201 protein-coding genes, 3 tRNA genes, 1 rRNA gene, 3 pseudogenes and 1 riboswitch (2 of these 209 cut by a window edge) are annotated in these 229,841 nt (G+C 60.4%); of the genes and pseudogenes, 106 read left to right on the top strand and 102 right to left on the bottom strand.

What is annotated here, in order from left to right:
- The 18 genes from pilH to madM all read left to right on the top strand — a co-directional run.
- Positions 1–96, top strand: the end of a protein-coding gene (gene pilH / locus AB4O35_RS04035) for a twitching motility response regulator PilH (RefSeq protein WP_014720320.1). The gene continues 270 nt to the left of window position 1, outside the view; 96 of the gene's 366 nt are visible here — the last part of the coding sequence; its start codon lies off the left edge, out of view; it ends in the stop codon at positions 94–96.
- A 12-nt stretch (positions 97–108) separates the two neighbouring features.
- The gene (locus AB4O35_RS04030; RefSeq protein ID WP_065871938.1) at positions 109–633 is read left to right on the top strand and encodes a chemotaxis protein CheW; all 525 of its coding nucleotides are present in this window, start codon (positions 109–111) and stop codon (positions 631–633) included.
- Positions 630–2,681, top strand: a complete 2,052-nt coding sequence (locus AB4O35_RS04025) for a methyl-accepting chemotaxis protein (protein ID WP_065871937.1) — start codon at positions 630–632, stop codon at positions 2,679–2,681. The genes AB4O35_RS04030 and AB4O35_RS04025 overlap by 4 nt, the downstream gene beginning before the upstream one ends.
- A gap of 81 nt (positions 2,682–2,762) precedes the next feature.
- Complete coding sequence (locus AB4O35_RS04020) at positions 2,763–8,582, top strand: Hpt domain-containing protein (protein WP_065891352.1); 5,820 nt, start codon at positions 2,763–2,765, stop codon at positions 8,580–8,582.
- Positions 8,575–9,030: a chemotaxis protein CheW gene (locus tag AB4O35_RS04015; RefSeq protein WP_065891353.1), complete on the top strand. Its 456-nt coding sequence runs from the start codon at positions 8,575–8,577 to the stop codon at positions 9,028–9,030. Before AB4O35_RS04020 ends, AB4O35_RS04015 begins: the two co-directional genes overlap by 8 nt.
- 390 nt (positions 9,031–9,420) lie before the next feature.
- Entirely contained in the window at positions 9,421–9,804 is a 384-nt protein-coding gene (locus AB4O35_RS04010) for a polymorphic toxin type 44 domain-containing protein (RefSeq protein ID WP_065891354.1), read from the top strand.
- Between the two features lie 4 nt (positions 9,805–9,808).
- On the top strand, positions 9,809–10,201 hold the full coding sequence (locus AB4O35_RS04005; RefSeq protein WP_460149550.1) for a hypothetical protein: 393 nt from the start codon (positions 9,809–9,811) through the stop codon (positions 10,199–10,201).
- A 329-nt stretch (positions 10,202–10,530) separates the two neighbouring features.
- Positions 10,531–10,785, top strand: a complete 255-nt coding sequence (locus AB4O35_RS04000; RefSeq protein WP_065871933.1) for a DUF6124 family protein — start codon at positions 10,531–10,533, stop codon at positions 10,783–10,785.
- 332 nt (positions 10,786–11,117) lie between these two features.
- Positions 11,118–11,840, top strand: a complete 723-nt coding sequence (locus AB4O35_RS03995; protein WP_065871932.1) for a hypothetical protein — start codon at positions 11,118–11,120, stop codon at positions 11,838–11,840.
- Positions 11,841–11,959: 119 nt separating this feature from the next.
- Positions 11,960–13,630: a malonate decarboxylase subunit alpha gene (mdcA, locus tag AB4O35_RS03990; protein ID WP_065871931.1), complete on the top strand. Its 1,671-nt coding sequence runs from the start codon at positions 11,960–11,962 to the stop codon at positions 13,628–13,630.
- On the top strand, positions 13,631–14,464 hold the full coding sequence (locus tag AB4O35_RS03985) for a triphosphoribosyl-dephospho-CoA synthase (protein ID WP_065946138.1): 834 nt from the start codon (positions 13,631–13,633) through the stop codon (positions 14,462–14,464). It abuts the gene before it with no gap.
- Positions 14,464–14,763: a malonate decarboxylase subunit delta gene (locus tag AB4O35_RS03980; protein ID WP_065871929.1), complete on the top strand. Its 300-nt coding sequence runs from the start codon at positions 14,464–14,466 to the stop codon at positions 14,761–14,763. The genes AB4O35_RS03985 and AB4O35_RS03980 overlap by 1 nt, the downstream gene beginning before the upstream one ends.
- Positions 14,756–15,598, top strand: a complete 843-nt coding sequence (locus AB4O35_RS03975; RefSeq protein WP_065946137.1) for a biotin-independent malonate decarboxylase subunit beta — start codon at positions 14,756–14,758, stop codon at positions 15,596–15,598. The genes AB4O35_RS03980 and AB4O35_RS03975 overlap by 8 nt, the downstream gene beginning before the upstream one ends.
- Positions 15,595–16,365 (top strand): biotin-independent malonate decarboxylase subunit gamma, encoded by a 771-nt coding sequence (gene mdcE / locus AB4O35_RS03970; protein ID WP_065871927.1) that lies wholly within the window; start codon positions 15,595–15,597, stop codon positions 16,363–16,365. The genes AB4O35_RS03975 and mdcE overlap by 4 nt, the downstream gene beginning before the upstream one ends.
- A complete protein-coding gene (locus AB4O35_RS03965; protein WP_065871926.1) occupies positions 16,359–16,955 on the top strand; it encodes a malonate decarboxylase holo-ACP synthase in 597 nt (198 codons plus the stop codon). Before mdcE ends, AB4O35_RS03965 begins: the two co-directional genes overlap by 7 nt.
- Complete coding sequence (gene mdcH, locus AB4O35_RS03960) at positions 16,952–17,851, top strand: malonate decarboxylase subunit epsilon (protein WP_065946136.1); 900 nt, start codon at positions 16,952–16,954, stop codon at positions 17,849–17,851. The genes AB4O35_RS03965 and mdcH overlap by 4 nt, the downstream gene beginning before the upstream one ends.
- Before the next feature lie 67 nt (positions 17,852–17,918).
- On the top strand, positions 17,919–18,311 hold the full coding sequence (madL, locus tag AB4O35_RS03955) for a malonate transporter subunit MadL (RefSeq protein ID WP_049711132.1): 393 nt from the start codon (positions 17,919–17,921) through the stop codon (positions 18,309–18,311).
- A 5-nt stretch (positions 18,312–18,316) separates the two neighbouring features.
- Positions 18,317–19,081: a malonate transporter subunit MadM gene (gene madM / locus AB4O35_RS03950; RefSeq protein ID WP_049713463.1), complete on the top strand. Its 765-nt coding sequence runs from the start codon at positions 18,317–18,319 to the stop codon at positions 19,079–19,081.
- Here madM and AB4O35_RS03945 read toward each other — a convergent pair.
- Positions 19,059–19,991, bottom strand: a complete 933-nt coding sequence (locus AB4O35_RS03945; protein ID WP_065880177.1) for a LysR family transcriptional regulator — start codon at positions 19,989–19,991, stop codon at positions 19,059–19,061. The genes madM and AB4O35_RS03945 overlap by 23 nt on opposite strands.
- Positions 19,992–20,136: 145 nt before the next feature.
- Between AB4O35_RS03945 and trhA the strand changes: the two genes are divergently transcribed.
- Entirely contained in the window at positions 20,137–20,754 is a 618-nt protein-coding gene (gene trhA / locus AB4O35_RS03940; protein ID WP_065891358.1) for a PAQR family membrane homeostasis protein TrhA, read from the top strand.
- 111 nt (positions 20,755–20,865) lie between these two features.
- Here trhA and AB4O35_RS03935 read toward each other — a convergent pair whose 3' ends face one another.
- Positions 20,866–21,768, bottom strand: a complete 903-nt coding sequence (locus AB4O35_RS03935; RefSeq protein ID WP_065871922.1) for a LysR family transcriptional regulator — start codon at positions 21,766–21,768, stop codon at positions 20,866–20,868.
- A 108-nt stretch (positions 21,769–21,876) separates the two neighbouring features.
- Between AB4O35_RS03935 and AB4O35_RS03930 the strand changes: the two genes are divergently transcribed.
- From AB4O35_RS03930 to AB4O35_RS03920, 3 genes are read left to right on the top strand one after another with little or no spacing between them, the layout of a single operon-like run.
- The gene (locus AB4O35_RS03930; protein ID WP_065871921.1) at positions 21,877–23,100 is read left to right on the top strand and encodes a D-amino acid dehydrogenase; all 1,224 of its coding nucleotides are present in this window, start codon (positions 21,877–21,879) and stop codon (positions 23,098–23,100) included.
- Positions 23,101–23,110: 10 nt separating this feature from the next.
- Complete coding sequence (locus tag AB4O35_RS03925; protein ID WP_065871920.1) at positions 23,111–23,461, top strand: RidA family protein; 351 nt, start codon at positions 23,111–23,113, stop codon at positions 23,459–23,461.
- A 24-nt stretch (positions 23,462–23,485) separates the two neighbouring features.
- Entirely contained in the window at positions 23,486–24,388 is a 903-nt protein-coding gene (locus AB4O35_RS03920) for a transporter substrate-binding domain-containing protein (RefSeq protein WP_065871919.1), read from the top strand.
- 84 nt (positions 24,389–24,472) lie between these two features.
- On the opposite strand, the gene AB4O35_RS03915 is transcribed toward AB4O35_RS03920, so the two are convergent.
- A complete protein-coding gene (locus AB4O35_RS03915) occupies positions 24,473–25,192 on the bottom strand; it encodes a 16S rRNA (uracil(1498)-N(3))-methyltransferase (protein ID WP_065871918.1) in 720 nt (239 codons plus the stop codon).
- Between the two features lie 30 nt (positions 25,193–25,222).
- Entirely contained in the window at positions 25,223–26,629 is a 1,407-nt protein-coding gene (locus tag AB4O35_RS03910) for an adenosylmethionine--8-amino-7-oxononanoate transaminase (protein WP_065871917.1), read from the bottom strand.
- A 273-nt stretch (positions 26,630–26,902) separates the two neighbouring features.
- On the opposite strand from AB4O35_RS03910, the gene AB4O35_RS03905 reads away from it, so the two are divergent.
- Both AB4O35_RS03905 and AB4O35_RS03900 read left to right on the top strand, forming a co-directional pair.
- A complete protein-coding gene (locus AB4O35_RS03905) occupies positions 26,903–27,454 on the top strand; it encodes a cytochrome b (RefSeq protein ID WP_065871916.1) in 552 nt (183 codons plus the stop codon).
- 32 nt (positions 27,455–27,486) lie between these two features.
- Positions 27,487–28,065: a YceI family protein gene (locus AB4O35_RS03900; RefSeq protein ID WP_049711142.1), complete on the top strand. Its 579-nt coding sequence runs from the start codon at positions 27,487–27,489 to the stop codon at positions 28,063–28,065.
- Between the two features lie 369 nt (positions 28,066–28,434).
- On the opposite strand, the gene AB4O35_RS03895 is transcribed toward AB4O35_RS03900, so the two are convergent.
- The 5 genes from AB4O35_RS03895 to ahcY all read right to left on the bottom strand — a co-directional run bounded on the left by AB4O35_RS03895 (position 28,435) and on the right by ahcY (position 34,943).
- Positions 28,435–30,321: a DEAD/DEAH box helicase gene (locus AB4O35_RS03895; RefSeq protein WP_065871915.1), complete on the bottom strand. Its 1,887-nt coding sequence runs from the start codon at positions 30,319–30,321 to the stop codon at positions 28,435–28,437.
- Positions 30,322–30,542: 221 nt separating this feature from the next.
- The gene (locus AB4O35_RS03890; protein ID WP_065871914.1) at positions 30,543–31,334 is read right to left on the bottom strand and encodes a substrate-binding periplasmic protein; all 792 of its coding nucleotides are present in this window, start codon (positions 31,332–31,334) and stop codon (positions 30,543–30,545) included.
- Positions 31,335–31,397: 63 nt separating this feature from the next.
- On the bottom strand, positions 31,398–32,480 hold the full coding sequence (locus tag AB4O35_RS03885) for a hypothetical protein (RefSeq protein WP_065880172.1): 1,083 nt from the start codon (positions 32,478–32,480) through the stop codon (positions 31,398–31,400).
- A gap of 82 nt (positions 32,481–32,562) precedes the next feature.
- Complete coding sequence (metF, locus tag AB4O35_RS03880) at positions 32,563–33,408, bottom strand: methylenetetrahydrofolate reductase [NAD(P)H] (RefSeq protein WP_065871912.1); 846 nt, start codon at positions 33,406–33,408, stop codon at positions 32,563–32,565.
- 125 nt (positions 33,409–33,533) lie between these two features.
- Complete coding sequence (ahcY, locus tag AB4O35_RS03875; RefSeq protein ID WP_049711147.1) at positions 33,534–34,943, bottom strand: adenosylhomocysteinase; 1,410 nt, start codon at positions 34,941–34,943, stop codon at positions 33,534–33,536.
- Positions 34,944–34,964: 21 nt separating this feature from the next.
- A riboswitch (S-adenosyl-L-homocysteine riboswitch) is annotated at positions 34,965–35,071 on the bottom strand.
- Between the two features lie 198 nt (positions 35,072–35,269).
- Here ahcY and AB4O35_RS03870 point away from each other — a divergent pair.
- The 3 genes from AB4O35_RS03870 (at position 35,270) to AB4O35_RS03860 (ending at position 38,664) form a co-directional block, all read left to right on the top strand.
- Entirely contained in the window at positions 35,270–35,674 is a 405-nt protein-coding gene (locus AB4O35_RS03870; protein WP_065871910.1) for an acyl-CoA thioesterase, read from the top strand.
- Positions 35,675–35,773: 99 nt separating this feature from the next.
- Entirely contained in the window at positions 35,774–37,705 is a 1,932-nt protein-coding gene (locus AB4O35_RS03865; RefSeq protein WP_065871909.1) for a patatin-like phospholipase family protein, read from the top strand.
- A gap of 71 nt (positions 37,706–37,776) precedes the next feature.
- Positions 37,777–38,664 carry a formate/nitrite transporter family protein gene (locus AB4O35_RS03860; RefSeq protein ID WP_065871908.1) on the top strand — a complete coding sequence of 296 codons (888 nt, stop codon included), beginning with the start codon at positions 37,777–37,779 and terminating at the stop codon, positions 38,662–38,664.
- Here AB4O35_RS03860 and AB4O35_RS03855 read toward each other — a convergent pair.
- Entirely contained in the window at positions 38,658–39,917 is a 1,260-nt protein-coding gene (locus AB4O35_RS03855) for a cation:proton antiporter (protein WP_065871907.1), read from the bottom strand. The two genes, AB4O35_RS03860 and AB4O35_RS03855, sit on opposite strands and share 7 nt — an antisense overlap.
- Before the next feature lie 192 nt (positions 39,918–40,109).
- Between AB4O35_RS03855 and AB4O35_RS03850 the strand changes: the two genes are divergently transcribed.
- Positions 40,110–40,496, top strand: coding sequence for an MAPEG family protein (locus tag AB4O35_RS03850; protein ID WP_065871906.1), 387 nt, complete (start codon positions 40,110–40,112; stop codon positions 40,494–40,496).
- A 72-nt stretch (positions 40,497–40,568) separates the two neighbouring features.
- Here AB4O35_RS03850 and mltA read toward each other — a convergent pair whose 3' ends face one another.
- Entirely contained in the window at positions 40,569–41,753 is a 1,185-nt protein-coding gene (gene mltA / locus AB4O35_RS03845; RefSeq protein ID WP_065871905.1) for a murein transglycosylase A, read from the bottom strand.
- A gap of 129 nt (positions 41,754–41,882) precedes the next feature.
- Between mltA and AB4O35_RS03840 the strand changes: the two genes are divergently transcribed.
- Positions 41,883–42,332: a c-type cytochrome gene (locus AB4O35_RS03840; RefSeq protein WP_065945511.1), complete on the top strand. Its 450-nt coding sequence runs from the start codon at positions 41,883–41,885 to the stop codon at positions 42,330–42,332.
- Positions 42,333–42,338: 6 nt separating this feature from the next.
- Here AB4O35_RS03840 and AB4O35_RS03835 read toward each other — a convergent pair whose 3' ends face one another.
- From AB4O35_RS03835 to AB4O35_RS03815, 5 genes are all read right to left on the bottom strand, one after another.
- Positions 42,339–42,734, bottom strand: coding sequence for a DUF1090 domain-containing protein (locus AB4O35_RS03835; protein ID WP_065871903.1), 396 nt, complete (start codon positions 42,732–42,734; stop codon positions 42,339–42,341).
- Between the two features lie 39 nt (positions 42,735–42,773).
- On the bottom strand, positions 42,774–44,438 hold the full coding sequence (ligB, locus tag AB4O35_RS03830) for an NAD-dependent DNA ligase LigB (protein ID WP_065945510.1): 1,665 nt from the start codon (positions 44,436–44,438) through the stop codon (positions 42,774–42,776).
- 95 nt (positions 44,439–44,533) lie between these two features.
- Positions 44,534–44,884, bottom strand: coding sequence for a hypothetical protein (locus tag AB4O35_RS03825; RefSeq protein ID WP_065871901.1), 351 nt, complete (start codon positions 44,882–44,884; stop codon positions 44,534–44,536).
- Between the two features lie 222 nt (positions 44,885–45,106).
- Positions 45,107–46,297 carry a methionine adenosyltransferase gene (gene metK / locus AB4O35_RS03820; RefSeq protein WP_049711157.1) on the bottom strand — a complete coding sequence of 397 codons (1,191 nt, stop codon included), beginning with the start codon at positions 46,295–46,297 and terminating at the stop codon, positions 45,107–45,109.
- Positions 46,298–46,315: 18 nt separating this feature from the next.
- A complete protein-coding gene (locus AB4O35_RS03815; protein ID WP_065945509.1) occupies positions 46,316–47,311 on the bottom strand; it encodes an ArsR/SmtB family transcription factor in 996 nt (331 codons plus the stop codon).
- A 259-nt stretch (positions 47,312–47,570) separates the two neighbouring features.
- Here AB4O35_RS03815 and tkt point away from each other — a divergent pair, with 259 nt between their 5' ends.
- The 6 genes and pseudogenes from tkt (at position 47,571) to fba (ending at position 53,931) form a co-directional block, all read left to right on the top strand.
- Positions 47,571–49,568 (top strand): transketolase, encoded by a 1,998-nt coding sequence (tkt, locus tag AB4O35_RS03810; RefSeq protein WP_065871899.1) that lies wholly within the window; start codon positions 47,571–47,573, stop codon positions 49,566–49,568.
- A 138-nt stretch (positions 49,569–49,706) separates the two neighbouring features.
- Positions 49,707–50,762, top strand: coding sequence for an erythrose-4-phosphate dehydrogenase (gene epd / locus AB4O35_RS03805; protein WP_065871898.1), 1,056 nt, complete (start codon positions 49,707–49,709; stop codon positions 50,760–50,762).
- Positions 50,763–50,779: 17 nt separating this feature from the next.
- On the top strand, positions 50,780–51,943 hold the full coding sequence (locus AB4O35_RS03800; RefSeq protein WP_065871897.1) for a phosphoglycerate kinase: 1,164 nt from the start codon (positions 50,780–50,782) through the stop codon (positions 51,941–51,943).
- Between the two features lie 29 nt (positions 51,944–51,972).
- The gene (locus tag AB4O35_RS03795) at positions 51,973–52,200 is read left to right on the top strand and encodes a hypothetical protein (RefSeq protein WP_065871896.1); all 228 of its coding nucleotides are present in this window, start codon (positions 51,973–51,975) and stop codon (positions 52,198–52,200) included.
- Between the two features lie 60 nt (positions 52,201–52,260).
- A pseudogene (locus tag AB4O35_RS03790) lies at positions 52,261–52,594 on the top strand (MliC family protein).
- A gap of 272 nt (positions 52,595–52,866) precedes the next feature.
- Positions 52,867–53,931, top strand: a complete 1,065-nt coding sequence (gene fba / locus AB4O35_RS03785) for a class II fructose-bisphosphate aldolase (protein WP_053128086.1) — start codon at positions 52,867–52,869, stop codon at positions 53,929–53,931.
- Between the two features lie 59 nt (positions 53,932–53,990).
- Here the strand turns inward: fba and AB4O35_RS03780 are convergent.
- Positions 53,991–54,113 (bottom strand): annotated as a pseudogene (locus AB4O35_RS03780) (fructose-bisphosphate aldolase); the annotation flags it as partial.
- An 85-nt stretch (positions 54,114–54,198) separates the two neighbouring features.
- A complete protein-coding gene (locus AB4O35_RS03775) occupies positions 54,199–54,864 on the bottom strand; it encodes a polysaccharide lyase family 7 protein (RefSeq protein ID WP_065871894.1) in 666 nt (221 codons plus the stop codon).
- Between the two features lie 312 nt (positions 54,865–55,176).
- Between AB4O35_RS03775 and AB4O35_RS03770 the strand changes: the two genes are divergently transcribed.
- Genes AB4O35_RS03770 through AB4O35_RS03760 form a run of 3 tightly spaced genes read left to right on the top strand, consistent with a single transcriptional unit; the run spans position 55,177 to position 58,141 of the window.
- Positions 55,177–57,282 (top strand): putative bifunctional diguanylate cyclase/phosphodiesterase, encoded by a 2,106-nt coding sequence (locus AB4O35_RS03770; protein WP_065871893.1) that lies wholly within the window; start codon positions 55,177–55,179, stop codon positions 57,280–57,282.
- 42 nt (positions 57,283–57,324) lie between these two features.
- Entirely contained in the window at positions 57,325–57,825 is a 501-nt protein-coding gene (locus AB4O35_RS03765; RefSeq protein WP_065871892.1) for a M48 metallopeptidase family protein, read from the top strand.
- 19 nt (positions 57,826–57,844) lie between these two features.
- Positions 57,845–58,141 carry a winged helix-turn-helix domain-containing protein gene (locus tag AB4O35_RS03760; protein WP_065909968.1) on the top strand — a complete coding sequence of 99 codons (297 nt, stop codon included), beginning with the start codon at positions 57,845–57,847 and terminating at the stop codon, positions 58,139–58,141.
- A gap of 106 nt (positions 58,142–58,247) precedes the next feature.
- On the opposite strand, the gene AB4O35_RS03755 is transcribed toward AB4O35_RS03760, so the two are convergent.
- On the bottom strand, positions 58,248–58,700 hold the full coding sequence (locus tag AB4O35_RS03755; protein WP_065871890.1) for a GNAT family N-acetyltransferase: 453 nt from the start codon (positions 58,698–58,700) through the stop codon (positions 58,248–58,250).
- A gap of 200 nt (positions 58,701–58,900) precedes the next feature.
- Between AB4O35_RS03755 and AB4O35_RS03750 the strand changes: the two genes are divergently transcribed.
- Entirely contained in the window at positions 58,901–59,638 is a 738-nt protein-coding gene (locus AB4O35_RS03750) for a substrate-binding periplasmic protein (RefSeq protein WP_065871889.1), read from the top strand.
- A gap of 32 nt (positions 59,639–59,670) precedes the next feature.
- Here AB4O35_RS03750 and yccS read toward each other — a convergent pair whose 3' ends face one another.
- The 12 genes from yccS to betI all read right to left on the bottom strand — a co-directional run bounded on the left by yccS (position 59,671) and on the right by betI (position 76,753).
- Positions 59,671–61,854: a YccS family putative transporter gene (gene yccS / locus AB4O35_RS03745; protein WP_065871888.1), complete on the bottom strand. Its 2,184-nt coding sequence runs from the start codon at positions 61,852–61,854 to the stop codon at positions 59,671–59,673.
- Between the two features lie 130 nt (positions 61,855–61,984).
- Positions 61,985–63,163 carry a BaiN/RdsA family NAD(P)/FAD-dependent oxidoreductase gene (locus AB4O35_RS03740; protein WP_065909964.1) on the bottom strand — a complete coding sequence of 393 codons (1,179 nt, stop codon included), beginning with the start codon at positions 63,161–63,163 and terminating at the stop codon, positions 61,985–61,987.
- A 158-nt stretch (positions 63,164–63,321) separates the two neighbouring features.
- On the bottom strand, positions 63,322–64,659 hold the full coding sequence (gene dbpA, locus AB4O35_RS03735) for an ATP-dependent RNA helicase DbpA (RefSeq protein WP_231982804.1): 1,338 nt from the start codon (positions 64,657–64,659) through the stop codon (positions 63,322–63,324).
- Positions 64,660–64,789: 130 nt separating this feature from the next.
- A complete protein-coding gene (gene mdtD / locus AB4O35_RS03730; protein WP_065871886.1) occupies positions 64,790–66,217 on the bottom strand; it encodes a multidrug transporter subunit MdtD in 1,428 nt (475 codons plus the stop codon).
- Between the two features lie 35 nt (positions 66,218–66,252).
- Positions 66,253–67,101 carry an alpha/beta fold hydrolase gene (locus AB4O35_RS03725; protein ID WP_065871885.1) on the bottom strand — a complete coding sequence of 283 codons (849 nt, stop codon included), beginning with the start codon at positions 67,099–67,101 and terminating at the stop codon, positions 66,253–66,255.
- A gap of 210 nt (positions 67,102–67,311) precedes the next feature.
- The gene (locus AB4O35_RS03720; RefSeq protein ID WP_065871884.1) at positions 67,312–68,043 is read right to left on the bottom strand and encodes a hypothetical protein; all 732 of its coding nucleotides are present in this window, start codon (positions 68,041–68,043) and stop codon (positions 67,312–67,314) included.
- Positions 68,044–68,097: 54 nt separating this feature from the next.
- Positions 68,098–69,510: a hypothetical protein gene (locus AB4O35_RS03715; RefSeq protein WP_139115305.1), complete on the bottom strand. Its 1,413-nt coding sequence runs from the start codon at positions 69,508–69,510 to the stop codon at positions 68,098–68,100.
- A 278-nt stretch (positions 69,511–69,788) separates the two neighbouring features.
- The gene (locus tag AB4O35_RS03710; protein ID WP_065871882.1) at positions 69,789–71,105 is read right to left on the bottom strand and encodes a TldD/PmbA family protein; all 1,317 of its coding nucleotides are present in this window, start codon (positions 71,103–71,105) and stop codon (positions 69,789–69,791) included.
- Positions 71,105–72,547: a TldD/PmbA family protein gene (locus AB4O35_RS03705; RefSeq protein WP_065871881.1), complete on the bottom strand. Its 1,443-nt coding sequence runs from the start codon at positions 72,545–72,547 to the stop codon at positions 71,105–71,107. The genes AB4O35_RS03710 and AB4O35_RS03705 overlap by 1 nt, the downstream gene beginning before the upstream one ends.
- A 180-nt stretch (positions 72,548–72,727) precedes the next feature.
- Positions 72,728–74,431 (bottom strand): choline dehydrogenase, encoded by a 1,704-nt coding sequence (betA, locus tag AB4O35_RS03700; protein WP_065871880.1) that lies wholly within the window; start codon positions 74,429–74,431, stop codon positions 72,728–72,730.
- 145 nt (positions 74,432–74,576) lie between these two features.
- Complete coding sequence (gene betB, locus AB4O35_RS03695; protein WP_065871879.1) at positions 74,577–76,049, bottom strand: betaine-aldehyde dehydrogenase; 1,473 nt, start codon at positions 76,047–76,049, stop codon at positions 74,577–74,579.
- A 110-nt stretch (positions 76,050–76,159) separates the two neighbouring features.
- The gene (betI, locus tag AB4O35_RS03690) at positions 76,160–76,753 is read right to left on the bottom strand and encodes a transcriptional regulator BetI (RefSeq protein ID WP_065871878.1); all 594 of its coding nucleotides are present in this window, start codon (positions 76,751–76,753) and stop codon (positions 76,160–76,162) included.
- A gap of 390 nt (positions 76,754–77,143) precedes the next feature.
- Between betI and AB4O35_RS03685 the strand changes: the two genes are divergently transcribed.
- On the top strand, positions 77,144–79,078 hold the full coding sequence (locus AB4O35_RS03685; RefSeq protein WP_225930712.1) for a BCCT family transporter: 1,935 nt from the start codon (positions 77,144–77,146) through the stop codon (positions 79,076–79,078).
- 167 nt (positions 79,079–79,245) lie between these two features.
- On the opposite strand, the gene choV is transcribed toward AB4O35_RS03685, so the two are convergent.
- The 3 genes from choV to AB4O35_RS03670 all read right to left on the bottom strand — a co-directional run bounded on the left by choV (position 79,246) and on the right by AB4O35_RS03670 (position 82,284).
- Positions 79,246–80,424, bottom strand: a complete 1,179-nt coding sequence (gene choV / locus AB4O35_RS03680) for a choline ABC transporter ATP-binding protein (RefSeq protein ID WP_065871876.1) — start codon at positions 80,422–80,424, stop codon at positions 79,246–79,248.
- Positions 80,421–81,266 (bottom strand): choline ABC transporter permease subunit, encoded by an 846-nt coding sequence (gene choW / locus AB4O35_RS03675; RefSeq protein WP_010207125.1) that lies wholly within the window; start codon positions 81,264–81,266, stop codon positions 80,421–80,423. Before choW ends, choV begins: the two co-directional genes overlap by 4 nt.
- A 70-nt stretch (positions 81,267–81,336) precedes the next feature.
- Positions 81,337–82,284 (bottom strand): choline ABC transporter substrate-binding protein, encoded by a 948-nt coding sequence (locus tag AB4O35_RS03670; RefSeq protein ID WP_065871875.1) that lies wholly within the window; start codon positions 82,282–82,284, stop codon positions 81,337–81,339.
- Positions 82,285–82,699: 415 nt separating this feature from the next.
- On the opposite strand from AB4O35_RS03670, the gene AB4O35_RS03665 reads away from it, so the two are divergent.
- Both AB4O35_RS03665 and gbdR read left to right on the top strand, forming a co-directional pair.
- Positions 82,700–84,076: an L-serine ammonia-lyase gene (locus tag AB4O35_RS03665; protein WP_065871873.1), complete on the top strand. Its 1,377-nt coding sequence runs from the start codon at positions 82,700–82,702 to the stop codon at positions 84,074–84,076.
- A gap of 560 nt (positions 84,077–84,636) precedes the next feature.
- Positions 84,637–85,740, top strand: a complete 1,104-nt coding sequence (gbdR, locus tag AB4O35_RS03660; RefSeq protein WP_005792167.1) for a choline metabolism transcriptional regulator GbdR — start codon at positions 84,637–84,639, stop codon at positions 85,738–85,740.
- 96 nt (positions 85,741–85,836) lie between these two features.
- On the opposite strand, the gene AB4O35_RS03655 is transcribed toward gbdR, so the two are convergent.
- The 5 genes from AB4O35_RS03655 to AB4O35_RS03635 all read right to left on the bottom strand — a co-directional run bounded on the left by AB4O35_RS03655 (position 85,837) and on the right by AB4O35_RS03635 (position 89,944).
- Positions 85,837–86,100, bottom strand: coding sequence for a hypothetical protein (locus AB4O35_RS03655; protein WP_065871872.1), 264 nt, complete (start codon positions 86,098–86,100; stop codon positions 85,837–85,839).
- A gap of 247 nt (positions 86,101–86,347) precedes the next feature.
- Complete coding sequence (locus tag AB4O35_RS03650) at positions 86,348–86,821, bottom strand: thioesterase family protein (protein WP_065871871.1); 474 nt, start codon at positions 86,819–86,821, stop codon at positions 86,348–86,350.
- A 109-nt stretch (positions 86,822–86,930) separates the two neighbouring features.
- A complete protein-coding gene (locus AB4O35_RS03645) occupies positions 86,931–87,896 on the bottom strand; it encodes an L-carnitine dehydrogenase (RefSeq protein ID WP_065871870.1) in 966 nt (321 codons plus the stop codon).
- Between the two features lie 142 nt (positions 87,897–88,038).
- Positions 88,039–88,926, bottom strand: a complete 888-nt coding sequence (locus tag AB4O35_RS03640) for a beta-keto acid cleavage family enzyme (protein WP_065871869.1) — start codon at positions 88,924–88,926, stop codon at positions 88,039–88,041.
- 73 nt (positions 88,927–88,999) lie between these two features.
- Entirely contained in the window at positions 89,000–89,944 is a 945-nt protein-coding gene (locus AB4O35_RS03635; protein ID WP_065871868.1) for a choline ABC transporter substrate-binding protein, read from the bottom strand.
- A 194-nt stretch (positions 89,945–90,138) separates the two neighbouring features.
- Between AB4O35_RS03635 and AB4O35_RS03630 the strand changes: the two genes are divergently transcribed.
- Together AB4O35_RS03630 and AB4O35_RS03625 are read left to right on the top strand one after the other, a co-directional pair.
- Positions 90,139–91,083, top strand: a complete 945-nt coding sequence (locus AB4O35_RS03630) for a GlxA family transcriptional regulator (protein ID WP_065909958.1) — start codon at positions 90,139–90,141, stop codon at positions 91,081–91,083.
- 68 nt (positions 91,084–91,151) lie between these two features.
- Positions 91,152–92,330 carry an ATP-binding protein gene (locus tag AB4O35_RS03625; RefSeq protein WP_065871866.1) on the top strand — a complete coding sequence of 393 codons (1,179 nt, stop codon included), beginning with the start codon at positions 91,152–91,154 and terminating at the stop codon, positions 92,328–92,330.
- Between the two features lie 36 nt (positions 92,331–92,366).
- On the opposite strand, the gene AB4O35_RS03620 is transcribed toward AB4O35_RS03625, so the two are convergent.
- From AB4O35_RS03620 to AB4O35_RS03610, 3 genes are read right to left on the bottom strand one after another with little or no spacing between them, the layout of a single operon-like run.
- Positions 92,367–92,783 carry a DUF3010 family protein gene (locus AB4O35_RS03620; protein ID WP_065945507.1) on the bottom strand — a complete coding sequence of 139 codons (417 nt, stop codon included), beginning with the start codon at positions 92,781–92,783 and terminating at the stop codon, positions 92,367–92,369.
- Between the two features lie 27 nt (positions 92,784–92,810).
- Positions 92,811–93,293 carry a hypothetical protein gene (locus AB4O35_RS03615; protein ID WP_065871864.1) on the bottom strand — a complete coding sequence of 161 codons (483 nt, stop codon included), beginning with the start codon at positions 93,291–93,293 and terminating at the stop codon, positions 92,811–92,813.
- Between the two features lie 39 nt (positions 93,294–93,332).
- Positions 93,333–93,734: a lysozyme inhibitor LprI family protein gene (locus AB4O35_RS03610; RefSeq protein WP_065871863.1), complete on the bottom strand. Its 402-nt coding sequence runs from the start codon at positions 93,732–93,734 to the stop codon at positions 93,333–93,335.
- Between the two features lie 219 nt (positions 93,735–93,953).
- On the opposite strand from AB4O35_RS03610, the gene AB4O35_RS03605 reads away from it, so the two are divergent.
- From AB4O35_RS03605 to etfB, 6 genes are all read left to right on the top strand, one after another.
- Positions 93,954–94,931: a dipeptidase gene (locus AB4O35_RS03605; protein WP_010207105.1), complete on the top strand. Its 978-nt coding sequence runs from the start codon at positions 93,954–93,956 to the stop codon at positions 94,929–94,931.
- Positions 94,932–94,986: 55 nt separating this feature from the next.
- Positions 94,987–95,517 carry a DUF5943 domain-containing protein gene (locus AB4O35_RS03600; protein WP_065871862.1) on the top strand — a complete coding sequence of 177 codons (531 nt, stop codon included), beginning with the start codon at positions 94,987–94,989 and terminating at the stop codon, positions 95,515–95,517.
- A 15-nt stretch (positions 95,518–95,532) separates the two neighbouring features.
- Entirely contained in the window at positions 95,533–97,593 is a 2,061-nt protein-coding gene (gene dgcA, locus AB4O35_RS03595; RefSeq protein ID WP_065871861.1) for a dimethylglycine demethylation protein DgcA, read from the top strand.
- 158 nt (positions 97,594–97,751) lie between these two features.
- The gene (gene dgcB, locus AB4O35_RS03590) at positions 97,752–99,707 is read left to right on the top strand and encodes a dimethylglycine demethylation protein DgcB (protein ID WP_065871860.1); all 1,956 of its coding nucleotides are present in this window, start codon (positions 97,752–97,754) and stop codon (positions 99,705–99,707) included.
- Positions 99,707–100,927 (top strand): electron transfer flavoprotein subunit alpha, encoded by a 1,221-nt coding sequence (gene etfA, locus AB4O35_RS03585; RefSeq protein WP_065871859.1) that lies wholly within the window; start codon positions 99,707–99,709, stop codon positions 100,925–100,927. The genes dgcB and etfA overlap by 1 nt, the downstream gene beginning before the upstream one ends.
- A gap of 10 nt (positions 100,928–100,937) precedes the next feature.
- Positions 100,938–101,708, top strand: coding sequence for an electron transfer flavoprotein subunit beta (etfB, locus tag AB4O35_RS03580; protein ID WP_015886252.1), 771 nt, complete (start codon positions 100,938–100,940; stop codon positions 101,706–101,708).
- Positions 101,709–102,616: 908 nt separating this feature from the next.
- Here etfB and gbcA read toward each other — a convergent pair.
- Positions 102,617–103,912, bottom strand: coding sequence for a glycine-betaine demethylase subunit GbcA (gbcA, locus tag AB4O35_RS03575; protein ID WP_065871858.1), 1,296 nt, complete (start codon positions 103,910–103,912; stop codon positions 102,617–102,619).
- Between the two features lie 280 nt (positions 103,913–104,192).
- On the opposite strand from gbcA, the gene gbcB reads away from it, so the two are divergent.
- Positions 104,193–105,293, top strand: coding sequence for a glycine-betaine demethylase subunit GbcB (gene gbcB, locus AB4O35_RS03570; protein ID WP_065871857.1), 1,101 nt, complete (start codon positions 104,193–104,195; stop codon positions 105,291–105,293).
- A gap of 3 nt (positions 105,294–105,296) precedes the next feature.
- Here the strand turns inward: gbcB and AB4O35_RS03565 are convergent, their stop codons facing one another.
- Positions 105,297–106,112: a nitrilase family protein gene (locus AB4O35_RS03565; RefSeq protein ID WP_065871856.1), complete on the bottom strand. Its 816-nt coding sequence runs from the start codon at positions 106,110–106,112 to the stop codon at positions 105,297–105,299.
- A gap of 2 nt (positions 106,113–106,114) precedes the next feature.
- Complete coding sequence (locus tag AB4O35_RS03560; protein WP_175402995.1) at positions 106,115–107,548, bottom strand: purine-cytosine permease family protein; 1,434 nt, start codon at positions 107,546–107,548, stop codon at positions 106,115–106,117.
- 283 nt (positions 107,549–107,831) lie between these two features.
- Here AB4O35_RS03560 and AB4O35_RS03555 point away from each other — a divergent pair, with 283 nt between their 5' ends.
- Positions 107,832–109,649, top strand: a complete 1,818-nt coding sequence (locus AB4O35_RS03555) for a flavin monoamine oxidase family protein (RefSeq protein ID WP_065880155.1) — start codon at positions 107,832–107,834, stop codon at positions 109,647–109,649.
- 58 nt (positions 109,650–109,707) lie between these two features.
- Here the strand turns inward: AB4O35_RS03555 and AB4O35_RS03550 are convergent, their stop codons facing one another.
- Together AB4O35_RS03550 and AB4O35_RS03545 are read right to left on the bottom strand one after the other, a co-directional pair.
- Complete coding sequence (locus AB4O35_RS03550; protein ID WP_065871853.1) at positions 109,708–109,905, bottom strand: hypothetical protein; 198 nt, start codon at positions 109,903–109,905, stop codon at positions 109,708–109,710.
- Between the two features lie 175 nt (positions 109,906–110,080).
- Positions 110,081–111,121: a threonine aldolase family protein gene (locus tag AB4O35_RS03545; protein WP_058426659.1), complete on the bottom strand. Its 1,041-nt coding sequence runs from the start codon at positions 111,119–111,121 to the stop codon at positions 110,081–110,083.
- Between the two features lie 90 nt (positions 111,122–111,211).
- Between AB4O35_RS03545 and AB4O35_RS03540 the strand changes: the two genes are divergently transcribed.
- The 8 genes from AB4O35_RS03540 (at position 111,212) to fdhA (ending at position 121,076) form a co-directional block, all read left to right on the top strand.
- Complete coding sequence (locus tag AB4O35_RS03540) at positions 111,212–111,940, top strand: TraX family protein (protein WP_065880154.1); 729 nt, start codon at positions 111,212–111,214, stop codon at positions 111,938–111,940.
- A gap of 265 nt (positions 111,941–112,205) precedes the next feature.
- Complete coding sequence (gene glyA / locus AB4O35_RS03535; protein WP_065871850.1) at positions 112,206–113,459, top strand: serine hydroxymethyltransferase; 1,254 nt, start codon at positions 112,206–112,208, stop codon at positions 113,457–113,459.
- 22 nt (positions 113,460–113,481) lie between these two features.
- Entirely contained in the window at positions 113,482–114,732 is a 1,251-nt protein-coding gene (locus tag AB4O35_RS03530; RefSeq protein WP_010207084.1) for a sarcosine oxidase subunit beta, read from the top strand.
- 15 nt (positions 114,733–114,747) lie between these two features.
- Positions 114,748–115,050: a sarcosine oxidase subunit delta gene (locus AB4O35_RS03525; protein WP_065880153.1), complete on the top strand. Its 303-nt coding sequence runs from the start codon at positions 114,748–114,750 to the stop codon at positions 115,048–115,050.
- Positions 115,047–118,064: a sarcosine oxidase subunit alpha gene (locus AB4O35_RS03520; RefSeq protein WP_065880152.1), complete on the top strand. Its 3,018-nt coding sequence runs from the start codon at positions 115,047–115,049 to the stop codon at positions 118,062–118,064. The genes AB4O35_RS03525 and AB4O35_RS03520 overlap by 4 nt, the downstream gene beginning before the upstream one ends.
- 122 nt (positions 118,065–118,186) lie before the next feature.
- Positions 118,187–118,819 (top strand): sarcosine oxidase subunit gamma, encoded by a 633-nt coding sequence (locus tag AB4O35_RS03515; RefSeq protein ID WP_065891364.1) that lies wholly within the window; start codon positions 118,187–118,189, stop codon positions 118,817–118,819.
- 10 nt (positions 118,820–118,829) lie between these two features.
- Positions 118,830–119,687, top strand: a complete 858-nt coding sequence (gene purU / locus AB4O35_RS03510) for a formyltetrahydrofolate deformylase (RefSeq protein WP_065871846.1) — start codon at positions 118,830–118,832, stop codon at positions 119,685–119,687.
- Positions 119,688–119,876: 189 nt separating this feature from the next.
- Positions 119,877–121,076 (top strand): formaldehyde dehydrogenase, glutathione-independent, encoded by a 1,200-nt coding sequence (fdhA, locus tag AB4O35_RS03505; RefSeq protein ID WP_049711206.1) that lies wholly within the window; start codon positions 119,877–119,879, stop codon positions 121,074–121,076.
- Between the two features lie 43 nt (positions 121,077–121,119).
- On the opposite strand, the gene AB4O35_RS03500 is transcribed toward fdhA, so the two are convergent.
- From AB4O35_RS03500 to AB4O35_RS03490, 3 genes are all read right to left on the bottom strand, one after another.
- Positions 121,120–121,512: a hypothetical protein gene (locus AB4O35_RS03500; protein WP_065909944.1), complete on the bottom strand. Its 393-nt coding sequence runs from the start codon at positions 121,510–121,512 to the stop codon at positions 121,120–121,122.
- 160 nt (positions 121,513–121,672) lie between these two features.
- Positions 121,673–122,074 (bottom strand): DUF3757 domain-containing protein, encoded by a 402-nt coding sequence (locus AB4O35_RS03495; protein WP_065871844.1) that lies wholly within the window; start codon positions 122,072–122,074, stop codon positions 121,673–121,675.
- 184 nt (positions 122,075–122,258) lie between these two features.
- Complete coding sequence (locus AB4O35_RS03490) at positions 122,259–122,717, bottom strand: anti-sigma factor domain-containing protein (protein ID WP_065871843.1); 459 nt, start codon at positions 122,715–122,717, stop codon at positions 122,259–122,261.
- Positions 122,718–122,853: 136 nt separating this feature from the next.
- Between AB4O35_RS03490 and AB4O35_RS03485 the strand changes: the two genes are divergently transcribed.
- Entirely contained in the window at positions 122,854–123,426 is a 573-nt protein-coding gene (locus AB4O35_RS03485; RefSeq protein ID WP_065871842.1) for a DUF2780 domain-containing protein, read from the top strand.
- Here AB4O35_RS03485 and AB4O35_RS03480 read toward each other — a convergent pair.
- Positions 123,423–124,310, bottom strand: a complete 888-nt coding sequence (locus AB4O35_RS03480) for an acyltransferase (RefSeq protein ID WP_065871841.1) — start codon at positions 124,308–124,310, stop codon at positions 123,423–123,425. The two genes, AB4O35_RS03485 and AB4O35_RS03480, sit on opposite strands and share 4 nt — an antisense overlap.
- Positions 124,311–124,483: 173 nt before the next feature.
- Here AB4O35_RS03480 and rloA2 point away from each other — a divergent pair, with 173 nt between their 5' ends.
- From rloA2 to creD, 4 genes are read left to right on the top strand one after another with little or no spacing between them, the layout of a single operon-like run.
- The gene (rloA2, locus tag AB4O35_RS03475; RefSeq protein WP_065880150.1) at positions 124,484–124,984 is read left to right on the top strand and encodes a retropepsin-like aspartic peptidase RloA2; all 501 of its coding nucleotides are present in this window, start codon (positions 124,484–124,486) and stop codon (positions 124,982–124,984) included.
- Positions 124,985–124,993: 9 nt separating this feature from the next.
- Entirely contained in the window at positions 124,994–125,662 is a 669-nt protein-coding gene (creB, locus tag AB4O35_RS03470; RefSeq protein WP_065871839.1) for a two-component system response regulator CreB, read from the top strand.
- Positions 125,662–127,101, top strand: coding sequence for a two-component system sensor histidine kinase CreC (creC, locus tag AB4O35_RS03465; protein ID WP_065891366.1), 1,440 nt, complete (start codon positions 125,662–125,664; stop codon positions 127,099–127,101). Before creB ends, creC begins: the two co-directional genes overlap by 1 nt.
- A gap of 51 nt (positions 127,102–127,152) precedes the next feature.
- Complete coding sequence (gene creD, locus AB4O35_RS03460) at positions 127,153–128,526, top strand: cell envelope integrity protein CreD (protein ID WP_065880148.1); 1,374 nt, start codon at positions 127,153–127,155, stop codon at positions 128,524–128,526.
- 175 nt (positions 128,527–128,701) lie between these two features.
- Here creD and AB4O35_RS03455 read toward each other — a convergent pair whose 3' ends face one another.
- The 8 genes from AB4O35_RS03455 to AB4O35_RS03420 form a co-directional block, all read right to left on the bottom strand.
- Positions 128,702–129,331 (bottom strand): glutathione S-transferase family protein, encoded by a 630-nt coding sequence (locus AB4O35_RS03455; RefSeq protein WP_065880147.1) that lies wholly within the window; start codon positions 129,329–129,331, stop codon positions 128,702–128,704.
- Between the two features lie 61 nt (positions 129,332–129,392).
- Complete coding sequence (locus AB4O35_RS03450; RefSeq protein ID WP_065871834.1) at positions 129,393–129,575, bottom strand: hypothetical protein; 183 nt, start codon at positions 129,573–129,575, stop codon at positions 129,393–129,395.
- On the bottom strand, positions 129,572–130,675 hold the full coding sequence (locus tag AB4O35_RS03445) for a PepSY-associated TM helix domain-containing protein (protein ID WP_065871833.1): 1,104 nt from the start codon (positions 130,673–130,675) through the stop codon (positions 129,572–129,574). Before AB4O35_RS03445 ends, AB4O35_RS03450 begins: the two co-directional genes overlap by 4 nt.
- A gap of 62 nt (positions 130,676–130,737) precedes the next feature.
- Positions 130,738–133,170: a TonB-dependent siderophore receptor gene (locus tag AB4O35_RS03440; RefSeq protein WP_065880146.1), complete on the bottom strand. Its 2,433-nt coding sequence runs from the start codon at positions 133,168–133,170 to the stop codon at positions 130,738–130,740.
- Positions 133,171–133,368: 198 nt separating this feature from the next.
- Positions 133,369–134,337, bottom strand: coding sequence for a FecR domain-containing protein (locus AB4O35_RS03435; protein WP_065891370.1), 969 nt, complete (start codon positions 134,335–134,337; stop codon positions 133,369–133,371).
- The gene (locus AB4O35_RS03430; RefSeq protein ID WP_049711220.1) at positions 134,334–134,852 is read right to left on the bottom strand and encodes an RNA polymerase sigma factor; all 519 of its coding nucleotides are present in this window, start codon (positions 134,850–134,852) and stop codon (positions 134,334–134,336) included. Before AB4O35_RS03430 ends, AB4O35_RS03435 begins: the two co-directional genes overlap by 4 nt.
- Positions 134,853–134,952: 100 nt before the next feature.
- A complete protein-coding gene (locus tag AB4O35_RS03425) occupies positions 134,953–135,660 on the bottom strand; it encodes a 3'-5' exonuclease (RefSeq protein WP_065871829.1) in 708 nt (235 codons plus the stop codon).
- Positions 135,657–137,579 carry a putative nucleotidyltransferase substrate binding domain-containing protein gene (locus AB4O35_RS03420; protein ID WP_065871828.1) on the bottom strand — a complete coding sequence of 641 codons (1,923 nt, stop codon included), beginning with the start codon at positions 137,577–137,579 and terminating at the stop codon, positions 135,657–135,659. Before AB4O35_RS03420 ends, AB4O35_RS03425 begins: the two co-directional genes overlap by 4 nt.
- Before the next feature lie 245 nt (positions 137,580–137,824).
- Here AB4O35_RS03420 and AB4O35_RS03415 point away from each other — a divergent pair, with 245 nt between their 5' ends.
- Positions 137,825–138,271 (top strand): response regulator, encoded by a 447-nt coding sequence (locus AB4O35_RS03415; protein WP_065871827.1) that lies wholly within the window; start codon positions 137,825–137,827, stop codon positions 138,269–138,271.
- Positions 138,272–138,472: 201 nt separating this feature from the next.
- On the opposite strand, the gene AB4O35_RS03410 is transcribed toward AB4O35_RS03415, so the two are convergent.
- Positions 138,473–140,650 carry a malate synthase G gene (locus AB4O35_RS03410; RefSeq protein WP_065945505.1) on the bottom strand — a complete coding sequence of 726 codons (2,178 nt, stop codon included), beginning with the start codon at positions 140,648–140,650 and terminating at the stop codon, positions 138,473–138,475.
- A 267-nt stretch (positions 140,651–140,917) separates the two neighbouring features.
- On the opposite strand from AB4O35_RS03410, the gene AB4O35_RS03405 reads away from it, so the two are divergent.
- Positions 140,918–141,430, top strand: a complete 513-nt coding sequence (locus tag AB4O35_RS03405) for a glycine cleavage system transcriptional repressor (protein WP_065880144.1) — start codon at positions 140,918–140,920, stop codon at positions 141,428–141,430.
- Between the two features lie 223 nt (positions 141,431–141,653).
- Here AB4O35_RS03405 and rarD read toward each other — a convergent pair whose 3' ends face one another.
- The 5 genes from rarD to AB4O35_RS03380 all read right to left on the bottom strand — a co-directional run bounded on the left by rarD (position 141,654) and on the right by AB4O35_RS03380 (position 147,332).
- Positions 141,654–142,538 carry an EamA family transporter RarD gene (gene rarD / locus AB4O35_RS03400; protein ID WP_065871824.1) on the bottom strand — a complete coding sequence of 295 codons (885 nt, stop codon included), beginning with the start codon at positions 142,536–142,538 and terminating at the stop codon, positions 141,654–141,656.
- Between the two features lie 102 nt (positions 142,539–142,640).
- On the bottom strand, positions 142,641–143,615 hold the full coding sequence (locus AB4O35_RS03395) for a serine/threonine protein kinase (RefSeq protein ID WP_065871823.1): 975 nt from the start codon (positions 143,613–143,615) through the stop codon (positions 142,641–142,643).
- A gap of 178 nt (positions 143,616–143,793) precedes the next feature.
- Positions 143,794–145,692, bottom strand: coding sequence for a PhoX family protein (locus AB4O35_RS03390; protein WP_460149537.1), 1,899 nt, complete (start codon positions 145,690–145,692; stop codon positions 143,794–143,796).
- 79 nt (positions 145,693–145,771) lie between these two features.
- A complete protein-coding gene (locus tag AB4O35_RS03385) occupies positions 145,772–146,536 on the bottom strand; it encodes a TOBE domain-containing protein (RefSeq protein ID WP_065871821.1) in 765 nt (254 codons plus the stop codon).
- Positions 146,537–146,594: 58 nt separating this feature from the next.
- Positions 146,595–147,332 (bottom strand): ComF family protein, encoded by a 738-nt coding sequence (locus AB4O35_RS03380; protein WP_065871820.1) that lies wholly within the window; start codon positions 147,330–147,332, stop codon positions 146,595–146,597.
- Between the two features lie 92 nt (positions 147,333–147,424).
- On the opposite strand from AB4O35_RS03380, the gene bioB reads away from it, so the two are divergent.
- The 10 genes from bioB to AB4O35_RS03330 all read left to right on the top strand — a co-directional run bounded on the left by bioB (position 147,425) and on the right by AB4O35_RS03330 (position 159,744).
- On the top strand, positions 147,425–148,480 hold the full coding sequence (gene bioB, locus AB4O35_RS03375; protein WP_065871819.1) for a biotin synthase BioB: 1,056 nt from the start codon (positions 147,425–147,427) through the stop codon (positions 148,478–148,480).
- A 75-nt stretch (positions 148,481–148,555) separates the two neighbouring features.
- Entirely contained in the window at positions 148,556–149,737 is a 1,182-nt protein-coding gene (gene bioF, locus AB4O35_RS03370) for an 8-amino-7-oxononanoate synthase (protein WP_065871818.1), read from the top strand.
- The gene (locus tag AB4O35_RS03365) at positions 149,730–150,461 is read left to right on the top strand and encodes an alpha/beta fold hydrolase (RefSeq protein ID WP_065871817.1); all 732 of its coding nucleotides are present in this window, start codon (positions 149,730–149,732) and stop codon (positions 150,459–150,461) included. Before bioF ends, AB4O35_RS03365 begins: the two co-directional genes overlap by 8 nt.
- Entirely contained in the window at positions 150,454–151,266 is an 813-nt protein-coding gene (gene bioC, locus AB4O35_RS03360) for a malonyl-ACP O-methyltransferase BioC (RefSeq protein WP_065871816.1), read from the top strand. Before AB4O35_RS03365 ends, bioC begins: the two co-directional genes overlap by 8 nt.
- Positions 151,263–151,943 carry a dethiobiotin synthase gene (gene bioD, locus AB4O35_RS03355; RefSeq protein WP_065891373.1) on the top strand — a complete coding sequence of 227 codons (681 nt, stop codon included), beginning with the start codon at positions 151,263–151,265 and terminating at the stop codon, positions 151,941–151,943. The genes bioC and bioD overlap by 4 nt, the downstream gene beginning before the upstream one ends.
- A gap of 105 nt (positions 151,944–152,048) precedes the next feature.
- On the top strand, positions 152,049–152,330 hold the full coding sequence (locus AB4O35_RS03350; RefSeq protein ID WP_065871814.1) for a pyrroloquinoline quinone biosynthesis protein PqqE: 282 nt from the start codon (positions 152,049–152,051) through the stop codon (positions 152,328–152,330).
- A 352-nt stretch (positions 152,331–152,682) separates the two neighbouring features.
- Positions 152,683–154,488, top strand: a complete 1,806-nt coding sequence (locus AB4O35_RS03345; RefSeq protein WP_065871813.1) for a phenylacyl-CoA dehydrogenase — start codon at positions 152,683–152,685, stop codon at positions 154,486–154,488.
- Between the two features lie 208 nt (positions 154,489–154,696).
- Positions 154,697–155,983 carry a GGDEF domain-containing protein gene (locus AB4O35_RS03340; protein WP_065871812.1) on the top strand — a complete coding sequence of 429 codons (1,287 nt, stop codon included), beginning with the start codon at positions 154,697–154,699 and terminating at the stop codon, positions 155,981–155,983.
- A 90-nt stretch (positions 155,984–156,073) separates the two neighbouring features.
- Positions 156,074–157,843 carry an acyl-CoA dehydrogenase C-terminal domain-containing protein gene (locus AB4O35_RS03335; RefSeq protein WP_065880141.1) on the top strand — a complete coding sequence of 590 codons (1,770 nt, stop codon included), beginning with the start codon at positions 156,074–156,076 and terminating at the stop codon, positions 157,841–157,843.
- Between the two features lie 122 nt (positions 157,844–157,965).
- A complete protein-coding gene (locus tag AB4O35_RS03330; protein ID WP_065871810.1) occupies positions 157,966–159,744 on the top strand; it encodes an acyl-CoA dehydrogenase C-terminal domain-containing protein in 1,779 nt (592 codons plus the stop codon).
- Positions 159,745–159,970: 226 nt separating this feature from the next.
- Here AB4O35_RS03330 and AB4O35_RS03325 read toward each other — a convergent pair whose 3' ends face one another.
- Positions 159,971–160,870, bottom strand: a complete 900-nt coding sequence (locus AB4O35_RS03325) for a LysR family transcriptional regulator (RefSeq protein ID WP_065945502.1) — start codon at positions 160,868–160,870, stop codon at positions 159,971–159,973.
- Positions 160,871–161,080: 210 nt separating this feature from the next.
- Between AB4O35_RS03325 and AB4O35_RS03320 the strand changes: the two genes are divergently transcribed.
- Both AB4O35_RS03320 and AB4O35_RS03315 read left to right on the top strand, forming a co-directional pair.
- Positions 161,081–162,349 (top strand): aspartate aminotransferase family protein, encoded by a 1,269-nt coding sequence (locus AB4O35_RS03320; RefSeq protein ID WP_065945501.1) that lies wholly within the window; start codon positions 161,081–161,083, stop codon positions 162,347–162,349.
- Between the two features lie 185 nt (positions 162,350–162,534).
- Entirely contained in the window at positions 162,535–162,693 is a 159-nt protein-coding gene (locus tag AB4O35_RS03315; protein ID WP_049711246.1) for a YqaE/Pmp3 family membrane protein, read from the top strand.
- Between the two features lie 5 nt (positions 162,694–162,698).
- Here the strand turns inward: AB4O35_RS03315 and pqqE are convergent, their stop codons facing one another.
- From pqqE to rpsU, 14 genes are all read right to left on the bottom strand, one after another.
- Entirely contained in the window at positions 162,699–163,829 is a 1,131-nt protein-coding gene (pqqE, locus tag AB4O35_RS03310) for a pyrroloquinoline quinone biosynthesis protein PqqE (protein ID WP_065945500.1), read from the bottom strand.
- Positions 163,822–164,097: a pyrroloquinoline quinone biosynthesis peptide chaperone PqqD gene (gene pqqD / locus AB4O35_RS03305; protein WP_046069808.1), complete on the bottom strand. Its 276-nt coding sequence runs from the start codon at positions 164,095–164,097 to the stop codon at positions 163,822–163,824. Before pqqD ends, pqqE begins: the two co-directional genes overlap by 8 nt.
- On the bottom strand, positions 164,094–164,846 hold the full coding sequence (gene pqqC, locus AB4O35_RS03300; RefSeq protein WP_065871806.1) for a pyrroloquinoline-quinone synthase PqqC: 753 nt from the start codon (positions 164,844–164,846) through the stop codon (positions 164,094–164,096). Before pqqC ends, pqqD begins: the two co-directional genes overlap by 4 nt.
- 11 nt (positions 164,847–164,857) lie before the next feature.
- Positions 164,858–165,769: a pyrroloquinoline quinone biosynthesis protein PqqB gene (gene pqqB / locus AB4O35_RS03295; RefSeq protein WP_065871805.1), complete on the bottom strand. Its 912-nt coding sequence runs from the start codon at positions 165,767–165,769 to the stop codon at positions 164,858–164,860.
- A 66-nt stretch (positions 165,770–165,835) separates the two neighbouring features.
- Positions 165,836–165,910, bottom strand: coding sequence for a pyrroloquinoline quinone precursor peptide PqqA (gene pqqA, locus AB4O35_RS03290; RefSeq protein ID WP_003194766.1), 75 nt, complete (start codon positions 165,908–165,910; stop codon positions 165,836–165,838).
- 159 nt (positions 165,911–166,069) lie between these two features.
- Positions 166,070–168,418, bottom strand: a complete 2,349-nt coding sequence (pqqF, locus tag AB4O35_RS03285; RefSeq protein ID WP_065945499.1) for a pyrroloquinoline quinone biosynthesis protein PqqF — start codon at positions 168,416–168,418, stop codon at positions 166,070–166,072.
- A gap of 59 nt (positions 168,419–168,477) precedes the next feature.
- Positions 168,478–169,272 carry a carbon-nitrogen hydrolase family protein gene (locus tag AB4O35_RS03280; RefSeq protein WP_065880137.1) on the bottom strand — a complete coding sequence of 265 codons (795 nt, stop codon included), beginning with the start codon at positions 169,270–169,272 and terminating at the stop codon, positions 168,478–168,480.
- Positions 169,273–169,282: 10 nt separating this feature from the next.
- Entirely contained in the window at positions 169,283–170,965 is a 1,683-nt protein-coding gene (locus AB4O35_RS03275; protein ID WP_065871979.1) for a flavin monoamine oxidase family protein, read from the bottom strand.
- Between the two features lie 166 nt (positions 170,966–171,131).
- Positions 171,132–171,578, bottom strand: coding sequence for an Lrp/AsnC family transcriptional regulator (locus tag AB4O35_RS03270; RefSeq protein WP_065871802.1), 447 nt, complete (start codon positions 171,576–171,578; stop codon positions 171,132–171,134).
- A gap of 84 nt (positions 171,579–171,662) precedes the next feature.
- A tRNA-Ile gene (locus AB4O35_RS03265) sits at positions 171,663–171,739 on the bottom strand.
- A 15-nt stretch (positions 171,740–171,754) separates the two neighbouring features.
- The gene (locus tag AB4O35_RS03260; protein ID WP_065880136.1) at positions 171,755–175,498 is read right to left on the bottom strand and encodes a bifunctional diguanylate cyclase/phosphodiesterase; all 3,744 of its coding nucleotides are present in this window, start codon (positions 175,496–175,498) and stop codon (positions 171,755–171,757) included.
- A 122-nt stretch (positions 175,499–175,620) separates the two neighbouring features.
- On the bottom strand, positions 175,621–177,471 hold the full coding sequence (gene rpoD / locus AB4O35_RS03255) for an RNA polymerase sigma factor RpoD (protein WP_065871800.1): 1,851 nt from the start codon (positions 177,469–177,471) through the stop codon (positions 175,621–175,623).
- Between the two features lie 67 nt (positions 177,472–177,538).
- Positions 177,539–179,509, bottom strand: a complete 1,971-nt coding sequence (gene dnaG / locus AB4O35_RS03250) for a DNA primase (protein WP_065871799.1) — start codon at positions 179,507–179,509, stop codon at positions 177,539–177,541.
- A gap of 446 nt (positions 179,510–179,955) precedes the next feature.
- Positions 179,956–180,171: a 30S ribosomal protein S21 gene (gene rpsU / locus AB4O35_RS03245; protein WP_002551877.1), complete on the bottom strand. Its 216-nt coding sequence runs from the start codon at positions 180,169–180,171 to the stop codon at positions 179,956–179,958.
- Between the two features lie 202 nt (positions 180,172–180,373).
- Here rpsU and tsaD point away from each other — a divergent pair, with 202 nt between their 5' ends.
- The gene (gene tsaD / locus AB4O35_RS03240) at positions 180,374–181,399 is read left to right on the top strand and encodes a tRNA (adenosine(37)-N6)-threonylcarbamoyltransferase complex transferase subunit TsaD (RefSeq protein WP_065871797.1); all 1,026 of its coding nucleotides are present in this window, start codon (positions 180,374–180,376) and stop codon (positions 181,397–181,399) included.
- A 33-nt stretch (positions 181,400–181,432) separates the two neighbouring features.
- Here the strand turns inward: tsaD and plsY are convergent, their stop codons facing one another.
- Positions 181,433–182,002 carry a glycerol-3-phosphate 1-O-acyltransferase PlsY gene (gene plsY, locus AB4O35_RS03235; RefSeq protein WP_065871796.1) on the bottom strand — a complete coding sequence of 190 codons (570 nt, stop codon included), beginning with the start codon at positions 182,000–182,002 and terminating at the stop codon, positions 181,433–181,435.
- A 74-nt stretch (positions 182,003–182,076) separates the two neighbouring features.
- Here plsY and folB point away from each other — a divergent pair, with 74 nt between their 5' ends.
- A complete protein-coding gene (gene folB / locus AB4O35_RS03230; RefSeq protein ID WP_032883867.1) occupies positions 182,077–182,430 on the top strand; it encodes a dihydroneopterin aldolase in 354 nt (117 codons plus the stop codon).
- Positions 182,421–182,939, top strand: a complete 519-nt coding sequence (folK, locus tag AB4O35_RS03225; protein ID WP_065871794.1) for a 2-amino-4-hydroxy-6-hydroxymethyldihydropteridine diphosphokinase — start codon at positions 182,421–182,423, stop codon at positions 182,937–182,939. Before folB ends, folK begins: the two co-directional genes overlap by 10 nt.
- Before the next feature lie 55 nt (positions 182,940–182,994).
- Here folK and AB4O35_RS03220 read toward each other — a convergent pair whose 3' ends face one another.
- The 11 genes from AB4O35_RS03220 to AB4O35_RS03170 form a co-directional block, all read right to left on the bottom strand.
- Complete coding sequence (locus AB4O35_RS03220) at positions 182,995–184,224, bottom strand: multifunctional CCA addition/repair protein (RefSeq protein ID WP_065871793.1); 1,230 nt, start codon at positions 184,222–184,224, stop codon at positions 182,995–182,997.
- Positions 184,225–184,287: 63 nt separating this feature from the next.
- Positions 184,288–185,853, bottom strand: coding sequence for a SpoVR family protein (locus AB4O35_RS03215; protein ID WP_065871792.1), 1,566 nt, complete (start codon positions 185,851–185,853; stop codon positions 184,288–184,290).
- Entirely contained in the window at positions 185,850–187,121 is a 1,272-nt protein-coding gene (locus tag AB4O35_RS03210; protein WP_015886179.1) for a YeaH/YhbH family protein, read from the bottom strand. Before AB4O35_RS03210 ends, AB4O35_RS03215 begins: the two co-directional genes overlap by 4 nt.
- A gap of 113 nt (positions 187,122–187,234) precedes the next feature.
- Complete coding sequence (locus AB4O35_RS03205) at positions 187,235–189,157, bottom strand: PrkA family serine protein kinase (RefSeq protein WP_003194732.1); 1,923 nt, start codon at positions 189,155–189,157, stop codon at positions 187,235–187,237.
- 284 nt (positions 189,158–189,441) lie between these two features.
- A complete protein-coding gene (gene glpE, locus AB4O35_RS03200; RefSeq protein ID WP_065871790.1) occupies positions 189,442–189,771 on the bottom strand; it encodes a thiosulfate sulfurtransferase GlpE in 330 nt (109 codons plus the stop codon).
- Between the two features lie 9 nt (positions 189,772–189,780).
- On the bottom strand, positions 189,781–190,620 hold the full coding sequence (locus tag AB4O35_RS03195; protein WP_065871789.1) for a symmetrical bis(5'-nucleosyl)-tetraphosphatase: 840 nt from the start codon (positions 190,618–190,620) through the stop codon (positions 189,781–189,783).
- Entirely contained in the window at positions 190,620–191,000 is a 381-nt protein-coding gene (apaG, locus tag AB4O35_RS03190; protein WP_049711262.1) for a Co2+/Mg2+ efflux protein ApaG, read from the bottom strand. Before apaG ends, AB4O35_RS03195 begins: the two co-directional genes overlap by 1 nt.
- Before the next feature lie 106 nt (positions 191,001–191,106).
- Entirely contained in the window at positions 191,107–191,919 is an 813-nt protein-coding gene (rsmA, locus tag AB4O35_RS03185; RefSeq protein WP_065871788.1) for a 16S rRNA (adenine(1518)-N(6)/adenine(1519)-N(6))-dimethyltransferase RsmA, read from the bottom strand.
- Positions 191,916–192,905: a 4-hydroxythreonine-4-phosphate dehydrogenase PdxA gene (pdxA, locus tag AB4O35_RS03180; protein WP_049711264.1), complete on the bottom strand. Its 990-nt coding sequence runs from the start codon at positions 192,903–192,905 to the stop codon at positions 191,916–191,918. The genes rsmA and pdxA overlap by 4 nt, the downstream gene beginning before the upstream one ends.
- Positions 192,902–194,242, bottom strand: a complete 1,341-nt coding sequence (locus AB4O35_RS03175; protein WP_065945498.1) for a peptidylprolyl isomerase — start codon at positions 194,240–194,242, stop codon at positions 192,902–192,904. The genes pdxA and AB4O35_RS03175 overlap by 4 nt, the downstream gene beginning before the upstream one ends.
- Positions 194,217–197,027, bottom strand: coding sequence for an LPS-assembly protein LptD (locus tag AB4O35_RS03170; RefSeq protein WP_065880134.1), 2,811 nt, complete (start codon positions 197,025–197,027; stop codon positions 194,217–194,219). Before AB4O35_RS03170 ends, AB4O35_RS03175 begins: the two co-directional genes overlap by 26 nt.
- A gap of 130 nt (positions 197,028–197,157) precedes the next feature.
- Between AB4O35_RS03170 and AB4O35_RS03165 the strand changes: the two are divergent.
- The 3 genes and pseudogenes from AB4O35_RS03165 (at position 197,158) to AB4O35_RS03155 (ending at position 199,622) form a co-directional block, all read left to right on the top strand.
- A pseudogene (locus AB4O35_RS03165) lies at positions 197,158–198,182 on the top strand (aminoglycoside phosphotransferase family protein).
- Positions 198,179–198,853 carry an N-acetylmuramate alpha-1-phosphate uridylyltransferase MurU gene (gene murU, locus AB4O35_RS03160; protein WP_065871783.1) on the top strand — a complete coding sequence of 225 codons (675 nt, stop codon included), beginning with the start codon at positions 198,179–198,181 and terminating at the stop codon, positions 198,851–198,853. Before AB4O35_RS03165 ends, murU begins: the two are co-directional and overlap by 4 nt.
- Position 198,854: 1 nt before the next feature.
- Entirely contained in the window at positions 198,855–199,622 is a 768-nt protein-coding gene (locus tag AB4O35_RS03155) for a TerB family tellurite resistance protein (RefSeq protein WP_065871782.1), read from the top strand.
- A 140-nt stretch (positions 199,623–199,762) separates the two neighbouring features.
- Here the strand turns inward: AB4O35_RS03155 and AB4O35_RS03150 are convergent, their stop codons facing one another.
- Positions 199,763–200,737, bottom strand: coding sequence for an alpha/beta hydrolase family protein (locus tag AB4O35_RS03150; RefSeq protein ID WP_065880132.1), 975 nt, complete (start codon positions 200,735–200,737; stop codon positions 199,763–199,765).
- 77 nt (positions 200,738–200,814) lie between these two features.
- Between AB4O35_RS03150 and AB4O35_RS03145 the strand changes: the two genes are divergently transcribed.
- The 14 genes from AB4O35_RS03145 (at position 200,815) to AB4O35_RS03080 (ending at position 215,994) form a co-directional block, all read left to right on the top strand.
- On the top strand, positions 200,815–202,809 hold the full coding sequence (locus AB4O35_RS03145; RefSeq protein ID WP_065880131.1) for a PAS domain-containing sensor histidine kinase: 1,995 nt from the start codon (positions 200,815–200,817) through the stop codon (positions 202,807–202,809).
- Positions 202,810–202,827: 18 nt separating this feature from the next.
- Positions 202,828–203,457 carry a response regulator gene (locus AB4O35_RS03140; protein WP_049711271.1) on the top strand — a complete coding sequence of 210 codons (630 nt, stop codon included), beginning with the start codon at positions 202,828–202,830 and terminating at the stop codon, positions 203,455–203,457.
- 214 nt (positions 203,458–203,671) lie between these two features.
- The gene (locus AB4O35_RS03135) at positions 203,672–204,784 is read left to right on the top strand and encodes an ABC transporter ATP-binding protein (RefSeq protein WP_065871779.1); all 1,113 of its coding nucleotides are present in this window, start codon (positions 203,672–203,674) and stop codon (positions 204,782–204,784) included.
- 44 nt (positions 204,785–204,828) lie between these two features.
- A complete protein-coding gene (locus AB4O35_RS03130; RefSeq protein WP_065871778.1) occupies positions 204,829–205,869 on the top strand; it encodes an ABC transporter substrate-binding protein in 1,041 nt (346 codons plus the stop codon).
- 213 nt (positions 205,870–206,082) lie between these two features.
- Entirely contained in the window at positions 206,083–207,330 is a 1,248-nt protein-coding gene (locus AB4O35_RS03125) for an ABC transporter permease (protein ID WP_065871777.1), read from the top strand.
- Positions 207,331–207,342: 12 nt separating this feature from the next.
- Positions 207,343–208,167, top strand: a complete 825-nt coding sequence (locus tag AB4O35_RS03120) for an ABC transporter permease (protein WP_065871776.1) — start codon at positions 207,343–207,345, stop codon at positions 208,165–208,167.
- A gap of 202 nt (positions 208,168–208,369) precedes the next feature.
- Entirely contained in the window at positions 208,370–209,518 is a 1,149-nt protein-coding gene (locus AB4O35_RS03115) for an iron-containing alcohol dehydrogenase (protein WP_065871775.1), read from the top strand.
- 84 nt (positions 209,519–209,602) lie between these two features.
- Positions 209,603–210,277, top strand: coding sequence for a ribulose-phosphate 3-epimerase (gene rpe, locus AB4O35_RS03110; protein WP_034101050.1), 675 nt, complete (start codon positions 209,603–209,605; stop codon positions 210,275–210,277).
- Positions 210,274–211,092, top strand: coding sequence for a phosphoglycolate phosphatase (locus AB4O35_RS03105; protein ID WP_065881617.1), 819 nt, complete (start codon positions 210,274–210,276; stop codon positions 211,090–211,092). The genes rpe and AB4O35_RS03105 overlap by 4 nt, the downstream gene beginning before the upstream one ends.
- A gap of 70 nt (positions 211,093–211,162) precedes the next feature.
- On the top strand, positions 211,163–212,644 hold the full coding sequence (trpE, locus tag AB4O35_RS03100; protein WP_065871773.1) for an anthranilate synthase component I: 1,482 nt from the start codon (positions 211,163–211,165) through the stop codon (positions 212,642–212,644).
- A 9-nt stretch (positions 212,645–212,653) separates the two neighbouring features.
- Positions 212,654–213,247 carry an aminodeoxychorismate/anthranilate synthase component II gene (locus AB4O35_RS03095; RefSeq protein WP_049711280.1) on the top strand — a complete coding sequence of 198 codons (594 nt, stop codon included), beginning with the start codon at positions 212,654–212,656 and terminating at the stop codon, positions 213,245–213,247.
- A gap of 9 nt (positions 213,248–213,256) precedes the next feature.
- Entirely contained in the window at positions 213,257–214,306 is a 1,050-nt protein-coding gene (trpD, locus tag AB4O35_RS03090; protein WP_049711281.1) for an anthranilate phosphoribosyltransferase, read from the top strand.
- On the top strand, positions 214,303–215,139 hold the full coding sequence (gene trpC, locus AB4O35_RS03085; RefSeq protein ID WP_065871771.1) for an indole-3-glycerol phosphate synthase TrpC: 837 nt from the start codon (positions 214,303–214,305) through the stop codon (positions 215,137–215,139). Before trpD ends, trpC begins: the two co-directional genes overlap by 4 nt.
- Positions 215,140–215,298: 159 nt before the next feature.
- Positions 215,299–215,994 carry a lipoate--protein ligase family protein gene (locus AB4O35_RS03080; RefSeq protein ID WP_065881616.1) on the top strand — a complete coding sequence of 232 codons (696 nt, stop codon included), beginning with the start codon at positions 215,299–215,301 and terminating at the stop codon, positions 215,992–215,994.
- Here the strand turns inward: AB4O35_RS03080 and crp are convergent.
- Complete coding sequence (gene crp, locus AB4O35_RS03075; RefSeq protein WP_065871978.1) at positions 215,991–216,635, bottom strand: cAMP-activated global transcriptional regulator CRP; 645 nt, start codon at positions 216,633–216,635, stop codon at positions 215,991–215,993. The two genes, AB4O35_RS03080 and crp, sit on opposite strands and share 4 nt — an antisense overlap.
- A 246-nt stretch (positions 216,636–216,881) precedes the next feature.
- Here crp and AB4O35_RS03070 point away from each other — a divergent pair, with 246 nt between their 5' ends.
- Complete coding sequence (locus AB4O35_RS03070; RefSeq protein WP_005792019.1) at positions 216,882–217,304, top strand: OsmC family protein; 423 nt, start codon at positions 216,882–216,884, stop codon at positions 217,302–217,304.
- Between the two features lie 70 nt (positions 217,305–217,374).
- Here the strand turns inward: AB4O35_RS03070 and coq7 are convergent, their stop codons facing one another.
- From coq7 to hemJ, 6 genes are all read right to left on the bottom strand, one after another.
- Positions 217,375–218,022, bottom strand: a complete 648-nt coding sequence (gene coq7 / locus AB4O35_RS03065; RefSeq protein WP_065871769.1) for a 2-polyprenyl-3-methyl-6-methoxy-1,4-benzoquinone monooxygenase — start codon at positions 218,020–218,022, stop codon at positions 217,375–217,377.
- Between the two features lie 116 nt (positions 218,023–218,138).
- Positions 218,139–218,477 (bottom strand): histidine triad nucleotide-binding protein, encoded by a 339-nt coding sequence (locus tag AB4O35_RS03060; RefSeq protein ID WP_003194682.1) that lies wholly within the window; start codon positions 218,475–218,477, stop codon positions 218,139–218,141.
- A gap of 46 nt (positions 218,478–218,523) precedes the next feature.
- Positions 218,524–219,312: an SDR family NAD(P)-dependent oxidoreductase gene (locus AB4O35_RS03055; protein ID WP_065871768.1), complete on the bottom strand. Its 789-nt coding sequence runs from the start codon at positions 219,310–219,312 to the stop codon at positions 218,524–218,526.
- A gap of 62 nt (positions 219,313–219,374) precedes the next feature.
- A complete protein-coding gene (locus tag AB4O35_RS03050; RefSeq protein WP_065871767.1) occupies positions 219,375–220,337 on the bottom strand; it encodes a DUF805 domain-containing protein in 963 nt (320 codons plus the stop codon).
- Positions 220,338–220,406: 69 nt separating this feature from the next.
- A complete protein-coding gene (locus AB4O35_RS03045) occupies positions 220,407–221,369 on the bottom strand; it encodes an NAD(P)H-dependent flavin oxidoreductase (protein WP_065871766.1) in 963 nt (320 codons plus the stop codon).
- A gap of 24 nt (positions 221,370–221,393) precedes the next feature.
- Positions 221,394–221,822: a protoporphyrinogen oxidase HemJ gene (gene hemJ / locus AB4O35_RS03040; RefSeq protein ID WP_065871765.1), complete on the bottom strand. Its 429-nt coding sequence runs from the start codon at positions 221,820–221,822 to the stop codon at positions 221,394–221,396.
- Positions 221,823–221,957: 135 nt separating this feature from the next.
- On the opposite strand from hemJ, the gene argC reads away from it, so the two are divergent.
- Together argC and erpA are read left to right on the top strand one after the other, a co-directional pair.
- A complete protein-coding gene (gene argC / locus AB4O35_RS03035) occupies positions 221,958–222,992 on the top strand; it encodes an N-acetyl-gamma-glutamyl-phosphate reductase (RefSeq protein ID WP_065871764.1) in 1,035 nt (344 codons plus the stop codon).
- Between the two features lie 164 nt (positions 222,993–223,156).
- Positions 223,157–223,507, top strand: coding sequence for an iron-sulfur cluster insertion protein ErpA (gene erpA / locus AB4O35_RS03030; RefSeq protein ID WP_003176443.1), 351 nt, complete (start codon positions 223,157–223,159; stop codon positions 223,505–223,507).
- A 77-nt stretch (positions 223,508–223,584) separates the two neighbouring features.
- On the opposite strand, the gene AB4O35_RS03025 is transcribed toward erpA, so the two are convergent.
- Together AB4O35_RS03025 and AB4O35_RS03020 are read right to left on the bottom strand one after the other, a co-directional pair.
- A complete protein-coding gene (locus AB4O35_RS03025) occupies positions 223,585–224,676 on the bottom strand; it encodes an anhydro-N-acetylmuramic acid kinase (RefSeq protein ID WP_065891387.1) in 1,092 nt (363 codons plus the stop codon).
- Between the two features lie 3 nt (positions 224,677–224,679).
- A complete protein-coding gene (locus AB4O35_RS03020; RefSeq protein WP_065871762.1) occupies positions 224,680–226,098 on the bottom strand; it encodes a peptidoglycan DD-metalloendopeptidase family protein in 1,419 nt (472 codons plus the stop codon).
- 209 nt (positions 226,099–226,307) lie between these two features.
- Here AB4O35_RS03020 and tyrS point away from each other — a divergent pair, with 209 nt between their 5' ends.
- The 4 genes from tyrS to AB4O35_RS03000 form a co-directional block, all read left to right on the top strand.
- Positions 226,308–227,507 (top strand): tyrosine--tRNA ligase, encoded by a 1,200-nt coding sequence (gene tyrS, locus AB4O35_RS03015; protein ID WP_065881612.1) that lies wholly within the window; start codon positions 226,308–226,310, stop codon positions 227,505–227,507.
- Positions 227,508–228,060: 553 nt separating this feature from the next.
- A 16S ribosomal RNA gene (locus AB4O35_RS03010) occupies positions 228,061–229,597 on the top strand.
- Positions 229,598–229,679: 82 nt separating this feature from the next.
- A tRNA-Ile gene (locus AB4O35_RS03005) sits at positions 229,680–229,756 on the top strand.
- A gap of 30 nt (positions 229,757–229,786) precedes the next feature.
- Positions 229,787–229,841 (top strand) — tRNA-Ala (locus tag AB4O35_RS03000) (it continues 21 nt past the right edge of the window).

The raw sequence follows: 229,841 nt of genomic DNA, 5'->3' as shown, positions 1-229,841 counted from the left end.
ATCTGGGGGGCACGCCAGGGCGCCAAGGATTACCTGACCAAGCCGGTGGATGAAGAAACCCTGATCGCCACCCTGAACAAGGTGCTGGCCGGCTGACGGCACGTCATCATGACCGAGTCGCAAACCGCCTTTGAGCTGTTGCTGGACATCGACCGCCGCTGCCGCCTGCTGGCCGCCGACCTGCCGTCCCAGGAAACCCGCTTGCAACGTTGGAGCGGTATCGGCTTTCGCCTGGGGCAGCACTGGTATGTGGCGCCCATGGGTGAAGTCGCCGAAGTCCTGCATGAGCCGCGTTGCACTTTAATGCCCGGGGTCAAGGCCTGGGTCAAAGGCGTGGCTAATCTGCGTGGGCGCTTGTTGCCGGTGATGGACCTGGGTGGGTTCCTCGGCCTTGAACTGTCCAAGGCGCGCAAACAGCGGCGGGTGTTGGTGGTGGAATGTAACGACCTGTTTGTCGGGCTGCTGGTGGACGAGGTGGTGGGGATGCAGCATTTTGCACAAGACGCGTGGCTGGCGAACGCCGCACCCGACGCACCGTATATCCAAGGCTGGTTCGACGGCGACCAGCAGTGGCAGGTTTTCAGCCCCTTCGCCCTGGCCCAGGCCCCAGGCTTCATGGACGTTGCCGCATGACCACCGCCACCACGCCCAAACCCCAGGCCGGCTCGCGCAGCCGCTCGCAGATCATCGTGCTGTTTATTGCACTGATCGTGTTCATCATGTTGCTGTTCGCCAACTTTGCGTACCTCAACACCCAGTCGACCTATGACAAACAGTACATCGGCCACGCCGGTGAATTGCGCGTGCTGTCCCAGCGCATTGCCAAGAACGCCACCGAAGCCGCCGCCGGCAAGGCGGCTGCGTTCAAGCTGTTGGGCGAGGCGCGCAACGATTTCGCCCAGCGCTGGGGCTACCTGAAAAAAGGCGACCCGCAAACCGGGCTGCCCGCCGCGCCCAGTGCGGTACGCGCCGAAATGCGCGCCGTACAGACCGACTGGGAGGCGCTGCTGAAAAATACCGATGCGATTCTCGCCAGCGAACAGACCGTGCTGTCGTTGCATCAAGTTGCCGCGACGCTGGCCGAGACCGTGCCGCAATTGCAGATCGAGTCGGAAAAGGTCGTCGACATCCTGCTGCAACGTGGCGCCCCGGCCAGCCAAGTGGCGTTGGCCCAGCGCCAGTCATTGCTGGCTGAACGTATCCTGGGGGCGGTGAACACCGTGCTCGCCGGCGACGAAACCGCCGCGCAGGCCGCCGACGCCTTTGGCCGCGATGCCAACCGATTTGGGCAGGTGCTCAACGGCATGCTCCAGGGCAACCCCGGCCTGCGCATCACCCAGGTCGAAGACCGCGACGCCCGCGCGCGGCTGGCGGAAATTGCCGAGCTGTTTGAGTTTGTCTCCGGCTCCGTGGATGAAATTCTTGAGACCTCGCCGCAACTGTTCCAAGTGCGCGCATCGGCGAGCAACATCTTCAACTTGTCGCAAACCCTGCTCGATGAAGCCTCACACCTGGCCACCGGGTTTGAAAATCTCGCCGATGGGCGCAGCTTGGACACCATCGGTGGCTATGTGCTGGGCTTGCTGGCGCTGACCTCGATCATCCTGATCGGCCTGGTGATGGTGCGAGAGACCAACCGTCAACTGCATGAAACCGCCGAGAAGAACGAGCGCAACCAGAACGCAATCATGCGTCTGCTGGATGAAATCGAAGACTTGGCCGACGGCGATCTCACGGTGACCGCATCGGTGACCGAAGACTTCACCGGTACCATCGCCGACTCCATCAACTATTCCGTGGATCAGTTGCGCGATCTCGTCGCCACCATCAACCTCACCGCCGGGCAAGTCGCCGGAGCGGTGCAGGATACCCAGGCCACCGCCATGCACCTGGCCCAGGCGTCGGAGCATCAGGCCCAGCAGATCGCCGAAGCCTCCACCGCGATCAACCAGATGGCCCAGTCCATCGATCAGGTCTCGGCCAACGCCGCCGAATCGTCGGCAGTGGCGGAGCGTTCGGTGGAGATTGCCAACAAAGGCAACGAGGTGGTGCACAACACCATCCACGGCATGGACAACATTCGCGAGCAGATCCAGGATACCGCCAAGCGCATCAAGCGCCTGGGCGAATCGTCCCAGGAGATTGGCGACATCGTTAGCCTGATCGACGACATTGCCGACCAGACCAACATCCTCGCGCTCAATGCCGCGATCCAGGCGAGCATGGCTGGGGATGCAGGGCGCGGCTTTGCCGTGGTGGCGGATGAAGTTCAGCGCCTGGCCGAACGTTCGTCGGCCGCGACCCGGCAGATCGAAACCCTGGTGCGCGCGATCCAGGCCGATACCAATGAGGCGGTAATCTCCATGGAGCAGACCACCACCGAAGTGGTGCGCGGCGCGCGGCTGGCGCAAGACGCCGGGGTGGCGCTGGAAGAAATCGAAGGCGTGTCGAAGACCCTGGCGGCGCTGATCCAGAGCATATCCAACGCGGCGCAGCAACAGACCTCGTCGGCGGGGCAGATTTCGCTGACGATGAATGTGATTCAGCAGATCACTACGCAGACCTCGTCGGGCTCCACGGCTACGGCCGAAAGTATCGGTAACCTGGCAAAAATGGCCAGCCAGTTGCGCCGGTCGGTGTCGGGTTTCACCCTCCCGCCCCCCAAGCAAGTCGACGATTGAAATGCTTTCTAAAGAACACCACAGTTGATCTCCATTGTTCTTGGCAGCACCAGCAACCCACGAATTCTAAGCGGAGCAGTTATGGTTGATCGGCACGACTACGTGGCCCTCGAATGGGTCAAGGGCGACATTGCCGAAACCCTGAAACAGGCCCGTTCGGCGCTGGACGCGTATGTCGAAACCACTGACGGCGACGCAATAAGCGAGTGCCTGGCCGGCATCCACCAGGTGCATGGCGCGCTGCTAATGGTCGAGTTCTACGGCGCAGCGCTGCTGGCTGAGGAAATCGAAGAACTCGCCCTGGCCCTGCAAGCCGGGCGCGTCAGCCAGCACGATGAAAGCATCCGTCTGCTGCAACAGGCCCTCAACCAATTGCCGCTGTATCTGGAGCGTGTGCACAGCGCCCGACGCGACCTGCCGCTGGTGGTGTTGCCGCTGCTCAACGACCTGCGCAGCGCACGCGGCGAAAGCCTGCTGTCGGAGACCAGCCTGTTCAGCCCGCAACTGCTGTCGATTGCGCCGCTGCCCGACGAAACGCTGGCGCAACGCGCGGCGCCTGACCTGAAAGAGCAACTGCGCCGGTGGCACCAACTGCTGCAACAAGCCTTGGCGGGTTTGTTGCGCGAAGACCACGGCCCAAGCAACCTGGAAGACATGGCGCGAGTGTTCGCGCGTCTTGAAGCGTTGTGCCAGGGCGCGCCGCTGTTGCCACTGTGGCAAGTCACCTCGGCCTTGGTCGAAGGGATGCTCACCGGTGTGATCGCCAACAGCCCGGCCCTGCGCAGCTTGCTCAAGGCCAGCGACAAACAGCTCAAGCGCCTGCTCGCCCAGGGGATCGGCGGGGTCAACCAGCCGGCGCCGGATGAGTTGCTCAAAAGCTTGCTGTTCTATGTCGCCAAGGTCACCCGACCGACGCCGCGCATGCAAAGCCTCAAGGAACGCTACGGTTTGGATGAGGCCTTGCCTGACAGCGCGGTGGTCGACGCCGAGCGCGCCCGCCTGGCCGGGCCGGATCGCAATGCGATGGGCTCGGTACTCGGCGCGTTGTGTGAGGAGTTGGTACGGGTAAAAGAACGCCTCGACTTGTTCGTACGCAGCGACCGCCAGCACACCAATGACTTGGATGCGCTGCTCGCGCCGCTGCGGCAGATCGCCGACACCTTGGCCGTGCTGGGCTTCGGCCAACCGCGCAAAGTCATCATCGACCAGCTTGCTGTGGTGCTGAGCCTGGCTCAAGGTCAGCGCGAGCCCAACGATGCCGTGTTGATGGACGTCGCTGGAGCCTTGCTCTATGTCGAAGCCACACTGGCCGGCATGGTCGGTACCGTCGAGCCGGAAAGCCGCGAAGAAAGCCGCCTGCCGACTACCGACCTGACCCAGATCCACCAACTGGTGATCCGCGAATCCTGCCAGTGCCTCAAGCAAGCCAAGGAACTGGTGATCGACTGCATCGAAGCCGACTGGGACCGCCAGCGCCTTGAGTCCCTGCCGGAACTGCTGAGTCAGGTGCGCGGCGCCCTTGCGATGATCCCTCTGCCCCGCGCGGCGAGCCTGATGCGCGGATGCACCGATTACGTCGACGAGCAATTGATGGGCAACGATGCGCCGCCGTCCGAGGTGCAGCTTGCGCATTTTGCTGACGTGATCAGCAGCCTGGAGTACTACCTCGAACGCATGCTCCAGGATCCGGACGCCGCCGGCGAACGGGTGCTGGAACTGGCCACCCAAGGCCTGGCCGCACTGGGTTACCTGCCCGCCGAGAAACCCTGGCGCCAAGCCTTGGCTGCACCGGATGGCGCACTCTCGGGCGAGATCACGCCGAGCCAATCCCAGTTCGATGCGCTGGCCAGTCCAACGTCGCGCCTGAACCCGCCGGCCTTGCAACGCCCCGGCAGCCTGTTGCCGCCACCCGCCGACGAAGAACCCATCGACGACGAGCTGCTCGAAGTCTTCCTTGAAGAAACCGACGAAGTCCTCGAAGCGCTGCACCGCTACCTGCCCAACAGCGCCGACAAAACCGCCCAGGGCGAAATGCGCCGTGCTTTCCATACCCTCAAAGGCAGTGGCCGCATGGTGCGCGCCCTGGTCCTGGCGGAGCTGGCCTGGGCCGTGGAAAACTTGCTCAACCGCGTGCTGGAACGCAGCGTTGTCCTGGGCCCCGAGGTGCAACAGGTGCTGGATGAAGCGGTGGCCTTGCTGCCGGAGCTGATCGCCGACTTCGCCACCGACGACCAACACCAGCGCGATGAAGTCGACGCCCTGGCTGCACGTGCCCACGCCTTCGCCAGCGGTACGCAAGCGCCGGTCGCAGAGTCCCACGACCCGATGTTGCTGGAGATCTTCCGCAACGAAGCCCAAAGCCATCTGGACAGCCTCAACCACTTCCTGCAACAGGCTGCCGAGCATGTGCCGCTGCAAGTCAGCGATGAGCTGCAACGCGCCTTGCACACTCTTAAGGGCAGCGCCTACATGGCCGGCGTGTTGCCCATCGCCGAACTGGTGCGCCCCCTCGACCACCTGACCCGCGAATATAAAGCTCACCGCCTGCCGCTGGACCTGGACGAAGTGGAGTTGTTGCTGGAAGCCGAAGACCTGTTCCAACGCGGGCTGCGTGATTTGGACAGCGATCCCTTGGCGCCGATCAAAGGCGCAGAGGACTTGATCAGCCGCACCCAACGCCTGCTGGATCACCAGCTCGAAGCACTGCTCGACGCGCCGAGTACCGGCTTGCACATCAAGCGTGACCCGCAACTGATCGCCAACTTTCTGGCCCAGGGCATGGACATCCTGCTCGACGCCGAAAGCCTGCTGCGCCGCTGGCAAGAGCACCCCGGCGAGCGCCAGGAACTCACCGCGCTGCTGGACGAATTGACCACGTTGGGGGAGGGCGCGCACGTTGCCGACCTGCACGCCATCGACGAACTCTGCGAAGCCCTGCTCGACCTCTATGGCGCCGTGGAAGAGAGCAGCCTGGCCGTCAGCGAGCGGTTTTTCCAAGAAGCTGAGCAAGCCCATGAAGCGCTGATCAGCATGCTCGACCAGTTGGCCGCCGGCCAGGAAGTCAGCCCGGCCCCGGCACGGGTCCACGCCCTGCGCGGTCTGCTGAACGAAGCCCTCGATCCGTCCGCCACCGGCCTGATCAAAAGCGACGGCAGCCGCACGCTGAGCATTTCCGAGCTGGGCGCCGCCACGCAGCAGTTGGAGCATGAAACGGCGATAGACGACGAGATTGTCGACATATTCCTCGAAGAAGCCGTGGACATCCTCGACAGCGCCGGGCAGTCGCTCAAACGCTGGTTGCTGGAGCCCGACAGCGCCGCACCGTTGTCGTCGTTGCAGCGCGATTTGCACACCCTCAAGGGCGGTGCGCGCATGGCCGAAATCGGGCCGGTGGGTGACTTGGCCCATGAGCTGGAGTGCCTGTACGAAGGGTTGGTGGACCGCCGCTACAGCTACTCCCCCGAGCTGTCCCTGTTGCTGATGGCCAGTCATGAGCGGCTGGCCTTGCAGCTTGAAGAACTGCAACAGCACCAGCCCCTGAGCGATGCCAATGAGCTGATCGCCCCGTTGCGTGAGTTCCGCCAGAACAGCACACCTTCCGCACCGGCCGAGGCGCCTCAAGCGTCGGGCGCTGATCCTGAATTACTGGATATTTTCCTCGAAGAAGCCGCCGACATTCTCGACAGCTCAGGCAGCGCATTGCTGCGCTGGCAGGCCGAGCCCGGTAATCGACAGGAAGTGGAAACTTTGCTGCGCGACTTGCACACCCTCAAGGGCGGCGCGCGCATGGTCGAAATTGCGCCCATTGGCGACTTGGCCCATGAGCTGGAATTTCTCTACGAGGGCCTGTCCGCCGGCTTGCTCGCGCCCTCTGCGGAGCTGTTCGCGTTGCTGCAAGGTTGCCATGACCGCCTGGCGCAGATGATCGACGCTGTGGCGGATGGCCTGCCTGTAGGCTCGGTGGACAAACTCATCGAACGCATCAAAGGCCTGGTGCACCCAAACGTAGAGCCGGTAACGCCCGTGGCGTTGCCAGCCGGCAAGACGGAAGCAGTCGTCGACCCGGCGGCCGACATGGTGAAAATCTCCGCCGAGCTGCTCGACGACTTGGTCAATCTGGCCGGTGAAACCTCGATCTTCCGTGGCCGAATCGAGCAGCAAGTCAACGACGCACGCATTGCCCTGACGGAAGTGGAAACCACGATCGAACGCATGCGCGATCAACTGCGCCGTCTCGACACCGAAACCCAAGGCCGCATCCTCAGCCGCCAGCAGGCCGAGGCCGAACGCCTGGGCTACGAAGAGTTCGACCCGCTGGAAATGGACCGCCATTCGCAGTTGCAGCAGCTGTCCCGCGCGCTGTCCGAATCCGTCTCCGACCTGCTTGACCTCAAGGACACCCTTGAGCGCCGTAACGAGGATGCGCACGACCTGTTGCAGCAACAGGCACGCATCAACACCGAGTTGCAAGAAGGCCTGATGCGCACGCGCATGGTGCCGTTCGAACGCATGCTGCCGCGCCTCAAGCGCATCGTGCGCCAGGTAGCGGGCGAGTTGGGCAAAGACGTGGAGTTCATCGTCGGCAACGCCGAGGGCGAGATGGACCGCAACGTGCTGGAGCGCATGGCGGCGCCGCTGGAACACATGCTGCGCAACGCCGTCGACCATGGCCTGGAACCCCGCGATGTGCGGCTGCTGGCCGGCAAGCCGGAAAAGGGTCGCATCACCCTGGACCTGACCCATGAAGGCGGCGACATTGTCTTCGATATGCGTGACGACGGCGCCGGTGTGCCGCTGGAAGCGGTGCGGCGCAAGGCGATCAAGCGTGGCTTGCTCGACCCCAATCAAGAGATCAGCGACCGCGACGTGTTGCAGTTCATCCTGCAGCCTGGGTTCTCCACGGCGGAGAAGATCACCCAGATTTCCGGGCGCGGCGTGGGCATGGACGTGGTGCATGAGGAAGTGCGTCAGTTGGGGGGCTCGATGGTCATTGACTCGACGCCGGGCGAGGGTGTGCATTTCCGCATTCGCCTGCCATTTACCGTGTCGGTCAACCGCGCGCTGATGGTGCAGTGTGCGGACGATCAATACGCGATCCCGCTCAACACCATCGAAGGCCTGGTGCGCGTGCTGCCGCATGAGTTGGCCGGGCACTATCAGCAGGATCCGCCGTGTTATGAGTACGCCGGCCAGCGCCACGAGTTGTTCTATCTCGGCGACTTGTTGCAGACCGTCAGCCGCCCGAAACTGTTAGGCCAGTACCAGCCGGTGCCGGTGCTGTTGGTGCAGTGCAATGAGCGGCGCGTTGCCATCCATGTGGACGCCATGGCCGGCACGCGGGAAATCGTGGTCAAGGGGCTCGGCCCGCAGTTTGCAGGTGTACAGGGCTTGTCCGGCGCGACGATTCTGGGCGATGGGCGTGTGGTATTGATCATCGACTTGCTGGCACCTATCCGCGCCCGTCAACCCGCGTTGCCGGCTCAAGCGGCTGACGTGCCGCTGATCCTCAACGACCCCCTGAAAAAGCGCCCGCTGCTGGTGTTGGTGGTGGACGATTCGGTTACCGTGCGCAAAGTCACCAGTCGCCTGCTGGAGCGCAACGGCATGAACGTGCTCACTGCCAAAGACGGCATCGACGCGCTCGCTGTGCTTGAAGAACACACCCCGGACCTGATGCTGCTCGACATCGAAATGCCGCGCATGGACGGCTTCGAAGTGGCGACCCAGGTGCGCAATGACCCGCGGCTGATGCGCCTGCCGATCATCATGATCACCTCGCGCACCGGCCAGAAACACCGCGACCGCGCCATGGCCATCGGCGTGAATGACTACCTCGGCAAGCCGTATCAAGAGTCGGTGCTGCTGGAAAGCATCGCCTACTGGAGCAAGTCCCATGCTTGACCACCGCACCAGCCAACTCACCGGCCTGCTCCTGCCCCTGGCCGACCGCCACCTGGTGCTGCCCAACGTCGCCATCGCCGAGTTGATCGACTTCCAGCGCGGCGAACCGGCCAGCGATGCGCCGCCGTGGTATTTGCGGCAAGTGGCGTGGCGGGACCGGCAAATCCCATTGATCAGCTTTGAAGCGGTGTGCGGCGAGGCCAGCGTGACCGGCGAGCGCTCGCGGATTGTGGTGTTGAATGCCTTGGGCGGCCGGCCGACATTGAAGTTTATTGCGCTGGTGATCCAGGGGATTCCGCGCTCCTACAAGCTCGACAGCGAGTTGAGCTACGTGGATGTGCCGCTGTGCCCGCTGGAGTTGGCGGCGGTGCAAGTGGGGGAACATGTGGCGAAGGTGCCGGACCTGATGGGGTTGGAAGCTCTATTGGTAGAGTCCGGCCTGGCCTGAGCCTCCACCCTCAAACCCTGTGGAGATCAAAATGTGGGAGCGGGCTTGCTCGCGAATACGGTGGGTCAGCTACACAAGTATCAACTGTCAGTCCGCATTCGCGAGCAAGCCCGCTCCCACACTGGATTGCGCTCGTCTCAGATATTCACTCAATCCGCGCAAACCGCTTCCTGCATACCTCTTTTGTGGCGAGGGAGCTTGCTCCCGCTGGGGCGCGAAGCGGCCCCAAAACCTACCGCCGCTTTTGTTTGATCGTTCCTTATCGTGCGCCATCAATGTAGGGCTCGGACTGATAGCGTGTCTGAAATTTCTGTAAGTCTCACCTCCGTATTTTTACTGATTTTTGAGTGCTAGTTTTTATCGCTCAACCCCATCAGCAAGGATTCGCAAATGGCCGTCCCTCCCATGCCTTCGGGCGTTTCGCTGCAAGACAACATCGCCTTGGCCAACAACCGTAGGATGCATCTTAAGCCGGGCTCGGCGTTCACCTATTCGTGGTTTTACTCACAGGTCAGGGGGCGCGGTCCTTGGGACTATAAACAGAAAAGCCGTGAGTACGAGGCATTCGGTAACTTCAACTATGGCGTTACCGGAACGGTGTTGGGTATTCCCGAGGGTGTGTTGTTACGAGCGGCAGGAGCAGCGCAAAAAGCGGCGGGTACGTCTCGGGTAGAGTTTGGAGACTGGTGGGGTGATGCGCCTTATGGCGACGATCATAGTGACCAGCACTGGATAAAGGAGGGTATCGAATATGCCAGGGCCCAAGGGTACTAAGTGGATGGTGCAAGGTCTGCTCAATGGGCTGTTGGTGGTGTGTCTGGGCTATTTGGGCTTTGGTTGGCTGATGAGCCCTGGAGCGCCGGAGTTGGATGAGGTGGTGCTCAAGTACTCTCTGAGTAACGGCAAGTCGATCTACGGGGTTCGGGATGGTCAGGGTGGTGCGACGGTCGGATTTTCCTACAGGTATTACATTCATGAGGACATGGATACTGATCAGGAGATACTTACCGGGCTGGTCTCGAAATATCCTTTTCTGAAAACCAACGCGCCGGATTTTCAAGTGATCCGGCAGGATGGCGTCATCCACCTCATTGTTCGTGGTGAGGTTTATGAGTACCGCAGCTATCCGCTTGAAGGTTTGGGGGCTGTGAGCATAGACATGAAGTTGTAGAGCGGCTGGCTTCGGATTTTTCCTGCAAGATTTTGGGCAGTGCATGAACTTGTCGCGTGCAGCCAGCGCACCTAGTCTTCGTCCCGTCATCGCAAAAAACGGTGACACGGACGTGCAAGTCCGACGAAACTGTTTAGGCGTGCAAACGCCCAGCCAACCAACGGGCGTTTTTTGTGCTCGTTGCTTTATGGCGGCTGCGCGCAGGAGGTCTTTGGACCTGCTGGGTGTCCTAAACAGGCCCGGTCTTGCACACCTGCGCACGGTCGCCACCCTCATTCGCGTGCAAGCGAAACGGTGGCGCTCCTTACTTACTGTTTAGGAGCTTCATCATGGTCAAACCTACCCCCAATCCGCCCCTCTTTACCGTAAACCCTACCCAAACCACCGAAACCCTGCTGGTCAATGCCAGCGAAACCCTGTCTTCCCTCAACGCACTCACCTGCAACCTGGCCTTCGACCTGGACGCTTCCCAGCGCGCAATCATGCTGGGGATTCAGCAAATGGCTGAGTTCGGACAATTGTTGGTCGAAAGGGCGTTGGAGCAAGTCAGCCCGTCGCCGGAGGTGGTCCCAAAAAGGGACTGATCGGTCCCTTAATGGGACTGCTATCTAACAAACAACATCGGGCAAATGTGGGAGCGGGCTTGCTCGCGAAGGCAGGGTGTCAGTCCATGCAACTATTACTGACCCACCGCATTCGCGAGCAAGCCCGCTCCCACTTTTGATTGACGGCGGCACCACCTTGCCGGGAAATGCGGAGGACCTGTTGGCTAGCTATCAGTGGGGTTGACTGGGTCAAAGTGTGGGGAGGGCGTCTTGGGAATTGCGACGAGCCACGGAACACTTGCTCCCCCATCGTAAAGATCCCCGCTCCACTGCCGATAGCGAGGGGAATTTTTCGACAGAAGATCGACGCAATGTGGCTTTTGGATGGGTTTGCCTGGATGTACGACCTCAACCGTTTCACTGGCGCGTTGCTGATGTGGTTTGGGGTGCTGGTGCTCACGGCGGCTGTAACCATGAACGTGCAGTCCAATCGTGGGAAGCTGTGGGGGTTCGTAATCACTTCCGCAGGTGCGGTGTTTATTTTGATGTATCTAGAAAGCCTCAAGCTGATCGATGACGATAAGGCGATCAAGGGCGTAGTCAGCAACTTAGTGGTCATGACCCTGGGTGGTCTCGGGTCAGGTCTGTTGGCGGTTGCGATATCCCGGGGGCCGACTCCGGATGAAGACAAACAGGCCCGTGGGTTTATCCGTGATCGTCTGCTGGATGCGCTTGAGTACGCCTTTGTGTATGTCGCGATCTGCTCGTTCACGTTGTTCGCGGTCTGCCTGCCTCTCAATCTGCTGGGGTGGCCTCCCGTCGGCGAGCATGACCTGCTGAGCCTGCTGCTTGTGTGCCTGGGCGCATTGCTGGGTTACGCGATAGGGTCCCATCCTAGTCGCTTGAAAAACTGGGAGCAACTGGGGGCCTGTGCGATGGTGGCGCTGCTCTTGCTGCTATTGCCGGTTTACGCGCAGTCGCTCTCGGGCCTGTGGAGTTGGAGTTGGGCAGCCGTGTTGGGGCTGCACGTTTTTGCGGCGTTGGCATTGTTCAGGACCCTATGGTTCCACCGGGTCGAGTGGCGCAGAACCTGAACCCGCGTTCATTGGCTTATCATTAACCCAGACGTAACAGTCCAACATCCAGCTTGATTGATGGTCCTCCGGATCACTCCTAAGGTAAGCCCCACGACAGCAACCTCCGTGGAGCGACCATGACAACAACAATCACCCCCGACTCGCGCTGGACGCGGCGGCGCGACGAGAAGCAACGGCGGCTCGGGCTGGTCAAAAAATACGCAGACGGGGCGGTGTTGCCCAGCGACAGGATCGTCGAGGCGCTTGAGGCGCTGATCCTCCCCGGCGATCGCGTGGTGCTGGAAGGCAACAATCAGAAACAGGCGGATTTTCTCTCGCGCTCCCTGGCCAAGGCCGACCCGGCCAAGCTCCACGATTTGCACATGATCATGCCCAGTGTCGGCCGTTCCGAGCACTTGGACCTGTTTGAAAAAGGTATCGCACGCAAGCTCGACTTCTCCTTTGCTGGCACCCAATCCCTGCGCATCAGCCAGCTGCTGGAAGACGGTCTGCTGGAAATCGGTGCGATCCATACCTATATCGAACTCTACGCACGGCTGGTGGTGGACCTGATCCCCAACGTGGTGCTCTCCGCCGGTTTCATGGCCGACCGCGCCGGCAATATCTACACCGGTGCCAGCACCGAAGACACTCCGGCGTTGATCGAGCCCGCCGCGTTCAGCGATGGCATCGTCATCGTGCAGGTCAACCAGTTGGTCGACGACGTCACCGACTTGCCCCGCGTCGACATCCCGGCGAGCTGGGTGGATTTTGTGGTGGTGGCCGACAAGCCGTTCTACATCGAACCGCTGTTCACCCGCGACCCGCGTCACATCAAGCCAGTCCACGTGCTGATGGCGATGATGGCGATCCGCGGCATCTACGAAAAACATAATGTGCAGTCGCTCAACCATGGCATCGGCTTCAACACCGCCGCCATCGAGTTGATCCTGCCGACCTACGGCGAATCCCTCGGCCTCAAGGGCAAGATCTGCCGCAACTGGACCCTCAACCCGCACCCAACCCTGATCCCCGCCATCGAAAGCGGTTGGGTGGAAAGCGTGCATTGCTTCGGCACTGAACTGGGCATGGAGAACTACATCGCCGCACGGCCAGACATTTTCTTCACCGGCCGCGACGGCTCGATGCGCTCCAACCGGATGTTCTGCCAACTCGCCGGCCAATACGCGGTGGACCTGTTTATCGGCGCCACCCTGCAAGTCGACGGCGACGGCCATTCTTCCACCGTGACCCGTGGCCGCCTCGCCGGTTTTGGTGGCGCGCCGAACATGGGGCACGACCCGCGCGGCCGTCGCCATGGCACGCCAGCCTGGCTCGATATGCGCCACGGCGACGCCCCGGAAGCTTTGCTCGAACGCGGCAAAAAGCTTGTCGTGCAAATGGTCGAGACCTTCCAGGAAGGCGGTAAACCGACCTTCGTCGACACCCTCGACGCGGTGGAAGTGGCGCGCAAAAGCGGCATGCCGCTGGCGCCGATCATGATCTACGGCGACGACGTGACTCACCTGCTCACCGAAGAAGGCATTGCCTACCTGTACAAGGCGCGTTCCCTTGAGGAGCGCCAGGCGATGATCGCCGCCGTTGCCGGGGTGACTGCCATTGGCATGCGCCACAACCCCAAGGACACCGCACGCATGCGCCGCGAAGGCTTGATCGCCTTGCCCGAAGACTTAGGCATCCGTCGCACCGACGCCACCCGCGAACTGTTGGCCGCCAAAAGCGTGGCTGACTTGGTGGAGTGGTCCGGTGGCCTGTACAACCCGCCCGCCAAATTCAGGAGCTGGTAAATGCGCGCCCTCAAACTGCATGAACTGAGCCTGGCTGAACGCCTGGCGGATATGGCCGTCGATGCGCTGATCGACGAGGCGGACCTGTCACCCAAACCTGCGTTGGTGGACCGGCGTGGCAACGGCGCCCACAGCGATCTGCACCTGGGCCTGATGCACGCCTCGGCGCTGTCGCTGTGGCCGATGTTCAAGGAGATGGCTGAGGCGGCTATCGAATTCGGTGAGGTCGGTTTACCCCTGCGCGAAGCCCTTGGGCGCATTGGCCGGGAAGGGGAGCTGGCGATGCTCGCTACCACCAACGGCGTGAATACCCATCGTGGTGCCATCTGGTCGCTCGGCTTGCTGACCGCCGCCGCCGCTCTGGAACCACGCGCCATAACGCTGACCGCCGCCAGATTAGCCTTGCTCAACGACCGCTTCGCGCCCCAACCCATGAGCCATGGCGCCCAGGTTGCCCAACGCTACGGCGCCCGCGGCGCCCGCGAGGAAGCGCAACTCGGCTTCCCCTCCGTGATGCAACGTGGCCTGCCGCAACTGCGCAAAAGCCGTCAGCAAAATACCGGCGAACAGAACGCTCGCCTGGATGCCTTGCTCGCGATCATGACTGACCTGGCCGACACCTGCGTGCTCTACCGCGCGGGTATCGAGGGGTTGAACGCCATGCAAAAAGGCGCTCAAAAGGTGTTGGACGCCGGTGGCAGCGCAAGCCTCGCTGGGCGTCGCAGCTTGCACGAACTGGACAACCAGTTGCTGGCCCTGAATGCCTCCCCCGGTGGCGCCGCTGACCTGTTGGCCGCCTGCCTGTTTATCGATCGTCTCGACGGAGCGTTTTGATGGAAACCTTATCCTTTGAATTCCCCGCCGGGCAGCCGCCAAAAGGCCGCGCGCTGGTGGGTTGTGTCGGCTCGGGCGACCTGGAAGTGCTGCTGGAACCAGGCACGCCGGGCACGCTGACCATCCAGGTGCAGACTTCGGTGAAGGGCGCCGAGCAACGCTGGCAGCATCTGTTCGAACGCATCTTCCAGGAGCAGACGCCACCGGCGTTGAAGATTGATATCCACGATTTCGGCGCGACCCCCGGCGTGGTGCGTTTGCGTCTGGAACAAGGCTTCGAGGAGGTTGGTCATGACTGACTTGCTCGCTAAACACAGCTTTGTTGAATTGGGTGCGCGGCAGCGGGCCAAGGCGCTGCTGGATGCAGGTTCCTATCGCGAATTGATCGACCCGTTCCAGCGCGTTATGTCGCCGTGGCTCAGCCGTCAAGGCGTGGTGCCGCAAGCCGATGACGGCGTGGTGATCGCCAAGGGCTGCATCGCTGGCTCGCCGGTGGTGATCGCGGCGATCGAAGGCAACTTCCAGGGCGGCAGCCTGGGTGAAGTCGGCGGTGCAAAAATCGCAGGCGCTCTGGAGTTGGCGGCTGAAGACAATCGCAAGGGCATTCCGACCCGCGCAGTCCTGCTGCTGGAAACCGGTGGCGTGCGCTTGCAGGAGGCCAATCTGGGCCTGGCGGCGATTGCGGATATCCATGCGGCGATTGTCGACCTGCGCCAATACCAGCCGGTAATTGGCGTGGTGGCGGGCAGTGTCGGTTGCTTTGGCGGTATGTCGATTGCGGCCGGGCTGTGCAGTTATCTCGTGGTCACCCGTGAAGCGCGTCTGGGCCTGAATGGCCCGCAAGTGATCGAACAGGAAGCGGGGCTTGAAGAATACGACTCCCGCGACCGGCCTTTCATCTGGAGCCTTACCGGCGGTGAGCAGCGCTTCAACAGCGGCCTGGCCGACCGTTATGTGGCAGACGATGTGGCGCAGATTCAGCAGACCGTCAGCGCACTGCTGGAACAAGGCCTGCCCGCCCAGCAACGCAGCCGTCAGGCCGAATATTACCTGGCGCGCCTGGCCGAATTGGACACCACACCGCAAATCGACCCGGCGGCGGTGCGCGAGCTGTATCAAGGAGAACGCTCATGAGAGGTTTGCAGTGGTTCAACGCATTGAGCGTCGGCGCGACGCCTGTTTCGGGTTTGCCGGATTCTCTGAAAGTGGCCGACGGCGTAGTGGGCGAACACGCCGTGCGCTTTCTGGCCGTGGTCACCGACGAACACAATCGCTTCCCCCGCGCACGCAGTGGTGAAGTCGGGTTGCTGGAAGGTTGGGGGCTCGCTAAGGCGGTGGATGAAGCCATCGAGAAAGGCGACAAGCGCCCGCTGATCGCCATCGTCGATGTGCCGAGCCAAGCCTACGGCCGTCGCGAAGAAGCCCTCGGCATCCACCAGGCGCTGGCCGCCGCCGCTGACAGCTACGCCCGCGCGCGACTGGCCGGGCATCCGGTGATTGCGCTGCTGGTAGGTAAAGCCATGTCCGGTGCATTCCTCGCCCACGGGTACCAGGCCAACCGCCTGATCGCCCTGCGCGACCCCGGTGTGATGGTGCACGCCATGGGCAAGGCGTCGGCGGCGCGGGTGACCCTGCGCAGTGTCGAAGAACTGGAAGCCTTGGCCGCCAGCGTGCCGCCGATGGCCTATGACATCGACAGTTATGCCAGCCTCGGTTTGCTTTGGGAGACCTTGTCGGTCAGCCAGATCGAACAGCCAACGGCGGAAGACGTGGCGCGCGTCAGCGATTGCCTGGTGAGTGCGATCAAGGATATCGGGGGCAGTGATTTGAGCGGGCGCCTTGGTGCAACCAATCGCGCTGCGTCCAGCCATGTTCGCCAACTGCTGCGGGAACAATGGTGAACGCGCACGACCTGCTCTGGGGCATGACCCCGGCGCACCTGCCTGCTGATGCGCCGGCCTGGGCAGTGGAGGTGATTGGTGCCGGTCACCCGGTGGTGGTGCGTCGCGCCATCGTCGAGCCGGGCCTGGTTGCAGTGGGTGTGCGCGGGCGTTTGCGTGAGCAGCGGCTTGCTGCTGAAATGCCCTTCGCGGCGGTGCAGCGGTGCGTAGTACCGGAAGCTTTGCGCGCCGTGGCGTCGCCACGGAACTTGCCCGCACTGCGAGCACTTGCGGCGCTGCAGACGGTGCTGGCGAACGAAACTTGGGGCGTCACTGGCAGCGCCGGTTTCGAACTGGCCACGGGTATCGAAGCGCTGCATGCCCAGAGCGACCTGGATTTGATTGTGCGCACGCCCGAGCCATTGGCGCGAGGTGATGCCGAGGATTTGCTGGCGATTCTTGAAACGGCGGAGTGCGCCGTGGACCTGCAACTGCAAACCCCTTTCGGTGCAGTCGCCTTGCGCGAATGGGCGAGCGGGTCACGCCGTGTGCTGCTCAAAACCGTCAGCGGTGCGCACCTCGTGCTTGATCCATGGCAGGCCGTGGCATGAGCAGCCTTCTCGTCTTCCCCGGCCAGGGCGCCCAACGCCCAGGCATGCTCCAGGCGTTGCCGGCCGCTGTGTTGGAGCAAGCCAGCGATGCCTTGGGTGAGGACGTTCGCGCATTGGATTCGGCGCAAGCCCTGGTGAATACCCGCGCTGTTCAGCTTTGCCTGCTGATCGCTGGCGTGGCCCACGCGCGCCTGCTGCAACACACCCCGGATTATGTCGCGGGCCTGTCCATCGGTGCCTATCCGGCGGCGGTGATCGCAGGCGCGCTGGACTTCAACGACGCAATCAAACTGGTCAGCCTGCGCGGTGAGCTGATGCAAAACGCTTATCCACAGGGCTACGGAATGACCGCCCTGATTGGCCCGGAGTTATCCACAGTCGAACATCTGTTGGCCGATATCCACAGCCCCGAAACCCCGGTGTACCTGGCCAATATCAACGCCGACAACCAAACCGTGATCGCCGGGAGCGACGCCGCCATGAGGCAGGTCGCCAGCCGCATCAAAGGCAACGGCATCGCCAAACGCCTGGCCGTCAGCGTGCCGTCCCATTGCGCGCTGCTGGAGCAACCGGCGCAGGAGCTGGCCGAGGCATTCGTTACGCTCAAGGCGCCGCGCATTACCTACCTGAGCAGCACGCGCGCGCGGCCTATTCACAACCCGGAACAGCTACGCGACGACCTGGCCTTCAATATGTGCCGCGTCGTCGACTGGCGCGGCACCGTGCAAAGCGCCTATGAGCGCGGCGTGCGCCTGCAAATCGAACTACCCCCCGGCGCCGTACTCACCGGCCTGTCGCGCCGCGTGTTTGAACAAGGCACGGTGATCGCCTATGAAGGCGCCCGCCTGGATACCTTGCAGGCCCTGCTGCAAGAGGAGGAACGCCGCCACCGATAAAGCACCACCCAAGGCTGTCGAAGCACAAAAACAACAATTTCGATCGAGCACTTTGAGGACAACAACAATGATTATTTACGGTGTGGCGTTTTTGGCGCTCTGTACGTTGGCCGGCCTGTTCGTCGGTGAACTGCTGGGCAAATGGATGGGCATTCCGGCCAACGTCGGCGGGGTGGGTATCGCTATGTTGCTGTTGATCGGGCTGGGCAGTTACCTCGCCAAGCGCGGCTTGTTTACCGGTAAATCGGAGCAGGGCGTGAGCTTCTGGGCGGCCATTTATATCCCGATCGTGGTGGCCATGGCTGCCCAGCAAAACGTCTACGGTGCAATCAGTGGCGGCCCGATGGCGATTCTGGCTGGGACACTCGCGGTGGTGCTGGGTTTTGCCCTGGTGCCAGTGCTGGTGCGCATCGGCAACCGTGAGCCAAGCGCGGTTGTCCCCACCAAAGAAGCCGGGTGATTGCCATGTACGAATCAATGATGAAAGTGATCACTGGCTACGGCCTGATCAGTGGCTTTGCGGTAATCGGGCTGACCATGTGGGTCTCTTACTGGATCTCTGACACCTTCACCAAAGGCCGCCTGCACGGCTCGGCCATCGCTATTCTGTTGGGTCTGGTGCTGTCTTACGTCGGCGGTGCGTTTACCGGTGGCTCCAAGGGGGTGGTGGATATTCCGTTGTTGTCGGGTATTGGCCTGCTGGGCGGGGCGATGCTGCGCGACTTTGCCATTGTTGCCACGGCGTTTGGCGTGAGTGTCGATGAGCTGAAACGGGCAGGATACGTCGGGGTATTGGCGTTGTTCGTGGGCGTGGGCTCATCGTTCATCGCGGGCGTCGGGGTGGCCATGGCGTTTGGCTACACCGATGCCGTGAGCCTGACCACCATCGGCGCCGGCGCCGTGACGTACATTGTCGGCCCGGTGACCGGTGCGGCGATTGGCGCCAGTTCCGAAGTGATGGCGCTGTCGATCGCCGCCGGGTTGATCAAGGCCATTCTGGTGATGGTGATGACGCCGTTCGTTGCCCCGCTTATCGGTTTGAATAACCCTCGTAGCGCGGTGATTTTCGGCGGGCTCATGGGCACCTCCAGCGGTGTGGCTGGCGGCTTGGCCGCAACCGACCCGAAACTGGTGCCCTACGGCTGCCTGACCGCGGCGTTTTATACCGCGCTGGGCTGTTTGCTGGGGCCTTCGCTGTTGTTTCTGATCATGCGCGGGCTGGTGGGTTAGCGCCCCGGTTGGCATACATCCGACACTCCGCCAACAGCGCGAGCAAGTTAGGGTCGCGCTCCTTGGCCTTCAAGAACACCACGCCAATCTGCTGCTGCAACCGATACCTGGGTTGCAGCGGTATCAGCTTCACGCGGTTCTCATACACCGCCGCAATCCTGCCCGGCAGCAACGCATAGCCCACCCCTGAACTGACCATGCTCAGCAGGGTGAAGATGTCATTCACTTGCATCGCCACCTTCGGCTCGAACCCCGCCTGCTTGAACACCCGATTGCCGTCCTGGTGGGTAGCGAAGCCTTGGGTGAGGGTGATGAACGTGGCGTCGCGCACATCGGCCAGGTCAATTTCCTGCTCGCGGTCGAACGGTGATTCGGCCGGAGTGGCGAGGAAAATGTCGTCGGTAAACAGCGCGATCTGTTCGCAGTCGGGGTCGTTGGCGTGCTCATCCAGCGAGATGAGGATCGCGTCCACCTCCATGTTTTTGAGCTTGTAGAGCAGGTCGAAGTTGGAGCCCAGGATCAGGTCGATGTTGAGTTCGCTGCGACGGATTTTCAGGCCCATGATCAGCTGCGGCACGGTCTTCACCGTGAGCGAATACAGCGAGCCGAGCTTGAAGCGTTCGGCGGAGAAACCTGCGGCCTCGCGGGTCAGGCGCACGCTGTCGACCACATCGGCCACCAGTTTCTGTGCGCGCTCTTCCAACACGTAGGCGCTTTCCAGCGGGGTGAGGTTGCGCCCTTCGTGTTTGAACAGTGGGCAGCGCAGCGCATTTTCCAGGGAGTGGATGGCGCGGTGCACGCTGACGTTACTGGTTTGCAGCTCGGCGGCGGCGCGGGCCAGGTTGCCGGTGCGCATGAACGCCAGGAAGATTTCGAGCTTTTTGAGGGTGAATTCTTCATCGATCAGCATGGCCGTGGGCTCTTGTTCGAGTGCCGACAATTGTGCCCGCAAAACCGCCCGGCGTCCCCGGAACGTCATAAGCCGCTTGCACTCTTATGCGCAAGGCTGGACGCTTGGCGGCCAACCCATAACGGTTACGGGAGGTCGATGAACGATGTACCACGGGGAACGATTCAACGCCTGGAGCCATTTGCTCGGTGCAATCGCGGCGTTTGTAGGCGCAGTGTGGATGTTGGTGGTGGCGAGCCTGGATGGCAGTCCCTGGAAGATCGTGAGCGTGGCAATTTATGGTTTTACGCTGCTGGTGTTGTACAGCGCGTCCACCGTGTATCACAGCGTGCAGGGCCGCCGTAAAGAAATCATGCAGAAGGTTGATCACTTTTCGATCTATCTGTTGATCGCCGGCAGTTACACGCCGTTTTGTCTGGTGACCTTGAGAGGGCCGTGGGGCTGGGCGCTGTTCGGCATCGTGTGGGGGCTGGCGGTGATCGGCATCCTGCAAGAGATCAAGCCGCGCTCCGAGGCGCGCATCCTGTCGATCGTGATTTATGCGGTGATGGGCTGGATTGTGCTGGTGGCGGTCAAGCCGCTGATCGCCGCGCTGGGCACGGCAGGGTTTACCTGGCTGGCGGCGGGCGGGGTGTTGTACACCGTCGGCATCATCTTTTTTGCGTTGGAGGACCGCCTGCGGCACTCCCATGGGATCTGGCATTTGTTTGTGATTGGCGGCAGCCTGCTGCACTTTGTGGCGATCATGCATTACGTGCTGTAACCCTGTGGGAGCTGGCTTGCCTGCGATTGCGGTGTTTCAGTCAATAACCTTGTGACTGACACTCCCTCATCGCAGGCAAGCCAGCTCCCACATTTGATCATCGGTACGCTGTTAGAGCCGTTCCAGCAGCTCTCGGGCGCGGTGGCCGAAAATCTCCAGCAGATTAGCCAACATATGCGGCGGCGGTTCATCGGCGCGGGTCAGGGCGTACAGCGTGATCGGCAGCGGCGGAGTGAGCGTGCGGATGCAGGTGGTGGCGGTCGAAGCACCGAGCGCGGTGAAGGGGTCGATCACCGTAAGGCCGGCGCCGGATTCCACCATCGCACGGGCCAGCGAGTAGGTTTGTACGGAGATCGTCACCCTTGGCGGCGGATCGACGTTTTCCAGGTAGCTGTCGAGTTTAGCCGCCAGCGGGTCGGCGCTGGAAAGACCTATCAGCGGCGTACCCGCCAGATCAGCCAGGGGCAGTGGGCTGCTCAGCTCCGCATCAGACCAATAGCCTTTGGACGCCAATGCCACCAACACCCCGTTGGCCAGCACTTGCGTGGTCAGCCCTGGATGGCCGGAAAAGTTGAGGGTTAGCGCCAAGTCAATCTCACGCATCAGCAGCTTCTGCACCAGCTCGCGGCTGTGGTCGCTGGACAACTCACAGGCCATGTCCGGGTAATCGCGCTTCCACTCAAGAATGGCTGGCGGCAGCAGCGACAATGCCAGCGCCGGGATCGCGCCGATGCGCACACTCTGGCCCGGTGCACGGCGCAAACTCTTGGCCAGGCGCCGCACGCCTTGCAGGCTTTCTGTGACTTTTTCCACTTCGCTTTCCAGCGCCAGGGCTTCCGGCGTGGGCTGCAACTTGCCGCGCACGCGCAGAAACAGCGGGAAGCCCAGCTGCAATTCGGCGTGCTGCAACACCTTGGTCACCGCCGGTTGCGACACATGCAGCAGTTGCGCGGCGGCGCTGACGGAGCCGGTCTGGCGGATGGCCTGGAAGATTTCGATATGACGCAAGCGCATGGCAAGTCCATAACCTTTGTTTATAGGTGACCCATCTTTATTCATTGTCGGTGGCCTGTCACCTGCCCCTAGGCTTGAGGCTTCTTGATTCAGCGGCGGGCGGCGGGAATGGTGCACATCATTGGGGGTGGGGTGATTGGTCTGGCGAGCGCGTATGCGCTGGTGCGTGCGGGCCACGAGGTGACGGTGATCGACGCACGCGAGACCTTGGGCAGTGAAACCAGCTATGCCAATGGCGGGCAGTTGTCCTATCGCTACGTGGCGCCGCTGGCCGATGCCGGCGTGCCGCTTCAGGCCATCGGTTGGCTGTTGCGCGGTGACTCGCCGTTAAAGCTGCGCCCACGCCTCGACCCTCAGCAATGGCGCTGGATGGCCGCGTTCCTCGGTGCATGCCGTAGCTCGGTGAACAAACGCAATGCCGCCCACCTGCTGCGACTTGCCTCCCTGAGCCAGGACACGTTGCAGCAATGGCGCGAGGATGATCACCTGGACGGCTTCGACTGGCGGCGCAACGGCAAACTGGTCACCTTCCGCAACGCCAGCTCCTTTGCGCATGCCCGCAGCAAGGTCACCGATATCCTTCAACAGCAGGTGCTGTCGGCCGCCGATTGCGCACGCCTGGAGCCGGCGCTGGCGGGCGGTGGTTTTGTCGGCGGGATCTACACGCCGAATGAGGAGGTGGCTGATTGTCATGCTTTCTGCCAGCGCTTGGCGGCGCGCCTGGAAGCGTCCGGCCGCTGCCGCTTTTTGCTGGGGCGCAAAGTCACCGGCATTCGCCACGCTGACGGTGTGGTGCAGGCTATCGAACTGGGCGCTGAGGTGGTGCCGGTCGAGCATCTGGTACTGGCGGCCGGCTATCGCAGCGCCGAGTTGGGTGTGTCGCTGCCGCTGTACCCGCTCAAGGGTTACAGCCTCAGTGTGCCGATTGGCGCGCAGCACCAGGCGCCGAACGTGAGCATTACCGACTACGACCGCAAGATCGTCTATGCGCGCATCGGCGAACAACTGCGGGTGGCGGCCATGGTGGACATCGTCGGCTTCGACGCCAGCCTTGAACCCAAGCGCCTGGCGCTGATGAAACGCCAGGCACTGGAGACATTTGCGCAGGCTGGCGATTACGCCCATGCGGTGGAGTGGGCGGGTATGCGCCCGGCCACCCCCACTGGCGTGCCGCTGATTGGTGCCAGTGTGTATCGCAACCTGTGGCTGAACCTGGGCCACGGCGCCCTTGGTTTTACCCTGGCCTGCGGCAGCGGCCAGTTGCTGGCTGAGTTGATTGGGCAACACGCGCCTTCCATTGATATGCAGGGCCTTGCGCCCCGCGCCGCATGAGGATGTATGGATGACCATCACCCGAATCCGCAGCAATGAGCGCCTCTCGGGCGCAGTGACCTTCAAGGACCTGGTGTTCCTCTCGGGCCAGGTGCCCGGTGATGGCAAGGACGTGGCGACACAAACCCAGGAGGTGCTGACCAGGATCGATGCGCTGCTGGCCCAGGCGGGCAGCGATAAGGATCATCTGCTCAACGCAACGATCTATTTGAAAGATATCGGCAGCGGTTTTGCACCGATGAACGAGGTGTGGTCCGCCTGGCTGTCACCGGGCATGGCGCCGACGCGCACGACCCTTCAAGCGGAACTGGCGCGGCCGAGTGTGCTGGTGGAAATCAGCGTGATTGCTGTACGTAAATAATCGAAAAACCAACGGAGAATAACAATGAAAAAAATCCTGTTGACCGGCTGCACCCTGGCGCTTTTGCTGGGCGCACAAGCCCATGCGAACCAAGCGCCGTTGGACGGCACGCTGGGCAAGATCGCTAACGCCAAGTCCATCACTTTGGGCTATCGCGATGCGTCGGTGCCGTTTTCCTACGTGGGGGATAACAGTGGCAAGCCCATGGGCTACTCGGTGGAGCTGGCAGATAAGATCGTCGAGCGCATTCAGCAGAAAATCGGGGAGGGCACGCTCAATGTGAAGTACAACCTGGTGACCTCCCAAACCCGTATCCCGCTGGTGCAGAACGGCACTGTCGACCTGGAATGCGGTTCTACCGGGGTGACGGCCGAACGGCAGAAGCAGGTGGCGTTTTCCTACGGGTTTATCTACGTGAAGGGTCAATTGCTGACGGCCAAGGACAGTGGCATCCAAGGCTTTGCTGATCTTGCGGGCAAGAACGTGGTGACCACCGCGGGTACCACCAACGAGCGTTTCCTCAAAAGCTACAACGCCGAGCACAAGGCCAATATGTTCGTGATCAGCGCCAAGGACCATGGCGAAGCCTTCAAGATGCTCGAGACCGGGCGTGCAGCGGCGTTCTATATGGATGACGCGTTGCTTTACGGCGAGCGCGCCAAGGCCAAGGACCCGCACAATTGGGTGGTGGTGGGGGAGGAGCAGTCGCGGGAAATCTACAGCTGCATGGTGCGCAAGGACGACCCGCAGTTTCTTGCGGTGGTCAACGAGACACTTGGCGACCTTTATCGCAGTGGGGAGATCAACGGGATTTACCAGCGCTGGTTTGAGTCCCCCATTCCGCCCAAGGGCTTGAACCTGGAATTCCCGATGACCAGTGAGCTGAAGGCGATTATTGCCAAGCCAGTCAGCGACCCGGTGGAGTGATGTAATGGCGTGGTAACCCATTCCAAATGTGGGAGCTGGCTTGCCTGCTCCCACAGTTTTGATTGGGGTCGCAACGGAAGAGGTTTAAAAATCGCCCCAGAGTTGTTGGGCCACACTCAGCGCGACTACCGGCGCCGTTTCGGTACGCAACACTCGCGGCCCCAGGCGGGCGGCGTGATAGCCGGCCGCTTGCGCGGTTTCGACTTCCTGGTCGGTCAGCCCTCCCTCAGGCCCGATCAAGAACGCCAGGCTCGAGGGCTTGGCATGGCTGACCATCGGCTCGGCCACCGGGTGCAGCACCAGCTTCAAATCCGCCTCGGTCTGTTTCAACCAGTCCGCCAGCAACAGTGGCGGGTGAATCACCGGCACCGTTGAGCGACCACATTGCTCGCAGGCGCTGATGGCCACCTGGCGCCAGTGCAGCAGGCGTTTGTCGGCGCGTTCATCCTTGAGGCGTACTTCGCAGCGGTCGCTGAAAATCGGCGTGATCGCATTAACGCCCAGTTCGGTGGCTTTCTGAATTGCCCAATCCATACGCTCGCCCCGGGACAGGCCCTGGCCCAGGTGGATATGCAGCGGTGATTCGGTCTGGCCAGCGAAGCACTCGGTGAGTTGCACGGTGACGCGTTTCTTACCGACTTCCAGCAAGCTGCCGAGGAACTCCTGGCCGGAGCCGTCGAACAGTTGCACGGCATCGCCTTCGCCCATGCGCAGCACGCGGCTGATGTAATGCGCCTGGGCTTCGGGTAATTCGTGGTCGCCGAGGCTCAGCGGGGTGTCGGTGAAAAAGCGGGACAGTCTCATTTCTGTTCTCTGGAAAGGTGGGTTAGGCAATCAACCTGGATCGCGGAAGCCTGGGTGGAAGTCTTTTGGCACAGCGACACTGACGTTGCTATTGGTGGCGATGTCGATCCCTTCACTGGCGACGTCAGCCAGGAAGTCGATCTGCTCCGGCGTAATCACATACGGCGGCAGGAAATACACCACGCTGCCTAATGGTCGCAACAGGGCGCCACGTTCCAGGGCGTGCTCGAACACCTTCAAGCCACGGCGCTCCTGCCACGGGTAGGCGGTCTTGGTGGCTTTGTCCTGGACCATCTCGATGGCCAGCACCATGCCGGTCTGGCGCACTTCCGAGACGTGAGGGTGGTCCACCAGGTGCGCGGTGGCGGTCGCCATGCGCTGGGCCAGGGCCTTGTTGTTTTCGATGACGTTGTCTTCTTCGAAAATATCCAGCGTCGCCAACGCCGCCGCGCACGCCAGCGGATTGCCGGTGTAGCTGTGGGAGTGCAGGAACGCGCGCAATGTCGGGTAGTCGTCGTAGAAGGCGTCGTACACGTCATCGGTGGTGACCACGGCGGCCAACGGAAGGTAACCACCCGTGAGCGCTTTGGACAAGCACAGGAAGTCCGGGCGGATACCGGCCTGCTCACAGGCGAACATCGTTCCGGTGCGGCCGAAGCCCACGGCGATTTCATCGTGGATCAGGTGCACGCCGTAGCGGTCGCAGGCTTCGCGCAGCAGCTTGAGGTACACCGGGTGGTACATGCGCATGCCGCCGGCGCCCTGGATCAGCGGTTCGACGATGACGGCGGCGACGGTGTCGTGGTTGTCCGCCAGGGTCTGTTCCATGGCCAGGAACATGTTGCGCGAGTGTTCTTCCCAGCTCATGCCCTCGGGGCGCAGGTAGCAATCCGGGCTGGGCACCTTGATAGTGTCGAGCAGCAGCGCCTTGTAGGTCTCGGTAAACAGCGGCACGTCGCCCACCGACATCGCGGCGATGGTTTCGCCGTGGTAGCTGTTGGTCAGGGTGACGAAACGCTTTTTGTCAGGCAGGCCGCGGTTGAGCCAATAGTGGAAGCTCATTTTCAGCGCGACTTCGATACACGACGAACCATTGTCGGCATAGAAGCAGCGTGTCAGGCCTTCAGGCGTCATCTGCACCAGGCGTTCGGACAGCTCGATCACCGGCTGGTGGCTGAAACCGGCGAGGATCACGTGCTCCAACTGATCGACCTGGTCTTTGATGCGCTGGTTGATGCGTGGGTTGGCGTGGCCGAACACATTGACCCACCAGGAACTGACGGCATCGAGGTAGCGCTTGCCTTCGAAGTCTTCCAGCCAAACCCCTTCACCGCGCTTGATCGGGATCAGCGGCAATTGCTGATGGTCTTTCATCTGGGTGCAGGGATGCCAAAGCACCGCAAGGTCGCGTTGCATCCACTGGTTGTTCAAGCCCATCGGTTATCTCCTCGAAGCGGTCCTGCGGCTGGCGCAGGTAAAACAATCGCGCAAGCCTATGCAATGGGCGGCTGTGTCACAAGACATTACCTGTGAATTGGTTGTAAACGCAGGACGGTCTGTCACGTTTCTTCTGGATAGTCCTTAATCCGTTGTTAATTTACTCTTCATACCCTCAAGATCGTATTTCTCGATATTTCAAAGCAGGATTTTCCGCTTTAATTCGATAGGTAAATCGCTAGTCTTGGGCGCAGCTATTACGGGATTAAGTACATGCAGTTACGCAATTCACCGGCCCGCTATGGCTGGGTCAGCATCGTTTTGCACTGGGGCGTGGCCTTGGTGGTGTTCGGCCTGTTCGCTCTGGGCTTGTGGATGGTCGGCCTCGACTACTACAGCGCCTGGCGCAAAGAGGCACCGGACCTGCACAAGAGCATTGGCATCACGCTATTCGCAATCATGCTGGTGCGTATCGTCTGGCGCTTGGTCAGCCCACCACCACCACCGTTGACCAGCTACAGCCGCATGACGCGTATGGGTGCCGCGTTTGGCCACGCGTTCCTGTATCTCGGGTTGTTTGCCGTGATGATCGCCGGTTACCTGATTTCCACCGCAGACGGTGTCGGTATCCCGGTGTTTGGCCTGTTTGAGATTCCTGCCGTGGTTTCCGGGCTACCGGACCAGGCAGATAACGCCGGCTTGGTACACCTGTACCTCGCTTGGGTGTTGGTGGTCTTCGCCGGTTTGCATGGCGTGGCTGCGTTGAAACACCACTTTATCGATCGTGATGTGACCCTCACGCGAATGCTGGGGCGCAAAGCCTGATGTTCAACCTCGACTCACAAGGAATAGAAAGCATGTTGAAAAAGACCCTCGCCGCTCTGGCAATCGGTACTGCCCTGCTGTCCGCAGGCCAGGTGATGGCTGCTGACTACAAGATCGACAAGGAAGGCCAGCACGCCTTCATCGACTGGAAAATCAGCCACCTGGGCTACAGCTACATTCACGGCACCTTCAAGGATTGGGACGGTACGTTCAGCTGGGATGCCGCCAAGCCAGAGGCCAGCAAAATCGCGGTCGACGTGAAAACCGCCAGCCTGTGGTCGAACCACGCAGAGCGTGACAAGCACATCGCCAGCAAAGACTTCCTGGACGTTGCCAAGTTCGCCGACGCCAAGTTCGTCTCCACCGCTGTTAAGTCCACCGGCGCGAAAACCGCTGACGTGACGGGCGACCTGACTTTCCACGGCGTGACCAAGCCTGTGACCTTCAAGGCCACGTTCAACGGCGAAGGCAAGGACCCGTGGGGCGGCGAACGTGCTGGCTTCAACGCCACCACCACGCTGAACCTGAACGACTTCGGGATCAAAGGCCCAGGTCCGACTTCCCAGACGGCAGACCTGGAAATTTCGCTGGAAGGTGTTAAGCAGAAGTAATTTTTGCCTGCACAAAAAAAACCGGATCTCAGTATCCGGTTTTTTATGCCTGGAATGTGGTCAGTGTGAGAGCTGGCTTGCCTGCGATACCGCTATCGCAGCATAGGTATCTACACATTTTCAATGTGAGAGTGCGTAGCAGCTGTCGAGCCCCGGCGAGGCTGCGTTGGCGGCCTGTCTGACACACCGCTGACGCAGCCTCGCCAGGGCTCGACAGCTGCTACGCAGAGGGCTCGTTCTAGACGTGGAGATACCTATGGTTATCGCAGGCAAGCCAGCTCTCACAGAAAGGCACATTCGATTTATGTGACGTCCAAAAAAATGCCCCGTATCTTTCGATGCAGGGCATTTTTTATGAGGCTTTGAAAATCAGCGGTTGCGAGTCAGCAGCGCTGGTTTTTCACCACGAGGGCGGCCTGGCAGTTGATCCAACTGCTCAGGTGTCGGGAAGCGATCCGCTTTCGACTCCTTGTGGATGATCTTCGGCGCCGGGCCACCGCGCGGGTTCTGCACGGCTGGTTCGGACGAGCGAGGCTGGTCGTCACGGGCTGGGCGGCGGTTGTTGCTGCGCGAGTCTTCGCGACGGGCTTGACCGTCACGCGGTGCGCCATTGCGCGGGCCGCTGCGCTTGGCAGGTGGCGTGCCGGTGGTACCGCCGCTGCTGTTGCGCGGGCCGTTCTGACGACCGCCCTGAGGCTGGCCGCCACGTGGTGCGCCGGTACCTGCGCCCTGTGCCGGAGCACCTGGGCGACGGCCACGACCTTGGGCGGGTTTTGCCTGAGGTACGTAGTCAGCGCGGTTACCGAAGTTATCGATATCGTCGTCAAGGAACTCGTCCGGGGCGCGATCGGCAGCGGCGCGTGGCGGCTGGCTCGGCTGGCGCTGTTCGCGGGCCGGGGTACCTTCACGGGGCTTTTGCTCGCGGGCTGGGCGCTCGCCACGGCCGTTGGTTGGCGCTTTTTCCTTGCCGCCTTTGTCTTTGCCCTTGTCGCGACGACCACCGCCACCGCCGCCGCCGTTCGGGCCATCGCCCTTCGGACCGCGAGGGTTGCGTGGGTTACGCACGTCTGGGCGCTCGCGCGCTTCAGGCTTTTCAGCCTCCACGGCGCTGGAATCGAAGCCCATCAGGTCGCCGTCGGCGATTTTCTGCTTGGTCATGCGTTCGATGCTTTTCAGCAGTTTTTCTTCGTCCGGTGCAACCAGGGAAATGGCTTCACCCGAGCGACCGGCGCGGCCGGTACGGCCGATACGGTGCACGTAGTCTTCGTCGACGTTTGGCAGCTCGAAGTTGACCACGTGTGGCAACTGGTCGATATCCAGGCCGCGAGCGGCGATATCGGTGGCAACCAGGATGCGTACGCTACCGGCCTTGAAGTCGGCCAGGGCTTTGGTGCGCGCGTTCTGGCTCTTGTTGCCGTGGATGGCGACGGCGGTGAGGCCGTGCTTGTCCAGGTACTCGGCCAGACGGTTGGCGCCGTGCTTGGTGCGGGTGAACACCAGCACCTGTTCCCACGCGCCGGCGGTGATCAGGTGGGCAAGCAGCGAACGCTTGTGGCTGGCGGCCAGGCGGAATACGCGTTGCTCGATACGCTCGACCGTGGTGTTCGGCGGCGTGACTTCGATGCGCTCCGGGTTGTGCAGCAACTTGCCGGCCAGGGCGGTGATGTCCTGGGAGAACGTTGCCGAGAACAGCAGGTTCTGACGTTTGGCCGGCAGGCGGGCGAGGACTTTTTTCACGTCATGGACAAAGCCCATGTCGAGCATGCGGTCGGCTTCGTCCAACACGAGGATTTCCACGTGGGACAAATCGACGCTGCCTTGGCCGCACAGGTCGAGCAAACGACCCGGGCACGCCACCAGCACGTCCACACCACGGGACATGGCCTGAACCTGTGGGTTCATGCCAACGCCGCCGAAGATGCAGGCACTGACGAACTTCAGGTCGCGGGCATACAGCTTGAAGCTGTCGTGCACCTGGGCGGCGAGTTCGCGGGTTGGGGTCAGGACCAGTACGCGCGGTTGGCGCGGGCCGTGACGCTGGGATTTGTCCGGGTGACCGTTGGGGAACAACCGCTCCAGAATCGGGAGGGCGAAACCGCCGGTTTTACCAGTACCTGTCTGAGCCGCAACCATCAGGTCGCGACCTTGCAACACGGCGGGAATGGCCCGCTGTTGCACCGGAGTAGGCTCGGTATAGCCCGCTGCCTCGATGGCGCGGACTAAAGCCTCGGAGAGACCGAGGGAAGCAAAGGACATGAGTAATCCTGTTTTAGTTAGGGCTTGGCCCAAAGGGATAATCTTGCCGGGCGTGAATGGCGCTTAGGGGAGCGCAATCCCGTCCGGTCCTGCTGCGTCTGGCGGGCACTCCACCGGCTCGCGCGGGCTGAAAGCTGCGCAGTAGCGGGGTTGGGTGCCTTTTTCAAGACCTCAGCGGCCGGGCGTAAGCCTGGCGGAAAGGCCGGAGTATAACAGAGCAATCACTGCGCGCTGCTTTCCTGCTGCTCAACGGTGTGTACAGACCCCGTAATCGCTTGGATTCCACCATATTTTGCACTCAAGGCGGTGTAGGCCGGCTCTTGTTTGAAGCGTTTAAGTTCTGCGGCGAAGCGTTGTACCAGCAGGTCCATGCCCGCGCCACGGCGCACGGCGAGGTACTGCTGCTGGCGGCTGACCACTGCCGGCGCCTGGCTGACCTTGCCCTCGAGGCCCAGTGCCTTGATCACATGCTGACCCACCCGGCGATCGGTAATCAGCAGATCGATGCGCCCGAGCATCAATTTGCCGAAGTTGGCCTCATGACTTGGGGCTGCTTCGCGGTTGAACAGGGTCGAATCGCTGAATTCTGCGCCGTACAGGTAGCCCGGTGACGTACCGACGGTAAGGCCGCGCAGCGCTTCGAGGCTTTCGGCGGGATGAGGGCGCTCATTGGCGTAGAACAGCACGAACTCCACCTCCGACAGCGGTTCGCTGGGGTAGAGCAGCAAGGCGTCGCGCTCATGGCTGTGGAAAATGTCCAAGGCGCCATCGGCCTGTCCCTGGTCCAGCATCGCCAGGCAACGCTTCCAGGGCAGGAATTGCCATTGCACCTCGACCCCCAGGCGCTGGAACACGATGACTGTGGTTTCGTAGTCCAGCCCCTGCATGCTGCCGTGTTCCTCATACACGTAGGGTGCCCAGGGCTCGGTCACAATGCGCAATTTCTCGCCATAAGCGGCCAGACTCAGGCAAGTAAAAAGGGCAGCGGTCGCAAGCTTCAAAATGATGGACATGCCCTGAGGTTACGACGCTCCTGCATTAAAGAGAAGCTCTGGCACACGCATCTGCGGACGCTGCTATTTGGCCTCTGAGGTCATCAGGTGTTCGTAGATGGCCGAGCGCCGCTTGCCAAGTATCAAGCGCACCAGGGGGTTGGCGAACCAGTGCTCCAGTTGGTGCGCGTCGACCGGGCATTTCTGGCGTTCTTCCTGATTTTGCAGGGCCTTGTCCCACCACACCGGGCCGCACGCCTGGTCGAATTCGTTTTCGTGCTCGTAGCAGCCGTAGAGAATCTCGCGGATGAACTGCTGCTTACGCTTGGGCAAAGCCAGGGTGATCAGCTTGTACATTTGGCGTTGCAGGCGCGGCGGGCGTGGCAGGTGGGCGGATACCTTGCGGGTATCGGCCAGTGCCACGGCGCTGGTGGGGGCGGCGGCGTGCTTGGCGACCCACGCCAGGACCTTGGCGCGGAACAGCTGTTTGCGGCTCCAGTAATGATGGATCAGGTCCGGGCATTGGCGTACGTTGAGCGCACGGTACGCGGCCACCGACAGGCAGAACTCTTCCAAGGTGTAGGCGCCGCGGGCCATCGGGAACAGCTCGTCCATCAGCGCGATCGAGCGGTCAAGGAGGTACGCATCCTGCCGGGCCATGCCCATGACGCCGGAGTTGAGCAGCCACATCTCATCGTCGGCTGCGCCTTGTTCTGCGAGGTGTTTGGCCAGGGTTTCATACAGCACGCTTTCGCGGTTATCGCCGTACTTGGCGTGGAAGGCGTTGCACAACAAGGTGCCGGGTGCGACGCGTTCGAACAGCGCCATGGGCGAGTCGTGGAAAAACGTGTCGGTGTCGATCAACAGCGCCTGTTCCGCCGTTTCCAGTACCTGGCGCAGCAGCACATGCTTGGTTCGAAAGTGGTAGCCGTGGGGCTCGCTCCACTGTTTGCGCGTGGCTTCGTCTAGTGTGCGGACCTGCACCGGCAAGCCCACGTAGGGCGCCGGGTTGTCGCTGAACACCTGAATGTCCAGCGGCATGTCCTGGGCACCGCCCAAATGAGACAGCGCGCTGGCGATGCTGAATACGGCTTCCTGATGGTAGGTCTCGGCGCCGAATACCAGGTAAACCAACTGCGGGCGAGGTGTCGGGGACGCTGTATTCATTTACTGCGGGCTTCCATTCCAAGGATGTTTGAACAAAAAAAGCCCCCGTATGAACGAGGGCCTGGATGCTACTCAAACGACCTCAGCGCGGCAGCTTGAGGTTGTTCCAGATCGCAAGGCTCGGCTCAGCCTGGTTAAGGGTATAGAAGTGCAAGCCTGGCGCGCCACCTTGCAACAAATCTTCACACATATTGGTGATGACCTGTTCGCCGAACGCCTGGATGCTCTTGACGTCGTCGCCATAGGCTTCCAGTTGTTTGCGCACCCAGCGTGGAATCTCGGCACCGCAGGCGTCAGAGAAGCGCGCCAGCTTGCTGTAGTTGGTGATCGGCATGATGCCCGGCACGATCGGGATGTTCACACCCATGGCCTGTACCCGCTCGACGAAGTAGAAGTAGCTGTCGGCGTTGAAGAAGTACTGGGTGATTGCGCTATTGGCACCGGCGTTCGCTTTACGGACGAAGTTTTGCAGATCGTCTTCGAAATTGCGTGCCTGCGGGTGCATCTCCGGATAAGCCGCCACTTCGACATGGAAGTGATCGCCGGTTTCTTCACGAATGAAGCTCACCAGGTCATTGGCGTAGCGCAGCTCACCGCTGGCCATGCCCATGCCGGACGGCAGGTCGCCACGCAGGGCAACGATGCGCTTGATGCCGGCTGCCTTGTATTGGGTCAGCAGGCCGCGCAGGTCGCTCTTGCTGTCGCCCACGCACGACAAGTGCGGCGCGGCGGGAACTTTGACTTGGCTTTCCAGCTGCAACACGGTGTTGATCGTGCGATCACGGGTCGAGCCACCGGCGCCGTAGGTGCAGGAAAAGAAGTCGGGGTTGTAGCTGGCCAGCTGCGTAGCAGTCGCCATCAGTTTTTCATGCCCAGCATCGGTCTTGGTCGGGAAGAACTCGAAGCTGTAGCGACGGTCTTGGGACATGGTAATACCCTTTGAAACTCAGAAGGCCGACGGTGCCCCCCCCTGTAGGAGCGAGCTTGGTGTGGCGAGGGAGCAAGCTCCCTCGCCACAACAAGCCCGCCCCCAGCAAAGCAGGGGGCTGTGACTCAGTAGCGGTAAGCGTGCGGCTTGAACGGACCTTCAACGGTCACGCCGATGTAATCGGCCTGGGTCTTGGTCAGTTGAGTCACTACGCCGCCGAAGCCACGGACCATTTCCAGGGCCACTTCTTCGTCGAGTTTCTTCGGCAGTACTTCCACGGTCAGGCGCTCGGCTTTCTGGGCTGGCGACAGGTCGGCGTACTTCTGGCCGAACAGGAAGATCTGCGCCAGTACCTGGTTGGCGAACGAGCCGTCCATGATGCGGCTTGGGTGGCCGGTGGCGTTACCCAGGTTAACCAAACGGCCTTCGGCCAGCAGGATCAGGTAGTCATCGTTCTGCGGGTCGAAATCACCAGCGCCGGTACGGTGAACCTTGTGCACCTGCGGCTTCACTTCTTCCCATGCCCAGTTCTTGCGCATGAAAGCAGTGTCGATCTCGTTGTCGAAGTGACCGATGTTGCAGACAACGGCGCGCTTCTTCAGGGCTTTGAGCATGTTTGCGTCGCAAACATTCACGTTGCCGGTGGTGGTCACGATCAGGTCGATTTTGCCCAGCAGGGCTTTGTCGATGCTTGCTTCGGTGCCGTCATTGACGCCATCGATGAACGGCGAAACCACTTCGAAGCCGTCCATGCAGGCTTGCATGGCGCAGATCGGGTCAACTTCGGAGACTTTAACGATCATGCCTTCCTGGCGCAGGGACTGGGACGAACCTTTGCCCACGTCACCGTAGCCGATCACCAGGGCTTGCTTACCCGACAGCAGGTGGTCAGTGCCGCGCTTGATGGCATCGTTCAGGCTGTGACGGCAGCCGTACTTGTTGTCGTTCTTGCTCTTGGTCACCGAGTCGTTGACGTTGATGGCAGGGATTTTCAGCTCGCCCTTGGCCAGCATGTCCAGCAGGCGGTGTACGCCGGTGGTGGTTTCTTCGGTCACGCCGTGGACGCGGTCGAGGATCTGCGGGTACTTCTTGTGCAGCAGCTCGGTCAGGTCGCCGCCGTCGTCGAGGATCATGTTGGCATCCCAAGGCGCGCCATCTTTGAGGATGGTTTGCTCCAGGCACCACTCGTACTCTTCTTCGGTCTCGCCTTTCCAGGCGTAAACCGCGATACCGGCAGCAGCGATAGCGGCAGCGGCCTGGTCTTGAGTCGAGAAAATGTTGCAGGACGACCAACGCACTTCGGCACCCAGGGCTACCAGGGTTTCGATCAGCACGGCAGTCTGAATGGTCATGTGGATGCAGCCGAGGATCTTCGCGCCTTTGAGCGGTTGCTCAGCGGCGTACTTGCGACGCAGGCCCATCAGGGCAGGCATTTCGGATTCGGCGATAAAGGTTTCGCGACGGCCCCAGGCGGCGAGGGACATGTCGGCGACTTTGTAGTCGGTGAAATCTGCAGGCGTGTTGACAGCGCTCATGAAGAGCCTCCATTCGTAGTGTGCGAATGGGCGCCGTTGTGCGTTTAGTATCAGGCCGAATAAACCAGGCCGGACAACGCCCCATCCGAGCCTGACAGGTTGAACCTGCTGCAGCGCCCCTCGGACAGGTGGCGGGAGAACGGTATCAACCAGAGATGACCGTTTTGAAACGGAGGCGATTATAGCTGTGTGCGCCAGACTTCCCAAGCCTTTCTGTCGGCCATATGAAGATCGCTCATGGGGTTGATAGGCAATGGCTCATAGAGCTTGGGGGCGGGCTCTGCCATGATGTTGCCCATCATTTCGCAACACGCTTTGGAGTGACCATGAACTTCCACACCCGCAAATGGGTAAAACCCGAAGACCTCAACCCCAACGGCACCCTGTTCGGCGGCAGCCTGCTGCGCTGGATCGACGAAGAAGCGGCGATCTACGCCATTGTGCAATTGGGCAATCAGCGCGTCGTGACCAAGTACATCTCCGAAATCAACTTCGTCAGCGCCTCGCGCCAGGGCGACATTATTGAACTGGGCATCACCGCCACCGAGTTCGGCCGCACCTCCATCACCCTGACCTGTGAAGTGCGCAACAAGATCACCCGCAAAAGCATCCTGACGGTCGAGAAAATGGTCTTCGTCAACCTCGGTGAAGATGGGTTGCCTGCACCTCACGGCCGCACCGAGATCAAATACGTGAAGGATCAGTTTCAGGACGACAGCCTTCCCGAATAACCACGCCGCGGTTTGATTTGCTTTACCAAATCATTCCGCATGGATCGTTGCGCGGCGCGCTCATCACTCAGGACCACACCCTGTAGAGAGAGCCCGTGGATGAAAGTGTTTAATTCGATTGCGCAGATTCATCCCTCATTGGGTGAAGAGGGTCATTTCCCGCCCCATCAAGCTGAGAAGACGCCTCTGGTGGAGGGCGTTGGCGAGCGCAACCTGACGCTCCTGCGTGATAACCAGGGACGGGTAGAGGTGATTTTATCGGCACCGCCCGTCACGAGCTTGGTGCTCAGTGGTGGTGGGGCCAAGGGCATCGCTTTTTCGGGGGTGGTGCAGGCACTTGAGGACGTCGGACAGCTGCAAGGTATCCAATCGACCTCCGGCTCATCTGCCGGTGCGATTTCAGCGGCGCTGATTGCTAGCGGAATGGGGGCTGCGGCGTTCGACAGGTTGTCGGACAGCATCAATTTGCCAAGCCTGTTGAACAGCAAAGGTGCCGTGACAGCCTGGATGCAGGAGGTCAGTACGACACTTGGCAAACTCGCTGGCCACTTGCCCGGCTCCGTCGGCACTGTTTCTCAGTTGTTGATGACCTTGCTGCCCCGCTTCCAGACTGAAGCCTTGCCCCTGGAAGAATTGATCCGCAAAGAGACGCGCGAGTCGATTCTTGGCCACATCGCGCAAACCCCTCGGGAAACCCGGCCCGCCGAAGTCATCGACATTGCTGACAAACTGAGTGCCGGTGGCGCTCCCACGTTTGGTGATCTCGAGGTGTTGAGCCGGCATATTCCGGCGATCAAGCAACTCAATATCACCGGTACCGGCATGTTTGGCGGCCGCCCGCAGCTGGTGATGTTCAATGCCAGTCTGACCCCGCAGATGGACATCGCCAGGGCGGCGCATATTTCGGGTGCGCTGCCGGTGCTGTTCAAGAACCCGGTGGAGCAAGGTCATGGTTTCCAGGCGTCAGCTGAAACCACCGCGTTCAAAGACGGCGGCTTGCTGCTCAATACCCCGGCGCCAGGCGTGGTGGAACGGTTATTTCCTGATAGCCCCTTGAACAAATCTGAATCGTTGATCGTCAAGTTCGAGGCTGGCATCACTGATGCGCCAGTGCGCAGTGGCAGTTTTTTCAGCCGTGTGGCCGACCGCATTACAGGCGTTGCGCATTCGGCCGCTGGCGCCTTTCAAGACAAAAAGCTCGAAGCGTTTGCCGATCAGATTGTGACATTGCCCCTCAAGACCGAAAAAGGTGACTTTCGTGGCCTGCTCACGGGCACGGTCAACTTCACTATGCTGGATGAACAGAAGCAACACCTGCAGGCAAAGGCGCGTCAAGCGGTGGGGGCACATTTGGAACGTCGCACGACGGCACTTGAGCATCACGCGTTCCATTCGCTGGATGAGGCAGTGCTGGCCATGGATGATGAAATGCTCGCCAGTGTGCAACCGACACTGCACAAGGACCCGGCCGCTGCTGATGTCCTCATGTTTCGAAAGAGCGCGCAGCAGGTGTTGAAAACCCTGGATGACGCGATTGGCGAGGCCAATCAGTCACAGGTCGTGTTGGTGTTCACGCCGAAAATATCAACGGCATTGCGTAATCTGGATGCCCTCGCCCAACGGCCTGAGCAGATCGATTGGTTGGCGCGGCGCCTCAATGTTGCAGGCCAGCGCAATTTCCAGCAGTTGCTGCAAGTGGCGGCCAGGCAGATCGCAAGCGATGCGGTGCCGATGTCCAACGTCATCGGCGGCGCTGTCGCCGAGATGAAACTGCGTGATATAGCGATGAAGGCTGAGAACTTCACACGGGAAGTCATTTATCCCTCGTTGTTTCGGCCGGGCCAACCCGAGTCCAACGTGGAGCTGTTGTACCGCACAGCTCAAGACCTGGCGCGGGCAGACACGCCCGCCGAATTCAACCGGGTGCTCGATACCCTCAGTGACGGCTACAAAGCGCGTAACAAACCCTGGGACAAGGCGTCCAGTTCGACCACTGTGGAGATGGCCAAGGCCTGGCGTGTGCAGGTTTAGTTGCTTGGCCACTGAACAGCCACTGTGGCGGCGTGTCGTAGCTACAGGCACCCCTTGGACTCTGGATAATCATGGCCACTGACGAATCAGGCAAAACCGCTAATCTGTCGCAGGAAGAGCAGCAGGACGTCGACAAAAACCAGCCGCCCCGTGCGGCGGTGCTGCATGAAATCATCCGCACTCAGGGCGACCAGGAGCTGGAGCGTAATGTGGCTGCGTTGTGGTGGTCGGCGTTGGCTGCTGGCCTGACCATGGGCCTTTCATTGATGGCGATGGGGCTACTCAATTCGCGCCTGCCGGACGGCGAAGGATTCAAGGTTATTGCCAGCTTCGGCTACTGCGCGGGCTTCCTGGCGGTCATTTTGGCGCGCCAGCAACTGTTCACCGAAAACACGCTGACCGCCGTGCTGCCCGTGATGAGCAAGCCCACCCTCGGCAACGCGGGACGCCTGTTACGGTTATGGACCGTGGTGCTGGTGGGCAACCTGTGTGGCACTTTGCTGGTGGCTTACGTGATGTTGCACCTGCCGATCTTTGACACCAAGACCGACATGGCCTTCCTCGACATTGGGCGCAAGATCATGGAAAACGATGCCGGCCAGATGTTTGCCAAGGGCATCATTTCCGGCTGGATGATCGCCACCATGGTCTGGATGATCCCCTCCATGGAAAGCGCCAAGATGTTCATCATTATCCTGATCACCTATCTCATGGCGCTGGGGGACTTCACTCACATCGTCGTGGGTTCGGCAGAGGTCTCGTATCTGGTATTTGCAGGCGAGTTGCCGTGGAAGGATTTCTGGTTGGTGTTTGCCGGGCCGACCCTGGCCGGCAACATCATTGGTGGCAGCTTTATCTTTGCGCTGATCAGTCATGCGCAGATTCGCAGCGAAGGCAGCCTGCCGGGCAAGAAAGCTGCGGACCCTAGGCATCCGCAGCAGATCAACAAGGATCAGTGAGCGTCAGGCGTAGCCTGGGGCTCGTCCCGGGTTACGCGCTTGACCAGCTTGCCGATGCTCAAACCCTGCAACAGGATTGATGACAGCACCACGATGTAGGTGATGCTCAGCAGCAGGTCGCGCTCCGGGCCCAGCGGCAAGGCCAATGCCAGTGCCACGGAAACTCCGCCGCGCAAACCACCCCAGGTGAGGATGCGGATGGTGCCGCGTGGCACCGTGCGCCAGCGCCGCAGCAACAGGATCGCCGGGGCCACGGTCAACAGGCGTGACAACAGGATTGCCACCGCCAGCAAACTGGCAGCGAACACGTGCAGCCAGTTGAAGGGCAGCAACAGCAGCTCCATGCCGATCAAGGCGAACAGCAGGGCGTTGAGCATGTCATCGAGCAATTCCCAGAAACCGTCGAGGTAGCGGCGGGTCATGTCGTTCATCGCCAACTGGCGGCCCAGGTTGCCGATGATCAGGCCGGCTACCACCATCGCAATTGGAGCGGAGACGTGTAGCTCGGTGGCCATCGCTGAGCCGCCGATCACCAGGGCGAGTGTCAGCATTACCTCAATCTGGTGTTGCTCGATGCTCTTGATCATCAGGTACACCAGGTAGCCGATGAGGCCACCGAACACCACGCCGCCAATGGCTTCATGGGCGAAGAGCATCGCGGTGGCGCCCACGGTCGGCGTTTCGCCCAGCTGTGCGATGCCCAATAGCACGGTGAAGACCACCACTGCAGTGCCGTCGTTGAATAATGATTCGCCGACGATGGTGGTTTTCAACGGTTTTGAGGCATTGGCGGTACGCAACACACCGAGCACCGCAATCGGGTCGGTGGGCGAGATCAGTGCGCCGAACAGCAGGCAGTAGAGGAAACTGACGTGCCAGCCGAACAGGGCAAAAATGTAATACGCCAGGCTGCCGATCACCGCGGTGGCGATCAATACGCCAAAGGTCGCCAGCAGGCCGATGGGCCAGCGGTAACTGCGTAGGTCGTTCAGGTTGACGTGCAACGCGCCGGCGAACAGCAAGAATGAGAGCATCCAGTTCATCAGCAAATCGCCAAAGTCGATCTGGCCGATCAACTGCTGGATGCGCTCTTCCAGTCCTGGGTAGCCGAGCAGGCTCAAGCCTTGCAAGAACAGGGAAAATATCAGGGCCGTGACCATCACGCCGATGGTGGGCGGCAGGCCGATAAATCGGAAGTTCACATAGGTGAGCAGGCTGGTGAGGCAAATGAAGGCGGCGACAAGTTCAAGCATCCGGGGTCCTTGGAAGTTGAGGGGGAAACGTGGGTGAGGGGATGGACCGCCGCGACGGCGGGATGTTGCAAACTGCGAGGTAAAAGGCCATAGAACCTTTCCACACGCTACGGTTCATAGCGGTAGGGTGCGGCCTGGTGTTTTTAGTGCTAAAACTCTAATCGCTGTTTAAAACTAAAAAAGGAATGAGTCATGACGGTCGCTTTCTGGTGTGTGTTGATCGCAATTTTTCTGCCTTACCTGTGTACCGGCGTGGCCAAGTTCAGCGGCGGAAAGTTTCGGCCGCGCCACAACCACGACCCGCGTGCATTCCTCGAGACGCTCGACGGGGCTGCCAAGCGAGCCCACAGTGCACAACTCAACAGCTTTGAAGTCACCCCGGCATTTGCGGCGGCGGTTATCGTCGCGCACCTGGCCGGTACGGCTGAATTGGTGACCATTAACGTGCTGGCCGTGCTGTTTATCACCAGCCGCTTGTTGTACATCATTTGCTACCTGGCGGACTGGGCGATGCTGCGCTCGGTGGTGTGGGCGGTGGGCATGGCGTTGATTGCGAGCTTCTTCTTTGTCTCGATCTAACGGTTGACGCGAATCCTCCTGTGGGAGCGAGCAAGTCGCACCGCCGCTCCCACATTTGATCTTCAGTGTCTGTCAGCTTCCGACAGGTGCATCCGGCACTTGCGGCAACGCTGCGCCCTTGGGCCACAGCATCCAGATCTGGCCCTGCTGTTTCATATTGCCCGCCAGTTCACCGGCTGCATCGCCGGTGCCCCAGAACAGGTCCGCGCGCACTTCACCGGTGATTGCTCCGCCGGTGTCCTGTGCGGCCACGGGTCTCGTGATCGGCGAGCCATCCGGCTTGGTGGTCGACAGCCACAACAGACTGCCCAACGGAATCACCTTGCGATCCACCGCTACGCTGTAGCCAGGGGTCAGCGGCACGTTCAAGGAGCCGCGCGGGCCTTCGTTGCTATCGGGGCGGGCGCTGAAGAACACATAGCTCGGGTTACTCGCCAGCAGTTCCGGAATACGCTGCGGATGCGCCTTGGCCCAGGCGCTGATGGCACCCATGGTCACGTCTTCTTTCTTCAACTCGCCTTGCTCCACCAGCCAGCGACCGATCGGGCGGTAAGGGTAGCCATTCTGGTCGCCGTAACCGACACGAAGTTGGCGCCCGCCCGCCAGTTGAATCCGGCCCGAGCCCTGGATTTGCAGGAATTGCAGGTCCATCGGGTCTGTCAGCCAGGCAATCGGTTTGGCGGTTGAACCCTGGCCGTTGATGGCGCTGGCATCGTCATAGGGCTTGAGTACGCGACCTTCCAGGCGACCCCGCAGACGCTTGCCCTTGAGCTCGGGGTAGATGCTTTCCAGGTTGACGATGATCAGGTCGTCTGGCACGCCGTACACAGGCACGTTGGCTTTGGCGGTCTTGGTCAGGCTGCCGGGGTAGACCGGTTCGTAGTAGCCGGTTATCAAACCGTTCGGGGTGTTGTCGGCCGAGCGCAGGCCGAACACATCCAGGCGCTCTTTTAGAAAACCGCGCACTGCCACTGCGTTGCTCGGGACCGTGGCGGCTGCCGCACAGGTCGCGCCCCATACCGGGTCGGCCTTGAGGCGTTGGCAGGCGCTGCGCCAGGATTCGAAGCCGGCCAGCAGGTCGCTGTCGGACACTGCTGGCAAGGCTTCCCACGGCGCACTGACATAGGTGGCGACGGCGTGAGGCTTGGACGTTTCATCCTTGGCTGTTTCTTTGCCCGCGTCGCAGCCGGCCAGTAGCGCGATCATCGGTAGAGCCCACGCCAGGCGGCGGCTCCAGGGTTTCAAGCTGACATTCATACAAATAATTCCTGAAGCGATTGCCCACGTCGCAGCGCTTTTTGGCAACCCTTATTAATAATAGGGCTATTGGTCTTTGCGGGCGGGGCGAGGATACTGGCCGCCGTTTCCCGTGACCTCGAAGCCACCATGACTTTTAAAAGACTGACCTTTGTACTGCTGGCCTGCCTGACACTGTCCGCCTGTGGCGGCGTTGATCCGAATTCGCCGCTGGGCCAACGCAAGGCGATCTTCAAGCAGATGCTCAAGACCGGCGAAGACCTGGGCGGCATGTTGCGTGGACGCCTCCCGTTCGACGGCGCGAAATTTGCCGAAGGTGCGGTCAAACTGGATGCGTTGTCCCACGAGCCGTGGAAGCATTTTCCAAGCGTGCGCGAAGAAGATCACACCAGCGCCAAGGACGATGTCTGGCAGAAACAGGCGCAATTCCAGCAATTGGCCCGCGACCTTGAGGCGGCCACCGGTGAATTGGTGACCGCCAGCCAAGTGCAGCCTTACAAGGCGAGCAACCTGGGGCCAGCGGTGCAAAAAGTTGAAGATGCCTGCAGCGCCTGCCATAAGCAGTTCCGCGACCACTGATCGGTTTTACTGGTCGAGCTCCTCCACGGCATCCTGCAGTTCCTTGCGGGACTCGGCGAGCTTGTCCTTACGTTTGTTGATCTTGTCCGCGTCGCCTTTTTTCATGGCCTTGTCCAGATCGGCCTGACGGCGGCTGACCTCATGCTTGGCGTCGAGCACCTTGTTTTCCCGCTCCTTCTTCAGGGATGCGTCGGTGCAGTTGGCGGTGACTTCGCTCAGGGCTTTTTCCAGGCCGGCTTGTTGCGCACTGTTGCCGTGGGCCTTGGCCTGTTCGATCTGGGTGCTGATGGCTTGGCGCTTGGCGGCGCAGCCGGTGAGCTGCGGTACGTCCTCCGCAGCCAGCAGCGGAGTGGTCATGAAGCTTGCGACGGTCAATAGGGCAAGCGGTGCTAGAAATTTCATGTGGGGCTCCAAGGTCGCAATCTGGTGGCCGGCTGGGGTCTAAAACCCGTCGATGCCGGCCGCGCGTAATGTGTCTGCCAAGGCCTGTACTTGCGGGTCGCGGAAAAAGGCGCTCAATTGCGCTGCGCGGCCCGGGCCGATGCCCTCGATGGCCAGCCAGGCTTGGGTATCTCTGGCGACCAGCGTCTGCCAGTCGCCTTCCAGGTTGTTACGTGCCGCAGGCGGTACCCCCAAGGCTTTGAGCCATTGTGCGAAGGGCCGTTGCCGCGCGCTGTGAAGGCTTTCGAGGACGCGCGCGCGGCTGCGATCACCGAAGCCATCAATGTTAGCAAGCTCTGCCGCATCCAGGGTCAACCAATCGAGAAAGCCTGCGATTAGACCGGCCTGGATTAATACGTTCCAGGTCTCGCGGCCTATGTGTGGCAAAGCGAGGCCCTCGTTGCCGCTCAGCCAGGTAAGGCGTGCCAGCAATTGTTCTTCACAACCGGGGTCCAGTTGCCAGCAGCTCAACGCGTGGAATTTTCCTGGGTTGGGCACTGGCAGCTCCGCCCTTGTGGTGTTGCGCAGAATGACCTCATCCAACCGAGGAATGACTTGGCCCGCCAGGCTGATGGAAACCTGGTCACCGGGGCGGATATCCAGCGCTTGCCAGCGCCTCAATGAGCCCGCGCTCACCCGGCTGATCTGCCGGTCATCCAATCGCACCGGTTCCAACTCCAGCATGGGGGTCACGCGCCCGGTGCGGCCGATCTTGAATTGCACGTTACGCACCAGCGCCAAGGCCTTGGCCGCCGGGTACTTCCAGGCAACCGCCCAGTAGGGCGCGCTGACCTGCCAGCGATCGGCGGGTGCGCGCTGCGCCTGGTGCAACACCACGCCATCGCTGGCGAACGGTAGAGGGTGGTTGTACCAATAGGCACGCCAGTGCGTGGCTTCGTTGATGTCGCGGATGGGCTGGCTGTATCGCCGGCTATCGGTGAAACCCCAACTTGCCAGCGTGGCCAGGCGCTCGGTGAACCCTGCCGGCCCCTCGGGCCAGGCCCAGACGAACAGACCAATGCCGGCGGCGTCGGTGTCGCTTAATTGTTTGCGGTTCATCAGCCCGGCCACCTTGCTGCGGGCATTAAGCCCTCCGCTTGCCGATTGCACATGGTCGTCGAGGTGCCAATAGAGTTCGCCTTGCAGCACCACGTCGATAGGCTCTGGCAATTGCTGGACAATGCTGGGGATTTTTCGCGCGGAGGCAGACCAGTCGTGGCCCTTGACGCCATCGCCTCGGCTGATGACTTGACTCAGGCGCCCCTGGCGATACACCACAGTCACTGCCACACCGTCTACCTTGGGTTGAATCCAGACATCCTCGCGTGTACCCAGCCAGATACCGACTGCCTGTTCATCCAGCAGTTTCTCCAGGCCGGTGTGGGCAACGGGGTGAGGCAGGGTTCCGCGTGAACTCGCGAGAGGGTTGTTGGGCGTCGCAGTGGGTTCGGGAAAGCACCGACGCCAGTGGGCCAAGCGCTGGCGCGCCTGGTCGTAGAGTTCATCGCCGACCGGGGATTGGCCAAGCCGGTGGTAGCTGTCATCCCACTGGCGGATCTGTTCGGCCAGGGTGCCGACCTGCGAGCGGGCTTCGTCCGGGCAGCCTTCGGCCCACACCCAGAAGGGTAATGCGCTGAGTAAAAGGGCAAACAATGAACGCATCATGAGCATCCTTGCTCGGAAAGGGTGCCCAGCCTAAATGATCCTCGCGGGCACAAAAAAGCCCCGACAGTGCGAGGCTTTTTACTGGGTGTTTCTATTTACTTGAACAGACCGCCCAGGGCTTTCACTGCGTCGGGCTTATCGGCCTTGGCCTCCTGGTTTTGCTGCTTGGCGTCGGCTTTGGCCTGGGCTTCAGAGAGTTTGTTGCAACCTTTGTTGATCTGGTCCTGCGCGGCTTTGAAAGCCTTCACTTTCAGCTTGTCCTTTTGGGCTTCGGCGACATCGATCTTGGTTTGCAGGTCTGCAGATTGCTTCTGGCAGTCGCCGGAATTGCCGCCACCCAGTTGGGCGCCCAGGGCGCCACTCAGTGCGCTCAGGTCGGCGGCGTTTACCGGCAGGGCGAACAGGCTGAGCAGCAGGGCGGCAGGGGCGAGCGTGGAGATGCGCATGAAAAACCTCAATGTTCGATTGCCTGCGCACGTGTCTATCCCGGGCTGGCGCAGGGCAATATCCAAATAAGGTAGAGGGCCCGAGAGGGCGCGGATTCTAGAGCGCCATCATTGTGCCTGCAAGGTTTGGATCCAAAAAATGTGAAGGTCGTCGCGCGAATTGCCGTGCAATAAAAAGCCCCGCCAGGCGAACCCGGCAGGGCTTTTGTGTACCAGGAGCGATTACAGGCCGGCGGCAGTCCGCAGGTCGTTGGCGCGGTCGGTTTTTTCCCAGGTGAAGGTGGTGAAGGTGTCGTCGCCGACAGTCTTCTGCGCAGGGGTACGACCGAAGTGGCCATAGGCTGCGGTTTCCTGGTACATCGGGTGCAGCAGGTCGAGCATGGTGGTGATCGCGTAAGGGCGCAGGTCGAAGATCTCACGCACCAGTTTCACGATCTTGTCATCGCCGATCTTGCCGGTGCCGAAGGTATTCAGCGAGATCGACGTAGGCTGGGCCACGCCGATGGCGTAGGAAACCTGAATCTCGCAACGCTCGGCCAGGCCGGCTGCGACGATGTTCTTGGCCACGTAACGGCCGGCGTAGGCGGCCGAACGGTCAACTTTGGAAGGGTCTTTACCCGAGAACGCGCCACCGCCGTGACGGGCCATGCCGCCGTAGCTGTCGACGATGATCTTGCGACCGGTCAAGCCGCAGTCGCCTACCGGGCCGCCGATGATGAACTGGCCAGTCGGGTTGATGTGGAACTGGGTGTCCTTGCTCAGCAGTTCGGCAGGCAGCACGTGCTTGACGATCAGCTCCATCACGCCTTCGCGCAGGTCGGCATAGGACACGTCCGGGTTGTGCTGGGTCGACAGAACCACAGCGTCGATACCGACGACTTTGCCGCCTTCATAACGGCAGGTCACCTGGGACTTGGCATCCGGACGCAACCACGGCAACAGGCCGGATTTACGGGCTTCGGCCTGGCGCTGCACCAGTTGGTGCGAGAAGGTGATCGGTGCTGGCATCAGCACGTCGGTTTCGTTGCTGGCGTAACCGAACATCAGGCCCTGGTCGCCTGCGCCCTGGTCTTCCGGCTTGGCGCGGTCGACACCCTGGTTGATGTCCGGGGATTGCTTGCCGATGATGTTCATCACGCCGCAGGTCGCGCCGTCGAAGCCGACGTCGGAGCTGTTGTAGCCGATGTCGGTGATCACGTCACGAACGATCTGCTCAAGGTCAACCCAGGCAGTGGTGGTCACTTCGCCAGCGATGATCGCTACACCGGTTTTCACCAGAGTCTCGCACGCCACACGGGCGAACTTGTCTTCAGCAATGATGGCGTCCAGCACCGCGTCAGAAATCTGGTCGGCGATTTTGTCCGGATGCCCTTCAGACACGGACTCGGAGGTGAAAAGGGAGTATTCGCTCATCTCGATGTTTTCCTGATTTTACCGATGGTGAGTGTCGCCAGCCGGCCGCTGAAAATGGCGGACCTGGATCTGGAAACCATTACGTAAACCTACATAGAGGCTTTCCCCGGGAACGAGTCCCGCAGCGGTGGCCCAACGGGCCAGATCGTCCTGTTCAAAACCCAACCAGAGATCACCGCAGGCCTCCCTGGCCCAATTCTGGTTGTGGCTGCATAAATCCGTAACCAACAGGCTACCGCCGGGGTGCAGCAACCCGGCCATTTGTTTGAGCGCGTCGGCGGGGGCGGCGAAATGGTGCAAGACCATGTTCAACACCACGCAGTCGGCTTTAATCGCTGTGCTATTCAATGCATCAGCCAGTTGCAGGCGCACATTGCCCAGTGCCTCGCGCTCGCAGAGCTGGCGCGCCAGTTCGAGCATCGCCGGGCTGTTGTCCAGCGCCGTGACCTGGTGAAAACGCCGAGCCAGTTCCGGCAGGAAACCGCCATCGCCTGGGCCGACTTCGAGTGCCGTGGCCTCATCACTGAAGCTCAGCTTGTCGAGCAGCGCCAGTACGCTGTCGCGATATTGGGCAAGGCCGGCAATCAGGTCTTGCTGGGCGCGAAACTTGTCGGCAACCCGTGCGAAAAAATCCTGGCTCGCGGCAGCCCGCTGCCCGTGGACCTGGCCGATGCGGGACTGCACATCCCCCGGCAGCAGCAGGCCGTCCACTTCTTCAAGTAGGGCGGCATGCAGCTTGCCACCGAGCAGTTCGGTGTGGGGCAGGGCGCGGCGGTAGAAAATCGCATTACCTTCACGGCGGGTGGCCACCAGGTCGGCCTGGGCCAATACCTTCAAGTGGTGACTCATGCCGGACTGGCCAATGGCGAAGATCTGCGCCAGTTCCAGTACGCCGAAGGAATCGTTGGCCAGCGCGCGCAATACGTTCAAACGCAGCGGATCGCCGGCGGCCTTGCACAAGGCTGCCAGTTCATCGCCGTCGTCGGGGCGCAGTGAGGGCATGGGTAGATTCATAAGGCCAGCAGTCTAGTGATGGGTGGATAACCCCGCAAGTCCAATATCAAAAAGTTTTGATATTGGTCGATAAGTGGTGGTTACAAGCAGCCCCTATAACCTTTAGACGAACCGGTTAAAGGTTTATGCAAGGGATTGGCGCCCAAAGCACAGGAAAAACCGCCCAAGTGAGTATCTGTCATTGCCCGCAAGCGGTGGCTGAGGGAAAATGCCGGTCCTTTTTTCCGTTTCTTTATATTCAAACCTCAGGAGATCAGCGATGCCCAGCCGTCGTGAGCGTGCCAACGCCATTCGTGCCCTCAGCATGGATGCCGTGCAAAAAGCCAACAGCGGCCATCCCGGTGCCCCGATGGGCATGGCGGATATCGCCGAGGTACTTTGGCGTGACTACCTGAAACACAACCCGAGCAACCCGTCGTTCGCCGACCGTGACCGCTTCGTGCTGTCCAACGGCCATGGTTCGATGCTGATCTACTCGCTGCTGCACCTGACTGGCTATGACGTCACCATCGACGATCTGAAAAGCTTCCGCCAGCTGCACAGCCGCACCCCGGGCCACCCGGAATTCGGCTACACCCCAGGCGTCGAGACCACCACCGGTCCCCTGGGCCAAGGCCTGGCCAATGCCGTTGGCTTCGCGCTGGCTGAGAAAGTCTTGGGCGCACAATTCAACCGCCCTGGTCACGACATCGTTGACCACCACACCTACGTGTTCCTGGGTGATGGCTGCATGATGGAAGGCATTTCCCACGAAGTCGCGTCCCTGGCCGGCACCCTGGGCCTGGGCAAACTGATCGCTTTCTACGATGACAACGGCATCTCCATCGACGGCGAAGTCGAAGGCTGGTTCACCGATGACACCCCTAAGCGTTTCGAAGCCTACAACTGGCAGGTGATCCGCAACGTCGACGGCCACGATCCGGAAGAGATCAAGATCGCCATCGACACCGCCCGCAAGAGCGCGCAGCCGACCCTGATCTGCTGCAAGACCACCATCGGTTTCGGTTCGCCGAACAAGCAAGGTAAAGAAGACTGCCACGGCGCCCCACTGGGTGACGCGGAAATCGCCCTGACCCGTGAAGCGCTGAAGTGGAACCACGGCCCGTTCGACATCCCGGCCGACATCTATGCCGAGTGGGACGCCAAGGAAAAAGGCCTGGCCGCCGAAGCCGAGTGGGACCAGCGTTTCGCTGCCTACTCTGCCGAATTCCCGGAGCTGGCCAACGAACTGGTACGTCGCCTGGCCGGTGACTTGCCTGCCGACTTCTCGGAAAAAGCCTCGGCCTACATCGCCGAAGTCGCGGCCAAGGGCGAGACCATCGCCAGCCGTAAAGCCAGCCAGAACACCCTGAACGCCTTTGGCCCGCTGCTGCCTGAGTTCCTCGGCGGTTCCGCCGACCTGGCCGGTTCCAACCTGACCCTGTGGAAAGGCTGCAAAGGTGTTTCGGCTGAAGACGCCAGCGGCAACTACATGTACTACGGCGTACGTGAGTTCGGCATGAGCGCCATCATGAACGGCGTGTCCCTGCACGGCGGCCTGGTGCCTTACGGCGCGACTTTCCTGATGTTCATGGAATATGCGCGCAACGCCGTACGTATGGCGGCGCTGATGAAGAAGCGTGTGATCCATGTGTACACTCACGACTCCATCGGCCTGGGCGAAGATGGCCCGACGCACCAGCCGGTCGAGCAACTGACCAGCCTGCGCACCACGCCGAACCTGGATTGCTGGCGCCCAGCCGACGCCGTCGAATCCGCGGTGGCCTGGAAGCACGCGATCGAGCGTAAGGACGGCCCTTCGGCGCTGATCTTCTCGCGTCAGAACCTGCAACACCAAGTGCGTACCGATGCGCAGATCGCCGACATCAGCCGTGGTGGCTACGTACTCAAGGACTGCATTGGCGAGCCGGAGCTGATCCTGATCTCCACCGGTTCCGAAGTCGGCCTGACCGTTCAGGCCTACGACAAGCTGACCGAGCAAGGCCGCAACGTACGCGTCGTGTCCATGCCGTGCACCAGCGTGTTCGAAGCCCAGGACGCGGGCTACAAGCAGTCGGTATTGCCGTTGCAGGTCAGCGCGCGTATCGCTATCGAAGCGGCGCACGCCGACTACTGGTACAAATACGTGGGCCTGGAAGGCCGCGTGATCGGCATGACCACCTACGGTGAGTCGGCGCCGGCGCCAGCATTGTTCGAAGAGTTTGGCTTTACCCTGGAAAACATCCTGGGTCAGGCTGAAGAGCTGCTGGAAGACTAAGTCAGTCTGCGTTGTCTGTACTGGCGCCATCGCGGGCAAGCCCGCTCCCACATTTGGATCGCGGTCTAATGTGGGAGCGGGCTTGCCCGCGATGGCGTCAGAACATTCAACACCGAACTCACATTGATCGAGAACCCCATGCCTCAACCGCGTCCCTACAAAGTTGCACTCAACGGCTACGGCCGCATTGGTCGTTGCGTCTTGCGTGCGCTGTTCGAGCGAGGGGCGGCAGCCGGGTTTGAAATTGTCGCGATCAACGATCTGGCCGACATGGCCAGCATCGAATACCTGACACGTTTTGACTCCACCCACGGCCGGTTCCCCGGCGAAGTGCGGGTTGAGGACGACTGTCTCCATATTAATGGCAGCTGCGTGCAAGTCTTGCGCAGTGCCACCCCCGAAGGCATCGACTGGAAAGCACTGGGCGTCGACCTGGTGCTGGAATGCTCCGGTGTCTATCACACCCGCGCCGACGGCCAGCGTTTTATCGACGCCGGCGCACCGCGTGTGCTGTTTTCCCAGCCGATGGCCAGCGAGGCGGACGTGGATGCCACCATCGTCTACGGCATCAACCAGGATTGCCTGACCGGCGCCGAGTTGCTGGTGTCCAACGCCTCCTGCACCACCAACTGCAGCGTGCCGCTGTTGCGCCTGCTGGATCAGGCGATTGGCCTGGATTACGTGTCGATCACCACGATTCACTCGGCGATGAACGACCAGCCGGTGATCGACGCCTATCACCACGAAGACTTGCGCCGCACGCGTTCTGCGTTCCAGTCAGTGATTCCGGTGTCTACAGGCCTGGCGCGTGGCATCGAGCGACTGCTGCCGGAACTTGCCGGGCGAATCCAGGCCAAAGCCGTACGGGTGCCGACGGTGAACGTGTCCTGTCTGGATATCACGATGCAGACCGTCAGCGACACCGATGCGACGGAGGTCAACCGAATCCTGCGCGACGCCGCCACCAGCGGTCCGCTCAAAGGTTTGCTGGCCTACACCGAGTTGCCCCACGCCAGTTGTGATTTCAACCATGACCCGCATTCGGCGATTGTCGATGCCAGCCAGACCCGCGTTTCCGGCCCGAGGCTGGTGAACATCCTGGCCTGGTTCGACAACGAATGGGGCTTTGCCAACCGAATGCTGGATGTTGCGGAACATTATCTGCACATTGCCTCTAAACAACCTCAACAGTAATTCAGGAACTGCGACCCATGACCGTGTTGAAGATGACCGACCTCGATCTGCAAGGTAAGCGCGTACTGATCCGCGAAGACCTCAACGTCCCAGTCAAGGACGGTGTTGTCACCAGCGATGCGCGAATCCTGGCCTCGCTGCCGACCATCAAGCTGGCCCTGGAAAAAGGCGCGGCCGTGATGGTTTGCTCCCACCTGGGTCGCCCGACCGAAGGTGAGTTCAGCGCGGAAAACAGCCTCAAGCCTGTCGCCGATTACCTGAGCAAAGCCCTGGGCCGCGACGTACCGCTGGTGGCTGACTACCTGGGTGGCGTCGACGTTAAAGCCGGCGACATCGTGCTGTTCGAAAACGTGCGCTTCAACAAAGGCGAGAAAAAGAACAGCGACGAACTGGCCCAGCAATACGCTGCGCTGTGCGACGTGTTCGTGATGGACGCGTTCGGCACTGCCCACCGCGCCGAAGGCTCGACCCACGGCGTGGCCAAGTTCGCCAAGGTCGCCGCTGCTGGCCCGTTGCTGGCCGCTGAACTGGATGCACTGGGCAAGGCGCTGGGGGCTCCGGCGCAACCGATGGCTGCCATCGTTGCCGGCTCCAAGGTGTCCACCAAACTGGACGTGCTCAACAGCCTGAGCCAGATCTGCAACCAACTGATCGTCGGCGGCGGCATTGCCAACACCTTCCTGGCTGCCGCCGGTCATCCGGTGGGCAAGTCCCTGTACGAACCGGACCTGCTCGACACCGCCCGCGCCATTGCCGCCAAAGTCAGCGTGCCATTGCCGGTCGACGTGGTGGTTGCCAAGGAGTTTGCTGAAAGCGCCGAAGCCACCGTCAAGCTCATCGCCGACGTGGCTGACGACGATATGATCCTGGATATCGGCCCGCAAACCGCCGCCAACTTCGCCGAATTGCTGAAAGCCTCCCAAACCATCCTGTGGAACGGGCCGGTTGGCGTGTTCGAATTCGACCAGTTCGGCAACGGCACCAAAGTGCTGGCCAAGGCGATTGCCGAAAGCTCGGCATTTTCCATCGCCGGCGGCGGCGACACCCTGGCCGCCATCGATAAATATGGCGTTGCTGACCAGATCTCCTACATTTCTACCGGTGGCGGCGCATTCCTTGAATTCGTCGAAGGCAAAGTGCTGCCTGCCGTTGAAGTGCTGGAAACCCGAGCCAAAGGTTAAGGCGCGTGATCCGGAAAAGGAGTATTCCCATGATCAAGTCGTTGGCATTGGTGATCGCAGCGGGCCTGCTGGCCGGCTGCGGTAGCACGCCAAGCGCTGCGCCTGAGCCTGGAAAGCCGGGAGCGCAGCCGAAAAAAAGCTGCTACCAGGCTGACTGGCAAGCCGAGACCATGCCGGTGATTAACAAGCGCCTTGGCAACGAGCGGCTGGAGCAATACGACTCCGCGCCCAACGGTCAGGAACAGGGTTGCCCTTGACGGGTCTGATCAACTAACCGACTGCATCGGTGGCCCAAGGCCCCCGTGTGAGGATTGGCAATGAAAGGTGTTTTCGCCCTGGCAGCCCTGGCCCTGTTGGCCGGCTGCAGCAGCATGAATATTTTCAACAAGGCAGAAACGGCCGATAAGTGGACCACCTGGACCTGCGACAGCAAGGCCGAGGTCAACTGGCGCTTTGCCAACCAGGCCCGCAGTGAGGTGGATGTACGCCTCGGCGGTTCTGATCAGGTCTACCGCCTCAAACAGGACGTTGCCGCCTCGGGCGTGTTGTATGCCAACGACCAATTGGCGTTCTCACACAAAGGGTGAGGAAGGCCTGGTTTACTGGGTCGCGACTGATGATTTGATCGGGCGCGGTTGCAAAGCCCAATAAGGTCTCAAATTTGATGAGATCCAACTGTGGGAGCGGGCTTGCCCGCGATGGCGGAGGGTCAGCAAAAAAAATATTGACTGATACACCGCTATCGCAGGCAAGCCAGCTCGCACATTAATCCGGTTCCACAGTGACATAAGTTGCGAACCGGACACTGCAATAACGATTCAGCAGGCCAGGCATGCAAACCCTGACCCGCAATAACTTGAATAGCAGCCGCCGCTACGGCAGGCTTGCACGATTAACGACCCTCGACCGGGAGAGACAACACAATGGCACTTATCAGCATGCGTCAAATGCTGGACCACGCAGCCGAGTTCGGCTACGGCGTCCCAGCCTTTAACGTCAACAACCTTGAGCAGATGCGCGCCATCATGGAAGCCGCTGACAAGACCGACTCCCCCGTGATCGTCCAGGCTTCGGCCGGTGCGCGCAAATACGCCGGTGCACCGTTCCTGCGTCACCTGATCCTCGCCGCGATCGAAGAATTCCCGCACATCCCGGTGTGCATGCACCAGGACCACGGCACCAGCCCTGACGTGTGCCAGCGCTCCATCCAACTGGGCTTCAGCTCGGTGATGATGGACGGCTCCCTCGGCGAAGACGGCAAGACCCCAACCGACTACGAGTACAACGTACGCGTTACCCAACAAACCGTCGCCATGGCTCACGCCTGCGGCGTGTCGGTTGAAGGCGAGTTGGGCTGCCTGGGTTCGCTTGAAACCGGCATGGCCGGCGAAGAAGACGGCATCGGCGCCGAAGGCGTGCTGGATCACAGCCAAATGCTGACCGACCCGGAAGAAGCCGCCGACTTCGTCAAGAAGACCCAAGTTGATGCCCTGGCCATCGCCATCGGCACCAGCCACGGCGCCTACAAGTTCACCAAGCCGCCCACTGGCGACGTGCTGGCCATCGACCGCATCAAGGAAATCCACAAACGCATCCCCAACACCCACCTGGTGATGCACGGTTCTTCTTCGGTGCCGCAAGAGTGGCTGGCGATCATCAACCAGTACGGCGGCGACATCAAAGAAACCTACGGCGTACCGGTTGAAGAGATCGTCGAAGGCATCAAGTACGGCGTGCGCAAGGTCAACATCGACACCGACCTGCGCCTGGCGTCCACCGGTGCGATGCGTCGCCTGATGGCCACCAACCCAAGCGAGTTCGACCCGCGTAAGTTCTTCGGTGCCACCGTGACCGCTATGCGTGATGTGTGTATCGCGCGTTATGAAGCGTTTGGCACGGCGGGGAATGCTTCGAAGATTAAGCCGGTTTCGTTGGAGGCGATGTATCAGCGTTACCTGAAAGGTGAGTTGAACGCTAAGGTGAATTGAGCCTAGGCGTTTAAAAGGAAGCCCGCAGTGATGCGGGCTTCTTTTTGCCTGGAATTTGATCAGGCTGCGGTGGGCTTATCAAAACCACGGTATTCGATTACGCGAAACGCATCACTCACGTCCTGCACCAGAATCCGCGCCGTATTGGCTACGTTGTTCAGGTCGCGCTCGCCAAAGTTCGGCTCCCACACGGATCATTGGCGTATTCAAGCGTGCGAATGATCTGTGGGCTCGTTAGGACTAGGCCTGCAAGACAGGAGTCGATGCTTACTCGTGATCAATATCCAATTTAGCAAACGTCACCCGCGCGCCTTCCTTGGTATTCCCACTGTTGTCCTGTACGTACGCCCCGGCCTTGAAGTACAACGGCTTTGACCCCCACGCCGCACCAATGCGTTCATTCCACTCTCCATCCGCCGCATACACACTGAGCAGCCCGGCTTTGTTGAGATTGATCACATAGGTAAAGCTCTTCTCCAGCGGCACATTCGACGCGACGGTAATCACCCGACCTTCACCGTCATCCGGGCGCATGCGCACCTTGGCGACGATGTTGCCGGCCTGGGTCTTCTCCTTGAATTGGTACTCCAGCTTGATCAACGGTTTCTGGCTGTCATAGGCGTGGATCTGCCCAATCACGACCTTGCCGGTGGAGGGCACTTGGTTGACCGTCAGGGTGGCACGCAAAAAGTTGTCGGCATCCGGGTAGGTCCAGTTGCGCAGACGCCCGTCGGCGTAGGTTTCGCGCAGTTCGCTGCGTGGGTACACGGCGTTTTCCGTGCGGGTGCCGGTGACGGGGGTCCAGAATTGCACGTTGCTGCCTTCGGCCTGGAAGTATTGGTCTTTGAAGCCGCTCATCAGCTTGGGGGTGTCGATGGTCGCGGGCGGGGAGCCGACGGGGATGCTCAGGTTCCAGGTGGAAAGGTCAATCATGGGCGTAGGCCTTTTTACAGAGGGGTGTAGGCTATGGCCCTTGGGCCAGACAGGTTCTTTATAGGCGGTCGCCACCCGCTTGTTAATTAAACGCTGGCAAATTATTGGCGCCAGGGGAATGCCAAAAAGCCATGTTTCCCATGGGCCGTGGCCTCCAGGCACTGACCGTTAGTCGGCTTCCTGAACTTTGACGCAATGATGGCACTGCGGTTACTTCTGATTTTTCGGAACCGGGGATAGAGTGAGGCCTCATTGTTTGTCCGGGTTTTTTCCCAGAAGTGACCGGAGCAGCTCCTAAGGAAGATTCGTAGCATGGAATGCGCTCCACACCACGGCGATGGCAGTTCGGTTCTCTTGGTGGTCGATGACTATCCGGAAAACCTGATCAGCATGCGTGCACTTTTACAGCGTGACGATTGGAAGGTCGTCACTGCGAGCTCCGGCGTAGAGGCCTTGGAGTTGTTGCTGGCGCACGAAGTCGACCTGGTGTTGCTGGATGTGATGATGCCCGGCATGGATGGCTTTGAAGTGGCCCGCCTGATGCGCGGCAGCCAACGTACGCGGATGACGCCGATCATCTTCCTCAGCGCCAACGTCCAGTCGCCTGCCGCCGTGCAGGAAGGCTACGCCATCGGCGCCATCGATTACCTGTTCAAACCCTTTGACCCGCACATCCTCAAGCCCAAGGTCCAGGCGTTACTGGAGCATCAGCGCAATCGCCGGGCCTTGCAGCGCCTGAGTCATGATTTGGAGTCCGCTCGCGCCTTTAATGCCTCGGTGTTGGACAACGCCGCTGAAGGCATCCTAGTGGTGAGTGAGGAGGGCGTGATCGAGTACGCCAACCCGGCGATATCACGTTTGCTCAATGCCACGATGGACGAACTGCAGGGCCAGGAATTCCTGGGGTTCCTGCAAAAGCCTCATGTTCAGACCTGGCCGGACTCGCTGATGTATGCCGCTTACCGCCAGAGTGACACTTGGCGCCTGCACGATGCGCTCCTGCGTACCAATCGTGGCCAGCAGGTGCCGGTGGCGTTGTCTTGCGCGCCGTTGCCCGCCGAGCAGAAGGCGATGGTAGTGACGGTGCTGGACATGTCCGAGGTGCGCCACCTGCATCAGCAACTGGAGTTCCAGGCAGTTACGGATCCGTTGACCGGGCTGCTGAACCGGCGCGGTTTCCACCAGGCAGTGGAGAACACCCTGCTGCGCAGCGAGCGAACTGACCAGGCCCTGGTGTTGCTGTACCTGGACCTGGATGGCTTCAAACGCGTCAACGACTCCCTTGGGCATGACGCAGGCGACCGGGTACTGCGTTGGGTGTCGGAGCAATTGCAAGGTTGCCTGCGCTCCTACGACATTCTCGGGCGCATGGGCGGCGATGAATTTACCGCGCTGCTGGAGCTGGAATTCCCAGAACAGGCGGCGAAGATTGCGGAAAAACTGATCGAGCGCGTGTCGATCTGCCATCAGGTGGACGGCCTGGAAGTGATGCTCGGCGTCAGTATTGGTATCGCCACTTTTCCGGATTGCGGCTCGGACTTGAATGGCCTGCTGCGCGCCGCCGACATCGCCATGTACGAGGCCAAGCGTGCGGGCCGTCAGCAATATCGCTATTACGACCAGGAAATGAATGGCCGCGCCCGTTCGCGCCTGATGCTGGAAGACAGCGTGCGCACGGCGATACACAACAAGGATTTCATCTTGGTGTATCAGCCTCAGGTGTCCCTGGATGACGGGCGTTTGCGCGGTGTCGAAGCACTGTTGCGCTGGCAGCATCCGAGTGTTGGCGATGTGCCGCCTGGGTTGTTCTTGCCATTGCTGGAAGAAGCGCGGTTGATCAGCCAACTGAGCGCCTGGATTTACCAGCAGGTCGCCGCCCAGCTTCAGGCATGGCAGGCCAGCTTTGATAATGAGCTGGTGCTGAGCGTGAGCCTGAGCAGTAACCAGTTCAATATGCCCAACCTGGCGACCCAACTGCAGCAGGTACTCGAACGACATGGGTTGCAGGGGCGCCAGCTGGAGGTGGAAATCAGTGAAGACAGCCTGATGAGTAACCTGGAAGAGTCGACCAAGCAACTGAAGTTGCTGCGCCAGCTCGGTGTGCGCACTGCGCTGGACGATTTTGGTTTAGGCAACTGTTCCCTGGCGCATCTTCGCGATTTAGCGTTCGACACCCTCAAGCTCGACCCGCAATTGGTCGCGCGCCTGCCGGGCTCCGCACGGGACGCGGTGATGGCCCGTAGCATTATCGAGCTATGCGGGCATTTCGATGTACTGGTGATCGCCGAAGGCGTAGAAACCCAAGAACAAGCTCAATGGCTCAAGGCCAATGGGTGCACGTTTATCCAGGGCCCATTGGCGGCGCAGCCATTGATGGCCGAGGAAGTCGCCAACTGGTCGCGCGCTCGCGTGCGCTGAATTCGCTACACTGGCGCCCATCCGAACCCTGTTGCAGACCCCATGACCGCGCTGAAGTACCTCCAGGCTTATCCCACAGCTCTCCAAGAGCAAGTGCGCCAGCTGATCGCCAAGGACCAGTTGGGTGCTTACCTGGAGCAACGTTACCCTGAACGCCACGCCGTGCAGAGCGACAAGGCCCTGTACGCGTACGCGTTGGCCTTGAAGCAGGAACACCTGCGTAATGCGCCGGCCATCGACAAAGTGTTGTTCGATAACCGCCTGGACCTGACCCACCGCGCCCTCGGCCTGCACACCACGATCTCGCGGGTACAGGGCGGCAATCTGAAATCCAAGAAAGAGATCCGCATTGCCGCGCTGTTCAAGGAGGCCGCGCCAGAGTTCCTGCGCATGATCGTGGTGCACGAACTGGCCCACTTCAAGGAATCGGACCACAACAAGGCGTTCTACAAACTCTGTGAGTACATGATGCCGGGCTACCATCAGGTGGAATTCGACCTGCGGGTCTACCTCACGTACCGCGACCTGCAGGGCAAACCCTGACCGCACAAGGTGACCGACCATGGATGTGAGCAAGACCAAGAGCAGCTTTTACCGCCGCCTGTATGTGGCCTACTTGATCGACAGTGGGCAGGCGAGCAACGTCCCGGCGCTGACCGACGCCACCGGCATGCCCCGGCGCACGGCGCAGGATACGATTGCGGCGTTGGCCGATCTGGATATCGTGTGTGAGTTCGAGCAGGAAGACGGTGCGCGCAATCATGCGGGGCACTATCGGATTCGCAACTGGGGGGCGATTGATCGGGTTTGGATCGAGAAGAATCTGGCGGTGATCAAGCAGGTGTTGGGTTATCCCTGAAGGTCGGCGGCGACTGGGCTGACGCTATCGCGGGCAAGCCCGCTCCCACATTTTTGACGTGTGAGTACACTCAAGTGTGGGAGCTGGCTTGCCTGCGATGAGGCCCTCAAGCGCGCCGCATACCAATGTGTGGAATATCATCCTCAAGGTATTCGTCACCCGCCACCACGAACCCATACCGCCCGTAGTACCCCTGCAAATGCGCCTGGGCTGACAGAAATATCGGCGTCTGCGGCCATATATCGGCAATCCGCTCCAGCGTCTCTTCCATCATCCGATGCCCCAGCCCGGTGCCGCGCGCCACGGGCGCCACAATCACTCGGCCGATCACCACATCGCCGCCCTGGGACTCCGGGTCCAGCAGGCGCAGGTACGCCACGAGTTGATCATCCTGCCAGGCCATCAGGTGGTGTGTGTCGCCCGACAAGTCCTGCCCGTCAAGATCCTGGTAAAGGCATTTTTGCTCCACGACAAAGACCTCGTTGCGCAAGCGCAAGATGGCGTAAAGCTGCTCCTTGCCCAAGTCGTCGTGATGTTTGCAGACCCATTCAACTGTCATGACGTGTTCTCTTATAAATGTCTGTTCCGGATAGTAAGCGCGACCGCCGTGTGTGTCTAAATCCGTTATTTTTGTGAGTGAAATCAAATTGCCATCATTGAGTGCGCTCGGCACCGGTTTCTTTGTGTAATCTGAGCTACTGTTAGAACCTCAGGCGCTGCCTGAGCTAAGGCCACCGCCTGCCTGCCTAGGACTTGAGCATGCCGCGATTCTCTCGTGCCGTTGCTTTGATTGGAGTGTTGTTGCTGGCCCAGCCTGCATTTGCACAGCGTTTGCGCCTGGTAGCGGATGCATGGCCACCTTTTACTGACGCCACATTGATCAACGGCGGGCTTGCCACCGATATCGTCAGCACCGCGTTGGCCCGTGCGGGTTATGCCAGTGATTTTGAACAGGTGCCCTGGGCCCGTGCGTTGATGGGCGTGGGCGATGGGCGCTACGACGTGCTGGTCAACGCCTGGTACGACGATGCTCGCACTCAACTGGGGCAGTTCTCCGGCGAGTACCTGCTCAACCGCGTGCGTTTCATCAAGCGCCGCGACGACCCCATCGATTTCCAGAACCTAGAGCAGCTGCACGACTATCCCATCGCTGTGGTGCGCGGGTATGCCTATTCGGCGGCGTTCGATGGGGATGCGCAGTTGCAGAAAGTCCCAGTGCATAACTTCGCCATGGCCGTGCGTATGCTCGCGGCGCAGCGGGTTCGGATGACGGTGGAGGATGAATATGTGGCGCGTTTTTTCCTTTCCCGGGAGTCGGCACGGGTGCGCGATGCGGTGGAGTTTTTACCCAAGCCGCTAAGTGAAAACAGCCTGCATATTCTGGTCAGCCTGAAAAACCCTGAGCATGCGCAGATTGTCGCCAGCTTTGATCGGGAAATTGCCAGGATGAAGGCGGATGGGAGTTATGCGCGGTTGATGAAGCAGCATGGGATGTAGGGCTCCCGCGGGCCTCTTCGCGAGCAAGCGGTTTAGACCGCGCTGGTATCTTTGATCAGATGCGCCGCCAACGTGCGCAGTGGCCCCAACTGCCGACAAATCAACGCCAACTGCGTTTGCACCAACCGCTGCCCTTCATCAATCTCATCCGGCATCTGCTCCAGATCGGCCGCCAACGCTTCCTCGGCATCGCTTTGAATCGCAATCGGCTGTTTGTTCGCCAGCCCTGTAGCGATTTCATCGATGCTCGCCGCCAAGGTATTGCCGGCGCCGTCGATCAGATGCTCGCGCACCTCGGCCGGCAACTGTGTTTCGCGATGCGCACCCAGCCCTGACAAGTAACTGAGCAAGGTGTGCGACAGCACCAGGAAGCGGAATCCTACGTCCGCCTCCTTCCGGAAGTGCCCAGGCTCCATCAGCATGTTCGCCAAGGTGGTGGACAGCGCCGCATCGGCGTTGTGCGCATTGCGACGGGCCAGGCGGTAGGCCAGGTCGTCGCTCTTGCCGGCGGCGTATTGCTGCATGATCTGACGCAGGTAGATGCTGTTGCAGGTCAGGGTGTTGGCCAGCACCTTGTTCAGGCGTCGGCCCTGCCAGTCCGGCAGGAACAGGAATACCGCCAGGCCCGCAATCAAGCTGCCGAGCAAGGTATCGAACAGGCGTGGCAGGAATAGCCCGTAACCATCACCCACCTGGTTGAAGCAGAACAGCACCATCAGGGTGATGGCGGCCGTGGCCAGCGTGTAGCGGGTCGTACGGTTGATAAAGAACACCAGGCCGGCGGCGATGGCGAACATCGACTGCACCAGGGGGCTCGGGAACAGGTCGAACAGTGCCCAGGCCACAGTGAGGCCGATGGCGGTGCCGATGATCCGTTGGCCGAGCTTGCGCCGTGTCGCGCCGTAGTTGGGCTGGCACACGAACAGCGTGGTGAGGATGATCCAGTAGCCCTGGGAAGCGTGGATGGCATGCAGGGTGCCGTAGCCAATGGTCAACGCCAGGGACAGGCGCAAGGCATGGCGGAACAGCAGTGATGTTGGCGTGAGTTGGGTGCGCAACCGCGTCCACATTTCCTTGAGGTTGCGCGGCGCACGGTCCAGCAGGTTGCTGTCGGTGGCATCAGCCAGCCTGTCGGGGTTACTGGCGTCGCCCAGCAGGCGGTCGAGTGTGGACAGGTTGGCCGCGAGGGCGCGCAACGACCGCAGCAGGCCGCGCCAGGCGGGGTTGCTCTGGATGCGCAGGTGTTCCAGGGACGCATTCAAGTCGCCCAGCGCTTCGGCGAAGCTGTCGTCATAGATGAACGGCTGGCGCAGTTGGATCGACTCGGCGAGGGCCTGGCAGGCCTTGCCCTGTTGACGCAGCAGGCGCTGGCAACGGAACAGCACGTCACTGTGGAAGAAGGCTTCGGCCAGCGCGTTGTAAGGGTAGTGGGATGAGCTGGCGCGTTCGTGGATGTCCTGGGCGAGGAAGTACAGCTTCAGGTAACGGCTGACTTTCGAGCCTGGGCGGCCATTGCCCACGCGGTGCAGGATGATTTCCTTCGCCGCATTGAGCGCCGCCACCACCCGGCCGTTTTGCTGGGCCAGTTCCAGGCGTCGCGCCTCTACATCCAACTGGCGAATCGGTTCAAACAGTGACGACTTGAGCTTGAGGTAACGCCCCAGTTCGCGAAACAACCGCGCCAGACTCTGCTGCACCGGCTGGTTGGAAAACAGCGCCTGCCACAGGACTGACAGCACGCCGTACCAGGCGGCGCCGGCCACCAACAGCAGCGGCTCATGCCAAAAGTCCGAGACGGCGCCACCGCGCTGGTCCACACCGATCATGGTGTACACCGACAGAATCAATGTCGCCGAGGCAATCGCGCCATAACGTTCGCCCAAGGCGCCGAGCATGGTCAGGCAGAAGGTGGCCAGTGCCAGGGAGATCGCGAAGATCCAGGGATAAGGGAACAGCAGCTCCACCGACAGTGCGGCGATGCTGAAACACACCAGCGTGACTGCCAGGGCGTTGAGGCGGCCCTGCCAACTGTCATCGGTCTCGGCCAGTGCACTGGCGATAATCCCCAGGAACAGCGGGATCAGCAGCGTCATTTCATCTTGGTACCAGCACAACGCCATGCTGCCGGTGAGGGCGATGAACACCCGAATGCTGTAGCTGAATTTATCCAGCGCCCACAGGCGCCGCATGGACTGCTTGAACGAGGTCGATGACATGAAGTCTGGAGTCTTCCGGGACGATGCCGTTAAATTGAGCTATCAAGGACGCCACGGCAAGCGTAGCGATCACATCTAACAGCAAAATTTATTCCAGCCACACCCCATTTTGACCGAGTACATCCTTTCGTCAGGCGTACTGTGCGGCCGCGTAACCTGAGGCCCACGCCCATTGGAAGTTAAAGCCACCCAGGTGACCGGTTACATCCAACACTTCACCAATAAAGTACAAACCAGGGCTTTTCAGCGACTCCATGGTCTTGGAAGACACTTCCCGCGTATCCACCCCACCCAGCGTCACCTCGGCGGTGCGATAGCCCTCGGTGCCCGCCGGCACCAGTTGCCAACTGCCAATCTTTTGCGCGATATCGGCAATCTCGGCATGGGTGTACTGCTTCATCGGCTTGGACACAAACCAGGTTTCCGCCAGCAGGTTGGCCATCTTCTTGGTGAAGATCTCACCCAGCAGGGTTTTCAGCTCGCTGTTAGGGCGCTCGGTCTGTTGCTGTTGCAGCCAGCTGTGGGCGTCGTGGTCGGGCAGCAGGTTGATCTCCACCGTGTCGCCGGACTCCCAGTACGAGGAAATTTGCAAAATCGCCGGCCCGCTCAGGCCGCGGTGGGTAAACAGGATGTTCTCGCGAAAGCTCTGGTCGTTGCAGCTGACCAGGCAATCCACCGAGGTGCCAGACAGCTCTGCGCACAAGTCCTTGAGCTGGTCGGTGATGGTGAACGGCACCAGCCCGGCGCGGGTTGGTAGCAGCTCATGACCGAATTGTTTGGCGACTTGATAGCCGAAACCGGTCGCGCCGAGGGTTGGAATCGACAAGCCGCCCGTGGCAATCACCAACGACTCGCAGCGCAGCTCACCCAGCGTGGTCTGCAACTGGTAACCACTGTCGACTTTGGCGATCTCCTGGATCGAGGTGTCCAGGTGCATCTCCACGCCCGTCTGGATGCACTCGTCGAGCAGCATGCCGAGGATGTCGCTGGATTTGTTATCGCAGAACAGCTGGCCGAGCTTTTTCTCGTGGTACGGCACGCCGTGCTTGGCCACCAGGCCGATAAAATCCCACTGGGTGTAGCGCGCCAGGGCGGACTTGCAGAAGTGCGCGTTGTGCGAAAGGAAATTGGCCGGCTCGGTGTACATATTGGTGAAATTGCAGCGGCCACCGCCGGACATCAGGATCTTCTTGCCGGCCTTGTTTGCATGGTCGATCAGCATCACCTTGCGCCCACGCCCGGCGGCGGTCAGTGCGCACATCAAGCCTGCGGCGCCGGCACCAATGATCACAACTTCGGTCGAGCGCACAGCAATGTCCTCACAAAATATCGATCTGAAATGCAATCAAATGTGGGAGCTGGCTTGCCTGCGATGAGGGCGGCCCATTCAACCTATTCAGTGAATGTGCCACCGCTATCGCAGGCAAGCCAGCTCCCACATTTTGATCTCTGTATGGCTTGAGAGCTTTACAGGATCCGCACGCGCAACGAACGGCCTTTGATCTTGCCGTCATTCAAACGCTGCAATGCCTGCTTGGCGATCCCGCGCTCCACGGCCACGAATGCCTGGAAATCAAAGATCGCGATCTTGCCAACCTGGGCCCCCGGAATGCCAGCATCACCGGTCAGCGCGCCGAGGATGTCGCCTGGGCGAACCTTGTCTTTGCGCCCGGCAGCAATGCACAGGGTGCTCATCACCGGCAGCAACGGACCACCGCTTTGCGGCTTGAGGTTGTCCAGTTGGTCCCAGTTCAACGGCGACTTCTGCAACTGCTCGATCGCTTGGGCGCGGTGCGCTTCGGACGGTGCCACCAGGCTGATCGCGATGCCGGTCTCACCGGCGCGCCCGGTACGGCCGACGCGGTGGATGTGGATTTCCGAGTCGCGGGCCAGTTCGACGTTGATCACCATGTCCAGCGAGTCAATGTCCAGGCCGCGGGCGGCCACGTCGGTGGCAACGAGCACCGAGGTACTGCGGTTGGCGAACATCGCCAGCACCTGGTCACGGTCGCGCTGTTCCAGGTCGCCATGCAGGCCAACGGCGGAAATGCCCTTGGACGTCAGGTGATCCACGGTTTCCTGCACTTGCTGCTTGGTAAAGCAGAACGCCACGCACGATGCCGGGCGGAAGTGCGCCAGTACCTTGGTCACGGCGTCCATGCGCTCTTCCGGCGAGATCTCGTAGAAACGCTGCTCGATCTGGTCGTCGGAGTGGAAGGCTTCGGCCTTCACTTGCTGCGGCGCGCGCATGAATTTCGAGGCCAACTGCTTGATGCTCACCGGATAGGTGGCCGAGAACAGCAGGGTCTGGCGGCGCGGCGGGGTCTTGCTGATGATGTCTTCGATGGCGTCGTAGAAGCCCATGTCGAGCATGCGGTCGGCTTCGTCGAGGATCAGCGTGTTCAGGCCGTCGAGTACCAGCGAACCCTTGCGCAGGTGCTGCTGGATACGGCCCGGGGTGCCGACGATGACGTGGGCGCCGTGTTCCAGGGAAGCGATCTGTGGGCCGAGGGACACGCCGCCGCACAGGGTCAGCACCTTGATGTTGTCTTCGGCACGGGCCAGGCGACGGATTTCCTTGGCGACCTGGTCGGCCAGCTCACGGGTCGGGCACATCACCAGCGCCTGGCAGCCGAAGTAGCGCGGGTTGATCGGGTTCAACAGGCCGATGCCGAACGCGGCGGTCTTGCCGCTGCCGGTCTTGGCCTGGGCAATCAGGTCCAGCCCTTTGAGGATCACCGGCAAGCTTTGCGCCTGGATCTGCGTCATCTCGACATAACCCAGCGAGTCGAGGTTAGCCAGCATGGCGGCGGACAGGGGCAAAGTATTAAAAGCGGTGGCGATGGTAGTCACGGGACTGGCTCTGCAAAACAAAATGTCGCGCAGTGTACCAGCCTCGTGGGAATTTCCCTGCAAGTTCTAGACGAGAAGCCTGTTAATGCTCGATGTGCTGCTCCGGGCTGGCCACACGTTTGCCGTCTTTTGGCGACAATTGCAGGAAGATCGCCGCCGCCAGCATCGCCATGATGCCCACGGTGAGGAAGGTCAGCTGGAAGGCGCCGAGTACGCTTTCCACACCATCGTTGCCGGTTTCGGCCGTAAACCCACCCAGCAATGCACCGGCGCACGCCACCCCGAGGCTGAGCGACAGTTGCGCCACCACCGACAGCAAACTGTTGCCGCTGCTGGCCTGGGCGTCATCAAGGTCGATCAACGTGACGGTGTTCATTGCGGTGAATTGCAGGGAGTTGATCGCCCCCAGTACCGCCAGCATCCCCAGCAGCAGCGGGTACGGCGTGTTTTCAGTGACCAGCCCCATGCTCGCCAGCATGATGCCTAGCGCCAGGGTGTTGCCGGTCAGCACGATGCGGTAGCCCAGGCGTTCGATCAGCGGCCTTGCGACGGACTTGGCAAACATCGCCGCCGCCGCCAGGGGTAACATGCTCATCCCGGCTTCCGACGGCGAATAACCCAGCGCTACCTGCAACAGCAGCGGTACCAGGAACGGCAGGGCGCCGCTGCCCAGGCGCGCAAACAGGTTACCGAGAATGCCCACGGCAAAGGTACGGGTCTTGAACAGCACCGGCGAAAACAACGGGTTATCGATATGCCCGGCGCGTAGCCAATACGCCGCGAGGCAGGCAAACCCGCCGAACAGCAGCAACATCACGCGCAGGTGCGGCAGGTGCAATTCGCCCAGGCCTTCCATGGCGATGGTGATCAGCACCATCGCGGCGCCAAACAACAGGAAGCCGATCCCATCGAATCGCGTGCGCTCACTGCCGCGCAGGTCGGGGATAAATTTCCACACGGCGTAGCAGCCGATCATGCCCACCGGCAAGTTGATCAAGAAGATCCAGTGCCAGGTCAGGTATTGCACCATCCAGCCGCCCATGGTCGGCCCGAGCAACGGGCCGAGCAGCCCGGGGATGGTAATGAAGCCCATGATACGTACCAGTTCGGAGCGGGGGTACGCGCGTAACACCACCAACCGTCCCACCGGCAGCATCAGCGCACCGCCCAACCCCTGGATCACCCGTGCGCCCACCAGCATGCTCAAGCTGCTGGACAAGGCGCACAGCAGCGAGCCAATGCTGAACAGCATGATTGCGCCGAAGAAGATTTTCTTGGTGCCGAAGCGGTCGGCGATCCAGCCCGAGGCCGGGATCAGCAAGGCGACGGTGAGCATGTAGGCGATCACCACCCCTTGCATGCGCAGCGGGTTTTCCGCGAGGTCCCGGGCCATGGCCGGCAGTGCGGTGTTCAGGATCGTCCCGTCCAGCGACTGCATGAAGAAGGCAATCGCTACTACCCACGGCAGCCAGCGGGCGGTCTTGGCATCAAGCGGAACGCGGTTGGGCATGGAAAACCTTTTGTTAGCAGGCTATGTGTTGGCGATTATGCGCCATCCGTCGCTCCTTTTCCCACCAGGAAATCCAGCAGTTCGCGGTGCACCGCCACGGCGGCTTCGCTGGACTCGAGGTCGAGCAAATGCCCAGTATGTTCGGCCACAGCAAAGCTGCTGCGCCCCACGTAGTGCTTGAATAGCTGCGCCTCGGCGGCGGGGGTGTATTCGTCCAGCGCGCCGTTGAGGAAGTGCACCGGTGTTTCAATCTGCTTGAGTGCCGGCAGGTAGTTGCCATCACCCAAAGCCAGTACCTGGTGGATATGAAAACGCGCCTGGCGATATTCGGTGGTCGCCATGCTCGACAGGTGCCGATGGTTGTTGCGCTTGAGCCGAGGTGACAGGTATTTGCCCACGGTTTCATTGAGCAAGTGGCCGACGGCAGACTTGTCGTCGGCCTCGATCAGTACGCGTACACGCTCCACATAGTCGAGCATGGCTTGGTTGAGGTTGGGCGCCAGGGCCATCACTACCGAGCTTTCGATGGAGGGTGGGTTGTGCGCCAGGGTCAGCAGCGTGGAGATACCGCCCCACGAGGCCGACACCAGATGGTTGACCTGGAAGCGCTCGACCAGGGCGCGCAGGATTTGCACCTCGTCGTCCTTGGTCACCAGGTCGAGGTCAGTGTTGTGCTCGCGTGAGTAGCCGGAGAATGGCAAGTCGAACAGCAACACATTGAAGTGTTCCGCCAGGCATTTGCTGGTGCGCGCAAATGAGCGCGTGGTGGACAGCGCACCGTTTACCATCAGTACGGTCTTCTTTTCCGAATCGTTTCCTAGCTGCTCAACATGAACGTTGTAGTGCTTGAACAGCTTTTCAATGACAAAACTTCCATGGTTCATGTCAACGCTCCAGCTTGCCGTTTACCAGGCAAGGTCATGCATCACGTGCGGGCACGTGGGGTGGTTGGCGGGATGCCACCAACCGTTATAACGGGGAATCTGGAGGCGAACAACCGGGCAAGCGGCCAATTTTCGGAGGATGAGACGGTTCTTCCAGGCGCAAGGAAATTACCTGTCGGACACAACGCCCCAGCAGGCAAGCGGGGATATTCAAACCAGGATCAATGCAACCGGGGCGCTTTCCCAATCCGAGTTGGCAAGTCGTCTCCTAATGCCCCACAGATCCATATGACCATCAACGACGGCAACCGAATGCCTGGCGTCGGCGAGCGTGCCGATTGCACCGTTTTTCAATGCCTCCACCGTGCCCCGGCGAAAGTGCTGCTTGAGCCCCAGGCGCGTTAACGCTTCGCCAGGGTGTTCACCGTCGTTGAGTGTCTGCATCGCGGCGTCAAAACTGCGCACGGCCCGGCCGTCATTATTTTCGAGCTGGGCGCGCTTTGCGCTGGCGGCATACAAAAAAATCGCATGCTGCAAGACCGTGCCCCTGCCGAGGAATCCTGCTTTGTCTCCTGCCTGCCTAAGCTCTTCATGGGTGAGGGAGACACTGACGTTGTCTTTCATCAAGATCTCGTAGCCTGCTGGGGTCTTTGTCACCTGGTTGAAAATCCCCCTCGGGTGACTGCCGAACTTGACCATTGCCGCTTTGATGGCAGAGACGGTGACACAATTTCCCTCGGCGACTTGAAAGAAGTCGCCCCATATATTTTTGGGTCGAATACCCGAATCGGTCACGGAGCGGGGTGGGATGGCTGGGTTTTCATCTCCTTGAGTGTAATAAGCCTCGTACTGACCGTTGTTCATGTGGCGGTTATTGACGCGACTATTGTCGTAGGGGATGGCGAAGTTTGAGTTAACAGGCGAAGCGATGTTGAGCTGCATAAGTGAGTGGCCCATGAATGATGTTGGATTGAGAGACCTTGGCATAACCGTTGATTACACGAGTTGGTACCCATGTGTTTGGGTTGCACCTTGCTCGGGCAGTATTTTCCCTTCTTTGGCCAATAGGCCGTCCTGGAATAACCCGCCGGCGTTGCTTCCAATCATCAACACCAGGCCCTGTGCATCACCCGCCCGCTCTACGTATTTAATGGAGCGAGTGACGCCCATGCCTTCCAGAATGTTTTTGACGGTACGACCGTGAAGGTTGCCCTCCAGTGCTGCCTCGAAACTGAGCCCGAAGGAAGGGCGGGGCGGTTGAAGTTGTTGGCGCTTGATATACGCAGCGAAGATGAAATGTGCATCCTTGAGCAGCCCTTCGTCCTTGCCCAGGAATAACGACTGCTCACTGGCAAGTTCCAGTTCCGCGCGGGAGAGCTGCAGTTCAAATCCATCCCTGAAAGTGACCTGGTAACTATTGTCTGTGAACGTCACGCGTGAAAAGACATCGGTCGGGCTTTGCCCGAATCGGGACATCAGTAGCTTGATGACATCGGCATGAGTGGCTGTCTCGCCTTGGAAGCCATAAGGCCTTTGTGTGTGGAACCCCAGCAAGGGGTCATCGGGTTTCTGTCCGTTCCTTTTTGAAGACAGGTCAGGAAGCGCCTTGGCGGTCTCAACCTCGGCATCGGGCTCAGGATCCAGCTCGAAGGTGAACGGTTTAACGGCGGCAGTGGGGGCCAGGGGCGGCGGTGAGCGGGGCGGCTCCTTGAGTACTATGAAACTCTCTATCCATTTGGGCACCGGCTGCTTATGCCCGTACGATTCCATGGCGCCGTCCTTTATCATGCCGCGCTTATGCCCGAACACTTTCATGGCCGGCACGGCGACCTGGTTTCCAGCGGTCTGAGACCACACGTGTTGCAGCTGGTAGCCGAGTCCCAACAGTGTCAGGGCCGCATGCCCGCCGATGCCGTCGTCGGCTGCTTGCAGCGTCGCCCCGAAACTCTTTTTATGCAGGTCGATGCGATAGCCAATTTTTTCCTGATCGAGTTCGGCTTCGACGTGTTTGCGCTTAATCATGACTGCAAACATAAAGCGTGCGTCTTTTACCATCCCCGCGTCATTGCCTGAGAACTTCGCATAGTCTCCTGCCTGCGTTAACTCTTTGTGGGAGATATGCAGTTTGAAGCCATCCTTCATGGTGATGTTGTAACCCTGTCCGGTGGCGGCTACTTCATCGAAGACACTCAACGGGCTTTGGCCGAGTCCCGACATGGCGGCTTTGATTCCCGCCACCCAATCATCGTGGTCGTCAGCGCCCATAAAGGGATAATGCTCATACGTTGCATACAACCCTGACCAGAGGTCATCGGGTGGCTGATGTTTGCCTTTATCAGAAAAGAATGTTTTTTCCGCTGGCGGAAACCGTGACGTGTCTGAAGTTGACGCGTAACGCTGATAAGTCATGGGAGCGTGCTGAAAGCGACTGGGTTGTGACGAGTAGCCGCTGAAGAGCGGTGATATTCCTAAGTGCATGGGCGTTCTCTGACCGATGGAGTGACGCTCAGTCAGTGGCCAGTGGCAGTGATGCGTTCCGGTTGCCTGTGAGGTGATGCGTTACCGGAGGTGAATGATCGGATATTTTGAAATAAGACTGTTCCGAGATGCAGGGGTGTTTGCCTATATCTCGATGCAGGAGAAATCCCTTGCAGGAGCCGGGATGCCGGTTCCTGCAAGGGATGGGTCTAGAGGGTCAGGGTCAAGCGTTTGATCAGGGCGCCCGGCAGCAGATTGGAAGCGGTGTTGCGCTGGCCATAGGTGCTGGCCGACAACAGCAGTTCCCGATCGGCGGTCAGGGCTTCCAACTGCGAGCCGAGCAGGTTGTAGACGCTGTCATCAAAGCGCATGGTGCTGACCGGCGCCTTGATCTCGCCGTCTTCCACCCAGAAGGTGGCGAAGCGCGTCATGCCGGTCAGGCGTGCCGCCGGCAGGTCCGAGTAGTTCAGGTACCACAGGTTGCTGATGTACAGCCCGGTGCCCAACTGCTTGAGAATATCGGCCTGGGCCAGGCTACCGGCAGCCATCTGCAAGGCGCTGGGCGATTCATCACTGCTCGCGCCATTGGTGCTCAAGCCGTATTCGGCAGCGCTGCGTGAGTTGACCAGTTGGCCATCGGCTTTCCCCGCCTTGATCAGCGTGACATCGCCGCGTGGGTAACCTTCGGTGGAAAACGCCTGGCTCAGGGAACCGCTGATCTGTTCAGCCACCGTCACCAGCGGGCTCAGGGACTGTTCGCCGGCATACAGCTTTTGCAGCGAGCTGCCCTTGCTGGCGATGGCCTGGGCGGAAAACCCGCCCCAGGTGATGAGGCTGATGATTTCTTCAATCGCCGCCGGGGCGAGGTAAGCGCGGTATTGTCCAGGTGCCAGCTTGTGCAGTGGGCGGCCGAGGAACTCAAGCTGTTCGCGGGCCTGCTGGAAGCGCGCGGCAAACTCGGCGCTGTCCCAGGTGTGTCCGGCGTAGCTGGCTTTCACCGCTTCGCCATTGGCGTGGAACAGGCTGAAATCGAAGTTGAAACTATTGGCCTGGTGCCAGCCGAAGGCGCCCGACGAACTGGCGAAGCCTCGGCTGATGGGGCCCGCCGCATAGAAACCGACCAGGTCGACGCCTTGCGCGGCCTGGCTGATCTCTTCCAGTACCTGAGCCAGTGCCGGCAGCGGTCGGGGGTGTGCGTTGTTGCTTTGCCAGGCGTTGTGGTTCAGCAACAGGTACGGATCCTGGGGCAGCAACGGCAGGGTTTCACGCAGCTGTTTCAGGCCAGCGGCCAAGCGTTGGCGGTCCAACTCCGGCTCGCCGGCGAGGGTGATGCCCAGGTCGGCGTGGCGGCCGTCGTTGATCAGTTTCAGGTTGACGCTGGCCTGTTGCACCTGGCCGGCCTGGCGCACCTTGGCGTGGTTGAAGCGTACGAACTCGGACGCTTCATCCGCATAGCCCAGGTGGAATTGTTCGCGATCGGTGATGGCGTGCTTGAGCCACTCCACCAATGCCTTGAAGTTGTTCATCAGGCGTCTCCCCCAAATACGTCGACATCACTGAATACGCAGGCGGGCGACGCATGGCCGACGCGGATCACCTGGTTAGGTTCGCCTTTGCCGCAGTTCGGTGTGCCCAGGACCTTGAAGGTGCTGGCATCGCCAACCGCACTGAGATTGCGCCAGAAGTGTGCGGAAATAGCCCGGTAGTTGGGGTTCTTCACCACACCTTTCAGCTCACCGTTTTCGATCAACTGGCCCCATTCACAGCCGAACTGGAATTTATTGCGCGCATCGTCGATGGACCATGAACGGTTGGTCGACATCAGGATGCCGTTTTCTATGCCGCCGATTAGTTGTGCAAGGCTCTTGTCGCCAGCTTCGATGTTGAGGTTGGCCATGCGGTCGATGGGTGCACGGTTCCAACTGCTGGCCCGGCTGTTGGCCACGCCTGGCATGCCGGAGCGGTATTGCGACAGCGCCCCGCCCAGCGGTTTGAGCAACCGCCCTTCGCGGATCAGGAACTGCTTGCTGGCGCGGGTGCCGTCGTCGTCATGGCGGTAGCTGGCGAGTTGCTCGGGGATGTCTGGGTCGAACGTTACATTGAGCAATTTGGAGCCGTATTGCAGATGGCCGAAGTCGCTGGCCTTCACAAAACTGGTGCCGGCGTAATTGCGCTCGTCCCCCAGAATGCGGTCCAGCTCCAGCGGGTGGCCGATGGATTCGTGGATCTGCAGGATCATCTGATCGGGCATCAGCAGCAGGTCGCGCGGGCCGTTGGGGGTGTTCGGTGCGAGCAGCAGTTGCAGGGCTTCGTCGGCGATGCGTGGCGCGGCACCGATCAGGCCGAAGCGGCTGATCACCTCAAAGCCGCCTTGTTGGCCGAAGTTGCTGCCGCCCAGGGTGCGGCTCTGGCTGTCATTGCCGTCATAGGCCGTGACGTTGACGCCGGGGAACACGAAGCGCTGGGCCTGACGCAGTTCGGCGCCCGCGTTGTTGAGGTAGATCTGCTCGACGTGGGTCAGGCCGAGGCTGACTTCCCAGTTCACCAGGCGCTCGTCCTTGGGCACGGCGGCGGATTCGTCACCCAGCAGTTGGTAACAGTCGCTCAAGGACGGGAAGGGTTGGTCAAGGTCGGGGGACAGGTAGTCCGCCACATCGCTGGAGACGTGCTGGTCGCGCAGGTCGAGCAGCGCGTGGGGCTTGATCAACCGGGCTTGCTGTTCGGCACGCGCAAGGGCGGCTTGCAGGCCAGGCAGGGAAATGTCGTGGGTCGCGGCGTAGGCTTCCACGCCATTGAGACGCACGGTGAGCATGGCGCCTTCGTCGTGGTTCAGGTGGGGTGGTTCGGCGACGTTCTTGCGTACGGCCAGGTAGTGGCCGGACTCGCGCACGTAACGCAGGGAGAAAAATTCGGCGGTGGTGCGCAGGGCACTGAAATGCTGTTTGAGTGTGGCGTGGTGGTCGAACATGGGGCCTTCCTTGTGGGCGGCTCGTCGCGGGCAGGCAGACAGAGTAGCTGATCAAGGAGAGGTTTTGCAGTGAATGGTCGGGCCCCTTCGCGAGCAAGCCCGCTCCCACATTTTGACCGTGTGAACCCGATCAAATGTGGGCGCGGGCTTGCTCGCGAAGGGAGCACCGCGGTGTATCAGTTACTGCGCAGTCGGGCCCACTTCACGCATCGGCTTGCCACGCACCGGCGCATCGCCTGCCACGTAGTAGTCGGCGGTGCTGCGCGGCAGCGGCTGGCGGCCACGGATCTTGTCGGCGATTTTCTCGGCGATCATGATCGTCGGCGCGTTCAGGTTGCCGGTGGTGATGATCGGCATGATCGACGCATCGACCACACGCAGACCCTGCATGCCATGCACGCGGCCTTCGCCATCCACTACAGCCATCTCGTCGGTGCCCATCTTGCACGAGCAGGACGGGTGGAACGCGGTTTCGGCGTGCTCGCGGATGAACTTGTCCAGTTGCTCATCGGTTTGCACGTCGATGCCCGGGCTGATTTCGCGGCCACGGTACGGGTCCAGCGCCGGCTGTTGCATGATTTCACGGGTCAGGCGGATGCCGTCGCGGAATTCCTGCCAGTCCTGCTCGGTAGCCATGTAGTTGAAGAGGATGCTCGGGTAGTCCCGTGGGTTCTTCGACTTCAACTGGATGCGGCCGCGGCTTGGCGAACGCATGGAACCCATGTGCGCTTGGAAACCGTGTTCTTTTACGCCGTTGCTGCCGTTGTAGTTAATCGCGACCGGCAGGAAGTGGTACTGGATGTTCGGCCATTCGAATTCCGGGCGTGAACGGATGAATCCGCCTGCTTCGAACTGGTTGCTGGCGCCGATGCCTGTGCCGTTGAACAGCCATTCGGCACCGATCGCCGGCTGGTTGTACCAGAGCAGCGACGGGTACAGCGACACCGGTTGGGTGCACGCATATTGCAGGTACAGCTCAAGGTGGTCCTGCAGGTTTTCGCCGACGCCCGGCAGGTCGTGTACCACCGGGATGTCGAGGCTTTCCAGCAGTTTGGCCGGGCCAACGCCGGAGCGTTGCAGCAGTTGCGGCGAAGCGATTGCGCCGCTGCACACCAGCACTTCCTTGCGAGCGCGGGCTTCAACGCGCTCTTCGGCTGCGCCGATCAGGTAACGCACGCCAACCGCACGCTTGCCTTCAAACAACACTTTGTCGGTGAGGGCGTGGGTGACGATGGTCAGGGTCGAACGCTTTTTAGCCGTGTCCAGGTAACCGCGCGCGGTGCTGGCGCGACGACCGTTAGGCGTCACGGTACGGTCCATCGGGCCAAAGCCTTCTTGCTGGTAGCCGTTCAAGTCTTCGGTACGCGGGTAACCGGCTTGTACGCCAGCCTCAACCATCGCGTGGAACAGCGGGTTGTTGCCGGCTTTAGGGGTGGTCACGCTGACCGGGCCATCGCCGCCGTGCCAGTCGTTCGGGCCGATGTCACGGGTTTCGGCTTTGCGGAAATACGGCAGGCAGTCCAGGTACGTCCAGTCTTCCAGACCTGGCAGTTTCGACCAGTTGTCGTAGTCCATGGCGTTACCACGGATGTAGCACATGCCGTTGATCAGCGAAGAACCACCCAGTCCCTTACCGCGACCGCATTCCATGCGACGGCCGTCCATGTGTGGCTCTGGATCGGTCTCGTAGGCCCAGTTGTAGCGGCGGCCTTGCAGCGGGAAGGCCAGGGCGGCTGGCATCTGGGTACGGAAGTCAAGACGGTAGTCGGGGCCGCCGGCTTCCAGCAGCAGAACGGTGACGCCTTCGTCTTCGGTCAGACGGGTCGCCAGGGTGTTACCGGCGGAACCGGCACCTACAATGATGTAATCGTATTCTTGGGACATAAATGCACCCTCTATTGAGATGGTCAGGAGAGGCGAGGGCTTCGCACTCATCGCGGGCAAGCCCGCTCCCACAGGGGAACGCATTCCAAATGTGGGAGCTGGCTTGCCTGCGATGGCGGCCTCGCAGGCAACACCAGGCTCGGGTTTAGAACACCGAGGCGTAATCGCCCAGCTCAACCTGTACCGATTTGATGCGGGTGAAGTTGTTCAGCGAGCTGATCCCGTTCTCGCGGCCCACACCGGATTGCTTGTAGCCACCCACTGGCATCTTGGCGTCGGACTCGCCCCAGGCGTTGATCCAGCAGATACCCGCTTCCAGTTGATGAATCACGCGGTGGGCGCGGTTCAGGTCCTTGGTCACCAGGCCGGCAGCCAAGCCGAAGTCGGTATCGTTGGCGCGGCGGATCACTTCTTCTTCGGTCTCGTAGGTGAGGATGCTCATCACCGGGCCGAAGATTTCTTCACGCACGATGACCATGTCGTCGGTGCAGTCGGTGAACACCGTTGGGGCCACGAAGGCGCCTTTGGCGAAGTCGCCGTCGGTCAGGCGGTCGCCGCCGCACAGCAGGCGGGCGCCTTGCTCTTTGCCCTTGGCGATGTAGCCCAGCACGCTTTCCATGTGGGCAAAGCTGACCAGCGGGCCGAAGTTGGTGTTGTCGTCTTCCGGGTTGCCAACGCGGATGCGCGCAACACGTTCAACGATCTTGGCTTCGAACGCCGCCTGCAGGTGTTTGGGTACAAACACGCGAGTGCCGTTGGTGCAGACCTGACCGGAGCTGTAGAAGTTGGCCATCATCGCGATGTCAGCCGCGCGATCCAGGTCGGCGTCTTCGAACACGATCAATGGCGACTTGCCGCCCAGTTCCATGGTCACTTCTTTCAGCGAGGAGCTGGAAGCGCTGGCCATGACTTTCTTGCCGGTGTCGGTGCCGCCGGTGAACGAGACTTTCTCGATGCGCGGGTGCTCGGTCAGCCAGGTGCCGACTTCACGGCCGCTGCCGGTCAGTACGTTGAACACGCCAGCCGGAACGCCGGCTTCGGTGTAGATCTCGGCCAGTTTCAGGGTGGTCAGCGAGGTGACTTCGCTGGGCTTGAAGATCATCGCGTTACCGGCGGCCAGGGCCGGTGCGGATTTCCACAGGGCGATCTGGATCGGGTAGTTCCACGCGCCGATACCCGCGACCACGCCCAACGGCTCGCGGCGGGTGTAGACGAACGACGTGTCGCGCAGTGGGATCTGCTCGCCTTCGATGGCCGGCACCAGGCCTGCGTAATACTCCAGTACGTCAGCGCCGGTGACGATGTCGACGTACTTGGTTTCGGAGAAGGACTTGCCGGTGTCCAGGGTTTCCAGCGCGGCCAGTTCATCGTTGCGCTCGCGCAGGATGTCGACGGCACGGCGCAGGATGCGCGAACGCTCCATGGCGGTCATCGCCGCCCAGATTTTCTGGCCTTTTTCGGCGCTGACCACGGCACGTTCAACGTCTTCTTTGGTTGCGCGTTGCACTTGGGCGAGAACTTCACCGTTAGCCGGGTTGATGGCTTCGAAGGTGGCATCGCTGCCAGCGTCGCTGTAGCCGCCGTCAATGTAGAGTTTTTGCAGTTCGAAACGGGCCATAAAGTCCTCGCAAGTGCATAAGTGGTTGGCGTTAACCGCCGAAAAGTGAGCCATAAGGGTGTGGCAACACTGAGCGGCAGCAGTTCAGGGGTTGAGCGGTTATGTGTGCTCTAACTCACCTGCTTGGCCAATTGGAAATCCATGTATTCGTAAGCGATCCGTTGCGCCTGTTCCGTGTCGAAAGCGTCTCCCGACAGGGCGCCGCGCAACCATAAACCGTCGATCAGGGCTGCCAGGCCTCTGGCTGCTTTGCGTGCGTGCGGCAGTGGCAGCACTCGGCGGAACTGGCAGCACAGGTTGGAATACAGACGTTGATCGTTGATCCGCTGCAACCTGTGCAATGACGGGTGATGCATGCTGGTGGCCCAGAAGGCCAGCCAGGTTTTCATTGCCGGTCCGTTGACCTGGCTGGCGTCGAAGTTGCCCTCGATGATCACCCGAAGGTGCGCCCGTGGGCTGTCGTCCTTCAGCGCAAGCCTGCGTTCGTGGACGTTCTCGATCAGCGCGTTCATCAAATAGCGCATCGTCGCTGCAATAAGGCCGTTCTTGTCCTTGAAGTAGTGACTGATGATGCCGTTCGAGACGCCGGCCAAACGGGCGATCAGCGCAATGCTGGCATCTCCCATCCCGACCTGATCGATCGCCGTCAGCGTGGCTTCGATCAACTGCTGGCGGCGTATGGGTTGCATACCGACCTTGGGCATGTAGCACCTCTCCTTAGGCCTGCCGACGAGCGATGAACGTTCGTCGACTTGAAGGCCAGTCTATTTTGTTTTGATTGAACGTTCAATCAACAAAGAATAAGCTCTGCGACAAATGGTCGCTGCCTACAGGTATTTCCTACAAATGGGCGGCGACATCTGACACCTGCGAAAACCCCTGAAACGGGCCATATATGGGCCTGGCACCGCCTCGGCGGGGCACAAGGATTTTCGGGGTGTCTTTATAACACCCGTCCGTCGACTGCCGAAAAATCGATGTTCCGGGATAACCGTTGCCTTGTTTTTCTCTCTCGCACTGCCCGGAGCATCTGCGCCATGAGTTCTGCCTCTCTTATAAAGACCCCGCCGGAAAAGGTCAGGGTCAACGGTTGGGTGTTCTACACCTCCACCGCGCTGATTCTGCTGTTGACTGCCATCCTGATCATCGCCCCGCAGGAGGCCGGGCGCATGCTCGGCATCGCCCAGGCCTGGCTGTCGAAAAGCTTCGGCTGGTATTACATGGTGGTCATCGCCGCCTACCTGGTGTTTGTGGTCGGCCTGGCGTTTTCGTCCTATGGCAAGTTGAAACTGGGCAGCAAGGACGACACCCCGGACTTCAGCTACGGCGCCTGGGCCGGCATGTTGTTCTCGTCGGGTATCGGCATCTCGCTCCTGTATTTCGGCGCTTCGGAGCCGCTCGACCACTACTTCAACCCGCCTGAAGGCGCAGCGGCCAGCAATGGCGCCGCTCGCCAGGCGTTGCAATTGACTTTCTTGCATTGGGGCCTGCATGGCTGGGCGATCTATGCCCTGGTCGGCCTGGCCGTGGCGTACTTTGCCTACCGTCACAACCAGCCGCTGGCCTTGCGCTCGGCGCTGTACCCGCTGGTGGGCGAGCGTTGGGTGAAAGGCGCGGCCGGCCACGCGGTGGACGGTTTCGGTATGTTCGTGACCCTGCTCGGCCTGGTGACCAACCTGGGGATCGGCGCGATGCAAGTGTCGTCCGGGTTGGAAAACCTGTTCGGCATGCAGCACAGCAACACCAACCTGTTGATCGTGATCATCGTGATGAGCACGGTGGCGACCATCGCTGCTGTGTCGGGCGTGGAGAACGGCATTCGCCGCCTGTCCAACCTCAACATCGTGCTGTTCAGCGGGTTGCTGATTTTCGTGCTGTTGTTCGGCCCGACCCTGCACTTGCTCAACGGCCTGGTGCAGAACACCGGTGACTACCTCAACGGCATCATCCTGAAAACCTTCGACCTCTACGTGTACGAAGGCGACGCCGACAAGACCGAACGCTGGATGGGCCTGTGGACGCTGTTCTATTGGGCCTGGTGGATTTCCTGGGCGCCATTCGTGGGCATGTTCATCGCGCGTATTTCCCGTGGTCGCACGGTGCGTGAACTGGTCGCCGGCGTGTTGCTGATCCCGCTGGGCTTTACCCTGGCGTGGCTGTCGATCTTCGGCAACTCGGCGTTGGACCTGGTGCTGAATCACGGTGCGGTGGAACTGGGCAAGACGGCGTTGGAGCAGCCGTCGATGGCTATCTACCAACTGCTTGAGCATTACCCTGCGTCGAAAATCGTCATCGGGGTGTCGATCTTTGTGGGCTTTGTGCTGTTCCTGACCCCGGCGGATTCTGGCGCGGTGATGATGGCCAACCTTTCCTGCAAAGGCGGCAATGTGGACGAAGACGCGCCGCATTGGTTGCGGATCTTCTGGTCGGCGGTGATCACCCTGGTGACTATCGGCCTGCTGTTTGCCGGCAACTTCGAAGCCATGCAGACCATGGTGGTGCTGGCGGGGCTGCCGTTCTCGGTGGTGCTGATCCTGTTTATGTTCGGCTTGCACAAAGCCATGCGCCAGGACGTGGCGATGGAACAGGAGCAGGCGCAATTGGCCGAGCGTGGCCGCCGTGGTTTCAGCGAGCGTTTGACCGCGCTGGACCTGCAACCGAGCCAGGGCACCGTGCAACGCTTTATGGACAAGCACGTCACGCCGGCGCTGGACGAAGCGGCGATTGCGTTGCGTGATCAGGGGCTGGAAGTGCAGACGTTGCTGGGTAAATCCAAGCGGTGCATCGGGGTGCGGATCGAGATGGAGGAGGGCAACCCGTTTGTTTACGAAGTGAGCCTTGATGCTTATTCGTCGGCGCCCAACGATGTGCCTGAGGAGGAGCGTACGCGTTACTACCGCGCCGAGGTTTACCTGCACAACGGGCCTCAGGAATACGACCTGATGGGCTTCACCCAGGAACAGATCACCCGGGATGTGCTCGATCAGTTTGAAAGCCATCGGCAACTCCTTGGCCGGGTCTATAGCTGATAGTTGAAACGAGCGGCGCCCTCACTGGCACCGCTTTCTTATGTCGTACATAGATCAAAATGTGGGAGCGGGCTTGCTCGCGAATGCGGTGTATCAGTGGCAGATGTGCTGACTGACACACCGCATTCGCGAGCAAGCCCGCTCCCACATTTGCTTTGCGGTGTGGCTTAACCCAGGTTTTTGCCTAAGAGCGCGTGATACAACTCACTGTCCCCCAGAATCCCCACCACCTTGTCATTGTCCCGCAACACCAACTTATTCCCCGTGTGATAGCGAATCTGCAGTGCATCACGCATGCCGATGTTCGAGTCCACCAGCGTCGGCACTCGACCCAAACCTTCCACCGGTTGCCCCGGCGCCCAGTTCTGCAGGTTCAACGGCGTGCCATTCTGGCGTGCGCCCTTGATGACGTTGCCTTCAGTCAGGTCCAGCCACGAGTCACCGCCCGGGTCCAGGCTGATCGAGCCGTTGACGTGGGTGCAGTTATCCACCGTGCGCATCAGGCTGCGACCGCACAACACATTCAGCGGGTTGGTATGCGCGACAAACGTGCGCACATAGTCGTCCGCCGGGTTCAGCACGATCTCTTCCGGCACGCTGTACTGGATGATCTTGCCATCCTTCATGATCGCGATTCGGCTGCCCAGTTTGAGCGCCTCATCAAGGTCGTGACTCACAAACACGATGGTCTTGCTCAGCTTGCGCTGCAGCTCCAGCAATTCATCCTGCAAGCCTTGGCGGATCAGCGGGTCGAGGGCAGAGAAGGGTTCGTCCATCAGCAGGATATCGGCGTCCATTGCCAATGCGCGGGCCAGGCCAACGCGTTGCTGCATGCCGCCGGAGAGTTCGTCCGGCTTCTTGTTGCGCCACTGGGTCAGGCCCACCAGCTCGAGTTTTTCATCCACCAGCTTGCGCCGGTCTTTCTCCGGACGACCCTGCATTTCCAGGCCGAAGCTGATGTTCTCGCGCACGGTCAGCCAAGGCATCAGGGCGAACTTCTGGAACACCATGGCGATGCGTTTGGTGCGCATCATTTTCAGCTCGGCGGGCGTGCAGGACGCGATGTCGATCTGGCGCCCTTCATGCTCCACGAACAATTGGCCACGGCTCACGGTGTTGAGGCCGTTGATGCAGCGCAGCAAACTGGATTTGCCGGAGCCGGAGAGACCCATCAGCACGCAGATCTCGCCTTTCTCGACATCCAGGCTGGCTTTTTCAACGCCGACAATCTGCCCGGTCTTTTTCAGGATCTCGTTACGGCTCATGCCCTGGTCCAGCAGCTTGAGCGCTTCGCGTGGGTCTTTGGAGAAGATTACGTCGACATTGTCGAATCGGATAATGCTCATGCATCACCCCCTACTTTAGCGTCGGGTTGTTTGCAGATGCGGTCGAGCATGATCGCCAGCAATACGATTGCCAGGCCGGCTTCAAAGCCCAGGGCAATGTCCGCTGTGTTGAGTGCGTTGACCACCGGTTTGCCGAGGCCGTCGGCGCCGACCAGGGCCGCGATTACCACCATCGACAACGACAGCATGATGCATTGGGTAATGCCGGCGGCAATGCTCGGCATGGCGTGGGGCAGTTCAATGCGCGAGAGCAACTGACGGCGCGAGCAGCCAAAGGCCTTGCCGGCGTCCATCAACTCTTGCGGTACGTCTCGGATACCCAGGTAGGTCAGGCGGATCGGTGCGGCAATCGCGAATACCACCGTGGAAATCAGCCCAGGCACCACACCCAGCCCGAAGAGGGTCAGGGTAGGGATGAGGTAGACGAAGGTCGGTACGGTCTGCATCAGATCGAGCACCGGCCGCATCATGGTGTAGAACATCGGTTTGTGCGCGGCAACAATGCCCAGCGGCACGCCGATGACCACGCAGACCAGGGTGGCGAACAGCACTTGCGCCAGGGTCTCCATGGTTTCCTGCCAGTACCCCAGGTTGAGGATCAGCAGGAACGAGGCGATGACAAAAACAGTCAGTCCCCATTTACGTTGAATAAAGTGAGCCAACAGCGCAATCAGACCGATCAATGCCAGCGGATTGAACCAGGTCAGCGCGAACGTCACGCCGTGGATCATCGTTTCCAGTGTCGATGCGATCGCGTCGAAGTAGTTGGCACCGTGTTGGGTCAACCATTCAACGAAGGCAGCGATGTACTGGCCTAGTGGGATTTTCTGTTCAGTCAGCATGGTAGTGAATGTCCACATGCGAAGAGGGAAAACATCCCGGGGCAGCGCACCGCCCCGGGGTCAGCGGTTGCTATTTGGCGAGGTAAGCTTTCACGGCGTCGAGCCCAGGTTTGCCGTCAACGGTGGTGACACCGGCGAGCCAGGTGTCGAGTACTTGAGGGTTTTTCTTCAGCCAGGCTTTCGCGGCGGCGTCGGGTTTCATCTTGTCGTCCAGGACATTACCCATCAGGGTGCTTTCCATGTTCAGGGTGAACGACAGGTTTTTCAGCAACTGGCCAACGTTGCTGCATTCCTGCGTGTAGCCCTTGCGAACGTTGGTGTAGATGGTGGCCTGGCCGTAGTTGGGGCCGAACGAATCGTCACCCCCGGTCAGGTACTTCATCTTGAAACGGGTGTTCATCGGGTGCGGCTCCCAGCCGAGGAACACGATGGCCTGGTCGCGCTTGGTCGCGCGTTCAACCTGGGAGAGCATGCCGGCTTCGCTGGACTCGACCACTTTGAAACCGGCGGTTTTCAGGCCGAAGGCGTCTTTGTCGATCAGTGTCTGGATGGTGCGGTTACCGTCGTTGCCCGGCTCGATACCGTAGATCTTGCCGCCCAGCTCATCCTTGAATTTGGCGATATCGGCGAAGTCCTTCAGGCCTTTGTTGTACAGCGCTTCCGGGACCGCGAGGGTGTATTTGGCGTTCTCCAGGTTGGCGCGCACGGTTTCCACGGTGCCGGCATCACGGTACTGCTTGATGTCGTTTTCCATGGTCGGCATCCAGTTGCCGAGGAAAATGTCCATGTTCTTGCCGTCGGCCAGTGACTTGTAGGTCACCGGTACCGAAATCATCGTGGTGCGTGGCTTGTAGCCCAGGCCCTTGAGAATTTCGCTGGTAGTCGCGGTAGTGACGGTGATGTCGGTCCAGCCGACATCAGAGAAGTTGACGGTCTGACATTGTGCCGGTTCTGCAGCATGCGCCACGACTGGCAAACTCAGCATGGCGGCCAACAACAACTGGGGTGAACCTTTCATCTGGGTAGACTCCTGTGTTTTTTCTGGCGGCATCTGCCGCGCTTTATAAGTGTTGCGGTTGGTGCGTGCGACAACAGCTCTGGCACGGTGCCTTGCAAACGAGTCGAGACTGATCATGTACCAGTGAAAATCTGACGCCTACAGGGGGCGTCGTATCCAGTACAGGGATGGTCGTATCCAGTGTCGGTGACGTCGCTTACAGATTTTTCCCGAGGCAAAACTGCAGTTTTTGCCCATCTGCACCGTTAAAAACGGCCAAAACCAGTGATCGTACGCAAGCGACGCTCGTGAGCATGAGTGCGTCGGTGTGAGACGCCGTGACGGCCAGTAAAAGCTTGATGATGCCGCCATCTGGGCGATCTGAGCGTAGCAGCTCCTTGGTGTCCGGCCTGCTCACCTGCGGAGTTCCACGTTAATGGCTATCAGCGTTTTCGACCTGTTCAAGATCGGCATCGGGCCTTCGAGTTCTCACACCGTCGGCCCCATGCGCGCCGCGGCGTTGTTCGTCCAGGCATTACGTGGACGTGAACTGTTGGAACAGGTTCGCCGCGTCGAAGTTCAGCTGTACGGATCCTTGTCGGCCACCGGCATCGGTCACGGCAGCGATACCGCGACCATCATGGGCCTGATGGGCGAATGGCCGGACGCAATTGATCCGTCGCAAATCGGCGGCCGTATCCACACCCTGCGCGAGACCGACACCCTGTTGCTGGACGGGCGTTTGCCGGTGCCGTTTGTGTGGGCGCGGGACATGCGCCTGCTCGACGAAAACCTGCCGTTCCATCCCAACGCCATGACCCTGGTGGTGCACGGCGATAACGGCGAACTGCACCGCGATACCTACTATTCAGTAGGTGGCGGTTTTGTGGTGGATGAAGCCCAGGCGCAAAGCGGCGTGGCCGATATGGACCGTACCGAGTTGCCTTACGACTTTTCCAGCGCGGTGGAGCTGCTGCAGTTGTGCAAGACCCACAACCTGCGCGTTGCCGAGTTGATGCTGGCTAACGAAAAAGTTTGGCGCTCTGAAGAAGAAATCCGCAGCGGCCTGATGAAACTCTGGCGCGCCATGCAGGATTGCGTGGAGCAGGGCCTCAAGCACGAAGGCATCCTGCCTGGCGGCCTGAACGTGCGGCGACGCGCCGCCAAGTTGCATCGCAGCCTGCAAGAGTTGGGTAAGCCGAACGTGATCGGCTCGACCTTGAGCGCCATGGAGTGGGTGAACCTGTTCGCCCTGGCGGTGAACGAGGAAAACGCCGCCGGTGGGCGCATGGTCACCGCCCCCACCAACGGCGCGGCGGGGATCATCCCGGCGGTGCTGCACTACTTTATGAAGTTCAGCGAGGAAGTCACCGAAGCCAACGTGGTCGACTACCTGCTCGGCGCGGCGGCGGTGGGGATCCTGTGCAAGAAGAACGCCTCGATCTCCGGTGCCGAAGTGGGCTGCCAGGGCGAAGTAGGCTCGGCCTGCGCGATGGCCGCCGCCGGGCTGGCGGAGATCCTCGGCGCCACGCCGGAGCAACTGTGCAACGCGGCCGAAATCGGCCTGGAACATAACCTCGGCCTCACCTGCGACCCAGTGGGCGGGCTGGTGCAAGTGCCGTGCATCGAGCGCAATGCGATTGCCGCGGTGAAGGCGATCAACGCCGCGCAGATGGCTCTGCGCGGTGATGGGCAGCACTTTATCTCGCTGGACCGGGTGATTCGCACGATGCGCGATACCGGGGCGGATATGCATGACAAGTACAAAGAGACGTCGCGGGGTGGGTTGGCGGTGAGTGCTGTGGAGTGTTGATGGTTTTGTAGTGAGCGGGCTTGTCGAATCGTCGCACCGCCCGCGCTGGGTGGCGAAGCCGCCCCAATAAAGGCACCACATAGTGTCAGTTAATACCGAGTCGCCTGATTTTAGGGCGGCTTCGCCACCCAGCGCGGGGCAAGCCCGCTCACTACAAGTGAACACCCGAACCAAAAACGCCACCTTTTAGCGCGTCGCAAACAGATAAGTAGCCTCCAAACGATTCCGCGCCTGACCACCTGTCACCCGTGCTTGTGGTGACAGACGTTTCCCACACCCGCAAAGCGCCTTCCCACAAGTGCTACCGAACTGCTCACAGCCCTTGAGCAGGTTCGCTCCTACGACTAATTCCGGCTATATCCGTACGTGCTGCGCGGGCTTATTTAGACGCGTCATGAGGTCGTTTTTAGGAGTTATTGGACGGCCATTCAATTTTAGGCATGGCATTTGCTCTATCCATTCAAAGCCTCTCGCTCCGTTTTTTACAGGCAGGGATGAAGAGCGCCATAACAAGAGCCTCGCCTGAGGCCATCACCCGCTTTGTGTGAGGAGATACCGCGATGACGTCGTTCAACTCAGGGGCCCAACCCCAGAACCGTGCGCCTCAATCCATCGGCTTTTTGCTGCTGGACAATTTCACGCTGATTTCCCTGGCGTCCGCAGTCGAACCCCTGCGCATGGCCAACCAGCTCTCCGGCCGCGAGCTGTATCGCTGGACGACCCTGAGTGTCGACGGAAACCAGGTGTGGGCCAGCGACGGTCTGCAAATCACGCCCGACGCCTCCATGCACAAAGCCCCGGCCCTGGACACGGTGATCGTCTGCGGCGGCGTGGGTATCCAGCGCACGGTTACCCGTGAGCATGTGTCGTGGCTGCAAAGCCAGGCGCGCCAGTCCCGGCGCCTGGGCGCGGTGTGCACTGGCAGTTGGGCCCTGGCCTGCGCCGGTCTGCTCGACGGCTTTGATTGCAGCGTGCACTGGGAATGCCTGGCCTCGATGCAGGAAGCCTTCCCCCGCGTGGCCATGAGCACACGCCTGTTCACCCTCGACCGCAACCGTTTCACCAGCTCCGGCGGCACCGCGCCGCTGGACATGATGCTGCACCTGATCAGCCGCGACCACGGCCGTGAACTGTCGGCCGCGATCTCGGAAATGTTTGTCTACGAACGCATTCGCAACGAACAGGATCACCAGCGTGTGCCACTCAAGCACATGCTGGGCACCAACCAGCCGAAGCTGCAGGAAATTGTCGCGCTGATGGAAGCCAACCTGGAAGAACCGATCGACCTGGACGAACTGGCGGTATACGTCGCCGTGTCCCGTCGCCAGTTGGAGCGGTTGTTCCAGAAGTACCTGCACTGCTCTCCGTCGCGCTACTACCTCAAGCTGCGCCTGATTCGCGCACGGCAGTTGCTCAAGCAAACGCCGATGTCGATCATCGAAGTGGCGTCGGTATGCGGGTTTGTATCCACGCCGCACTTCTCCAAGTGCTACCGCGAATACTTCGGCATTCCGCCACGGGATGAGCGCGTTGGCTCCAACACCACCCAACAGGTGGCGATGATGCCGATTCCGCAGGCATTGGTGTTGTCACCGTTGTCGGGGCCGATGTCGGCGTTGAGCCAGGCCAGGAACGAGTCGACTTTCGCCAGCGTAAGGCTCTAGACCGAGTCGCCTGCATTCGCGAGCAAGCCCGCTCCCACATTTTGATTTGTGAACACAGTCAAATGTGGGAGCTGGCTTGCCTGCGATAGCGAACTATCAGGTGCCCGAGTTCTGCTTGAACTGCACCAAAGCCGGCAACAACTGCTTGTCGATCGCCTGCCGCACCGCCGGCAAGATCGTCGCGCTGCCGGTGTACATCTGCTCAACCATGCCCTTGAGTGCCTTGGCCCGCGCCGGGCTCAAGCCGCGCACCGCACACTCGCAGGCCTGCTCGGCGGTGGCACCACTGGACACTTCGAAACCCAGCGAGCGCAGTTGGCCCAGCAGGTCATCCTGGTCAATCAAATCCGCGTGCATCATGACGTTTAATCCTGGTGAGTGAAGCGGGGTTCGACCTTGATTCTGGTAGTCGCTCAAACAGTCGGCAAGGGCAGAATGCGCGAATGCCTCGTATGGCTATGAATGTGTCGTTTTCGGGTCATGCAGCGAAGGCACTTACCGGCACACTGAACCCAGGCACACAGCTTGACGGTTTGGTCACCCTCGAGATGTACCGCTCACACAAGGCACTTGCGCCCCGATCCAGTCACGGCTGGTCGGGGCTTTTTTATCGGCCCGGCAAACCGATGACGCGGCCGAGCAGGGCAGGCCTGGGCAGCTCGCCCTGTGCCGCGATGAGGGATGAGAGCCGCGCCAGCGTGGCCTCGGTGAACGGCGTCGAGCGCGGACCGGCGAGGTCGACATGCAGCAACATCTGTTCGTTGCCGGCCAGCTCTTTCTCATCCCCGGCTGAATGCAGGCTGTGATAGAGGTGCAGGCGCTTGGCGTCGTGGGCGATCAGTTGCGTGCGTACCTCGACGTCGGCGCCGAGCTTCACTTCGTGCAGGTAGTTCAGGTGCAACTCCAGGGTGAACAGTGAGTGACCGCTGGCTTCGCGGTTTTCACTGGTAAGCCCCAGGGTGTCCATCAGCGCGTCGGTGGCGTAGCTGAAGATCAGCAAGTAGAACGCATCGCGCAGGTGGCCGTTGTAATCCACCCAGTCAGGCTGGATTTTGGTCGTGTAGGTCATCAGAGCAGGCATCACATAAATTCCGAAGATGTACGCGGTCAAAAATGTGGGAGCTGGCTTGCCTGCGATAGCGGTGGTGAGGCTTACATCGCTATCGCAGGCAAGCCAGCTCCCACATTGGTTATTCGGCGAAGCTCATGCCGTGCTTGGCCTTAGTGGTTTTCACCGCGTCCAGCACCGCCAGCAGGCAATCATCACGATAGCGCTCCAGCGCAGAAATGCTGTGTTTACCCAGCTGATCGCTGGTGCCATCGACCACATCGTCAATCAGCTTGTCGGTCAGTTCCGGCGCCGGTAGGTAAGTCCACGGCAGTTGCAACGCCGGGCCGAACTGCGCCATGAAGTGCCGCATGCCGGCATCGCCACCCGCCAGGGTGTAGGTCAGGAAGGTGCCCATGAACGACCATCGTAGCCCCGCGCCAAAGCGGATGGCGTCATCGATTTCGCCCGTGGTGGCCACGCCGTCATTGACCAGGTGCAGCGCCTCACGCCACAGCGCTTCCAGCAGGCGGTCGGCGATAAACCCAGGCACTTCCTTGCGCACATGCAAGGGCCGCATGCCGAGGGATTCATACACCTTGATTGCCGCCTGAACGGCCTCAGGCGCAGTGTTCTTGCCGCCGACGACTTCCACCAGCGGCAACAGGTAAACCGGGTTGAACGGGTGGCCGACCACGCAACGCTCAGGGTGAGTCGAGCTCTCGTAGAACTCGCTTGGCAACAGGCCGGAGGTACTCGAACCAATCAACGCATTCGGCTTGGCTGCCGCGCTGATCTTGCTGTGTAACGCCAGCTTCAGCTCCAGGCGTTCCGGGGCGCTTTCCTGGATGAAGTCGGCGTCTTTCACGCACGCTTCGATAGTGTCGACAAAGCGCAGGCGGTCCTGGGACGCGCCCGGTGCCAGGCCTTGTTTCTCAAGGGCGCCCCAGGCGTTGGCGACGCGCTTGCGCAGGGCGGCTTCGGCACCGGGCGCCGGGTCCCAGGCGATTACATCCAGGCCGTGGGCCAGGGCGCGGGACACCCAGCCGCTGCCGATAACGCCGCTGCCGAGGGCGGCGAAGGTTTTGATGTCAGTGATAAAACGCATGGGAAATTCCTAAAGAGTTCGGTGATCACCTGTGGGAGCTGGCTTGCCTGCGATAGCGGTGTGTCAGTTGATGTATTTGACGGCTGACGTACCGCAATCGCGGGCAAGCCCGGCTCCCACAGGGTTTTGTGGTGTTTGGGAGTCAGCCGCGTTTGGTCAGGCCCATCTTGATTCGGCCCTCCGCCGGGGTCATGACCCGAGCACCCAACCGGCTGAGGATTTCACTCGCGCGCTCCACCAGTTGCCCGTTGGTGGCGAGCACGCCTTTGTCCAGCCACAGGTTGTCTTCCAGGCCTACCCTCACGTTGCCGCCCAGCAGCACCGCTTGCGCGGCCATTGGCATTTGCATGCGACCGATGCCGAAACCGGCCCACACCGCGTCGGCGGGCAGGTTGTCGACCATGGCTTTCATGGTGGTGGTGTCGGCCGGCGCGCCCCAGGGAATGCCCAGGCACAGCTGGAACAGGGGGTTGTCGAGCAGGCCTTCCTTGATCATCTGTTTGGCAAACCACAGGTGACCGGTGTCGAAAATTTCCAGTTCGGGCTTAACGCCCAGCTCTTGGATGCGCTTGGCGCCAGCCCTTAGTTGCGCCGGGGTGGACACGTAAATGGTGTCGCCATCGCCGAAGTTCAGGGTGCCGCAGTCCAGGGTGCAGATTTCCGGCAGCAGCTCTTCCACATGGGCCAGGCGGGTCAGCGGGCCGACCAGGTCGGTGTTGGGGCCGAACTCCATCGGGTGCTCGCCGCCGCCGATCTCCAGGTCGCCGCCCATGCCGGCGGTGAGGTTGACGATGATGTCGATGTCGGCCTCACGGATGCGTTCCATCACTTCGCGGTACAGGGCCACGTCACGGCTGAACTTGCCGGTCTCGGGGTCGCGCACGTGGCAGTGGACCACGGTGGCGCCGGCCTTGGCGGCTTCCACCGCAGCGGCGGCGATTTGTTTAGGGGTGACCGGCACGTGCGGGCTTCTGCTGGTCGTGTCGCCAGCACCGGTGAGTGCGCAGGTGATGATGACGTCATGGTTCATGGGGCGGTTCCTTACAGGCGTAGTGGTGCCGTTCGCAGCCGCTTGTGGCTGCGAAACGGTAATTGAATAGGGGTTACTTGCTGGTCAATTGCAGGTTGGCCGCAGCCGGTTTGCCATCGAAGGTGGTCACACCTTCCAGCCAACGAGCCTGGTCTTGCGGGTGATCCTTGAGCCACTGTTTGGCGGATTCGAGGGCGTCCTTGTGATCCAGCAACGGCTGCATCATCCGGCTCTCGTCGGCGGCGGTGAAGGTGAGGTTGGTCAGCAGTTTGTGCACGTTGGGGCACTGCTCGGCGTAGGTGGGTGCGGTCACGGTCCACACGGTCGCCATGCCTTCGTTCGGGCCCAGGGCGTCGTCGCTGCCGGTGAGGTAAGTCATGGCGACGTTGACGTTCATCGGGTGCGGCGCCCAGCCAAAGAACACTACGGCCTCCTTGCGGCGTACCGCCCGGTCGACGGCGGCGAGCATGCCGGCTTCACTGGATTCCACCAGTTGGAACTTGCCCAGGCCGAACTGGTTCTTGGCGATCATCGCCTTGATCTGCGTGTTGGCGCCCGAGCCGGGCTCGATGCCGTAGATCTTGCCGCCCAGCTCTTTTTCGAATTTGGCGATGTCGGCGAAGGTTTTCAGGCCCTTGTCCGCCAGGTAGGTCGGCACGGCGAGGGTGGCGCGCGCGTCTTCCAGGCTCGGTTTGTCGAGGACCTTGACTTGCTTGGCGTCGACGAATGGGGTGATGGTCTGGGTCATCAGCGGGTTCCAGTAGCCCAGGAACATATCCAGGCGCTGGTCGCGGATGCCGGCAAAGATGATTTGCTGAGAGGCGCTGGTCTGTTTGGTCTTGTAGCCGAGGCCGTCGAGCAAGACTTGGGTCATGGCGCTGGTGGCGATTACGTCGGTCCAGTTCACCACACCCATGCGCACGTTCTGGCAGGACGCCGCATCGGCGGCCATTACGTGGGTGCTCAAGATGGCGCTGGCGCTGAGTGCGAGCACGCAGCGGCGGATCAGTCGGTTCATGGTGGATCCCTCGGCAGGTCGTTATTGTGGGGGCCGGCGTCTTTGTGCGCCGTGGGATCACGTTACGTAGCTTTGGGGGCGACAAAACGCACGGCGGCGACCCGCTCTTGCACTGCAGCGACCTGTGCTCTTGAATGGCCCGTTGAACTGGCGTATCACAGTGAGCACGCTGCCCGTACTACGAGAGCGCCACCATGTCCCAGGATTTCTACTTTCTGCTGATGCCGGGTTTTTCGGCCATCGGGTTTATCTCCGCCCTGGAGCCGCTGCGAGTGGCCAACCGCTTTCGCGGCGAGTTGTACCGCTGGCACATATTGAGCGCGGACGGCGGCGCGGTGCTGGCGAGCAATGGCATGTCGGTCAACGCCGACGCCGCGTTGGAACCGCTGAAAAAAGGCGCGACGTTGTTGGTGGTGGCGGGCTTTGAACCCTTGCAGTTCGCCACGCCCACGCTGGAACACTGGCTGCGCCGCCTCGACCATGACGGCGTGACCCTCGGCGCCATCGACACCGGCGCCTGCGTGCTCGCCGAAGCAGGTTTGCTCGACGGTCACCGCCTGACGCTGCACTGGGAAGCCATCGACGCGTTCAAGGAATCCTACCCGCAGCTCACAGTGACCCAGGAACTCTTCGAAATCGACCGTCGCCGTATCACCTGCGCCGGCGGCACCGCGTCCATCGACCTGATGCTCGACCTGATCGCCCAGGCTCATGGCTCGGAGCTGGCGATCCAGGTTTCCGAACAATTCGTGCTCGGCCGTATCCGCCCACGCAAAGACCACCAGCGCATGCAGATCGCCACGCGCTACGGCATCAACAACAAAAAACTGGTGCAAGTGATCGGCGAGATGGAGCAACACACCGAGCCGCCCCTGAGCACATTGGCGCTGGCCGACGCGATCAACGTAACGCGGCGTCAGCTGGAGCGCCTGTTTCGCCTGCATTTGAACGACACCCCGAGCAACTTCTACCTCGGCCTGCGCCTGGAAAAAGCCCGGCAGTTGCTGCGCCAGAGCGATCTGAGTGTGCTGGAAGTGAGTATTGCCTGCGGGTTTGAATCACCGTCGTATTTCACGCGGAGTTATCGGGCACGGTTTGCGAAATGCCCAAGGGAGGATCGGCGACGGGAGGTGGTTTGACGGCTGATTATAGTCAATTATACTCGTGACTATAATTTATAGCCCTTTCCATAATTGAGTATAAAAGCATGTCCAAGAACAGCGGCTTTGTGTTCCGCCGCCCCGACCTGGCAAGCAGCATTGCCGATGGCCTAGTGGGGGCTGGTATTCAGGATTTCACCTCTGGCCTGTTTCTCGCGGCGCCGCGTCGCACGGGCAAAAGTACTTTTTTGCGTGAGGACCTTGTACCTGAATGCCAGGCGCGTGGTTGGCTGGCGGTGTATGTCGACCTGTGGGCCGACAAGGAAAAAGACCCCGCCGACCTGATCTCCAGCGCCATTGCCGGTGCCCTGGTGCCCTTTGAAAAGGGCATCCGCAAACTGGCCAAGAATATCGGCATTGAAAAGCTCAGCTTCCTACGCACCTTGTCCTGGGATTTCACCAAGCCGCAATTGCCTGCAGGCGCGACACTGACGCAAGCGCTGGAGCTGCTTCACAGCGCTGCCGAGAAAACCGTCGTGCTGGTGATCGACGAAGCCCAGCACGCGCTCACCACCGAAGCGGGTGTTAACGCGATGTTTGCCCTCAAGGCCGCCCGAGACCAGCTCAACCAAGGTCGTGAAGGCGAGGGCAGCGGGTTGCGCCTGGTGTTCACGGGGTCAAATCGCGACAAGCTTGCCCATCTGGTATTAGGTAAAAGCCAGCCGTTCTTCGGGTCCAGCATCACGCCATTTCCACTGCTGGGCAAAGCATTCACACAGGCCTACACCGTGTACCTCAACGGCCTTCTGGCCAAGACCAACCAGTTCAATGCGGCCGACATCGATGAAGCGTTCGAGCTGGTGGGCCGTCGCCCGGAAATGTTGCGCACCATTATTGGTGAAGTGGCATTGGAACTGGGGGAGGCGAGCAATCTCGGCCAACTGCTGCACAGTCGCGCCGAACTGCTGCGCGCCGGCGTTTGGACCGAATTCGAAAGTGCCTGGAACGCCCTCACCATTCCCCAGCGTGCGGTGCTGGAAGTGATGGTGGAGCGCTCCCAGAACAACGAACCGTTCGCGCCGTTTACCGACAGCACCATCACGGCCGTCAGCAAGGCGTTGGAAGACATGGGCAGCGACGTAGTGCCGGGCACCCAGACCATTCAGGCCTGTATCGAGGCCTTGCGCGATAAAGAGCTGGTATGGAAGTCGAGCCGGGGGGGCTATGCGCTGGAAGACAAATCCTTCGGGGATTGGCTGCAGCACCGGCGCCGTACAGCTGCCTGAAGAACACAGAGATCAAATGTGGATTTTTAGTGTGACTTACTTCTTGACCAGTGCCGAACACGCCGCTTTGTACGCCTCATGCTGATATTTGTTCAGCGTCACCGGCAAGTCAAAGGTGTGCTTCTTGTTCTGTGCATTGATGGTCTGCGGCGACAACAGCGTCACCTCAACACCGTCCAGCAACTGAAATACCCCTTCAATCTTGAACGTGGTCGGGCCACCGGCGAATTCGCCTTTCTTGCTGCGTTTCTTGATCGCGATACGTTCGATAGCATTTGACTGCACAAACGCCTTCACCTGAGCGGCGAAGGCTTTGACGTTGGCCGCTTCATCGTCGTCTTCAAGGGCGATTTTTTTCGTGGCCAGAGCGATGTGAGTCAACACCTGGTTGTCCAGGGAGGCGACGGCGATGATGGCTTCGCTGCCTTTGATTTCGATGCCGCAGATAGTCATGTTCAAGCCTATGGGGATGAGAGGGTGTCAGTAATGCCGATCTTCTTCTTTGTGCTGGTAGATCCGGTGCACCGTCCAGAACATTAGCATCAAGCATAAAATCATCAGGCCAGCACTTGCGCTCATGATGTAGAAATTGGGCGAGCTCGATTTGAGGTTTGCCTTGATGTTATGCACTGTCGGAAACCACTTCGAATACACCACTGGCACCGGGCCGCCCACTACGTAGCCTGGGTCGTCAACGTAGCTGCTGTTGTTCACCATGCCTTCTTCGCGTTGGCCGTCATGGGTGAACGTGTAATAAACGTTGGTGCTAGAGGCTCGGGGGCCAACACTTTCAAGCTGGGTGATCTGCCCCATTGTTTCTACGGGCGCCGCTTTGATCAAGGCGTAGGGTGCGCCCCGGTCCTTGGACAGAAATAGCATCAGGCAGAGTACGAGCATGAAGAAAAACAGCAGCGTGGCGCGCGTGAACAGGAAGTCCCGTTGCGCTTCGCGTGGGTAGTACATGTGAAGTCCTTTTCAAGGGTGTTAAACGATAAAGCCTGCTTATTCCTGCCCAATCGACTCCAAAAACTCCGACCGCTCATCACTCATCCGCGCCAGGCAGTCATTCTGCGCAATCGCGTACGCCTTGGTGCCGTTCACCGCCGGAAAGGTGTCCACGGCGCAATCGGCGTCGCGTAACTTTTCCCACTTCTGTTGGGCATCCTTCAGACGAGCGGTAATGTCCGCCAGCTTGGTCTTGTCGCTGCCGTAGGTCGAAGCCATGCGTTCCAACAGGCCCTGATAGTTATCCTTGAGCAACTGATCGGCGGTGGTTTTATTGTAAGTGGCGCATTCCAGGGTTTGCTTGTCGTTTTCGATGCCGTCGCACGGCGTGCTGTCGGTGTCTTCGGCGGCGTGGACGCCGGTTGCGATGAGTGCCAAAGCCAGGAAAATCGATTTCATTGCGCCGTCTCATATCAGGTAATGGCTGAATTCTGGCCCAAGCGTAAGACAAATAACAGCCGCCAGTCAGACACCTCTTAACAGCCTTTGTCGTGGATTGACGCTTTCGGCAATTCCCCTGTCGTTTTTGCACCCGGCTCTGTCGGCCCCTGGGCATATGCTGGCCCCAAAGCGCCGGCAGACGATTCGGCGCATGAATCGCCAATAAGGGGACGCCTGATGAGCCCAGCCGAATTGCACGCCGACAGCATCGTTATCGACGGGTTGATTATTGCCAAGTGGAACCGCGACCTGTTCGAGGACATGCGCAAAGGTGGCCTCACCGCTGCCAACTGCACGGTGTCGGTGTGGGAAGGCTTCCAGGCCACCATTAACAACATCGTGGCCAGCCAGACCCTGATCCGTGAGAACAGCGACCTGGTGATACCGGTGAAAACCACCGCCGATATCCGCAAAGCCAAGGAGCAGGGCAAGACCGGCATCATCTTCGGCTTCCAGAACGCCCATGCCTTTGAAGACCAGCTTGGCTATGTGGAAATCTTCAAGCAGCTCGGCGTCGGCGTAGTGCAGATGTGCTACAACACCCAGAACCTGGTGGGCACCGGTTGCTACGAGCGCGATGGCGGCCTGTCGGGCTTTGGTCGCGAAATCGTGGCCGAGATGAACCGCGTCGGGATCATGTGCGACCTGTCCCACGTGGGCTCCAAGACCAGCGAAGAAGTCATCCTCGAATCGAAAAAGCCGGTGTGCTACTCCCACTGCCTGCCGTCGGGCCTTAAAGAGCACCCGCGCAACAAGTCCGATGAAGAACTCAAGTTCATTGCCGACCACGGTGGTTTTGTCGGCGTGACCATGTTCGCGCCATTCCTGGCCAAGGGCATCGATTCGACCATCGACGATTACGCCGAAGCCATCGAATACACCATGAACATCGTCGGCGAAGACGCCATCGGCATCGGCACCGACTTCACCCAGGGCCATGGCCAGGATTTCTTCGAAATGCTGACCCATGACAAGGGTTACGCGCGCCGCCTGACCAGCTTCGGCAAGATCATCAACCCGCTGGGCATCCGCACTGTGGGCGAGTTTCCCAACCTCACCGAGACCCTGCTCAAGCGCGGTCACCCTGAGCGTGTGGTGCGCAAGATCATGGGTGAGAACTGGGTCAACGTCCTCAAGGACGTCTGGGGCGAATAAGCCACCGCACTGTCGCGGAACATCAACACAACGAATTTTCTGGAGTTAAGTTTCCATGGCCAAGATCGCCCCGCAATTGCCTATCGAAGTCGACAGCGAAACCGGTGTCTGGACCTCCGACGCCCTGCCGATGCTGTACGTGCCACGCCATTTCTTCGTCAACAACCACATGGGTATCGAAGAAGTCCTCGGCGCTGACGCCTACGCCGACATCCTTTACAAAGCCGGCTACAAGTCCGCCTGGCACTGGTGTGAAAAAGAAGCCGAATGCCACGGCCTGGAAGGCGTCGCAGTGTTCGAACACTACATGAAGCGCCTGTCGCAGCGTGGCTGGGGCCTGTTCAAGATCCAGGACATCGACCTCGACAAAGGCACTGCCAGCGTCACGCTTGAACACTCGGCGTTTGTCTACGTGTACGGCAAGGTCGGGCGCAAGGTCGACTACATGTTCACCGGCTGGTTTGCCGGTGCCATGGACCAGATTCTGCAGGCGCGTGGCAGCCAAATCCGTACCGTCGCCGAACAAGTCTACGGAGGCTCCGAAGAGGGCCACGATGACGGCCTGTTCACCGTCAAGCCGTTGTAAGCCGAGGACCGTGCCATGGCTTTCGAAGCAATGTTTGCGCCGATTCAAATCGGCAAACTGACCATCCGCAACCGCGTGCTCAGTACCGCCCACGCCGAGGTGTATGCCACCGACGGCGGGATGACGACTGACCGCTATGTGAAATATTACGAAGAGAAAGCCAAGGGCGGCATCGGCCTGGCGATCTGCGGTGGCTCCTCAGTGGTGGCCATCGACAGCCCGCAGGAGTGGTGGAGCTCGGTCAATCTGTCCACCGACCGCATCATCCCGCACTTCCAGAACCTGGCTGACGCCATGCACAAGCATGGCGCCAAGATCATGATCCAGATTACCCACATGGGCCGTCGCTCGCGTTGGGACGGTTTTAACTGGCCGACCCTGATGTCGCCGTCCGGCGTGCGTGAGCCGGTGCACCGCGCTACCTGCAAGACCATCGAACCGGAAGAAATCTGGCGCGTGATCGGCAACTACGCCCAGGCCGCGCGTCGTGCCAAGGCCGGTGGCCTCGACGGCGTGGAACTGTCCGCCGTGCACCAGCACATGATCGACCAGTTCTGGAGCCCACGGGTCAACAAACGTACCGACGAATGGGGTGGCACCTTTGAAGGGCGCATGAAGTTCGGCCTGGAAGTCCTGAAAGCCGTGCGTGCCGAGGTCGGTGACGACTTCTGCGTGGGCATGCGCCTGTGCGGTGACGAGTTCCACCCGGACGGCTTGTCCCATGAGGACATGAAGCAGATCGCCAAGTATTACGACGACACCGGCATGCTTGATTTTATCGGCGTAGTGGGTTCGGGGTGCGACACCCACAACACCCTGGCCAACGTTATCCCCAACATGAGTTATCCACCGGAGCCGTTCCTGCACTTGGCCGCCGGGATCAAGGAAGTGGTCAAGGTCCCGGTGCTGCACGCGCAGAACATCAAGGACCCGAACCAGGCCACGCGCATCCTCGAAGGCGGTTATGTGGACATGGTCGGCATGACCCGTGCGCACATCGCCGACCCGCACCTGATCGCCAAGATCAAGATGGGCCAGATCGACCAGATCAAGCAGTGCGTCGGCGCCAACTACTGCATCGACCGCCAGTACCAGGGCCTGGATGTGCTGTGCATCCAGAACGCCGCGACCTCCCGTGAATACATGGGCGTGCCGCACATCATCGAGAAGTCCACCGGGCCCAAGCGCAAAGTCGTGGTCGTGGGTGCCGGCCCGGCAGGGATGGAAGCCGCGCGCGTCGCCGCTGAACGTGGCCACGATGTGACCCTGTTGGAAAAGAAAGAATTTATCGGCGGGCAGATCACTACCGCCTCGAAAGCGCCGCAACGTGACCAGATCGCCGGTATCACCCGCTGGTTCCAGCTGGAGTTGGCACGCTTGAAAGTCGACTTGCGCCTGGGCGTGGCCGCTGATGCCGAGACCATCCTCGACCTGCGCCCGGACGTGGTGGTGCTGGCGGTGGGCGGGCATCCGTTTATCGAACAGAACGAACACTGGGGCGCCGCCGAAGGCTTGGTAGTGAGTAGCTGGGACGTGCTCGACGGCAAGGTTGCGCCGGGCAAGAACGTGCTGGTGTACGACACCATTTGCGAATTCACCGGCATGTCGGTGGCGGATTTCCTGGCGGACAAAGGCTGCCAGGTCGAGATCGTCACTGACGATATCAAGCCCGGTGTGGCCATCGGCGGTACGTCATTCCCGACCTACTACCGCAGCATGTACCCCAAGGAAGTGATCATGACCGGCGACATGATGCTGGAAAAGGTCTACCGCGAAGGCGACAAGCTGGTGGCGGTGCTGGAGAACGAATACACCGGTGCCAAAGAGGAGCGGGTGGTGGACCAGGTGGTGGTGGAAAACGGCGTGCGTCCGGATGAAGCCCTTTACTACGGGCTCAAGGACGGATCGCGCAACAAGGGCCAGATCGACGTTGAAGCCTTGTTCGCGATCCAGCCGCAGCCGTGCCTGAGCGAGGCGGGCGAGGGCTACTTGCTGTTCCGCATTGGTGATTGTGTGGCGCAGCGAAATACCCACGCTGCGATCTACGACGCCCTGCGCCTGTGCAAGGATTTCTGACGAGGTGAACTCGGCCCAATGTGGGAGCGGGCTTGCTCGCGAAGGCGGTGTGTCAGTCGATACATCCGGTGGCTGACCCACCGCTTTCGCGAGCAAGCCCGCTCCCACATTGGGGGCCAGTTTCACAGTAGACCTGTATGGTCTTTGGGAGCTTCACCATGTTGAACACCTTGCTTCCCATTTTATTATTCGCAGCCCTTGGCCTTGCCGTCCTCGGCGCCCTGCGCCGGGTGAACATGTGGCGCCGTGGCCGCGCCTCCAAAGTCGACCTGCTCGGTGGCCTGCTGGCCATGCCCAAGCGCTACGTGGTCGACTTACACCACGTGGTTGCCCGCGACAAATACATCGCCAACACCCACGTCGCCACGGCGTTGGGCTTTGTGCTGTCAGCGCTGCTGGCGATTCTGGTGCACGGTTTCGGCCTGCATAACCGCATCCTCGGCTATGCCCTGCTGTTGGCCTCGGTGCTGATGTTTGTCGGCGCCACGTTTGTCTATCTGCGCCGCCGTAACCCGCCGTCACGCCTGTCGAAAGGCCCTTGGATGCGCCTGCCGAAAAGCCTGATGGCGTTTTCGGTGAGCTTTTTCCTGGTGACGCTGCCGGTGGCCGGGATCCTGCCGGCCGACTTCGGCGGCTGGCTGTTGGCTGCGCTGCTCAGTGTGGGCGTGCTGTGGGGCGTGTCGGAAATGTTTTTCGGCATGACATGGGGCGGCCCGATGAAGCACGCCTTCGCCGGTGCCCTGCACCTGGCCTGGCACCGCCGCGCCGAGCGCTTTGGCGGTGGCCGTTCCACCGGTTTGAAGCCGCTGGACCTCGGCGATAAAACCGCGCCGCTGGGCGTGGAAAAACCCAAGGATTTCACCTGGAACCAACTGCTCGGATTTGACGCCTGCGTGCAGTGCGGCAAGTGCGAAGCCGCGTGCCCGGCCTTCGCCGCCGGCCAGCCGCTGAACCCTAAAAAGCTGATCCAGGATATGGTGGTCGGCCTGGCTGGCGGCACTGATGCCAAGTTCGCCGGCAGCCCCTATCCAGGCAAACCGGTAGGCGAGCACAGCGGCAACCCGCACCAGCCCATCGTCAACGGCCTGGTGGACGCCGAAACCCTGTGGTCCTGCACCACCTGCCGCGCCTGCGTGGAGGAGTGCCCGATGATGATCGAGCACGTGGACGCCATCGTCGACATGCGCCGCTACCTCACCCTGGAAAAAGGCGCGACTCCGAACAAGGGCGCCGAAGTCCTCGAGAACCTGATCGCCACCGATAACCCGGGCGGCTTTGCACCGGGCGGTCGCCTGAACTGGGCGGCGGATCTGAACCTGCCGCTGCTCAGCGAAAAGGGCAGCGCCGAGGTACTGTTCTGGGTTGGCGACGGTGCCTTCGACATGCGCAACCAACGTACCCTGCGAGCGTTCGTCAAAGTACTCAAAGCGGCCAACGTCGACTTTGCCGTGCTTGGCCTGGAAGAACGCGACAGCGGCGACGTGGCGCGGCGCCTGGGTGATGAAGCGACCTTCCAGTTGCTGGCCACGCGCAATATCCAGACCCTGGCCAAGTACAGCTTCAAGCGCATCGTTACCTGCGACCCGCACAGTTTCCATGTGCTGAAAAACGAGTACGGCGCCTTTAACGGCAACTACCTCGTGCAACACCACAGTACGTTCATGGCCGAGTTGATCGGCGAGGGCGCGTTGAACCTGGGCCAACACAAAGGCAACAGCGTGACCTACCACGACCCATGCTACCTGGGCCGCTACAACGGCGAGTACGAGGCGCCGCGCCAAGTGCTGCGGGCGTTGGGCATTGAGGTCAAAGAGATGCAACGTTCGGGCTTCCGTTCACGCTGCTGCGGTGGCGGCGGCGGTGCGCCGATCACCGACATTCCCGGCAAGCAACGGATTCCGGACATGCGCATGGAAGACATCCGCGAAACCGGCGCCGAGCTGGTGGCTGTGGGCTGCCCGCAGTGCACGGCAATGCTCGAAGGTGTAGTCGAGCCGCGCCCATTGATCAAGGACATCGCCGAATTGGTGGCCGACGCTTTATTGGAAGACGCCGCGCCTGCCACTTCGCCGACTAAACGCCCTGTCCAACAAAAGTCTGCGGAGGTGCATTGATGAGCGACATTATCCGCCGCGACCCACGGGCCGAATGGATCGCCCGCAACCGTCTGCACCCGCTGCACGCGGCGATGCAGCCGGTGCAACACAGTTGGATGGGGCCTAACGGCGTCATCCGCAAGAACGTCCACGGTGTTGGTTTTATCGGTCCCAACGGCATCAAGCGTATCGACCGCAGCGGCGCCCAGCAGGGCGGTGCGGCCAAGCGTACGGCAGCGGTGGAAGTGCAGTTGCCACTGCATCAGGTGCCGGCGCCGGCGTTCTACATCAACGTGGTGCCGGACATGGTCGGCGGTCGCCTGAGCAGCCACGACCGCGACCTGCTGGGCCTGGCGCGGCAACTCGCTGGCAGCGATGGCGCGGTGTTGGCGGTGGTGTTTGGCGAGCACAAGGAAAATGCGTTTGCCACGGCGGGCGTCGACCGCCTGCTGGTGCTGGAAGGTCACGAATTCGACGGTTATTCACCGGAGCAACGGGTGCAAGGTTTGCGCGCTGTGGATAACCAGTTCAACCCGCGCCACTGGTTGCTGCCGGACAGCCGCAGCGGTGGTGGCGAACTGGGCCGACGCTTTGCCGCCAGCCTCAAGGAACGCCCGGCCACGCGGGTCTGGCAGATCAAGGGCGACGAGTGCATCGGCCGCGCCGGGGCTGGCCAGGAAGACTTGGCCCGGCCGTTGGCGCGCCTGATCCTGGCGGCCGTGGAGTGCGCTGAACCGGTCAGCGAAACCCGGCATGAAGTGTTGCCCGTGGAGTTATCCACAGCCCTGGCGCGCAGCTTGCCGCGCATTGAAGATCTTGGCGCGGTGGCGGTTGACCCGGCGGCGATTCCCATGGCCGAGGCGGAATTCATTTTCTCCGGCGGCAATGGCGTGAAGGACTGGACGCTTTTCCACCAGACCGCCGCCGCATTGGGTGCCACCGAGGGCGCCTCGCGGGTGGCCGTGGACGACGGCTTTATGGCGCGTGATCGCCAGGTCGGCGCCAGCGGCACCTGGGTCACCGCGCGGGTGTATGTGGCCGTGGGTATTTCCGGGGCCATCCAGCACCTGCAAGGCATCGGTGCCTGCGACAAGGTGGTGGCGATCAACCTAGACCCCGGCTGCGACATGATCAAGCGGGCCGACCTCTCGGTCATTGGCGAAAGTAACGCGATACTGCAAGCCTTGATCGATGCGGTCGAGGCCTACCGCAACGGCGCCAAGCGCGATGCGGCTTAAGGATATGGCCATGACCACGAATGTAATCAGTTTGGTTTCCATCGGCGCCCACCCTACCTCCGGGCGCCCGCGCCGTGCGGAGCAGGACGCCCGCGCTGTCGAACTGGGTTTGCAGATGGCTGGGGATAAGTTGCAGGTGCTGCATGCCGGCAACATCGCCGAACCGACCCTGCGTAGTTACCTGGGCATGGGCTTGCCAGAGTTACATGTACTGGAGCAACCGGCTGGCAGCGATGCGTTGCCGGTACTCAGTGAATACTTGCGCGATGCCGGTGCCCAGGTGGTGCTCACCGGCAGCCAGGCCGAAACCGGTGAAGGCTCGGGCATGTTGCCGTTCTTGCTGGCCGAGCAGTTGGGCTGGCCGCTGATAGTCGGGCTGGCGCAGGTTGAATCGATCGAAGCGGGCGTGGCCCATGTGCTGCAAGCCCTGCCACGCGGCCAGCGGCGCCGGTTGAAGGTGCGTTTGCCATTTCTGGCGACCGTGGATAACGCCGCGCCCAAGCCTCGGCAAAGTGCGTATGGCCCGGCGCAGCGCGGTGAACTGGCGGCTCACGAAGTTGAAGTCGAGCAGGACGCGTTATACACAGGGGCCGTGCTGCAACCGGCCAAGCCTCGCCCCAAGCGGCTCAAGGTGATCAAGGCCAAGAGCGGCGCCGATCGTATGAAAGCCGCCACGGCCAAGGCCAGCGGCGGCGGTGGGCAAGTGCTCAAGGGCCTTAGCCCGGAAGCGGGTGCCGAGGCCATTCTCAAGTTGTTGGTTGAGGAAGGCGTCGTACGCTGATCCCCTGTGGGCGCTGGCGTATCTGTACCTGTAGTGAGCGGGCTTGCCCCGCGCTGGGGAGCGAAGCCGCCCCAATAAATACGCCGCTGAGTTTCAGATAAAACCATGTCGTTTGGTTTGGGGCGGCTTCGCTCCCCAGCGCGGGGCAAGCCCGCTCACCACAAGGATGTGTAGATTCCAAGGGCTATAGCAGGGAAGCCAGCGCCCACTTCTTAACGTCCCTTGGGCTTACCCACAATCCCTGTTGACCCGTCTGTGGATAACCTGTTCGCGGTTGTCCACAGCCCCTGTCAATCAAGCCCTCCAGCCCTCTGTACGAAAAACAACCAAGCTAACTGACCGTTTTTGCTTGGGTTTTTCCCTGCACTGCGCCATTTAACACATCAGACTTGCCCCCATACTCTGTTGGCGCTTCTGTGGATAAGGTGTTCGCTATTGGCCACAGCCCTTATGATTAAAGGCGTTCATGAGATTGATCAAAGTTTGATCGACTTAAGCTTTTACGCGAATAAAATCCCTGCACACCGCGATTTATGAAGGTTTGAGGTGGTTTTCCACAGCGCTGTCAAAGTTGCCCCCAAAGTCTGTTGGTGCTTCTGTGGATAAGGTGTTCGCCTACCGCTACAGGGCACGTGATTCGTGGCTTTCAGTGAGTTGATCAATAAGTGATCAGGAGCGGGTGAAAACCGCTGGCTTGAATAAGTCACGGATTTTCTTCATTTAATTTTAGGCGGGAGACGTACTTGCCCACAATTGCTGTGGGTGGCTCTGTGGATAAGTTGTTGGGTAAAGGCTGGAGGGCGGGTATCTACAGGCGCTAGCGAGGCTTGCTCAAATTTTGAACAGTTAAGACATTCAACGGTGGGAACGAGCTAGCCCGCTCCCACCGTTTGATCTGTGGGTGTCAATTACTCGTGGGCGGCAACGCCTTTGAGGTAAGGCGCCGGCGCCGCGCCCAGGTTGCTCAACATGCGCTCGCTGTACCAGTCAACGAAGTTCACCACACCGAACTCGTAGGTTTTGGAGTACGGGCCGGGCTGGTAGGCGGTGGAGTTGATCCCGCGCTGGTTCTCTTCGGCCAGGCGACGGTCCTGGTCGTTGGTGGCGTCCCACACCTGGCGCATGCGGTCCACGTCGTAGTCCACACCTTCCACGGCGTCCTTGTGCACGATCCACTTGGTGGTGACCATGGTTTCCTGGGCGCTGATCGGCCACACGGTGAACACGATGATGTGGTCGCCCATGCAGTGGTTCCACGAATGCGGCAGGTGCAGGATGCGCATCGAGCCCAGGTCCGGGTTCTTGATGCGGCCCATGAGTTTGGCGCAGCCCTGTTTGCCATCCAGGGTCATCGACACGGTGCCCTTGAGCAGCGGCATGCGCACGATGCGGTTGCGCAGGCCAAAGCTGGCGTGTGCGTAAGGGATTTTCTCGGCATCCCAGGCGGCAGCGGAGGCGGCCACGTGGTCCTTGAAGGCCTGGTCGGCGCGCGGGTCGGTGACGTCGTCCCATTCCAGCAGGGTTTTCAGCAGTTCCGGGTGCGACGCGTTGCAGTGGTAGCACTCGCGGTTGTTTTCCAGTACCAGTTTCCAGTTGGCTTTTTCGAACAAGGTGGTCTGAATGGCCACCTTGGTGTTTTCCATGTCGTAGGGTTCCATGTAATGGCTCAGCGTCGACAGGAAGTCATCGATGGCCGGCGGGTTCTCGGCCAGGCTGATGAAGATGTAGCCGCCGGCGGTCTTTACGTTCACCGGCTTGAGGCCGTATTGCTTCATGTCGAAGTCGGCGCCCATCTCGGTGCCGGCGAACAGCAGGCGGCCGTCCAGTTCGTAGGTCCACTGGTGGTAATGGCAGACCAGTTTGGCAACCTTGCCCTTGTCGCTGGTGCACAAACGTGAACCACGGTGGCGGCACACGTTGTGGAACGCATGCACCACGCCGTCGGCGCCACGGATCACGATGATCGGGTTCTTGCCCACTTGCAGGGTCAGGTAGTTGCCCTTGGTGGGGATCTCGCAGGTCATGCCGGCAATCAACCACTCTTTCTGGAAGATCTCCTGCATGTCGATATCAAACAGCCGTTCATCAGAGTAGAACGGCTGTGGCAGTGAAAAGGTGCGCTCGCGCTCTTGCAGCATCTGCGCGGTGGCCTTGCGTGCGGGTTCCAGCGGATCGCCCAAGCTTAAGGTTGCGGTGACGTCCATCGTGTGGGTCCTCATGGCCATTCTGTGTGGCCGAGATAAGTGGCTAATCAGGTTTGCAGCAAGGCGTAAAGAAAGCGTCTGTGTTGGGAGCGAGTGTGGGGCCGCCGATGCGCCGAACCTTATCCATGGGCGACATGGCCCAACCTGATCCCGACGCGCAAGCCTAGGTCGTTGGGGGCTGGTCGCGATAAGTATGTGAATGTCGCAGATAGGTAAATGGGTGGTTCTCGCGTTACGCAGAATCGCCACCATAAGGCCGACGTCGGCGGTGGAGAACAACATGTCCAGTAATTTCCTGAATCCGGTAACCACCCAGACCTGGGCCAATGGTCGGCACATTGTCCGTTGCGTCAAAGTCATCCAGGAAACCTGGGACGTGCGCACCTTCTGTTTCATGGCCGACCAGCCGATCCTGTTCTTTTTCAAGCCAGGGCAGTTCGTCACCCTGGAGCTGGAAATCGAAGGCCAGCCGATCATGCGCTCCTATACTATTTCCAGTTCACCGTCGGTGCCTTACAGCTTTTCGGTGACCATCAAGCGTGTGCCGGGCGGCAAGGTTTCCAACTGGCTGCACGATACCCTTCATGAAGGGCAAGAGTTGGCGGTGCACGGGCCGGTCGGTTTGTTCAACGCCATCGACTTCCCGAGCCCGAAAGTGTTGTACCTCAGCGGCGGCGTCGGCATCACGCCGGTGATGTCCATGGCGCGCTGGTTCTATGACACCAACGCCAACGTCGACATGACGTTTATCCACAGCGCCCGTTCGCCCAAAGACATCATCTACCACCGCGAGCTGGAGCACATGGCATCGCGGATCGACAACTTCAGCCTGCACCTGATCTGCGAGAAACATGGGTTGGGTGAGCCTTGGGCGGGGTATCGCGGTTACCTGAACCACAAGATGCTCGAACTGATGGTGCCGGACTTCCTGGAGCGCGAAGTGTTCTGCTGCGGCCCTACGCCGTACATGAACGCGGTGAAACGCCTGCTGGAAGCTGCGGGTTTCGACATGGCGCGTTACCACGAGGAATCCTTCGGCGCGACGCCAGCGGAAGCCCGTGCGGATGCGGTGGAACAAGCCGAACAAGCCGCCGACGCGCCGGAAATCGATCTGGCGGATCTGCACCAAGTGGAGTTCATCGCGTCGGGTAAGAGCATTCGCGTGGCACCGGGCGAAACCGTGCACGCGGCGGCGGCCAAGCTTGGGCTGTTGATCCCGAAAGCCTGCGGCATGGGCATCTGCGGAACGTGCAAGGTGATGAAGCTGGGTGGCGAGGTCGAGATGGACCACAACGGCGGGATCACCGAGGAAGACGAAGCCGAAGGCTACATCCTGTCGTGCTGCAGTGTGCCGAAGGGGGATGTGCGCATTGAGTTCTGATGCTCAATACAGCCCAGGCCGACGGTCCTGATGAACGTGATTGTGGCCGCTGATTGACTTGTCCCGGGCCTGCGCCAGTGGCAAGTCAGCCACTAGCTGGTGTTCCTCCGGATGGGAGGTCGCGCCGGCCAATGGGTAGCCGTCAGCGTCGACGATGACCGAGCCGCCCACCCAGTTGACGCCGCGTTCCTCGCCATAGCGGTCGCACGCGGCGATGAACATGCGGTTGACTGCCGCGTTGGCCTGGACCCGCACGATCTCTGCCGGCCTTTCACCTGCAGGCCGCGCGCCTTCTGGCCAGTTCACCGGCGCGCAAAGCAGGTCCGCGCCGGCCAGCGCTGGCAGACGTACCCACTCGGGCAGTTCCAGGTCGTAGCAGATCATCACGCCGATCCGTCCGACGGCGGTGTCGACCACTGGCGGCGGCGAGTCGCCGGGGGTGAATATCAGCTTCTCGCGGTCCCACAAATGCGCCTTGCGGTATACCGTCAGCCGCCCGGTGGGTTCGACCAGTGCGGCACTGTTGGCAACGCGTCCCGCGCTCAGGCGCTCGCAGAACCCTGCGACGATGATGATTCCCAGCTCAAGCGCCAGGCTTTTCCACAGGCTAAGGGTCGGGCCGTCAAGTGTCTCGGAGACCGTGTGAGCTTCGTCCTGGTCGGTGAATACGTAACCGCTTTGGATCAGCTCTGGTAGGACAACTACGTGGGCGTTGAGGTTGGCGGCCGCGCGGATCGAGCGTTCGGTCAGCGCGCGGTTGTAGTCGGCCTCGCCGATACGCGGCGCCAGTTGATGGCAAACGACGCGTAGCGTCTCCATGACTAGTCTCCTTCTAATTGATGTTCGCTGGCCTGCATGGCCAGCGACTCGGCAGCGTGGTCGAGGTGGCGAGTCATCACGCAGTAAACCAGCGCCGAGACTGCCAGGCCTATCACGAACGCAATATCGGCGCCGCCCAACATCGTGCTGATGGGGCCTTGGTAAAAATCCAGAGCCATAAAAGGAATCATAGCGGCTAAACCGAGGAAGTACGCGGTGAGCCCGGCACCCGACCAACGCCCATAGATGCCGGCCGGGTTGAATATGTCGCTGATTGCGTAGTGCCCTTTTCGTACGACGTAGAAGTCTGCGAGGTTGACGGCCGTCCAGGGCACCAGGAAATACAGCATCAAGAGCACGAAGGTGTTGAAGCTGCTCAGGTAGCTCTCAGGGATGCTCAAGGCAATCGCGAAAATGATTGCGGCCACCAGGCTGATCCCGACGATGCGGCTCTTGATCCTGGGTTTGATCGGGACAAAACCGTCAATGGCGCTGATCCCGGTGAGCATCGCGCCATAACAGTTGACGGCCATGATGCCGACCAGCGCCGGCACGGCAATCAGCACGGTAAAGGTGCCAAACCCAGGCAACAGTTGGTTGCCCACGGCCTGGACACTGCCAATGGCGTCGGGTGAGGGCAGCGCCGAGGCCAGGAATGCGCCCAACGACATCAACCACAGCGCCGAGCCCGCAGCCCCCAGGTAGGTCCAGAGGATGACACTGCGCGACGGCGTGCTGTGGGGCAGGTAGCGCGAGTAATCCGAGACATACACGGCGTAGCTGATCTGATAGCCCGCAGCGGCTGACAATTGGATCAGGAAGGCCGACCAGGAAAAATGTGCGTCGGCCACGGCTGAATCGGCCTGCAGGTGCAGCAAGGCCGCGACGGTCAGGACCGCGAAGACACTGATCATCACGTAGGTCAGCCAGCGTTGCACGGTGTGCAGGAGGTCGTGGCCGATGACGGCGATCACCACCGCAAGGATGATCATCAATGCATACCAGGGCGCGCGGTGGCCGGGCAGCACAGTATTGATGGCGTCGGTGGCCAGGATGACGTTGAACACGTTGAAACCGATGTACACGAAGACCACTGCGACAAACGGCACGATGGCGCCACGCAGGCCGAACTGGGCGCGCGACTGGATCATCTGCGGCAAGCCCATGCGCGGTCCCTGGTTGGCGTGGAACGCCATGGCGAACGTGCCCAGGCACACGCCGATTACGATCGCCAGGATCGCGTACATCAGGCTCAGCCCCAAGGCTGCGCCGGTAAACCCGGTGACCATGGTGGTGAGCACGAAGTTGCCGGTGAACCAGAACGGCGCCTGATGCCACACCTTGCCGTGGCGTTCATTGCGCGGCACGTAGTCGATGGAGCGGGTTTCGATTTTCAGCGTGCTGGAGGCGGGAGCTGCCGATCGGTCGGAGGGCATGTTCATAGGTATCACGGTCTGTTTTTATTGAGTGAGTTGCGCAGAGTCTTGTAAGCAAAAAAACAATTGAATCGGCATTTTCAAATAATCACTTTATGAATCTCTGAACTGAGTGCGCAAAACCCTCTGGAATAAGGTTTGCCTTACTGATTCACTTTTTTATTTCCAACGGATATAGAGACATTTCCTACGAGTCACTACGCTGAAGAACACATTCGTCGTAGTCACCTTTCGCAGTGAAGCAGTAGGTGGACGTCCTGTTTGCACTCCAAGGATGATTGCCATGTCTGCTATTCCCTCCCGAAGTAAAGGCGCTGCGCGCTTGCTTGCCAACGATGTCAGTGCACTGGTTCCTGACTTTCCTTTTCATTACCGCCGGTTCCTTGATACCGCCGTGAGTAACGGCACTCCGTTGGCGCAGGTTTCCAGCCTGGCGTATGGCAGCAAGGTGTTGATCGTCGGCGCAGGCGTTGCGGGAATGGTGGCGGCCTATGAAGCCATGCGCATGGGTTTACACCCTGTGGTGGTAGAGGCCAGTGATCGTATTGGTGGGCGGCTGTATTCCTACGTGGCGGGTGATCCGCAAGATCCCGCGAACAGTGTGATCTGTGAAATGGGGGCGATGCGCTTTCCTGTGTCAGGCAAGGCGTTGATGCACTATTTCGAGAAGGTCGGCATGACGGCCAACTCGGCGGATTTTCCCAACCCTGGTTCGGCGGCAACCTCCAGTACGGTAGTCGACTACCAGCAAAAACAGACCTATTACGAAGGCAATAACCTGCCGCCGGAATACGCCGAGATTGAGCGGTTGTTGTTCGAGGTGTTCCTTGAGCAGGACCCGATCAAGTTCACCGAGATGGAAGCGGCAATGTCCGAGGGCAGCATTGATCAGGCCAAGATCAAGACCTTGTGGAACGCAATCCTGGATGCGGGTTGGGACAACCTCAGTTTTTTTGCCGCGATGGTCGAGCAGGCGGGGTGGAGTCGCGAAGACATTGATCTGTTCGGCCAGATCGGCTTCGGCACCGGCGGTTGGAACACCGACTATCCCAATTGTTTCCTGGAGGTGCTGCGGGTGCTGTATACCGGGCTGGATACCAACCATAAGTTGATGTTCGACGGTTCCAGCGAGCTGCCAACACGGTTATGGAGTCGCGCCCCGGATACCTTTGGTGACGCCATGGCGCATTGGCCTGCGGGCACCACTGTCCAAGGCCTGACGACCCAAGTCATTGCCCAGCCTTTAAAGCAGGAGGTGCGGCAGATTATACGTCGCCCGGATGGCGAGTTCGACGTATGGGTGTACGACCATAATCTGGGAGACGATCGTCAATACACTTTTCCTGCCGTGGTCTACACCCCTCACAAGCGGATCCTCGACAAATTCCGCTACATGGATGGGGCCGCCCGCTTCAATCAAATGAATGACCTGTTATCCCCAAAGGAATGGGAAGCGGTGATGTACACGCACTACATGCAATCCGCCAAAATCTTCGCGCAAACCCAGCGGCCCTTCTGGACTGATGTGGAAGCAGATTTTCAACACAAGATGAGCGTGACCCTGTCGGATCGCATCACCCGTGGCACCTACCTGCTGGACTACAGTCAAGGCCTCGGGCCTTACAGGGGGAGCGGTATGTTTTTGTCTTATACCTGGAATGACGACAGCCTCAAATTCCTGGGGGATCGCAGTGCGCCGCAGCCGTCCCACGTGCAGGTGTGCACAAGCTTGCTGGACAGCGTGTATGCCCCTCATCAGTTGAACCTGGCGGCTGAGTTCGGCATGACCAACCCCTTTGTCGAAATCAACTGGGAGGAGCAGCCGTTTTTCCTGTGCGCGTTCAAAATGAATCTGCCGGGCCAGTACGAGTACCAGCGCTTGCTGTTTTCTCAGTTTATGAACGGTGTGCAGGGTCCGAAACCCGATGGGTTCATTCTGGCGGGTGACGACGTTTCGTTCACGGGAGGCTGGGCAGAAGGAGCGGTGACGACGGCCTTGAATGCCGTCAATAAGCTGGCGTTGAAATTCAACGGTGGGACCTTTCTCACAAACCGCGGCCCCATTGATGATTGGCAAGCGCTTCAGCCGAAGGCCTTGTGAGCGAAATCACATCAGTCCCGCGTCGCAGGTCATGAGTCTGCGGCGCGGGCGTTAGTGGTTAGCGCACGAAAAGGTTGATGATGTATCCGCCGGATGCTGTCATTTCGAACTCTTTTCCAGTCACGGTAAAGGTTCTGGACGGCTCGATGATGGTGTCGCCGACGTTGGCCAGCTTCCTGAGGTCGTCCAGGCTGACGAATGTAGCATCGACGTCGGCACGCAGCTGAGAATCAGTGGTGTAGCATTGAATTTCCATGATGTTGCCCTCTATAGGATTTCCATTTCCAGCCGATTGTTCGGCAGGCAGTCAGCCCCGAAAAACGCGTCCGTCTGTTCGGGGTGACGAGATCCTACTCAAGGAAGGGGGTAGATAGATACTGTCAGAAATACGTACAAACAGTCTCTGAAACGCTGCTGAAAGCCCCGTGGTTTCAGGCCTCCATCACTTTCCGAATATCCGCCGCCAATTCTCTTACACGTTCTTCCTCGGTATCCCACGCACACATGAAGCGTGCGCCGCCTTTGCCGATAAAGGTGTAGAAGCGCCAGCCCTTGGCGGTCAACGCGGCAATCGCCGGTTCCGAGAGTTGCAGGAATACGCCATTGGCCTGCACAGGGAACATCAGCTCAACGCCAGGAATATCCGCCACCAGGCTGCTCAGCAGTTGTGCGCAGTGGTTGGCGTGACGGGCGTGTTTGAGCCAGGCGTCGTTTTCCAGCAGGCCTACCCAGGGGGCGGAGAGGAAGCGCATTTTCGAGGCCAGCTGGCCCGCTTGTTTGCAGCGATAGTCGAAGTCTTCCGCCAGTTTGTGGTTGAAGAACAGGATCGCTTCGCCCACCGCCATGCCGTTTTTGGTACCGCCAAAGCACAGCACATCTACGCCGGCCTTCCAGGTCAGGTCCGCTGGCGAGCAGCCGAGGAAGGCGCAGGCGTTGGAGAAACGCGCGCCGTCCATGTGCAGGTTCAGGCCCAGTTCCTTGCAGGTGGCGCTGATGGCGCGGATTTCTTCCGGGGTGTACACGCTGCCGACTTCAGTGGCCTGGGTAAGCGTGACCACGCGCGGCTTGGGGTAGTGGATGTCCTGGCGCTTGAGGGCGATCTCGCGGATCGACTCCGGGGTCAGTTTGCCGTTTTCGGTGCGTGCGGTGAGCAGCTTGGAGCCGTTGGAGAAAAACTCCGGCGCGCCGCATTCGTCGGTCTCGACGTGGGCGGTTTCCGAGCAAATCACGCTATGGTAGCTCTGGCACAAAGAGGACAGCGCCAGGGAGTTGGCCGCTGTACCGTTGAAGGCGAAGAACACTTCGCAGTCGGTTTCGAACAAGTTGCGGAAACCGTCGGCGGCGCGGTGGGTCCATTCATCATCGCCGTAGGCGCGCTGATGGCCTTGGTTGGCTTGTTCCATGGCGGCCCAGGCTTCCGGGCAGATGCCGGAATAGTTGTCACTGGCGAATTGTTGGCTCTTGTCGGTCATGGCCCATTCCTATGGTCGATGTTGGTGCGCACTGTAACCAAGATTGTCGCGGGTGCGCACGCACTGTAAATGCAAAGTCACTGGGGAATTATGCACGGTACTGAAACGATTCCTGTCGGACGCGTCCGTGATGGCGCCTTGGATTTGCTCAAGTGGCTGGCGCTGTTGAGCATGGTGCTGGACCACCTGCGTTATGTCGGTTTGAACCTGGATGGCTTGTATGTGCCGGGGCGCCTGGCGTTTCCGTGGTTTTGCCTGGCGATTGCGGCGAATTTGCATCGGACGAGAATCGCGCCTGTCACGGGCCAGTGGCGGTATCTGGGATGGTTGTTGCTGTTCAGCGTGATCAGCGAAGTGCCGTATCGGATGTTTATCGATGATGCCGATACGTTGAACGTGCTGCCAACCTTGGCGTTGGGGTTGCTGGTTGCGCGAGGATGGCAGCAGAAGGCGCTTTTTGATCGAGGATTGGCGTTGATTGCCGTCGTAATCGGCGCTGTATTTTCCACGCACCTGATGTTCGGTTTTTTTGGTGTGTTGCTGCCGCTGGCGATGCTGTTGGTGTTTCGCCGGCCCTGGTATTTAAGCGTGTTGCCGGGGTTGGTGTGTGTGGCCGCCAATCAATGGCAGGTATTGCTCAATAGCGGCACGCCTGTCGCGTTGATGGGGTTGGCCGCCTGCCTGATCGCGCCATTGGCGGGATTAGTCCTGTTGCGACATGCCAAAGATGTCGCGCCCCCGGCCATGCGCCGTTGGGCTTACGCCCTCTACCCCCTGCATTTCCTCCTGCTGCTGCTCGTTCGCAAGATCATCGCGTAACCCTTGTGGGAGCTGGCTTGTCGAATCGTCGAACCGCTGCGATGGCATTACGTCGGTTCTGCTTATAGACCGAGGTGTCTGCATCGCAGGCAAGCCAGCTCCCACACAAACCCATTCCCACATTTGTTTCGGTGTTGTTCACGCCATGTCGTAAACGCACCTTTGCGTGGCGTCCGTAGGCATTTGACCTGCTGGCGTCAGCCCTACCATCGCATCAAAGGGCTCTGCACGGGCCTCAACAATACGAAAGGCTGGGAGAGACGCGATGTTCAGCAAACAAGACCAGATCCAGGGATATGACGACGCACTGCTGGCGGCCATGAATGCCGAGGAGCAGCGTCAGGAAGATCATATCGAGCTGATCGCGTCGGAGAACTACACCAGCAAGCGCGTGATGGAAGCCCAGGGCAGCGGCCTCACCAACAAATACGCCGAAGGCTACCCGGGCAAGCGCTACTACGGTGGCTGCGAGCACGTGGACAAGGTCGAAACCCTGGCCATCGAGCGCGCCAAGCAGCTGTTCGGTGCCGATTACGCCAACGTGCAGCCGCACTCCGGCTCGTCCGCCAACAGCGCGGTGTACCTGGCCCTGCTGAACGCCGGTGACACCATCCTCGGCATGAGCCTGGCCCATGGCGGCCACCTGACCCACGGCGCCAAAGTGTCGTCCTCAGGCAAGCTGTACAACGCGGTGCAATACGGCATCAACACCGACACCGGCCTGATCGACTACGACGAAGTCGAACGCCTGGCCGTGGAACACCAGCCGAAGATGGTGGTGGCCGGTTTTTCCGCCTACTCCAAGACCCTGGATTTCCCACGCTTTCGCGCGATTGCCGACAAAGTCGGCGCGCTGTTGTTTGTCGACATGGCCCACGTCGCCGGCCTGGTTGCCGCCGGCCTGTACCCGAACCCGCTGCCGTACGCCGATGTGGTCACCACCACTACCCACAAGACCCTGCGCGGTCCGCGTGGCGGCCTGATCCTGGCCAAGGCCAACGAAGCCATTGAAAAGAAACTCAACGCCGCTGTATTCCCCGGCGCCCAGGGCGGCCCGCTGATGCACGTCATCGCCGGCAAGGCCGTGTGCTTCAAGGAAGCCCAGGAGCCTGGCTTCAAGGTCTACCAGCAACAGGTGATCGACAACGCCCAGGCCATGGCCGAGGTGTTCATCAAGCGCGGCTACGACGTAGTGTCCGGCGGCACCGACAACCACCTGTTCCTCGTCAGCCTGATCCGTCAGGGCCTCACCGGTAAAGAGGCAGACGCTGCTCTCGGACGCGCCCACATCACCGTCAACAAGAACGCCGTGCCGAATGACCCGCAGTCGCCGTTCGTGACCTCGGGCCTGCGCATCGGCACCCCGGCGGTGACCACGCGCGGTTTCAAAGTGCCGCAGTGCATCGAACTGGCGGGCTGGATCTGCGACATCCTCGACAACCTCGGCGACGCCGATGTCGAGGCCAACGTGGCCAAGCACGTGTCTGCCCTGTGCGCTGATTTCCCGGTTTATCGCTGAGCGCGGTTTTGGAGTAATGACTATGCAACGCTACTCAGGCTTCGGCCTCTTCAAGCACTCACTCAGCCACCACGAAAACTGGCAGAAGATGTGGCGCACGCCGACCCCTAAAAAGGTCTACGACGTAGTCATCGTCGGCGGCGGCGGGCATGGTCTGGCGACCGCTTACTACCTGGCCAAGGAGCACGGCATCACCAACGTGGCCGTGGTCGAGAAAGGCTGGCTGGGCGGCGGTAACACCGCGCGCAACACCACCATCGTGCGTTCCAACTACCTGTGGGACGAGTCGGCGCACCTTTACGAACACGCGATGAAACTGTGGGAAGGCCTGTCCCAGGACCTGAACTACAACGTGATGTTCTCGCAGCGCGGCGTGTACAACCTGTGCCACACCCTGCAAGACATCCGTGATTCCGAGCGCCGCGTCAGCGCCAACCGCCTCAACGGCGTGGACGGCGAGCTGCTCAACGCCAAACAGGTAGCGGACGAGATCCCGTACCTCGACTGCTCGAAAAACACCCGCTACCCGGTCCTCGGCGCCACCGTGCAACGTCGCGGCGGCGTGGCCCGCCACGATGCCGTGGCCTGGGGCTTCGCCCGCGCGGCTGACGCGCTCGGTGTGGACTTGATCCAGCAGACCGAAGTGATCGGCTTCCGTAAGGAAAACGGCGTGTGCATTGGCGTGGAAACCAACAAGGGCTTTATCGGCGCCAAGCGCGTCGGTGTGGTCACGGCCGGTAACTCTGGGCACATGGCCTCGCTGGCCGGTTTCCGCCTGCCGATCGAATCCCATCCGCTGCAAGCGTTGGTGTCGGAGCCGATCAAGCCGATTATCGACAGCGTGATCATGTCCAATGCCGTGCACGGTTACATCAGCCAGTCCGACAAGGGCGACCTGGTGATCGGCGCCGGTATCGACGGCTACAACGGCTACGGCCAGCGCGGTTCGTACCCGGTGATCGAGCACACCATCCAGGCCATCGTCGAGATGTTCCCAGTGCTGTCCCGCGTGCGCATGAACCGCCAGTGGGGCGGCATCGTCGACACCACGCCGGATGCGTGCCCGATCATCTCCAAGACACCGGTTCCGAACATGTTCTTCAACTGCGGTTGGGGCACCGGTGGTTTTAAAGCGACTCCGGGCTCAGGCAACGTGTTTGCCGCCAGCCTCGCCAAGGGTGAAATGCACCCGTTGGCTGCACCTTTTTCCATCGACCGTTTCCACAACGGTGCGTTGATCGACGAACACGGCGCTGCGGCCGTCGCCCACTAACAGGAGAAATTCCCTATGTTGCATATCTTCTGTCCTCACTGTGGCGAACTGCGCTCCGAAGAGGAATTCCACGCGTCCGGCCAAGCGCACATCCCGCGCCCGCTGGACCCGAACGCCTGCACCGATGAAGAGTGGGGCGACTACATGTTCTTCCGTGACAACCCGCGCGGCCTGCACCACGAGCTGTGGATTCACGCCGCCGGTTGCCGCCAGTATTTCAACGCCACACGCGACACCGTGACCTACGAAATTCTTGAAACCTACAAGATCGGCACCAAGCCGCAATTCACCGCCAAGGCTGCTGGAGAGAAGGTATGAGCCAGACCAATCGCCTGTCCAACGGTGGCCGGATCGACCGCAATAAAGTCCTCACGTTTACCTTCAACGGCCAGAGCTACAAAGGCTTTGAAGGCGACACACTGGCCGCGGCCTTGCTCGCCAACGGCGTCGACATCATCGGCCGCAGCTTCAAGTATTCGCGCCCACGCGGCATCTTTGCCGCGGGCGCCGAAGAGCCGAACGCGGTGCTGCAGATCGGCGCCACCGAAGCCACCCAGATTCCCAACGTGCGCGCCACGCAACAAGCGCTGTACCAAGGTTTGGTCGCCACCAGCACCAACGGCTGGCCAAACGTGAATACCGACGTGATGGGCATTCTCGGCAAGGTCGGCGGCAAGCTGATGCCACCGGGTTTCTACTACAAAACCTTCATGTACCCGCAATCGTTCTGGATGACGTACGAGAAGTACATCCGTAAGGCGGCTGGCCTTGGCCGCTCGCCGACCGAGAACGACCCGGACACCTACGACAACTTCAACCGTCACTGCGACGTGCTGGTGGTCGGCGCAGGCCCTGCGGGTTTGGCCGCTGCACTGGCTGCTGCGCGCAGCGGTGCACGTGTGATCATCGCCGATGAGCAGGAAGAGTTCGGTGGTTCGCTGCTCGACTCGCGTGAAAGCCTCGATGGCAAACCCGCTACTGATTGGGTTGCCAGCGTGATCGCTGAACTCAAAGCCCTGCCGGACGTGGTGCTGCTGCCCCGCGCTACCGTCAACGGTTATCACGACCATAACTTCCTGACCATCCACGAACGCCTCACCGACCACCTCGGTGACCGTGCGCCGATTGGCGTGGTGCGTCAGCGTATTCACCGTGTGCGTGCCAAGCGTGTCGTCCTCGCGACCGGTGCGTGCGAGCGTCCATTGGTGTACGGCAACAACGACGTGCCGGGCAACATGCTGGCCGGCGCAGTTTCCACCTACGTGCGCCGCTACGGCGTGGCACCGGGCAAGAAACTGGTGCTGTCGACCAACAACGACCACGCCTATCGCGTTGCGCTGGACTGGCTCGACGCCGGCCTGCAAGTGGTGGCCGTGGCCGATGTGCGCCATAACCCACGCGGCGCGCTGGTTGAAGAAGCCCGTGCCAAAGGCATTCGCATCCTCACCGGCAGCGCCGTGATCGAAGCCCGTGGCAGCAAGCATGTGACCGCTGCCCGCGTGGCCGCGATTGATCTGAAAGCACACAAAGTCACCAGCCCAGGCGAATGGCTGGACTGCGACCTGGTGGCCAGCTCCGGCGGCTACAGCCCGGTGGTCCACCTGGCCTCACACCTGGGCGGCAAGCCGACCTGGCGTGAAGATATCCTCGGTTTTGTACCGGGCGAAGCACCGCAGAAACGCGTGTGCGTCGGCGGTATCAACGGTGTCTACGGCCTTGGCGATTCCCTGGCGGATGGTTTTGAAGGCGGCGTGCGCGCGGCCAGCGAAGCCGGTTTTGCGCCGGTGGAAGGCACACTGCCAAAAGCTCTGAGCCGCCTGGAAGAACCGACGCTGGCTGTTTACCAAGTGCCGCACGACAAACCCACCGCACGGGCGCCAAAGCAATTTGTCGACCTGCAAAACGACGTGACTGCCGCCGCCATCGAACTGGCGACCCGCGAAGGTTTCGAGTCGGTTGAGCACGTCAAACGCTACACCGCGCTGGGCTTCGGCACCGACCAGGGCAAGCTGGGTAACGTCAACGGCCTGGCGATTGCCGCGCGCTCGCTGAACGTGACCATCCCGCAGATGGGCACCACCATGTTCCGCCCGAACTACACGCCGGTGACGTTCGGCGCGGTGGCGGGCCGTCACTGTGGGCACATCTTCGAGCCGGTGCGCTACACCGCGCTGCAAGCCTGGCACGTGAAAAACGGCGCCGAGTTTGAGGACGTCGGCCAGTGGAAACGCCCCTGGTATTTCCCGCGCAATGGTGAAGACCTGCACGCCGCAGTAAAACGTGAATGCCTGGCCGTGCGCGACAGCGTTGGTCTGCTCGATGCGTCGACCCTCGGCAAGATCGATATCCAGGGCCCGGATGCCCGCGAGTTCCTCAACCGCATCTACTCCAACGCCTGGACCAAGCTCGATGTGGGCAAGGCGCGCTATGGCCTGATGTGCAAGGAAGACGGCATGGTCTTCGACGACGGCGTAACCGCCTGTCTCGCCGACAACCACTTCCTGATGACCACCACCACTGGCGGCGCCGCCCGTGTGCTGCAATGGCTGGAAATCTACCAACAGACCGAGTGGCCAGACCTCAAGGTGTACTTCACCTCGGTCACCGACCACTGGGCCACCATGACCCTGTCCGGCCCCAACAGCCGCAAGCTGCTGGCCGAAGTGACCGACATCGACCTGGACAAGGACGGCTTCCCGTTCATGACCTGGAAGGAAGGCCTGGTCGGCGAGGTACCGGCTCGCGTGTTCCGGATTTCGTTTACCGGTGAGCTGTCGTACGAAGTCAACGTGCAGGCCGACTACGCCATGGGCGTGCTGGAAAAAATCGTCGAGGCCGGCAAGAAGTACAACCTGACCCCGTACGGCACCGAAACCATGCACGTACTGCGGGCCGAGAAGGGCTTCATCATCGTCGGCCAAGACACCGACGGTTCGATGACCCCGGACGACCTGAACATGGGCTGGTGCGTAGGCCGCACCAAGCCATTCTCGTGGATCGGCTGGCGCGGCATGAACCGTGAAGATTGCGTGCGTGAAGAGCGTAAGCAGCTGGTTGGGCTCAAACCGATCGATCCGACCGTGTGGCTGCCGGAAGGCGCGCAGCTGGTGTTCGATCCGAAGCAGTCGATTCCGATGAAGATGGTGGGTCACGTCACCTCAAGTTATGCGCACAACTCCCTGGGTTATTCGTTTGCCATGGGCGTGGTGAAGGGCGGCTTGAAGCGCGTCGGCGAGCGGGTCTTCTCACCGCAGGCGGATGGCAGTGTGATCGAGGCGGAGATTGTGTCTTCGGTGTTCTTCGACCCGAAAGGCGATCGTCAGAACATCTGATCGACGGCATCGCAGGCAAGCCAGCTCCCACACTTGAATGCATTCACCCTTCAAGAATGTGGGAGGGGGCTTGCTCCCGATGACGTCAGTAGCCGCACAACAGAATTCAGGAAAGGTGCTTTATGACAGCAGCCAACGTTTACCAACAACGCCCCACTACCGGCGCCAAGGCCGAGTCGTCGCTGCACCATGCCGACCTCGCCAGCTTGGTCGGCAAGGGCCGCAAGAACGCCGGTGTGACCGTGCGTGAAAAGAAACTTCTCGGCCACCTGACTATCCGCGGCGACGGCCATGACGCTGCTTTTGCCGCCGGCGTGCACAAGGCTCTCGGTATTGAGCTGCCAGCCGCTTTGACGGTGATCGTCAAAGGCGAAACCAGCCTGCAATGGCTCGGTCCGGATGAGTGGCTTTTGATCGTGCCAAGCGGTGAAGAATTCGCCGCCGAGCAAAACCTGCGTGCCGCCCTGGGTGACCTGCATATCCAGATCGTCAACGTCAGCGGCGGCCAGCAGATCCTTGAGCTCAGCGGCCCGAACGTGCGCGAGGTGCTGATGAAGTCCACCAGCTACGACGTGCACCCCAACAATTTCCCGGTGGGCAAGGCAGTGGGCACGGTGTTCGCCAAGTCGCAACTGGTGATCCGCCACACCGCTGAAGACACCTGGGAGCTGCTGATTCGTCGCAGCTTCTCGGATTACTGGTGGTTGTGGTTGCAGGATGCCTCGGCTGAATTCGGTCTGAGCGTCCAAGCCTGAGGAGTGACCCATGAGCCGCGCACCTGATACATGGATTTTGACCGCCGACTGCCCCAGCGTGCTCGGCACGGTGGACGCGGTCACCCGCTACCTGTTCGAGCAGGGCTGCTACGTTACCGAGCACCACTCGTTCGATGATCGGCTTTCCGGGCGATTTTTTATTCGCGTCGAATTTCGCCAGCCCGACGGTTTTGACGAGCAAGGTTTTCGCGATGGCCTGGCCTCTCGCGGTGAAGCCTTTGGCATGATCTTCGAGCTGACGGCGCCGAACTACCGGCCAAAAGTAGTAATCATGGTCTCAAAGGCCGATCACTGCCTGAACGACCTGCTGTACCGCCAGCGTATCGGTCAACTGTCGATGGACGTGGTGGCGGTGGTGTCCAATCACCCCGATCTGCAACCTTTGGCCGACTGGCACCAGATTCCCTACTACCATTTCCCCCTCGACCCCAACGACAAACCGTCCCAGGAGCGTCAGGTGTGGCAGGTGGTGGAAGACACCGGCGCCGAATTGGTGATCCTTGCGCGCTACATGCAAGTGCTGTCACCGGAGTTGTGCCGCAAGCTGGATGGCAAGGCCATCAATATCCATCACTCGTTGTTGCCGGGGTTCAAGGGCGCCAAGCCGTATCACCAGGCGTACAACAAGGGCGTGAAATTGGTTGGCGCCACGGCGCATTACATCAACAACGACCTGGATGAAGGCCCGATCATTGCCCAGGGTGTGGAGGTGGTGGATCACAGTCACTACCCCGAGGACTTGATTGCCAAGGGGCGTGATATTGAAGGGCTGACACTGGCCCGTGCAGTGGGGTATCACATTGAGCGAAGGGTGTTCTTGAACGCCAATAGAACTGTGGTGCTCTGACTGACGCTATCGCAGGCAAGCCAGCTCCCACATTGGGAGTATGTAAACCCAATCAAATGTGGGAGCCGGGCTTGCCCGCGATGAGGCCCTCACTAGCAACGCAAAAACAGCATCTGTACCCGAGCACTTAAACGCGCTGCCCACCCAACGGGCAACGCGGTTCCATAAAAACAACAGCGAGGTGAAAGCATGTCTGGTAATCGTGGTGTCGTGTATCTCGGCAACGGCAAGGTCGAAGTACAGAAAATCGACTATCCCAAAATGCAGGACCCCCGTGGCAGGAAGATTGAGCACGGCGTCATTCTGCGCGTGGTCTCCACCAATATCTGCGGCTCCGACCAACACATGGTGCGCGGCCGTACCACTGCCCAGACCGGCCTGGTGCTTGGTCATGAAATTACCGGTGAAGTGATCGAGAAGGGCAGCGACGTCGAGAACCTGAAGATCGGCGACCTGGTTTCCGTTCCCTTCAACGTCGCGTGCGGCCGTTGCCGCTCATGCAAAGAACAACACACCGGCGTGTGCCTGACCGTCAACCCGGCCCGTGCCGGTGGCGCCTACGGCTACGTCGACATGGGCGACTGGACCGGCGGCCAGGCTGAATACGTGCTGGTGCCGTACGCCGACTTCAACCTGCTGAAACTGCCGGACCGCGACAAGGCCATGGAGAAAATCCGCGACCTGACGTGCCTCTCCGACATCCTCCCGACCGGCTACCACGGCGCCGTCACTGCCGGTGTTGGCCCTGGCAGCACCGTCTACATCGCCGGCGCTGGTCCGGTCGGCCTGGCCGCTGCCGCTTCTGCACGCCTGTTGGGCGCTGCGGTGGTGATCATCGGCGACGTCAACCCAATCCGCCTGGCCCACGCCAAGGCACAAGGGTTCGAGATTGCCGACCTGTCCACGGACACTCCGCTGCACGAACAGATCGCTGCGCTGCTGGGTGAGCCGGAAGTGGATTGCGCCGTCGACGCCGTAGGCTTCGAAGCGCGCGGCCACGGCCATGAAGGCGTCAAGGCGGAAGCCCCGGCCACCGTACTCAACTCGCTGATGGGCGTAGTGCGCGTGGCGGGCAAGATCGGTATCCCGGGCCTCTACGTAACTGAAGACCCGGGCGCCGTGGATGCCGCTGCGAAAATGGGCAGCCTGAGCATTCGCTTCGGCTTGGGCTGGGCCAAATCCCACAGCTTCCACACCGGCCAGACCCCGGTGATGAAGTACAACCGCGCTCTTATGCAGGCGATCATGTGGGACCGCATCAACATTGCCGAGATCGTGGGCGTGCAGGTGATCAGCCTGGATGACGCGCCACGCGGGTATGGCGAGTTCGATGCGGGTGTGCCGAAGAAGTTTGTGATTGATCCGCATAAGCTGTTCAGCGCGGCATAACGTTCAAGGCTGAAAAAAATGGCGACCCGGAGGTCGCCATTTTTTATGGGTCACTGATGGTTGAAAGTCGCAGATAGGGATCGGCCACCTCACCGTTTTTGATCAGGCGCTTGCCACCGTAGTCGCAATAGACCTTGCCGTTGCGCTCACTGAACTCCTCGGCCTTGAGCGCGTATTCCGGGTCCAGATAGTCGTCCTTGGTGGCTGCCGTTTGCCCTGTCCACGCCTTGTCGTTGGTCGTGGCAGTGTACTGATAACCCTTGCCATAGGGCGCCGGAAGGTCAGGGTCTGTATAGGGTTTGGATTGAAGGTCGCGAGTGGCCGGGCATTGGTCGAGGCCCGTGGCCTGGTGCGGTGAGGCCTGGTCTCGCGTGCGAGAATGCAGGTTGTTGATTGCGCTGAAGACAGCATAAAAATTGGGTATCAATCCGATCATGATCGTTACAGCTCCTTGTTTTGTGGCCGAGCCTCTCCGTTGAAAGTGAATGGGAAGGCTGCCTTGAGTGGGCTGTCTGGATGGATGAGTTCCGCCACAACCTGGTCCGCTGACTGTGGGTTTGTGGGCGGTAACTGTAGGAATGTCTCGGTAGCGTTTTTCACCGATGCGTAAATGAGCACTTGGCAACTTCCATGGCTTCGCAATACGTGCCTTTCCAATCGCCTATCGGGAGAAGGTTCCAATGGAAGACAGGTTTGAGCGTGACCGAAAAGCTCGCGTCGTTGTTCATTGGCCCTTTGTAGGTGCAGGTGACGGATTGGTCGGTTGCATCGTAGCGGGCATCGTGAAACGTCGAATCAATAAGGTACGACGCTGTCGCCTGCGGGTTTGCGCCTACCCAGGTGCGACCATCGGGATATGACGCTTCATAGCGGTAACCTCCATTGGCCATCTCCGTTTGTTTGATGTCTTGGATCGGCGGGCAGGTGGAAGTCGCCGCGTGGGTACTGTCCATCAGTGACACCATGGCTAACACGCCTGCAAGCAGTGCACTTTTCATAGCCCACCTCCTGTGGGGCGTGGAAGGCCCTATGCTGCAGGTGGTGTGCGGGCGGCAGCTACTGTTAGAAGTGACAGTGATTTAGAAGAAATCGAGATTAAGGTGCGGTTTTTTATTGCCAGATATGAAAAAACGACGCGCGTACAGGTGATCAGCCTGGATGACGCACTACATGGTTTGCGTGTCAGCGATTGGCCAGAGCGCCTTGGTACACCGTCGGGCCGGTTGGCTGCTTGCTCAACGATCCACCCTTGGTCTCCGAGCTCACCATCAATTCCACTGGCTTGCGAATGCTGGCTTGCTGGCGTGGGTTCAATCCAATGATGCCCTTGCCATCTTCCGGTAACAGCCCCAGGGAAACCGGTGCGCCGTCTTCTGGCATGGCCCACAGTTCCAGGCTTCGGTCGGGTTCAGGCGCCGCCGCGGCAATGGGTTCAACTTCGAGGTAATCCTTGTGCGCCATGACCTGCGCTGCTGGCTGCTGGGTGGTGGTCACCAGGGTCGCGGCGGATTTGACGGTGTCCTGAGTGTAGAGCGCGCCGCCGAGCCCGGTGACGATGGCCACGCACACGCCGATGAACACGCGCGGGCGGCTCCAGAACGGGGGTTTTTGTTCAATCACTTGGGGGCGGCTGGCGCTCATACGGCTGTTCCTGGCATTTTTTGAATTCATTCCATGGACTGCCACCCTGCCATTGGGTTCCTCGGCCGGCCCGGAACAATGGGCTGGATGCCCAGTCAAACGCCTGCTTTCACCCCTACACCCAGAGGTTGTTTCGATGAAGATTTCACGCGGTTTCGCCCTTTCCTGCCTGATGACCCTGGCAGCCGGCCCGGTGCTCGCCGCAGGTTTCAGCCTTGGCGACGCGGCCAATGCCATTTCCGGTATGCAGGGTGGCAACAACAAGGCTGCCGCTGCCGCACCGTCTTCCGAGACGGCCGGTTTGCTGAGTGCATTGACCTCTCAACTGAACATCACCCCCGAACAAGCGGTCGGCGGCACTGGCGCCATGCTGGGCCTGGCCAAGAACAAGCTGAGCGGGAATGACTACTCGCAACTGGGCAATAGTGTGCCGGGCCTCGACCAGTTGTCGGGCAACAACGCATTGGGCAGCCTCGGGGCCTTGAGCGGGATGCTCGGCCAGGCCGGTGGCAGCAAGACCAGTGGCCTCGACGGCCTGCTGGGTAACGTGAAGAACACCAATGACCTGAACACCGCGTTCAGCGCCCTGGGCATGGACAGCGGCATGGTTAGCCAGTTTGCGCCGGTAATCTTGCAATACCTCGGCGGGCAGGGTGCCAACAGTTCCTTGCTGGGCAAGTTGGCCCAGGCGTGGGGTACTGGCAGCTAACGACTTTGTGCGCGCAGTTGTTCGATGCGCGCATCCTTCTCCTTCCAGAGCTGGTTTACCCAGTTCTGGACGGTCTGGCGAAAGGCCGGATCGTTCTCGTAATCCCCTTGCCACAATGCCGGGTCCAGCTCACGGGTACGGATATCGATGATCACCTTTGGCACTGCGCCACTGATCAAATCCCAGAACCCAGGGATTTTTTGCTGCGGATAGACAACCGTCACGTCGAGTACCGCATCCAGCTGTTCTCCCAGGGCTGCCAGCACAAACGCCACGCCACCCGCCTTGGGTTTGAGTAGCCGGGTAAACGGCGAATCCTGTTGCCTACGCTTGGCTTCGGTGAACCGCGTGCCTTCCAGATAATTGACCACCGTCACTGGCTGGCGCTTGAACAGCTCGCAAGCCTCTTTGGTGATCTTTAAATCCTGCCCGGCCAGTTCCGGGTGCTTGGCGAGGAATGCCTTGGTGTAGCGCTTCATGAACGGATAATCCAGCGCCCACCAGGCCAGGCCGAGGAAGGGCACCCAGATCAGCTCTTTTTTCAGGAAGAATTTGAAGAACGGCGTGCGACGGTTGAGGGCTTGGATCAGCGCCGGAATATCCACCCAGGATTGGTGGTTGCTGATGACCAGGTAGGAGGTATCACCGCGCAGGTCTGCGCCACCGCGAATGTCCCATTGGGTCGGGATGCACAGCGCGAAGATCAGCTTGTCGATCTCGGCCCAGGTTTCGGCGATCCACATGACCGCCCACGACATGGCGTCACGAGCGCGACCAGGGGCCGCCACCTTGAGCAGGGCAAACACCATCAGCGGGCCGATCAGGACCAGGGTGTTGAGCAATAACAGCAATGAGACAAAACAGCCGGTGAGCAGGCGGCGCATAAGCAACTCTTGCAATCGTGTGGGCGGGTCATGATAAGCAGCTTGAGTCTAGAGGCCAAATCGCAAATGGCCGGACGAATGTTTCACAATGTGCCGGGTATGCTGGGACGAGCTAACTAAGTGCTGCCTTTGCGGTCTAGAATCCGCCTACTTCTTTCCGAGGAAATCACTTCGTGAAACTGCTCCTTGCCTCCCTCGCCCTGGCTGCCCTGCCTGTCATGGCCGCCGAACCGACCCTTTACGGTCGCTACGAATACATCCAATTGCCGGAGATCGGCGAAACCTTCAAGGCCAAGATGGACACCGGCGCGTTGACCGCCTCGCTGTCGGCGCGTGATATCGAAACCTTCACCCGTGATGGCGACGACTGGGTGCGCTTCCGCCTCGGCGGCAAGGATGCCTCCAACAAAGTCTACGAACACAAAGTCTCGCGCATCAGCAAGATCAAGAGCCGCGCCGACGAAGACGAGGACAAGGATGAAGCCAGCGTGGCCAAGCGCCCGGTGATCGACTTGGAAATGTGCCTGGGCAACGTCAAGCGTACCGTCGAGGTTAACCTCACCGACCGCAGCAGCTTCAACTACCCGTTGCTGATCGGTGCCAAGGCCCTGCGTGAATTCGGCGCTGCGGTAAATCCGGCCCGTCGTTACACTGCTGACAAACCGGACTGCTGACGGAACACCATGGCGCATATCCTGATTGTCGAAGACGAAGCGGCGATAGCCGACACGCTGATATTCGCCCTGCAAGGCGAGGGCTTTACCACCACCTGGCTGAGCCTTGGCCAGGAGGCGCTGGCCCACCAGCGCCAGACGCCGGCTGACCTAGTCATCCTCGACATCGGCCTGCCGGACATCACGGGGTTCGAAACCTGCAAGCAACTGCGTCGCTTCAGTGAAGTACCGGTGATGTTTCTCAGCGCGCGGGATGGCGAGATCGACCGCGTGGTGGGGCTGGAGATCGGCGCCGACGATTATGTGGTCAAGCCCTTCAGCCCTCGGGAGGTGACCGCGCGGGTCAGGGCGATCCTCAAGCGGATTGGCCCAGGGGCTGCGCCCACGGTGTTCCAGGTTGATCTGGAACGCATGCAGATTGCTTATCGCGGCCAGCCCTTGAGCCTGACGCGCCATGAATTCCGCCTGCTGCAGAGCTTGCTGGAACAACCTGAGCGTGTCTTCAGCCGCGAGCAATTATTGGACGCGGTCGGTGTGGCGGCGGATGCCGGCTACGAGCGCAATATCGACAGCCATATCAAAAGTCTGCGCAGCAAATTGCGCAGCGTGGCTGCCGATGCCGAGCCGATCCAGACCCATCGCGGCCTCGGCTACAGCTACAGCCCGAGCAATAGCTGATGCGCCTGGGGCTGCGGATTTTCCTGGTGTATGCGCTGTTTATCGGCCTCACCGGCTACTTCGTGCTCAGCACTGTCATGAAGGAAATCCGCCCCGGTGTGCGCCAGTCCACCGAAGAAACCCTGGTGGACACCGCCAACCTGCTGGCCGAGATACTGCGCGATGACGTCAAGAACGGCACCCTCGGCCAAAGCCACTGGCCGGCCTTGCTCAAGGCCTACGGCAGTCGCCAGCCGGGCGCGACCATCTGGGGTCTGCCGAAAAACCAGGTCAACCACCGCATCTATGTGACCGACGCCAAGGGCACCGTGTTGCTCGACTCCACGGGCGACGCGGTGGGCCAGGACTATTCCAAGTGGAACGACGTGTACCTGACCCTGCGCGGTGAATACGGCGCCCGGTCCACTCGCAGCGCAGCGGATGACGCCACCTCATCGGTGATGCACGTGGGCGCGCCGATCCGTGACAACGGCCAGATCATCGGCGTGGTCACCGTGGCCAAACCGAACAGCTCATTGCAGCCCTATGTCGACCGCACCGAGCGGCGCCTGCTGTGGTACGGCGCGGGCCTGGTGATTCTGGGTCTGCTGCTGGGCGCACTGCTGTCGTGGTGGTTGAGCGCCGCGCTGCGCCGGTTGACGGCTTATGCCGAAGCGGTCAGCGAAGGCCGGCGTGCCGAGTTGCCGCATTATAGGGGCGGCGAACTCAAGCAGTTATCCACTGCCGTGGAGCACATGCGTACGCAGTTGGAGGGCAAGGCCTATGTCGAACATTACGTGCACACCCTGACCCACGAATTGAAAAGCCCGTTGGCGGCGATACGCGGCGCGGCGGAGTTGTTGCAGGGCGATATGACCCGCGAACAACAACAGCGTTTTGTCGGCAACATCGACAGCGAAAGTGCGCGCCTGCAGCAGTTGATCGAGCGCTTGCTGAACCTGGCGCAAGTCGAGCAACGCCAAGGCCTGGAAGAGCAGGCGAGTATCCCGTTGGCCGCGATGGTCGATGAGGTCATCAAGGCCCAATGCGCGCGCATTGAAGGCGCCCAATTGTGCGTTGAACAGACGATTGCGGCGGATGTGCAGGTGTGTGGCGAGCCCTTCCTGCTGCGTCAGGCCTTGGGCAATCTGCTGGACAACGCCCTGGACTTCACACCGCCCGGTGGCCAGTTGAAATTCAGCGCGCAGACGCGTCACAACGACGTGCAGGTGAGTCTGTTCAACCAGGCCGCGCCGATTCCCGACTACGCGCTGCCACGCTTGAGCGAGCGTTTCTACTCACTGCCACGCCCGGCCAGCGGGCGCAAAAGCACCGGCCTGGGCCTCAACTTTGTCGAGGAAGTGATGAAGCTGCACGGCGGCGCGTTGCAGATCGGCAATGTGCAAGGCGGCGTGCAAGTGGTGCTGCATCTCCACACAGTCTCCACATTGCCCACATAAATCCCCCACACAGGCTGCCCAGACTCTCCCCATCAAAACAGGGAGAGACCCATGAACCGCAGCCTGCTTTTCAAACTTGGCGCGATTGCGCTACTGATCCTGCTGTTGCTGATTCCGTTGCTGATGATCAACGGCATCATCAGTGACCGCCAGCAATTGCGCGACGGCGTACTGATGGACATCGCCCGCAGCTCCAGCTATGCCCAGCGTCTCACCGGCCCGGTGATGGTGGTGCCGTATCGCAAGACCGTGCGCGAGTGGAAGCTCAATGAAAAGCTCAACAAGCGCTACGAAGTCACCCGCGAAGAGCGTGGTCGTCTGTATTTCCTGCCGGATCGTTTTGAGCTCGACGGCAAAGTGCAGACCGAACTGCGTGCGCGGGGCATCTACCAGGCGCGGCTGTTCCATGCCGATAACCGCGTCAGCGGGCGTTTCGAGCTGCCTGCGCAGTTGGGGATCACCGAGAACTTTGCCGATTACCGTTTTGAACCGGCATTTCTGGCGGTGGGTATCAGCGATATTCGCGGCATTGAAAACGCATTGAAGCTTGAGCTGGGCAGCCAGCAGCTGGAGTTCGAACCGGGCTCCCAGGTCGACTGGCTCGGTGAGGGCGTGCACGTGGCGCTGCCGGAGCAGGACACTAAAAAGCCCTACGTGGTGGATTTCGCCTTTGACCTACGCCTGCAAGGCACCGAGCAACTGCAAGTGGTGCCGGTGGGCAAGACCAGCCAAGTGTCACTCGCGTCCAACTGGCCGCACCCAAGCTTTATCGGCAACTTCCTGCCGGCGCAACGCGAGATCAGCGACAAAGGCTTTAGCGCCAACTGGCAGACTTCATTCTTCTCCACCAACCTCGAGCAAGCCCTGCAGACCTGCCTGGACGGGCAAGGCTGTGACGACTTCAACAACCGCAGCTTCGGCGTCAACTTCATCGACCCGGTGGACCAGTACCTCAAGAGCGACCGTGCGATCAAATACGCGTTGCTGTTTATCGCCCTGACCTTTGCCGGTTTCTTCCTGTTCGAAGTGCTCAAGAGCCTGGCGGTGCACCCGATCCAGTACGCCTTGGTGGGCTTTGCGCTGGCGTTTTTCTACCTGCTGCTGTTGTCGTTGTCCGAGCACATAGGCTTCGCCATGGCCTACCTCATCTCCGCCAGTGCCTGTGTGTTGTTGATTGGTTTCTACGTGTGCCATGTGCTGCGCAGCGTGGCCCATGGGTTGGGTTTCTCGGCGGGGTTGGCGGCGTTGTATGGCTTGTTGTACGGGCTGTTGAGTGCCGAAGATTATGCGTTGCTGATGGGGTCGTTGCTGCTGTTCGGCTTGTTGGGCACGGTGATGGTGCTGACGCGCAAACTGGACTGGTATGGCGTGGGCAAGCGCAAAGCGGCCGAGCCACTGCAGTTTGACCTGGAGGCAGTGCAATGATCGGGTTGCGCGAGGACCAGCAAATGAAGGCGAGGATGGTCGACTTCCTCAATAACGCCGCCGCACAATGTGGGAGCGGGCTTGCTCGCGAAGGCGGTATGTCAGCCACAGATGTTTCAACTGAGCCACCGCATTCGCGAGCAAGCCCGCTCCCACAGGGGAATGACGGTGAATCTTAGATGGGTGGCTGGGTGTCCAGCATCGACGGCCGCTGGCTGACCTCGGCATACCAGGCGGCAAGCTGCGGGTTATCCGAGCGCCATTGCATGTCCGGATGACGGAAATCCAGGTAACCCAAGGCGCAGGCCACGCTGATGGCGGCGATGTCGAAGTGGCTGGTCAGTTCGGCAATCGCATCCGCCTCTAACTCAGCGAGGCTGCGGCGGATCTTGTTGCGTTGCTCGTCGAGCCATTGGTCCCAGTGTTTTTCCGCTGGGCGCAGCGCGGTCTCGTAACGCACCAGCACGGCGGCATCCATGATGCCGTCGGCCATCGAGGCCAGGGTCAGGCGGCGCCAGCGGGCCGAGCCGTCGCGAGGGATCAGCGGGTTGCCGACGTGCTGGTGGTCGAAGTAATCAAGGATCACCCGGCTGTCGTGCAGTACCGTGCCGTCGGCCAGGCGCAGGGCCGGGATCTTACCCACCGGGTTGCCTTGCACCACGTGGGCGTCCGGGTTGACCGGGGTCGGCATGCACCCGTGCAGGGCCACGCGATCTTGCTGGCCGGTTTCGGCCAGCAGCACACGGACCTTGCGCACGAACGGTGAAGCGGGGTTGTGGAACAGGGTCATGCTGGGAGCGGACATGGGCATTCCTCAAGATGGGCAGTGGCTAGCCTAGAGGGTTGCATGACGGCTGGCGAGGCCCTTAGCCGCGCCGTTTGAACAACGCGTACACGCCTATAACTGCTGGCACCCCTAAACCCACCCAACCGAGCGAATCCCAAATCCCATCCCCGAGCAACGCCGCAAACAACCCGGCGGCGCTGAGCACGCCAATCCCCAGGGGAATGCCAAACACCTTCCAGAAATTCGACCGGCGCGGCTTCATGCCTTGCCCGCCTTGCGCCGCACGATCCACAAATAAATCCCGCTCACCAGCACGATGATGGTCAGCACATCCAAGACGGCCCAGAGGATTTTCATCGGCATGCCGCCGTAGTCGCCAAAGTGCAGCGGTTGGGACATGCCCATGGCGTCCATGTACCACGGCCGTTCGGCGATGGCGGTGACGGCCAGGGTACTGGCGTCGATCAGCACCGGTGTGAGCAAGTGCGACGTCAGGTGGGTGCTGCCCTTCATGAACACCGCGTAGTGGTGCTCACTGGAAAAGCGCGTGCCGGGGAAGGCGATAAAGTCCGGCTGCATGCCTGGCGCAGCCTTTGCTGCGATGGTCAGTAACTCGGTGGCCGGGGCGCGTTGGGTCAGGGGGGGCGCGCTTTTATAGGGCTCGATCATCGCGCTGAGGCTGTCCTGGCGCCAGGCGGCGATGATCAGGTCGGCGCAGGCGCTGATCACGCCGGTCACGCCCACCACCAGTGCCCAGGTCAACGTGACCACACCGATCAGGTTATGCAAGTCGAGCCAACGCAGACGGGTGGACTTGTCCTGGCGCACGGTGGCGAATGTCAGGCGGCGCATGAACGGCAGGTACAGCACCGTGCCGGAGATAATCGCCAGCACAAACAGAATGCCCATGAACGCCAGCAGCAACTTGCCTGGCAGACCGGCAAACATATCCACATGCAAACGCAACAGGAACAGGGTGAACCCACCGTTGGCCGCCGGGGTTTCCACCGCTTCACCGGTGCGCGCATCCAGCATGAAAGTGTGCGACGAGTTGGGTTCGGTGCCGGCGGTAGCGGCCATGATTGCGATCACGCCGTTCTGGTCGTCTTCGTCCCAGGCCAGGTACTGCATGGCTTCGCCGGGGCGATGAGCCTGAGCTTTAGCCACAAGCTGCTCGAGGTTGAGCCGTGGCGTATCGGCGGGCATCTGCGCCAGTTCAGGCTCATTGCCCAGCAGGTGGTCGATCTCATGGTGAAACACCAGCGGCAGGCCAGTCAGGGCGAGCAGCAGCAGGAATACCGTGCAGATCAGGCTGGTCCAAGTGTGGATGAAGGACCAGCGGCGGATGGTTTTGCTTTTCATTTTCTAACCTTCAGACACACCCAAGCCGCTCAAGGGAGCGGCCTGGTTGTTGGCTCAGCCGATTACCACTGGTAGGTGGCGCTGGCGACTACGCTGCGTTGGTCGCCGAAGTAGCAGTAGGAACCGTCACAGGTGGAGATGTAGTCCTTGTTAAATAGGTTGGTGGCGTTGAGTTTGACCGATGCACCTTTGAGGCTGTTGTCGAGGCGGCCCAAATCGTAATGCACCGCACCGTCGAACACGGTGTAGGCGTTGGCCTTACCCAGCCAGGTGTTGCCTTGGTCGCCATAGGTGTTGCCGGTGTAGCGGGCGCCGAAGCCAATACCGAAGCCGTCGAGTACGCCGGTGTGCCAGGTGTAGTCGGTCCAAAGCGAAGCCTGCTGGTTGGGCATCAGTTGCAGGCGGTTGCCCTTGAAGTCGCCTTTTTGCACTTCGGATTTGGCCAGGGTGTACGCCGCGATAACCTTGAGGTTCTCGGTCACGTCAGAAACGGTTTCCAGTTCCAGGCCTTTGACTTTCACTTCGCCGGTCTGATCGGTGATCGGGGTGCCGCTCGTTCCGGTGCTGGTGACCAGTACGTTTTTCTGCGTGAGGCTATAGATCGCCGCACTCAGCAACGTATTGGAGCCAGGTGGCTGATACTTGATTCCCAGTTCCCATTGCTTACCTTCGGTGGGCTTATACGACTTGACCGGGTCGGCGCTGGCGTTGCTTGCTGGCTGGAAGGATTCGGCGTAGGACAGGTATGGCACGAAGCCCGAATCGAACACATAGCTGACTGCCGCGTTGCCGCTGAAGTTTTTGTTGCGGTCTGTGTTGGTCGCGTCTTGTTTGTTGAAGTACGTGGTGCCTTGGTGCACCCAGTCTTCACGACCACCGAGGGTCAGGCGCCAGTTGTTGAGGGCCATCTGGTCTTGCACGTAGAGGCCGGTCTGCACGGTTTTCTGGTTGTAGTCGTAGAACGCATCGGAGCGCGCCGGGCGCACTACCGGCGTGGTATTGACCGGGTTGAAGATATTGACACGCCCGGCACCCCCGAAGATCGACAGGTACGAGGTGTCGGTCCGCTGGTGGTCCAGTCCCAGCAACAGGGTGTGGGTGACATCACCGGTGGCGAAGTCGGCCTGGAAGTTGTTATCCACCGCGAACTGTCCGATGTTCTCGTCGACGTTGGTCGAGAGGCGATCCATGTTGCCCGCTGCATCCACTGGAGCGAAGGCATAGGAACCCACGGTCAGTTGCTGGAACGACAACTCCGACTTGGTGTAACGCAGGTTCTGCTTGAACTGCCAGGTATCGTTGAAGCGATGCTCGAAGGCATAGCCCAGCGCGTAGTAAGTGCGGTCGTAGAACTCGTAATCTGGATCGCCCAGGTTCTTGTGATGTGATACGTCGCCCAATGGCGATTTGATCTTGGTGCCCACGATCGGCAGGAACTGACTGGTGGCGCCAGTATCGTCACGCGTGAACTGCGAGAGCAGTGTCAGCTTGGTGTCGGTGTCGATGTTCCAGGTCAGGCTCGGCGCAATGTTGTAGCGCTTGTTGTCGATGTGGTCGACTTGGGTGCCCGCATCGCGTACCACACCGCTGACGCCATACAGGAACTGGCCTTCATCATCGATCTTGCCGGTGCTGGCGAAGTTGATCTGGCGGTAGTTGTCACTGCCGTATTGCACTTGGATGGCATGACTGGACTCTTCGCTGGGACGCCGGCTGACCATGTCCAGCAGGCCGCCCGGTGGCGTCTGGCCGTACACCGATGAGGCCGGGCCGCGCAGCAGGGCAAGGCGGTCGAGGTTCCAGGTTTCGGCTTTCGGGTTGGCGTACACACCGCGTGGCAGCGGCAGGCCGTCGAGGAACTGGGTCGGTTCGAAACCGCGCACGCGCATCCAATCGTAGCGGGTGTCGCTGCCGTAGCTGGCAGACACGATGCCCGGCATGTATTTGACGGCGTCATCCAGGTTCTGCACGTTGCGGTCCTGCATCTGCTCGCGGGTGGCGACAGAGATCGAGCGCGGCGCTTCAACCAGCGCAGTGTCGGTCTTGGTGCCGGCGGCAGTGCGCGTGGCCAGATAGCCTTGCACCGGGCCCCAGGCACTTTCCTGGCTGCCGTCTTGGCCAGTGATGTTGGTGACCGGCAGCGCCATCACGCCCTCCGGAATCGCCACCAAGGTGTAAGTCCCCGCGCTGCTCTGCTCCAGTTGCAACCCCGTCCCACGCAACGCTTCACGCAGCGCACCCGGCGCATCGAACTGGCCCTGGACCGGTGCCGAGGTCTTGCCGGCGGCGAGCGCCGGGCTGAGGGTCAGCGCCAGGCCGCCCTGGCTGGCGATCTGGTTCAGGGTGCTGGCCAGTGGCGCCGCCGGCAGGTTGTAAGCACGCACGCTGGACGCCTGCTCGGCGGCGATCAGCACAGTGCTGGTCAGCGGGGCGCTGAGGGCGATGGCCACGGCTAACAGGCTGGGGCGCAACAAGGTGTCTAGGGTGCGGGACATAGGGCGGCTCCTGAATGGAAATATTTCTCAATTGCCTAGGTGCCGAACGAGAATCGAAAAGTGATAGGGCGAGGTGAAAATATTTTTCCAGGGTGTTCTTGAGGGCCTCATCGCAGGCAAGCCAGCTCCCACCTTGGAATGCATTTCAACGGTGGGAGCTGGCTTGCCTGCGATAGCGATAGCACGGGCACCGCGAACCTAAGGCTTGCCCTTCACCGTCACCCACCACGGCGTGTGCTGCTCAATCTGCACCGGCAACGTCGGCAGCAGCGCATTCAGCGCCAGCGTGGTGTCGTGCAACGGGAAACTGCCGGTGATACGCAAGTCGGCCACATCTTTATCCACACCCAGGTAACCGGTGCGGTAGCGGCCGAGCTCCTCGACCACATCCCCCAGGCGGGCGTTGTCGACCACCAGCATGCCGCGGGTCCAGGCGTCGGTGGCGGGGGTGACAGCCAGCAGCGGGCCGAGGCCGTCGCTGCGCATCAGCACTTGCTGGCCTTCCTTGAAGATCTGTTCCTGGTGCAGTGCCTCAGGCTGTGCGGCCACGGCGGACTGCAACACGCTCAAGCGCGTGGCGTCGTCTTCACGCTTGACGATAAACCGCGTGCCCAGCGCCCGCAGGCTGCCGTCGCGGGTTTGTACATAGAACGGGCGCGCATCGTTGTGGCCGGTCTCGACGAGGATCTCGCCTTCCTGCAACACAATCAGCCGGCGTTTCTGATCAAAACGCACGTCGATAGCACTGTGGGTATTGAGGTTGATCAGCGTACCGTCCGCCAGCTTCAGCGTGCGCTGCTCACCGGTGGCGGTACGTTGGTCGGCCAGCCAATAGTGGATCGGCACATAGCGCTCACCGGCAAACAACGCCACGCCAATGACCAGTGCAATGCTCGCCAAGCCGCTGCCCAACTTGCGCACGCGCTGGCGAATGCCTTCCCGCGATTGCAACAACGCCACCCGCGCCGGGCCCGAAGCGGCGCTGAAACGCTGGTCGAGCATGCCCAGTTGGCGCCAGGCGCGGGCGTGTTCTTCGTTGCTGGCCAGCCATTTATCGAATTCTTCGCGCTCAACCAGGCTGCCATCACCCGAATCGAGGGACAGTTGCCAGGCAATCGCGGCATCCAGCACGCGGGCCGAGACGGGTCTGGAACTGATCATTGTCACGTCGGCTCGCCATACAGGGCGATGTAGCACTGGCGAATGCCCTGGGCCAGGTACTGGCGCACGCGCGGCACGGACACGCCAAGGCGCTGGGCGATTTCTGCATGGCCCATGCCGTCGAGGCGGTTATAGAGGAAGGCGGCGCGGGCCTTGCTCGACAGCTTACCGAGCAGGCGGTCGATGGCCTTGAGGTCTTCGAGGATCAGTTGCTGCTCTTCCGGCGAGGGGTGCTCGCTTTCCGGGATCAGCATCAGTTCGGTGAGGTAGGCCTGTTCCAGCGCGGCGCGGCGGAAGTAGTCGAACAGCAAGCCCTTGGCGATGGCGACCAGGAACGCCCGAGGTTCGCGGGGTTCGCGCAGCTCGTCACGGCCCAGCAAGCGCATGAACGTGTCCTGGCTCAGGTCTTCGGCGCGGCTTGGGCAGGCCACGTTGCGTCGAAGCCAGGCCAGCAGCCAGCCACGATGGTCGCGATACAACGCGCCAACAAGCTCACTGTGTGGGTTCTGGACCGACGACAAGGCATCACCGAATAAACAAGAGGTTTAAACTAACGAGAATTATTCGCGATTGTGTCAGAGCCGTGGGGTGGGTGCAATTGGCGTCTGTCGGGAGATGGTATTAAAACGATGGCGCGTGTTTACGCCGCTTCCATTGGCTCAAGCGCTCTTGCAGCGTGTGGGGGGTGTCGATCTGTTGCTGGCGTGCGCGGCTGAACAGGATGAGCATCAGCTCCGCCGTGGCCAGGGCATCGGCGCTGGCATGATGGCGCTCGCCCACGTGCAGGTTGAAGTGGTTGATCCAGTCGTCCAGCCCGGCTTCGCGTATATGCGCCTCGGGGCACAGCAGCGGGGCGATGTCGGCAACATCAAGAAACGGATGCGTCAGGCGGTAACCCAGGCTGTCCTTGAGCGCCCGACACAACATGTGTTGATCGAACGGTGCGTGGAAGGCCAACAATGGGCTGTCGCCGACAAACGCCATGAAGTCCAGCAACGCCTCGGCCGGGTCGCTGCCGGCAGCAATGGCACTGGGGCCGAGGCCGTGGATCAATACACTGGGGCTGAGCTTGGTGTCGGCGCGTTGCAGCGTGCGCTCGAACAATTGAGAAAAGTCCACCGCGCCGTCTTCGATCACCACCGCACCGATGGACAGCACCTGATCACGGTTGAGGTTCAGGCCGCTGGTTTCCAGGTCCACCACCACCCAGCGCTGACTGCGCAAGGAACCGTCGCCCAGCGCGGTGGGCTTGCGCAGTTGCTCCAGGCGTTTTTGTTGCGCGGTATCCAGCCCAGGCTTTTTCGTACGCAGCCAGCTGAACAGGCTCACAGCTGATACCGCAATGTCAGGCTGCTTTGCAGGCGTTGAGCCTGGCGCAAGGACTCACGCAGGATGCGCCGGTCCAGGTGGTTGAGGCTGTCCGGGTCGACGCGGTTGGAGTACGGCTGGTTCTCGCGGGTTTGCAGTTGGTGCTGCTGCATGCGGGTCTGCTGGATGAAGTGGTAGGCCTCTTCATAGGCGGCGCCGTCCAGGGGCTCGATCACTTCCTTGACCACCAGTTGGCGCAAGCGCTCCAGGGTATTATTGGCGTGGATGCCGTTGGCCAGGGCCAGCAGGCGCGCGCCGTCGACAAACGGCGTCAGGCCTTGCACCTTGAGGTCGAGGGTGGCTTTTTCGCCGCCTTTACGCGTCAGCACAAACTCGCGGAAACGTCCCACAGGCGGCCGCTGGCGCAACGCGTTCTCAGCCAGCATGCGTTGAAACAAGCGGTTATCCGCGACCTGGTCAAGAATGCCCTGGCGCAATTGTTCGCAACCGCGCTCATCGCCCCACACCACGCGCAGGTCGAAATAAATGCTGGAGCCCAGCAGATTCTCCGGCGTCGCCTCGCGAATGAAGGCTGCAAACCGCCGCGCCCATTCCGCCCGCGACAGGCAAAGCTCTGGATTGCCGGCCATGATGTTGCCCTTGCACAGGCTGAACCCGCACAACGCCAGGCTCTGGTTGATCTGCTGTGCCAGCGGCAACAGCAATCCACGGATCTGCGCCGCTTCGGCGGTGTCCTTGGCATCGAACAGAATGCCGTTGTCCTGGTCGGTGTACAGCGTCTGCTCGCGACGACCTTCGCTGCCAAAACACAACCAACTGAATGGCACGCCGGGGTCGCCTTTTTCAGCCAGCGTGAGTTCGATCACCCGGCATACGGTGTGATCGTTAAGCAGCGTAATGATGTGGGTGATCTGGGTAGACGACGCGCCATGGGCCAGCATGCGTTCGACCAACTGGCCGATCTCGCCGCGAATCGCCACCAGGTTTTCCACGCGTGGCGCGTTACGGATGGTGCGCGCCAGGTGCACCAGGTCCACCCGTTGCAGGGAAAACAGATCGCGCTCGGACACCACGCCACACAGGCGTTGGTCTTTGACCAGGCACACGTGGGCGATATGCCGTTCGGTCATGGCGATGGCGGCGTCGAAGGCGCTGTGGTCCGGGGTCAAGAAGAAGGGCGCCTGGGTCATGTGGCCTTCGATGCCCTGGGTGAAGTCGCTGGTGCCATCGGCCACCACTTGGCGCAGGTCGCGCAGGGTGAAAATTCCCAGGGGCGCCTGGCCCTCATCGACGATCACAATGCTGCCCACCTGTTGTTCGTGCATCAGCGTCACCGCCTCGCGCAGCGGCGTGGTTGGGCTGCACATCACAGGGTGGCGCATGGCCAATTCGCCGAGGCGGGTATTCAATGAGTATTGAGTGCCGAGGGTTTCCACGGCTTTTTGTTGAACCTGTTGATTAACCGTGTCCAACAGGCTGCTGACGCCACGCAGGGCGAAGTCGCGAAACGGGCTGGAAAGCGCGAACAGTTTGATAAACGCCGGTTTGTTCAGTTGCAGGCAGAAGGTGTCTTCGGCCGCCTTGTGCTCGGTGCGGGTTGCCCGTTCACCTAACAGTGCCGCGAGGGGAAAGCACTCGCCCGTCGCGATTTCAAACGTGGTTTCGGCGCTGTCCGGGCGCTCACCCACGACCCTGCCCTGCTTGACGATATAAAAATGTTCAACCGGCCCGCCCGACGGTTTAAGGATGCTGTCTCCGGGGCCGTAAAAGCGCAGCTGGCACTGTTCCACCAAAAACGCCAGGTGTGCGTTTTCCATTTGGTTGAACGGCGGGAAGCGTTGCAAGAACTGCAGGGTGCCGTGAATGTTCTGCAACACAGCAGTTTTCCCCGCCTGGGCGAAGGCATCAGCTTTACTCATAACAGTGGCCGCGTTTTTTGTCGTTATCGTCCCTCATGGTCGACTCCCGCGCGGCGGGTGCCCATTGGACGTAAGTCTAGGTCGATACAGACCGCACAAACCTAGGGAAAAACCTTACATGACTATCGTCCAAACCCCGTAGAACGCCCACTAGTCAAACTTTCCGACGAAGTGCACATTGTTCGACCCTCCTGTGATGTCTGACGTCTGAGCGGAGGGGATTGATGAGAACTGCTGAGAACCGTATGTCCGACCACGATATTTTAAGCGATGCCGAGCGCGAGGCGCTGAGCGCCGTGATGCTGGAGCCTGATTTACCGCCACAACGCGTTTTGATTGTTGACGACGACAAGGACGCGCGTGAATTGTTGGCGGAGATCCTGGGGCTGGACGGTATTCGCTGCATGACTGCCGACAGTGGTGAGGCGGCGTGGGATTTATTGAAGTCCAGCAGCTCTATTGGATTGTTGATCACCGATCTGCGCATGCAGCCGAGCAGCGGCCTGGAGCTGATCAGGCAGGTACGCGAATCCACTCGCGCGGCTTTGCCGATCATCATCATGTCGGGGGACGCGGAAGCGCCGGATGTGATTGATGCGATGCATTTGAGTGTGGTGGACTTTTTGCTGAAGCCGATTGATAGCGTGAAGTTGGCGAAATTAGTGAAGCGGGAGTTGGGGATGGGGCAGTAGGGACCGTTGGTCGAGACTGTCATTTATGACCGTAGGCGTTAAGAGGGAATTTTTGTTCAGTGGTCTGGAGAGCATTGTGTGATGACCGTGCCTCGAAACCCTATGAACAGGAGTTTGTCATGAGTACTGAGCCATTATTGATTTGGCCGTTTTGAAAAAAGCCCTGATCTTACGACCAAGGCTTTTCATATCCGCGATTAATTACAGACCATTCCTGGCCTTGAACTCCCGCCGCCGACGATGCAACACCGGCTCGGTATACCCATTTGGCTGCTTGGTCCCTTCAACCACCAACTCCACCGCCGCCTGGAACGCGATATTGCTATCGAAATCCGGCGCCAACGGACGGTACAACTTGTCCCCCGCATTCTGACGGTCCACCACCGGCGCCATGCGCTTGAGGCTTTCCATCACCTGATCCTGAGTGACGATGCCGTGGCGCAGCCAGTTAGCGATGTGCTGGCTGGAGATGCGCAGGGTGGCGCGGTCTTCCATCAGGCCCACATCGTTGATGTCCGGCACTTTCGAGCAGCCGACGCCCTGGTCGATCCAGCGCACGACATAGCCAAGGATGCCTTGGGCATTGTTGTCCAGCTCGTTGCGGATTTCTTCGTCGGACCAATCGGTGTTGCTGGCCAGAGGAATCGTCAGGATGTCGTCCACCGAGGCGCGCTCGCGCTTGGCCAGCTCGGCCTGGCGGGCGAAAACGTCGACCTTGTGGTAGTGCAACGCGTGCAATGCGGCTGCCGTTGGCGACGGCACCCAGGCAGTGTTGGCACCGGCCAGTGGGTGGGCGATTTTCTGTTCGAGCATCGCGGCCATCAGGTCGGGCATGGCCCACATGCCTTTACCGATCTGCGCGCGACCTTGCAGGCCGGTGCTCAGGCCGATATCGACGTTCCAGTTCTCGTAGGCGCCGATCCATTTTTCCGCCTTCATCGCGGCCTTGCGCACCATCGCGCCGGCTTCCATGGAGGTGTGGATTTCATCGCCGGTACGGTCGAGGAAGCCGGTGTTGATAAACACCACACGCTCGCTGGCCGCCTTGATACAGGCCTTGAGGTTGACCGTGGTGCGGCGCTCCTCGTCCATGATCCCGACTTTCAGCGTGTTGCGCGGCAGGTTCAGCACGTCTTCGATGCGCCCGAACAGCTCGTTGGTGAACGCCGCTTCTTCGGGGCCGTGCATTTTCGGTTTAACGATGTAGACGGAACCGGTGCGGCTGTTCTTGCGGCTGCTGTTGCCGTTGAGGCTGTGGATCGCCGCGAGGCTGGTGAGCAGGCCGTCAAGAATGCCTTCCGGCACTTCGTTGCCGTCTTTGTCGAGGATCGCGTCGATGGTCATCAGGTGACCCACGTTGCGCACGAACAAGAGCGAACGGCCGTGCAGGGTCACGTCCTTGCCATCCACGCCAGTGTAGACGCGGTCGGCGTTCATGGTGCGGGTGAAGGTCTTGCCGCCCTTGGCTACTTCTTCGGCCAGGTCGCCCTTCATCAGGCCGAGCCAGTTGCGGTAGATCACCACCTTGTCATCGGCATCGACGGCGGCGACAGAGTCTTCGCAGTCCATGATGGTGGTCAGCGCGGCTTCCATCAGCACGTCTTTGACACCGGCGGCATCGGTCTGGCCGACCGGGGTGCTGGCGTCGATCTGGATTTCGAAGTGCAGGCCGTTGTGTTTCAGCAGGATCGCAATCGGCTCAGCCGCAGGGCCTTGGAAACCGATCAACTGCGCGTCGTCACGCAGGCCGCTGTTGCTGCCGCCCTTGAGGCTGACGATCAGCTTGCCATCGGCAATCTTGTAGCCGGTGGACTCGGCGTGGCTGCCGGCGCTGAGCGGGGCGGCCTCATCGAGGAAAGCGCGGGCGAAGGCGATGACCTTGTCGCCGCGCACTTTGTTGTAGCCCTGGCCCTTCTCGGCGCCATCGGCTTCACTGATGGCGTCGGTGCCATACAGCGCGTCATACAACGAACCCCAGCGCGCATTCGAGGCGTTTAGTGCGAAGCGCGCATTCATCACCGGCACGACCAACTGCGGGCCGGCCATGCGGGCGATTTCGTCATCGACGTTTTGGGTTGTGGCCTGGAAGTCTGCAGCTTCTGGCAGCAGGTAGCCGATGTCTTGCAGGAAGGCTTTGTAGGCCACCGGGTCGTGAGCCTGGCCGGCGTGGGTCTGGTGCCAGGTATCGATGCGCGCCTGGAAATCGTCGCGTTTGGCGAGTAGGGCTTTGTTCTTCGGTGCCAGGTCATGGATGACCTTGTCGGCACCGGCCCAGAACTGGTCGGCAGTGATGCCCGTACCGGGAATGGCTTCGTTGTTCACGAAGTCGAACAGGACTTTGGCGACCTGCAGGCCACCGACTTGAACGTGTTCAGTCATTGCTTGCCTCACTCTGCGGAGCTAATGCGCTTTTTCAGATTTTCATTATGTAGTGCACGGTTGGGCATACTACATGATGACTTGCGGTTGTGAAAATTAGACTAAATACGTCGTTTAGCGACCCACTTTGGTCGTACGGTCACAGCGGAGAATCGGATGTTCTCAAAAAACTATTGGATTGTTCCAGATAAATATAAAAATGGTACACGATTTGTTTTCAAGGGCTTCCGGGTCCACCTTGTAGATTGAATTCCAGAGGGCTTTGCCATGGACCATCTTGTACTCACAATTATCGCCGCCGACAAACCCGGGCTGGTTGAACGCATTGCGCAGAACATCGCCGCCCACGGCGGCAACTGGCTCGAAAGCCGCATGGCGCACATGGCCGGGCAGTTTGCCGGGATCCTGCGGGTCAGTGTGCCGGCGGAGAGCCGTCAGGCTTTGGTGGGCGCGCTCGAGGATTTATCCACACACGGCATTCGCGTGCTGGTGGGTGAGGGCAGCACTGGCCAGGCTTCAGCATCCAAATCGATTGTGATGACGCTGGTGGGTAACGACCGTTCGGGCATCGTGCGCGAGATCACGGCGCTGCTGAGCCAGCAGGGGGTCAACCTGGCGAGTCTGAGCACTGACGTTCGCCCGGCTCCCATGAGCGGTGACCCGTTGTTCACTGCCGAGGCGCTGTTGCAGGTGCCGACAGCATTATCCCTGGATGTATTGCAGTTATCCCTGGAAACCCTGGCGGATGACCTGATGGTGGAGCTGCACCACGAGGAATAATCTTTCCACGAGGTTATGCATGGAAATCTTGCATGGGCCTGTGGATAACCTGTAGAGACCCGGCGCCAGGCCAGACCGGCCGGGCTTCTCCGTAAACTGAGTAAAAAACGAGCAGTTTCAAGGGGTTGTGCACAAATGGCGGGGATCAGGTTGTGGATAACCTTGGGATGGGTGTCTGCAAGTCACGCCGACCGTGCCTTGCAGAGGTTTGTACGTTATTTGATCAGCGTTTGCGCACGCTCAGCCAGATATCCACGCTGTACACCACCAGGCCCGCCCAGATGAAGGCGAAGGCAGTCAACGTGCTCGGCGCCAGGTGTTCGCCGAACAGCAGCACGGCTTCCAGCAGCACCAGCGTCGGCGCCACATACTGCAGGAAGCCCAGCGCGGTGTAAGGCAAATGCCGTGCGGCGGCGTTGAAACACACCAGCGGGATCAGCGTCACCGGGCCCGCAGCTACCAGCCACCAGGCTTCTGAGGTGCTCCAAAACGCCAGCTGCGCACTGTGGGCCGTTGGGTTGAACAGCAGCCATGCGAGAGCAATGGGCACCAGCATCCAGGTTTCTACCACCAGCCCCGGCAATGCTTTCACCGGCGCCTGTTTACGGATCAATCCGTAAAAGCCAAAGGTCAACGCCAGCACCAGCGACACCCACGGCAAGCTGCCCACCTGCCACACCTGTTGCGCCACACCCGCTGCAGCCAGCCCGACGGCGACCCATTGCAGACGGCGCAGGCGTTCACCCAGGATCAGCATGCCCAGCAGCACATTGACCAGCGGGTTGATGTAGTAACCCAGGCTCGCTTCCAGCATGCGCCCCGTATTCACCGACCACACATACGTCAGCCAGTTGGCCGCAATCAGCGAACCGCTGAGGGCCAGGATCGCCAGGCGCTTGGGGTTGTCACGCAGTTCGCGGAACCAGCCGGGGTGTTTCCACACCATCAGCAGCAAACCGCCGAACAGCGCTGACCACAGCACGCGGTGCACGATGATCTCGGCGGCGGGTACGCTGGCGATGGCTTTGAAGTAGAGCGGGAACAGACCCCAGATGACATAGGCGCTCAGGCCTAGAATGTATCCCTTGCGGGGGTTGGCGGCTTGCATGCGGAATCCTTGCTTAGGCAGCTAACAAAGCGCAATTGTAGGGATATTTCTCAGGCATTGGGATCTGCTTTCTGTGGGAGCCCGGCTCCCACAGAGAAGCCGTCAGAAGAGTTTCAGGGGTTCTTCGTTCAGGGCCGAGAGTTGTTCGCGCAATGCCAGCACCTGGTCGCCCCAATAGCGCTCACTGCCAAACCAAGGAAAACTGTGGGGAAACGCCGGGTCATCCCAGCGCCGTGCCAGCCAGGCGCTGTAGTGCATCAGGCGCAGGGCGCGCAACGGTTCGATCAACGCCAGTTCGCGCGGATCGAAGTCATGGAATTCCTGATAGCCGTCCATCAATTCCGACAACTGTCCCAGACATTCCTGACGGTCTCCGGCGAGCATCATCCACAGGTCCTGCACCGCCGGGCCCATGCGGCAGTCATCAAGGTCGACAATATGGAACATCTCGTCACGGCACATCATGTTGCCGGGATGGCAATCGCCGTGCATGCGGATGTTCTTGTGCGGCGTGGCCGTGTACACCTCTTCCACGCGTTTGAGCAGGTCGCGGGCCACGGACTCGTAGGCCGGCAGCAGGCTCTTGGGAATGAAGTTGCCTTCCAACAGCGTGGTGAGGGAATCGTGACCGAAGTTCTTCACGCCCAAGGCTTCACGGTGTTCGAACGGGCGGGTGGAACCCACCGCATGCAAACGGCCAAGCAGTTGCCCAAGGCGATACAGCTGATCCAGATTGCCCGGCTCCGGTGCACGGCCGCCACGGCGTGGGAACAAGGTGAAGCGGAAACCGGCGTGTTCGAACAGGCTTTCGCCATTGTGGATCAGTGGTGCCACCACCGGCACTTCGCATTCGGCCAGTTCGAAGGTGAAACGGTGTTCTTCAAGGATCGCCTCGTTCGTCCAACGCTGTGGGCGATAGAACTTGGCGATCAACGGTTCCGAGTCTTCGATGCCCACTTGGTAGACGCGGTTTTCGTAGCTGTTGAGCGCGAGAATGCGCGCATCGCTGAGGAAGCCGATACTTTCGACAGCGTCGAGCACCAGGTCGGGGGTGAGTGTTTCAAACGGATGGGCCATGCGAACTCCTGCGCGCAGCAGGTCGCCGCGTCCGGCTGGGTATGGTAACGCACACGGCTTGAGATAGGGGGCGGCAGTGCAGACGCCATCGCAGGCAAGCCAGCTCCCACATTTGGTCCGTGTCAGTCATGACAACGCGGTCAAGTGTGGGAGCTGGCATGCCTGCGATGCGGCCCTATCAGGCGCCGACGATACCGCCGTCATCCCGCCGAATCGCCATCACTGACGAACGCGGCTTGCCATCCGGCAGGTGCTCCGGCCAGGTGGAGCCGCCGGTCTCACCCGGATGCTGAATCCCCACAAACAACGTTTTCTGATCCGGCGAGAAGCTGATGCCCGTCACTTCACAGGCCACAGGGCCAACCATGAAACGACGGATTTCCCCGGTGGTCGGGTCAGCGCAGAGCATCTGGTTATTGCCCATCCCCGCGAAATCACCCGCGTTGCTGTAGTCGCCATCGGTCAGAATCCACAGCCGCCCGGCCTTGTCGAAACCCAAGCCATCAAGGCTGTTGAACATATTTTGCGGGTTGATATTCGACGAACCGCCCTTCGGCGTGCCGGCGTGAACGCCAGGGTTGCCGGCCACCACAAACAGGTCCCAAGTAAATGCCATGCTGGCGTGGTTATCGGCGTCGGCTTTCCAGCGCAGGATCTGGCCGTAGACGTTTTTCTCACGGGGGTTGGGGCCGCCGACGGGCTGGCCGTCTTCACCGCGCTTGGCGTTGTTGGTGAGGGTGCAATAGACCTGGCCATCGGTGGGGCTGACCACGATCCATTCCGGGCGGTCCATGCGCGTGGCTTTCACCACACTGGCGGCGAGGCGTGCGTGGATCAGCACTTCGGCCTGGCTGTTGAAACCGCTGCTGGCGTCGATGCCGTTTTTGCCATGGGTCAGCTCGACCCACTGGCCCTTGCCTTTGGGGTGGTCGGCATTGCCGTCGCCCGCGTCGAAGATCGCCACGTACAGGGTGCCGTGGTCGAGCAGTTCTTTGTTGGCCTTGTGGTTTTTGTGGTTGATCTTGTCGCGGCTGACGAACTTATAGATGAACTCACCGCGCTCGTCGTCGCCCATGTACACCACGGCGCGGCCGTCGCGGGTTTCAGCGAGGGCGGCGTTCTCGTGTTTGAAGCGGCCCAGGGCGGTGCGCTTGGCTGGGGTGGATTGCGGGTCGAACGGGTCGATTTCCACGACCCAGCCATGGCGATTGAGCTCGTTGGGGTTCTTGGCCAGGTCAAAGCGCGGGTCGTGCTGGTGCCAGTTGATGTCTTTGCTGGCGGCGACGGCGCCGTAGCGTTTCTGCCCGGCATCAAACGTTTGCTGTGGGTTGCTGCTGCCAAAGCAGTCGGTGAAGTTCTCTTCACAGGTCAGATAAGTGCCCCACGGGGTTTTACCGTTGGCGCAGTTCTGGAATGTGCCAAGGGCTTTCTTGCCGGATTTGTCGGCGCTGGTTTTCAGCCATTCGTGACCGGCGGCGGGGCCGCTCAGGCGGATCGGCGAGTTGCCGTGGATGCGCCGGTTGTAGCGCGAGTCCTGGACGAACTGCCAGGTGTCACCCTTGCGCCGCACTTCGATCACCGACACGCCTTCGCTGGCCTGCGCCTTGCGCACATCTTCGGCCGATTGCGGCGCGCCGCCGTGGGCAAAGAGGTAGCGGTAGTTGGTGTATTCGTTGTTGATCGCCATCAGTGCGCGGTTGTCGTCGCCGGGGAAGGCGAACAGGCTCATGCCGTCGTTGTTGTCACCGAACTGCTGTTCCTGAGCGTTGGCCGTGCCGTTGCCGGACGGGTCGAACGCCGGCGCGCTCTTGCTCAGCGGCTGGCCCCAACTGATCAACACCGAAGCGCTGTAGCCCGGCGGCAACGTGATAGCGTCGCTGGTCGCGGCGGCGATGCTGGTAAAACCCAGCAGCGGGCTGGCGGTGGTGGCGTTGACGGCCAGGGCGCTACGGGTCAGCAGGTTGCCGCCCAGGAACATCGCGGCACCGCACAAAGCGCCGGCGCCGATAAAGCGGCGGCGGGTGAGGCCGACCATCTGTTCGAGGTCGGTGGCTTGGTTTTCTTCTAATAGGCTCATCTCAGGCTCCCTGCGGTTTTTGCAGACACCTTAAGGAGCGGGCGTGACGAAATTGTTGCAGTTAAAAGAAGGTGGCGACTTACACCGGTGTTCCCAGCAGCACATTGCTCGGCGCGAACTGTACCTGGATCGCCTGGCCTCTGGCGGCGCCGATGGCGTTGAGCGTGTCGAGTTGCGCCAGGGCGCATAGAACCTGGCCGTTGGGCAGCACGATGCGGACTTCGCTGGGGCCGTCGTCGGCCTCGAGAATGGCGTCGACGGTGCCGCCCATGCAATTGTGTCCAGTTGTTGCAGAGTCCTCGTTTGCCAGCAATTCCAACCAGCCCGCCTTGATCAGTGCGACCACTTCCACGCCAGTTTCCAGCTCCAGTCGCTGCGTGCTGTCGTGGGTGATTTGCGCATCCAGGGACAGCCCGCCAGCCAGTTGCAGGCGCACCAGATCATTGCGGCCATGATGCTCGATGGCGACGACTTGGCCATGCAGTTGATTACGCGCGCTGGTGCGCAGCATCAGGCGGCCGAGCAGGTTGAAGTCACTGGCGGCTTCATCAGAGCCCAGCACTTCGGCCTGTAACACTTGCAGGCGTTGGTAAAGACGCAATACGCGCTCACCCTCGGCCGTCAGCTTGGCGCCGCCGCCGCCCTTGCCGCCGACGCTGCGTTCCACCAGCGGTTTTTGCGCAAGGTTGTTCAACTCGTCGATGGCATCCCATGCCGCCTTGTAACTCAAACCAGCGCTTTTCGCCGCGCGAGTGATGGAGCCTTGCTCGGCGATATGCGCCAGCAAGGCAATGCGCTGTGGGCGACGGATGATGTGCTGGCTGAGGGACGCTGGCAGAGACATGTGGGTACGCTTCGATGAGATGGGCCGAACGTTGCGGGCAAGGTTGGCTGGAGTCAAGTCAACTGCCTGGTTTGGGCGTGCGCGCCAGGCAGTACACATCGACCTGGCGCGCGCCGGCATTCATCAACAGCTGCGCCAGGCTGTGGGCGGTGGCGCCGGTGGTGAGTACGTCGTCCACCAAGGCAAAGTGCCGGCCTTGCACCTGGGCGCCGGGTGCCAGGGCAAAGGCGCCGAGCAGGTTGCGTTTACGGGTCTTGGCGTCGAGGGCTTGCTGGGCGACCGTATCATGAGGGCGTAACAACAGATGTTCATCGTGGGGGAGGTTCAGGTCGCTGCTGAGCCAACGCGTCAGCATCAAGGCCTGGTTATAGCCGCGCTCGCGCAGGCGTTTGCGCGCCATGGGCACCGGCAGCAAACAATCCGGGCGTGTGAGTTCAGTGTTGTCCAGGCGGTGTTGCAGGTGTTGCGCCAATAGTCGTGCAAGCATCTGCCCGAAGGGCCAGCGCGCCTGGTGTTTGAAGCGGCTGATCAGGCTGTCGATGGGAAAGCTGTAGGACCAGGGTGCGATCACCTGTTTAAAGGCCGGTGGTTGTTTCTGGCACTGGCCGCATATTAAACCCTCCATCGGTAGCGGCAGGGCGCACACGTCGCAGTGCTCCAGCAGCCAGGGCAGCTCGGTTTCGCAGACGTTGCACACACAATGGGTTGATTCCGTCGCTTCATCGCAGATTAAACAGATTTGTACGGTTTTTAACCAGATGTAAACCTGGTGTTTGTACTCTGGTTGACAGTGCATGAATCTTCCTTAAATATGCCGAGCATCCGTGTCGTACCTGTGGGTATTGCCCTTCCCACAGCGTTTGCCAAAGCATAATCAAGGAATCGCCCATGAGCGCCAGCACCACCGCCACTTTGCGTCACGATTGGTCCCTCGCCGAAGTCAAAGCGCTGTTCGTGCAGCCGTTCAATGACCTGCTGTTCCAGGCGCAGACCGTGCACCGCGCGCATTTCGACGCCAACCGTGTGCAAGTGTCGACGCTGCTCTCGATCAAAACCGGTGCCTGCCCGGAAGATTGCAAATATTGTCCGCAGTCGGGCCACTACAACACGGGCCTCGAAAAAGAAAAGCTGATGGAAGTGCAGAAGGTGCTGGAAGAGGCCGCTCGCGCCAAAGCCATCGGCTCGACGCGTTTCTGCATGGGCGCCGCCTGGAAACACCCGTCGGCCAAAGACATGCCCTACGTGCTGCAGATGGTCAAAGGCGTGAAGGCCATGGGCCTGGAAACCTGCATGACCCTCGGCCGCTTGGACCAGGACCAGACCGAGGCCCTGGCCCAGGCTGGCCTCGACTACTACAACCACAACCTCGATACCTCGCCGGAGTTCTACGGCAGCATTATCACTACCCGCACCTATGGCGAGCGCCTGCAAACCCTGGCCTATGTGCGTGACTCGGGGATGAAGATCTGCTCCGGTGGCATCCTTGGCATGGGCGAGTCCCTCGACGACCGCGCCAACTTGCTGATCCAACTGGCCAACCTGCCGGAGCATCCTGAGTCGGTGCCGATCAACATGCTGGTGAAGGTCGCCGGTACGCCGCTGGAAAATGCCGAGGATATCGACCCGTTCGACTTCATCCGCATGCTGGCCGTGGCGCGCATCCTGATGCCGCAATCCCACGTGCGCCTGTCGGCCGGCCGTGAGGCGATGAACGAGCAGATGCAGGCGTTGGCGTTTTTTGCCGGGGCCAACTCGATCTTCTACGGCGACAAATTGCTGACCACCGCTAACCCACAGGCTGACAAGGACATGCAACTGTTCTCGCGCCTGGGCATCCTGCCGGAAGCGCGGGAAGAGCACGCGGATGAGGTGCATCAGGCCGCGATCGAGCAGGCGTTGGTGGAGCAGAAGAGCAGCGAGCAGTTCTATAACGCGGTGGTTTGACGCCTATCTCTCTATTGGAATGCAAGCCAGCTCCCACATTGAAACTGTGTTCATCCAGATATATCCGAGGCCTGCATGTCTTTCGATCTCGCCGCGCGCCTCGCTGCCCGCCGTGCCGAACACCTCTATCGCCAACGCCCGCTGCTGGGTAGCCCCCAAGGCCCGGAAGTGGTGGTGGACGGCCAGCCGTTGCTGGCGTTCTGCAATAACGATTACCTGGGCCTGGCCAATCACCCGCAGGTGATCGAAGCCTGGCGCGCCGGTGCATCCCGTTGGGGGGTCGGCGGTGGCGCTTCGCACCTGGTGGTCGGGCATGCCACGCCGCACCATGAACTGGAAGAAGCCCTGGCGGACCTGACCGGTCGCCCACGCGCCTTGCTGTTTACCACCGGCTACATGGCCAACCTCGGTGCGGTCACGGCGTTGGTGGGGCAGGGCGACACGGTGCTGGAAGACCGGCTCAACCATGCATCGTTGCTGGATGCGGGCCTGCTGTCCGGTGCGCGCTTCAATCGCTACCTGCACAACGACGCTGACAGCCTGGCCAAGCGCCTGGAGAAGGCGACCGGTAATACGCTGGTGGTCACCGACGGTGTGTTCAGCATGGACGGCGACCTGGCGGATTTGCCCGCGCTGGCCCGTGCAACCAAGGCCAAAGGCGCCTGGCTGATGGTGGACGACGCCCACGGTTTCGGCCCTTTGGGCGCCCACGGCGGCGGGATCGTCGAGCATTTCGGCCTCAGCCAGGACGACGTGCCGGTGCTGGTCGGCACCCTCGGCAAGGCCTTCGGTACGGCGGGGGCCTTTGTGGCCGGCAGCGAAGAACTGATCGAAAGCCTGATCCAATTCGCCCGGCCCTACATCTACACCACCAGCCAACCGCCCGCCCTGGCCTGCGCCACCTTGAAAAGCCTGGAGCTGTTGCGTACCGAGCACTGGCGGCGCGAGCACCTCAACAACCTCATTCGCCAGTTCCGCCAGGGCGCGGAGCAGCTCGGCCTGGACTTGATGGACAGCTTTACGCCGATCCAGCCGATCCTGATTGGCGACAGTGCCAAAGCCATGCGCCTGTCGCACATGTTGCGCGAACGCGGCTTGATGGTGACCGCGATCCGCCCACCTACCGTGCCGGCCGGCAGCGCGCGTTTGCGCGTGACTTTGACGGCAGCCCACAGCGAGGCGCAGGTGCGGCTATTGTTAAATGCATTGGAAGAGTGTTTCCACTTGTTAGGCGCCTCGGAGCCCAGCCATGCGTGATCGACTGATATTACTGCCCGGCTGGGGCCTTGGCGTATCGCCGCTGGAGCCTTTGGCCGCCGCCTTGCAAGGCCTGGACGAGCACCTGCGGGTGCAGATCGAGCCGTTGCCGGCGCTGGACGCCAGTGACCTGAATGAATGGCTCGACGAACTCGACGCCACGCTGCCGGACAACGCCTGGCTGGGCGGTTGGTCGCTGGGTGGCATGCTGGCTTCGGAGCTGGCGGCGCGACGCGCAGAGCGCTGCTGCGGCCTGCTGACCCTGGCCAGCAACCCCTGTTTCGTTGCCCATGACGGCTGGCCGAGCGCGATGCCCGCCGAGACCTTTGACGCCTTCCTCGCCGGCTGCCATGCCGACTCCCAAGTCACCCTCAAACGCTTCGGCCTGTTGTGCGCAAAGGGCGCGGAAGATCCACGCGGGCTGTCGCGCCTGCTGGTCAGTGGTGCGCCGAACACGCCTTCGAGTGTGTTGATGCCCGGGCTTGAGTTGCTCGCCCAACTCGATACGCGCGACGCTTTGCTGGCTTTCCGTGGCCCGCAGTTGCACCTGTTTGCCGGTATGGATGAACTGGTACCGGCCGAAGCCGCCAGCGCCCTGCTGGCCCTGCTCCCCGATGTTGAAATCGGCCTGATTGAACAGGCCGGCCACGCTTTTCTTCTGGAAGACCCCCACGGTGTAGCGGGGGCCATCCAGGCCTTTTTGCATGAGTGCGTCGATGACTGATTTATCCCACGCCCCGTTGCCGGGTGGCTTGCCGAACAAGCGCCAGGTGGCGGCCTCCTTTTCCCGTGCGGCGGCCAGTTACGATAGCGTTGCCGAGTTGCAGCGGGCGGTGGGCAGCCAATTGCTGACGCGTCTGCCAGCAGGCATTGCGCCTCAACGCTGGCTGGACATGGGCTGCGGCACCGGTTATTTCAGCCGTGTGTTGAGTGAACGGTTGCCCGCCAGCCAAGGCGTGGCGCTGGATATCGCCGAAGGCATGCTCAAGCACGCGCGGCCGTTGGGTGGCGCCGGACATTTCATTGCGGGGGACGCCGAGCGTTTACCGCTGCAAGACGCCAGTTGCGGGCTGATCTTCTCCAGTCTGGCGGTGCAATGGTGCGCGAACTTCGAGGCGGTGCTCAGTGAGGCCTATCGTGTGCTGCGACCGGGGGGGGTGTTGGCGTTTGCCAGTCTTTGCGTGGGCACCCTGGAAGAACTGCGCGAAAGCTGGCGCGCCGCGGATGGCTTGGTCCACGTCAACCGCTTTCGCACCTTCGAGGCTTATCAGCAGCGGTGCGCGGCCAGTGGCCTGCGAGTAGTGAGCCTGGAGCGCCGCCCCCATGTGTTGCACTACCCGGACGTACGCAGCCTGACCCACGAGCTGAAAGCGTTGGGCGCGCACAACCTCAACCCCGGCCGGCCGGGAGGCTTGACGGGGCGTGCGCGGATTGTTGCACTGGTGCAAGCTTATGAGCAGTTCCGTCAGGCCCAGGGCCTGCCGGCGACTTACCAAGTGGTGTATGCCGTACTGGAGAAACCGCTATGACCGCCGCTTACTTCATCACCGGCACCGACACCGATGTCGGCAAGACCACCATCGCTGCAGGCCTGCTCCATGCAGCCCGACAAGCCGGCAGAAGCACCGCCGCCGGCAAACCGGTAGCCTCCGGCTGCCAGGTCACCCCCAAAGGCTTGCGCAACGCCGATGCATTGGCACTGTTGGCCGAATGCTCATTGCCCCTGAGTTATGCCGAGGTCAATCCGGTGGCATTCGAGCCGGCCATCGCGCCCCATCTGGCGGCGCGGGAGGCGGGTGTCTCGCTCACCGTTCACTCTTTGCTCAAACCTATGCAGCAGGTTCTGGCCAGGCAAGCGGATTTCACCCTGATCGAAGGCGCCGGCGGATGGCGTGTGCCATTGGCCGATCAGGCGAATTTATCGGACCTGGCCATGGCGCTCAAACTGCCCGTGATCCTGGTGGTGGGCGTGCGGCTAGGGTGCATCAGCCATGCCTTGCTTACCGCCGAAGCCATCGCGCGAGACGGTTTGCAGTTGGCCGGGTGGGTGGCGAATATCATCGACCCCAAGACCTCCCGTCTGGAAGAAAACCTCGCCACCCTGGCAGAGCGGTTGCCTGCGCCATGCCTGGGCCGTGTGCCGAAACTTAAGCATGCGGGGGCTGAAGCGGTGGCGGAGTACCTGCAATTAGACCTGCTTGACTGATTTTGGCTATCGCTAAGGCATTATGCCATTAGGGTTTTTGTCGGGCGTTTTGTGGGCAACTCTGCTTCAATCACCGCTCACGATTCTCAAAGGCAGGCTTACGCCATGGAAATCTCTGGAAGCAGCGCGTTTTACTCGGGGCTGAGCACTATTCAGGCCGGGCAGAACCGTGTCGACCAGGCTGCGGGCAAGATTGCCAGCGCCGCGACGACCCAGCCATCGGATGCGCAAAGCGACCGTCTGCAAGCCAACGACCGCGCCCAGCCGTCCAACTCGGCCAGCAACATGGTGGAGATGGCCCAAGGCAAGTTCCAAGTCGAGCTCGGCGTAAAAGTCGCCAAGGCTTCGGATGAAATGCTCGGCACGTTGATCGATACCTACGCTTAACTCCCTCTACCAAGGTATGCCGGCTCTTATGTGGGAGCTGGCTTGTCGGGTCGCCGCATCGCTGCGATAGCATCTACCCAGTTATCCTGATACACCGCGGCGCCTGTATCGCAGGCAAGCCAGCTCCCACATTTGCCCTGCGTTCTCCTTTTGAACTTCTACTCTCTTCTAATCATGTGGCGTCTTGCCGCAAGCGTTGCCGTGCGCGCCATTGACCCACGTCATGACAAACGGCATCCGGACGACGCTTGACATCCCTAGGTGGTAAACGTATGTTTCAAACACCTGTTTGACCGCCACAACACATCCACGCGGTTGTTCATTCCAGATACATCAGCAGAGGTTTATCGCTATGCCTGACTACAAGGCCCCCTTGCGTGATATTCGCTTCGTTCGTGACGAACTGCTCGGCTATGAAGCGCACTATCAGAGCCTGCCGGCTTGCCAGGACGCTACCCCGGACATGGTTGACGCCATCCTTGAAGAAGGCGCCAAGTTCTGTGAGCAAGTGCTGGCACCGCTGAACCGCGTGGGCGACATCGAAGGGTGCACCTGGAGTGAGTCAGGCGTTAAGACCCCTGCTGGTTTCAAAGAAGCCTACAAACAATTCGTTGAAGGCGGCTGGCCAAGCCTGGCCCACGACGTGGAGCACGGTGGCCAAGGCCTGCCGGAGTCCCTGGGCCTGGCAGTCAGCGAAATGGTTGGCGAAGCCAACTGGTCGTGGGGCATGTACCCGGGCCTGTCCCACGGTGCGATGAACACCATTTCCGAGCACGGCACCCCTGAGCAGCAAGAGGCCTACCTGACCAAACTGGTGTCGGGTGAATGGACCGGCACCATGTGCCTGACCGAGCCACACTGCGGCACCGACCTGGGCATGCTGCGCACCAAGGCCGAGCCTCAGGCTGACGGTTCCTACAAAGTCTCCGGCACCAAGATCTTCATCTCGGCCGGTGAACACGACATGGCCGACAACATCGTCCACATCGTACTGGCCCGCCTGCCGGACGCACCGGCTGGCACCAAAGGCATCTCGCTGTTCATCGTGCCGAAATTCATGCCAAACGCCGATGGTTCGGTGGGTGAGCGCAACGCAGTGACCTGTGGCTCCCTGGAACACAAGATGGGTATCCACGGCAACGCCACCTGCGTGATGAACTTCGACGCGGCCACCGGTTTCCTGATCGGCCCGGCGAATAAAGGTCTGAACTGCATGTTCACCTTTATGAACACCGCTCGCCTGGGCACCGCGCTGCAAGGCCTGGCCCACGCCGAGATCGGCTTCCAGGGCGGCCTGAAATACGCCCGCGACCGTCTGCAAATGCGCTCGCTGACTGGCCCAAAAGCGCCGGAAAAGGCCGCTGACCCGATCATCGTGCACCCAGACGTGCGCCGCATGCTGCTGACCATGAAAGCCTTCGCCGAAGGCAACCGTGCGATGGTGTACTTCACCGCCAAGCAAGTGGACATCGTCAAATACGGCACCGACGACGAAGCCAAGAAACAGGCTGACGGCCTGCTGGCCTTCATGACTCCGATCGCCAAGGCGTTCATGACCGAAGTCGGTTTTGAGTCTGCCAACCACGGCGTACAGATCTACGGCGGCCACGGCTTCATCGCCGAGTGGGGCATGGAGCAGAACGTTCGCGACAGCCGCATTTCGATGCTGTACGAAGGCACCACCGGTATCCAGGCGCTGGACCTGCTCGGCCGCAAAGTGCTGATGACCCAGGGCGAAGCGCTCAAGGGCTTCACCAAGATCGTGCATAAGTTCTGCCAGGCCAACGAAGGCAACGAGGCCGTTCAGGAGTTTGTTACTCCGCTGGCCGCGCTGAACAAAGAGTGGGGCGAGTTGACCATGAAGGTCGGCATGGCCGCGATGAAAGACCGTGAAGAAGTGGGTGCCGCCTCGGTGGACTACCTGATGTACTCCGGTTATGCGTGCCTGGCTTACTTCTGGGCTGACATGGCGCGCCTGGCTGCCGAAAAACTGGCTGCCGGCACCACCGAAGAGGCGTTCTACACCGCCAAGCTGCAGACCGCGCGCTTCTACTTCCAGCGAATCCTGCCGCGTACCCAGACCCATAAAGCCACCATGCTGTCGGGCGCCAACAACCTGATGGACATGAAAGAAGAAGACTTCGGCCTGGCTTACTAAGCCTCACCGGGTTCACTTCCACAGCCGCTGCTCCGTGACAGGAGCAGCGGCTTTTTTGTGCGCGATAAAAAACCGCAGCACAGCACTCAGGGATTGCTGCCGGCTGCCGTTACAGTGATGGCAATGTGATACATGCACGACGGGTTGTGCTTAACTGTCCGGGTAGAGGCACATTGCCATTATTTTTTTGCGGGTCGGAGTTTTACCCTTGTCGCGCGTGTCCGCTGTCAGTTTCAGTCATTTCCTCCCTTCGTTACTGCTGTTGCTGGCCGGGCTCTCGGCTGCATATATCAAAGACCTCAGCGTTTTCTTCACGTCACTGTTCAATGTGTTGCCGACCTTGGTGCTGTTGCTCGGCGGTTCGTACTGCGCGGTGTACCGCCGTCAGCGTGAACTGTTCCTGATGATCACGGTGTATATCGCCTACTTCCTGCTCGATACCCAGACCGACTTCTACCGCGACCACGGCCGCGTGCGCGAAGACGCGGCCGTGGTGTTTCACCTGTGCTGCTTGTTGCTGCCGTTGTTGTTCAGCATTTACGCGCTGTGGCAGGAGAAGACCCACCTGTTCCGTGATTTCGTCGCCCGTGGCGCTGTGTTGCTGGCGATAGGCAGTGTGGCGCTGGCACTTGAGCAGAGTTTCCCCGTGGCGGTGCTGAACTGGCTGGCGGAGATTCGCTGGCCCGTGCTGCATGGCGCCTGGATGAGCCTGATCCAATTGTCGTATCCGATGTTCCTGATCGGCTTCCTGACCCTGGCCGCACAGTACTGGTACCAGCCGCGCCCGCTGCACGCCGCGCAACTGGTGGGTTTGCTGGGGTTGTTCTGGATGTTGCCGCAGACGTTCATCCTGCCGTTCACCCTGAATATCATGTGCAGCCAGGTGATGCTGATGATCGCCGCTGGCGTCGCCCACGAGGCCTATCAAATGGCCTTCCGCGATGAGCTGACCGGCTTGCCGGGACGACGTGCGCTGAACGAGCGTATGCAGCGATTGGGGCGCAACTATGTGCTGGCGATGAGTGACGTCGACCACTTCAAGCGCTTCAACGACACCCATGGCCATGACGTCGGCGACCAGGTGCTGCGCCTGGTGGCAAGCAAGCTGTCCAAGGTCAACGGCGGCGGGCGCGCCTACCGGTATGGCGGTGAAGAGTTTGCCGTGGTGTTCGCCGGCAAGACGGTGGAGGAATGCTTGCCGCACCTGGAAGAAATCCGCGAGATCATCGCCGATTACGCTATCAAATTACGCAACCTGGACCGCCCTCAAGACGACCACCAAGGCCGTCAGCGGCGGGCGGGCAGTGGCGCCTCGAGTGTTTCGGTGACCATCAGTATCGGCGTGGCCGAACGCCAGGCTGAGCAGCGCACACCGGAGGAAGTCCTCAAGTCTGCCGACCAGGCGCTGTACGCTGCCAAGGGCGCCGGGCGTAACTGTGTGGTCGCGGCTGGCCAGACCCGCCGTGGCGCGGTGCGGGAAAGCGCTGCCGGTTGAGTAATGGTGCTGTATTCAGCAGCCCTACAGTGATTGTCGAGGGCCGTCGCCGGCAGTAGGTTTAAACCATCTGCTGCCGGAGACATCGCCATGCCTGACTACAAAGCTCCCCTGCGCGACATGCGCTTTCTGATCGACAACGTATTTGATTTCCACGGCCACTACGCCGCGTTGGGAGCAACCGACGCCAGCCCGGACATGGTCAATGCGATCCTCGAAGAAGGCGCCAAATTTTGCGAGAACGTGCTGTCGCCGCTCAACCGCAGCGGTGATGAAGAAGGCTGCCATTTCGACAATGGCGTCGTCACCACGCCGAAGGGCTTCAAGGAAGCCTTCGCCCAGTACGTGGAAGGTGGCTGGCACGGTGTGGCGGCGGACCCGGCGTATGGCGGCCAAGGCTTGCCGCAGTCGCTGGGCCTGGTGCTCAGCGAAATGATCGGCTCCAGCAACACCTCCTGGGGCATGTACCCAGGGCTGACCCACGGCGCAATGTCGGCGATCCATGCCCATGGCACCGCCGAGCAAAAAGATACGTTCCTGAACAAACTCACCGCCGGCGAATGGACCGGCACCATGTGCCTCACCGAAGCCCACTGCGGCACCGACCTGGGCCTGATCAAGACTCGCGCCGTGCCCCAGGCGGACGGTAGCTATGCGGTTACCGGCAGCAAGATCTTCATCTCGGCCGGCGAACACGACATGAGTGCCAACATTATCCACTTAGTGCTGGCCAAGCTGCCGGATGCGCCGGCGGGCACCAAGGGCATCTCGCTGTTTATCGTGCCCAAGTTCCATGCCGATTCCGGCGAGCGCAACGCGGTGCACTGCGGCTCCATCGAACACAAGATGGGCATCAAGGCCTCGGCCACCTGTGTGCTGAATTTCGACGGTGCCAGAGGTTTCCTGATAGGCGAGGCGAACAAAGGCCTCAACTGCATGTTCACCATGATGAACCATGCGCGCCTGGGCACCGGCATGCAGGGCCTGTGCAATGGCGAGGCAAGCTTCCAGGGGGCGATCAAGTACGCCAACGATCGCTTGCAAATGCGCTCGCTGACCGGCGCCAAGGCTCCGGAAAAAGCCGCCGACCCTATCATCGTGCACCCCGATGTGCGCCGCATGTTGCTGACCATGAAAGCCTTCAACGAAGGCAACCGCGCGCTGACCTACTTCACCGCGCAATTGCTCGACACCGCACACCTGAGCAGCGACGCCGCCCAACGCCAGGACGCCGAAGACCTGTTGGCGTTCCTCACGCCCATCTGCAAAGCCTTTATGACCGATACCGGGTTGGAGGTGACCAACCACGGCATGCAGGTCTTCGGCGGCCACGGTTACATCCGCGAATGGGGCATGGAGCAACTGGCCCGCGATGCGCGGATTGCGCCGATCTATGAAGGCACCAACGGCATCCAGGCCCTCGACTTGCTGGGGCGCAAGGTGCTGGGCAGCCAGGGCAAGTTGCTGCGCGGGTTTACCAAAATCGTGCACAAGTTCTGCGCCGCGCATGCCGAGCATCCGCAACTCAGGGCCTATGTAGCGCAGCTCAATCAACTGAACGGGGAATGGGGCGAACTGACCACCCAGGTCGGTATGGCCGCGATGAAGAACCCCGATGAAGTCGGTGCGGCGGCAGTGGATTACTTGATGTACAGCGGCTACGTGGTGCTCGCTTACCTGTGGCTGCGCATGGCGATTGCTGCCCTTGACCAGCAAGACGCTGATTTCGCCAAGGCCAAGCTGGCCACTTGCGACTTCTACTTCAAGCGCCTGCTGCCGCGTACTGCCACGCACCGCGCGGCGGTGGAGGCGGGCAGCGAATGCCTGATGAGTCTGCCTGCGGAGGCATTTGCGCTGTGATGACTTAAAAATACCTATCAGTCACAAGTGGACCCTATGTGTCTGAAAAGTTGTTCGGGTACACTCGGAGCCTGTAAAACCGATCCTACCGAATCACTTTTCACGTTCTTACGAGGTTTGCCATGGCTGATTACAAAGCGCCGCTGCGTGATATGCGCTTCGTCCTCAACGAAGTCTTTGAGGTCGCCGACACGTGGGCCCAATTGCCGGCATTGGCAGACACCGTTGACGCCGAAACCGTAGAGGCCATCCTCGAAGAAGCCGGCAAGGTCACCGCCAAATCCATCGCCCCGCTCAGCCGCGGTGGCGATGAACAAGGTTGCCGCTGGGACAACACCGCGGTGTTTACGCCGGACGGTTTCCCGCAGGCCTACAAAACCTACGCCGAAGGCGGTTGGGTTGGCGTAGGCGGCGACCCTGCCTTCGGTGGCATGGGCATGCCCAAGGCCGTGTCAGCCCAGGTCGAAGAGATGATCAACTCGTCAAGCCTGGCATTCGGTTTGTACCCGATGCTGACCTCCGGCGCCTGCGTGTCGATTGCCACGCACGCCGGCGAAGCACTCAAGGCCGCCTACCTGCCGAAGATGTATTCCGGTGAATGGGCAGGCTCCATGTGCCTGACCGAATCCCATGCCGGTACCGACTTGGGGATGATCCGTACCAAGGCGGAGCCGCAGGCGGACGGTTCCTACAAAGTCAGCGGCACCAAGATCTTTATCACCGGTGGCGAACACGACCTCACCGACAACATCATTCACCTGGTGCTGGCCAAACTGCCGGATGCGCCGGCCGGTCCCAAGGGCATTTCGCTGTTCCTGGTGCCGAAGTTCATGGTGAATGCCGACGGCAGCCTGGGCGCACGCAACCCGGTGAGCTGTGGCTCGATCGAGCATAAAATGGGGATCCAGGCGTCCGCGACCTGTGTGATGAATTTCGACGAAGCCGTGGGTTTTCTGGTGGGCGAACCGAACCGTGGTCTGGCGGCGATGTTCACCATGATGAACTACGAGCGTTTGGGTGTGGGTATCCAGGGCCTGGCATCCGGCGAGCGCTCTTACCAGAATGCCATTGAATACGCGCGTGACCGCCTGCAAAGCCGTGCGCCGACCGGCGCGCAGGCCAAGGACAAAGCGGCTGACCCGATCATCGTGCACCCGGACGTGCGCCGCATGCTGCTGACCATGAAGGCTGCGAATGAAGGCGGGCGTGCCTTCTCCACCTACGTGGCGACGCAACTGGATATCGCCAAGTTCAGCGACGATGCCGCGGCCCGCGAACGTGCGGATAACCTGGTGGCGTTGCTGACCCCAGTGGCCAAGGCGTTCTTGAGCGACCTGGGCCTGGAAACCACGGTGCTCGGCCAGCAGGTGTTTGGCGGCCACGGCTACATTCGCGAGTGGGGCCAGGAGCAACTGGTGCGCGATGTGCGCATCACCCAGATCTACGAAGGCACCAACGGCATCCAGGCGCTGGACCTGATGGGGCGCAAGATCGTCGGCAGCGGCGGGGCGTTCTACACCTTGTTTGCCGATGAGATCCGCGCGTTCATTGCCTCGGCCGGTGCCGAGCTGGCTGAATTCACCACACCGCTGAGCGCGGCGGTGGATAACCTGGATGAACTGACCGCCTGGGTCCTGGATCGCGCCAAGACAGACCCGAATGAAATCGGCGCGGCGTCCGTTGAGTATTTGCATGCATTTGGATACATGGCCTACGCCTATATGTGGGCGCGCATGGCCAAGGCGGCGCTGGGCAAGGAGTCTGAAGAAGACTTCTACGCCAGCAAGATGGGCACTGCGCGCTTCTACTTTGCGCGCCTGTTGCCACGTATCCATTCGCTGAGTGCGTCGGTAAAAGCCGGCAGCGAATCGCTGTTTCTGCTGGATGAAGCCCTGTTCTAAGGGAATGGAGGGCGTGTAAGCATTCTCTTACATGACGTGCTGCTATTCGTCCTCTATCGCCATATTGGATCCACGGATAATCTACTTCACATGGACGTCGCGCAGGAAGCGCAAAGCAACAACACGGACACGTAGGATTCTGCCAGGACGGCGGAGTGAAATGGATGTCAGGGAAACAGTCTGCAAAGCCCCGCTTCGGCGGGGTTTTCTTTTGCCTGCGAAAAAGTCATGCCGGTGCCTGCGGTGCATTCATCACGTCTTCCAGCAAGGTGCGCAGTAACGCCATTGTCGCTTGCTGACGTTGCACGTCGCGACACACCAAGCCCACTTTCAGCGGCACCCTGGGTTCACTCAAGGGTTTCCACAACAGCGCCTGGCTGTTGTGTTCGTCCTGGGAACGCCCTGGCAGTACTGTCGCAAGCTTTGTGTGAGGCAAGCTGTCGAGAATCCCCACCATGGTATTGAGCTCGGCCTGCACTTGCGGGCGACGGCCGAGGTTGGCCAGTTGGCCCTGCCAGATCTGCCTCACCTGGAACTCCTCGCCCAGCAGCAACATGGGTAACTCCGCCGCCTGCTTCAGCGAAACCTTCTTGAATTCCCGCAGGGGATGATCCTCCGGGAGGACCACCTTCAATTCGTCTTCATACAACAACACGCCGTGCAACCCCGGCTGGCGGGGCGGCAGGTAGCTGATACCGATGTCCAGCGAACCGTTGAGCAGGCGCCGTTCAATTTCAATCCCGGTCAACTCGTAGATCTGCACCACCAAGTGCGGCTGGGCCTTGCGCACGCGCTCGAGCATCTGCGGCACCAGGCTGGTGTGCACGGTTTGCAGCACACCGATAGCCAACGTGCGCATTGCCTGGCCCTTGAAGTTACGCAACGCCTCGACCGCCTGTTGCAAGCCATCAATCAGCGGCAGGGCGTGGTTGTACAGCGTGTGCGCCGCCAGTGTCGGTAATAGCCGCTTGCTGCTGCGCTCGAACAGGCTCACATCGAGGTTCTGTTCCAACTGGCGAATCTGCTGGGACAGTGCCGGTTGGGAGATCGACAGGCGTTCCGCAGCACGGCCTACGTGGCCTTCCTCATACACCGCGACGAAATAACGCAGTTGCTTGAAATCCATAAGGCTTACTTATCGAAAAAGCTGGAAAAACGAAATGGCCGGTGGCCCCCGAGCCGCCTAGTCTAGCGCCTATTCGCAGGGCTTACAGGGCCGGATCGGGCAATGAACAGTGTTTATGTTGATGGCGTTTACATAGGCAAGGCTAACAATCTTCAACCAGGTTACACGGCGAGTACCGACCAAGGTCCGGTTGCCAAAGGGGGGTGGCTTGTGAACCTGTTCACTCTGCGCCGCCCCGTGCCGAGCCTGGACGACCTGGTCCTCGACGCCCCGCGCGACAGTCTTTCCAGCGCCGCTCTGATGCCCACGCTGGCCCGGCCGCCTCAAGTATTTGTGCGCGGCCAAGGCTCCTGGTTGTGGGACAGCGACGACCGTGCCTATCTGGATTTCAGCCAGGGCAGCGCCGCCAACAGCCTCGGCCACAGCCCGCAAGTGTTGATCAAAGCGCTGGCCGACCAGACTCAGACACTGATCAACCCTGGCAACGGCCTGCACAACCGTGCCCAACTCAACCTCGTCGACCGCCTGTGCCATCGCACCGGCAGCGATCAGGCGTACCTGCTCAACAGTGGTGCGGAAGCCTGCGAAGCCGCGATCAAACTGGCGCGCAAGTGGGGCCAGCTGTATCGCGGCGGTGCCTACCGCATCATCAGCGCCAGCAGTGCCTGTCACGGTCGCAGCTTCGCGGCAATGTCGGCCTCGGCGGGTGCCTTAGAAAACCGTTTCGAACCGCAGTTGCCGGGCTTCAGCCATGTCCCCTTCAACGACTTGCCAGCCCTGCACGCCGCAGTCGACGCGCAAACCGTCGCGATCATGCTCGAGCCGATCCAGGGCGAAGCCGGGGTGATTCCCGCGACGGAGCACTATCTCAAAGGTGTAGAACGTTTGTGTCGCGAACTGGGGATCCTGCTGATTCTCGACGAAGTGCAAACCGGCATTGGCCGCTGCGGCACGTTGCTCGCCGAACAGCAATACGGCGTCCGCGCCGACATCATCACCCTTGGCAAAGGCCTGGGCGGCGGCGTCCCCCTCGCAGCGCTGCTGGCACGCGGCAAAGCGTGCTGTTTTGAAGTGGGCGAGCTGGAAGGCACCCATCATGGCAATGCGCTAATGGCCTCGGCGGGGTTGGCGGTGCTCGATACGGTGCTGCAACACGGTTTTCTGGAGCAAGTGCGTGAGTCCGGCGTCTATCTCGGCGAAGGCCTCGCCCGCCTGGCCTACCGCTACGACCATGGACAACTGCGCGGCGATGGCCTGATGTGGGGGCTGATGTTGTCGGATGATTGCGCAGATGCTGTCGTAAAAGCAGCACTGCACGAAGGGCTGATCCTTAACGCCCCACAACCCAACTGCCTGCGATTCACTCCTGCTTTAACCGTGAGCAAAAGCAACATCGACGAAATGCTCCTGCGCCTGGCCCGCGCCTTCTCCCGCGTGCGCACCGCGCAACTGCAATGCCGCAAGGGCATCGCCGTTTAACCCCCTATTTTCCTGAACCGTCTCGCGGCATACGCGGCGCCTCCGGCCTGATTATTTTGGCTGGGGGCATTTTTTTGGTTCTTCATTTCAAGATGGCTCAACGCCAGAATCCACTGAACCCTCACGAACGCCCAAGGTCGATTAGCTACACGGCTCGCACGAGCCGATTTTTTTGGAGCTTACCCATGGACATCATTCGTATCATCATCGCCATTCTGCTGCCGCCACTGGGTGTGTTCCTGCAAGTGGGTCTCGGCGGCGCGTTCTGGCTGAACATCCTGCTGACCCTGTGCGGTTACTTCCCTGGCGTTATCCACGCGGTGTACATCATCGCCAAGCGCTGAGGCCGTCAGCCTTTTGCGATGAGCCGTGAGTTGCGCTCATTGCGAAAGGCCAGCTGCTCGATGGTCTGGGTGGCGTGTTCGGCTTCTTCCCGCGCCTGCAGGATGATGCCGTGCTGATCAGACTTGCTGCACACCGGGTCGGCATTGCTCGCATCCCCCGTGAGCATGAAGGCCTGGCAACGGCATCCGCCAAAGTCCTTTTCCTTTTCATCGCATGAACGGCACGGCTCGGGCATCCAGTCATAGCCGCGAAAGCGGTTGAAGCCAAACGAGTCGTACCAGATGTGCTGCATGCTGTGGTGACGCACATTGGGAAATTGCACCGGCATCTGTCGGGCGCCGTGGCAGGGTAGGGCGGTGCCGTCTGGCGTGACTGTCAGAAAGATACTGCCCCAGCCATTCATGCAGGCTTTAGGGCGCTCCTCATAGTAATCCGGGGTGACGAAGATCAGCTTGCAGGGGTGGCCTTCGGCTTCCAGCTTGGCGCGGTATTCATTGGTGATGCGTTCGGCGCGCACCAGTTGTTCCCGGGTCGGCAGCAACCCCACACGATTGAGCTGCGCCCAGCCGTAGAACTGGCAGGTGGCGAGTTCGACAAAGTCCGCTTCAAGCGCAATGCACAACTCGATGATGCGGTCGATCTTGTCGATATTGTGCCGATGGGTGACGAAGTTCAGCACCATCGGGTAGCCGTGGGCTTTCACCGCACGGGCCATTTCCAATTTTTGCGCGAAAGCTTTTTTTGAGCCGGCCAGCAGGTTGTTCACCTGTTCGTCGCTGGCCTGGAAACTGATCTGGATATGGTCCAGGCCAGCCTTCTTGAAATCGCTGATCTTCTGCTCGGTCAAGCCGATGCCGGAAGTGATCAGGTTGGTGTAGAAACCCAACTTGCGCGCCTCGGCGATCAGCTCGGCGAGGTCCTGGCGCACCAGCGGCTCACCGCCGGAAAACCCCAGTTGTGCGGCACCCATCTCGCGAGCCTCACGAAACACCTTGATCCACTGCTCGGTACTCAGCTCCTTGCCCTGCTCGGCAAAATCCAGCGGGTTGGAGCAGTACGGGCACTGCAACGGGCAGCGGTAGGTCAGTTCAGCCAGCAGCCACAGCGGCAGGCCGATGGCTGGCTTCTCAGGCAAGGGTGATCCAGTGCTCAGCACGGGCGACCTCCATGAATTGCTCAATGTCTTCGCCGAGCTCGGGCACGCCGGGGAATTGTTTATCCAGCTCGGCGATGATCGCGGCCACGTCGCGCTCGCCGTCGATCAAACCACCAATCAGTGCGGCGCTGTCGTTGAGCTTGATCATGCCCTCGGGATACAGCAGCACATGGCCTTTTTGCGCAGGCTCGTACTGGTAACGATAGCCCTGGCGCCAGGTGGGTTTTTTGCTGCGATCAAAGCTCATAGGGCGATCCCTTTATGCCACACCCGCTGCTCGGTGACGCTGTGATACGGCGGGCGTTTCAGTTCATAGGCCATGCTCATGGCATCCAGCATGCTCCACAGGATGTCCAGTTTGAACTGGAGAATTTCCAGCATGCGCGCTTGGCCTTCACGGGTGGTGTAGTGCTGCAGGGTGATCGCCAAGCCGTGCTCCACGTCGCGCCGGGCCTGGCCCAGGCGGGTGCGGAAATACTCATAACCGGCTGGGTCGATCCACGGGTAATGCTGTGGCCAACTGTCGAGGCGCGACTGGTGGATCTGCGGCGCAAACAGCTCAGTCAATGAACTGCTGGCGGCCTCCTGCCAACTGGCACGGCGGGCGAAGTTGACGTAGGCATCCACCGCAAAACGCACGCCGGGCAACACCAGTTCCTGGGAGCGCAGTTGGTCCGGGTCGAGGCCGACTGCTTGGCCCAGGCGCAGCCAGGCTTCGATACCGCCGTCCTCACCCGGTGCGCCATCGTGGTCGAGCAGGCGCTGGATCCACTCGCGACGGATTTCACGGTCCGGGCAGTTGGCCAGGATCGCGGCGTCCTTCAGCGGGATGTTCACCTGATAGTAGAAACGGTTGGCGACCCAGCCTTGGATCTGCTCGCGAGTGGCGCGCCCTTCATACATCGCCACGTGGTACGGGTGATGGATATGGTAGAAGGCGCCCTTGGCGCGCAGGGCTGCTTCAAATTCGGCGGGCGTTAGCGGTGCGTCAGTCATATTGTCTGCTCCTACAATTCAATGCTCATGCCGTCGTAGGCCACTTCGACATTGCGCCGCACCAATTCCGCTCGCTCGGGGGAGTCTTCATCGAGGATCGGGTTGGTGTTGTTGATATGGATAAGCACCTTGCGCTGCTCGGGCAATTGCTCCAGCACCTCGAGCATGCCACCGGGGCCGTTCTGTGCCAGGTGGCCCATCTCGCGGCCGGTGCGGGTGCCAACACCACGGCGCTGCATTTCATCGTCATCCCACATCGTGCCGTCCACCAACAGGCAGTCGCTGCCGGCCATGATTTCCAGCAGTGGCGCGTCGACCTTGCCCAGCCCTGGGGCGTAGAACAGTTTGCCGCCGGTGCGCAGGTCTTCGACGATCAGGCCGATATTGTCACCGGGGTGGGGGTCGAAACGGTGCGGCGAATAAGGCGGTGCGGCGCTGCGCAGTGGCAGCGGGGTGAAACGCAGGTTGGGGCAGGCCGGGATGCTGAAGCTGGCGTCCAGCTCGATGCGGTTCCAGGCCAGGCCGCCGTTCCAGTGGGTCAGCATGGTGAACAGCGGGAAGCCGGTGCTCAGGTCTTCATGGACCATGTCGGTGCACCACACCTGGTGCGGACAACCCTCGCGCAGGCTCAACAGGCCGGTGGTGTGGTCGATCTGGCTGTCCATCAGGATGATCGCGCTGATGCCGGTGTCACGCAGGCCGCGGCCCGGTTGCATCGGCGCGAAACCCTGGAGTTGCGCGCGGATATCCGGCGAGGCATTGCACAGCACCCAGTTCACGCCATCGTCGGAGATCGCAATGGATGACTGGGTACGCGCTTGCGCCCGCAGGCTGCCATCGCGGAAACCAGCGCAGTTCACGCAGTTGCAGTTCCACTGCGGGAAACCACCGCCGGCGGCGGAACCTAAGATCTGGACAAACATGGTCGCTCCATCAAGCTCAAAACAAAAACGCCCCGGGCGAACCGAGGCGTTGTATTACCCAGCGGATTAACGGCTGGCGAAGTACATGGTGACTTCGAAACCGATGCGCAGATCAGTGTAAGCAGGTTTGGACCAAGTCATGTTCTTACTCCTACGAAGGGATGGGACGTTCACTACCAAGTAATACATATAGTCCACCTCCAGTCGGAGATGTTCAGAGGTGTGCGTGGGAATGTTACGCAATTATTTTCAAGTTAGCGCTGTCTTGGTGGAAAAAGCCTTTTGCAGGGGCGGCAATGATCAGTCTGCCGCTTGCCAGGTCGCCGAGATGCGCGCGCCGTTGGCGACGCAGCGCCAGCCGCCTGTGGCGTCGTTCAATTGCTGGGCGGCGTGCTGCAGCATTTCGCGGGAACAGGCTTGGATCCTGGATTGAAGCTGCTCCAGGTAACCCGACGAATGGCCAGCCAGATGGGCATGCCAGAGCAGGTCGGCAGCCTGAGCGTTGGGCAGTGCCTGGGCTGAAAACTGTTGCGCCAGATCCAGGTTGCCGAGGTCGTCGCAGCCATTGATCAGTGCTGGCAGTTGCGCCAGGAAGGTTTGCAGGTGATCTGCGATGCCTTCCAGGGAAACGCTGGGGGACTGTACGCCGAATAGCAGGGCGGTCTGGCCGTTTATCTGTCGGATGCCGCTGAACACGGCGTAGCCGATTTGCAGTTCTACCCGCAGCTTTTGGTAGAACGGCCCTTGGAGCAGATGGCCGAGCAGTCGCCACGCGGCTTCGTCTGCCAGGGATTGGCTGGGTGTTGGGCAAAACAACAGCAACGCAGCTTCGTCAGAGCCGATTTTCACCTCATGCCACACGCGTTGACCGCTGAGGGACGGGAGTACTTGATCGAGGCTCGCAGGCTGCCCTGGCAAGCGGGCCGCTGCTGTTTTGATTGCGGATTCATACGTCGCGGGGAAACCCATCCCCAGGCCTTTCCAACGTGCGGTGGCCCACGATTCAGAACGAGGAGTGCTGGCGGAGCAGCAAGCGGGCAGGGCCTTTAGCAACTCTCGAATGGCGATCATCGGCGGTGAGGCAGGTTGCGCCTCTTGCGGTTGAGTCAGACTCTGCGCCAAAACCTCCAGCACGGCGGGTATGGGTTCCAGCAGCCCTATCATTTTTACCAGCGCGTCATTGCCCAGGCTTTCGAACGACAATTCGACACCCGCCTGACGCGCATTTTCACACAACGCCTGCAATGCGCTCTCCAGGCCGGTGGGGGCCGACTGCCATTGCACATACAGGGCACCTTCACCACTGTCGTCCGCCAGCGCCTGGCTGAAGTTCAATGCCGACACCTCCCGACGCCCGCGGGAGCGATCCTGGGCGAAGGTGCGCAACCCCCGGTGGGCGCTGGTCTGGCCGCGAATCAGGCCGGCGCGTTCTTCCTTGACTGATGGTCGTAGGAACGGGTTGTTCGGCGGCAGTTGCCAAGTGTGCGCGGAAGGTGGCAGGCGCAGCGAATCAAGCATGGCCTTGAGGGCGACGACATCCTGTTCCGAAAGAGCCTGGCTGTCGTGTCTGGCCAATGCCAGCGCGCCTTGGACCTGTTGTTGACGAACGGCCAACAGCGCGAACTCTTCCCGTAGTGAAGTCCAATCGCTCTGTGCGAAAAAGCTCAGCCAATCGTGCAGCAACGCCTCTATCTGCGTAGCCGACTTATCTTGGGCGCTAAGCGTGAAGTCGATATCCAGCACAGCTTGCCCGGCGAAGTGATAAAGCACCGACGCCTGCAGTGCTCTCGCCAGTTGCCGCGCTTTCAGTTCAGCCAGCAATCCGCCGGGGGCCGAGGCATTCAGCCAGGCACAGAGAAAATCCAGTGCTTCACGCGGCGCGTCACACGTGATGACGTGGTGCAGGTGGTCATTGGCGATGTGCTGATAGCTGCGCGCTTCACCCTGCATCAAAGCCGGTGGCGCAGATTGTGGGCGTAGAGGTCCTGAGGTCAGTTGTTCACTGAACTGCTGTGCCAGGCATTGCAGTTCATCCAGCGACAGTGGGCCGGCCAAGCTCAGCGTCATCTGCCCGCTCTGATAGAAATGCGCGTGGAATTCCCGCAATGCCTGCTGGAATGCCTCACGCTCCACCGGCAGGCTGTCGCGGTTGCCCGCATGAAAACCCCGCAGCGGATGGTCCGCGGCCAGGCCTTGCAGCAGCGCGACGTGTTGCTGCGCCCCGACATCCTTGGACCAAGCGACGAACTCTGCGTGCAGCACCTCGCGTTCGCGTAGCTGATCCTCCAGCGCCAGGCGTGGTTGGGACAGCATGTCCGCCAAGCGCTCCAGGCCACCGGTAAACGTTGACGCCGGCAGCTCAAAGAAGAACGCCGTGGTGCGCTCACGGGTGCTCGCATTGACTTGGCCCCCATGACGTTGCACGTAGGCCATCAACCCCTCTGTGGTGGGAAAACGCTCGGTGCCGAGAAACAACAAATGTTCCAGAAAGTGCGCCAACCCCGGCCAGGCCAATGGCACGTCATGGCTGCCGGCCGACACCCGCAAAACGGCAGCGCAACGCTTCAAACGCGGGGCATGATGCAAGGAAACCCGCAAGCCATTGGCCAGGGTCAGGTGAAGGTGATGAGGGTGGGCCGGCGCAGGCATGGGCACTTCCGAAACATAGGAAGTGGCTATGTTAACAAACCGCTACCCAACCCGTCGGGTCAGGGCTTGTACAGCGCGCCGTACAACTCGGGGCGGCGATCTTGCAGATAGTGATTGGCAGCGCGCGCATTGATGATCGATTGGCGCTCCAGCGTACCGACAATCAAGGCTTCATCCAGGCCAGCCTGGGCTATACGCTCGCCGTTCGGTGCCGCGATGCTACTTTGCCCGCAGTACTGGATCTCGCCTTCGTGCCCGCAGTAATTGGCGTAGGCCACATAACATTGGTTCTCGAAGGCCCGCGCCCGCACGGTGACATCGGCCACAAAGTCGAACGGCACCATATTGGCGGTGGGCACCAGTATCAACTCGGCACCCGCAAGGGCCAGGCGCCGGGTGTTTTCCGGGAACTCCAGGTCGTAGCAGATCAGGAAGCCGAGCTTCCACCCATTCAATTCCACCAGCGGGAAATCGTCGTCGCCGGCACTGAACATCGAGTGGTCCAAATCGCCAAACAGATGCGTCTTGCGGTAGTTGCACAGGCGCTGGCCGTGGGCGTCGATCAACTGCACGGCGTTGTAGATCTGGCCGTCCTCGGCACGTTCCGGGTAACCGTACAAGATTGCCAGCCCGGCGGCTTTGGCCAGTTCGGCAATCGCCTGTGCGGACGGCCCGTCTTGCGCTTCAGCTAACGCGCCCACCGCTTCAGCGCCGATGTTGTAGCCGCTGAGAAACATCTCCGGCAGCACCAGTACATCGGCGCCGGACGCTTCATGCGCCAGTTGGTGCAGGCGCTTGAGGTTGCCGGCCACGTCCAGCGGCAGTGGTGGGCATTGGTACAGGGCAACGCGCATGCTCAGCTCCTTATTCGGCCAGGGCGATCGGCCCGATTTCGTCGAACACATCACCCGGCCCTGGGTTCTCCGGATGAGTACTGCCGCCGAAGTGGGTCATGATGCCCCATACCGCGTTCAATGAGGTTTGCACTGCGCCTTCGACCCAGGCCGGGGTCCAGGAAACGTCGTCACCTGCGATAAAAATCCCACGTTGCTCGGCGGGCATGTCCTTCTGCATGAAGTGCGCATACATACGCTGGTTATAGCGATAGTGGCCGGGCAATGCACCTTTGAAGGCACCGAGGAAATGCGGGTCGGCTTCCCAGGACACCGTGATCGGGTCGCCGATGATGCGCGCCTTGATGTCGACTTTCGGGTAGATCTTGTTCAGCGCGTCGAGGGCCAGTTTCACGCGTTTATCGATGGGCTGCGGCAGCATCTTCAGCGCATCGCTCATCCACGAGTAAGACAGGCAAATCACACCCGGCTTATCGTCACCATTGTCGAACAGATAAGTGCCACGGGTCAGGCGATCCGTGAGGGTCATGCTCATCAGGTCGCGGCCGGTTTCCGGGTCTTTGTCTTTCCAGAACGGGCGGTCAACCATCACGAAAGTTTTTGATGACTGCATGTAGCGGGTGCGGTCCAGGGCCATCCACATCTTTTGCGAGAACAGGGTTTCGTCGCATTCGATCTGGGTGGTCAGCAGCCAGCTTTGGCACGTGGTGAGCACGGCGGCGTATTCGCGGGTGTCACCGTAATTGTCGGTGACGGCAAAGCGGCCATCGGCGGCGTGTGCGATGCGTTTCACCCCGGCCCGCGGCGCACCACGGTGCAACGAACTGAGGCTGGTGCCGGCCGGCCAGTGGGCGCAACGCTCCGGCACATGGCGCCAAATGCCCATCGGCACCTGGGCCACGCCGCCGACGACCAAGTGTTGGTGATCGTCGCAGTTGGTCATCACCACGCGGAAGATTTCCAGCATCGAGTTGGGGAAGTCCGAATCCCAGCCGCCAGTGCCGAAACCGACCTGGCCGAATACTTCGCGATGGTGAAACGACAACTTGGCGAAAGCCTTGGAAGTGGCAACGAAGTCGTAGAAGGTGCGGTCGTCCCACAGTGGTACCAGCTTATTCCACAGCGCTTTGAGGCGTGGCACGTCACGGTCGCGGATGGCTTGCTGGATATCGCCGAACTGCGAGCCGGCTTCCAAGGCGTCGGCCCAGGCGTCGGCGACTTCTTGAAACAGTGCAGGAAGATCGGACAGTTTTTGTGCGTAGTGAGTCTGGCCTTCCAGGTCAATCACCGTGCTGCCGGAGGCTGGGGTCAGCGGGTTGGGGAAGGGTTTGGTTTCCAGGCCGAGTTTGTCCACGTAGTGGTAGAACGCGGTGGACGACACCGGGAAGCGCATGCCACCCAGCTCGGCGATGATGCCTTCGGCGCCTTCGAAGGCTTGGGAGCGCAGGCGGCCGCCCATTTTCGAAGCTTCATACACCACCGGCTTGAGACCCAGTTTCATCAGTTCGTAGGCGGCAACCAGGCCAGCGATCCCTGCGCCGACGATCGCCACTTCGGCGCCATGGTTGGCGACGGGAATGCTGCCCAGGCCGGCCGGGTGCTCGATCCAGTCATCAAAGGCAAACGGAAAATCCGGGCCAAAGATGGTGATGGGTTTCTTACCGTCTGCAGGGTGGCGATTGGTCTTGCTGATGGTGCTGGACGGAATGCTCATGGCTGACCTTACTGGCGACTGGGCGGACGTGGCCCGCTGAGTATAGGAAAAGATGGCAGCCAGTTTAGGGAGCGTAGCGTTCGTTAATAAGACGCAAAGTGTCGTCGGATTGGATTGTTTTTAGTCATAATGACGAAGTTGGTGGTCAAATTGGCTGTCCGCGATCCAATTTGTTACTCAAGATGATTGAGGTCGTGGTTTTCTCCACGCCGTCCACACTGCCGATCTGGTCGAGTAATTGGTCCAACTGCTCCGGCGAGTCAGTGCGAAGCCAGGCCACGTAATCGAACTCGCCACTGACCGCGCACAATTGTTGCACCTGCGCGATGGCACTCAGCCTGCGTAACACTTCTTTACCCGAGCGTGCCTGCACGGTGATGCCAACATACGCCTGCAAACCACCATCCACCACCCGCTGGCCGAGACGCACACCATAACCGGTGATCACCTGGGTTTTCTCCAGGCGCGCCAGGCGCGACGTTACCGTGGTGCGCGCGATGCCGAGCTGCCGGGCAAGCATGGCCACGCTTTCGCGCGCGTTGATTTGCAGGGCGGCTATTAGCTGGCGGTCGATTTCATCTAGGGCGGGCAAGGGGGGCTCCGATAAGGGCGGCGATGGGAGCATATTACAGTCTTCCAGACACACAAAAGCCGCGCATTGCGCGGCTTTCTAGTTTGGTGGGCCCAGTAGGACTCGAACCTACGACCAAGGGATTATGAGTCCCCTGCTCTAACCAACTGAGCTATAGGCCCTCAGTAGGTCGCGGATTATAGCGATGGTTTCCCCGCTGTGCTATCCGAAAAATCCTCAATGCTCATACGAAGAAAAGTCGCGGCAAAAAGCTCGGGCGGTAGCGGCAGGCTGACGATGTAGCCTTGCATCTGTTCGCAGCCTTCGGCAGCCAGGAAGGCTTGCTGTGCGGGGTTCTCCACGCCTTCGGCGATGATGGTGAATTGCATGCTGTGGCCCAGGGCGATAATGGCGCGCACGATCGCTGCGTCGTGGGGGTCGTCGGGCAGGCCGCGGACGAAGGATTGATCGATCTTGAGGAAGTCCAGCGGCAGGCGTTTGAGGTAGCTGAGGGATGAATAGCCGGTGCCAAAATCATCGATGGCCAGTTGTACGCCCAAGTCTTTGAGCTGGTGCAGTACCTCCAGCGCTTCTTCGGCCTGGCTCATGATGAAGTTCTCGGTGATCTCCAGTTGCAGGCAGCCTGGGTCGAGCCGGTAGTCGCGCAATAGCTGTTCGATGCGAGCCAGCAAGCCGGGGTGACGCAGTTGGGCGCCGGCCAGGTTGACCGACAGGGGGCCGAATTCGTCGAAAGTGCCTTGCCAGGCATGCATTTGTCGGCAGGCCTGTTCCAGCACCCAGTCACCGATCTGCAGGATCATGCCGTTCTCTTCGGCGAGGGCAATGAAGTGTTCGGGCGGCACGTCGCCAAAGGTGGGATGGCGCCAGCGGATCAGCGCTTCGGCGCCGATCAGTGCTTGAGTATTCAGGCTCAGTTTTGGCTGGTAGTACAGGGTCAGTTCATCGCGCTCGATGGCGCGGCGCAGTTCATGTTCGAGTGCCACGCGTTCGTTGGCCTGCGCAGTCAGGTCGCGGGTATAGCTTTCGACCCGGTTACGTCCCTTGGCCTTGGAGCGGTACATCGCAGCGTCGGCATTTTTGACCAGCGTCGCGACGTCGGTACCGTCCTGCGGGTACAGGCTGGTGCCGATGCTGGCGCTGATGAAGAACTCGTGTTCACCTGCCTGGAAGGGTGGGGTGAAGCAGGCCAGCAGTTTATTGGCCAGGTATTGGGCATCGCTGGGGTGCTGCAAGCCGGGGAGCAGGATGATGAATTCGTCGCCGCCCAGGCGAGCAACGGTGTCGATGTCGCGCAGTTGTTCCTTGAGGCGCACCGCGATGTCCTTGAGCAGCAAGTCGCCGATCGGGTGGCCGAGGCTGTCGTTGATGTGTTTGAAGCGGTCCAGATCGAGAAACAGTACGGCGCCCTGTTTGCCGGTTTCTTGATGCCCATTGAGGGCGGCCTGCAGTCGGTTTTCGAACAAAGTGCGGTTGGGCAGGCCGGTCAATGGATCGTGATGCGCCTGGTAATCTAGGCGGGCCTGGGCCAGTTTGAGGCTGGAGATGTCGGCAAACACCGCGACGAAGTGCGTGATCAACTGATCGCGATTACGCACTGCGCTGATCGTCAGCCAGCTGGGGTACAGCTCGCCGTTCTTGCGTCGGTTGGAGATCTCGCCCTGCCAATGCCCTTGAGTTGTCAGTTGGTGCCACATCGCCGCGTAGAAGGCGCTGTCATGCAGGCCGGAGGCGAGCAGGCGCGGCGTATGGCCAAGGGCTTCGGCCTCGCTGTAGCCGGTTATCTCGGTGAAGGCGCGGTTGACGGCGCTGATGTTCTGCCGGATATCAGTGATCAAGACGCCTTCGGCCGTGCTCTCGAACACCGTGGCGGCCTGTTGCAGTTTTTCCTGCATCAGTTGGCGTTCGGTGATGTCCCGCGCAATGGTCAGCATGCAGTCGTCGTCGCCGATAGGCAGCGGGCGGCTGGACAATTCGCACAGGCGAATCTGCCCATCGTTGCGACGAATATGGCAGATGAAATCACGCACAAAGCCATCGCGCTGCATCAGTTCCAGCATGTCTTTGCGTTCGTTGAGGTCGACCCAGATGCCCAGGTCCAGGGTTGATTGGTCGAGGGATGTTGCGCTAGTGAACCCCGTGATTCGGCTGAAACCATCGTTCACTTCAATCAACAGTCCATCATGCTGTCGGCTCAGCAGCAAGCCGTCGGGGGAGGCGTGGAAGGCCTTGGCGAATTTCTCTTCGGAGGTTTGCAGTTGTTGCTGGGTTTCCTTGAGTTGAGTGATGTCTCGCACCGCCACCACGATGGCCTCGGTGGTGTCCAATTGGAACGGCTCGGCGGAAATCAGCCCGGTGAAGGCTTGGCCATTGCTGCGCAGAAAGGGCATTTCGAGATTGCGGATGCTGGTGGTCTGCACCTGTTGCAGCAGGTCGGGGCCGACACCCTGGATGCCCCAGATATTCAGTTCGGTGGCGGTTTTGCCGACGACCTGTTGCGCCGTCAGGCCAATCTGGTCTTCGAACGCCTTGTTCACCTCCAGCAAGCAGCCATCAGACAGCCGTGCGATCACTAGCATGTCTGGGCATTGCTGGAACACCGAGGCAAATTTTTGCTCGGACAGTTGCAAGGCTTCTTCAGTGCGCTTGGCCTCGCTGATATCGATCATCAAGCCGCGCAGTACGGGCTCATGGCCGTGCTCAATCAGGCTGACGATGTCGCGCACCCATAAGCAGCGCCCGTCGGCGGTGATCACCCGGTAGTCGATGCTGTGGTCGCGATTGGCGCGGGTTTCCCGGTAGCAGTAGGCCTCGGTGCGGGTCAGGTCGGCGGGGTGAATGATGTTGCGCCAGAACCCCGGGATCAGCCAGTGGGCACGCGGATAACCCAGTAATTCCTCCGCGTGGGGCGAAACATAGCTGTAGGTGAAATCGGTGATACTGGCTTCCCAGGCGATGGCGGACAGGCTTTCCACCAAGCCGCGGTAGTGATATTCGCTGCTGCGCAGTTCCTGTTCGAGGGCGCCGCGGCGGGAAATTTCCGAACTGAGCCGGCGGTTGATCCGAATCACCACGGCCAGCACGGTACTCAGCAACAGTACCGCAGGCAGGCCGTAAGTCAGCAGATCCCTCCAGAAGGTGCGGTGATCGGTAAGGCTGCCAACCCAATGTTGTTGGATCGCATCGGTTTCTTCCGGGCTGAGGTCGGCCAGTACCTTATCGAGGATGCCCACCAGTACTTTGTTGTCGCGCGGTACGCCCATCGCCAGTTGGTAGCGGTAGGGCGTTTCACCGCTGACGTACAAACCGTCGAGCTTGAGTTGGCGCAGGTTCCAGACACTTGAGGCCAGGTCGCCGACCACCGCATCCACCTCATCGGTGGCCAAGGCTTGCAGGGTCGAGCTGACATTCGGCATGGCCACCAGATTGAGGTCGGGATGGTGGGTGCGGAGCAACTCATGGGGCGCGTAGTTTTCCACCACGGCAATCTTCAATCCGTAGAGGTCCTTAAGGGTGCGTGGTTTCGCGCCGCCTTCGTGGGCCAGGATGACGATGGGGAAATCAAGGTACGGGCGGGTAAACGCCATGTAGCTCTGGCGTTCCGGCGTGGACATGATGCCAGGCAGCAGGTCGATTTGGTTGTTCCGGGCCAGCTCCAGCACGGCGCCCCAGTTCGCCGGCTCGATCAACTTGACTCGCACGCCGAGGCGATCCTGGATCAGGCGCACGTAATCCGCCGCCAGGCCTTGGTAGCGGCCATCTTCGTCACGGTATTCAAAGGGTGGCCATGACGCGTCCACTCCCAGGCGCAACTCCTGATGGTCCGCCAGCCAGCCGCGCTCATCATCGCTGAGACTCAACGCGCCAGCCGTTGCGGTCCAGGTCAGCAGCCACAGTAAAAACACAGCCGGCAGTCTGGGCATAACGGTCTCGTTATGGCACGGGGAATGTTTCGAGTGTAGACGGGCATTACGGGGGGAGGGGTGTTGCGGAAGGTTTTATCGATACAAAACAAAACCCCCGGCCTGGGCCGGGGGTTCTGGTATCACTCGTCGAGGAAGGAGCGTAGATGCTCGCTTCGCGTCGGGTGGCGCAACTTGCGCAGCGCCTTGGCTTCGATCTGACGGATCCGTTCACGGGTCACGTCAAACTGCTTACCGACTTCCTCAAGGGTGTGGTCGGTATTCATGTCGATGCCGAAACGCATGCGCAGTACCTTGGCTTCACGAGCAGTGAGGCCGGAGAGTACGTCACGAGTCGCTTCTTTAAGGCTCTCAACGGTGGCGACATCGATTGGCGACTGCATAGTCGAGTCTTCGATGAAGTCACCCAGATGGGAGTCTTCGTCATCACCAATCGGCGTTTCCATGGAGATCGGCTCTTTAGCGATCTTCAATACCTTGCGGATTTTGTCCTCAGGCATTTCCATGCGTTCGCCCAGCTCTTCCGGGGTCGGTTCACGACCCATTTCCTGCAACATCTGCCGGGAAATGCGGTTCAGCTTGTTGATGGTCTCGATCATGTGCACCGGAATACGGATGGTGCGGGCCTGGTCGGCGATCGAGCGAGTGATCGCCTGACGGATCCACCAGGTGGCATAAGTCGAGAATTTGTAGCCACGACGGTATTCAAACTTGTCCACAGCCTTCATCAAGCCGATGTTGCCTTCCTGGATCAAGTCGAGGAATTGCAGGCCACGGTTGGTGTACTTCTTGGCGATGGAAATCACCAGACGCAAGTTCGCTTCGACCATCTCTTTCTTCGCGCGGCGGGCCTTGGCCTCACCGATCGACATGCGACGGTTGATGTCCTTGATCTCGGCAATCGTCAGACCGGTTTCGGTCTGCAGTGCGATCAGCTTTTGCTGGCAGCGAATGATGTCCGGCTGCAGGCGACCAATGGCTTCGGCGTATTTGCCTTTGCCTTTGGCGAGGCCGTCGGACCAGCTTTCGTCAACTTCGTTGCCCGGGAACTGGCGCAGGAAGTCGGCACGCGGCATGCGCGCATCACGGACACAGAGCTGCATGATCGCACGCTCTTGTGCACGCAGACGCTCAAGGGCACTGCGAACACGCTCAACCAGGCCTTCGAATTGCTTCGGTACCAGCTTGATCGGCATGAACAGTTCGGCCAGCGCCACCAGCTCGGCAATGACCAACTTATTGCCGCGACCGTGCTTTTTCAGCGCCTTGCGGGTGATTTCCATTTGATCGGAAACCGCACCGAAACGCTGGGCAGCCACGATCGGATCCGGACCGCTTTCAACTTCATCTTCGTCGTCGCTGCTGGCTTCAGCATCGTCGTCTTCGGAATCGTCGTCGGCTTTCACCGCTTTCGGGTCGACAGGCGGCGGCACTTCGGCGGCAGGCGGCGCAATGCCGTCGTCCGGGTCGATGTAGCCACTCAGCACGTCGGACAGGCGACCACCTTCGGTGGTGACGCGGGTGTACTCGGAGAGAATATGGTCAACCGTGCCAGGGAAGTGCGCGATTGCGCCCATCACTTCACGGATGCCCTCTTCGATACGCTTGGCGATTTCGATTTCGCCTTCGCGTGTCAGCAGCTCGACGGTACCCATTTCACGCATATACATGCGCACAGGGTCGGTGGTACGACCGATATCGGTCTCCACAGCAGCCAGCGCGGCAGCAGCTTCTTCAGCTGCAGCCTCGTCGGTATCGGCGTCCGCCAGCATAAGAGAATCCTTATCTGGCGCAGCTTCGAATACGTTGATCCCCATGTCGTTAATCATGCGGATGATGTCTTCCACCTGCTCTGGATCTGAAATATCCTCAGGCAGGTGGTCGTTGACCTCCGCGTAAGTCAGGTAACCCTGCTCACGACCGAGAACGATCAACTCTTTGATACGAGACTGCTGTTGCGCTTTTCCGGACATAACACCCTATCCACTGAAGGTCTTGGCGGGCAAAAAACAAGCCGAGGATTATACCCGAGCTATGACCTCACACGCCAGCTGAGGTCGGGTTTGATGCGGAAACATTCTGTTTTAAGAGGTCGCGCATCTGTTTTGCTATCTGAATTTGCTCTTCAGCCGATAATCCAGGCTGCCTTGCTCTCTTGATGAGTTCATCGAGGGTCTGCGTGTGCTGACCCGCGGATAACCTAGTAATGGTGTCTAAAAACTGTTGTTCAAGGTTATCGCCGTCAATTAGCCACTCCTTTTCCGCGAGGGCTTTCAATAGGCGGCCTTGCTCGGTGCCATGCCAGCGAGCCATCAGCTGAATTGAGTTTAGCTTAGGATTTTTCTGTACCGCCTCGATCAAGGCGATCAGAACCTGAGCATAGGTATTGCTCGCATTGGCAAAATGGTCGGCGCTCTCGACCTTGCCCGCCAGTTGCGGGTGATGGATGAGCGTGCGCAACGCAATGAGCGTTGGCGCTTCAACGGCCACAGGCGTTCGCGGGGCGAAGGCCTCATCGCGATCGCCGCGCTTGCCGTTCTTGCTCCAGGGTTTGTTGTCCCATTTCTTGCCGCCGGCGCCGGGCTTCTTCGGTGTCCACTCCTGCTGGGGCGTGTAGGCCTCCTGCGGTTGGTGGAAGTCGGCGTAGTCGGGCATGGCGTCGTAATCCATGCCTGGGTCATAGGCCGGCGGCGCCTCCTGCGGTGCGTTGTGCACCAGCTGGCTGACGGCTTCGCCGCTCAGCCCAGTAATTTCCAGCAGGCGCATGCGCATCAGTGATTTCAGGTTGGCGCCTGGGACTTTATCGATCAACGGCGCCGCGAGGGTGGCCATGTGTGCCTTGCCTTCGAGGGAGCGCGGGTCGGCCTCTTCGGTCAGTTGCTGGAAAAAATAGTCTGCCAGGGGCTGTGCATGTTGATTGATGCGCGCGCGGAACGCGTCGGTGCCTTCGGAGCGCACCAAGGTGTCCGGGTCTTCGCCTTCAGGCAGGAACAGGAAGCGTGCGCGACGCCCATCCTGCAGGCTCGACAGCGTTGCCTCAAGCGCGCGCCAGGCGGCGTTGCGGCCGGCCTGATCGCCGTCAAAGCAGAACAGTACGCTGGGCACCACGCGGAACAGGCGTTTCATGTGTTCTTCGCTGGTGGCGGTGCCGAGTGTGGCCACGGCGTTGCGCAGGCCCTGTTGGGCGAGCGCGATCACGTCCATATAGCCTTCAACCACGATGATCTCATCGAGGTTGCGGTTGTTCTTGCGCGCCTCGAACAGGCCGTAGAGTTCCTGGCCTTTGTGGAATACCGCGGTTTCCGGGGAGTTCAGGTACTTGGGCTTGTCATCTCCCAGTACTCGACCACCAAAGGCGATGATGCGGCCACGGCTGTCGCGGATCGGGAACATCACGCGGTCGCGAAAGCGGTCATAGCGTTTGCCGGTTTCGGCGTTTTCAACCAGCAGGCCGGCGTCGATCATGGCTTTTTGCTGGAGGGTATCGCTGCTCAGGTGCTTGTACAGGTTGTCCCAGCCGGGCGGGGCGAAGCCGAGGCCGAAGTCACGGGCGATTTCACCGGTGAGGCCGCGGCCCTTGAGGTAATCGACGGCGGCCTTGCGCTGCGGATGGCTTTTAAGTGCCTGACGGTAAAAGTCGGCAGCGGCGGTCAGCAGCGGGTACAGCGGCGAATCGGTGGGTTGCCGCGGTTTGTGCGGTCGGCCGCTTTCTTCGCGAGGGATTTCCATGCCGGCGGCTTTCGCCAGGTCCTCGATCGCCTGGGGGAAATCCAGGTTGTCGTGGTCCATGAGAAAGCCCAGAGCGTTACCGCCTGCGCCGCAACCGAAGCAGTAGTAGAACTGTTTGTCGGGGCTGACGCTGAACGATGGGGTTTTCTCTTTGTGGAACGGGCAGCAGGCGGTGTAGTTCTTGCCGGCTTTTTTCAGCTGCACGCGCGAGCTGACAACATCGACGATGTCGGTGCGGTTCAGAAGGTCGTCAATAAAGCTCTGGGGAATCAGCCCGGCCATGGCGTTCTCGTCATCACTGCGTGTAAATGAGGGCCCGCTAAGTGCTCAAGCGCACGTATCGTCTGGCTCGATCATCGGTTGTCTGCTTGGGCTTTCAGGAAGTGTATCTGCCGATGGTTCACTGACGTTAATTTCAATCAGGTTTTCGGCATGGAAATGTTGCCCCGGCCTCCGGTCTTGGCCAATGGCGGGCCTCGGAAGCGCATTGTCGGGCACAGTCGATACAGTTGATCGCCTGCTTGAATAATAAGTGTGCGCGTCAGTAGCCTTGTTAGGCTCGTCAGAAGAGACGTGCACCGCTGGCAAAAGAGCCAGTCCTGACGTGTGAAGCAGTTGTCTCGGTCGCATGTGCGGCGTCAACAGTGAAGCATCAAGCGATATCCGCAAATGCCATTAGCCCGGCTGAGGGCCGGGCTTGGCAGAAGCTTGCTACGGACGTCTGTGTATTAGTACAGACGAACGGCGCGGCGCTGTTCGCGCTGAACTTTCTTGGCGTGACGCTTAACAGCGGCTGCTGCTTTACGCTTACGCTCAGAAGTTGGCTTCTCGTAAAATTCGCGGCTACGAACTTCAGCCAGTACACCGGCTTTTTCGCAGGAGCGCTTGAAACGACGCAGAGCTACGTCGAAGGGTTCGTTCTCTTTAACTTTGACGGCTGGCATCCAGAGCTACCTTCTTTCATTACCGGGATCAACGTTCTCGTCGCAAAAAATTCGCGGCTGAGGTCGTCGGTTTTTAAGGGTTGCGGATGTTAACCCCTCATTGCCCGGAATGCAAAGCCTCTGATCGAAAACCGCTAGTCGGGAGGGGGAGTGGCGACTATTATGCGCGCCTTCGAATCTAGCCTCTACAAGGCGCAAACCCATGCTAGTACTGGGACTTGAAACCTCCTGCGACGAAACCGGTGTCGCACTTTACGACAGTGAACGCGGGCTCTTGGCCGATGCGCTGTTCAGTCAGATCGACCTGCACCGCGCCTATGGCGGCGTGGTGCCGGAGCTGGCCAGCCGTGATCACGTCAAACGCATGCTGCCCCTGATTCGCCAGGTGCTGGATGAGGCCGGCTGCGTGCCGACCGAGATCGACGCGATCGCCTACACTGCTGGCCCCGGATTGGTCGGAGCCCTGCTGGTTGGGGCCTCTTGCGCCCAGGCGCTGGCTTTTGCCTGGGGCATTCCAGCCCTTGGTGTGCACCACATGGAAGGCCATTTATTGGCGCCCATGCTGGAAAAAACACCACCAGAGTTCCCGTTCGTCGCTTTGTTGGTTTCCGGCGGCCATACGCAGCTGGTTCAGGTGGATGGAATCGGCCAATACACCCTTTTGGGTGAATCCCTGGATGACGCCGCCGGTGAAGCGTTCGACAAAACTGCGAAGATGATGGGCCTCAATTATCCCGGCGGTCCGGAAATCGCCCGTCTTGCCGAAAAAGGTGTTGCCGGCCGTTATACCTTCCCACGCCCGATGTGCGATCGGCCTGGCCTGATGTTCAGTTTCAGTGGTTTGAAAACCTCTGCGCTGAACACCTGGCAGCAAAGCGTCAGCGCCGGGGACGACAGTGAGCAAGCCCGTTGCGACATCGCGCTGGCGTTCCAGCAGGCCGTGGTAGAGACTTTGACCATCAAGTGCAAGCGCGCCCTGAAACAGGCGGGCATGAAGCGCCTGGTAATCGCAGGCGGCGTCAGTGCCAACAAGGCTTTACGCACGTCACTGGAAAAAATGCTCGGCGAGATGAAGGGCGACGTGTTCTACGCGCGGCCAGAGTTCTGCACCGACAATGGCGCGATGATCGCCTATGCCGGTTGCCAACGCTTGCAGGCGGGTCAGCACGAAAGCCTGGCGATCAGCGTGCAGGCGCGCTGGCCGATGGAGCAGTTGTCGCCGCTCTAGGGCCGCAACGTGAGCCGGGCTCATCGGACGTATTTAAAAATGCCGTTCGCGCCCGGCAAACAGGTCGCGTAAATTGCCCCGGTGGCGCCAGACGATCAGCAGTGTCAGTGCGCTCATCGGCAACAACGCCGCCGGTTCTTGCCAGGCCAATAGCGGCAGGGTGAGCGGGGTGGCGATCAGCGCGGCGAGTGAGCTGGTGCGGGTCAGGTAGAACGTCAGGAGCCAGGCAAGTACGGCCAGCAATGCCGCCGGTGGGTAAATCCCCAGCAGCATGCCGGCTGCCGTTGCGACGCCTTTGCCACCGCGAAAGCGGAAGTACAGTGGAAACAGATGGCCGAGGACGGCGCATACACCGATCCAGGCCTGTTGTTGCAGGGTAAGGCCGGCGAGGCTGGCGATCAGCACGGGCAGCAAGCCCTTGCACACGTCGCCCAGCAGCGTGAGTACGGCGAGTTTCTTACCGGCCAGGCGCAACATATTGGTGGCGCCGGCATTGCCTGAGCCACTCATTCGCGGATCGGGGTTTCCCGTCAGGCGGCTGAGCAAAATGGCGAAGGACAGCGAGCCGAGCAGGTAGGCGAGGATCGCCAGTGACCAAAACATGCTAACTATTCCGGGCGAGGACGCCCTGATTCTAACGGGGCATTGCGCCCTTGTCGTGCTGCGGAGAAGAGTGCTTGGACAGAGTGTTTATCGAAGGCCTGGAAGTCGACACCGTCATCGGGGCCTACGACTGGGAACGCGGAATCCGCCAATGCCTGCGCCTGGACCTGAGCTTCGCCTGGGATAACCGCCCGGCCGCCGCCGGTGACGACCTGACCTTGGCACTGGATTACGCCAGCGTCTCCGCGCGCATCCAGGCGTTTGCCGAACAATCCCAGTACCAGTTGGTGGAAACCTTTGCCGAACGCCTGGCGCAAGTGCTGATGAGTGAGTTCCAGATTCCCTGGCTGCACCTCAAGTTGACCAAGCCCGGCGCCGTGCCGGCTGCCAAGGGCGTGGGCGTGGAGATCGAGCGCGGATGTCGCTAACTCAGGTATACCTTGGCCTAGGCAGCAATATCGAGCGCGAATCCCATCTACGCGCCGGCCTTGACGCGCTGGCGAGCTTTTTGACGGATGTGCGCTGCTCGCCAGTGTTCGAAAGCCAGCCGGTGGGCATCAAGAGCGGTCCGTTTTTCAATCTGGTGGTATCGGCCTACACCGACCTGCCGCTGATGGAACTGGATCGCCGGTTGAAATTCATCGAAGCCGACAATGGCCGCTATGCGCCGGACCGCAAGGGCCTGCCGCTGGATATCGATGTGCTGCTGTATGGCGAGCTGGTGGGTAACTTCGATGGCTTGGTCCTGCCGCGTGCAGAGATCCTGAAAAACGCGTTTGTGCTGTGGCCGCTGTCGTTGATGGCGCCAGAGCGGGTGCACCCTGAGGTGGACAAGACCCTGGCTGAGTTATGGCGCAATGCGCAAATTGACCAGGTGCTCGCGCCTGTCGGGTTTGAATGGCAAGGCCAGCAACTCACCCCAGACGCACTCTTATAGGCGCCGAGCTTCCTGTGGCGAGGGAGCAAGCGCCCTCGCCACGGGTGGGCAGCGTCTAGAGAATGGGCTGTTCTTTGTAGGCCTTCAACGCCTTAAGCCTTTCGCGCTTCAGCGCCTCACCCAGTTCCGGGCCTTTGAAGCCCTTCTCCAGCAAGGGCGCGACGGCCACTTCGCGGGCCACCTTCGCCGCCCCGCGCAAATAATCCGCCTGTGGATAACTTCGCTGCTCCAGGCCTTTTCGGCCTCGGGCATCCATCTCGCAGGCGACCACAAATTCTTCAAAGCGCTGCGGCCGACGGTACACATCGAAACTTTGCAGCAATTCCAGCAACGTCGAGGCTTTCAACTCCAGCGCCCGATGGCCGTGGGTGTGATATTGGCCCACCAGCAGCGCCAGCTCCTGGCAGTCCTTCGGTACTTTGAAGCGTTCATTGACAGCCTTGATCAGCTTCAAGCCGGTGTGTTCGTGAGCAATATGCTGCGGCAGCTTATCCGCCGGCGTCAGACCCTTGCCCAAGTCATGCAGTAGGCAGGCCCAGCGCACGGTCAGCGGCTGTTTGTGCACGGCGGCTTGTTGCAGCACGCTCAAGGTGTGGATGCCGGTGTCGATTTCAGGGTGATGGGCTTCGGGTTGAGGTACGCCGAACAGTGCATCGACCTCGGGCATCAAGGTTTTCAATGCATCGCAGTCGCGCAGTACTTGAATAAACACCTGAGGCTGGTCTTCCATCAGCGCTCGGGAGATTTCTTTCCAACTGCGCTCAGGTGTCAGGGCTTCCAGTTCGCCGGATTCGCTGAGTTGACGCATCAGCGCCAGTGTTTCCGGGGCGACCGTAAAACCCAGGTGCGCGTAACGTGCAGCAAAGCGCGCAACGCGGAGCACTCGTAGCGGATCTTCGGCGAACGCCGGGGAAACGTGGCGCAGGATGCGCGCTTCAAGATCATGCTGGCCATGATAAGGGTCGGTCAAATTACCATCATCGTCTTCCGCCATGGCGTTGATGGTCAGGTCGCGACGGATCAGGTCTTCTTCCAGCGTCACCTCGGGGCTGGCGTGAAACACAAAACCGCCATAACCCCGGCCACTCTTGCGCTCGGTACGGGCGAGGGCGTATTCATCGCCATTTTTCGGGTCGAGGAACACGGGAAAGTCAGCGCCGACGGGTTTGAAACCTTTGGCCAGCATCTCTTCGGTGGTCGCCCCCACGACGACGCGGTCAACATCGGTGACCTTGATGCCCAGCAGGCGGTCACGCACGGCACCGCCGACTTTATAGATTTTCATGAAAAAGCCTCCATTAGCAGCACAGGATACCGCCTGTGCCTGGCCAATGGAGGCTTTGCTGTTTCAGAGATGAACGACGGCCAGGTCCAGTCGGCCGTAGTCGTTGTCGCCATGTTCGCTGCGCGGCGGTACATGGTGAGTCTTCATCACTTGGTCGCCCTGCAGGGTTTCTAAATGAATGTCGAAGCCCCATAGGCGGTGCAGGTGCTTGAGTACTTCCTCGGTGGATTCGCCCAGGGGTTTGCGGTCATGTTGCTGGTGGCGCAGGGTCAACGAGCGATCGCCGCGCACATCGATGCTGTAGATCTGCACGTTGGGCTCGCGGTTGCCCAGGTTGTACTGTGCCGCCAGGGTTTCACGGATGGTGCGGTAGCCGGGCTCGTCGTGGATGGCCGGTACCAGCAGGTCATCCTTAAGGTCGTCATCCATGATGCTGAACAGCTTGAGGTCCCGAATCACCTGGGGTGACAGGTACTGCAGGATAAAACTCTCATCCTTGAAGCTGCTCATGGCGAACTTGATGGTGGACAACCAATCGGTGCCGGCGATTTCCGGGAACCAGCGGCGGTCTTCTTCGGTGGGGTGTTCGCACATACGCCGGATATCGCGGTACATGGCGAAGCCCAGTGCGTAGGGGTTGATACCGCTGTAGTACGGGCTGTCGAACCCCGGCTGGAACACCACGCTGGTGTGGGAGGTGAGGAACTCCATCATGAAACCGTCAGTGACCAGGCCTTCGTCGTACAGGTCGTTCATTAGCGTGTAGTGCCAGAACGTCGCCCAGCCTTCGTTCATCACTTGGGTCTGGCGCTGTGGATAAAAGTACTGGGCGATCTTGCGCACGATGCGCACGATTTCCCGTTGCCACGGTTCCAGCAGTGGTGCGTGTTTTTCCAGAAAGTACAGGATGTTTTCCTGAGGTTCGGCGGGGAAGCGCGCATTGTCCTTGTCGCTGTTTTTACCGGCACGTTTTGGAATAGTGCGCCACAGGTCGTTGATCTGCTTTTGCAGGTGTTCCTCGCGTTCCTTCTGGCGCAGGCGTTCTTCTTCGGCGGAAATCGGGTAGGGGCGTTTGTAGCGGTCGACCCCGTAGTTCATCAGCGCATGGCAGGAGTCGAGCAAGTCTTCCACCGCATCAATGCCGTGGCGTTCCTCGCATTGCATGATGTACTGCTTGGCGAACACCAGGTAATCAATGATTGAGCTGGCATCGGTCCAGGTGCGGAACAGGTAGTTGCCCTTGAAGAAGCTGTTGTGTCCGTAGCAGGCGTGTGCGACCACCAGCGCCTGCATGCAGATGGTGTTTTCTTCCATCAGGTAGGCAATGCACGGGTCGGAGTTGATCACGATCTCGTACGCCAGGCCCATCTGGCCTCGGGTGTAGGACTTCTCGGTACTGAGAAAGTGTTTGCCGTAGGACCAATGGTGATACCCCAACGGCATGCCGACCGAGGCGTAGGCATCCATCATCTGTTCCGCGGTGATCACTTCGATCTGGTTGGGGTAGGTATCCAGGGCATAACCCGCCGCGATGCGGCTGATTTCCCGGTCATAGGCCTGGATCAGTTCAAAGGTCCACTCGGACCCCGTGGATATGGGTTGGCGCTTATGCTCTTTTTTGGCGGTCATGTCACTAACCTGCGCTGGAAGAGTTCACGGAAGACCGGGTAGATATCGCCGGCCGAGACCAGTTGCTGTTGGGCGAATGTGTCGGCAAAGGCTTCGCCAATGCGCTCGTATTCGAACCACAGGGCCTGATGCTCACGGGGGGTGATTTCAACGTAAGTGTAGTACTGCACGAAAGGCATGATCTGGTTGATCAGAATGTCGCGGCAGATGGGCGAGTCGTCGTTCCAGTTGTCACCGTCCGAGGCCTGGGCCGCGTAGATGTTCCACTCGTTGGCGGGGTAGCGTTCGGCCATGATCTCCTGCATCAGCTTCAAGGCACTGGAGACGATGGTCCCGCCCGTTTCCCGTGAATAGAAAAACTCCTCCTCGTCGACCTCCCGCGCGCTGGTGTGATGGCGGATGAACACTACGTCGATCTTGTCGTAGTTCCGCTTGAGAAACAGGTAAAGCAGGATAAAGAAGCGCTTGGCGATGTCCTTGGTGGCCTGGGTCATGGAGCCGGACACGTCCATCAGGCAGAACATCACCGCCTTGGAACTGGGGTTGGGTTGTTTGACCAGCAAGTTGTATTTCAAGTCGAAGGTGTCGAGAAATGGTACGCGGTGAATACGTGCGCTGAGTTTCTCGATTTCCGCCTCTATTTCCTGGATATCGCCGAAGTTGTCCGGTTCTTCACGCTTCAGTCGAGCCAGCTCTTCCTTGGCGTCCCTGAGTTTGGCGCGGCTGCTGCCTGACAGGGCGATGCGCCGCGCATGGGCCGAGCGCAGGGTACGGATGATATTGATGCGGGAAGGGTTGCCCTCGTTGCTGATCCCGGCGCGAACGGTCTTGAAGGTGTCGGTGCCGGTCAAGTTGCGCTTGACCAGATTAGGCAGCTCCAGGTCCTCGAACATGAATTCGAGAAATTCTTCCTGGGTAATCTGGAACACGAACTCATCCATGCCTTCGCCGGAATTGCCCGCCTTGCCAGGGCCTTTACCGCCGCCACCGCCTTGTGGGCGCTGGATGTGCTCACCGGTGGTGAACTCCTTGTTGCCCGGATGCACGACGGTCTGTTTGCCGCCCCGGCCGTGGTGCAGCACCGGTTCGTCGATGTCCCGTCCGGGAATGCTGATTTGCTCGCCATGCTCCATATCCGTGATGGAGCGGCGGCTGACGGCCTCCTCGACGGCTTTTTTGATGTGGTCACGGTAACGCCGCAGGAAACGCTGGCGGTTTACCGTGCTCTTGTTCTTGCCATTGAGGCGTCGGTCGATCACATAGCTCATGGGGAGCCCTCCGGGCAGCTTCACGTTACAAGCTTCAAGCCGCGAGCTGGAAGCTTAGAGACAAGCGGTCAGCTGCCAGGCCTGGGGCCCGGCAGCGCACGCCTGTCGCTGCCTTACTGCGATTTGCGAACCCGCAGGTACCACTCGGAGAGCAGCCGTACCTGTTTGTCGGTGTAGCCGCGCTCGACCATTCGTGTGACGAAGTCGTTGTGCTTTTGCTGATCCTCCTTGCTGGCCTTGGCGTTGAAGCTGATGACCGGCAGCAGATCCTCCGTGTTGGAGAACATTTTCTTCTCGATGACCACTCGCAGCTTCTCGTAGCTGAGCCAGGTCGGGTTCTTGCCATTGTTGTTGGCCCGGGCGCGCAGCACGAAGTTGACGATTTCGTTGCGGAAATCCTTCGGATTGCTGATGCCGGCCGGTTTTTCGATTTTTTCCAGTTCCTCGTTGAGGGCGACGCGGTTGAGGATCTCGCCGGTTTCCGGGTCGCGGTATTCCTGGTCCTGGATCCAGAAGTCGGCGTACAGCACGTAACGGTCGAAGATGTTCTGGCCGTACTCGCTGTAGGACTCCAGGTACGCGGTCTGGATTTCCTTGCCAATGAATTCAATGTAGCGCGGCGCCAGGTACTCCTTGAGGAAGCGCAGGTAGCGCTCGCGGGTTTCCGCCTGGAATTGCTCCTGTTCGATCTGCTGTTCCAGCACGTAAAGCAAGTGCACCGGGTTGGCAGCGATTTCGTGGGGGTCAAAGTTGAAAACCTTGGACAGGATCTTGAACGCGAAGCGCGTCGACAGGCCGTTCATGCCCTCGTCCACACCCGCCGTGTCGCGGTATTCCTGGATCGACTTGGCCTTGGGATCGGTGTCCTTGAGGTTTTCGCCGTCGTACACGCGCATCTTCGAATAGATATTCGAGTTCTCCGGTTCCTTGAGGCGCGACAGCACGGTGAACTGGGCGAGCATCTTCAGGGTGTCGGGGGCGCAATGGGCCTTGGCCAGGGAGCTGTTGAACAGCAACTTGTCGTAGATCTTGATTTCATCGCTGACGCGCAGGCAGTACGGCACCTTGACGATGTAGATCCTGTCGATGAAGGCTTCGTTGTTCTTGTTGTTACGGAAGGTGTGCCATTCCGATTCGTTGGAGTGGGCCAGCAGGATCCCGGTGAACGGAATCGCGCCCAGCCCTTCGGTGCTGTTGTAGTTGCCTTCCTGGGTTGCGGTAAGCAGTGGGTGCAGCACCTTGATCGGTGCCTTGAACATCTCCACGAACTCCATCAGGCCCTGGTTGGCCCGGCACAGTGCGCCTGAATAGCTGTAGGCGTCGGCGTCGTTCTGCGGGAATTCTTCGAGTTTACGGATATCGACCTTACCCACCAGTGCCGAGATGTCCTGGTTGTTCTCGTCACCCGGTTCGGTCTTCGCCACGCCGATCTGGTTGAGGATGGACGGGTAGAGTTTCACCACGCGGAATTGGCTGATGTCACCACCGAATTCGGCCAGGCGCTTGGTGGCCCAAGGCGACATGATGGTGTTGAGGTAACGGCGCGGGATGCCGAAGTCTTCTTCGAGGATTGCGCCATCTTCCGTGGCGTTGAACAGGCCCAGGGGCGATTCGAAGACCGGTGATCCCTTGATGGCGTAGAAAGGCACCTTCTCGATCAGTTGTTTGAGCTTTTCGGCCAGGGACGACTTACCGCCGCCGACGGGGCCCAGCAGGTAGAGGATCTGTTTCTTCTCTTCCAGGCCCTGGGCGGCGTGGCGGAAGTAGGAGACGATCTGGTCAATGCATTCTTCCATGCCGTGGAAGTCTTCAAAGGCCGGATAGCGGCGGATCACCTTGTTGGAGAATATTCGCGACAGCCGCGAGTTGTTGGCGGTTTCCACCAGCTCCGGCTCGCCAATTGCCAGTAGCAGGCGTTCGGCGGCAGACGCGTAGGTGCTGCGGTCCTGTTTGCACAGCTCGAGATACTCTTGCAGCGTGAGTTCTTCTTGCTGTGTGGACGCGAAGCGTTGTTGGAAGTGGCTAAAGATACTCATGACGTCGTCACCTCGCTCGATACGTGGAGCCGACGCCGGATCAATCAGTCGATGCTGGCAGACATTGGCAGACGCCAATGACTGTTTTCCCCCCAAACACCCTGAAACACTACCGATGACCCGCACGCCGGTGTACCGGCTCTCCCCTGATTCGGATGGCCTGCGCTTAAGGATAGTTCGGAATCGGAGAGGTCAAGGCGCGATGCGCAATTAGTTTGGCTGCGCCGTTCGTCAGAAACGGCGCGAGCCCAAGCGTCACGCGGGGTAGCGGGGTTTGAAAAAAATTATTGCGAATTGCCTGAAGAAATTTCCGCAGGATAAGTCGCGCGCCACAGTTCAAAGCCACCGTCCAGGCTATAGACGTCGGAGAAGCCCTGGCTGATCAGATAGGCTGCTGCACTCTGGCTGGAGTTGCCGTGGTAGCACGCCACGATCACGGGCGCGTCGAGGTCGGCGGCACGGATAAAATCGGCGATGTTGACGTTGTCCAGGTGCTGGGCGCCGCGGATGTGGGCCGCCAGATAAGTCGGCTGGTCACGGATGTCGACCACTACGGCGCCTTTTTCGCGCAGGGCCTGGGCTTGTTCGGGAGGGATACGTTTGAATTCGCTCATGGCGGGCTCCTAGGGCTTGGCGGTGATAGGTTGGGGCGATTCGCACTGGCAGCTCTGGCGCTCGCCGGTATCGATATTCATCAGGGTCATGGCGCCGCCCCACACGCAACCGGTGTCTAGGGCGAACACGCCGGGCTCATCGCATTTGCCCTCAAGGGCCGCCCAGTGACCGAAAATGATCTGGGTGTCGCGGGCCTTGCGGTCCTTGTGCGCGAACCAGGGTTTGTAGCCTGGCAATGCGGTGTCGGCGCCTTCCTTGCTTTTGAGGTCCAGCTTGCCCTCGGCGGTGCAGAAGCGCATGCGCGTGAAGTAGTTTGTGATCACCCGCAGGCGCGCAACGCCGGTGAGATCGTTGTCCCACTTCACTGGCTCGTTGCCGTACATGCCGTCGAGGTAGGCGGTGTACAGGTTGTCATCGGCCAGGGCGCTTTCGACTTCCGCGGCGCACTTGAGCGCTTTCTTCAGTGTCCACTGGGGCGGGATGCCAGCATGGACCAAGGCCATATTGCGGCCTTCGTCGTAATGCAGGATTTTTTGCCGGCGAAGCCAGTCGAGCAACTCGGTGCGATCCGGTGCTTCGAGGATTTCCCGCAGGGTATCGCCCTTTTTCAGACGCTCAATGTTACGGCCGGCCGCGAGCAGGTGCAGGTCGTGGTTGCCCAGTACGCACACCAAGGAATCGCGCAGGCTATATAAGTAGCGCAACGTCGCCAGGGACTCGGGACCGCGATTGACCAAGTCACCGACCAGCCACAGGCGATCTTTCGCTGGGTCGAAGGCTACGCGGTCAAGCAGGCACTTGAGGGGCTCCAGGCACCCTTGCAGGTCTCCGACCGCGTAGGTCGCCATCAGTGCAGGGCTCCGGGCACGGCGAGGCGGAAGGGCGGGATGATGGCGTCGAACAATTTACCGTCGGTGGCCTTCATCTGATAGGAGCCCTGCATGGTGCCGACTTTGGAGGTCATCACCGTGCCGCTGCTGTAGGTGTGGCTCGCGCCGATGTCGATCAGCGGTTGCTGGCCTACCACGCCTGCGCCGCGTACTTCCTCGACCTGGCCGTCACCGTCGGTGATCACCCAGTGGCGGGACAGCAGCTTGGCCGGCACCAGCCCGTTGTTTTTCACCGTGATGGTGTAGGCAAAGGCGAAGCGGTTTTGTTCAGGTTGCGATTGATCCGCCAGGAAGCGGGTGACGACGCTGACGTCGATCTGGTAGCGAGGATCGGACATGCAAGAGGCCTTAAAAGCAAAAGCGGAGGACAGCAGATGCGGGTCAGTCTAGGCCAAGAACGGGGCACTAGGCCAGACATGGTGTCTGGCCCAGGTACGGCCGGCTTCAGTCCGCGGCTGGCGCAGGCTGGATGGCAAGCTGGTCGGCCAGGCGCACGAACGCCGCCAGGTCCAGTTGCTCGGGGCGCAGGCTGCCGTCGACGCCAGCAGCTTCGATTTCAGCGGTGCTCAGCAGGTTCTTGAGTGTATTGCGCAAGGTTTTGCGGCGCTGGTTGAACGCTTCGCGCACGACTCGCTCCAGCAATTTGTGATCCTTGGCCGGGTGGGGCAGCACGGCGTGAGGCACCAGGCGCACGATGGCCGAGTCGACCTTCGGCGGTGGGTTGAACGCGCCGGGCCCGACGTTGAACAGGTGTTCGACGCGGCAGTGGTACTGAACCATGATTGACAAACGACCCCAATCACCACCACCAGGCCCTGCAGCCAGGCGCTCGACCACTTCCTTTTGCAGCATGAAGTGCATGTCGCGGATGATCCCGGCGTTGTTCAGCAGGTGGAAGATCAGCGGCGTGGAGATGTTGTATGGCAGGTTACCCACCACCCGCAGGCTATTGGGCGCTGCGTTGAGGCTGTTGAAGTCGAACTTCAGTGCATCGCCCTGGTGCAGGTTGAAGTTGGGCATATTGGCGAACTGCTGGTTGAGGATCGGGATCAGGTCCTTGTCCAACTCAACCACATCCAGTTGGCCGCCACTGTTAAGCAGGCCTTTGGTCAGTGCGCCCTGGCCCGGGCCGATTTCCAGCAGACGGTCTTCGGGCTTGGCATGGATAGAGCGCAGGATACGGTCGATCACGCCAGCGTCGTGCAGGAAGTTTTGCCCGAAGCGCTTACGCGCCCGGTGTTGGTAATGCTCAGTCATATACGGGTCTCGGCCATCTGATAGGCGGTTTCCAGGGCCACGTGCAGGCTGCCGGTATCGATCTTGCCGCTGCCCGCCAGGTCCAGGGCAGTGCCATGGTCGACGGATGTACGGATGATCGGCAGGCCCAGTGTCACGTTGACGGCGGCGCCGAAGCCTTTGTATTTAAGCACCGGCAGCCCCTGGTCGTGGTACATCGCCAGCACTGCGTCGCAGTGCTCCAGATATTTGGGGGTAAACAGAGTGTCCGCAGGCAGTGGGCCGCGCAGGTCCATGCCTTCTTGGCGCAGACGCTCCAGGGTTGGTTCGATGATGTCGATTTCTTCATGGCCCAAGTGGCCGCCTTCACCGGCATGGGGGTTGAGCCCACAAACCAGGATGCGCGGTTGGGCAATGCCGAATTTCTGTTGCAGGTCGGCGTGCAGGATGCGTGTCACGCGCTCCAAACGCTCGGCGGTAATTGCATCGGCAATCTCGCGCAGCGGCAGGTGCGTGGTCACCAGGGCGACCCGCAGGCCGCGCGTGGCCAGCATCATGACGACTTGAGCGGTGTGGGTCAGCTCGGCAAGGAATTCGGTATGGCCGGAAAAGGCGATGCCGGATTCGTTGATCACGCCTTTGTGCACAGGGGCAGTGATCATGCCGGCGAAGTCACCGTCGATGCAGCCTTGCCCTGCGCGAGTCAGGGTTTCCAGCACGAACGCTGCGTTGGCCTTGTCCAGTTGCCCTGCAACCACCTTGGCCTGCAGTGGGGTGTCCCACACATACAGGCTGCCGGCGGGGGCGGGCAGGTCGGGCCAGTTGCCCGGCGCCACGTCCAGCACATTGACGGCCACACCCAGCTGCGCGGCCCGCTCAAGGAGCAGGTCGCGGCTGGTAATGGCGATCAGGGGGTGTGGCTGGGATTGCGAGGCGAGCAGCAGGCACAGGTCAGGACCAATGCCGGCCGGCTCGCCGGGTGTCACCGCGAAACGCTGGGGTTTCACTGAACTGCCTGGTCGGTGCCTGTTTGCTCGGCGCCTGGCAGCTTGTTCTCAACGTAGGCTTCGTCGCGGATCTGACGCAGCCAGGTTTGCAGCTCTTCGTCGTATTTGCGGTTACGCAGTACGTTCAGTGCCTGTTGCTCGCGGGCCTGGTTGGTGTTGTCGGTGGCGCGACGGCCAAGGACTTCCAGCACATGCCAGCCATATTGGGTCTTGAAGGGTTTGGACAGCACACCTTGCGGAGTATCGGCCATCACTTGCTGGAACTCTGGCACCAAGGCTTTCGGATCGATCCAGTTCAGGTCGCCGCCGTTGAGGGCAGAACCCGGGTCTTCCGAGAAGCTTTTGGCCAGGGTGGCGAAGTCTTCACCGCTTTCGATGCGGTCATAGATCTTCTGGGCCAGTTCCTTGGTTTGCGCTTCGGTGCGGATTTCGCTTGGTTTGACCAGGATGTGACGAACGTGTACTTCGTCTTTCAGCGAGGTCTCGCCGCCGCGTTTTTCCAGCAACTTGAGAATGATAAAGCCGCCTGGGGTGCGGGCTGGCTGAGTAATGCCACCCACTTCCATGGCGCTCAGCTCGCGGTCGAACGGCGCCGGCAATTGAGCGGCTTTACGCCAGCCCATGTCACCGCCTTCGAGGGCGTTGTCGCTGCCGGACTGAGCAATCGCCATTTGGGCGAAGTCGGCACCGGCCTTCAAGCGCTCATAAATAGCCTGGGTTTTAGCGGCGGCTGCATTGAGCTGCTCAGAGTTGGCGCTGTCCGGGGTAGGGATCAGGATGTTGGCCAGGTGCAGTTCTTCGGAAAGCTGCATCTTGCCCAGGTCCGACGCCAGGAAGTTCTTCACTTCCTGCTCCGACACCTGAACCCGCTCGGCAACACGGCGCTGGCGCACACGGCTGATGATCATTTCACGGCGGATCTGGTCACGGGCGTCCTCATAGGACAAACCGTCGTGGGCCAAAGCTGCACGGAACTGGTCAATGCTCATGTTGTTGCGCTGGGCAATGGTGCCTACCGCCTGGTTCAGTTCTTCGTCCGAAATACGGATGCCGGAGCGATCACCGATCTGCAATTGCAGGTTTTCGACGATCAGGCGTTCCAGAACCTGTTGGTCCAGGACGCTGGTCGGTGGCACGCCACCGCCACGTTTGGCGATGGTTTGCTGGACTTCCTTGACGCGTTGGTCCAGTTGGCTCTGCATGATCACGTCGTTATCGACGATGGCCACTACCTTATCCAGCTGTTGAACCGCAGCGTGCGCCGATGCGGTCCCCAGGAACAGCGCGCCCAGCACTAGCGGGCGCAGACAATCAGAAAGCTTGGTTTTCACGTTCACGATAACCTTCAATGCCTTTGTCGAGGAAGCTCTCTACCTTGGCGCCGGTCAGGCCGCCGAGTCCTTTGAGGACGATTTGCAGGAAGAGCCCGTGGTCACCCTTTTCGTTAAGCGGGGCGATCTGGCTGTATTCGTCGTTGGAAACCCAGTAACGGTTGATGAGGCGCAGTTTCCAGCAGCAGTTGTCGTACTCGAAACCACCGAAGGCTTCCAGGGTACGGTTGCGAGCGTAGTCATACTGCCAGCGGGTGATCAGGTTCCACTGAGGAATGATCGGCCACATCATCGAGAAGTCGTGTTGTTGGATTTTGTAGTAATCCTTCACGTAGTTCGCGTCGCCTGGCTGGCCGTAGTCACCACCGAACTGCCATTTGCCGGTCAGCTGGTTGTAGACGACTTGGTCGTTACGATAGCGATAACCGACGTTGATGATCTTGTTCGGGTTGTCTTCCGGCTGGTAGTGAAGCATCGCGCTGCCGGAACGAGGACTGTGTTCCTCGGTGTCCCAGTTGTAGTCGGCAGTGGCACGCCAATCGCGGTTGAAGCGGAACTCGTAGTCCAGGGCGACTGGCGATACGTCCGATTGTGCATCGGCACGGTCAGCGGCCAGGATGCCCGGCAGTTGAACTTCACGATCCTTGAAGTACAGCGCCTGGCCAATGGCTACGCGCTGACGTTCGAAGCCGTTGTCTTCGATCCAGCGGCTGGTCAAGCCCAGGGACAGCTTGTTCTCGTCGCCGATACGGTCGGAGCCGCTGAAACGGTTGTCGCGGAACAACGACGCGTAGCTGAACGAGTACTCGCTGGTGTCGAAGACCGGGATATCAGCCTGGTCCTTGTTCGGCACATACAGGTAGAACGCACGCGGCTCGAGGGTCTGGCGATAATCTTTGCCGAACCAGTTGGTATTGCGGTCGAAGTACAGGCCGCTGTCTACGCTGGCGATCGGAACCGCACGGTCCTGGGAGCTTTTGAACGTGCCGCCCGCGTACGGGTTGGCTGCGGTTGCTGCAGCTTGATCCGCAACGATCTGGTTCTTGCCGATGTTGTCCAGGTCCAGGTCGTACTTGGTGTACACGTACTTGAGCTTCGGCGTGACGAAACCGTAGGTCCAGTTCATCGGGTATTCAACGGCCGGCGCCACGTTCAGGCGGGTACCGTTGGCACGGGTCAGGCCACGGACGTAGGTGTCCAGGCGACGCTCGATGTCCCCGTTTTCATTGGTGAAGTTGCCGTTTTCCAGGTCGCGGTCGAAGCGTACGGCTTCGGTCTCGTAGCTGAAGTTCAGGCCACCTGGGTGGTACGGCAGGGTACCGTTGAAGGTGATCTGCGGCAGGCGGTCATACGGGGTGACCTGGGAAATCGTCGCCAGCTGGTAGGCCTGCAGGTTCAAGCGAGCCTGGAAGGTGTCGCCGCGATACGTCACGGAGCCCTGCTGGTTGACGTAGTCGCGACTCTCGACACCTTCCTGGTAGGACTTGAGGTCCTGGAAGTAGTAAGGATCGCTGATCGTTGTGTAGTCGACCTGGGTCATTACACGCGAATCCAACCCGCCCTGGTGTTGCCAGTTGAGCATGTAGCGGGTTTTTTCGTAATCGGTCTGACGCTTGCGCTCGTCGTTGTCGTCGTTCAGGTACGCACCGCCGAACTGACCTTCGCTGGACTTGGTGAGGTAGCGGAATTCGCCTTCCATCATCATGCCGCGCTTGGTCATGTATTGCGGGTACAACGTGGCGTCGTAGTTTGGCGCCAGGTTGAAGTAGTACGGCGTAACCAGGGTAAAGCCGGTTTCGCTGCCGCTGCTGAAGCTCGGTGGCAGGAAGCCGGATTGACGACGGTCGTCGATCGGGAAATAGATGTAAGGGGTGTACAGGATCGGGATGTTCTTGATCCGCAGCGTCGCGTTGGTAGCCGTACCGAAGCCGGTGGCCGGGTTCAACGTGATGTTGTTGCCTCGCAGCTGCCAGGCGTTGCTGTCTGGCTCGCACGTCGTGTACGTACCGTCCTTGAGACGGATGATCGCGTTTTCGGCACGCTTGGCGTACAGCGCGTTACCGCGGATACGTGACTTGTGCAGCACGTATTCGGCGTTGTCGATCTGGGCGGCGCCGGTGTCGAGTTGCACTTCGGCATGGTCGCCGACGATCAGTGCACCGTTGTCGCGCAGACGGACTTTGCCATTCAGCTCGCCACGGTTCTCGGCCTGGTACAGGCTGGCTTCTTCGGACTCCAGCTGCATGCTGCCTTGGCGCATGACGACGTCACCGGCCAGGGTCGCGACTTGCGACTCCTGCTCGTAACGCGAGGCTTTGGCACCGATGAAGGTGGGCGCATCGCTCTTGTTCGTCTTGTCGTTCATGCCAGGACGAATCGGCTCGATGTACGCACCGCCGCAGTACGGGCCGGTTTCGGCCAACTGTGCGGCGGTCAGTTTGTCGCGCGGTACCCAGTCCAGGTGGCTGTAGTCGGCGCTGCGCGAGCGCAGGCCACGGCCCTTGGAATCGGTGACCAGTGCGGTCTGCGGCACGGCCTCGGCTTTGCCGCCAGCATCGGCTTGCGCCGTGCTGTTGGCGGAGCTGACGGCTGCGCCGTCATGCACCGGGCGTGGTGGCAGAGGGGCTGCGGCGGTTTTCGGCGCGCAATCCCAGGCACCCGAAGCAGAGACTGAGCAGTCATACTGTTCCGCGGCGACCACGAATGAGGTGGCGAAGGGTTGCAAGGCCAGCAGACTGCCGGTTACCAGCAACGGAAATTTTCTACGAAACGCGGGGGATTTCAATGCCATCTTATTAGTCCGGGCTTCCTGCGTGCCATCTGCCCGCGGTTTGGGCCGCACGCCTCTCGATGGTCTGAAAAAGATGCGTGATAATAAAGCATGCCCCGCTTGACGGCTAGCGCCGTCGGAGACCCTTGTAATGCCCGAGCAAGATCTACGTTTACAACAGCTGCAAGTCTGGCTGGATGAGCAGTTGCCGATCCTTTTCAACGCTCAAGGCTGGGGTGCCGTACCCCCGGCCACATTGACCGCGGCCAGCAGCGACGCGAGTTTCAGGCGCTATTTCCGTTGGGAAGGTGGCGGTCATACATTCGTGGTAATGGATGCGCCCCCCCCCAGGAAAACTGCAAACCTTTCGTCGATATCGCACATTTGCTGGCGAAGTCAGGGATAAATGTTCCAAAAATTTATGCAGAAGATTTGCCGCGAGGCTTTCTTTTGCTCAATGACCTGGGCAGAAAAACCTATCTGGACGTGATTGACGACAAAAACGCCGACCCCTTGTTTGCTGAAGCCATCGATGCCTTGCTGGCTTTCCAGCAGTTGCCGATGGACGCGCCATTGCCAAGCTATGACGTTGCTCTGCTGCGCCGTGAGCTCGAATTGTTCCCGGAGTGGTACGTGCGTCGCCATCTGGGTATCGAACTCGATACGCAACAGCGGGCGCTCTGGCAGCGCGTCAGTGACCACCTGATCAACAGTGCCCTGGCGCAGCCGAAGGTGCTGGTGCACCGCGACTATATGCCACGCAACCTGATGATCAGCGAGCCGAACCCCGGCGTGCTGGATTTTCAGGACGCGGTCTACGGCCCGGTGACCTACGACATCACCTGCCTGTTCAAGGACGCCTTCCTCAGTTGGCCCCAGGCCCGCGTGCGGGAATGGCAGCGCGGCTATTGGGAGCGCGCGGGACGACTGGGCATCCCGGTGCAGGCCGATTTCGACGACTTCCTGTGTGCCAGCGACCTGATGGGCGTGCAGCGCCACCTCAAGGTGATCGGTATTTTCGCACGCATCTGCCATCGCGACGGCAAGCCACGCTACCTGGCCGACGTGCCGCGCTTCTTTGCTTATATAGAAGCGGTATTGGCGGATCGCCCGGAGTTGAGCGAACTGGGTGAATTGCTGGCCAGCCTGCGCCCACCTGCCGAGGCAAGCGTATGAAGGCGATGATCCTGGCCGCAGGCAAAGGTGAGCGGATGCGTCCGCTCACGTTGCACACGCCCAAGCCGCTGGTGCAGGCCGGCGGCAAGCGTCTGATCGAGTATCACTTGGAGGCGTTGGCCAAGGCCGGCTTCACTGACATCGTGATAAACCATGCCTGGCTCGGCCAGCAGATTGAACATTATCTGGGGGACGGCGCGCAGTTTGGCTTGCGCATCCGTTACTCCCCCGAGGGCGAGCCGCTGGAAACCGGCGGTGGGATTTTCCAGGCATTGCCGTTGTTGGGCGACGAACCCTTCCTGGTGGTCAATGGCGATATCTGGACCGACTACGACTTCACCCAACTCAAGCGACCGCTCAAGGGCCTGGCCCATCTGGTGATGGTCGACAACCCGGCGCATCACCCTTCAGGTGGCGATTTCTACCTTGATCAAGGTTTGCTTCATGATGCTGCGGCCGGTGCCGATAACCTGACCTTCAGTGGCATTTCAGTGCTCGACCCCAAGCTGTTCGCGGGTTGCAGTGCGGGTGCCTTCAAGCTGGCGCCGCTGTTGCGGGCGGCCATGGCTAAAGGTCTGGTAACGGGGGAACACATGGCGGGACGCTGGATTGATGTCGGCACGCTGGAGCGCCTGGCGCAAGTCGAAACCCTGCTGACAGCGGGGCAGTAACATGCTGTGGCCAGGGACGCTGATCGGCGCGGGGGCTGGCTTTGCCATAGCCAGTATTCCGGGGGCCTTGTTGGGTGCGCTGTTGGGGCAGGCGCTGGACCGTCGCCTGCAACTGCAAAGCTGGGCGCAGTTGCGCGAGCGACTGGGCGGGCGCCCGGCGTTGCGTAATGACGAGCTGTTGTTTGTGTTGCTGGGGCGTTTGGCCAAGAGCAATGGGCGAGTGGTGGACGGACATATTCAACAGGCGCGTCAGGAGATGCGCTCGCTGGACATGACCGAGTCAGCCCAGCGTCGTGCCATCGCAGCGTTCAATCGTGGCAAGGCCGGCTCCGATCGGGTGCGCCGCTATTTGCGTGTGCTCAAGGCGCAACCCCATGCGGCGGAAGGGGTATTGCGCGCGTGCTGGCGCATGGTCTGGGCAGACGGCAAGGCGGATGACGCCGAGCGTGACTTGATCGACCTGTGGGGCAAATGGCTGGGCTGGACGCCGCAACAGCTCCAGGCGCTGGCCGCCGACTACACACCGGAGCGTAAGCCGCTGGTCAGTCGTGGGCCCACCTATCAGGACGCGCTGCGCTTGCTGGGTGTGACGGCCACCACCGAACCGTCGGTGATCAAGCGCGCTTATCGCCGCCTGCTCAGCCGCCATCACCCGGACAAGGTTGCCGGCAGTGGCGCGAGCGCTGCGCAAGTGCATGAAGCCACCGAGCGCACGCGCGAACTGCACAATGCCTATGCATTGATTCGCGAACGGCGGGATTTTCGCTGATTATTTTTGCGTGAAAAACCGATCTACTGTGGGCGCTGGCTTGCCTGCGATAGCGGCGGGTCAGCAAAGCCTTTGGCACTGATAGCCCGCCATCGCAGGCAAGCCAGCTCCCACATTTCGACCGGGTTGCCAATCCGGTTTCAGTCAGCTGTCGCCTGCGGGCTCAACCACCCGCGAATCCGTCGATACAACTGCTCCTGCTCAGCCGCGCTGTTGCCGGGCAAGGCTGTCAACGACACCTGTTTATAACCGTCATTCTTCAAACGCTTGGCCGCCTGGGCGCGGGCCAGGGCGTTTTTGCGTAACTGCGGGTCATCTTGATAGAACACATCGGCGGTCGGCAGCTTCAGGCCGGGGGCCAGCTGCTGGATGTCCGGATGGCGCCCGGTTGGCGTCTGCGCCGCGACCATGACGAACTTCTGCACTTGGGACGGCTGCTTCTCGCTCAAATAACGCGCCGCCCACCAGGCGCCGGTGCCATGGCCGACCAGCACCACACTGCGCGCGCTCTGGGTCTGGGCGAAGGCCACGGCAGCGTCGATGCGGGCAAAAATGCGCGAAGCATCGGTTTTGTCCTGCTCATCGGACCCAGGAACCACTGCCGGGTCAGTGCCCTCGGCCTCAGCGCTGGCAGCCTGTTCGATGGGTTTGTCGGCGGTGCTCGCTTCCTTGCTGCTGGTATCGACGGTGGCCTTGGGCGCTTCCATCACGCGCGGCGGCAGGGTATCCACGCTCACGTCCGGCAACGACAGGCTGAGGCTACCCCAGTTGGCATCCGGCAATTTGTGCCGCAACGGACTGATCGCTTGCGGCCAGTCAGCATTCTCGCCGGCGCCCGGTACGATAATCACCACGCCTTCGGGTTCGGCACTGTTGGCCGGTTTCCACAGGGCGAGGAATGAATCGCTGCCTGCCTGCAATTGTTGCTGCTCCTGTTGCGGGATTTTGCGTTCCAGGGCGCTGGCTTCTGCGAGGCTGCGCTCAGGCAAAGGCTGGCGCTCGACGGGTTTTTCTGCGGCAGGCTCAGGGGCGTCAGCGGCCTGTACAGAAAAGGCACTGGTAAAAAGCAGCGACAGGCACAATGCTGGCAGTGCCGAACGGTGGAAAAAGGGCATCGTTAATTCCCGGCCAGAAGTGATTCCAGCAGCCTAATGGGTTGGTCAGTGTTTGTCAGTGATGTGAGACGTGGATCATGGGTTTTCGCTGTCTGCTGGTTATCGGCTGTTTGTGCCTTGCCTTGATGGCAAACGCCGCCCCTGCGCCCGCCGTTCCCCAGGCGCAGCTTGATGTGCAGCAACGCGAATGGCTGGCCCAACACCCGGAGCTGCGGGTGGGCCTGGTGTTGCAGGCACCTTACGCGCAATACGATCGGCGTTTGCAGCGGCTGTCCGGGGCCAATGTCGAGTTGATGCAAGGGTTGGCCAAGGCGCTGAACATCGAGCTGACGTGGCGTAACTTCCCCAATCAGGAGCAGTTGGAGGCCGCCGTACGCGACGGCGAAGTGGACATCGCCCCCGGCCTGCAACAAACCCCTGCCGGTTTGCGTCTGTGGTTGTTCACCGACCCTTATATGCGCGTGCCGCAGCACATTGTCGGTATCCGCGATGGCGGTGGGGCCGTGGAGTTGGAAAAACTCGATGAGCAATCCCGCGTCGCCGTGCGCATGCCCAGCGCCGTGGCCGATTACCTGCGCAGCACCTATCCCGGCCTCAACCTGCAAGGCGTGCCCATGGAGCGCCAGGCTCTGCAGTTGCTGGTGAGCCAGCAGGCACGCTACGCGGTGGTGGACGAAGCGCAATTGAGCCGTTTGTCCGGCGAAGCGGAATTCGCCGGGCTGGCGGTGGTGGGCGATATTGGCCTGCCGCAATTGCTGCGGGTGGCTACGCGGCGGGAATGGCCAGAGTTGGCCAGCATCATGGAAAGCGCCTTGCGCGCCATCCCAGCCCGCGACCTGGACCAACTGCACAGCCGCTGGCTGCAACCCAAATACCCACACCTCACAGAATCCCCAGGACTGTGGCAAAACCTAAGCCTGTTGCTGAGCTTGTTGTTGCTCGCCAGCCTGGCCACTGTGTTCTGGCAGCGTCGCCAGCAGCGGGTGCTGGAACACGGCTTGCTGGCCGCCCGCGAAGAAAGCGCGGCCCGCGCCGCCGGTGCCGAAGCCTTGCGCTTGACGCAGTTTTCCATCGACCAAAGCACTGTCGGCATCCTCTGGGTCAACTGGGACAGCCATGTGCGCTACGCCAATCGGGCGGCCGAAAGCATGCTCGGCTACGGCCCCGGTGCGTTGATCGAGCGGCCGTTGGTCGACCTTGATCCAAGCCTGCATATGGACCGCTGGCTCAACCTGTGGAAGCGCGCGCGGGCCAGCGAAGACGGTCCGCAGAATTTCGCCACCGATTGCCTGCGTGCAGACGGCAGCATCCTGCCGACCAACGTGTCCTTGAGCTTCCTGCGTTTTGCCGAGGCCGAATACCTGGTGGTCTACCTCAACGATGTCACTGAGCTACGCCGTACCCTGGCGGCCTTGCTGCAAAGTGAAGCGCAATTGCGCGAGCTGTCCGCCCACCTGGAAACCGTGCGCGAAGAAGAAAAGGCGCGCATCGCCCGTGAGGTGCACGACGAACTTGGGCAAATGCTCACGGTGCTCAAGCTCGAGACCTCAATGTGCGAGCTGAGCTATGCGCAACTCGACCCTGGTTTGCATGATCGCTTGAACAGCATGAAGCGCCTGATCGCGCAGCTATTCCAACTGGTGCGCGATGTGGCGACGGCGCTGCGCCCGCCGATTCTCGATGCCGGCATTGCCTCGGCCATCGAATGGCAGGCCCGGCGCTTCGAAGCCCGCACGCAAATTCCCTGCCTGGTACAAGTCCCGGATAACCTGCCGGCCCTCAGCGATGCCAAGGCCATTGGCCTATTCCGGATCCTGCAGGAGGCGCTGACCAATGTGATGCGTCATGCCCAGGCGCATACTGTGGAGCTGACCCTCGCCGTCGAGGGCACCGATTTGCGGCTGACCATCAGCGACGATGGCGTCGGTTTCGTCCAGGCCCAGGGGCGCCCGGTGTCGTTTGGCCTGGTGGGCATGCGCGAGCGGGTGCTGATCATGGGCGGGCAACTGAGCCTGGACAGCGAATTGGGGGAGGGCACCACCCTGAGTGTCACGGTGCCGTTGGATGCATAACACCAAGAGGAAGTCCCTGTGATCCGCGTACTGGTAGCTGAAGACCACACCATCGTTCGTGAAGGCATCAAGCAATTGATCGGCCTGGCCAAAGACCTGTTGGTCGTTGGCGAAGCGAGCAATGGCGAGCAACTGCTGGAGACCTTGCGCCATGTGCCGTGTGAAGTGGTGTTGCTGGATATCTCAATGCCTGGCGTCAACGGCTTGGAGGCGATTGCTCGCATCCGTGCGCTGAACAATCCGCCGGCGATCCTCGTGCTGTCGATGCACGACGAAGCGCAAATGGCCGCCCGTGCCTTGAAGGTCGGCGCCGCGGGTTATGCCACCAAGGACAGCGATCCGGCGCTGTTGCTCACGGCGATTCGCAAGGTGGCGGCCGGTGGGCGTTATATCGACCCGGACCTGGCCGACCGCATGGTTTTCGAAGTCGGCCTCACCGATACCCGGCCGCTGCACTCGCTGCTGTCGGAGCGCGAGTTCTCGGTATTCGAACGCTTGGCCCAGGGCGCCAACGTCAACGATATCGCCCAGCAGTTGGCGTTGAGCAGCAAGACCATCAGCACCCACAAGGCGCGGTTGATGCAAAAACTCCATATCACTTCGCTGGCTGAACTGGTGAAGTACGCCATGGAGCACAAGTTGTTGTGATGACATGCCTGTTTGCGACTACCGGTGAGAGGCGCTGAACCCATTCCCGGCGCATGGCGCCGTTGCACTGTCCCATCCCCGCCATCGGTGTAGGGCGATCCCTACCCCAAACCTTCCATCCGGCTGATGCGATTCTCTCCTGGCCCCCGATTTCCGGGGGCTCGCGCCTGGACTACGCTTGTCTCACAGCAGTCCAAAATACAAAGGTGCGGGTATGAGCGAGGTGGATTCAAATGATGTGCTGGTCAGCTTTCGTGGCGTGCAGAAGAGCTACGACGGCGAGAACCTGATCGTCAAAGACCTCAACCTGGAGATTCGCAAGGGCGAGTTCCTCACCTTGCTCGGGCCTTCCGGTTCGGGCAAGACCACCAGCCTGATGATGCTGGCCGGCTTTGAAACGCCGACGGCAGGCGAGATCCAGCTGGCCGGTCGCTCCATCAACAACGTGCCGCCGCACAAGCGCGACATCGGCATGGTGTTCCAGAACTACGCGCTGTTCCCGCACATGACCGTCGCCGAGAACCTGGCGTTCCCGCTGTCGGTGCGCGGCTTGAGCAAGACCGATATCAGTGAGCGGGTCAAACGCGTGCTGAGCATGGTCCAGCTCGACGCCTTCGCCCAGCGCTACCCGGCGCAACTCTCCGGCGGCCAGCAACAGCGCGTGGCCCTGGCCCGTGCGTTGGTGTTCGAGCCGCAGCTGGTACTGATGGACGAACCTCTCGGCGCCCTCGACAAGCAACTGCGCGAACACATGCAGATGGAGATCAAGCACCTGCACCAGCGCCTCGGCGTGACCGTGGTGTACGTGACCCACGACCAAGGCGAAGCGCTGACCATGTCCGACCGCGTGGCGGTGTTCCACCAGGGCGAAATCCAGCAGATCGCCGCGCCGCGCACCTTGTACGAAGAACCGAAGAACACCTTTGTTGCCAACTTCATCGGCGAGAACAACCGCCTCAATGGTCGCCTGCACAGCCACACCGGCGAGCGCTGCGTGGTGGAGCTGGCACGTGGCGAGAAGGTCGAGGCACTGGCGGTCAACGTCGGCCAGATCGGCGGCCCGGTGACCCTGTCGGTGCGCCCGGAACGCGTCAGCCTCAATGGTTCCAGCGAAAGTTGCGTCAACCGCTTCTCTGGGCGGGTGGCGGAATTCATCTACCTGGGCGACCACGTGCGTGTGCGCCTGGAAGTCTGCGGCAAAGCCGATTTTTTTGTGAAACAACCGATTGCCGAGCTGGACCCAGCATTGGCGGTCGGCGACGTGGTACCGATTGGCTGGCAAGTCGAGCACGTTCGCGCACTCGACCCACTTCTAGAGGCGAATTGATCGCCCCCATGGCTTCACCAACCCTGCACGTGGAGAGAACAACAATGTTGAGATCCCTTAAATATTCAGCCCTGGCCTTGAGCTTGATGGGCGCGACACAGGCCATGGCAGGCCCGGACCTGACCGTCGTGTCCTTTGGTGGCGCGAATAAGGCCGCTCAGGTCAAGGCTTTCTACGCACCGTGGGAGAGCGCGGGCAACGGCAAGATCGTCGCCGGTGAGTACAACGGTGAAATGGCCAAGGTCAAAGCCATGGTCGACACCAAGAGCGTGTCCTGGGACCTGGTGGAAGTGGAATCCCCGGAGCTGTCCCGTGGCTGCGACGAGGACATGTTCGAACCGCTGGACCCGAAACTGTTCGGCAATACCGCCGACTACGTGAAGGGCGCCATTCAGCCTTGCGGCGTGGGCTTTTTTGTATGGTCGACCGTGCTGGCCTACAACGCTGACAAACTGACCTCCGCGCCAACCAGTTGGGCGGATTTCTGGGACACCAAGAAATTCCCCGGCAAGCGTGGTCTGCGTAAAGGCGCCAAGTACACCCTGGAATTCGCTTTGATGGCCGACGGCGTCGCGCCGAAGGACGTCTACAAAGTGTTGGCCGGCAAAGATGGCCAGGACCGTGCGTTCAAGAAACTCGACGAACTCAAACCGTCGATCCAGTGGTGGGAAGCGGGTGCACAACCGCCGCAATACCTGGCCTCGGGTGACGTAGTGATGAGCTCGGCCTACAACGGCCGCATCGCCGCTGTGCAAAAAGAAAGCAACCTGAAAGTGGTGTGGAACGGCGGCATCTACGACTTCGACGCATGGGCCATTCCTAAAGGCCTGGCCAAGGACCGTGCCGAAGCAGCGAAGAAATTCATCGCGTTCTCGGTGCAACCGCAGCAGCAGAAGATCTACTCGGAAAACATCGCCTACGGCCCGGCCAACACCCAAGCCGTGCCGTTGCTGGCCAAGGACATCCTCAAGGATATGCCGACCACCCCGGAGAACATCGCCAACCAGGTGCAGATCGACGTGAGCTTCTGGGCGGATAACGGTGAGCAGCTCGAGCAGCGCTTCAATTCCTGGGCTGCCAAGTAACACCGCCTGCTGTGGTGGATAGGCTTGTTGTAGTGAGCGGGCTTGCCCCGCGCTGGGCTGCGAAGCAGCCCCAAACCAGGCACTGCATTCTGTCTGACGGAAAGCGGTGACTGTAATAGGGGCTGCTTCGCCGCCAGCGCGGGGCAAGCCCGTTCACTACAAATCAGAGCCCAGCCATAGGTGTAGTCTTTTTTCAGATTTTCGGAGTCAGCCATGGCCATCGCCGTTCCCTCGAACGAGGTCAACAGCCCCACCCTCAAGCAGCGCCTTGCGCGTGCCGAGCGGCTTAACCGCTGGAAGGCCCAGGCCTTGATTGCGCCGCTGGTGCTGTTTTTGCTGCTGGTGTTCCTGGTGCCGATCGTTGCGCTGCTCTACAAAAGCGTGGGCAACCCGGAAGTGGTGGGCGGTCTGCCGCGCACCGTGGTGGCGGTGACGGCCTGGGATGGTCGCGGCCTGCCGGGCGAGCCGGTGTACCAGGCCCTCAGTGAAGACCTGGGCGAAGCGCGCAAAAACCAGACCCTGGGCGATCTGTCCAAGCGCCTGAACATGGAACTGGCCGGCTACCGCAGCCTGCTGACCAAAACCGCGCGGGCGCTGCCGTTCAGCGAAACGCCGGCCTCTTATAAAGAAGCGTTGGAAAACCTCGACGAACGCTGGGGCGACCCGGCGTACTGGCAGGCGATCCGGCGTAACACCAGCAGCCTGACGCCGTTCTATTTGTTGGCGGCCGTCGATCACCGTATCGATGACCTCGGCGAAGTGGCGCCGGCCACGCCAGACCAAGCGATCTACCTGGACATTTTTGCGCGCACCTTCTGGATGGGCCTGGTGATCACCACCATCTGCCTGCTGCTGGCTTATCCCTTGGCCTATTTGCTGGCCAATTTGCCGGCGCGTAAAAGCAACTTGCTGATGATCCTCGTGTTGTTGCCGTTCTGGACCTCGATCCTGGTGCGGGTAGCGGCATGGATCGTACTGCTGCAATCCGGCGGCCTGATCAACAGTGCACTGATGGGCATGGGCCTGATCGACACACCTCTGGAACTGGTGTTCAACCGCACCGGGGTCTACATCTCCATGGTGCACATTCTGCTGCCGTTCATGATCTTGCCGATCTACAGCGTAATGAAGGGTATTTCGCCCACTTATATGCGTGCAGCGATTTCCCTGGGATGCCATCCGTTCGCCAGCTTCTGGCGCGTGTACTTCCCGCAGACCTACGCCGGCGTGGGCGCTGGTTGCCTGTTGGTGTTCATCCTGGCAATTGGTTACTACATCACCCCGGCGCTGCTCGGCAGCCCGAACGACCAGATGGTCAGCTACTTCGTGGCGTTCTACACCAACACCAGCATTAACTGGGGCATGGCGACGGCGTTGGGCGGCTTGCTGCTGCTGGCGACCGTGGTGCTGTACCTGATCTACAACCGGCTGGTGGGCGCCAGTCGCCTGCGCCTGAGCTAAGGAGACCTTGCGATGCTGAGCCCTTATATGTCGCCCGTTGAGCGGGTCTGGTTCTACAGCTTGCGGATCCTCTGCGGCTTGATCCTGTTGTTTTTGATACTGCCGGTGCTGGTGATCATCCCGCTGTCGTTCAACAGCGGCAGTTTCCTGGTGTACCCGCTGCAAGGCTTCTCGCTGCAGTGGTACCAGGACTTCTTCGCCTCGGCTGAATGGATGCGTGCACTCAAGAACAGCGTCATCGTTGCCCCGGCGGCCACGGTGCTGGCCATGGTGTTCGGCACCTTGGCAGCGATTGGCCTGACCCGTGGGAATTTCCCCGGCAAGGCGCTGGTAATGGCGCTGGTGATTTCGCCGATGGTGGTGCCGGTGGTGATCATTGGCGTGGCCAGTTACCTATTCTTTGCGCCACTGGGCCTGGGCAACAGCTTTTTCTCGCTGATCGTGGTGCACGCGGTGTTGGGCGTGCCATTTGTGATCATCACCGTGTCGGCGACCTTGCAGGGGTTCAACCACAACCTGGTGCGGGCGGCGGCCAGTCTCGGTGCTTCGCCATTGACCGCGTTTCGCCGGGTGACCTTGCCGTTGATCGCACCAGGGGTGATTTCCGGGGCGCTGTTTGCTTTCGCCACTTCGTTTGATGAGGTGGTGGTCACGCTGTTTCTCGCCGGCCCCGAGCAAGCGACCCTGCCGCGCCAGATGTTCAGCGGCATCCGCGAAAACCTCAGCCCGACGATTGCTGCTGCGGCGACCTTGTTGATTGCCTTCTCGGTGTTGCTGTTGCTGACCCTGGAATGGCTGCGTGGGCGAAGCGAGAAACTGCGTACTGCGCAGGTCTGATGCCACACAGAAATCAAAATGTGGGAGCGGGCTTGCTCGCGAACGCGGTGTGTCAGCTAAACATTTAGTGACTGACAGACCGCATTCGCGAGCAAGCCCGCTCCCACATTGGTTCTGTGTCTATTCAGTTGCTGAATGCAAGACAACCAGCCTCAATCAGCTACTCTTGTCCCAGCCCATTTCCGAATAAGAGGCCGCGCACATGAGTACTTCCTCATTCAAGATCGCCCATAAACTGCTGACCGGCGCGGGCGCCATCGAACAACTGGCCTTTGAGCTCACGCGCCTGGATGTGGATAACCCGCTGATCGTCACCGACGCCGCGCTGGTCAAGTCCGGCACCGTGGCGTTGGCACTCGAACACCTGGGCGAACGCAGCTATGAAATCTTCGACCGCGTGCTGCCGGACCCGGAAATCGCCATTGTCGAAGATTGCATGCGCGTCTACCGCGACGGCGGGCATGACGGCTTGATCGGCCTGGGCGGCGGCAGTGCCATCGACATTGCCAAAAGCGTGGCCGCCTATGCCGGCTACCACGGCGCCCTGGCGGACTTGTTCGGCGTCGACCAGGTACCGCGCAAGGGGCCGCCGCTGATCGCGATTCCCACCACAGCCGGCACCGGCTCGGAAGTCACCAATGTGGCGATCCTCTCCGACAAGGTCGCGCAGCTGAAAAAGGGCATCGTCAGCGATTATCTACTGCCGGATGTGGCGCTGATCAGCCCGCAAATGACCCTGACCTGCCCGCGCAGTGTCACCGCCGCCAGCGGCGTGGATGCGCTGGTGCATGCCATTGAATCCTACCTGTCGCTGAACGCCTCGCCGATTACCGATGCATTGGCCATTGGCGCCATCAAGCTGATTGCCAACGCGTTGCCCAAGGCCTACGCCAACCCGGCCAACCTGCAGGCCCGCGACGACATGGCCACCGCCAGCCTGATGGCGGGCATGGCCTTTGGGAATGCCGGGGTCGGCGCGGTGCATGCATTGGCGTACCCGCTGGGTGGACGTTTCAATATCGCCCATGGCGTGAGCAACGCGCTGTTGCTGCCCTATGTCATGCACTGGAACAAGTTGGCCTGCGTGGAGCGCATGCAGGACATTGCCCAGGCCATGGGCGTGAATGTCACGGGGTTGAGCGTCAACGATGCCGCCGACCAAGCCGTCGAGGCAATGACGCGGCTGTGTGCCGCTGTCGAGATCCCGGCGGGGCTCCACAGTTTCGGGGTGCCTGAGGACGCCATCCCGGCCATGGCTGTTGAAGCGGCGGGGATTGAACGGCTGATGCGCAACAACCCGCGCAAGCTCAGCGCAACCGATATCGAGAAAATCTATCGGGCCGCGTACTAGCCATTGAGCCAGGTCACGGTGCGCGCGGCAAAGCATGAGGTATACAATGCGCGCCATCGTGATTTAGCTCAAAAAAGGTGCGTCATGCAGCCCTTCGTCATTGCTCCATCGATTCTCTCCGCCGATTTCGCCCGCCTGGGTGAGGAAGTGGACAAGGTGTTGGCCGCCGGTGCCGACTTCGTACACTTCGATGTCATGGACAACCACTACGTGCCCAACCTGACCATCGGCCCGATGGTCTGCGCCGCGCTGCGCAAGTACGGCATCACTGCACCCATTGATGCACACCTGATGGTCAGCCCGGTGGACCGCATCATCGGTGACTTCGTGGAAGCCGGCGCGACCTACATCACTTTCCACCCGGAAGCCTCGCTGCACGTCGACCGTACCTTGCAACTGATCCGCGAAGGCGGCTGCAAGGCGGGCCTGGTGTTCAACCCGGCCACCCCGCTGGACGTGCTCAAATACGTGATGGACAAGGTCGACATGGTCCTGCTGATGAGCGTCAACCCAGGCTTCGGCGGGCAGAAGTTCATCCCCGGCACCCTCGACAAACTGCGCGAAGCCCGTGCGTTGATCGACGCTTCTGGCCGTGACATCCGCCTGGAAATCGACGGCGGGGTCAACGTCAATAACATCCGCGAAATCGCAGCGGCTGGCGCCGACACCTTTGTGGCCGGCTCGGCGATCTTCAACGCGCCGGACTACCAGGAAGTCATCGCCAAGATGCGCGCCGAATTGGCGCTGGCACGTCCGTGAGTGGCTTTGAGCAACTGTTCCCCGGCAAATTGCCACGGCTGGTGATGTTCGATCTGGACGGTACCTTGATCGACTCGGTGCCCGACCTGGCTGCGGCGGTGGACGAGATGCTGCTCAAGCTGGGACGCAAGCCCGCCGGGATCGAGTCGGTGCGCGAGTGGGTGGGCAACGGCGCGCAGATGCTGGTGCGCCGTGCGTTGGCCAACAACATTGATGCCCAAGGGGTGGATGAGGTGGAGGCCGAACACGCCCTGGAACTGTTCAACGCCGCCTATGAAGACGGCCACGAACTGACCATGGTTTACCCCGGCGTGCGCGACACCCTCAAGTGGCTGAGCAAGCAGGGCGTGGAAATGGCCCTCATCACCAACAAGCCGGAACGCTTCGTCGCGCCGCTGTTGGACCAGATGAAAATCGGCCGGTATTTCCGCTGGATCATCGGTGGCGATACCTTGCCGCAGAAAAAACCCGACCCGGCGGCGCTGTTTTTCGTGATGAAAATGGCCAATATCCCGGCCTCGCAGTCGCTGTTTGTGGGTGATTCGCGCAGTGATGTGCTGGCGGCAAAGGCCGCGGGCGTGCAGTGTGTGGCCCTCAGTTACGGCTACAACCATGGGCGGCCGATTGCCGAAGAGTCGCCTTCATTGGTAATTGATGACCTGCGCCTGTTAATCCCCGGTTGCTTGGGAGCGGGCGCTGAGATAACGTTGCCCGATACCGATCCGTCCCCTTCTGGAAATTCCATCGTGGTGGTCACTCGCAAACTCTGGATGAAAGTCATCAAGGCCCTGGCCCGCTGGCGTTGGCGCGCCTGACTGATCCTGGCCGCGCTATGCGGCACGTTTGCATACCTGACTGTTAGACCCTCAAGCCACGAGGCACATCATGACCCGCGAAGAATTCCTGCGTTTGGCCGCTGCCGGCTACAACCGCATTCCCCTGGCCTGCGAAACGCTGGCCGACTTCGACACGCCGCTGTCGATCTACCTGAAACTGGCCGACGAGCCCAATTCCTACTTGCTCGAGTCCGTACAGGGCGGCGAGAAGTGGGGCCGTTACTCGATCATCGGCCTGCCGTGCCGCACCGTGCTGCGTGTGCACGACCATCATGTGAGCATTACCCATGATGGCGTCGAGATCGAAAGCCACGATGTAGAAGACCCGCTGGCGTTCGTCGAGGCGTTCAAAGCGCGTTACAACGTGCCGACCATCCCGGGTCTGCCGCGTTTCAACGGTGGCCTGGTGGGTTACTTCGGTTACGACTGTGTGCGTTACGTGGAAAAACGCCTGGGCAAGTGCCCGAACCCGGATCCATTGGGTGTCCCGGACATTCTGCTAATGGTCTCCGACGCGGTGGTGGTGTTCGACAACCTCGCCGGCAAAATGCACGCGATTGTGCTCGCCGACCCGGCCCAGGCCGACGCTTTCGAGAGCGGCCTGGCCAGCCTCGAAGCGCTGCTGGAAAAACTGCGCCAGCCGATCACCCCGCGTCGCGGCCTGGACCTCAGTCGTCCACCGGCAGCCGACCCGGTTTTCCGCTCCAGCTTTACCCAGGATGACTACGAGCGCGCCGTCGATACCATCAAGGAATACATCCTCGCCGGTGACTGCATGCAGGTGGTGCCGTCGCAACGCATGTCCATCGACTTCAAGGCCGCGCCGATCGATCTGTATCGCGCATTGCGCTGCTTTAACCCGACGCCGTACATGTACTTTTTCAACTTTGGTGACTTCCACGTGGTGGGCAGTTCGCCGGAGGTGCTGGTGCGCGTCGAAGACAACCTGATCACCGTGCGCCCGATCGCCGGGACGCGCCCACGTGGCGCGACTGAAGAGGCGGATTTGGCGCTGGAAGAAGACCTGCTGAGCGACGACAAGGAAATTGCCGAGCACCTGATGCTCATCGACCTGGGCCGTAACGACACCGGGCGCGTCTCGGAAATCGGTTCGGTCAAGCTCACTGAGAAGATGGTGATCGAGCGTTATTCCAACGTGATGCACATTGTGTCCAACGTCACCGGCGAGCTGAAAGCCGGCTTGACGGCGATGGACGCACTGCGCGCGATCCTGCCGGCGGGCACCTTGTCGGGCGCGCCGAAGATCCGTGCGATGGAAATCATCGACGAGTTGGAGCCGGTCAAGCGCGGTGTCTACGGCGGCGCCGTGGGGTATTTCGCCTGGAACGGCAACATGGACACGGCCATTGCAATCCGCACGGCCGTGATCAAGGACGGGGAGCTGCACGTGCAGGCCGGTGGCGGGATTGTCGCCGACTCGGTGCCGGCCCTCGAATGGGAAGAAACCCTGAACAAGCGCCGCGCGATGTTCCGCGCCGTTGCGCTGGCTGAACAGACCCCCAATTCTTGAGGTTTCCCCATGTTACTGATGATTGATAACTACGACTCCTTTACCTACAACGTTGTGCAGTACCTGGGTGAGCTCGGTGCCGAGGTCAAGGTAGTGCGCAACGACGAACTGACCGTGGCTGAAATCGCTGCGCTGAATCCGGAGCGCATCGTGGTGTCGCCAGGCCCCTGCACGCCGACCGAGGCGGGTATTTCCCTCGAAGCGATCAAGTATTTCGCCGGCAAGCTGCCGATCCTGGGCGTGTGCCTGGGCCACCAGTCCATCGGCCAGGCGTTTGGCGGTGACGTGGTGCGCGCGCGCCAGGTGATGCACGGCAAGACCAGCCCGGTGTTCCATAATGACGTGGGTGTGTTTCACGGGCTGAACCTGCCGGTGACGGTAACCCGCTACCACTCGTTGGTGGTCAAGCGTGAAACCCTGCCGGAGTGCCTGGAACTGACCGCCTGGACCCAGCTGGAAGACGGCTCGGTCGACGAGATCATGGGCCTGCGCCACAAGACACTGAATATCGAAGGGGTGCAATTTCACCCCGAGTCGATCCTGACCGAGCAGGGCTACGAGCTGTTCGCTAATTTTCTCAAGCAGAGCGGCGGCACGCGCTAAGGACTTTCCATGGATATCAAGACTGCCCTGAGCCGTATCGTCGGCCATCTGGACCTGAGCACCGCTGAAATGAGCGATGTGATGCGCGAGATCATGACCGGTCAATGCACCGATGCGCAGATCGGCGCCTTCATGATGGCAATGCGTATGAAGAGCGAGAGCATCGACGAGATCGTCGGCGCCGTGTCGGTGATGCGCGAGCTGGCGGACAAGGTTGAGCTCAAGACCCTCGACGGCGTGGTCGACGTGGTCGGCACCGGCGGTGATGGTGCCAACATCTTCAACGTGTCGACGGCCGCATCGTTTGTGGTCGCGGCGGCCGGATGCACCGTGGCCAAGCACGGCAACCGTGCAGTGTCTGGCAAGAGCGGCAGTGCCGACTTGCTGGAAGCTGCCGGCATCTACCTGAACCTGACGCCGGTCCAAGTGGCGCGTTGCATCGATAATGTCGGCATCGGCTTCATGTTTGCCCAATCCCACCATGGCGCAATGAAACACGCTGCTGGCCCGCGCAAGGACCTCGGCCTGCGCACCCTGTTCAACATGCTCGGCCCGCTTACGAATCCGGCCGGTGTGAAGCACCAGGTGGTGGGCGTATTCAGCCAGGCGCTGTGCCGGCCGTTGGCGGAAGTGTTGCAGCGCATGGGCAGCAAGCATGTGCTGGTGGTGCATTCCAAGGATGGCCTGGACGAATTCAGCCTGGCGGCACCGACCTTCGTGGCGGAGCTCAAAGATGACCAAGTCACAGAGTACTGGGTCGAGCCGGAAGATTTGGGCATGAAGAGCCAGAGCCTGCACGGCCTGGCAGTGGAAAGCCCGGCGGCGTCCCTCGAGCTGATCCGCGATGCCTTGGGGCGTCGCAAGACCGAGAATGGTCAAAAAGCCGCTGAGATGATCGTTTTGAATGCTGGCGCGGCACTTTATGCAGCCGACCATGCCTATAGTCTTAAGGAAGGGGTCGCCTTGGCCCACGATGCGCTGCACACCGGCCTGGCTCGCGAGAAGCTGGAAGAGCTGGGAGCATTCACCGCGGTATTCAAGATGGAGAATGAAGGATGAGTGTGCCAACCGTTCTGGAAAAGATCCTGGCGCGCAAGGCTGAAGAAGTCGCCGAGCGCCGCGCCCGAGTGAGCCTCGCCGAACTGGAAGCTCAGGCAAAGATCGCTGATGCGCCGCGTGGCTTCGCCAATGCGCTTATCAAGCAGGCCAGGGAAAAGCAGCCCGCCGTCATTGCTGAAATCAAAAAGGCTTCGCCCAGCAAGGGCGTGATTCGCGAGATCTTCATTCCTGAAGACATTGCCAAGAGCTATGAGAAGGGCGGGGCCACCTGCCTGTCAGTACTGACCGATATCGACTACTTCCAGGGTTCCGACCTGTTCTTGCAGCAAGCCCGCGCCGCGTGCAAGTTGCCGGTGATCCGCAAGGACTTCATGGTCGACCCGTACCAGATCGTCGAAGCCCGTGCGTTGGGCGCTGACTGCGTGTTGCTGATCGTTTCCGCCCTGGATGACGTGAAGATGGCCGAACTGGCGGCCGTGGCCAAAAGCGTCGGCCTGGATGTGTTGGTGGAAGTGCACGACGGCGATGAGCTGGAACGCGCACTTAAAACCCTCGACACACCGCTGGTGGGCGTCAACAACCGTAACCTGCACACCTTCGAAGTCAGCCTGGAAAACACACTGGACCTGCTGCCGCGAATTCCGCGCGACCGATTGGTGATCACCGAGAGTGGCATCGCCAACCGTGCTGATGTGGAGTTGATGGAGATCAGTGGTGTGTATTCGTTCCTGGTGGGTGAGACCTTCATGCGTGCCGAGAACCCTGGGGCGGAGTTGCAGCGTCTGTTCTTCCCGGAGCGTGGTGTGGCGGTCAGTGGTTCGACATTAGACTGACGTGAACACGGTCAGGATTTGAAGTGCGGTCTAAATGTGGGAGCTGGCTTGCCTGCGATAGCATCACCTCGGAGTAACTGAAGGACCGAGGTGCCTGCATCGCGGGCAAGCCCGGCTCCCACATTTGGTTTTGTGTTTACCTAGGGATATAGGTGTTTGATGGCTAAGCCGGTGTCGATGACTGTTGAAGCTGGGCTGGCCGCCGAGCAAGCCTTGCTGGCAGCCGTTTGCGCTGGTGAGCAGGAATTCGGCCTGCTGTTCTGGCAACCCAGCGATCAAGCCTTGGTGATGCCGCGTCGTTTAAGTCGGCTGCCGGCGTTCGAAACCGCTAGCCAGGTTTCGGCCGCCGCCGGTTGGCCTGTATTGCTACGCGAGACCGGTGGTGAGCCGGTGCCGCAATCAAGTGCCACGGTCAATATCGCCCTGGTCTACGCGCCACCGCGCAGCGAGGGCGATCAGAACCGCATCGAAACCGGCTACTTGCGTTTATGCCAGCCGATCTGCGACTTGCTGATCGAGCTGGGTGGCGACGCCTCTGTCGGCGAAATCGACGGGGCATTTTGCGACGGTCGCTACAACGTCAACCTTAACGGCCGCAAAATGGTCGGCACCGCGCAGCGCTGGCGCCAAAGCGGTGGCCGCCCGGTGGGGTTGGTGCACGGTGCCTTGTTGCTGGATAACGACCGGGATGCGTTGATCGCGGCGGTCAACCGCTTCAACGAAGCCTGCGGTCTCGAGCAGCGGGTTCGCGCCGACAGCCATATCGCTCTGCACGAAGCCTTCCCAGCACCGGATGCGATCAGCCGGCTGGATACCTTGTATCGTCAAATGCTGGCCAGCGTCCTGCCGGGTTAACGGGTGCCGAACACCACCATCGTCTTGCCTTTGACGTGCACCAGACTGCGCTCTTCCAAGTCCTTGAGCACGCGACCGACCATCTCCCGTGAACAGCCGACAATGCGCCCGATTTCCTGGCGTGTGACCTTGATCTGCATGCCGTCGGGGTGAGTCATGGCGTCGGGCTGTTTGCACAACTCCAGCAGGCAGCGCGCTACTCGGCCGGTGACATCAAAGAATGCCAGGTCGCCGACCTTGCGCGTGGTGTCACGCAGGCGCTGGGCAATCTGCCCGCTGAGGGCGTAGAGGATGTCGGGATCCTGCTGGGCCAGTTCGCGGAATTTGGCGTAGCTGATCTCAGCCACTTCGCACTCGATCTTGGCACGCACCCAGGCGCTGCGTTTCTGTTCCTTGCCGGCTTGTTCGAACAGCCCCAGCTCCCCAAAAAAATCTCCGGTGTTCAGGTAGGCGATGATCATTTCGCGGCCGTCTTCATCCTCGATCAGAATGGTGACCGAGCCTTTGATAATGAAGAACAGTGTTTCTGAACGTTCGCCGGCGCAGATGATGTTGTGCTTGGCCGGATGGCGACGGCGCTGGCAGTGCATCAACAGTTTGTCGAGATTCTTGATCTTGGATATGGGAGTAAGGGCAACCATGGTTGTATCCCGAAAAAACTGCGCGAGGTAGTTGGAGTTGTTGTATTCGTCGGTATCGGCATTGATACACGTTGTATAAATGGTGGCGATGCGCCACTCATTTGGCGCCAGCTTAACAGACACATCCTGTCTCGATTAGCTCATTTTCAGCGCAAACCCTGCTATTGATCGCTTTTGCGTGAAACGCTGACGCGTGCGGGCCCTGTGCTAAGCTGGCGACCCTTTTTTAGCAGTGGAGTCTGGGCGATGAAGGCACGCATCCAATGGGCGGGCGAAGCCATGTTCCTCGGTGAGTCGGGCAGTGGCCACGTGGTGGTCATGGACGGCCCGCCGGAAGCCGGTGGCCGTAACCTGGGCGTACGCCCGATGGAAATGCTCCTGCTCGGTGTAGGCGGTTGCAGCAATTTCGACGTGGTCAGCATTCTGAAAAAGTCTCGCCAGGCCGTGGAAAGCTGCGAAGCCTTCCTGGAAGCCGAGCGCGCCACCGAAGATCCCAAGGTCTTCACCAAGATCCATATGCATTTCGTGGTGAAGGGCCGGGCGTTGAAGGAAGCCCAGGTCAAGCGTGCTATCGAGCTGTCGGCTGAGAAGTACTGCTCGGCATCGATCATGCTCGGCGCGGCCGGTGTGGCCATCACCCATGATTACGAAATCATCGAATTGGGCTGATCGCTCAATCGGCAGGCAAAAAGAAAGGGCGCTGTGACGGCGCCCTTTTTTTGGCCTGGATTTTATACGCTTAGATACGATAGGTGCTTTTGGTCATGACCTTGGCCAAGAGGCTCATGCCTAACCTCACCGGCGCCGGGAAGCGGAAACCGCCAGCATCCAGTGCGCTTTCGGCGTGGTGTTCTTCATCGATACGCATCTGCTCAAGAATCGCCCGGGACTTTTCGTCTTCGGCCGGCAGTTGTTCCAGATGCTCATCCAGATGCTTGCACACCTGACGCTCGGTCGCCGCGACAAAACCCAGGCTGACCTTGTCGCTGATCAGCCCGGCAGCAGCGCCGATACCAAACGACAAGCCATAAAACAGCGGGTTCAGCACGCTGGGATGGCTGCCGAGTTGGCGAATGCGCTGCTCGCACCAGGCCAGGTGATCGATTTCCTCTTCGGCGGCATGTTCCATGGCGGCGCGTACCTGCGGCAACTTGGCGGTCAGCGCCTGGCCCTGGTACAGCGCCTGGGCACAGACTTCACCGGTGTGGTTGATGCGCATCAGGCCGGCGACGTGGCGGGTCTCGGTCTCACTCATCTGGGCGTCGGGGCGCACGATGGCGGGCGAGGGGCGATACGGTTGGCCGCTGAATGGCAGCAGCGTGCGCATGGCCGTGTCGGCTTGCAGCAACAAACGGTCAATCGGCGAGTAGTGACGTTGGGTAGTCATGCTGACCTCCGGGAAGAATCTCGGCGGCCAGTTTACCGCAAGAGAGGGGGAAGCGTTTGCGCCGCGTCAAGGGCATGGGGTCGCAGCCTGGGGCACGACCCTTGCTCGAGGGCCGATCAGCCCGGCGGCCAGTTCATCTGGCGCTGACCCAGCACGTGCATATGGATGTGATAAACGGTCTGCCCGCCGTCTTCGTTGCAGTTCATCACCACACGAAAACCTTTTTCGCAGCCTTGCTCAACGGCCAGGCGCTGGGCGGTGAACAGAATATGGCCTGCTAGGGCTTTGTCGTCTTCAGTCAGGTCGTTCAACGTGCGGATAGGTTTCTTAGGAATGACCAGAAAATGCACGGGTGCCTGCGGTGCAATATCGTGGAAGGCCAGGACCTGGTCATCCTCGTAGATAATCTTCGCGGGTATTTCTCTGTTGATGATTTTGGTGAACAGAGTATCCACAGCTGTTTCTCCATTATGAATGTGCAGGGTGAGTGTACTCAGCCGGTCAGCGCGGGCAATAGGCCTTGTTAATGGCGCCGGCGATCTTGCGGGTCAGCCATCGGGGGCTGAAACGTGGGCTGAAGGCGATCCAGCGGTTGCGTCGGCCGGGAATGATGATGGCTTTGTTCTTTTCCAGGGCGCGCACGGTATAAAGCGCCACTTCTTCGGGGCTCATCAGTTGTTGGCTGCCGTCGAGCTTGGCGGTGTCCATTTGCGCGGTGCCGAAGAATGCGGTGCGTGTCGGGCCGGGGCAGAGGACCGAGACCTTGATGCCGCAGGTCTTCAATTCTTCGCGCAGACCTTCGGAAAAGTGCAGTACGTAGGCTTTGCTGGCGTAGTAGGTGCTCATCCACGGGCCTGGCTGGAATGCCGCGACGGACGCCACATTGAGAATCTGCCCGCCGCCTTGCAGGGCCATGGTGTTACCCAGGGCATGGCACATACGGGTCAGGGCCAGGATGTTGACCTCCATGAGGTCCTGCTCGGTCATCCAGTCCTGAGCCAGGAAGGGGCCGCTGGTGCCGATGCCGGCGCAGTTCACCAGCAAGTCGATCTGCCGTTCGCCTTCTTCAAGCTCCAGCAGGAACCCGGACAAGCGCAGTGGCTCGCCCAGGTCGCAGGCCCGGAACAGCACCTCGACACCGAAGCGTTGAGTCAATTCGATTGCAATGCTTTCCAACTGATCACGCTGGCGGGCCACCAGAATCAAGCTGCGGCCGCGACGGGCCAGCGCTTCGGCCAAGGCCAGGCCGATGCCGCTGGAGGCGCCGGTGATCAGAGCGTAACGGGTCATGCCTTTCTCCATCGCAACACCGCCGCGCCTGTGACAAAGGCATCACAGGCCGGGGCGTTTCTTTACTGTTCTGGAGAGTCTACAGGTTCGCCCGCTTCGTCAGCACTTTGCGCTTCGTCTTCTTCTACGGCCGTGGCTTGGTCGGCATCTTCATCGGCGGTGATGGAGCTGCTTTCGTAGCTGCTGTCCATGTTGGCTTCGAGTTGGTTCAGGTAACCGTTCATGCCCAGGGTCACCACGATGGCGAGCATGACTGGGATAAACGCCAACCACAGCGTGGCCAGGACTTTTACCGCCGTGGAGTTGCGGGGTGGTGGCGCGCCGTATTGATTGGCGCCTGCATTCCCTGGCAATACCAGCAACAGGATCGGGAAGACGCTGTTCACCAGCGGTACCAGGTTGAGGAAATACAGCCAGCCTGACCACCCCAGATCGTGCAGGCGCTGCACACCGATTTGTACACTGACCCACACAAGCGCAACAAACAACGCGAGACCCAGCAACACCCCAAGGATGGTACCTGCGGTTGGCGAGGCGGTGGCTACCGCAAAGCTGACGGTGCTGATGATGCCACCCGCGACCAGCATCGCTAGGGTCAACACCAGGGTCCAGGCGAGATACCGCAGTCGCCCGATGCGCCCGTGGATAGTGAAGACTTTAAGAGTGGAATACTCCGGCAGGTTTTCACCTACGGCAGCGCGCGGCGGTGCATAGGGTGAAGCGGCCGGGCGGGAGAAGTCGGAAGCGCCGGAATCCGTCTCATGGGTTTCGGCGAGGCTGAAGGCTACGGGTTGTTCGGCTTCGATGCGTGCGTCGACCCCGGCGTTTTTCAGCGCGGTGAGGTAGGTTTCCGCATCCGGGCGCGACAGGTCACGTTTGAGCGCAACCGGGCGGCCGGTGAAGAGCTTCTCGATGGCTTCAACTTCGCTCTTGAACAGCTCGGCCAGGTTCAGTTTGGCCGTGGTGCTTTCGACACCCGGGAGCAAGGCCCCATCAAACACAATCTTGAAACGGTTGTCGCTCATGCGGGCTTCCTTGTCACTTGTTCAGGGAGGTGGTGCAGGCCCGCTCAATTGGCGGGACTTGCGGTTGGGTCAGCGTGGCCAGCGCAGTTGAGCGGCCTGTTCGCGTGCCTTGCGGTATTCGGCATCGAGGCGCGCAACCAGTTCATCGACGCTTGGCAAATCATCAATTTCACCGACGCCTTGGCCGGCAGACCATACAGTCTTCCATGCTTTAGCCTCGTCGCTCAACGGTTTGAGCTTGGAGCCGAAATTGACTTCGCCTTTGCCTTGCAGGGCTGCGAGGTCGAAACCGGCGTTTTCCAGGCTCTGGCGCATAAAGCTGGCGGGGACGCCGGAGACAGCAGGAGTGTGCACGATGTCGGCGGCGCGCGATGTGAGCAGCATCTCTTTATAGGCATCCGGGGCATGGCTTTCGGTGGTACCGATAAAGCGAGTGCCGAAATAGGCCAGGTCGGCGCCGAGCAGTTGGGCGGCGAGCATCTCGTGCCCGTGGTTGAGGCAGCCGGCCAGCAGTAGTGTTTTGTCGAAGAACTGGCGAATCTCGGCGATCAGTGCGAAGGGGCTCCAAGTGCCAGCATGGCCGCCGGCACCTGCAGCTACGGCGATCAGGCCATCCACGCCGGCTTCGGCCGCTTTCTCAGCGTGGCGCCGAGTGGTGACGTCGTGGAACACCAGGCCACCGTAGCTGTGCACGGCGTCTACCAATTCCTTCACAGCGCCCAGGCTGGTAATGACGATCGGCACTTTGTGTTCAACGCAGATCGCCAGGTCTGCCTCCAGGCGCGGGTTGCTGTTGTGCACGATCAGGTTGACGGCGTAGGGCGCAGGATTGTCCAGCGCTGCCAGGCCCGCTTCGATTTCCTCCAGCCATGCCTTGAACCCGCTGCTTTCGCGTTGGTTAAGCGCCGGGAAGCTCCCGACCACCCCATTGCGACAGCACGCCAGGACCAGTTGCGGGTTGGAAATCAGAAACATCGGCGCAACCACGACGGGCAGGCGCAGACGTTGTTCAAGCAGAGCGGGCAGCGACATTGGAGGTACCCCGGGTAATTGAAGTTAGAACGGTTTGACCACGACCAAAATTACGATAGCCAGCAATATCAGAACGGGTACTTCGTTGAACCAGCGATAAAAGACATGGCTGCGGGTGTTTTCGCCACGGGCGAAACGTTTTACCTGCGCACCGCACATATGGTGGTAGCCGATCAGCAACACCACCAGCGTCAGCTTGGCGTGGATCCAGGCGCCCGATTGAAAGATGCCAGGGTTAAGGGCGATCAGCCAGATACCGAATACCAGGCTGGCCACCATCGCCGGTCCCATGATGCCGCGATACAACTTGCGCTCCATGACGCTGAAGCGTTCCTTGCTGACGGTGTCCTCGCTTTGGGCGTGGTAGACGAACAGGCGTGGCAGGTAGAACAGCCCGGCAAACCAGCAGACGATGCTGACAATGTGGAAGGCTTTGATCCATAGATAGAGCATTTCTAGTTATTCCCAGGTTCACGGTAACTGAAGATAGTAGTGGCTCATGCGCCCGTACGTCACGTTGACGGTTGTCGCAGGACGATACGGCCCCTATTATCGACGGCTTTCCAGTGGTTCGTTGAGGGCAGGGTTATGGTCAAGGTCGGTATCGTCGGCGGCACGGGTTACACCGGTGTCGAATTGCTGCGTCTGTTGGCTCAACATCCGCAAGCTGAGGTGGTGGTCATCACCTCCCGATCCGAGGCCGGCCTGGCCGTGGCCGACATGTATCCGAACCTGCGAGGCCATTACGATGGCCTGGCGTTCAGCGTTCCGGACATCAAGACCCTGGGTGCCTGCGACGTGGTGTTCTTCGCCACCCCTCATGGTGTTGCCCATGCCTTGGCCGGTGAGCTGCTGGCCGCGGGCACCAAGGTGATCGATCTGTCGGCGGATTTCCGTTTGCAGGACGCTGATGAGTGGGCCAAGTGGTATGGCCAGCCTCACGGTGCGCCGGAATTGCTGAAAGAGGCTGTCTATGGCCTGCCGGAAGTCAATCGTGAGCAGATCAAGCAAGCGCGTTTAATCGCGGTACCGGGTTGCTATCCGACAGCGACTCAGCTGGGTTTCCTGCCATTGCTGGAAGCTGGGTTGGCGGACGCTTCGCGCTTGATCGCAGACTGCAAGTCGGGCGTGAGCGGCGCTGGTCGTGGCGCGGCGGTCGGTTCGCTTTACTCCGAGACGGCGGAAAGCATGAAGGCCTATGCGGTAAAAGGGCATCGTCACTTGCCGGAAATCCGCCAGGGGCTGCGTCGCGCGGCCGGTAAAGACGTGGGCCTGACGTTCGTACCGCACCTGACGCCGATGATTCGCGGCATTCACTCTACGTTGTACGCAACGGTGGTTGATCGCTCGGTAGACCTGCAGGCGCTGTTCGAAAAACGTTATGCCAACGAACCGTTCGTCGACGTTATGCCCGCCGGCAGCCATCCGGAAACCCGCAGCGTGCGCGGCGCCAATGTGTGCCGGATTGCCGTGCATCGTCCGCAGGATGGCGATCTGGTCGTGGTGCTGTCGGTGATCGATAACCTGGTCAAGGGCGCGTCGGGCCAGGCGGTGCAGAACATGAACATCTTGTTTGGCCTGGATGAGAAGCTGGGCTTGTCCCACGCAGGCATGCTGCCTTAACGCTGTTCAGCGGTTAAGCAAAAGGCCCGTGATCGGGCCTTTTGTGTTTTTAATGGCGGCAGCGCAGATTGATATACCGTAACAATAGTTGACCGCTTTTCTAGGAGAAGCGGATAATGCCCGCCATTACGCATATGGCGGCGGTACGCCGGGAGATTATCAGCATGAGCGTTGAATCCTTCACCCCCACGGCTTTGCAATTCACCCACGGTGCTGCGCACAAGGTGAAGAGCCTGGTCGATGAAGAGGGTAATGATCGCTTGAAGCTGCGCGTATTTGTTACGGGCGGCGGTTGTTCAGGGTTTCAGTACGGTTTTACCTTCGATGAAGATGTAGCCGATGATGACACCATCGTTGAGCGCGAAGGCGTGAGTTTGGTCGTGGACCCGATGAGCTTCCAATATTTGGCAGGCGCCGAGGTGGATTATCAGGAAGGTCTGGAAGGTTCGCGTTTCGTGATCAAGAACCCTAACGCTACCACCACCTGTGGTTGCGGGTCTTCGTTCTCGATCTGATCGACAGGGCATGCAAAAACGCCGCTTGGCTGTGATAGGCCAAGCGGCGTTTTGCTGTCTGCGGATCCTGGAAGCGGTCAGGCAGGGTAGATCGCGCCCAGTACCCGAAGCCCGCGTGCACCGGTGACGCTGGGGCGGTTGGCGGCAATGCCTTCAAGGCAGCAATGGGCCAGCCAGGCGAAGGCCATGGCTTCTACCCAGTCGGGGTCCACGCCGTAGGTGGCGGTGCTGCTGACCTGGGTTGATGGCAACAACGCGGCCAGCCGACTCATCAGCGTGGCGTTGTGAGCGCCGCCACCACACACCAGCAGCGTTTCTGTCTGGGGCTGGGCGGACTGTAGGGAATCGACAATGGTCAGGGCGGTCAGCTCCAGCAGCGTGGCCTGCACATCCTCAGGCTCGAAAGCGGGTAAGTGGCCGAGGTGTTGGTGCAGCCATCCCAGGTTGAACACTTCGCGCCCGGTGCTTTTAGGGCCCTTGGTCACGAAGAATGGGTCACTGAGCAAGTCGTTGAGTAGTTGAGGCTCTACTTTGCCGCTCGCCGCCCACTGTCCATCACGATCAAAGTGTTCGCCGCGTTGTTGGTGTATCCATGCATCCAGCAGGACATTGCCTGGGCCGCAGTCGAAGCCGGCTACAGGTTTGCCGGTCTCGATCAGGCTGAGATTGCTGAAACCTCCCACATTCAATACCGCGCGGTTACCGGTGTGTTCACCGAACAGTGCTTCATGGAATGCAGGCACCAGCGGGGCGCCCTGGCCGCCGGCGGCAACATCACGACTGCGGAAGTCGCTGACCACGGTGATACCCGTCAGCTCGGTGAGCAGGGCTGGGTTGCCGATTTGCACGGTGAAGCCCCGGGCGGGTTCATGGCGGATGGTCTGGCCATGGCTGCCAATTGCGCGAATGTCCTGAGGCTTGAGGTTTTGTTGATCGAGCAGCGTGTGAATGCCTTGAGCAGCAAGACTCACCCAGTTCTGTTGGGCAATGGCTGAACGGGCGATCTCATCTGGGCCGCTGGCGCACAGAGCAAGCAACTCCGCGCGCAGGGTTTCCGGCATGGGAATGTAGTGCGTGGCGATCAGCTTGATCGCCGGATCTTGCTCGATCAAGGCAATGTCCAGTCCATCGAGGCTGGTCCCGGACATCACGCCTAAATAGAGCGCCATACCTTAACGCTTCGCCGAAGCCAACAGGGTGGAGCGCTCCTGGTCCATGCGTGCCATCAATGGCTGGCTCTGTTGCATGAAGCGTGCACGCTCGGCCTTGGCGATCGGGTCGGCCATCGGCAGCTTCTGGCCGAGCGGGTCGACGTGTACGCCATTGACTTGGAACTCATAGTGCAAGTGCGGCCCGGTAGAGAGGCCAGTGGTACCGATATAGCCGATCACTTGGCCTTGCTTCACGGTGCCGCCGGTTTGCACACCCTTGGCAAAGCCTTGCATGTGGCCATACAGCGTACGGTAGGTGTTGCCGTGCTGGATGATCACGGTATTGCCGTAGCCACCACGACGGCCGGCCAGCAGCACTTTGCCGTCGCCTGCTGCCTTGATCGGCGTGCCACGTGGCGCGGCATAGTCGACGCCTTTGTGGGCGCGGATTTTGTTCAGAATTGGATGCTTGCGACCCATGGAGAAACGCGAGCTAATGCGAGCGAAGTCTACCGGAGTACGGATGAAGGCCTTGCGCATGCTATTGCCGTCGGCGGTGTAGTAGCTGCTATTGCCTTGCTTGTTGGTGTAGCGCACGGCGGTGTAGGTCTTGCCGCGGTTGGTGAAGCGTGCGGAGAGGATGTTGCCAGTGCCGACCACTTTGCCGTTGGCGACTTTCTGCTCGTAGATCACATCAAATTCGTCGCCTTGACGGATGTCCTGTGCGAAGTCGATGTCGTAGCCAAACACACTGGCCATGTCCATGGTCATGCTGTGGGACAGTCCGGCGCGGGCGGCAGATTGCGACAGGGAGCTGTTGATCACGCCGTGAACGTAAGCGGAGCGCATCACCGGTTTGGTGGTGATGCGGTTGAAGGCAAAGCCCTTGGCGCCTTTGGTCAGCGTGATGCTTTCAAGGTCGCTGACGGTACTGTGGAGGTTGTTGAGCTGGCCGTCGGGGGTCAGTTCGAATTCAAGTTTTTGACCGCGTTTGAGCTGGGTGAATTGCTTGGCTTGTTTGTCGCTTGCCAGTACGTCGTTGACGGTAGCGGCAGGCAGGCCGACTTTCTCGAACAGTGTCGAAAGTGTATCGCCCTTACCCACGATGACTTCGCGGTGCTGAGGACTCTTGGCCACCTCAACAGTCGGCGCAGACTGCGTCGCGGCAGCTTGCTGTGTGTCTTCCGGGCTGTTTTCTATCTGGGCGAACGGTGAGTCGGCGGGTGCATTTGTGGCTTGTTGCGCGTCGGAAGCGTCTTGATCTTGTGTCAGTTGTTCAACTGGACTTTCCAGGTCAAGGCTCAGGGATGTTCGTTTGGCTTCTACGTCACTGGAAGGGAATACCAGGAGTGCCAGGCTGAGAAGGGCGGCGATGCCACTTGCGGCGAGCAAGTGGGTCTTCGGGTAAAGCGGCGGCGCTTTAGACGGTTCAGTGGTCATAGGTAATTTTGACTTTGAAGATGAAATGGAAAAGATGAATGACATGATGAAGATGAAATAACTGTATAAAATATAACCAAATCATCTGTGGCGCAAGCTCGCGAACGCTGGGCTTGCTGAACGGTGTCCGTTCGCAGGGCAAAACTTGTAATTAGTCCCTGATCTTGTATGGTTGGTTCCCTTTTGAATCTGAGCCTTGCGGGTCTGTTATGAAGTCGGTTGAAGAGCAGCTAGCGCTGATAAAACGTGGTGCGGAAGAACTGTTGGTCGAAGCTGAGCTGATCGAAAAGCTCAAGCGTGGTCAGCCCCTGCGTATTAAGGCTGGCTTTGATCCGACCGCGCCGGATCTGCACCTGGGTCACACCGTGCTTATTAATAAGCTGCGTCAGTTCCAGGAGCTGGGGCATCAGGTCATCTTCCTTATAGGTGATTTCACCGGGATGATCGGTGACCCAAGTGGCAAGAGTGCCACGCGCCCACCGTTGACCCGTGAACAGGTACTCGATAACGCCGAGACCTACAAGACACAAGTATTCAAGATTCTTGATCCGGCCAAGACCGAGGTGGCGTTCAATTCCACTTGGATGGATCAGATGGGGCCGGCGGACTTCATTCGCTTGACCTCCCAGTACACCGTTGCGCGCATGCTTGAGCGTGATGACTTCGACAAGCGTTACTCCACCAACCAACCGATCGCTATTCATGAGTTCCTCTATCCGCTGGTTCAGGGCTACGACTCGGTAGCGTTACGTGCTGATGTTGAGCTGGGTGGTACTGATCAGAAATTCAACCTCTTGATGGGGCGTGAACTGCAGCGTGCGTATGGGCAGGAGGCTCAGTGCATTCTGACCATGCCGTTGCTGGAGGGGTTGGATGGCGTCAAGAAGATGTCCAAGTCCCTGGGTAACTATGTCGGTATCCAGGAAGCGCCGGGTGTGATGTACGGCAAGCTGGTTTCGATTCCTGATGCGCTGATGTGGCGCTACTTCGAGTTGCTGAGCTTCCGCTCGATGGACGAGATCAACGCGCTGCGTGCTGAGGTAGAGGCGGGCGCTAACCCGCGTGACGTGAAAATCAAGCTGGCGGAAGAGATCGTTGCGCGCTTCCATGGTGAAGAGGCTGCGGCCAATGCTCACCGTGCGGCGGGTAACCGTATGAAGGATGGCGAGCTGCCGGATGATCTGCCGGAGATTGAGCTGTCCGCAGCCGAGGCGATGCCGATCGCTGCTGTCCTTAATAAGGCGGGCTTGGTGAAGAACTCGGCGGTTGCGCGTGATCTGTTGGGTTCCGGTGGTGTGCGTATAGATGGTGAGGTTGTAGATCGCACCTTTATATACGAGCTGGGCGCTACCCACGTTTGCCAGGCTGGAAAGAAGGCATTTGCGCGTATTACGCTTAAATCCGAATAAACCTGAAATTAAGTGTTGACGGCGATTTATATCTGTCTATAATTCGCCCCACTTCCGGCGCAGTCGAAACGGAAAACTCCTTGGTAAACAAAGAGTTATTCGAGATTCGACAGCGAGTTGCTTCAGTTGATCGAAGCCCAGAAGGAGTTGGTAGAGTAGTGTTGTTTGGCTCTATTAACGTTTCGATCCTCTCGGTCGAAAGCGGAGAAAAAGAGGTGTTGACAGCAGCGTGTAACGCTGTAGAATTCGCCTCCCGCTAACGAGAGATCGGAAGCGCAAGTGGTTGAAGTTGTTGAAGAATTCTTCGAAAACTTCTGAAAATAATCACTTGACAGCAAATGAGGCTGCTGTAGAATGCGCGCCTCGGTTGAGATGAAAGATCTTAACCAACCGCTCTTTAACAACTGAATCAAGCAATTCGTGTGGGTGCTTGTGGAGTCAGACTGATAGTCAACAAGATTATCAGCATCACAAGTTACTCCGCGAGAAATCAAAGATGTAACCAACGATTGCTGAGCCAAGTTTAGGGTTTCTTAAAAACCCAAAGATGTTTGAACTGAAGAGTTTGATCATGGCTCAGATTGAACGCTGGCGGCAGGCCTAACACATGCAAGTCGAGCGGTAGAGAGAAGCTTGCTTCTCTTGAGAGCGGCGGACGGGTGAGTAATGCCTAGGAATCTGCCTGGTAGTGGGGGATAACGTTCGGAAACGGACGCTAATACCGCATACGTCCTACGGGAGAAAGCAGGGGACCTTCGGGCCTTGCGCTATCAGATGAGCCTAGGTCGGATTAGCTAGTTGGTGAGGTAATGGCTCACCAAGGCGACGATCCGTAACTGGTCTGAGAGGATGATCAGTCACACTGGAACTGAGACACGGTCCAGACTCCTACGGGAGGCAGCAGTGGGGAATATTGGACAATGGGCGAAAGCCTGATCCAGCCATGCCGCGTGTGTGAAGAAGGTCTTCGGATTGTAAAGCACTTTAAGTTGGGAGGAAGGGCAGTTACCTAATACGTGATTGTTTTGACGTTACCGACAGAATAAGCACCGGCTAACTCTGTGCCAGCAGCCGCGGTAATACAGAGGGTGCAAGCGTTAATCGGAATTACTGGGCGTAAAGCGCGCGTAGGTGGTTTGTTAAGTTGGATGTGAAATCCCCGGGCTCAACCTGGGAACTGCATTCAAAACTGACTGACTAGAGTATGGTAGAGGGTGGTGGAATTTCCTGTGTAGCGGTGAAATGCGTAGATATAGGAAGGAACACCAGTGGCGAAGGCGACCACCTGGACTAATACTGACACTGAGGTGCGAAAGCGTGGGGAGCAAACAGGATTAGATACCCTGGTAGTCCACGCCGTAAACGATGTCAACTAGCCGTTGGAAGCCTTGAGCTTTTAGTGGCGCAGCTAACGCATTAAGTTGACCGCCTGGGGAGTACGGCCGCAAGGTTAAAACTCAAATGAATTGACGGGGGCCCGCACAAGCGGTGGAGCATGTGGTTTAATTCGAAGCAACGCGAAGAACCTTACCAGGCCTTGACATCCAATGAACTTTCTAGAGATAGATTGGTGCCTTCGGGAACATTGAGACAGGTGCTGCATGGCTGTCGTCAGCTCGTGTCGTGAGATGTTGGGTTAAGTCCCGTAACGAGCGCAACCCTTGTCCTTAGTTACCAGCACATAATGGTGGGCACTCTAAGGAGACTGCCGGTGACAAACCGGAGGAAGGTGGGGATGACGTCAAGTCATCATGGCCCTTACGGCCTGGGCTACACACGTGCTACAATGGTCGGTACAGAGGGTTGCCAAGCCGCGAGGTGGAGCTAATCCCAGAAAACCGATCGTAGTCCGGATCGCAGTCTGCAACTCGACTGCGTGAAGTCGGAATCGCTAGTAATCGCGAATCAGAATGTCGCGGTGAATACGTTCCCGGGCCTTGTACACACCGCCCGTCACACCATGGGAGTGGGTTGCACCAGAAGTAGCTAGTCTAACCTTCGGGAGGACGGTTACCACGGTGTGATTCATGACTGGGGTGAAGTCGTAACAAGGTAGCCGTAGGGGAACCTGCGGCTGGATCACCTCCTTAATCGACGACATCAGCTGCTCCATAAGTTCCCACACGAATTGCTTGATTCATTGAAGAAGACGATAAGAAGCAGCCCGAAATTGGGTCTGTAGCTCAGTTGGTTAGAGCGCACCCCTGATAAGGGTGAGGTCGGCAGTTCGAATCTGCCCAGACCCACCAATTTTGTGTGGGAAACGCCTGTAGAAATACGGGGCCATAGCTCAGCTGGGAGAGCGCCTGCCTTGCACGCAGGAGGTCAACGGTT

This window comes from Pseudomonas sp. H1_A03, assembly GCF_054685145.1.
The sequence above is the reverse complement of the archived record's forward strand: the minus strand, read 5'-3'. Positions and strand labels throughout refer to the sequence as shown.

Excerpts from the sequence above, each read along its gene's own strand:
- AB4O35_RS04030 (WP_065871938.1), top strand. The coding sequence starts at position 109 with ATGACCGAGTCGCAAACCGCCTTTGAGCTGTTGCTGGACATCGACCGC.
- AB4O35_RS04025 (WP_065871937.1), top strand. The coding sequence starts at position 630 with ATGACCACCGCCACCACGCCCAAACCCCAGGCCGGCTCGCGCAGCCGC.
- AB4O35_RS04020 (WP_065891352.1), top strand. The coding sequence starts at position 2,763 with ATGGTTGATCGGCACGACTACGTGGCCCTCGAATGGGTCAAGGGCGAC.
- AB4O35_RS04015 (WP_065891353.1), top strand. The coding sequence starts at position 8,575 with ATGCTTGACCACCGCACCAGCCAACTCACCGGCCTGCTCCTGCCCCTG.
- AB4O35_RS04010 (WP_065891354.1), top strand. The coding sequence starts at position 9,421 with ATGGCCGTCCCTCCCATGCCTTCGGGCGTTTCGCTGCAAGACAACATC.
- AB4O35_RS04005 (WP_460149550.1), top strand. The coding sequence starts at position 9,809 with ATGGTGCAAGGTCTGCTCAATGGGCTGTTGGTGGTGTGTCTGGGCTAT.
- AB4O35_RS04000 (WP_065871933.1), top strand. The coding sequence starts at position 10,531 with ATGGTCAAACCTACCCCCAATCCGCCCCTCTTTACCGTAAACCCTACC.
- AB4O35_RS03995 (WP_065871932.1), top strand. The coding sequence starts at position 11,118 with ATGTGGCTTTTGGATGGGTTTGCCTGGATGTACGACCTCAACCGTTTC.
- mdcA (WP_065871931.1), top strand. The coding sequence starts at position 11,960 with ATGACAACAACAATCACCCCCGACTCGCGCTGGACGCGGCGGCGCGAC.
- AB4O35_RS03985 (WP_065946138.1), top strand. The coding sequence starts at position 13,631 with ATGCGCGCCCTCAAACTGCATGAACTGAGCCTGGCTGAACGCCTGGCG.
- AB4O35_RS03980 (WP_065871929.1), top strand. The coding sequence starts at position 14,464 with ATGGAAACCTTATCCTTTGAATTCCCCGCCGGGCAGCCGCCAAAAGGC.
- AB4O35_RS03975 (WP_065946137.1), top strand. The coding sequence starts at position 14,756 with ATGACTGACTTGCTCGCTAAACACAGCTTTGTTGAATTGGGTGCGCGG.
- mdcE (WP_065871927.1), top strand. The coding sequence starts at position 15,595 with ATGAGAGGTTTGCAGTGGTTCAACGCATTGAGCGTCGGCGCGACGCCT.
- AB4O35_RS03965 (WP_065871926.1), top strand. The coding sequence starts at position 16,359 with ATGGTGAACGCGCACGACCTGCTCTGGGGCATGACCCCGGCGCACCTG.
- mdcH (WP_065946136.1), top strand. The coding sequence starts at position 16,952 with ATGAGCAGCCTTCTCGTCTTCCCCGGCCAGGGCGCCCAACGCCCAGGC.
- madL (WP_049711132.1), top strand. The coding sequence starts at position 17,919 with ATGATTATTTACGGTGTGGCGTTTTTGGCGCTCTGTACGTTGGCCGGC.
- madM (WP_049713463.1), top strand. The coding sequence starts at position 18,317 with ATGTACGAATCAATGATGAAAGTGATCACTGGCTACGGCCTGATCAGT.
- AB4O35_RS03945 (WP_065880177.1), bottom strand. The coding sequence starts at position 19,991 with ATGCTGATCGATGAAGAATTCACCCTCAAAAAGCTCGAAATCTTCCTG.
- trhA (WP_065891358.1), top strand. The coding sequence starts at position 20,137 with ATGTACCACGGGGAACGATTCAACGCCTGGAGCCATTTGCTCGGTGCA.
- AB4O35_RS03935 (WP_065871922.1), bottom strand. The coding sequence starts at position 21,768 with ATGCGCTTGCGTCATATCGAAATCTTCCAGGCCATCCGCCAGACCGGC.
- AB4O35_RS03930 (WP_065871921.1), top strand. The coding sequence starts at position 21,877 with ATGGTGCACATCATTGGGGGTGGGGTGATTGGTCTGGCGAGCGCGTAT.
- AB4O35_RS03925 (WP_065871920.1), top strand. The coding sequence starts at position 23,111 with ATGACCATCACCCGAATCCGCAGCAATGAGCGCCTCTCGGGCGCAGTG.
- AB4O35_RS03920 (WP_065871919.1), top strand. The coding sequence starts at position 23,486 with ATGAAAAAAATCCTGTTGACCGGCTGCACCCTGGCGCTTTTGCTGGGC.
- AB4O35_RS03915 (WP_065871918.1), bottom strand. The coding sequence starts at position 25,192 with ATGAGACTGTCCCGCTTTTTCACCGACACCCCGCTGAGCCTCGGCGAC.
- AB4O35_RS03910 (WP_065871917.1), bottom strand. The coding sequence starts at position 26,629 with ATGGGCTTGAACAACCAGTGGATGCAACGCGACCTTGCGGTGCTTTGG.
- AB4O35_RS03905 (WP_065871916.1), top strand. The coding sequence starts at position 26,903 with ATGCAGTTACGCAATTCACCGGCCCGCTATGGCTGGGTCAGCATCGTT.
- AB4O35_RS03900 (WP_049711142.1), top strand. The coding sequence starts at position 27,487 with ATGTTGAAAAAGACCCTCGCCGCTCTGGCAATCGGTACTGCCCTGCTG.
- AB4O35_RS03895 (WP_065871915.1), bottom strand. The coding sequence starts at position 30,321 with ATGTCCTTTGCTTCCCTCGGTCTCTCCGAGGCTTTAGTCCGCGCCATC.
- AB4O35_RS03890 (WP_065871914.1), bottom strand. The coding sequence starts at position 31,334 with ATGTCCATCATTTTGAAGCTTGCGACCGCTGCCCTTTTTACTTGCCTG.
- AB4O35_RS03885 (WP_065880172.1), bottom strand. The coding sequence starts at position 32,480 with ATGAATACAGCGTCCCCGACACCTCGCCCGCAGTTGGTTTACCTGGTA.
- metF (WP_065871912.1), bottom strand. The coding sequence starts at position 33,408 with ATGTCCCAAGACCGTCGCTACAGCTTCGAGTTCTTCCCGACCAAGACC.
- ahcY (WP_049711147.1), bottom strand. The coding sequence starts at position 34,943 with ATGAGCGCTGTCAACACGCCTGCAGATTTCACCGACTACAAAGTCGCC.
- AB4O35_RS03870 (WP_065871910.1), top strand. The coding sequence starts at position 35,270 with ATGAACTTCCACACCCGCAAATGGGTAAAACCCGAAGACCTCAACCCC.
- AB4O35_RS03865 (WP_065871909.1), top strand. The coding sequence starts at position 35,774 with ATGAAAGTGTTTAATTCGATTGCGCAGATTCATCCCTCATTGGGTGAA.
- AB4O35_RS03860 (WP_065871908.1), top strand. The coding sequence starts at position 37,777 with ATGGCCACTGACGAATCAGGCAAAACCGCTAATCTGTCGCAGGAAGAG.
- AB4O35_RS03855 (WP_065871907.1), bottom strand. The coding sequence starts at position 39,917 with ATGCTTGAACTTGTCGCCGCCTTCATTTGCCTCACCAGCCTGCTCACC.
- AB4O35_RS03850 (WP_065871906.1), top strand. The coding sequence starts at position 40,110 with ATGACGGTCGCTTTCTGGTGTGTGTTGATCGCAATTTTTCTGCCTTAC.
- mltA (WP_065871905.1), bottom strand. The coding sequence starts at position 41,753 with ATGAATGTCAGCTTGAAACCCTGGAGCCGCCGCCTGGCGTGGGCTCTA.
- AB4O35_RS03840 (WP_065945511.1), top strand. The coding sequence starts at position 41,883 with ATGACTTTTAAAAGACTGACCTTTGTACTGCTGGCCTGCCTGACACTG.
- AB4O35_RS03835 (WP_065871903.1), bottom strand. The coding sequence starts at position 42,734 with ATGAAATTTCTAGCACCGCTTGCCCTATTGACCGTCGCAAGCTTCATG.
- ligB (WP_065945510.1), bottom strand. The coding sequence starts at position 44,438 with ATGATGCGTTCATTGTTTGCCCTTTTACTCAGCGCATTACCCTTCTGG.
- AB4O35_RS03825 (WP_065871901.1), bottom strand. The coding sequence starts at position 44,884 with ATGCGCATCTCCACGCTCGCCCCTGCCGCCCTGCTGCTCAGCCTGTTC.
- metK (WP_049711157.1), bottom strand. The coding sequence starts at position 46,297 with ATGAGCGAATACTCCCTTTTCACCTCCGAGTCCGTGTCTGAAGGGCAT.
- AB4O35_RS03815 (WP_065945509.1), bottom strand. The coding sequence starts at position 47,311 with ATGAATCTACCCATGCCCTCACTGCGCCCCGACGACGGCGATGAACTG.
- tkt (WP_065871899.1), top strand. The coding sequence starts at position 47,571 with ATGCCCAGCCGTCGTGAGCGTGCCAACGCCATTCGTGCCCTCAGCATG.
- epd (WP_065871898.1), top strand. The coding sequence starts at position 49,707 with ATGCCTCAACCGCGTCCCTACAAAGTTGCACTCAACGGCTACGGCCGC.
- AB4O35_RS03800 (WP_065871897.1), top strand. The coding sequence starts at position 50,780 with ATGACCGTGTTGAAGATGACCGACCTCGATCTGCAAGGTAAGCGCGTA.
- AB4O35_RS03795 (WP_065871896.1), top strand. The coding sequence starts at position 51,973 with ATGATCAAGTCGTTGGCATTGGTGATCGCAGCGGGCCTGCTGGCCGGC.
- fba (WP_053128086.1), top strand. The coding sequence starts at position 52,867 with ATGGCACTTATCAGCATGCGTCAAATGCTGGACCACGCAGCCGAGTTC.
- AB4O35_RS03775 (WP_065871894.1), bottom strand. The coding sequence starts at position 54,864 with ATGATTGACCTTTCCACCTGGAACCTGAGCATCCCCGTCGGCTCCCCG.
- AB4O35_RS03770 (WP_065871893.1), top strand. The coding sequence starts at position 55,177 with ATGGAATGCGCTCCACACCACGGCGATGGCAGTTCGGTTCTCTTGGTG.
- AB4O35_RS03765 (WP_065871892.1), top strand. The coding sequence starts at position 57,325 with ATGACCGCGCTGAAGTACCTCCAGGCTTATCCCACAGCTCTCCAAGAG.
- AB4O35_RS03760 (WP_065909968.1), top strand. The coding sequence starts at position 57,845 with ATGGATGTGAGCAAGACCAAGAGCAGCTTTTACCGCCGCCTGTATGTG.
- AB4O35_RS03755 (WP_065871890.1), bottom strand. The coding sequence starts at position 58,700 with ATGACAGTTGAATGGGTCTGCAAACATCACGACGACTTGGGCAAGGAG.
- AB4O35_RS03750 (WP_065871889.1), top strand. The coding sequence starts at position 58,901 with ATGCCGCGATTCTCTCGTGCCGTTGCTTTGATTGGAGTGTTGTTGCTG.
- yccS (WP_065871888.1), bottom strand. The coding sequence starts at position 61,854 with ATGTCATCGACCTCGTTCAAGCAGTCCATGCGGCGCCTGTGGGCGCTG.
- dbpA (WP_231982804.1), bottom strand. The coding sequence starts at position 64,659 with ATGCTGGCTAACCTCGACTCGCTGGGTTATGTCGAGATGACGCAGATC.
- mdtD (WP_065871886.1), bottom strand. The coding sequence starts at position 66,217 with ATGCCCAACCGCGTTCCGCTTGATGCCAAGACCGCCCGCTGGCTGCCG.
- AB4O35_RS03725 (WP_065871885.1), bottom strand. The coding sequence starts at position 67,101 with ATGAACCATGGAAGTTTTGTCATTGAAAAGCTGTTCAAGCACTACAAC.
- AB4O35_RS03720 (WP_065871884.1), bottom strand. The coding sequence starts at position 68,043 with ATGCAGCTCAACATCGCTTCGCCTGTTAACTCAAACTTCGCCATCCCC.
- AB4O35_RS03715 (WP_139115305.1), bottom strand. The coding sequence starts at position 69,510 with ATGACTTATCAGCGTTACGCGTCAACTTCAGACACGTCACGGTTTCCG.
- AB4O35_RS03710 (WP_065871882.1), bottom strand. The coding sequence starts at position 71,105 with ATGAACAACTTCAAGGCATTGGTGGAGTGGCTCAAGCACGCCATCACC.
- AB4O35_RS03705 (WP_065871881.1), bottom strand. The coding sequence starts at position 72,547 with ATGTTCGACCACCACGCCACACTCAAACAGCATTTCAGTGCCCTGCGC.
- betA (WP_065871880.1), bottom strand. The coding sequence starts at position 74,431 with ATGTCCCAAGAATACGATTACATCATTGTAGGTGCCGGTTCCGCCGGT.
- betB (WP_065871879.1), bottom strand. The coding sequence starts at position 76,049 with ATGGCCCGTTTCGAACTGCAAAAACTCTACATTGACGGCGGCTACAGC.
- betI (WP_065871878.1), bottom strand. The coding sequence starts at position 76,753 with ATGCCCAAGGTCGGTATGCAACCCATACGCCGCCAGCAGTTGATCGAA.
- choV (WP_065871876.1), bottom strand. The coding sequence starts at position 80,424 with ATGAGCATTATCCGATTCGACAATGTCGACGTAATCTTCTCCAAAGAC.
- choW (WP_010207125.1), bottom strand. The coding sequence starts at position 81,266 with ATGCTGACTGAACAGAAAATCCCACTAGGCCAGTACATCGCTGCCTTC.
- AB4O35_RS03670 (WP_065871875.1), bottom strand. The coding sequence starts at position 82,284 with ATGAAAGGTTCACCCCAGTTGTTGTTGGCCGCCATGCTGAGTTTGCCA.
- AB4O35_RS03665 (WP_065871873.1), top strand. The coding sequence starts at position 82,700 with ATGGCTATCAGCGTTTTCGACCTGTTCAAGATCGGCATCGGGCCTTCG.
- gbdR (WP_005792167.1), top strand. The coding sequence starts at position 84,637 with ATGACGTCGTTCAACTCAGGGGCCCAACCCCAGAACCGTGCGCCTCAA.
- AB4O35_RS03655 (WP_065871872.1), bottom strand. The coding sequence starts at position 86,100 with ATGATGCACGCGGATTTGATTGACCAGGATGACCTGCTGGGCCAACTG.
- AB4O35_RS03650 (WP_065871871.1), bottom strand. The coding sequence starts at position 86,821 with ATGCCTGCTCTGATGACCTACACGACCAAAATCCAGCCTGACTGGGTG.
- AB4O35_RS03645 (WP_065871870.1), bottom strand. The coding sequence starts at position 87,896 with ATGCGTTTTATCACTGACATCAAAACCTTCGCCGCCCTCGGCAGCGGC.
- AB4O35_RS03640 (WP_065871869.1), bottom strand. The coding sequence starts at position 88,926 with ATGAACCATGACGTCATCATCACCTGCGCACTCACCGGTGCTGGCGAC.
- AB4O35_RS03635 (WP_065871868.1), bottom strand. The coding sequence starts at position 89,944 with ATGAACCGACTGATCCGCCGCTGCGTGCTCGCACTCAGCGCCAGCGCC.
- AB4O35_RS03630 (WP_065909958.1), top strand. The coding sequence starts at position 90,139 with ATGTCCCAGGATTTCTACTTTCTGCTGATGCCGGGTTTTTCGGCCATC.
- AB4O35_RS03625 (WP_065871866.1), top strand. The coding sequence starts at position 91,152 with ATGTCCAAGAACAGCGGCTTTGTGTTCCGCCGCCCCGACCTGGCAAGC.
- AB4O35_RS03620 (WP_065945507.1), bottom strand. The coding sequence starts at position 92,783 with ATGACTATCTGCGGCATCGAAATCAAAGGCAGCGAAGCCATCATCGCC.
- AB4O35_RS03615 (WP_065871864.1), bottom strand. The coding sequence starts at position 93,293 with ATGTACTACCCACGCGAAGCGCAACGGGACTTCCTGTTCACGCGCGCC.
- AB4O35_RS03610 (WP_065871863.1), bottom strand. The coding sequence starts at position 93,734 with ATGAAATCGATTTTCCTGGCTTTGGCACTCATCGCAACCGGCGTCCAC.
- AB4O35_RS03605 (WP_010207105.1), top strand. The coding sequence starts at position 93,954 with ATGAGCCCAGCCGAATTGCACGCCGACAGCATCGTTATCGACGGGTTG.
- AB4O35_RS03600 (WP_065871862.1), top strand. The coding sequence starts at position 94,987 with ATGGCCAAGATCGCCCCGCAATTGCCTATCGAAGTCGACAGCGAAACC.
- dgcA (WP_065871861.1), top strand. The coding sequence starts at position 95,533 with ATGGCTTTCGAAGCAATGTTTGCGCCGATTCAAATCGGCAAACTGACC.
- dgcB (WP_065871860.1), top strand. The coding sequence starts at position 97,752 with ATGTTGAACACCTTGCTTCCCATTTTATTATTCGCAGCCCTTGGCCTT.
- etfA (WP_065871859.1), top strand. The coding sequence starts at position 99,707 with ATGAGCGACATTATCCGCCGCGACCCACGGGCCGAATGGATCGCCCGC.
- etfB (WP_015886252.1), top strand. The coding sequence starts at position 100,938 with ATGACCACGAATGTAATCAGTTTGGTTTCCATCGGCGCCCACCCTACC.
- gbcA (WP_065871858.1), bottom strand. The coding sequence starts at position 103,912 with ATGGACGTCACCGCAACCTTAAGCTTGGGCGATCCGCTGGAACCCGCA.
- gbcB (WP_065871857.1), top strand. The coding sequence starts at position 104,193 with ATGTCCAGTAATTTCCTGAATCCGGTAACCACCCAGACCTGGGCCAAT.
- AB4O35_RS03565 (WP_065871856.1), bottom strand. The coding sequence starts at position 106,112 with ATGGAGACGCTACGCGTCGTTTGCCATCAACTGGCGCCGCGTATCGGC.
- AB4O35_RS03560 (WP_175402995.1), bottom strand. The coding sequence starts at position 107,548 with ATGCCCTCCGACCGATCGGCAGCTCCCGCCTCCAGCACGCTGAAAATC.
- AB4O35_RS03555 (WP_065880155.1), top strand. The coding sequence starts at position 107,832 with ATGTCTGCTATTCCCTCCCGAAGTAAAGGCGCTGCGCGCTTGCTTGCC.
- AB4O35_RS03550 (WP_065871853.1), bottom strand. The coding sequence starts at position 109,905 with ATGGAAATTCAATGCTACACCACTGATTCTCAGCTGCGTGCCGACGTC.
- AB4O35_RS03545 (WP_058426659.1), bottom strand. The coding sequence starts at position 111,121 with ATGACCGACAAGAGCCAACAATTCGCCAGTGACAACTATTCCGGCATC.
- AB4O35_RS03540 (WP_065880154.1), top strand. The coding sequence starts at position 111,212 with ATGCACGGTACTGAAACGATTCCTGTCGGACGCGTCCGTGATGGCGCC.
- glyA (WP_065871850.1), top strand. The coding sequence starts at position 112,206 with ATGTTCAGCAAACAAGACCAGATCCAGGGATATGACGACGCACTGCTG.
- AB4O35_RS03530 (WP_010207084.1), top strand. The coding sequence starts at position 113,482 with ATGCAACGCTACTCAGGCTTCGGCCTCTTCAAGCACTCACTCAGCCAC.
- AB4O35_RS03525 (WP_065880153.1), top strand. The coding sequence starts at position 114,748 with ATGTTGCATATCTTCTGTCCTCACTGTGGCGAACTGCGCTCCGAAGAG.
- AB4O35_RS03520 (WP_065880152.1), top strand. The coding sequence starts at position 115,047 with ATGAGCCAGACCAATCGCCTGTCCAACGGTGGCCGGATCGACCGCAAT.
- AB4O35_RS03515 (WP_065891364.1), top strand. The coding sequence starts at position 118,187 with ATGACAGCAGCCAACGTTTACCAACAACGCCCCACTACCGGCGCCAAG.
- purU (WP_065871846.1), top strand. The coding sequence starts at position 118,830 with ATGAGCCGCGCACCTGATACATGGATTTTGACCGCCGACTGCCCCAGC.
- fdhA (WP_049711206.1), top strand. The coding sequence starts at position 119,877 with ATGTCTGGTAATCGTGGTGTCGTGTATCTCGGCAACGGCAAGGTCGAA.
- AB4O35_RS03500 (WP_065909944.1), bottom strand. The coding sequence starts at position 121,512 with ATGATCGGATTGATACCCAATTTTTATGCTGTCTTCAGCGCAATCAAC.
- AB4O35_RS03495 (WP_065871844.1), bottom strand. The coding sequence starts at position 122,074 with ATGAAAAGTGCACTGCTTGCAGGCGTGTTAGCCATGGTGTCACTGATG.
- AB4O35_RS03490 (WP_065871843.1), bottom strand. The coding sequence starts at position 122,717 with ATGAGCGCCAGCCGCCCCCAAGTGATTGAACAAAAACCCCCGTTCTGG.
- AB4O35_RS03485 (WP_065871842.1), top strand. The coding sequence starts at position 122,854 with ATGAAGATTTCACGCGGTTTCGCCCTTTCCTGCCTGATGACCCTGGCA.
- AB4O35_RS03480 (WP_065871841.1), bottom strand. The coding sequence starts at position 124,310 with ATGCGCCGCCTGCTCACCGGCTGTTTTGTCTCATTGCTGTTATTGCTC.
- creB (WP_065871839.1), top strand. The coding sequence starts at position 124,994 with ATGGCGCATATCCTGATTGTCGAAGACGAAGCGGCGATAGCCGACACG.
- creC (WP_065891366.1), top strand. The coding sequence starts at position 125,662 with ATGCGCCTGGGGCTGCGGATTTTCCTGGTGTATGCGCTGTTTATCGGC.
- creD (WP_065880148.1), top strand. The coding sequence starts at position 127,153 with ATGAACCGCAGCCTGCTTTTCAAACTTGGCGCGATTGCGCTACTGATC.
- AB4O35_RS03455 (WP_065880147.1), bottom strand. The coding sequence starts at position 129,331 with ATGTCCGCTCCCAGCATGACCCTGTTCCACAACCCCGCTTCACCGTTC.
- AB4O35_RS03450 (WP_065871834.1), bottom strand. The coding sequence starts at position 129,575 with ATGAAGCCGCGCCGGTCGAATTTCTGGAAGGTGTTTGGCATTCCCCTG.
- AB4O35_RS03445 (WP_065871833.1), bottom strand. The coding sequence starts at position 130,675 with ATGAAAAGCAAAACCATCCGCCGCTGGTCCTTCATCCACACTTGGACC.
- AB4O35_RS03440 (WP_065880146.1), bottom strand. The coding sequence starts at position 133,170 with ATGTCCCGCACCCTAGACACCTTGTTGCGCCCCAGCCTGTTAGCCGTG.
- AB4O35_RS03420 (WP_065871828.1), bottom strand. The coding sequence starts at position 137,579 with ATGAGTAAAGCTGATGCCTTCGCCCAGGCGGGGAAAACTGCTGTGTTG.
- AB4O35_RS03415 (WP_065871827.1), top strand. The coding sequence starts at position 137,825 with ATGTCCGACCACGATATTTTAAGCGATGCCGAGCGCGAGGCGCTGAGC.
- AB4O35_RS03410 (WP_065945505.1), bottom strand. The coding sequence starts at position 140,650 with ATGACTGAACACGTTCAAGTCGGTGGCCTGCAGGTCGCCAAAGTCCTG.
- AB4O35_RS03405 (WP_065880144.1), top strand. The coding sequence starts at position 140,918 with ATGGACCATCTTGTACTCACAATTATCGCCGCCGACAAACCCGGGCTG.
- rarD (WP_065871824.1), bottom strand. The coding sequence starts at position 142,538 with ATGCAAGCCGCCAACCCCCGCAAGGGATACATTCTAGGCCTGAGCGCC.
- AB4O35_RS03395 (WP_065871823.1), bottom strand. The coding sequence starts at position 143,615 with ATGGCCCATCCGTTTGAAACACTCACCCCCGACCTGGTGCTCGACGCT.
- AB4O35_RS03390 (WP_460149537.1), bottom strand. The coding sequence starts at position 145,692 with ATGAGCCTATTAGAAGAAAACCAAGCCACCGACCTCGAACAGATGGTC.
- AB4O35_RS03385 (WP_065871821.1), bottom strand. The coding sequence starts at position 146,536 with ATGTCTCTGCCAGCGTCCCTCAGCCAGCACATCATCCGTCGCCCACAG.
- AB4O35_RS03380 (WP_065871820.1), bottom strand. The coding sequence starts at position 147,332 with ATGCACTGTCAACCAGAGTACAAACACCAGGTTTACATCTGGTTAAAA.
- bioB (WP_065871819.1), top strand. The coding sequence starts at position 147,425 with ATGAGCGCCAGCACCACCGCCACTTTGCGTCACGATTGGTCCCTCGCC.
- bioF (WP_065871818.1), top strand. The coding sequence starts at position 148,556 with ATGTCTTTCGATCTCGCCGCGCGCCTCGCTGCCCGCCGTGCCGAACAC.
- AB4O35_RS03365 (WP_065871817.1), top strand. The coding sequence starts at position 149,730 with ATGCGTGATCGACTGATATTACTGCCCGGCTGGGGCCTTGGCGTATCG.
- bioC (WP_065871816.1), top strand. The coding sequence starts at position 150,454 with ATGACTGATTTATCCCACGCCCCGTTGCCGGGTGGCTTGCCGAACAAG.
- bioD (WP_065891373.1), top strand. The coding sequence starts at position 151,263 with ATGACCGCCGCTTACTTCATCACCGGCACCGACACCGATGTCGGCAAG.
- AB4O35_RS03350 (WP_065871814.1), top strand. The coding sequence starts at position 152,049 with ATGGAAATCTCTGGAAGCAGCGCGTTTTACTCGGGGCTGAGCACTATT.
- AB4O35_RS03345 (WP_065871813.1), top strand. The coding sequence starts at position 152,683 with ATGCCTGACTACAAGGCCCCCTTGCGTGATATTCGCTTCGTTCGTGAC.
- AB4O35_RS03335 (WP_065880141.1), top strand. The coding sequence starts at position 156,074 with ATGCCTGACTACAAAGCTCCCCTGCGCGACATGCGCTTTCTGATCGAC.
- AB4O35_RS03330 (WP_065871810.1), top strand. The coding sequence starts at position 157,966 with ATGGCTGATTACAAAGCGCCGCTGCGTGATATGCGCTTCGTCCTCAAC.
- AB4O35_RS03325 (WP_065945502.1), bottom strand. The coding sequence starts at position 160,870 with ATGGATTTCAAGCAACTGCGTTATTTCGTCGCGGTGTATGAGGAAGGC.
- AB4O35_RS03315 (WP_049711246.1), top strand. The coding sequence starts at position 162,535 with ATGGACATCATTCGTATCATCATCGCCATTCTGCTGCCGCCACTGGGT.
- pqqD (WP_046069808.1), bottom strand. The coding sequence starts at position 164,097 with ATGAGCTTTGATCGCAGCAAAAAACCCACCTGGCGCCAGGGCTATCGT.
- pqqC (WP_065871806.1), bottom strand. The coding sequence starts at position 164,846 with ATGACTGACGCACCGCTAACGCCCGCCGAATTTGAAGCAGCCCTGCGC.
- pqqB (WP_065871805.1), bottom strand. The coding sequence starts at position 165,769 with ATGTTTGTCCAGATCTTAGGTTCCGCCGCCGGCGGTGGTTTCCCGCAG.
- pqqF (WP_065945499.1), bottom strand. The coding sequence starts at position 168,418 with ATGCCTGCGCCGGCCCACCCTCATCACCTTCACCTGACCCTGGCCAAT.
- AB4O35_RS03280 (WP_065880137.1), bottom strand. The coding sequence starts at position 169,272 with ATGCGCGTTGCCCTGTACCAATGCCCACCACTGCCGCTGGACGTGGCC.
- AB4O35_RS03260 (WP_065880136.1), bottom strand. The coding sequence starts at position 175,498 with ATGCCCAGACTGCCGGCTGTGTTTTTACTGTGGCTGCTGACCTGGACC.
- rpoD (WP_065871800.1), bottom strand. The coding sequence starts at position 177,471 with ATGTCCGGAAAAGCGCAACAGCAGTCTCGTATCAAAGAGTTGATCGTT.
- dnaG (WP_065871799.1), bottom strand. The coding sequence starts at position 179,509 with ATGGCCGGGCTGATTCCCCAGAGCTTTATTGACGACCTTCTGAACCGC.
- rpsU (WP_002551877.1), bottom strand. The coding sequence starts at position 180,171 with ATGCCAGCCGTCAAAGTTAAAGAGAACGAACCCTTCGACGTAGCTCTG.
- tsaD (WP_065871797.1), top strand. The coding sequence starts at position 180,374 with ATGCTAGTACTGGGACTTGAAACCTCCTGCGACGAAACCGGTGTCGCA.
- plsY (WP_065871796.1), bottom strand. The coding sequence starts at position 182,002 with ATGTTTTGGTCACTGGCGATCCTCGCCTACCTGCTCGGCTCGCTGTCC.
- folK (WP_065871794.1), top strand. The coding sequence starts at position 182,421 with ATGTCGCTAACTCAGGTATACCTTGGCCTAGGCAGCAATATCGAGCGC.
- AB4O35_RS03220 (WP_065871793.1), bottom strand. The coding sequence starts at position 184,224 with ATGAAAATCTATAAAGTCGGCGGTGCCGTGCGTGACCGCCTGCTGGGC.
- AB4O35_RS03215 (WP_065871792.1), bottom strand. The coding sequence starts at position 185,853 with ATGACCGCCAAAAAAGAGCATAAGCGCCAACCCATATCCACGGGGTCC.
- AB4O35_RS03210 (WP_015886179.1), bottom strand. The coding sequence starts at position 187,121 with ATGAGCTATGTGATCGACCGACGCCTCAATGGCAAGAACAAGAGCACG.
- AB4O35_RS03205 (WP_003194732.1), bottom strand. The coding sequence starts at position 189,157 with ATGAGTATCTTTAGCCACTTCCAACAACGCTTCGCGTCCACACAGCAA.
- glpE (WP_065871790.1), bottom strand. The coding sequence starts at position 189,771 with ATGAGCGAATTCAAACGTATCCCTCCCGAACAAGCCCAGGCCCTGCGC.
- AB4O35_RS03195 (WP_065871789.1), bottom strand. The coding sequence starts at position 190,620 with ATGGCGACCTACGCGGTCGGAGACCTGCAAGGGTGCCTGGAGCCCCTC.
- apaG (WP_049711262.1), bottom strand. The coding sequence starts at position 191,000 with ATGTCCGATCCTCGCTACCAGATCGACGTCAGCGTCGTCACCCGCTTC.
- rsmA (WP_065871788.1), bottom strand. The coding sequence starts at position 191,919 with ATGACTGAGCATTACCAACACCGGGCGCGTAAGCGCTTCGGGCAAAAC.
- AB4O35_RS03170 (WP_065880134.1), bottom strand. The coding sequence starts at position 197,027 with ATGGCATTGAAATCCCCCGCGTTTCGTAGAAAATTTCCGTTGCTGGTA.
- murU (WP_065871783.1), top strand. The coding sequence starts at position 198,179 with ATGAAGGCGATGATCCTGGCCGCAGGCAAAGGTGAGCGGATGCGTCCG.
- AB4O35_RS03155 (WP_065871782.1), top strand. The coding sequence starts at position 198,855 with ATGCTGTGGCCAGGGACGCTGATCGGCGCGGGGGCTGGCTTTGCCATA.
- AB4O35_RS03150 (WP_065880132.1), bottom strand. The coding sequence starts at position 200,737 with ATGCCCTTTTTCCACCGTTCGGCACTGCCAGCATTGTGCCTGTCGCTG.
- AB4O35_RS03145 (WP_065880131.1), top strand. The coding sequence starts at position 200,815 with ATGGGTTTTCGCTGTCTGCTGGTTATCGGCTGTTTGTGCCTTGCCTTG.
- AB4O35_RS03135 (WP_065871779.1), top strand. The coding sequence starts at position 203,672 with ATGAGCGAGGTGGATTCAAATGATGTGCTGGTCAGCTTTCGTGGCGTG.
- AB4O35_RS03130 (WP_065871778.1), top strand. The coding sequence starts at position 204,829 with ATGTTGAGATCCCTTAAATATTCAGCCCTGGCCTTGAGCTTGATGGGC.
- AB4O35_RS03125 (WP_065871777.1), top strand. The coding sequence starts at position 206,083 with ATGGCCATCGCCGTTCCCTCGAACGAGGTCAACAGCCCCACCCTCAAG.
- AB4O35_RS03120 (WP_065871776.1), top strand. The coding sequence starts at position 207,343 with ATGCTGAGCCCTTATATGTCGCCCGTTGAGCGGGTCTGGTTCTACAGC.
- AB4O35_RS03115 (WP_065871775.1), top strand. The coding sequence starts at position 208,370 with ATGAGTACTTCCTCATTCAAGATCGCCCATAAACTGCTGACCGGCGCG.
- rpe (WP_034101050.1), top strand. The coding sequence starts at position 209,603 with ATGCAGCCCTTCGTCATTGCTCCATCGATTCTCTCCGCCGATTTCGCC.
- trpE (WP_065871773.1), top strand. The coding sequence starts at position 211,163 with ATGACCCGCGAAGAATTCCTGCGTTTGGCCGCTGCCGGCTACAACCGC.
- AB4O35_RS03095 (WP_049711280.1), top strand. The coding sequence starts at position 212,654 with ATGTTACTGATGATTGATAACTACGACTCCTTTACCTACAACGTTGTG.
- trpD (WP_049711281.1), top strand. The coding sequence starts at position 213,257 with ATGGATATCAAGACTGCCCTGAGCCGTATCGTCGGCCATCTGGACCTG.
- trpC (WP_065871771.1), top strand. The coding sequence starts at position 214,303 with ATGAGTGTGCCAACCGTTCTGGAAAAGATCCTGGCGCGCAAGGCTGAA.
- AB4O35_RS03080 (WP_065881616.1), top strand. The coding sequence starts at position 215,299 with ATGGCTAAGCCGGTGTCGATGACTGTTGAAGCTGGGCTGGCCGCCGAG.
- crp (WP_065871978.1), bottom strand. The coding sequence starts at position 216,635 with ATGGTTGCCCTTACTCCCATATCCAAGATCAAGAATCTCGACAAACTG.
- AB4O35_RS03070 (WP_005792019.1), top strand. The coding sequence starts at position 216,882 with ATGAAGGCACGCATCCAATGGGCGGGCGAAGCCATGTTCCTCGGTGAG.
- coq7 (WP_065871769.1), bottom strand. The coding sequence starts at position 218,022 with ATGACTACCCAACGTCACTACTCGCCGATTGACCGTTTGTTGCTGCAA.
- AB4O35_RS03055 (WP_065871768.1), bottom strand. The coding sequence starts at position 219,312 with ATGACCCGTTACGCTCTGATCACCGGCGCCTCCAGCGGCATCGGCCTG.
- AB4O35_RS03050 (WP_065871767.1), bottom strand. The coding sequence starts at position 220,337 with ATGAGCGACAACCGTTTCAAGATTGTGTTTGATGGGGCCTTGCTCCCG.
- AB4O35_RS03045 (WP_065871766.1), bottom strand. The coding sequence starts at position 221,369 with ATGTCGCTGCCCGCTCTGCTTGAACAACGTCTGCGCCTGCCCGTCGTG.
- hemJ (WP_065871765.1), bottom strand. The coding sequence starts at position 221,822 with ATGCTCTATCTATGGATCAAAGCCTTCCACATTGTCAGCATCGTCTGC.
- argC (WP_065871764.1), top strand. The coding sequence starts at position 221,958 with ATGGTCAAGGTCGGTATCGTCGGCGGCACGGGTTACACCGGTGTCGAA.
- erpA (WP_003176443.1), top strand. The coding sequence starts at position 223,157 with ATGAGCGTTGAATCCTTCACCCCCACGGCTTTGCAATTCACCCACGGT.
- AB4O35_RS03025 (WP_065891387.1), bottom strand. The coding sequence starts at position 224,676 with ATGGCGCTCTATTTAGGCGTGATGTCCGGGACCAGCCTCGATGGACTG.
- AB4O35_RS03020 (WP_065871762.1), bottom strand. The coding sequence starts at position 226,098 with ATGACCACTGAACCGTCTAAAGCGCCGCCGCTTTACCCGAAGACCCAC.
- tyrS (WP_065881612.1), top strand. The coding sequence starts at position 226,308 with ATGAAGTCGGTTGAAGAGCAGCTAGCGCTGATAAAACGTGGTGCGGAA.